This is a genomic window from Arthrobacter sp. AIWTK1, assembly GCF_056680535.1.
Genome location: NZ_CM155287.1, coordinates 3188787 through 3417641 on the forward strand (window position 1 = coordinate 3188787; position 228855 = coordinate 3417641).

Consider the following 228855-nt stretch of genomic DNA (forward strand, 5'->3'; position numbering starts at 1 on the left):
CTCATGAAAGGCCAACGGCCCGGCCCCCGGATCGTCGCTGGCGTAGGAAGCCAGTTCCGCCCGCTGCAGCGCATAAAGCTCGGCCACAATCTCGGAGTGTCGCCACCAGCAGTCCGGGACGACCGACGTCGTCAGTTGGTAGGTGGCAACAAGCCATCTGACCCAGATAGCTAGGGCGCGCCAAACACTTTCGGCCTGGGCGGCCGTAATTTCCCGCCAACGATACGTCACGCCCGGCGTCCGGGCCGGTGGCCGGAATGCGGAGCGGAAGAGCTCAGCGGTCAGATCGTCGTCGTCCGCTCCGGCTGACGGGATCTCAAAGTGTTCGACGTCGTCATGACTGGTCATCGGTCACGTCCTCAATTGCTTGCTGTCGTAAGCGGTGGCCATCGGCCAAGGCCCGTTCGAGCTCGAGCTTTGAGCGCCCGAGTTCGGCGGCGTCTTTGCGCTTGTGCCATTCGCGCAGGTCCAAGAGTATGGGGCGGGTCCGGCGCCCAAGCATGAGGGCTGTGCCGACGGGTAGGCGCCTGATCTCATGCAGCGGCAGGACTGGGCTCTCCCTGATCTGTTCGCCATCCTGCCGGCCTTGTGCGGACCAGGAACGGGTGCTCAGGGTCAGGCTTCGCTCCCCCAGCAGCCCGGCGAGGGAGCGAAGGTCGCGTTCATCGGAGCCTCCGCCGAAGATCACCTTGATGATGGCCGAGTCCCAGATGGTTGCGGCCTCATCGATGGACCAGCCAGTCCGGGCCTGGGACAAAGATTGTAGGACAACCAGTGTGGAGATTCCGATGCCGCCGCCGTCAGAGAGTGCGATGGGCAGGCCCGGCCATGGGGCCAGGTTGGCAATCTCGTCCAGGATCAGGGACAAGGGCGGATCCAGCCTGCCACCGGGCGAGACGAATGCCATCTCGCGGGCGGCATTATCGATGTCGTCAATCAGCGCCGAAAGATACGGCCCTGCCGCAGCAGCTCCGGCGCGGGTGCCGATCAGATAGAGGGTGCCGCAGTCGCGGATGAACCTCTTTGGGTCAAATTCCTCGGACTCGTCCCGTGGATCCAGCGCGGCGAGCACTTTGGGAGATGACAGCGGCGCGACGGCCGCCGAGACGCCAATCCAGGAGTTGGACGTGTTCCTGGGGTCATCCTCGAGGATCCCCATCAGATCGGCTTGCCATCCCAGTGCAGCCTCGGGTCGGCTGAGTACTTCCAGTGCCTCACGTGCCAGGACAGGGCTCGATGACCAGCGGCGAAACGCCCGGACGCCCTCGCCGGATAATGCTGCGGCGTGGAGGAGGCATTGCAGAATAATCAGCGAGCGCTTTTGCCACGCGGCGTTTTCGCCTTTCATCTCGGTGTCCGCGGTGATGACGAGAGCGCGGCGCGTGGCGATGTCCGGGTCCTGGCAGCCGCGGACGGGAGACCAGCGAAGTGTTGAGGGCAGTCCGGACATTCCCTGCGGATCGAACACGGTGACCGGCTTGCCGCCGCGGGCCCGGGCTGTCATGGTGACCACCAGGTTGTCGGCCCGGGTGGACGTGGTGACGACGGCGCCGGGAGCGTCGAGGATGGCGTTGATGACCACGTAGAGGCCCTTGCCTGAACGCGGCGCGCCCTGGATGACCATCGATTCCTCGGTGGAGACGTGGATCGTGATACCGCGGGAGCGGCCCAAAGTCCAGGCCACGTCCTGGATCCGAGGCTTGGCCAAGCCTGGCCTGGTGAATTTGCCCCGCCTCCGGACGGCTCTGGCTCCGAAGTCGTGGAGTATTTCGGCGCGTTGGGCGATCCCTTCGCGTTTCAGGATGTCCTGGCGCAGCCACGCGCCGGATTGCCGCCACCTTCGCGAGGCCAGGAAACAGCCGACGGCGAGCGCGGCCATGAGGAGGAGCAGTGGACCAATCACCCACCAGACGCTGCCGGTCCCGACGTCGCATCCCTGTGTCTGACGGACAATCCAATCGATGCGGTCAACAAGGAGCCCGACGGCGGCGGCTGGGTTAAAGGGCGACGGTGGTCTGCCGCCGCAGCGCCAAACCACCAGGATGTGGGCGGTTCCTTGGACGAGGAGGCACAAACAGACGTATCCGGCCGCGGCCATCAGCCCGGCCGTGACCAGGGGATTGTCTGTGCCTCGACGGTTCATGCCCAGCCTCAGATCATCCGGTCGTCGGTGCCGAAGACTTCCAGTTCATCGGTGGTGACACGGTTGGCGACGATGAAGGAGCGGTTTCCGACTTTCCAGAGTCCGACTCCTTTGGGGAGGTTCTCCACGTGCTCGCATTCGGCCTCGGAAAGCCCCAGGGCTTCTTTGGTCAGGCGCATGGCGTCGTGCTTTTGGCGGTAGATGATCCTGGTGTCGGCTTCGGTGAGCAGGCCGAGTGCTTTTTGGCGGTGCCCGCTGCTGCCGTCGCCGATTTCATTGAGATCGGCCACTTTGTGCATGATCAACAGGTTCGCGATGCCGTAGGTCCGGGCAAGGCGCCATTGCTCGCTCATCTTGGCGAGCATGTAAGGGTCTGCCAGCATGCGCCAGCCTTCGTCGTAGACCACCAGCCGTTTGCCGCCGTCGGGGTTGGTGACAGCTGCCTCCAGCCAGGTGGCACCGCAGGCTGCGGCGAGCGACAAGGCTTGTTCCGAGGCGCCGATCAGCGCGGAAGTGTCCATCACCATCATGGGCGCCTCGGCGTCGAAGGCCACAGTGGAGGGAGCGTCGAACATGCCTTCCAGATCGCCCGAGACCGTACGCCGCAGGGAGTGGCTGACGGACTGCCCTCCGTCCTTGCCCACCAGCGCAATCGTCTCCTTGGACGGGTTTAACAGGTGGTCAAGGACCATCGGCAGCGTGGGGTTCGAGTTCTCAGCCACGGTTTCCATCAACGCCATGTCCAGGGCTGTGTGCTCCACCGGACGCAGCGGCGTCCCTTGCCTCATGAGAGAGACGAGCGCCACCAGCAGGTAGCGGCGGCGCTGGCGAACCACAGCCTGCCATTGAGCCTCGCTCAACGCGCTGGACCGCGGTCCCGCATCGAGTGGGTTGACCCGCGATGCGCGGCCGGGTCCGATCGAAATGACCTTGCCGCCAACGGCATGGGCGACGGCGACCCACTCGCCTTTGGGATCGGAGGCGACGGCGGCTTTCCGCCCCAGGGTGATCGACCGGGTCACCAAGGATTTTCCGCACATGGACTTCCCCGTTCCGACGGTGCCGATGACAACGATTGAAGGGCCACTGATGACGCCTTTGTCGTACAGAATCCATGGATCGTAGGAGAACGCGCCCGAGCCGAAGACATCTGTGCCGATGTATGTTCCTTCCTGGCCAAGGCCTGACTCGGTAATGAAAGGGTAGGCAGCGGCAAAGGTCATGGTGGACGCGCGGTGTGGTGCCGGGCGCAAACGGTGTGGGCCACGCAGGGAGTTGGGTTCGCGGCTCCCCCAGTCGCCGAGTTCGTTCCTGTCGAGTGCAGAATCTGCCCTCCCTCTCAAGCCGTGGAGCGCGACCTCCCACGGTTGGCTGTCTCCGGAGGCTGAGCGCCGGCGTCGTTCCTTCCGCTCCTGTCTGGTTCCACCGGTGGGCACGAACTGAACCGATTGACGTGCTTGTGTCATCGAAGCCCCCTCCCGAACGGAAGCGCGCCAGCGACGAATGCGGCCCACTGCTGCCCGGCTAGCAGCCGCAGTTCGACGAAGGCTCCTGCCGCAGCCGATTCCAGTTCCTGCCTATGCCGGGCCAAATCTTCAAGGGTGGACGCCGTGATGGTCACGTAGGCAGCCGGACGGACGTCGCCGTGACCGGCGACGATCTCTTCCTCCCGCTGGGCAACTTCTTCCTCCTCGGCCCGTTGCTCCCGGGTGAGTGGCCTGTCGAAGCGTGTGTTGATGCGTCGCCTGGTTTCGTGGGCTTCCTGGGCGGATCGGATGTCCCGCAGTGCCTCAGTTATGGGTACGGCCCGGATCACCTCGGTCACCGTGTGGCGAAAATCGCCGACATAGATCAGCGGATGCAAGAATCCAGGGAAGACTTTCTGCCTGGGCCACTCGGCGATCCAGAAGGTTTGATGAAAGCCCGTGTCCGTGCGCAGATAGGTCCAGTGCTCCTCGACTGCCATGGGTCCCGCCGGGAGGCTCTGAACCTTTGGGTCGCCGTCGTTCTGGTGGTCAGGCGCCGAAACGGCGTCCGGAACAGCGGCGGGATCGAAGGCACCACGAACGACGTCGAGGATGCCCGCCTCGGGAAGCCACTCCTCCACCCTGACATTGTGAGTGCCCAGCGCGGTGGTCATGGCCTCGACTTCCAGCCGCAGGACACGTTCGACGCCGACCAGTCCCCCGCCGCTCTCTCTGATACGGCGTCGGGCCTTGGCGGTGTCCACAACAAGGGCGAGCAAGAGGTCATGGCTCATCGCCGAGCCGGCTGCGGAGATCAGGTCCTCGTAGGCTCGCTGTCCCCAGGTAAGTTCCCCATCGCGGTCCGCGTTCGTGACTGTCCGGTCATAGAAGTTGCGCAGAGCTGACGAGGGATACGGGACCGTGTAATCCTGCACTGCGATTCTCGCAACGCTGCTGCGCTGAGCCAAACCTGCCTGCACTCGAGACCATGACTGCACAGCCCACGCCTTGTCGTCAGAGTCCAACAGGGCGAATGATCTGGTGCTGCAGCGCAACACCGCGATGGCTTCCCTGCCCCGGGCGTCCACGATGAACGATTCGCCGCGGGACGTTCGACGAAGTTCCAGGTTCCCCAATCCGCCTGGCAGGGCGAGCTTTCCGGCCAGGGCAGCCCGTTCAGGCCTCACGAGAAAGCGGGTCTGTTTTGTGGCTAGCCTGACGAAGAACAGGACAGCGTGGCCGGCCCAGACCGGGTAGGGAATCCGTGAGTACTGCAGTAACCCGAGGAGTATCAGCGTCAGCCACATCGGTCCCGAGGCGAAAATGCCGGCAGGGCCGCTAGCCGCCGATGCCGTGCTGGCCACCAGGACACCGCCAGCGATGAAGAGCAATTGGTACCACTTCAGGCCCATGAACAAGCCGCGTCGCTCATACCTGGGAAATTTGACGGGCTCGAGGGCTCGGGAGTTCTCAGACACGGGAATCACCATCCTTGGGTGGCTGGACTATTGGTTGCCGCGGCTTCAGCGGCCGCACTGGCGGCGCCGCCGCAGGAACGGCTTTGGGATCTGTTGCGGACTGGCGCGACGGCGGCCGTGCGGGCTCGAGGTTCGCGCCGGTCATCGGTCCGCTTGGCGACGTGCGCGCATTCGGTCGTGTTGTCTCGTGCTCTTTCCGCGCATGCGGCGACATGGGGCCGGAAGGCGACGGCCTGGCGTCGAGCATCACAGCGGTGCCTCCACCGCCGGAAGTCTGCGACGGCGTCGGGCCTGTCCCGATCCCGGGCAGCGGTACACGGGGCGGCAGCGTCCTAGTGGGAAATACCGGCCTGCTGGACTGGATGGGGCGGTTTATGGCTGAGCGGCTGGCCAACGCAGCGAGCGTGAAGCGGCCGCCCGTCTGCCGACTGATCTGCCGGGCAGCGAAGCCAGAACTCCGGGAAAGCACGTGGCCGCCACCTGCAGTCTGCGCGGCTGCCGCCAGCTCGCCACCGGCAAAGCTCACAAGGCGCAGCGCCATCATGGGCGCGGCGCATGCCAGAGCCATCCCGACCGCCCCAGCCGCCAAGCCGGCGAACGACTTCGACTCGGCAAACAGTTTTATGGCCACCGCGAGCACTGTCGCGGCCAGCGGCTTGGCCAAGAGCAGTGCGACCACGATCTCTGTCCATCGGCGCGTCATTGATTTCGTTTTCTCCCACGGCATCAGCATCAGTGCCACCGGGGCGACGGCGGCCAGCACGATGAGGGCGAACGACCGGAAGATCATCGAGCACATCAAAATGAACGCCAGAGCCCAGACCACGATGACGGCCATGGCGGTGACGACTACGGCCCCAGCCGCGCCGCCAGTGGACCCGGGAGCCAGTGCCACGACGTTCCACTCCCGCCCAGAGCCCGCCGGAGCTTTCTCGAAACCGAAGAGCCGCATAAACAGCACGTAGGGGTCCGTTCCCAGTGAGCCGAGCAGCGCCGTCGACGCCGCATCGCTGACTTTGGTGAGCTGGCGGACCAGGTAGACGGCGCCCGCGACCATGGGGATAGCGGCGGCGCCGCCCGCGAGCGCCCGCACCAGGCGGCGGGGTTGCTGACTGATGAGGGCGGAGAGCAGTTGGAGGATCATCACGATGATGAGCGGCGTGAGCATGACGACCACCCACCAATTCGTCAGTCCTTCGATGGCGGTCCACTGAGAATCATCTACATTGGAGACACTGAATGCTCCCGTGATGAACGACCAGATCCAGGCGGCGACATTCTGCAGAATGTTCGCGAAGAACGACGTGATGGAACTTTGAACACCGTCGTTGGCCTGGGACACGAGACCGCACCCGGGCGGCCACCATCCATTCAGATCACACTGAACCGGCACGACAGGCCTAGAATCCGAGGTTAAACGCCGTCTGGGACCAGAGGATATAGCCGTTGATGCCACCGAGGATCGCGGCGACGGGGCCGGTCCAGAGCAGGATCATGCCGCCACCAGACGCCAACCGCGAGGATTGGCTCAGCTTCCCCGCCAGAAGCATGGCCGCCCCGACGATTGCGACAATGGCGATCACTATGAACGCGCCGACCAGGATGCCGCCGCCGATCTGCTTCAGCGATTCAAGAAAGGGAAAGCTCGCGTTGGGGGTGATTCCGGGGTCTACAGCTGCCATCAACATTGGGCGCTCCATCTGTCGTTTCCACGGGCGTGAGGGGTGTTCGGGTTCACGACTTCATGGAGACGATGGGGTGGGGCGACATGACCTGCCGGGATGCTTTACAAGTAGAGGCTCTCTGCCGGATCTACGATCAGGGGAGGTCTACAGGGTCGAACGGGCAGATCGCCGAGTTGCGCTTTGTCCCCTTACCGAGGAATTGGCGATCATCGGCGGCGCAATGGTCAGTCCATATAGAGGCTAAAGGTCCAGTCGTTTTTCCGGACTACGCCCCTAACCTGCATTTCCGGGTAGCCATGAGGACGGAACCGGCGAATTGTCGCTGACCGGGCCCATGCACCGGGCACACTGAAAAGCAGGTCTGCCTTTGAGGACGAAGGAAGAGTAGTGAGGTCCCTCATTGTCACAGCTGTAGCAATCATTCATCGAGTAGAGGTTGCCGTCTTCGTCCAGTCTGATCGTCATTCCCCGATGGTAGGCCAAGCCCTGCGATGCGCCCAAAGCGGCCAAGAAGGCTCATGCAGCGGGGCCCTGACACAGGCGGCAGGCTGCGCCGTGGGCGATCAGAGTACGGCGTCAGTTAACAGCGGTTTCCAGGTCGTCGATTGCCCCAAGGTACCCGAGCTGCCAAATCAAGTCGCCGAGCTGCGCTAAATCGGTGCTTCCAGCCGGAGTTAGGCGCTCGCTTGGCCGGGGATCTTTCCGTCGGTCTCCGGGTGCGCCACAGAAGACTGGGACAACTCCATCGCCTCCTCGGGACCCCTACACAACGGCAGCTTTCGGGGGTCGCCGCTACCGGGCAGCGGCCAGTGAACCGGGCGATCGGTCTCGGGCTACTTCCCGCTATGGGGCACTGTGGTCTGTCGGGCCGGCGCCGCCCCACCGAGGGAGCGACCTGGGCGGAACCAGCCGCCGCCCGAGCCCGCCGTTATGATCCCTACGTTCACCTGAGGAAAATAAATTCCGCAACGCTCCGACTCTGGGCTTGGCTTTTGGGTCTAAAATCCGGGTATGCCCAATGCGAAATCGCATTTGTTCCGCCGCTTCTGCTGGCCTGACTCGCCACCATGGGAGATGTTTTCCTCTCATGGCAAGGCGATGCGTCTGATCGTTTTCGTCCACGGTTTTGGAGGGCAAACCCTGTCTAGTTGGGCACAATTCCAGCAAAGCAGTGGAAAGGGACAGTGGTGGGAGGAGTCCGACTTGCTGTTTGTCGGCTATAGATCTACACGTGACGACATCACTTCTGTAGCCAATCGATTGAATCGCCGCCTGCCCGAGTTCTATCCGCGACCCATTTCCCCACCGATGAATGGTGATGCCGTACGGGCACGGGACGATGACTCCCGATATGAAGAATTAATACTTGTTGGACATTCGCTGGGAGGTCTGGTCATACGTTGCGCGCTTGTGGACGCTGTACAAGCATGGGTCAACAACGAGCCACGTGGCGAGCGACCGGCCATTTTGGATGCCGAGACCCGACTCTTCAGCCCGGCCAGTGCCGGATTCCGACCGGCAGGCCTTCTCAAACTAGCCGATGAGATCGGAATACTGCGCGTCGCCGAGTTGCGGCTGGGGATGTCCTCCGCTTATCAAGACCTTCAGCCGGACTCGACACTGATCGCGGACATTAGGCAGCGAACCGAACACTTCGTCCAGATAACGTCAGAGCCGGCACTTCGGGCAAGAATCCTATGGGCCAATCCGGACAACGTCGTCAAGGCTGAATGGTACGCAACGGACAGCTATCGAGAGTCGACAGACTCGGGCCAGTCCCACAGGACGGTCTGCAAACCATGCGATGACTACGAACTGCCGTGGTTGTTCGTAGAAAAAGGGGGGCGGACAACGTGAGTTGGGCACAGGAGTACCGCCTTCGATCCTTCGAAGCGGCCTCCGTTCAACCGCTTCTACAGACTCTTTTCCACCAGCATGGACGGCTCCGATCGGAGGAGACCTTCCGTGAACATGGCCGAAGTGGCGATAGAGATCTGTCCCTCTTTCTCCTACGGGAAGCGGCCAATTGGATCCAGTTGGGGCGAAAGTATGATTATTTTGCGCCGGAGCTAGCACCTTTCCCAATACCTTGGGAACGGTTCGGACGCACTTCGCTCCCAAGGGAAGTTAACCCTCGACGCGAGCGTGAAGTCTGGGCAACGGACTGGGGCGGAATGAGCATAGGCACTGGGCAAGGCTTCGACGACCTGTTGTGGGCGGCGATGGACGCGCTCTCCGAGGAACGGATGGAATTCCTGCGAATTTATCTGTTCGCCGATGACATCGAGTGGGAGAACCGAATCTCTGAGGTCGAGATGGTCCCGAATACATTGGTGCCTGGAGAGATGGGGCCGGTTCCGAAGAATGTCATGAACAGCGTCGCCTGGGCGCTCCACGGCGCGGAATCAAACCTACCTGTGCTTGGTTGCCCGTCAGACTGGCGGGCCGGTGCGCCCGATTACCGCGCCAGATCATTTGTTGAACTCCAAATCGCAGATGCCCGGACAACAAGGCTCGCAAGAGCGCTCCAAAACGTCGAGGATCGGGTCAGGCACGTTCTCGAGTTGGAGTCCAGTGGTCCTCTGTCAATGAAAGAAGATGCCATTTCGTCCGACCTGGCCGCCAGCGCGCCGGCCGCATCTGCGGGCCGCCAATACGCAGGCGTGGGACTACTTCCCGAGCTCAAACCCGTAGCGGCCGGCTCACAGAACCGAGCCGTTGCCTATAAAGGGCCAGGAAAAGTCGAATTGATCGACATTGATTACCCCACCTTCGAACTCAAAGACGGCCCGGGGGTCAACCCCGCCAACGTGGGCCGTTCGGTTCGCCACGGCGTAATCCTCAAGACCGTTGCCACCAACATTTGCGGCTCTGACCAGCACATGGTCCGCGGCCGCACCACAGCCCCCTCGCATCTCGTCCTGGGCCACGAAATCACCGGCGAAGTCGTGGAAGTGGGCCCCGACGTCGAGTTCATCAAAGTGGGGGACATCTGCTCGGTGCCATTCAACATCGCCTGTGGACGCTGCCGCAACTGCAAGGAGCGGAAGACGGGCATCTGCCTCAACGTCAACCCGGACCGCCCGGGCAGCGCCTACGGCTATGTGGACATGGGGGGCTGGGTCGGCGGCCAGGCCAACTACGTCCTGGTTCCATACGCGGACTGGAACCTGCTGAAGTTCCCGGACCGGGACCAAGCCCTGGAGAAGATGATGGACCTGACCATGCTGTCGGACATCTTCCCGACCGGCTTCCACGGTGCCGTCACCGCGGGTGTGGGAGTGGGTTCCACGGTCTACATTGCGGGAGCGGGTCCTGTTGGACTGGCTGCGGCCACCAGCGCGCAACTGCTAGGTGCCGCCGTCGTGATCGTGGGGGACCTGAACGCCGGCCGCCTGGCCCAGGCGCGCAGCTTCGGCTGTGAAACCGTGGACCTAACCAAGGGCAGCCCGGCCGAGCAAATCGAACAACTGCTGGGTGTCCCCGAGGTCGACTGCGGCGTCGACGCGGTCGGATTTGAAGCCACGGGGCACGGCCGCGAAGCCAAGGAGGCTCCGGCCACGGTATTGAACTCCCTGATGGAGCTCACGGCCGCAGGCGGGGCGCTCGGCATACCCGGCATGTACTACACCGACGACCCTGGCGGCGTCGACGAGGCGGCCAAGAAGGGCGCCCTGTCACTTAGCCTGGGCAGGGGCTGGGCGAAGTCGCTGAGCTTCACTACCGGCCAGTGCCCCGTGATGAAGTACAACCGCGGGCTCATGATGGCGATCCTGCACGACAAGGTCCACATCGCGAAGAATGTCAACGCTAAGGCGATCTCGCTTGAGGAAGCCCCGAAGGGCTACGCCGAGTTCGACGCCGGGGCCGCCACCAAGTACGTGCTCAACCCGAACGGCTACCTGAGCTAGCCGCAAAAGTGAGAATACCTGGGCTCCTGGTCTTGGCGAACAACGCTTAACGGCTCGGTGTGTCGTCTGCTCTAGCCAGGGCAAGGGCGCCCCACCCCCGAAAGGTCTCAGACTCGGCAGGTTCCTTGGAAATCTCCCCACATCGCGGGTTCAAGACGGGCTGAGGGGTCGCGACGGGATAGCGACCCTATGCCGCTCGCCATGGAACCACGTGTTAGCTCAGGAGGTCAAAGTACGCCGTGTCCGAGTTCCAGGCTATAGGGTGCAGTAGCGTCCCCACCGAAGGATTGAGCGCACTCCACATCAGGCCGTCCCCGGCAAAGATGCCAACGTGTCCCCAATTGTTCGGCCCTCGGGCGTTTTGGACGACCAGGTCTCCTGGCTGGGGATTGTCAGTTCTCACACCGACGCGCCATTGCTCCACACGCGGAAGGTCGATGCCTGCTTGCCGATAGATCCACTGAACGTAGCCGGAGCAGTCCCATGCTTTGAATGCGGTCCCGCCCCATACATACGTGCCGCCGACGCCTTCCAGCGTAAACCGCAAGATGTCGTTGCGGATCTCACTCAAATTTGCGGGGTCTGGGATGATCGGCGGGAGGTTCGGCGCTCCGCTGCACAGAACCGCTACCGTCCCGTCATCAAGAGCATCGACGATCGCCGACGCCTCCGCCTCCCAGCGCGCATAGAGTTCCGGGAAAGCAGACACTTGGACCGCCTGGGCAGCTTGGCCTTTGGTCATCGACTGCCACCCACGGATATCCAGCAGCCCTCGTGGGCTCCCGTGGTTGGGGCCACGTGGCCCGCCGTAGAAGGCCCGCACGTTGTAGGCGGAGTCCATCAGTTGCTCAATGGTCCCCCATCCGGCAGCCGGGCGCTGCTGGGCACTTCCTAGAGAATCGTGATCGCTGCCGACGCCATCATTCGGGTAACTGAGCGAAGAAGGCAAGTTCGCGTTGGCCAGGACCCTAAGGCTGGATTCCTGTAATGCCATCATGATCGCAATGACCTGGCCATCCCGGGGTACACCCAGCTGCTTTCCGATTGAAATATAGTCTTCCGCCACAGCCGCCTGTCTGGCGGTGAGATTCACGGATGGCTGGCCGCCAGCGCGGACAACCATAGCGGGCGCACTGGCGACAGGCGAACCACCCAAGGACGCTGGTGAGCAGACAGACACCGTTTTTGCTGAATTGGCCCCGAGCACCGCCACCGCGGCGCAGAACGCAAAGGCACCCGCAAGAAACAGCACTGAGACCGCTGCCACCACTGCCCGCCATATAGCCCGACGCCTAGCAAGCCCCGCGATCACTGCAGCGACAGGCATCAGTACACGATCCTGCTAGGCGAAGCGTAGAAGGCGACCAAGGCGCAGCGATCCGGTGGTGCCGTGGAAGCGGGCGGGCAGTTCACCATCACACTGACAGGGGCCGTGTACGAGTTCCGGGACGCCGTCGACTGTTCCAGAACCTGAAGGGAAACCGTGCACACGTGCAACCCCACCCAGGGAGCCGGCTGTTCGCGTACCTTGGCCAGCTCGCCGTCGCACGTCAACGACTCGACGCTGGCCGAGCGGTATGCCTGCTGGCTGGCCAAGGACGCATAGGATCCTGCGTTGACGCCTGTCGCTTCGAACTCTTGCACCAGCACCGCCAGCGGATTGGAGCCGTCCGGCAGCACGTGCCACCAGGCCCGGACCCTCGAGTAAACCTCCGAGTACGACGACGAACGGGTGTCCCACGAATAGATCGCCGTTGCTGCCGCGGAAGCGAGCTGCCTGAAGTCAGTGGTGCGCGGGGCCCCATCCGGTACGGGCACCGTAACGGCGGGAGCCGCCGTCGGAATTTCCCTATGCGGGCTCGGGGTCGGCGCAACCGGGTTGTCAGCAGCCAGCCCGGTCGACGGCGGCGCAACCGGCTCCGCGGCGGGGCCGGACTGTGGCCGAGGGAGACCCATCAAGACTGCTGCCACGCCCAGGACGACGATCGCCAGAAGCCAGCATCGCCGGCGTCCACCCAGGCACGACAGTGAATTTCTCAAAGAGAACACCTTTCCACCCTCCACGCCCGTTCATGTCTTGAACGGCCGGTTAGGACATGACTCAGCGATCGGAACGCATTCCAGCCCGGAGAATCCTCCACGAGGTTTGATACAGCCTCCGGGCGAAGCCGATCTGGACAACCACATAGCGCTCCGTGACGCCAAGCTCGGCAGCCAACGCCCGTACAGCACTGGTTCGTTCTGGGCCCCGGACGTCTGGACGAACAATCGTTGCCGCCGTGCGACGGAGCACCGGCGTGGGCAAGCAGTCTGCTGCATGCTCGCAGACATCCCGGATGTTCCGGATGCTGGCATGGTCAACTTCCAGCGCGCTTTGAACAGTCCTCGCTGTCTGGCGAACCACCGTTGCCGCGTGCCACCGCCGGCGGTCCTGCGGCGACGGCGGACCGTACCGCCGCGGCCCGGTGAGACTGTCGACGGCAAGTTCCCACACTCCCCCAGGGACGCTCTCGCGGGTCAGTTCGATAATGGTTCGCGCCCACTGCTGGTCGACAAACTTCTCAGCACTTCGATCAGCCCCACGGTCCATGCCAAGCAGCGTCACAGTGTCGAGCGACGGACAACCATCAGCCTCTGGGTCAAGGAGCAGCGGTAACGTCGGGTGGGTCATCTCCCTGCGGATGTGGGCCGCGCACACGTTCGCGCATACGCCTTGGACCCACGCGCCGAACGGTATTCCGGGTAGCTGCCGGTAATGACCTCGCGTCACTCCATCCCAGACGGCCACGCGGATGTCCTGCATGACGTCGTCCACATCACACGCACGCCCGATGCGCGACAGGTGCGAAACGACGTAGCGCTGCACCCCGTCCACTGCCACCATGATCTGATCGACCGGGACGGAACGCACGACGGATTCTGGGGCAGCGCGCAGGGAAACATCGATGATTCCTTGGTTGACTTGTTCTTGTTGGGCTTGATTCGCCCGGGCTTCGACTCGCATGGTCTTCACCGCTTTAATTCGCGATTCCAATAAGTCCGCGGCCAGCACTGCTGGCCGCTAAAGTGACCGCCCATAGGGCGCCAAACACGACTACACGAAGGCTATGCAAACTATTGTCAAGGATACTTAAAGTATCGTCAAGGTTCCCGGTCTTACTTTTCGACCGGCGTTCAGTAAGAATGGTCGCATGCCCAGGATTACGCAGCCTCGCGACGCCGCATGGTCGGCCGACGTCGAAGCCGCTGTCGCGACCTTTGGCAATAGGTCGCGCAATGAGATTCTGCGTTATCTTTCAGCGCACGGTCCGGCAACCCGCGGGGACATCGTGGACGCGGTGAGTGCCGGCGAGCCCAGCGTTGCGAAGCACCTGCTTGCGCTGGAAGAATCCGGCGCCATCGTGGTGGATGTGGAACCGGGCCGGAGGCATGGCCGGTCGCCGCGGTATTCAGCTAACTCGGCAAGGATCAAGGAGCTGTTGGCGGCTCATCTTCAGTATCTTCTGGAGGACTGACTGCAGCCGCTTCCGCTCCCGGATGGCGCCCAATGTCCCTGTTGAGATATTCAGAAATGGCCTTCAACGTCTCAGGCGATACGTCACCCAACGTACGCGCGGCGAAAGACTTCACCCGGGCCGCACGGAGGGACTTTACGAACTCGAGCTGCGAATCGATCCGCTCGGGCAGCTCGGCGTCGGAACCGGTCAAGTAGGAGGGGTCAACGTTGAAGATGTTGCACAGCCCTGCCAGTAACACCGGATCACTGACTAGACGCCCAGTCCCCTCTTTCATGTAGAACCACCGCGCGCGGGACAACTTGATGCCCTTAGCCTCGAGCTCGGCCTGCACCTCCCGGAACGTCACGGGCTTGCCGCGTTCAGCGACAACGACGTCGAGCAACAAGTTCAGGCGACGAGCTAGCTGGGCCTGGGGAGACAACGTCTCGCCAGGCCCTGTCTCGTCACTCCGCATCGCCTACCCCTTGATCGTCAGGTCCGGGGCCGTCGGCTCTATCAGGCGTTTCGGCATCCCTGCGCCCCAGTATTCCCTGAGTCACCCTGCGCGGCAATCAGCCGCTCAATTCGACGGTCAAGGCAAGACATCAAAATAGACCCGGCGGACGGCGGCAGTGGTAGTTTCCGGATCGCTGGAACGGCCATACCCTGACACACCTCCAGGAGCTCCGGCGGCAGCACCGCATTGGCGTCCAGGTGGTACGAGACCTCGGTCAGCACGTCGCCAAGCGCCCGTAGAAATTCAGCGAGCTCTTCCGTCGAGGCGTAGCGCCAGTACCGTTCGGCTCGGAGTGACTGAGCCGCCTCGCTAAAGGCCCTGATCTGTGGGTGATCTTGCATGGCAAACTCCTCACGTCCTGCGAGGATCATTTCCAATTCCGTCCTCTTCCAACATGACACCCAACGGGAGTACCCTGCATCTGTAGACCCGTCTACAATCACTCCCTATCATTTCCTCAGGTTGTGGTCTCCATGTCGAGCATCTTGATGAACCGAACACGAAGCCGAATCATCCGCTTCCTGCTGAGGAACGGCCCGTCGAGCTGTGGCCAGATCGGCGTCCATCTCGACGCGTCACCGTCGAAGGTCCGCCGGCACCTCCGCATGCTTCGAGACGCAGGTCTGGTGCAACACTCATCGGCTAAGTTCAGTGCTTCCCCAGAACACGTGCACCGCCATGCCAGAGCACTGGCGGCCAGCTTCAGTGTGTCCGTCATGCCGTCCCAATACCCTGCTCCCATGAACCAGGAACAGAACTTGCCCTTGGGCCGGCACTAGGACGGAGAACCTCATGAGTACCACCCCAGAGAGCAGCACTACTGCAGAAACCGGCGACGAGCAATGGCTGACCCCGAAGGACATCTGCGCCCAGCTACAGATTCCAGAACAGACGTTCTACCAGTGGCGGGTCAAACACCTCGGCCCCCGCGCCTACCGAATCGGTAGGCATTTGCGGATCAGCCGGACCGACTACGACTCTTGGCTGTCCTCGCGACTGGAGGCTTGATGTCACCGAGACCTCCGTTGCCGCTCGGTACATGGGGCAAGATCAGCCGGAAGAAACACTTCAGTGGACGCTGGCGTGCTGCGACGAGATACCGCGACACCGACGGCATCACCCGAACCGTGGAAGCCTGGGGAACGACCGGAGCCGCCGCCGAGCGAAACCTCGTCACTTCGTTCCAAGACCGGCAAGCCCCTACCTCGAGTGAAATTTCCAGAAATACCCGGCTATCCGAACTCAGCGATATGTGGTTCGACGAAACCGAGAACAACGGCCGAGCAGGCCGAAGGACCATCGATGGCTACCGTGACACCTATAGGCGGGTCATCAAGCCCGCGCTGGCCGGACTCCGACTGCACGAGCTGAGCACCGGGCGTATAGACCGGTTCCTCAAAAACGTTGCCTCAGACCACCCTGCTACCGCACGTCATTCAAAAATCGTTTTGACCGGCATGCTCGGTCTCGCGGTCCGGCACGATGCCCTGCATAGCAATCCAGTCCGCGATGTCGGACCTATCAAGATCGCCACGAAGGACATCAAGGCGCTTTCAATCAACGACGTTCAGAAGCTCCGGACTGTCATTGGAAGGTGGCAGGAGGACCCCACGCACCAAGGACGCCCGCGCGCTACAGATCTACTCGACGTTCTCGATATCTTCCTTGCCACGGGCGCCCGAATTGGTGAGGTCCTGGCCATCCGCTGGCAGGACGTCGACCTCGAAGCGGAACCGCCAACCATCACCATCTCGGGAACTGTCGTCATGGAGAAAGGCCGCGGCGCCTACCGGCAAGACCACCCGAAGACAAAGGCTGGCTTCCGAACCATGAAGGTGCCACCTTTTGCCGTGCAAACACTCCGTCGTAAGCAAGCAGCCGAGCAGCCCAAGCCCGAAGACATGTTGTTCCCGTCTTCCACAGGAACTGTGCGCAGCCCACACAACTTCCGCAGGCAATGGCGGGACGCCCGTGCGGGGTCCTCATATGAATGGGTCACTCCGCACGTGTTCCGGAAATCCGTTGCCACTCTCATCGACCGGGAATACAGTTCCAAACATGCGGCAGCCCAACTTGGCCACTCCGGAACGGCCATCACGGAAAAGCACTACATCGCCAAGGCAAGTGAATCACCGGATCTCACGGAGGCCCTCCAAAAGTTTGGCCAGGAGCCGCCGACCCATCCAGAACGAAAGTCCGGATGAACGCCGGAACTTTGAGGCAAAACGTGTGGTTTCCGTGTGGCCGACCCAAACGAGGGCAAGAGAAAAGCCCTCCAACCCAACGTTTCCGCAGGCCAAAGGGCTTTCAATGTGGAGCTAAGGAGATTCGAACTCCTGACCTCTTCGATGCGAACGAAGCGCTCTACCAACTGAGCTATAGCCCCCGACCATTCATAGGCTAACCGCATCGGCCCGTGTTTCAAAAACCGGGGGCGCCACGGCACTGTCACCGCTAAGTCGGACACCGCATCCAGTACTGGTACCCTCTGAACCGGGAGCACGTCCTGCACCGTTCACTGCCGCACACACCGGCCGTAAATTCTTGCCGGTACGGATCCCTGTTTCTTTAAGACCTGGGGGAATTTCTTGGCGTGCCTTCTGCAGCGTTGCCGATCTGTCATCACCGTGCTCGTGGCGAGCCTCGCCGTCAGCCTTCTTGCCCCCGCTCCGGTACACGCGTCCTTTGCGGACCGCACGCCGGCGGGCAACTCCGCTGTTCAGTCTCCGTTCCTGCAGCCGGCCATTCCGGACGCGACGGCAGCCCAGGCACCACCGTCATCGGTCCGCGCTGAGGCACAGCCGTCGGATGCGGTCCCGGGACACGGACTGAGCGTCGCGTCCCTGAGCGTCGAGCATCTCAGCAATCCCCTGGGGGTGGAAGCGGCGCAGCCCCGGCTGAGCTGGCAACTGGCGTCGGGAACCAGGGACAAGGCGCAGACCGCATACCAGATACAGGTGTCCCGAAACAGTGACTCGCTGGCCGCCGATGCTCCCGATGTCTGGGACAGCGCCCGCGTCTCCGGCGACGCCCAGTCCCTCGTGGCGTACGCCGGACCGCCGCTGTCCTCCGCGACGCCGTACTACTGGCGAGTCAGGGTGTGGGACGAAGCCGACACGGAATCCGCCTGGAGCTCCACCGCCACCTGGACCACAGGCCTGCTTGCTCCGGACGACTGGAAGGCTGACTGGATCAGCCCGGCGTCCACCGATGCCGGCGGCTCTTATCTCAGGAAATCGTTCAGCCTGCCCGAAAAGCCGCTCCGCGCGACGGCCTTCGTTTCAGGCCGGGGCACCTTCGAGCGCACCCCGGACTATCAGGGTTACTGCTGCCTCCAGACGGCAACGCTGGCCAGGGGCATTTATGAATTGACCGCCAACGGGAAGAAGGTGGGCGACGCCGAACTCGAGGCACAGCCGACCGACAGCCGGGTGAGGTCCCTGTACCGGACCTGGGACGTGACATCCCTGCTCAAGGCGGGGGACAACGCCGTCGGATTCCTCGTTGGCGAAGATTCCGATGTCATCCTCCAGATCCAGGTCGAATGGCCCTCCGGCCCGGCCACCGTTGTGACCACGGACAGCACATGGACTTCCCGGCCCGGCCCGGTCACCCGCGCACACAGGTTCCATGGCGAGACCTTCGATGCCCGCAAACAGATTTCCGGCTGGGACACCGCTCCGATTAGCAACGTGGGCTGGAGCCCGGTTCGAGCCAACACCACCCGCGGCACCCTGAGCGCATCACCGAATGAGCCCATGCGTGTGGTGGACAGGTTCACTCCGGTCAAGGTGACCCAGCCCGCTCCGGCAGTGTTCGTTGCCGACTTTGGCAAAAACATCTCCGGGACGGTGTCCTTGTCCCAGGTGATCCCGGCCGGCAGGACCGTGACCATCAAGCACGGTGAGCGGCTGCTCAACGGCCGCGTCAACAACTCCGTCATCATGGCCGCACAGACCAGCACGTTCATCGGAGACGGCAAAACCTCCCTGTTCAGTTCCCGGTTCGCCTACGCCGGGTTCCGGTGGGCGGAAATCTCCGGACTGGATGCCCTGCCCGCCAATGGATCCATGGTGGCCCAGGAAATCCGCAACGACGTGGGCGACGCAGGAACCTTCACGGCCTCGACGCCGCTTTTGAACTCCCTGCACGAGGCCAACCGGCAGACTCAGGTCAACGGGATGCACGGCATCCCTGAGGACACCCCCACCCGCGAGAAACGCGGTTGGATGGCCGATGCGCACCTCGCGGCGGAGGCAACGATCAACAATTACGACATGGCTGCCTTCTATACCAAGTTCGTCCAGGACATGGAGGATGCACAAAAGCCCTCCGGTTTCGTGCCCGATATCGTGCCCGTAGAACACAACCCGTTCTGGAGCCAGCAGTCCGACCCCGCCTGGTCAGCGGCAACCGTGCTCATCCCCTACTACGTTTGGAAAGCCTACGGCGACGACAGGCTCCTCAGCCGCCATTACAGTTCGATGGACCGCTGGATGAGCTACACCGCCACCGTCACAGACGGCTACCTGATCACCCGGCCCAGTTATACGTGGGGGCAGGACTGGGTGGCGTCAGAGGACACGGACAGCAAGCTCTTCCAATCCGGGTTCTATTACCTCACTGCCAAACTGATGGCTGAGATGTCGGCCGAACTGGGTAAGGCCGGCCCGGCGGAAAAGTACAAAACCCTCTCAAACAACATTGCCAATGCCTTCAACGCACGCTACTTCGATGCGGGCAAGGCAAGCTACGGCAACAGCCAGTTCTCGAACGCGCTGCCCCTGACCCTGGGCATTGTCCCCGAAGGCAGGGCCGGCGACGTCACGGAGACCCTCGTTAACCAGGTCATGGTCATCGGCGGAGGACATGTCCGGGGCGGCCTGCCCGGAGCAAAATACATCGTCGACGCGCTCGAGCTGATGAACCGCTCCGACATCGTCAACATTGTGGTGTCCCGCACTGACAGTCCGGGCTGGGCGTACATGCTGACGCACGGGCCGGGCTCCATCTGGGAAGAGTGGCAGGGCTCCCCGTCCCTGAACCACCCCATGTTCACTTTCATTGACAACTGGCTGTACAAATCAGTGGCCGGTATTTCACCGTCGGAGGCGGGCGGCTACCGCGAGATCATCTTCGACCCCCGCATCACGCCTAGCCTCCCCTCCGCCGCCGGAAGCGTCCACACACCCTTCGGCGAGGCCCGAATTGACTGGAAAGTGGCGGACAGGAGGATCACCTACAACATCACCGTTCCCGTGGGATCCACCGGTAAGGTCACGCTGCGGGACACCGCACCCTCCGCTGTCTCTGAATCAGGACAGCTGGCTGCGGCTGGAAACGGGATCAAATCAGTCAGCGCGGGCGGCCCCGACACCCTGCTTACGCTGGGATCGGGTACCTACCATTTCACGTCGGACCCGGCACTCACCGAACTTGTGGCAGCCTCGAACACGTCCGCGGCCATCAGTACCGCCGTTACCGCCCTCGGAGCTTCCACGCCCAGGCTTGCGGCCCTGCGGGAAACGGCAGCGGCCACGGAATCCGGCACCAGCCAGGCGCTCGGCACCTACCTGCAGCAGGAGGGCAGGGCACCCGATGAACTGCGCAGTGCCATCACGGCGGCCCGCTCCTTCACCGCGGAGGTCTCCCTGGCCCGCGGCGAAGGCCTGGCTCCGGCCACTGCAGGCGACCTGGCCCTGCACGCTGCCTCAGCTGTCCACCAGCTCTCCGCAGCAGTTGATGCCGGCGGTGTGGTCGTCTCGGCGGCCGCCGCCGAAGAGCACCTTGCACCCGGCGGCAGCATGGACGTCACAGTAACGGTGAAGAACACAGGCCTTACCGCCCTTGGCCGGCTGAGCCCGGCGATCGAGCTTCCGCAGGGCTGGTCGGCCAGGCCCACAGCCCGCCTTCCGGAGCACGTGGAACCTGGCGGAGAGGCACGTGCCATCTACAGCGTGACGGCCCCGGCCGGCAGCCCTGCGGCGAGTTACCCGGCCCGCGGCTCCGTGTCCTTCACCCGCGGTGAGGACACGGTTACGCTGAGCAGCGGCCTCACCATCGGGGTGGGAACCGACCTCACGGCGGCCAGCGGCGGCCTGACGCCGCAGATCCTGGAGCCCGGCGGCACCGGCTTCGCGGCGGTCACGCTCAGCAACCTCCAAACGTCCGCCGACCGCCACGTGCAGGTCGCGGCAACCGGCCTGCCGGCGGGCTGGCAGGAACAGAGCGCGGTTCAGGCCGTCGTTCCGGCCGGCGGACAGACCACAGTACTGGTTCCCGTCTCGGCATCAGCCACCGCCCGCGGGGGGACACTGGAACTGTCAGTGACCGATGCTGCTGCCGGCACCGTCCTGGCAACAGCGCAATCCCTGGCCAAGGTACGTGGAAGCTCCGACTGCACGGCCGACACCACCGGAGAATCGTGCCTGCCACAAAGCAGCCTGGTCCTGGCAAACTTCGAAGGCGGAGCGCCAACCGGGTGGACTGCCGGGCAGGGCGCCAGCGTCGACGCAGGCGCCCTGCCCGGCGACGCCGGGACCGGCTCGTTCCTCGGGGCAGCGGCGCTACGGGTTAAGGCTGTCCGGCCTGCAGCTTCGGCACAATGGCGCGAAGTCACCTATTCGCTGCCGAAACCCGTCAGCACCGGTGACGGCGCCGCGCTCATGGCATCCCTCCAACTGGCCGATCCCGTGCCAGGCGCCGCTTACGAAGCAAAGCTATGGGCGAGTGACGGCGCGGGGCACACCGCGGAGTCCGTTCACCCGCTTGCCCCAGGATCGTGGAACCAGCTGGTCCTCCCCACCGTGGAGGACGGCCTCAAGAACCTGTCGGAGCTGCGGGTCGGTATTCGTACGACCGCTGCCACGGCCGATGCAACCGGCTTCTTCCTGGACGCTGTGACGTTGGAGTACGGCCACGGCGGCCGGAATCTCGCGGCCGCCGCCGCCGTTTCAGCCAGCACCTCGCTGGAGACCGGCGGCTGGAGCGCGGCGAACCTGGTGGACTCCGCCGCGTTCAGCACCGCTTTGCACCGCGGATACCGATCGGAAATGGCCGGGACCCAGTGGATCCAGCTGGATCTTGGGGAGGCGCGGAGTCTCGGCACCGTGTACCTCCATCCCTTGACCACACCCGCCGGCGAGGAACCGGTCAAAGCGGGTGCCGGCATGCCCTCCGCTCCGAGAGTGCAGGTCTCCGTTGACGGAGCGAACTGGACCACACCGGGTGCCATCGCCCAGCGGAGCGGCGTTGCCGGTTCACGGCTAATTGTCTCCTTTAGCCCCGTGGACGCCAGGTTCCTCAGGGTTGCCACCGACGACAACGGTCCCGACAATTCCCTGTCCCTCTCGGAAGTGGAGGTTTTCGGGCCGGGCAACACGGCGCCCGGTGCCCCCGAAGACCGGACGGTGGACCAGGGGAACCCTGCCACGTTCACCGCGACAGCACCGGGGCGGCCGGGGCACCGGCTCCAGTGGCAGCGCAGCGACGACGCGGGAGCAACATTCCAGGACGTTTCCGGCGCCATTGGAACCACCCTGACGGTCCCGTCGCCACAGGCTGCCGACGACGGCGACCGTTTCCGGACCGTAACCGTCTCCGGTGGTTCCGAGCCAGTGAACGTCTCCCCCGCTGCGACACTCACAGTCAGGAAGGAACCGCTGGCCGTCACCAGCCAACCGGAGGACCTGTACCTGGCGTTGCCCGGGCACGACCGGGGGAAACTGGCGGCAGCCGTGACCGGCGCCGGCAAACGCCTCCAATGGCAAAGCAGCACCGACGGCGGCCTGAGCTGGCGGAACGTTGCCGGAGCCACTACGAGCGAGCTGGCGGTCTCCTTCAGTGAAGGATCCGCGCTCCCTTCCGAGCAGTTCCGAATCGTGGCAAGCAATGCGCTGGGAGCGCGCGTCTTCAGCAGCGCAGCCACTGTCAACGCGGGCGCGGCCCCTGCCGTCTCCGCGTCAGCCGCCCACGCCGCAGCGGTTGCCGGCCAACCCATTGACCTTCGCGTCACGGTGACCGGGTCACCCCGGCCCGCCGTCACCTGGTTCCGGCAGCAGGCCCCGGGTGCGCCCTGGGCGGAAGTGGCCGGAGAAACGGATACCACGCTGGTAATCGGTCCGGACGCCGTCACTAATGGCGCCCGCTACCATGCGGTGGCTGCGAATACGTTTGGCACTGCGACCAGCGACGACATATCTGTCTCAATCCTGACTGCGGCGCCGCTTCCGCCCGAGCCCCTTGGCCCTGCAGACAATCTGGCCGCCGTGCCAAACGAACAGCCCATGGCGGACACCGGCGCCAACGTTTCGCCGCTCCTGCCCGCTCTCTTGCTGCTCCTTCTCGGCGGCACCGCCCTGGCTGTCCACCGCTTCACGCGCCCACGCGGTTCCCTGGCCCTTTCCCGAAAGAACGTCGATGAATAATCCGGTTGCCCGGCAGCTCAGCGCAGGCTTGGTGCTCATGATGGCGGCAATGCTGTCACTTCCCACTGCGGCGGTGGCCACCGTCCCGGAGCCGAGCTTTACACCGTCAGCGTCCCCGGCAGCAACAGCGGCGCCCTCAGTGTCCCCGAAGCCGGCGCCGGAGCCGGAGCCGGAGCCGAACGTTGCCCTGTCAGCTACAACGACAACAACGCCGGAGCCCTCCAGCCCGCCTCCGGGGCCGGCCCTTGAAGCCTTGGAACCGGTCTCGGCGCAGGAAATCAACGGGTTCTTCACGCTGCTGAACGAATACCGCCAGTCGCAGGGGGCACCCGCCGTCACGTTGGATCCGACCGTCAGCGCGGCGGCGCAGCAGTGGGCGCTTGCCCAGCTGGACTTTCCTTCCGCGACGCCGGTCCCGGAAGATGCACTGCCAGCCGGGGCTGCTTACGGCCGGATTGCCGAAACAATATACTCCCCCACGGGCCCCACCGTTCAGCAGCTCCATGCCAAGCTCGTCAGCAACTACGGCTCCGCCAACGCCGTAACCATGCGTGACCCGAAGTACGGACAGGTGGGCATCGCTGCCCTCCGGACCGGGTTGAACCTGTACGTGTACGAAGTGCTCGTTGAGAAGTCCGCCACGGCCTACCCCACGGACTATGTGAACTACTCGTGGTCGCCTGCCATCTACTCCGTCAGTTATGCGCCGAGCGGGATGATCTGGAAAAAGCTGAGCTATGCGGACTGGGAGGCCGCAGGTTTCCCCCGGCCCCGCCTGGCTGGCTGGATCGCGGGCACGAGGGTGTTTACCTTTGCCCCGGCACCGGAAATCTATGCCACGTCCCCGGACGGCGTGACCCATCTGCTGACCTTCCGCGAGTGGCAGGACATGGGCTTCAGGCAACCGGAACGGACCGCCGGCAGCTTCGTCCGGTATCCCTGGTCGAGTTCAATCTATTCAGTGGAGTTCGCCAGCCCGGCCTGGCTGTGGAAACGGCTCAGCTACGCTGATTGGCTCCAGCTGGGGCAGCCAGCGGCGCGGATCGCGGGGTTTATCCAAGGGACCTCTTATTACCAGCACCAGTACTCCAGCGAGGTTTTTGCCCGCGGCGAAGATGGCGTGCTGCACAAACTCACCTTCGACGAGTGGTCTGCGGCCGGTCGCCCTGCGCCCAGCCGGCTGGTCAGCGGATATTTCAAGACCTCGTGGATGGGAACCGTCTACTACAACGCCAATGTGAAGGTCGAAGGAAGCCGGCCAATCAACTACGCGGAATGGTCAGCGGCCCAGTTACCTACTCCCGTCGTCGACGAATACGTGCCCTTTTCCTTCTACTGGAAACCTGTGAACTCCGGGAACATCTACTACCGCGCGCCGGACGGGCGGGACATCCTCATGAGCTACCAGCAGTGGCAGCAGGCGGGCGGTCCCTGGCCCAGACCGTACACCGCAGCACCTCCGGCCGGAGAACGCTAAACGCGCTCGCCTAGCTGCCCGCTACCGCTTCGCCAGCCAGCCCGCGAAGGTCTCAGTTCCGTACCGGTGCTCCGGAACCAGGTTGCCGCCCTCCTTAAGGTATTTTCCCATGGCCCCCGGCAGGGGCAAACGGACCAGGCGCCCCCGGGACCCGCTGTGGTGCTTCCAGGTTTCTGCCAGTTCCGCCATCCCGTTGACTTCCGGGCCGCCCACCGTCCGGAGCCGGTGGAGTTCCTGCGAAGGCCCTTCGACGGCTGCTTCGAGCAGTGCCGACGCCGCCTCGCCGGGCGCCATGGTTTGAAACCTCGCGCCCTTGACCACCGGGATGAGCCCCACTGTGGCGCCGGCCGCGAACAGCCGGACCAGGAGGCTGTGAAACTGGGTGGCGCGCACCGTAACGGTCTCAAGGGCGGACGCGGCGTAAATACGTTCCTTGTCCGCCTTGGACCGATAGAAGCGCAGGGGCACCTGGTCGCAGTTGATGATGGACAGCAGCACAGCCTTGCGGACACCGGCATCGTGCGCAGCGTTGAGGAGGCGGGCGCCGCCGGCCGCGAAATCTTTGAGGGCCCTCCCTGATCTGCCTTCCAGGCAGTCAATCACGACGGCGGCACCGGCCAGGGCGGCCGCCAGCCCTTCACCTGTGGTGACGTCTGCGCGGTAGTAGTCCGCGCCGTCGTACGCCCCTTCGGCACCGGGCCCCGGCGGGTGGCGGCTGATAACGGAAACGTCGTGGCCCAGCTGCACGGCCTGTCGGACCACCTCACGGCCCACCTGTCCGGTGCCGCCGGCAACACAGATGCGGGTCATGCTCCAGAGGCTACAGGCTCAGGCCCTGCGGCGCTGCAATACGTCGTCCAGGTTGCTCAAGGCGCTCTGCGCCTTGGTCAGGGCCTTGGGAGCGGCACCGGACGCAGCGGGGGCCGCGGCCGGACCCTGCTTGAGGGACGGCTTGCCTACAGCTTTGGGAGCTTCTGGCAGGTCAAGCGGATCAGGGGCGGCACGTTCTGCCTTGGCGGCTTCGACGTAAGTCGGTCTGGGAACGTCAACAGGCTCCCAGCTGGAGTCCGCGCTGACAGCTGAGCCGGGTGCCGTGGCGGTGCGCAGGGCGGTGTCCCCGGACGCCTTTGCCTCTGCGAGGGCCGCTTCACGCAGCTCCTGGGCTGTCAGCGGCTTTACCTTGGGCTTGTTCCCTGCCTCGGCGTCGAAAAGCGGGATTTCCGGAGCGTCCACGGCAGGTTCCCGGCTGGGACGCGGCACCGCAGCACGCATCTGCCGTTCCGGAGCCGACATGGCCGCACGGAATGCAGCGTTCATCCTGGCGCGGCGGTCCCGTACCGCCAGCCGCCGCAGCAAAGCTACCGCCACAACGGCTGCGAAGAGGGCCCCGACGGGCAACCAGGACGAGCCCAGTCCGAAAATACGGAAGATTCCGGCCACCACCCCGGTCAGCAGGGACACCAGGCCCACGAGTGCGATCGCGCATCGTCCGTAACGGATCCTCAGTGCTCCCGGGCGCGCCGTTGCCGGCCCCGGGCCGACGGCGGTTGTCGCGGACCCCTGGGCGGATCCGGTGGCCTGCTTGGTTACCATTGATTTCTCCTGCTGGGCGGCCATTTTCATGGCGTTTCCGGCTTGGGGGTCTGCGGGTTCGGCGTAGTTGATTTCGGACATCAGCTCGGCTGCGGGTTGAAGCTGATGCCGGCGGTTTCGGAGTACATACGGGGCTACCCACACGATCCAGAGCGCAACAGCGACAACAAGGATCACTGAGCTGCTAAGAGGGAAGTCCACATTCAAAACCGTAAGAGCATTTAGCCGACAGCTCTGGCATTAGCTCCGGTGTGTCGCAGGGCAGGTGGCAAATCAATGGATTTATGACGAAAAACACAGAACGGCGAACCGGGTGGCGTCGATCAAAAACCTAACGCCAGGTCACGCCGGGCGGGTTCGAAGCCACCTGGCCAGCAGCCCTTCGGGGACTTCCTCGGACGTCAAGGCGAAGGACCGGTGGTCCGCCCAGTCGCCGTTGATGTGCAGGAACCGCGGCCGGTAGCCTTCGTCGCGGAAACCGAGCTTCTCCACCACCCGCAGGCTGGGCCCGTTTTCAGGCCTGATATTGATCTCCATCCGGTGCAGCCCGAGGGTTCCGAAGCAGTAGTCGGTGGCCATGGCCACAGCCGTGGGTGCGATCCCCCTGCCGGCACACGACTTGTCCACCCAGTATCCAAGCGTCGCCATCATCGCCGAGCCCCAAATGATGGATGACACGGTGACCTGCCCAACGATGACGGGATCACGCCGGCCCGGCGTGCGCTCCGCGATCACGAAGGGCAACGCCGTGGCCTGGGCAGCCTGCGAGTTGAGAGACCTGACCATTTGCCGGTAGTCCGGAAGCGCCCCTCCCGGGGCCGGGTTCGAGGCCTCCCACGGTGCCAGCCAATCGGAATTGCGGGACCGGACCGCCATCCATTCCTTGCGGTCACGGTAACGGATGGGGCGCAGAACAATGTCGCCGCATTCCAGCGTCACCGGCCAGATGCTGCCCCGCATGGGACGTTACTTGGCCAGGGAGGCGGTGAATTCCGGCAGCCACTCCCGCAGCCCGGGGCCGAGGTCGTCGCTGTCGCAGGCCAGCTGGACGCAGGCCTTGAGGTAGCTGAGCTTGTCGCCGGTGTCGTAGCGGCGGCCACGGAACACAACGCCGTATACGCCGTACCCTTCGCCCTCCCCTGCAGCCAGTTCCTGGAGGGCGTCCGTCAGCTGGATTTCCCCGCCCCTGCCCGGTTCGGTGCGTTCGAGGACATCGAAGACCGCGGGGTGGAGGACGTAGCGGCCGATCACGGCCAAGTTGGACGGCGCTTCTGCGGCGTCCGGCTTTTCCACGAGCTTCCTGATCCGCACGAAGCCGTTCATGTCGGTGTCATCGATGTCGGCGCAGCCGTAGGCGCTGATCTGGGAAGGCTCCACCTCAATGAGCGCCACCACGGAGCCACCGGTCTTGGCCTGCACTTCGATCATCTTGCTGAGCAGTTCGTCACGTGCGTCGATGAGGTCGTCGCCAAGCAGAACCGCAAAGGGTTCGTAGCCTACGTGCTGCTTCGCGCGCAGCACCGCGTGGCCGAGGCCCATGGGGTCGCCCTGGCGCACGTAGTGGATGTCACCGAGGTTGCTTGCGGCCTGGATGGCTTCGAGCTTGGCGGTGTCACCCTTGGCTTCCAGGGTGGCCTCCAGCGAAGGGACCCGGTCGAAGTGGTCTTCGAGGGCGCGCTTGTTCCGGCCGGTGATCATCAGGATGTCGGTGAGGCCCACACTGACGGCTTCTTCGACGACATACTGGATGGCGGGCTTGTCCACGACCGGCAGCATTTCCTTGGGCATGGCCTTGGTGGCCGGAAGGAACCTGGTACCGAGGCCGGCAGCGGGAATGACAGCCTTGCGGACAGAAGTATTGGTGGTAGTCACTGGACTAATCTAGCGTCAGGGACCAAACATTGGGTAATTGCACGGACCACCCCGCCGGCCCCGCACCGGGGCCTCCGTTCACGGCTCCCGACCTGAAAGGACGGCACGGATGCCATCGAAGGAAGAGATCCGCTCGGCCCACAGAATCGAGCGTGCCGCTTTCTCCCCCGCCGGCCTGGAAGCCGCCGGAGCAGGCATCGCCCGGCACGGACTCCAGTGGGCCGCCATGGTTGCCGCCGGCGAGCGGAGCACCTTTGCCGCTTACCTGGGGGTGGGATTCGAGCCTCCCACGCTCCCGCTCCTTGCCGCACTGCACGGCACCGGGCACCGCGTACTGTTGCCGGTCTGCGGGCCTGACCGCACCCTGTCCTGGGTCTTCTGGACGCCCGCAACTGACTTCGTCCGCAGCAGCTACGCCCCCATCGAGGAACCCGTGGGGGAACAGCACGGCATCGAGGCAATGAGCGAAGTGGCCGGAGTCTTTGTCCCTGCCACGGCCGTGGACCTGTCAGGTAACAGGATCGGCCAGGGCGGTGGCTACTACGATAAATTCCTCTCGGGGCTGGATGCCGCCGGCCTGCCCCTGCCCGCCGCCGCAGTGGTCTTTGACGGCGAAGTCCTGCCGGCCGGCAGCATCCCCGCAGAGCCCTTTGACCGGAAGGTCCCGGTGGCGGTCACCCCGTCGCGACTCACACAGCTGATGTGAAACCCGTCCGCAGCGGGTGATAGAATTGGCACTCAGGCCCTGCGACTGCTAAAGGACAAGACCTGCCGGCAGAACGCGGCAGTGATTTCCATCAGGCAGCACGGGACCTGCTCGTTTGTCCCAGAGGAGGATTTCCAGTGCCCACGTATGCATATGCCTGCAAGGACTGCAGCCACGCCTTCGAGATCGTGCAGTCGTTCACCGACAGCTCCCTCACCTCCTGCCCTGAGTGCGAGGGAACCCTGCGCAAGAAGTTCAACAGCGTCGGCGTCGTCTTCAAGGGTTCCGGCTTCTACCGGACGGATTCGCGCGATACCAAGGGCAGCAGTGTTTCGCCTGCCCCGGCAGCCGCTCCGGCGCCCGCCACCGCAGCTGCCGCCAACTGAGGCTGCACCCGGCGTTCCCTCGTTCGGCGGAATAGCGGACACCATGGCTGTGCTCTACCGGTCCTGGTTTTCCACATAGGTCCCCGCCGGGCTGTCCGCGCCCCCACCGGACTTCGTAGCCTCACGGTATGCCCTCCATCTTCCGCAATCACGGACTCTCATCGCCCCGGCAGAACTTCAGGACAGGACGCCCGGGCCGTTCGAGGCCATCAGGTGCGCGCCGCCTCAGCTCATGGCTCAACCGCAACCGCAGGCTCGTCGTCGCGCTCCTGCTGTGTGCTGCCGCCGGCATCGCCGTGCAGCAGCTGACCCCGGCACCGGCACACACTGTCACAGCGATGGCCTCGGCCCGGGACCTTCCCGCCGGAGCTGCATTGTCAAGCAATGAGGTGGTGCCCGTGAAGGTCCCGCCAGGCATGATGCCCGCCGGGGCCTTCACGGACGTCTCCGCGCTGCAGGGCAAACAGCTGGCAGCCCCGCTGCGCAAGGGCCAGCTGATCTCCGACACGCAATTGCTCGGACCCGGCCTGCTGGCGGGCACAGAACCCGGATCTGCAGCCGTGCCGCTGAGGATGGCGGACCCCTCGTCCATCCAGCTCGTGGCGCCCGGCCAGCTGGTCAATATTGTGATGACCAACGGAACGGACTTCGGCAAGGCAGCCGAATCGGAAGTGCTGGCAGCCTCCGTGCCCGTGCTCTGGACCTCGGGGCAGGGCGGACAGACCGGGCAATGGCTGGGGACCGGAGAAACGGAGGGTCTCATCGTGGTCGCAGCGGATCCGGAGCAGGCCCGGCGCCTCGCCGGCGCCTCAACACAGGGAAAACTCTTCTTTGTGCTGGTGGGGGCACCGGGCTAGCTGCCCTGCGCCCGGCTGCACTGGGCTTGCTGCACGGCGGCCGCCCTGGGCCGCCTACGTGGCCGCCCGGCTAACCCTGCGGTGCGGGCCTGCCGTGCTGGCCTCAGCCCCAGTGCGGGGGTTTCTGCTCCTGCAGCCAGGCATCGTGGTCGTAGTCTGAACCGTGATCGCCCCAGCGTTTCGGGTCATCTTCGGCTGCCTTGTTCGGCAGCACTCCCGACGCCGCGCCGACACCCGCCGGCTGACGCGACCTGTCCGTCGCTGGTTCGTCCGACCCGGGCCCGGGAGCGTCCTGGCTGTCCGTTTCGCTGCTGTTTGTGTCCATGCCGTATTCCTTGGTGTCTTCTACTGCTTCGCTGCCGGCGCCATGGGCCTCGTCCCGGGACGCGCGGCGCTCCTCCAAGGATACCGAGTGGTTGTCCCGGGGGGCCGCACCGCCGGGAGTGCCGCTCTCCGCTTGGGCTTCCTCATCAGCACCGTTATTGCCGCGGTCGGCGCTGTTCAGCGTCAGGTTGTCCACGTCGTCCTCGAAGAACGACTGCGAGGCGGTTGAGAAGCCGGTGACAACGGGCTTCTCCAGCCCGAGGTAACCGCCAATCCGGTCAGCGCAGGCGGACGGATCCGTGAACACCTCGATGGTCCACAGGGGCATGTAGCGCCAGCCAAGGCGTTCCAGCAGTTGCGGGCGGAGCCTGCTCCGTTCCCGGACGCTCATTCGCCGGTATTGCTCAGTTCCGTCCGACTCAATGGCCACGGGCCTGGGGATTTCGGCGTCATCGTGACCGATGGAATTCACCGGGTCCGCGGCGGCGGCAACGTCAAGCACGCCGTCGTACTGGTGCCAGACCCTGGCTCCCCGGGCACGCAGCCTGTCACCGAGGTCTGCCACCAGCGGGTCCGCCCCCAGTGCCTGCTCGCTGGCTGCGGCGCGCGACGCGGGGGTGCCCAGGTCGGTGTTGCCGGCAATCTCACGGTCCAGCAGCTCATAGAAGTCCACTGCGCCATGGCTGAGGCGGCTGACATCCAGGTCCTCCGGCTTGAAGCAGCTGAGCACATGCAGGGAACGCCGCGCACGGGTCATGGCCAGCGCGAATTTCGCCCGGCCGCCTTCAGCGGACAACGGTCCGAAATTGTGGAGCGCGCGGCCGTGCGGCGTGCGGCCATAACCCGGGGAGAAGATCACGTGGTCGCGGACCAGGCCCTGGGCACGTTCCAGGTCCACCACACGGAAGGATTCCGGTCCGGCCGTGAAGAAACTTGCCAGCAGCGGGTAGTTGGGCAGCTGCAGCCGGATGGCCTCGCCGATCCTGGCGGCGTGGCGGAGGCTGGCCGTGACCACGGCGAGGGAGGTCCTTGGCCGCAGGCGGGCGTGCTCAAACACGAGCTCAACCACCCGGTTGACCTCAGCTACGGCGGATTCAACGCCTTCCTGGTCGGCGCTCGGGAGGCCGGTGCCGTCCGGCAGGTATTCCACCAGCAGGGCGCGGTCCAGTCCGGTGGCTGTCTGACCCTCGGGGAGCCTGTGGAGGTGCCCGTCGTAGAAACTCTTGCTCAGTTGCAGCACGAGGTCCTCGTCAACTGCCCGGTACGCGCAGGTCAGCCGCCGGGTCGGCAGCACCGCGGACAAGGCCGTGTAGGCACTCTCGACGCTCTGGTGGGCCGTCTCGCCGGCAGCCAGCCGCTCGACGCCAACGGTGAAGGTGCGGGGGCTGGCGATCTTATCGTCACCGAAGGCAATCACCTGTTTGGCCCGGGCGATCGCCGGCAGGACCGCCTGGAGGGAGGTGGCCTCGGCGTCGAGGATGACCACGGCGTCGAACTTCTGCTCAGCCGGCAGCAGTCCGGTCATCAGGTAGGGGCTCACCGACCATACCGGTACCAGCATGGGAACCAGGGCCGGGGCCTGCGCCGTGAGGGCGGCCAGCGTGACCCGGCCGTCCTTCAGGAGGCTCCGGAGCAGGTCTGCCTGCCGGGGGTTCTCGGCAATGCCGGCGCGCCACCGTTCGGACAGCTTCCACCGCAGCCGCGCCGCACCGCTGGCGATGTGGGCATTGTCCGCCAAGCGGTATTCGGCTTCGAGCTGCCGCAGGGCGTCGCCGTCGGACATCGCCAGATAGTCGTCACCGCTGATCATCGCTTCAAGGGCCGACTGCCACCAGGCAAGTTCCAGCTCCGCTGCGACGGATGCCGCCGGCACTTCCCGCTCTGCCAGGTCGGCAAGCAGTTCCCCGAGTCCGTGCTCGCGCATGTTCTCGATGAGAAGCGTGCGCTCCGGAAGCGTCTTGAGCGTCCGGGTGTCGGCCACCAGCCGCTCCAGGCGTTCCATCAGTTCTTCGTAGGGCGTGTGCTGGAGGTCCCCGCCTGCCTCTGTATGCTTGACGGCCGCACCCAGCTGGGCCAGTTCCCGCTCCAGGCTGCGGTACATCACATTCACTTCGCCCAGGCCGGACGGCACTGCGGGATGGCGCTGCGTGGTGGCGTAATCCGCCCAGAGCGCCCGCTGCTCCTGGACCAGCACCAATGAGCTGTGGAGGTCAGCGATGTGCACGCCGGGGCGGACGTATTCCTTGGCAACGCGCCGCAGCCGGGAACGCTGCATGGAAGGCATCTCGATGTTCCGTTCGCGGCGCCACGGGGAGGTGGCTGTCGCGGAGATGAGGTCGTGGACCGGCCGGTCGAAGATGTCCGGGGTGAATTTGTCCAGGCTCTCCCTGACCGCCATCAGCAACTCGAGCTGGGCGCCCCATTCGTGGAAGGTCGTGCCGAGGCGTATCTGGGCGTGCTCTGCCACCTCGTTCATACGGTTGCGGAGCACTGGCAGGTTCTTCTCGACCGAGCGGGCAACGTCCTGCGCCTCTTCGGTTTCCTTGCGGGTCAGGAGCCGCGCGCCGTGCCAGGGGCTGGCCGTGGAAGCCCGGCTGAAACTGCCCAGCTCGGCCGCACGGTGAAGTCGACCGGCAAGTTCCTCACGGTCGCGGATGTTGTCCAGGACGCTTCGCTTCAGGCGCACCGTGGTGGCGGGCGGCGTCGGCTGGATGGATGTCAGCTCGGCCAGCGACTGCATGGCCTGGTAGGGCGAGCAGCCCCAGCGCTCACGGACGTTGTGCAGCGAGGCCACGTGGTCCATGAGGGCATGCCGGTGCTCTGCCAGCGTGGTGTGGAGATTTTGGAGCTGGGGCTGAAGCGACTTCTCGTTCCGGACGATGGCCCGCACCAGCTGGCCCTTGAGTTGCAGCGGACTAGCCGTTCCGGAGAGCGCAAACAAGATGGATTCCAGGCCCAGCGTCTCCAGCTGGGCTCCGATCTCACTGAGGCTGGCCCGGCGGTCGCCCACCACCAGGACGGTCTTTCCCTCGTCCACCAGGGCGCCGATGGTGTTGATGGCAGTCTGTGTCTGCCCCGTACCGGGCGGGCTGCTGACCAGGAGCGAGTCACCGGCACGCACGGCGTCCACCACATACTGCTGGTCGGCGTCGGCGTCGAGGAGCAGCAGCTCATCGGCCGGATCCCGCTGGTCGATGTCCTGGAAGCGGTCCTCGGCGAGCTCGGCCACCTCCACGGCGTCGCCGGCTGCGGCACTGGCCAGGGCAGCTACGAGGGGGTTGTTCTGGTTGATCCACGGGTCGTCAAGGTTTCCGGAAAGGTCCGCAAACGTTGACACGAGCAGGTTGTGTTCCACTTCGGCCCCGTGGATGGGCTTGATGAGCGTCCCCAGGCGGTCCAGGACGGGCTGGGGATCGAAGCGGGCCGTGCTGTAGGCCATCCGGGTCACGGCGTTGACATCGAAAACTATCCCGTGGATTGTCTTCAGGTGCCGGATCAGTGCCGGATTGATCTGGGCCTGCTCCGTCAGCTGAAGTTCGTAGTCGTCCTCGCCCGGACGGACGGTCAGGGAAATGGCGGTCAGCATGACCGGCGCAGACACCCGCTGCGGCTTTCCGCCCACAGCCGACGTCCAGGACACCGTTCCGGCCGAAAAATACCCGGCGTCGATGCCCCGGTCATTGCTGAGCTCGAAGATCTTCGAGCGGAGGTTGCGCGAAGCCCTCGCCGCAACGACGTACTGATCGTGGTCACGGATGAGCGTGGACAGGCGTGTGCGCCGCCCCGCCATGAGCTGCGCCAGTCCGGACGGATGGGCATGGGTGATGTCGATGGAGCCTTCCGGCGTCTTGGTGAAACGCAGCATCGTGTCTGCTCCGGTGACCGGTTTAAGCCCCGACAGCCACTTCCTGAGCTCTTCGGAGCCCTCTGGGAGGCCTTGACCAACTGACACTACTGCCTTCTTTTCTGCGTTTGCACGTGACGCCCTGGACCATACCGGCATACTTTCGAGCGTAGCCCGTATCGGGGCCCAGTGAGAGACCGCAACACTGGAGCGGGCCAAAATTGCGCCGGATTTAGCGTGAATAAAACAAAGTGGCCGGTCTCATCGCTGAGACCGGCCACTCACAGTGCTATTCCCACTCGATGGTTCCCGGCGGCTTGCTGGTCACGTCCAGGACCACCCGGTTGACGCCTTCCACCTCATTGGTAATGCGGTTGGAAATTCTCGCCAGCAGGTCGTAAGGAAGCCGTGACCAGTCGGCGGTCATCGCGTCTTCGGACGAGACGGGACGGAGCACGATCGGGTGACCGTAGGTGCGGCCGTCGCCCATAACGCCGACGCTGCGGACATCGGCGAGCAGGACCACAGGCATCTGCCACACCTCGTTGTCCAGGCCGGCGGCGGTCAGTTCGGCACGGGCAATGGCGTCCGCCTTGCGGAGCAGGTCCAGGCGTTCCTTGGTGACCTCACCAACGATGCGGATTCCGAGGCCGGGCCCGGGGAACGGCTGGCGGCCGACGATTTCCTGCGGCAGCCCCAGCTGGGCGCCAACGGCACGGACCTCGTCCTTGAACAGGGCGCGCAGCGGTTCAACCAGCTCGAACTGCAGGTCCTCGGGAAGACCGCCCACGTTGTGGTGGCTCTTGATGTTGGCTGCACCTTCGCCGCCGCCGGATTCAACGACGTCCGGGTACAGCGTGCCCTGGACCAGGAACTTGATCTTCTCACCGTGCGCGGCTGCCTCGGCGATGATGGCCAGTTCAGCCTCTTCGAACGCGCGGATGAACTCACGGCCGATGATCTTGCGCTTCGTTTCCGGATCGCTGACGCCGGCCAGGGCCGCCTGGAAGCGCTCCTGCTCGTTGGCAACATACAGCTTGACGCCGGTGGCGGCCACGAAGTCGCGTTCCACCTGTTCGGCTTCGCCTTCGCGCAGCAGGCCGTGGTCAACGAACACGCAGGTCAGCTGGTCGCCGACGGCGCGCTGGACCAGTGCTGCGGCAACCGCGGAGTCAACGCCGCCGGAGAGTCCGCAGATGACCCGGGCATCGCCGATCTGCTTGCGGATCCGGTCCACCTGCTCCTCGAGGATGTTCCCCGTGGTCCAGTTGGGTTCCAGCTTGGCGCCCTTGAACAGGAAGTTCTCGAGTACCTGCTGGCCGTAAGCGGAGTGCTTCACCTCCGGGTGCCACTGTACGCCGTACAGGCACTTCTCCTCGTTGGCGAAGGCAGCCACTTCCGCGCCCGCCGTCGTCGCAAGCACTTCAAAACCTTCGGGAGCAGCGTGCACGGAGTCCCCGTGGCTCATCCAGGTGTTCTGGTGCTGCGGCATCCCTTCGAGCACGGAGCGTCCCTCGCCGAGAATGGTGGTCCGGGTGGAGCCGTATTCGCGCAGGCCCGTCTTGTCGACTTTTCCGCCCAGCGCGTTGGCCATCGCCTGGAAGCCGTAGCAGATGCCGAAAACGGGGATCCCGGCTTCAAAGAGGTCAGCACCCACACTCGGTGCGCCTTCCGCGTACACGCTGGAAGGGCCACCGGAAAGGATGATGGCGGCGGGGTTCTTGGCCAGCAGTTGCTCGGTGCTGTAGGTATGCGGAACCACTTCCGAATACACATTCGCTTCCCGGACGCGGCGGGCAATCAGCTGCGCGTACTGGGCACCGTAGTCAACAACCAGCACCGGCTTCTGGGAAGTCTGGGGTGCAGTGGGAGTAGTCACCGTCCTAGACTACTTTGCGCCGCCGGTCACCCGCACCTTGAGAAGCCGCGGGTAAGCGATCTCACAGGACCCGGGACGGCGGGTCAGTAGCGATTGGACGCCTGTGGATTCGCGGCGAGTTCGGCCTCCACCTCGGCGTGGAACTTCTTCTCCACCACGAAGGACAGGAACGGAACCACACCGCCCAGGGCCAGGAGAATCAGTTTGGCGAAGGGCCACCGCATCAGCGACCACAGGCGGAAGTTGGACATGAGGTACACAACGTACATCCAGCCGTGCACAATCAGCACCGCCACGGAGAGGTTGACTCCCCCGAGGACGCCCTGCGGCTCGGCGTCTGCGAACCCGAAGCCAAACGGCTGGCCCGTGACCGCGTTGGTGCCGCCTGCGAACAGGTACTGGCCGAAGGCGTAACGGGCAACCAGTTCGGCGCACAGCAGGAGGAGCATCCCGCCCGTCAGGTAGGCCATGACTTTGTAGAACTTCAGGGCGGACCGGATCTGGGCTTCAGTCCCGCCGAACCTGCGCTTCTTTACGGTGCCCGATCCGCCGGTCTGGGACGGCTGGGGCTGGATGGCCGGCTTGGGGTCGATCATGGCTGTACCTTTTGTTCATTCGGGCTCGGATTATCTGAGGTGTTGGCGTGCAGTGCGGCTTGCTGTGGGTCTACGGGTTGGGCATCGCCTTCGGAATGTTCGTCGTCGAACTCGTCCTCGAGGTCGCGGCGGTAGTCGTCTTTCACCATTCGCCACCAGATGAACAGCGCGAACCCGGCGAACACTATCCACTCCACGGAGTAGAACAGGTTGAGCCAGTTCACCTGCTGGGCCGGCGGCTGCGGGCCGATGTTCAGGGGCTTCAGTTCACCGTTGACGGCCGCGGCGCTGACGTCAGCGCCGGCGGCCAGCTCGGAGGTGGCCGCCACGAATCCCGGGTAGCTGCTGACTTCCCAGGCGTTGATGAGTTCCGCCACCGATACTGCCGTGGCGCGTCCGGGTTCGGGGGCGGTGTTCGGCAGCGGGGCTTCGGAGGGCAGGAGGCGCCCGGTCAGTTCAACAACGCCCGACGGCGGCGCGTCCGCCTGGGCGGGGTCGGCCACCCATCCGCGGGCGACCGGTATCCAGGTTTGGGGCGTTGCCCCTGCGCCGCTGAGGACAGGAGCACCCTGAACCGAAAACGCGGAAACCACCCAGTACCCGGTGGCGCCGTCATGAAGGCGGTTCGGGACCAGTACCTGCTTGTCGGGGTCGTAGGATCCTTTGGCCGTGACCATCTGGTCCGCCACGGAGCCGTGGAAGAATTCACCCGGCCGGAGCACCGTGATCAGCTGCTTGACGTCTTCGGTGCCGGTGGAAACCGGCGCCTCCGGCTGGGTTGAGCGGCCGAATTGCCACTGGCTCAGCAGCACAAAAACCCCCGAGATGACGATCGCAAACACCAGGCCTGCGATCCAGCGGGGTTTGAGGGCAGTTTTCAACACACCTTAACCGTACTTCGTCCTCGTGTAGAACAACGAAACGGGCCGTGCCCCAGGTTGTCCTAGGCAGGGACACTCGTTGAGAGCCGCCCACGTGCATTGTGATCGGCGCTGGTCGGTTCAACACCCCGGCCGGTCTGGCTAATCTCCGCCCACACGGCATCGAGGGAGAGCCCGAGGACATCGGCGATCGCAGCGATGGTCGGGAAGGCGGGCGTCGCTATGCGGCCCGTCTCAATCTTCCGGAGGGTCTCCGGCGAGACACGTGCATCGAGCGCGGTTTCGAGCATCGAGCGCTCGCCCCTGGCGCGACGCAACAGGGCACCGAGGCGTTCTCCGCGCTCGACTTCTGCGGGTGTGAGTGGGAGTCTAACCATGGCTCCGATTATAGTACCGGGATAATATGGCCGGGATAGTTATTGGATGCAAGAGGAAGGCGCCGCATGATCGAGATCCTGAACCCCGCCGAAGTGGACCGGGCAAGAGTGGCAGGTGCCTTGGTCGCCGACATCCTGCAGACGCTGAAGAGCCGGAGTACGGTGGGCACGAACCTCCTGGACATCGACCGGTGGGCCCAGGCGATGATCATCGAGGCCGGGGCACTGTCCTGTTACGTCGACTACGAGCCATCTTTCGGACGCGGGCCGTTCGGCCACTACATCTGCACGGGAGTCAACGACGCCGTGCTCCACGGACTGCCACACGACTACACGCTTGCCGACGGCGACCTGCTGACACTCGACCTCGCCGTCTCCAAAGGAGGTGTCGCTGCAGACTCCGCCGTCAGCTTCATCGTGGGCGACTCAAAGCCGCCGGAGAGCACCGCCATGATCAGCGCGACGGAGCGAGCCTTGAGCGCCGGGATAGCCGCTGCCGGGCCCGGGGCCCGCATCGGTGACATCTCCCATGCCATCGGCTCTGTCCTCAGCGAGGCGGGGTACCCGGTGAACACCGAGTTCGGAGGTCATGGCATCGGATCGACGATGCACCAGGACCCGCACGTCCCAAACACCGGACGGCCCGGCCGTGGGTACAAACTGCGGCCCGGGCTGCTGCTCGCACTGGAGCCGTGGGTCATGGCCGACACCGCGGAACTCATCACGGACGCCGACGGGTGGACGCTTCGAAGCGCGACGGGCTGCCGCACAGCACACAGTGAGCACACGATCGCCATCACCAAGGATGGAGCGGAGATCCTCACCTTGCCGACGCAGGCACACTCGTGAAGGGTGCCCGATCAGCCCACTAGTGGTCGAAGAACACCAGGCTGGAGTTGATGAGCTCCGCGATCACCTCGGGGTCGTAGGCCCGGCGAAGGGATTCCCGGAACGATTCCTTTGACAGCGAGCGGGCCAGCGTGGCCAGTACTTCGAGGTGGTCCGAAAAGGAACTTGCCGGCGTCGCAATCAACAAGATGACTGTGGCGGGGCCGTCGGCGGCACCGAAGTCCAGGGCTTTTCCGTACTTGGTGATTCCCACGGCGATCGAGGTCCGGGACACGAATTCACTGCGGGCGTGCGGCAGCCCCACTCCCCCGGGCAGGCCGGTGGCCAGCTGGTGCTCCCGGGCATTGACGTGCTTCAGGAAGCCTTCGAGGTCCGACACGCGCCCGGCCGCATAAAGGCGTTCCGCCAGCTGAGTCGCTGCGTCGGTCTTGTCCTTGGCATCAAGCTCAAGAATCACCATTTCCGGTGTGGTGAGTTCGGCATCGTACCGGTCCAGTGGTTCCGCCAAGAGTTGTCCCTTCAGTGAGGCAGGAGGCGCGCGTCAGTCATCCGCCTTGCGTCAACGCAACGGGACAATGTCCTCGACGCCCAGGCGTGCGGCGTCGGCAGATTCATCGTCCGGCTGCTCCTGGCTCAGCCGTTCGGCTTCCACCCGGGCAAGGTAATGCTTGATTTCGCTTTCGCGCTGCGCATCGCTCCAGCCAAGAATTTCTCCCATCAGCTTAGCGACTACCGGGACCGCGGACACACCCCGGTCCCAGGACTCGATCGAAATACGCGTTCTGCGCGTCAATACGTCATGTACATGACGGGCTCCTTCGTGGGTGGCCGCATAAACGGCCTCGGCCTGAAGGTAGTCGTCCGCGCCCGGCAGCGGTTCGGCCAGGGCAGGGTTCTCCTTGATGAGCGCCAGGACCTCCGTGGTCATCGATCCGTACCGGTTGAGCAGGTGTTCAATCCTGGCCACATGCACGCCGCTCTCTTCGGCGGTCCGGTTGCGCCGGTTCCACGCTGCTTTGAACCCGCTGGCTCCCAGCAGGGGGATGGAATCGGTGCAGCTGGGCGCCACGCGTTCGTCCATGCTCCGCGTCGCTTCATCGACCGCGTCCTTGGCCATGACACGGTAGGTGGTCCACTTTCCGCCTGCCACCACCACGAGGCCCGGTACCGGGTGGGCCACCACGTGTTCGCGGGACAGCTTGGCCGTTGAGTCGTTCTCTCCCGCCAGCAGGGGCCGCAACCCGGCATAGACGCCTTCGACGTCTTCCCTCGTCAGGGGCCGCTTGAGGACCTTGTTGACGTGTTCGAGGATGTAATCGATGTCCTTGCTGGACGCCGCCGGGTGGGCCTTGTCGAGATGCCAGTCGGTATCCGTGGTGCCGATGATCCAGTGCCGCCCCCACGGAATCACGAACAGCACCGATTTCTCGGTCCGCAAAATGAGGCCAACAGTTGACTGGAACCGGTCGCGCGGCACTACAAGGTGGATGCCCTTGGAGGCGCGGACCTTCAGCTGCCCGCGGTCCGTCACCATGGCCTGGGTCTCGTCGGTCCACACGCCGGTTGCGTTGATGACCTGCTTGGCCCGGATGCTGAAAGTGGAGCCGTCCTCGCGGTTGACCACCTTGGCGCCCACCACCCGCTCACCTTCGCGGAGGAAGTCCACCACAGCCGTTTGGTTGACTGCATGGGCACCGTAGTACGCGGCCGTGCGGATCAGGTTGGCTACATACTTGGCGTCGTCAACCTGGCCGTCGTAGTAGCGGATGGACCCGACGAAGGCGTCGTCCTTCAGGCTTGGCGCTGCGCGCAGCGTGCCGCGGCGGGAAAGGTGCTTGTGGAAAGGAACACCCCGCTGGTGGCCGCTGGAAATGGACATGACGTCGTAGAGGGCAATTCCCGCGCCAACATAGGGCCGCTCGAAGAAAGGCTTGGTCAGGGGGTAGAGGAAGGGTACGGGCCGGGCCAGGTGGGGGGCGATCTCCGACAGCAACAGGCCGCGTTCATGCAGCGCTTCCTTCACCAGCCCGAAATCGAGCATCTCGAGGTAGCGAAGCCCGCCGTGAATGAGCTTGGAGGAGCGTGAGGACGTACCTGCCGCCCAGTCACTGGCCTCCACGATGCCTACGCTCAGGCCGCGCGTGATGGCGTCCAGGGCAGCGCCCGTGCCCACGATGCCACCGCCGACGATGAGGATGTCAAGTTCCTTGCCCGGCTCCATTGTTGCCTTGAGCGCCGCCAGGGACGCTTCCCGGGCCGCGGGGCCGAGTGCCCCCAGCTGAAAAGACGAACCACCGGAAGAACTGTTCATTTCACGCCTCCATCCGCATCAAACCTCGTAGTTCACCAGACTACTTCCTAGGCATGCGGATGGGCAGGGCTCAATTCCGGCCGGTCCCGGAGTCCGGGACCGGCCAATTTCGAAGGCGCTGCCTCAGTTTCCGGAGTACGGGGACACGACGACGTCGACCCGCTGGAATTCCTTCAGGTCCGAATAGCCGGTGGTCGCCATGGAGCGGCGGAGGGCACCGATCAGGTTGGATGTGCCGTTGGTGTGGTGGCCCGGCCCGAAGAGGACCTCCTCAAGCGGGCCCACGGTGCCGACGTTGACCCTGTCACCACGCGGCAGCTCCAGGTGGTGGGCCTCCTGGCCCCAGTGCCAGCCCTTGCCCGGAGCTTCTTCGGCGCGGGCAAGCGCGCTGCCGAGCATGACGGCGTCAGCGCCCATGGCAATGGCCTTGACGATATCGCCGGAGGACCCCATGCCGCCGTCGGCAATTACGTGAACGTAACGGCCGCCGGACTCGTCCATGTAGTCGCGGCGGGCTGCTGCGACGTCGGAAATTGCCGACGCCATGGGCGAGTGGATGCCCAGGGCCCGACGGGTGGTGGTGGTGGCGCCGCCGCCGAAGCCCACCAGCACGCCGGCAGCACCGGTGCGCATGAGGTGGAGGGCCGGAGTGTAACCGGCAGCGCCGCCCACGATCACCGGAACGTCCAGCTCGTAGATGAACTGCTTGAGGTTCAGCGGTTCGTGGTCCTTGGAGACGTGCTCGGCGGAGACCGTGGTGCCCCGGATCACGAAAATGTCCACGCCGGCGGCGACGACGGTCTTGTAGTGCTCCTGGGTGCGCTGCGGGGTGAGCGAGCCGGCAACGGTCACGCCGGCGGCACGGACTTCGGCCAGGCGGGACGTAATCAGTTCCGGCTGGATGGGGGCCTGGTATAGCTCCTGCATCCGTCGGGTGACGGCGGGGCTGTTGGTCTCGTCCTCCAGCGCGCCGATCTGGTCGAGGACGGACTGGGGGTCCTCATACCGCGTCCACAGCCCCTCAAGGTCCAGCACCCCGAGGCCGCCGAGGCGGCCCAGGGCAATGGCGGTTGCGGGGGACATTGCTGAGTCCATGGGTGCGGCGATGACCGGCATATCGAACTTGTAGGCATCTATCTGCCACGAGACCGAAACGTCCTTGGGATCACGCGTACGACGGTTGGGGACGATCGCGATGTCATCCAGGGAGTAGGCACGACGCCCACGCTTGCCACGGCCAATCTCAATCTCATAAGTCACGTGACCACTTTACTTGACCACGCGGGATACGGCGGGGCGACTCCCCGCCGTCATCGTGGAAACTGATAGTCCACACTTTATTGACTACTTTTGTCAACCATTTACAAGTTATGAAAATACCTTTACGTTTACTGTCGGTTACCACCTGATCCACCACGTGACCGCCCATCACTCCACCCTCCGGGCCACACCTATGCCCGATCCGAGAAAGAAGCTCCTTTTGGCAAAAGCAGCAAGTGCACCAATCAGGCGCCATCGCATACTGGCGCTGTCGCTCGCCGCAGCAGTCGGCACCCTGGCCTTCGCCGGTTCACCGGTCTTCGCCACCACTGAAACCGCAGACGGTTCCGCGTCCGGACAGGCCGCGGCTCGAAGCACCCCGGTGCAGGATGTGGCCGCCGGCGAGGCCTACACAAAGTTCATCGTGGATTACAAGGAAACCGCCGCCAACGCCACGCCGAACGGCCGCGCCAACGCCTGGGGCAAGGCTGCCAACGCGCAGGGCGTGACGGTCAAGGAGGTCCGCACCCTGGCCACCGGCGGAACGCTGATCGAGGCGGACAGGGCCCTGGCCGGACAGGCAGCCCGGGACTTCATGGCCGGGATTGCGGCGTCGGGCTCGGTCGAATCCGTCGAGCCTGATGCCCGGATGACCGTGGCGCTCACACCCAACGATCCGCGCTACGGCGAACAATGGGATTTCACCGCAACCAACGGCATGCGGATTCCCGGAGCTTGGGACGTCGCCACCGGAACCGGCGTGACAGTGGCCGTGATCGACACCGGCATCACGGCCCACCCGGACCTGGACGCGAACGTGCTCCCCGGTTATGACTTTGTCTCCGACGCCACCGCGGCACGGGACGGGAACGGCCGCGACGCCAACGCGCAGGACCAGGGCGACTGGTACGCCGCCGGCGAGTGCGGCCAGACAACGGCCGGCAACAGTTCCTGGCACGGCACCCACGTCGCCGGCACCGTGGCTGCCGTGACCGGCAACGCCACCGGAGTGGCCGGCGTGGCACCCAACGCCAAAGTGGTGCCGGTCCGCGTCCTGGCAAAGTGCGGGGGTTCGCTGTCCGACATTGCCGATGCGATCATCTGGTCAGCCGGCGGTACCGTCTCGGGCATCCCGGCCAATGCCAACCCTGCCAAGGTCATCAACATGAGCCTGGGCGGCTCCGGTTCCTGCGGCAGCACCTACCAGGCGGCCATCGATTCCGCGGTTTCGCGGGGAGCCACAGTGGTGGTCGCCGCCGGCAACAGCAACCAGGATGCTTCCGGATTCCGCCCGGCGAACTGCAACAGCGTGGTGAGTGTGGCTGCGAGCAACCCGAGCGGCAGTCTCTCCTACTACTCCAACTACGGCGCCACGGTTGACCTGACCGCGCCGGGCGGAGACGTCAGGGTGACCGGCGGCGGAATCCTCTCCACCATCAACACCGGCACCACCACGCCGTCCTCGGCGGGCTACGCCAACTACCAAGGGACCTCCATGGCGGCTCCGCACGTGGCCGGGCTCGCCGCACTGATGAAATCCAAGACTTCCTCACTCACCCCCGCCCAGGTTGAGTCCACGCTCAAGCAGGGAACCCGCGCCATGCCGGGCGGCTGCACCACCGGCTGCGGCGCGGGACTCTCGGACGCCACCAAGACCATGGGGCTGCTGGGCGGGACCACTCCCCCGCCGTCGGGCAACCTCCTGCTGAACCCCGGCTTCGAAGAGGGCGCAGTCTCCTGGACCTCCGACCACGCCGACACGTTTGAGACAGGGACGAATGCCCGGACCGGTTCCCGCTTCGCAGGACTCAACGGCTGGGGCCAGGCAACGTCCTACAAGCTGGACCAGGCATTCGCTGTCCCCTCCGCCGTGTCCGCCGCGTCGCTGTCCTTCTACTTGAAGGTGCAGTCAGACGAGACCACTGCCAGCTCGGCCTACGACACCCTCAAAGTCCAGGTGATCAGCGGCGGCACCACCACCACGCTGGCCACGTACTCCAACCTCAACGAGTCCACCGGCTACGTCCAGAAGCAGCTGGACCTTTCCGCCTACAAAGGCAAGAGCGTGACCCTGCGCTTCCTGGGCGTCGAGGATTCATCGCTGTCGACGTACTTCTACCTGGATGACACGTCCGTGACCACCTCCTAGCCTCCGGCCGGGAATGTCCGGGAACCGCCGGCCGCGCACCCTTGCGCGGCCGGCGGTTCCCGCGTCCGGGGTGGATCCGCGCTTGCCACGCGGTCAACCGGCGCCGCCGGCGAAACCCGGGGGGACAAGTCCCCATCGCACGACTTCGGTTCATGGAATAGTTTGGACGGATAATCCGCAGGCAGGCATCGCCGGCCCAAACAACTTGGGGGACACTATGGCGCCAGGCTTTTACGGTGCTGACATCAACCAGCTTCGAACGCTGTCAAAATCCCTGGGACAATCGGGAACCCGGCTGAAGAACGTGGAATCCACCGTCAATTCCCTGGTTCAATCGGCCGTCTGGAAGGGCTCAGACGGCGACAAGTTCCGCAGTGAATGGGCTTCCACTCTGCGGCCCATGCTGAACCGCTCCTCGGAGTCGCTTAACAGCCAGTCGAAGCTCTTGCTTGCCCATGCCAAAGACCAGGAACAAGCCAGCAATGCCGGAAGCGGCCACACCCCTTCCCCGGCGCCGGGTGCCCCGGCACCGGCTTCCCCACCGACTCCGGCTCAGGAACGGAACTGGGGCGATGCCTTTACGGACCCCAACTACGAACACGCGCCTTCAGGACTTGAATGGCTGCTGGAGAAGGGGGTAACAGAGGACGGCAACGCAACTTCAGACATTGCCAGCGCCCTGCAGTTCGTCGCAGACAAGTTCAGCTGGAACCTCGAACTTGCGCAGGTCGAAAAGGGCGTCAGCAAGTTCTTTGACGCCATGAGGGGCGTCGGCAAGGGCCTCGTCGGGCTGGGCATCGTCCTCGGCGCCCTCGACATCATGTCAGGCATTGAGAACCGCGATCCCTTCCGGGTCGCTGATGGTGCAGTTGGCGGAGGCCTGGCGTTAGCCGCGGGAATCGCTGCTGCCAGCGGCGTCGGACTGCCTGTTGCGGCAGCCATCGGCGGCGCCGGCCTCCTGTGGGGCCTGGCATCGATGGCCTCCGGCGACGTGCCTGTCACCAAGAGGATCTGGGACTTCGGCTCGGGCGTAGTGGGCGGTGTTAAGGACCTTGCCAACGGCGCCAAGGATGCCGTGGGGTGGGTCGGCGGTAAGCTCGGATTCGGCTAGCAGACCGCGGCGGGGCGGCCCCGGTGCACAAGGCAGCAACAGCAGACCATAAGGAACACATGACTGAGCAGACATTGCCCGAGACGGCATACCGTGTCACGAGCCACGAAATTTTGGCCCTCCTCGCGTTTGAGCCAGGGCCGGGGACAGCACTAACCCGTCGCGTGCTGGGTCTTGCGGACCTGCCTGATGACCATGACATAGTCCGGGCCGGCGTCGGTACTCTCAACGTCCGGGATACAGCTTCGGTTGATGGCGACGTGGTCAGCCTGCATGGTCCGGCCAACTTCCTGGCCCGGGTTTTTAGCACGGCAACTCTGTGGTTCGACATCACCCGTGTGGGTCCGGATGCCGTGGCGCCTGCTTATGTCGTCGAATCTCCAGCGGGCCGGATTGCACTCTTCCTTCGACCCTTGAGCGAGTATGTTTGCCTGCCTATGAGCGATGACGCCGATACGTTGGACATGGTGGAAGCCACCGTCAACGACGCCGTCGGCTCGGCGCAGACGCCTTCGGGCGGTATCATCACCTCCCGCCGTTACGACCGGGACGGCGAACCGGTGGTTGCCAACATCAAGGTGCTCGAAAACGGCGTGTTGAGTCTGGCGTCGGCACCCGTCGACGAGAGCGGACAGCTGACAGTCCGCGACCTGCAGGCCGCTGAACTGCCCGGCTCCGTGGTCCGCTCCCTGCTGGCAGGGCCAGCATGACGCGCCCGGACCTGACGGGCACAGACCCGACCGTGATGACGCCCGGGGCCGCATACGGATTCGCGCAGCGCCGGTCGTGGGTGTTCTCCGCCTGGTGGTTCTCTGCTGTACTGGCAGCCTCCGGTGTGGCATATTCCGGTTTTTCCCTGATGCTGGGACGGAGCCCTGAAACCGGCGTGGTCTTGGTTATCCTGGGTGCAGCGATGTCCGCCATGGGCTGGGCACTGACCGCCATGCCTCGCTTCACGCGCAAATTCCCCAAGCCGGCTGCCGACATCCCTCGGGTGGAGCAGGGTATCAGGACCACTCCCATTACGATCCGGACGTTCCTCATCGCCACCGCGCTGGGTGTGGCGTCCCTGGCCATACTCACGCCCAGGGACGCCTATCCGGACATACTTCCCGTCCTGGCAATGATCGTGACTTTAGCAGTTGGCGTGTGTGCTGGGCTGGCATATATACGCCGGCTGATGATCGGCAGCGCCGAGCTGTACGACCGGTGGCTCGAACGCCGCTGAGGGCGCGCCGGCTGACCTGTCAGAACCCCTCGGCTTCGTCCACGGTGAGCTGGGATTCGAACATCCTGAAGTACCGGCCGCGGAGGGCCACCAGTTCGCGGTGGGTTCCCTGCTCAACGATCCGCCCGTCTTCGAGCATATAGACGATGTCCGCTTTCTCAATCGTTGCGAGCCGGTGGCTGATGGCGATGATCGTGCTGCTGCGGTCGGCGAAGAGCCGGGTGAAGATCCGGTGCTCGGCGAGGGCGTCGATTGCCGACGTCGGCTCGTCCATCACCATGAAGGAGGCGTTCCGGTAGAAGTTCCGGGCCATGGCAAGCCGCTGCCACTGGCCGCCGCTCAATCCGCTGCCCTTGCGCCCGCGCGGATCTTCCATCCAGTTGCTGACGTGGTTGTCCAGGCCGTTAGGCAGTTTGTTGATGAACTCGAGGGCCTCGGCGTCTGAGGCCGCCCGCCGGATCCGCTCATCGTCCCGCGGCGAATCGACGTCGCCAAAGAGAATGTTCTCTGCTGCCGTGGCGAACTCGTACTTGAGGAATTCCTGGCTTAGCACCGCCAGATGGCGGTGCCAGGACGTGACGTCGACGGCGGCGAGGTCCACGCCGTCGAGCATCACCTGCCCCGAATCGGGGCGGTAGAGGCCGGCAAGAATCCGGATCAGGGTGGACTTGCCGGCGCCGTTCTCCCCCACGATGGCGATGTGCTGGCCCTCGCGGATGGTCATGCTGATGCCGCGGATCACCTCAATGTCGCTGCCCGTGTACGTGAAGCGGATGTCCCGCAGCTCCACGGTCTTCGGCGCCTGCAACAGCGGCGGGGCATGCTCAGAGTGCACCGGGAGCGCCATGAAGAGTTCGTAGTCCTTGAGGTTCGCCAGGTCCTCGTCGATGGAGCTGAGCGAGGAGACCAGATTATTGGCCGTGGACAGTGCCCGGCTGACAATCTGCTGGACGTAGAGGAACTGCCCCACCGGCTGGGCACGGGCGATGATCTGGCCCACCACCCAGATCAGCGAAACAACCTCGGCGCCATATTGCAGGGCGTCCGCCGCCAGCTGCTTGGGAATGTACCGCTTCTGGAAATCCAACCGCCGCTTTTCGTCCGCGTCCCGGAGCCGGGAACGGAGCCCCATCAGGTAGCCGACGATCCCGTAGAGGCGCATCTCCGCAATATGTTGCGGCCGCAGCAGGTTGGTTTCGATCATCCGGCGCTGGCGGCGGGAGTCCACCTGCGTGTTCCAGTGCGCGATCTGCTCACGGGAGAGTTTGAACTGCAGGTAGACGCTGGGGACGATGGCCACCAACACGATCACCGCGATCCACCAGCTGACCAGCAGGAGTGCTCCGACCGCGAGGATCACCGACACCAGCTGCGTGAAGATCGCGGCGATCCGGTCCAGGACCCGGGCATAGGAATCGGAGAACCGCTTGGCGCGGTCGTACAGGTCCACCGTTTCCTTGTCGTCGTAGCGCCAGAACTCGAGTGCCAGGAACCGCTCGTACATGAGGTCCCCCACGATGGCCCCGACCCTGAAGCTCATGAGTTGCTGGATGTAGCGGTCCACGCTGCTGAAAGCACCCCAGAAGAGGCCCAGGGCGGCGGTAACGATGACGTAGACGATCGCCTGCTGGCCGGCAGCCGCGTCGCCGGCGTACGCGGCAGCCAGGGCGGTGGTGGTCAGCGCGGCAAAGTAGGTGGTGACCAGGGGCAGCACCGCTGAGATCAGCGAACCGACCACCTTCATCACGACGGCGGCAGGCGAGGCCCGGAAGCTGACCCGCAGCACCTGCGCGACAGCCCGCGCGTAGGGCCTCACGGCCAGCCGCCGCTGGGGGTCCCTTTTCGGGCTTAGTTCGGCGGGGTGGCGTGGTTGGGACATGCCTCCAGCCTAGTGCTGCGCACAGAAGCAAACAGGCCGCGGGGAACTCCCCACGGCCTGTTTGACGAATGCCGGGATCTAGCGTGAACCGTAGTTCGGGGCTTCCACCGTCATCTGGATATCGTGCGGGTGCGATTCCTTGAGGCCGGCCGGAGTGATCCGGACGAACTTGCCCCGTGCCTTCAGCTCGGCGACCGTGGGGGCGCCGGTGTAGAACATGGTCTGGCGCAGGCCGCCCACCAGCTGGTAGGCAACGGATGCCAGCGGGCCGCGGTAGGCCACGCGGCCTTCGATGCCTTCCGGGATCAGCTTGTCGTCGCCGGAAACGTCGGCCTGGAAGTAGCGGTCCTTGGAATAGGACGTGTTCTTGCCGCGGGTCTGCATGGCTCCGAGGGAACCCATGCCGCGGTAGCTCTTGAACTGCTTGCCGTTCACGAAGATGAGCTCACCGGGTGACTCGTCGCAACCGGCCAGCAGCGAACCGAGCATCACGGTGTCGGCGCCGGCAACCAGCGCCTTGCCGATGTCGCCCGAGTACTGGAGGCCGCCGTCGGCGATCAGCGGAACGCCGGCCGGGATGGCAGCCTTCGCGGACTCGTAGATGGCGGTGATCTGCGGAACGCCCACACCGGCCACCACGCGTGTGGTGCAGATGGAGCCCGGGCCCACGCCCACTTTGATGCCGTCGGCGCCGGCGTCGATGAGCGCCTGCGCACCTTCGCGGGTGGCCGCCTGGCCGCCGATGATGTCAACGTGTGCGGCTGCGGGGTCGGACTTCAGGCGGCGGATCATGTCCAGCACGCCCTGGGAGTGCCCGTTGGCCGTGTCCACGAACAAAGCGTCCACGCCGGCGTCCACGAGGGTCATGGCGCGTTCCCAGCCGTCTCCGAAGAAGCCGATGGCGGCGCCGACGCGGAGCCTGCCTTCGTCGTCCTTGGTGGCCAGCGGGTACTGCTCGGCCTTGGTGAAGTCCTTCGTAGTGATGAGGCCCTTGAGCCGGCCCTGGTCATCAACCAGCGGAAGCTTTTCGATCTTGTTGGTGGCGAGCTTGTGCGAGGCTTCCTCGCGGCTGATGCCTACGTGCCCGGTGACCAGGGGCATCTTGGTCATAACGTCGCTGACGAGGCGGATCGGGAAATCCGCTTCCGGCACGAAGCGGGTGTCGCGGTTGGTGACAATGCCCAGCAACCGCATTCCCTCGTCCACCACCGGCAGGCCGGAAACGCGGTAGTGCGAGCAGATCTCGTCCAGTTCGGCCAGGGTCGCTTCCGGTCCGATGGTCAGCGGGTTGGTGATCATCCCGGATTCGCTGCGCTTTACACGGTCCACCTGGTCGGCCTGGTCCTGGATGGACAGGTTGCGGTGGACCACGCCCAGGCCGCCCTGGCGGGCCATGGCGATGGCCATGCGCGACTCGGTGACGGTGTCCATGGCTGCGGACAACAGCGGCGTCTGGACAGTGATGCGCTTGGAAATGCGTGAGGATGTGTCTGCTTCTGACGGGATGACGTCGGTGTGCCCGGGCAGGAGCAGGACGTCGTCGTAGGTCAGGCCGATAAAGCCGAACGGGTTGTGTTCGGGCTGGGTCATGAGTGCGCCTCTTACCTTAATTCCGGGGTTCACGGGTAGGGGTTGCAGCTGATGACCAGCCCGTCATTACGGGACTGGCCTGTGCAGATGGTGGTGCCTTGGTGCGGAAGTGTTGAATAAATTCTAGAACCTCGGCGGCGATCCCCATATTCCGCGGCGGTAATGTGAGCAACCGCACCTGCCCGCGTCTGGCCGCCCGGCTGCGCCGGCTCAGGTCCAGCCGGTGGCGGCCAGCAGCCGCTGCTCGAACATGGGAATCATGGTCTGCACATAGGTCTTGGTCAGGTGGTTGTCATCTTTATAGACGTAGACGTTGCCCACCACTGCCGGGCAGATGCCGTCCGCGCAGATGAAGTCGCTCATGTCCATCAGGTGGAGTCCGTTCACCTTGCCGCGGTACTGGTCCAGGGGTGACGATTCAGCGAGCGATTCGCCCAACGGCGGATTGCACTCCTCCGCGGCGGCGCCCCTCTTTTGCACGCACTCCGGCATGTTGAACCCGAACCGCGGGTTGTCCCGGACCCCCACAACGTCCATTCCGGCGTCGGTGAACGGTTTGATGCCCTCCAGGTAGCCGGGAACTTCGGTCTCGAACGGCGCATCCGTGTGCGTCAGGGACGCGACGGTGAACACGGCGTCCGGCTTGTGTTCAAGCACATAGGCGGCGCTGGCTTTGTTGAAGGCATTGCACTCGGCATCACGCTCGGCCGACTCCGCACCGAAGCGGCAGCTTCCCTTGAGGAGCGTGACCACTTCCCAGCCATGCTCTTTGGCGATCGGGCCCAACGCGGCCATGTACTGCTGCGCGTGCGAGTCACCCAGCACCACGATCCTTTTGGTGACAACGTCTGGCTTGCTGTTCTGCAGGCAGCCGGAGAGCAGCGGATCACCGGGCACATTCCCGTCGGTGCAGAGGCCGTCGATATCCGCCCATTCGTTCTTCATGGCAGCCGGCGCCGGGATGATCTTCGCTTCCGGCGTCGGTTTGCCCACGTTCTCCGGGGTAAGGGCGGCGGCACCCGGAGTCAGTTCCCTGGGCTGCGCCGCAGCGGCAGCTTCGTCGGCGGTCAGTTTGGTCTGCCACAGGGCCACCGGCCCGGCGAGCAGGGCTCCGCAGGCCGCAATCACGACGGCGTTCCGCCAGATCCGCCGTTGCGGCCAGTGCCACTCGCGCAGCGGCTTTTCCACGAACCGGGTGGTGAGGACGGCCATCACCACTGACGCCGCCACGATGGCAAGGCCCTGGATGAGGTTCGGCGAGACAACACCCGTGCCGGCGAGGGCCAGGACCAGCAGCGGCCAGTGCCAGAGGTACAGCGCGTAGGAGTTGTCGCCCAGGGACACTAGGGGCTTCCAGCTCAGGAGGCGGTCTGCGCCGAAGCGGCTGCCGCTCTGGCCGGCCACGATGATCGCCGCGGCCGCCAGCGTGGGCCACAGCGCCACGAAACCGGGAAAGGAACGGTCCACGGTCAGCAGCAGGCCGCAGGACACCATCGCCACCACGCCGGCCCAGCCCAGGATGACCCGCAGGACCTTTCCGGGCTTCAGGTACGGAAGTGCGAGTGCCAGCAGGGAGCCCAGCGCGAACTCCCACAGCCTCGTCCTGGTATCAAAGTAGGCGTAGGCCTGGTTGGTGGCGGTCTGGTCAATGGAATACGCCAGCGACGCCGCAAATATCACGCCAAAGGCAACGGCCAGCAGCAGCCGGTAGCTGATTGCGGACCGGCGGAGGACCCGGTGCAGCACGGCTGCTCCCGCAAACACCAGGGGCCACAGGATAAAGACCTGCCCCTGGATGGACAGCGACCAGAAATGCTGGAGGGGGCTCGCGCCGGAGTGGTCCTGGGCGTAGTAGTCAACGGCGGAGTCCGCAAGCAGCCAGTTCTGCCGGTAGAGCAGTGAGGCCCACGCCTGGTCCAGGATGTCCGGCCAGCGGCTTTGCGGCAGGATGGCCCACGTGCCGGCGAGGACGCCCAGGATCACCACGACGGCGGCGGGCAGCAGCCGCTTGAACAGGTGCAGCCAGTGGCTGACCAGCTTGAGCGGGCGGCCGCTTTCCACCTTCCGCACGAATGAGAGGGTGAGCAGGAACGCGGAGATGAGCAGGAAAATGTCCACCCCGCCGGACACCCGGCCCAGCCAGACGTGGTACGTGACCACCATGAGTACTGCGAGGGCCCGGAGTCCCTGCACCTCGGGGCGGTACCCCTCCCTGGCCGCCTTGTTGGCGCTGGCTTGCGTGGCTTCACTCAGTGCTTGGCTCGTCATTGTTCCTTCCAGCCCGTCACCGCCATGAACCGTTCCTCGAAAATTGGCGTCAGGGTCTTCATGTAGGTGGCGGTCGGGTGGTTATCGTCCAGGTAGGCAATGATGTTTCCGATCACTGCCGGACACGTGTCCCCCGGGCAGAAGTAGTCTGAAAAGTCCAGGTTCTTCACGTTCGGGTAGGCATTGGCCGGCGACGCGCCGGGATAAGCGTCTGTCCGCGGCATTGCGCAGGCTGCTTCGTCGTCGGCATGCTGGGCCAGGCATTCCGGTACGGACCCGGTAAACCGTGGGGTGTCGCGGACGGATACCACGGGAATAGTGGAACCGGCAGCGGCTTCCAGCATCCCGGCCCAGCCTGGATCCATGAATTCAGTCCGGGGCTCGCCGTGGCTGACCCGGGTACTGGTGGTGAAAATCAGATCAGGTTTGATCTTGGCAATTTCCGCGGAAACGGCTTTGTTGAAGTCCACGCAATCCTCCGGGATGGTTGGATCAGCCCCCTCCGTGACCGGGCACAGTGCCTTGACGTACGTCACCACCGACCAGTTATAGCGTTTGGCCAGTTCCATGACCGGCGTCGCCCAGACGCCGGCATGCGAACTTCCCCACACCACGATTGTCTTCTTGGGTGACTCCACGTCGCCGTTGCTGCAGCGGATGCCGTTCGGGTCATGGAAGCCTTCGCAGCCGCCGGGGAAATCCGCCCAGTCGCTGCTGACGTCGGCCAGGTCCGGCAGGAGGACTGCATCTGCAGCCGCGGTCCCGGAATATCCGGGCATCAGGCTCCTGGCGCCCGGATTGTTGTATTCAGCCTGCGCCAGCGCGGCGTCTGCCTGCAGCTGGATGGCATAGCGCGCTCCGCCCAGCGAACCCGCGGCAAGCATCAGAACCAGGGCGATCGAGACGAGGGCCCGCCGGCGGTTGACCTCCGGCCACTTCCATTCGCGCCATGGTTTCTCAATAAAGCGGGTGGTGAGGTAGGCCAGCATCATCGAGACGACAATGATCACCGTCCCGGAGAGCGGCCCGGCGTGGTCCCGTCCCGTCGCCGCCAGGGCAATGACCAGGATTGGCCAATGCCATAGGTACAGGGCGTAGGAGATGTCTCCGAGCCGGACCAGCGGCCCGGCGCTGAGGATCCTGTCCACGCCGACCCGGCTGCCGGTTTGCCCGGCTGCAATGACGCCCGCCGCCGCGAGGGTGGGCCACAATGCCGCCACTCCCGGAAATGCGCCCTGGACGTTGATCAGGATCCCGCAGCTCAACATGGCCGCAATGCCCAACCAGCCAAGGGCAATGCGCCCTGTCCGCGGAATTCGGAGGCCGGGAAGAATCAGCGCCACCAGCGTGCCAAGGGCAAATTCCCACAGCCGGGCGCCGGTGTCGAAATAGGCCTGCGCCTGGTTTGTCAGGGTGAAGATGATCGAATAGACCAGTGAAACCGTGAATACACCGGCGAAGATATAGACCAGCAGGATCCGGTAGTGCAGCCGGTATCGTTTGGCCACGAGCGCTGCAGCGGCAAAAATCAGCGGCCACAGAATGAACACCTGCCCCTGGATGGAGAGCGACCAGAAATGCTGGAAAGGGCTGGCGCCGCTGTGGTCCGTCGCATAGTAGTCGGTGGCCTGTGACTGCAGCAGGCGGTTCTCGAAGTAGAACAGTGACGCCCAGCCTTCGGAAATGATGCTGAGCCAGCGTGTGCGCGGCAGAAACAGCGAGCTCGCCGCCAGGACTGCGATGATGACGGTGACGGCCGCCGGCAGGAGGCGCCGGAACAAGTGGAGCCAGTGCTTGAACAGTGCCATCGGCCGGCCCTGCTCGTACTTGCCGACGAACTGCAGGGTCATCAGGAAGGCGGAGATCAACAGGAACACATCGACGCCGCCGGACACCCGGCCGAACCAGACGTGGTAGCTGACCACCATGAGCACGGCCAGGGAGCGCAAACCCTGGATCTCGGGCCTGAACTTTGATTTTCGGCCCGCCTCGACACCGGCGCCGCTGCGGCGCGGCGAGGCCAGGGCTCTCGCTATAGACACAGAAAAACCCCTCAAGCGGATAACCAAAGCATTCATGTTACCGAAATGTAACTTTTAGCGCGAATCGCCGACGCCGGCGAACAGGACCCCCGCCTTCCATTAAGGCACTGCCAGCTGGGAGTTTCCAGAGGAGGGAATCGGTCGGGGCCCGGTCTGGAAACTAGGCTGGTGCCGACGCCGGAGTGCATAACCGGGCAATACGGAGGAGTGGCCACAGTGATCGTTCAGGTGCGCATTTGCATACCCGCGGAGCTCTCCGACCTGGTGGTGGAAAGTTGCACCCAGCAAACCGGCGCGGCGGAAGTGGCCGTGCACAAAGGGGCGTCCATCCTGCCGCCCGGGGACGTCGTGGTGGTCCACGTGGCCCGGGAATCCGTGGAGGAGCTGCTGGAGAAGCTGCATGCACTCAACGTCCAGGAGCTGGGCTCCATCTCCGTGTCCATGCCCGAACTTATGCTCTCCCGGCGTGCCGACCAGGCTGAAGCCGCCGCCCCGGGAGACGGCGCCGACGCCATGATCTGGGATGAGGTGACGCGCCAGACCGGCGAGGATTCGCGGCTTACGTGGAGCTATTTGGCGTTCCTCGTCCTGGCGACGCAGCTGGCCGCGATCGGGATCGTCACTGATTCGACCATTGCCATTGTGGGAGCCATGGCCGTCGGTCCGGAATTCGGGCCCCTCGCTGCCCTGGCGGTGTCGCTCGCACAGCGGAAATGGCGGCTCGGACGGAGTGCGGCGCTGGCGCTGGGGGTCGGCTTTCCCGTGGCCATGCTCCTGGCAGCGCTGACGGCCTGGTTGTCAGTTCCGCTGGGGCTCTTTCCTGCCAACACCCTGGACACCGGGTCCGCCGTCGAGTTCATTTACCACCCGGGACCCTACTCGCTGATCGTTGCAGTGCTGGCCGGCACAGCGGGGATGCTGTCCGTGATCAGCCGGCGCTCGGCCGCCCTGATCGGGGTGTTCATTTCCGTAACCACCGTTCCGGCAGCCGGGTTTGTGGCGGTAGCGCTGGTGCTGGGCGAGTACCAGAAAGCGGCGGGCTCGGCACTTCAGCTGCTGCTCAACCTCGTGGGCATCGTGGCCTCGGCGCTGGCCGTACTCATCTTCTACCGGATCATCACCAGGCGGCTGCCGGAAGGGAGTGCCCGGCGGCTGAGGCGCCGGGCACTGCGTGCCCGCAGCTAGGCCGGCTGCCCCGCCACCACCGATGACGGCGCGGCGGGAATCCTTCCCGCCAGGTATCGGGCGTCCCGGCAGGAGCCGGGGAGGGTGGCCGATGCCGCACAATACATGAATTCCTCTCCCAGGAAGAACAGTCCGGGCACGTCCGCGGCCACGCCGCGGTGCTGCCTGGGCCGTCCGCCGCCGTCGAACACCGGGGCCTCGATCCATCCGAAGGACTCGCGGTAGCCGGTGCACCAGATCACGTTGGACACGTCATCGAGGGAGCGTCCCGCCACAACGGGCCGCCCGTCCCGGACGTCGGTCACCCGCGGAACGATCTCGACGCCGGCGGCAGCCAGGTCTTTGCTCTTGGTCCTGATCAGGGGATCCGCGTGCGCCAGCTTGTTTGGTGCTGCCTTGCGTCCGATCGGAGTATCAAGTGTCAGCACGTGGAGCCCCGCGAAACGCACCAGGGGCAGGACGAAGCGGGCCGCGGCCCTTCCGTGCCGCACCGGCAGCTCGCCGCCCGGCTTGCCTGCTATCACTGTGTGGTGCGTGCGGCTCACTTCCAGGGCGATTTCCGCTCCCGAGTTACCCAGCCCCACCACAAGGACACTGCCGGTCCGGAGCTGGCCCGGGTTCCGGTACTGGCTGGAGTGCAGCTGCACAATGGACGGCGAGAGGTCCGGAGCAAAGTCCGGCACCCTGGGCTCCTGCGTGGAGCCGGTGGCCACAACGACGTTTCCGGCCAGCCACCGCCGGCCGTCCGAGGCCGCAACGTACCGTCCATCCTCGCACCACAATTTCTCGACCCGGGTGCCGGTGCGGACCGGGAGGTCAAATGCGGCTGCATAAGCCTCGAGGTAGTCTGCGAGCTCGTCCTTGGTGGGAAAGGACAACCTGTCTCCCGGAAATCGCATGCCGGGCAGGCCGTCGTACTTTGCCGGCGTGAACAGCCTCATGGTGTCCCAGCGCTGCCGCCAGGCGTCACCGATCCTTGGATTCGCATCCAGGATCAGGAATTTCCGGCCCTGGCGCTTGAGGTAGTGGCCCATGGCCAGGCCTGCCTGTCCCCCTCCGATCACCAGCGTGTCAAGCGTGTCGCCCGACGCGCCGTCGTTCATGTTGTTCATTGCGCTGCCTCCTGTTCAGCTGCTGCGGATTGATGCGATGAACCGTCCCGGTCAGTCGTAGGCCGTCCTGCGTCCCCGCCTGGCCGTTCGTTCCTGTATTGCAGCCACCACACGAGCATCAGGGCGGAGGCCAGTACGTACAACGCGTGGAGCAGCCAGATCGGCCCGGCAGGCAGGTGGAAAACGTAGACGGAATGGACAGCGTTGGCCACATTGCTCAGGACCAGGTTGCTGAGGCTATAGGACGCCAGGTCCTTGGTCCGCGCCGCCTTGAGAAGCATCGGAAGAATGCCAAGGGCGAAAAGCACGGTCGAGAACGTGCCGGCCAGGACGGGAAGGTTCATAGTTCGACACTAGGACCCCGGTACTGCGCCCCGCGTCGGCAGAATGATGCATTTTGCCCCGGACGCGCTGGGTAGTTCTACGCAGTCAGCCTCAGGCAGTGAGCCCGTGATCGACGGCGTACCTGGTGGCAGCGACCCTGGACTGCAGCCCGAGTTTGAGGAAGATGTTGCTGATGTGCCGGGCAATCGTCTTTTCGCTCAGGTAGAGCTCGCCGGCGATCACTCGGTTGGATTTGCCGGCCGCGACGAGCCGGAGCACCTCGACTTCACGCGGCGTCAGCGGTCCGGCATGCCCGTCCTGAGCCGGTGCGTGCTGGAGCGAGGCGGCCCAGGCAGCAGCCGGCGCTGCGCCGAGGGCCAGGAACTCCGCGTGTGCAGCCTCGAAGTCCATCTCTGCGGAATCGTCGTCGCCGCCTGCACGGCAGGCCTGGCCCACCATCGTGCAGCTGCGTGCCGCCTCAAATGGAACGCCCAGTTCCCGCCAGAGCGTCCAAGCCCGTCTCAGGAGGGGCAGCGCCCGGGCGGGTTCTCCTTCCGCGAGTGAGACGGCGCCGCCGGCCTGGCAGGAGGCAGCCTGCGCCATCGGCATCCCGCACACCTGTGCCAAGGACGCCAGTTCATCGGCGGCCTGCCGCGCAGCGGCTGTGTCCCCCGCGGCCAGTTCTATTTCCACGAGCGCCGGGAGCAGGTGGCGGCGCGTGGCGAGGTCGGCAGCGTCGGCAGTCCTGCGGATGAGGGTTTGCGCAGCGGGGATGTCGCCACGGGCTAGCTTGAGCAGCGCGAGTCCCGGCTGGGGCTCATAGCCGCTGCGCGCCGCCTGCCGGTAGCATTCCTCTGCCGCCGCGAACTGACCCCGCAGCCGTTCCACTTCGCCCTGCTGGTAGTAGCCGCCATAGAGGGCCTGATAATCCCCCGCCGAAGACAGCCGCTGCGCGTCCTTCGCGGCGCTGATGGCCTCATCCCATGCCCCGTGCAGCCGGTACAGGTCGGCGCGGTGGCTCTGGCACTGGCCGCTGAAAAGGACCATGTCCGGCCGTCCGCCACACCACCGGTCCAGTGCCACTGTCCACTCCAGGGCACGGCGCAGATCGAAGGCCAGGTGGCAGGTCCCGATGACGGCGCAGTAGATGATCCCGGACGGGACCGGCGAGAGCTCCCCCGCGGTCACCGCAACCATCACCTCGTCAAAGAGCCCGACGCCGGTGCTGATGTCACCGAGCGCCACGCAGGCCTGGCCCGTGCCCAGCATCGAAAGAGAAATGAGATCCCGGTCCTGGAACTTCTCCCCGATGGCCAGGGCGTCCGTGAACACCCGGCGGCCGCCTTCGGGGTCGCCGCCAAACAGCATGCCCAGTGCCGTGGGAATCAGCAGCAGGCCCTCCAGTGCGCAGGGTTCGTTAAGCTCAGCCACCAGCCGTCCGGCGCGGGCGAACCATCCCGTGCTGCGGGCCAGCTGGCCCGAATTCATGAGATGTATGCCGATCCACCCGGCGCAGCGGGCCGCGCCCACCACGTCGCCGACGACGAGGTACTCCTCGTGCGCGCGGGTGAGGGTGTCGATTCCGGCGTCGGATTTGCCGGTCAGGATTTCCACGGTGGCCAGGCGCTCAAGGTCCGGCGCGGGGAGGCCGCCGCGCTGGTCGGCATCGAGGAGGTGTTGGAAGGCGTCGGTCCAGCGATGCTCCTCGAAGGCGGAGCGGCCCTGGTCAAGGCCGGCTTCAGACGTTGCCATCATGCCCTCCCGCGGATCCGGCCGCCCCGCCGGGCTGGTCCGCGTCCCAGCTCTGCGCGCGACGGTCCTTTAAGCGCCACGGTACGCCGGGGGTGCCGGGGGCACAAGCTCCCCACAGGACCCGGCAACGGACGGCAAACGGGCACGAAAAAGCCGGTCCGGCGCGGACGGTTCCTGGGAACCGCCCGGCCGGGCCGGCCTTGAGGGCGTTGGCTGCAAGCTAGTGCTTGTGGCCTGCGTGCTCGTCGTCGTCGGCCGGCTTTTCGACAACGAGGGTCTCGGTGGTGAGAACCAGCGCTGCGATGGAAGCGGCGTTGCGGAGAGCTGCGCGCGTCACCTTGACGGGGTCGATGACGCCGGCGGCAATGAGGTCTTCATATTCACCGGTCTTGGCGTTGAAGCCCTGGTTGACCGCGGACTCGGCAACCTTGGCAGTAACGACGTAGCCGTCGAAACCGGCGTTCTGGGCGATCCAGCGCAGCGGCTGGACCAGTGCGCGGCGCACGATGCCCACAGCCGAGGCTGCGTCGCCTTCGAGAGCGGTGACTGCGGGGTCCTCGTCCAGTGCCTTGAGGGCGTGGATGAGGGCCGAACCGCCACCGGCAACGATGCCTTCTTCGAGGGCAGCGCGGGTGGAGGACACTGCGTCCTCGATGCGGTGCTTCTTTTCCTTCAGCTCGACCTCGGTGGCTGCGCCAACCTTGATCACGCCAATGCCGCCGGCCAGCTTGGCCAGGCGTTCCTGGAGCTTTTCCTTGTCCCAGTCGGAGTCGGTGCGGGTGAGCTCGGCGCGCAGCTGGGCAACGCGTGCCGCTACGTCCTCGGCCGTGCCGGCACCGTCAACGATGGTGGTGTTGTCCTTGGTCACCGTGATGCGGCGGGCCGTGCCCAGCACCTCGAGGCCAACGGAATCCAGGCTGAGGCCCAGTTCCGGGGAGACAACCTGCGCACCGGTGAGGGTGGCGATGTCCTGCAGCATGGCCTTGCGGCGGTCACCGAAGCCCGGAGCCTTGACGGCAACGACGTTCAGGGTGCCGCGGATGCGGTTGACGATCAGCGTGGACAGGGCCTCGCCTTCGACGTCCTCGGCGATGATGAACAGCGGCTTGGAGCTCTGCAGCGCCTTCTCCAGGAGGGGCAGGAATTCCTGGACCGAGGAGATCTTGCCCTGGTTGATCAGGATGAGGGCGTCTTCGAGGACTGCTTCCTGGCGTTCCGCGTCAGTGACGAAGTACGGGGACAGGTAGCCCTTGTCGAACTGCATGCCTTCGGTGAGGACCAGCTCGGTCTGCGTGGTGGAGGACTCCTCGATGGTGATCACACCATCCTTGCCGACCTTGCCGAAAGCCTCGGCCAGCAGCTCGCCGATCTCATCGCTCTGGGCGGAGATGGCTGCAACGTTCGCAACCTGGGTGCCTTCGACGGGGCGGGCGTTCTCCAGCAGGCGTGCCGCAACGGCTTCGACGGAAACTTCGATGCCGCGCTTGATCTGGCCCGGGGCGGCGCCAGCCGCCACGTTGCGCAGGCCTTCCTTGACCAGTGCCTGTGCCAGCACGGTGGCGGTGGTGGTGCCGTCGCCGGCAACATCGTTGGTCTTGGTGGCGACTTCCTTGGCCAGCTGCGCGCCAAGGTTTTCGTACGGGTCATCCAGTTCGACTTCACGGGCGATGGTCACGCCGTCGTTCGTGATGGTGGGAGCGCCCCACTTCTTGTCCAGCACGACGTTGCGGCCGCGCGGACCAAGCGTCACCTTGACCGTGTTGGCGAGCTTGTCGATGCCGGCTTCAAGCGACCGGCGGGCAGCGTCGTTAAACGCAAGCTGCTTTGCCATGGTTTTGTCCTTTCAAGACAGAAACCCCGCGCCGCTGACCTGTCAGACATGAATCAGACGGATCGGCTGCGCGGGGGTCCAAGAGTTACTTTACGACGATCGCCAGAACGTCGCGGGCGGACAGCACGAGGTACTCGGTGCCGCCGGTCTTGACTTCGGTTCCGCCGTACTTGGAGTAAATAACGACGTCGCCAACGGCTACGTCGACCGGAACGCGGTTGCCATCTTCAAAGCGGCCGGGGCCGACTGCAACAACTTCGCCTTCCTGCGGCTTCTCCTGCGCGGAGTCCGGGATAACCAGGCCGGAAGCCGTGGTCTGCTCTGCTTCGAGCGGGCGGACAACAATACGATCCTCAAGAGGCTTAATAGAGACCGACACTCGGACCTCTCCTTTACGTCAGCAAATTTATGGACTGGAAAACTGTTGCGCCTGCGCATGCAAACCGTCGTCGCGGTGCCGGCAGCAGCGTGGCTGGCAGTTCTTCATGTGTTAGCACCCTCCTAGGGAGAGTGCTAATGATGACTCTATGTAAGTGGTTAGCACTCGGTCAAGGCGAGTGCCAGAATTTCGTCCCCGGTGAACGGCTAGCGCCCTGCCAGGTCCTCAAAATCAACGTCGTCGCCGTCGTCCGTCTCGTCGTCGTTCGTAACGTTGCGGTTCCGGTACAGCACGACGGCGGCGGCGAGCGCGGTGACCGCCGAGATGATGAGGAACACGAGGCCGCCCGTGCGGACGGCCGTGTAGGACTCGCGGATTTCCCGTGCCTCGTCGGTGGCATCCTGGATGTTCTTGCCGCCCACCGAGTACACCGTGGCGTTGAAGGAATCAAGGAAGAAGATGATCACCAGGAGCGCCAGGCAGACCACGGCGACGGCGGAACCCGCGATCAGCGCGGTCCGGGCATATGTGGCCGGTCCGGTGTGATGCGGGTGGTCGTTGCCCTGGTCGTCGACGGGCGGCTGCGGCAATGCACTGTCTTCCATGCCTCCAACCCTAGCCGCACCGCGGGTGCCGGGCTCCTCGATTAGGCTTGTTGACATGGCTGACGCACTGCAGGACCTGATCGCCCCGCTCCTGACCAGCGAAGGCTGGGAGCTGCTGGCGTCGCTGGGTCCCTACCGGGAGGACGAAGCGTTCCGGCTCAACGAGTCGCTCCGAAAGGCCGGCCACTCCCCCGCGCTGGTGTCGGCCGTCCTCACCCAGTCCAGGCTGCGGACCAAGGCCGAGGCCAAGTTCGGCGAGTTCGCCCGGCAGATGATCTTCACGCCTGCCGGGCTGGAGCAGGCCACCCGCCTCAACGTCGCTGCCCGGCACGCGGAACGGTTCGCGTCCGCCGGGATCGGGCATGTGGCGGATCTCGGCTGCGGGCTGGGCGCCGATTCGATGGCACTGGCCTCCATGGACATCAGGGTTACCGCCGTGGAGATGGACGAGACCACTGCCGCCTGCGCCACCATGAACCTGATTCCCTTCCCGCACGCCAGCGTGGTCCACTCCGACGCCACCTCAGTCCCGCTGGAGGGTGTGGACGGCATCTGGCTGGATCCGGCCCGCCGCACCACGTCGACGTCCGGGACGCGGCGGATCTGGGATCCGGAGGAATTCTCCCCGCCGCTGTCCTTCGTGGAGTCGCTGGCCGGGTCCGGGCGGGCCGTGGGCGTAAAAATGGGCCCGGGCATGCCGCATGATTCCGTGCCGGCCGGGTGTGAGGCGCAGTGGGTCTCCGTGGGCGGGGACGTCACCGAGGTGGCGCTGTGGTTCAACGCGGTCAGCCGGCCCGGCGTCCGGCGCGCGGCCCTGCTGCTGGGCCCGCAGGGCGCGGCGGAAATCACCAGTGCGGAAGAGTTCGACGGCGGCCCGGTGGCCCCGGTGGGCCCGGTGGAGGGGTACCTGTACGAGCCGGACGGTGCCGTGATCCGGGCGGGGCTCGTGGCAGATGTCGCAGCGCGGCTGGGCGGCCACCTCCTGGATGAACACATTGCCTATATCTGCGCGCCGGAGCTCGTGGACACCCCGTTTGCCAGGGCCTACAAGGTCCTTGAGGTGATGCCGTTCAACGTCAAAGCACTCAAGGCCTGGGTGAAGCAGAACAACATCGCCGTGCTGGACATCAAGAAACGCGGGACGTCAGTGACGCCGGAGGAACTCCGCAAGCAGCTCCTTGCCGGAGGCAAAAATGCCGGCAAAGGTTCGAAGGGCAAAAAGACGGCCACCCTGGTCCTCACCAGGATCGGCGAGGACCGGGTGGCCATCTCGGTAGAGCCGGTTCAGGCCCCGATCTAGCTGCTGCTACTGGGCCCGCATGAAGTCTTCGGCCGCGCGGACCTGCTCGTCCGTGGGCCGGACGCCGGTGTACAGCACGAACTGCTCCAGCGCCTGGATGGTGGCTACTTCGGCGCCGGTGATCACGGTCTTCCCGGCAGCCCGGGCGGCCTTGATGAGCGGCGTCTCTGCCGGCAGCGCAACGACGTCGAACACCACCTTCGCGGCGTCCACCGCCTCCGGCGGGAAGGACAGCGAGTCGACGTCGGGACCTCCTGCCATACCGACAGGCGTCACGTTGATGATCATGTCCGCCGTGCCGCCCGCGTCCGGCGCGGGAAGTTCGGCACTCCACTTGAACCCGTAGAGGTCTGCGAGCGGTTTCCCGGTTGCCTCGTTGCGGGCAACGATGGTGACGTCCGTGAATCCCGCGTCACGGAGGGCGGCCGCGGTGGCTTTGGCCATGCCGCCGGAGCCCTTGAGCAGCACTGAATAGCCGGCGGGGACGGCGTTGCGCTGCAGCAGCTGCTCGATTGCCGTGTAGTCGGTGTTGTAGGCCGTGAGCCGGCCGCCGTCGTTCACGATCGTGTTGACCGAGTCGATGGCCTGGGCCGAAGGATCCATCGCGTCAACCAGCGCAATGACGTCCTCCTTGTACGGCATGGACACCGCGCAGCCCCGGATGCCCAGGCCCCTGACCCCCGCGATGGCCTGCGCGAGGTCCGTCGGTGCGAAGGCCTTGTAGATCCAGTTCAGGCCCAGCTGCTCATAAAGATGGTTGTGGAAGCGGGTTCCGTTGTTGCTCGGCCGGGCCGAGAGGGAAATGCACAGGGTCATGTCTTTATTCAGAATTGGCACGGGTCCATTAAACGCCTCCGCAGCCCGGACAGCACTGTTACGCCACGCGGCAGCGGCGTCAGCAGCCGCTGCCAGGCGCATGGGGTCCGACGGCGGCGGGCAGCTTTCCGGTGGCCGCCGCCTTGCCGGCCAGGACGGCAACCAGGGCGTTGAAGGCTTCCTGGCTGCGTCCGTAGAGGGCCACCTTGGCAGGTGCCGCCGAGCCGGCCAACGGCCACGGCGCATCAAGGGCCACCACGACGTCGCCCGCGGCCGGCACCCCTTCATAGCCGATCAGCGTCACGAGCGGCCCGGCGCCAAGGCTGATGCCGGCGTCCCGGGCGGCCCGGGCGAAACGGGCGCGGTCCTGGTCGCTGCCGCCGGCCAGGCGGACACTGCGCGGCACCATCGGCCCGTGGCACGGTCCGGCCAGAACGGTCACCGCAGCCGCGGAAATACGTTGCGAAAGGGCGGATCCGCTTCCCGGTGCGGCGGCCTGCGGCACCGGGGTCCGGGCGCGCCACATCATCATGGTCACCACCCGCTGTGCCGCCTCGTCGAGGCGCGTCCCCGGCAGCGCTCCGGTGTGGACGGCGCCGACCACTGCCGCGTGCGCGGCGGCCACGTCCTCCGGCATAAGCAGCAGGTCCGCCCCCGCGGCCAGGGCCAGCGGCGCGGCGGACTCCCCGGGGTACTGCTTCTTGATCGCGCCCATGTTAAGCGCGTCGGTCACGGCAACACCCTTGAAACCCAGGCCGCGGAGGGCGGCGTAGCTCTGCTTGGACAATGACGCCGGCACCCCCGGTTCCAGGGCGGGCACGGAGATGTGGCCGGTCATGATCATGGGCAGGCCGGCATCGATGGCGGCCTGGAAAGGTTTCCAGTCCTTTGCACGGAGTTGCGCCAGGGTAGCGTTCTGCACCGGCAGGTTCTCGTGCGAGTCAACGGCCACGGAGCCATGCCCCGGGAAGTGCTTGGCGGACGGCAGCAGCCCGGCTGCCAGCATTCCCTGCGCAAAGCCGACGCCCAGACTGGCAGCCGTGTCAGGGTTGCCGGACATCGCCCTGGCGCCGATGGTCGGATCCAGCGGCCCGGCGGTCACATCCGTATCCGGCGCGAAGTCCGCCGTGAATCCGAGCCCGGCCAGCTCCGAGGCCAGCGCCTTGCCGGCTTCGGTTGCGAGCCCCACATTGCCGGCTGCGCCAAAGCTCATCGGGGCCGGCCATTCCGTCAACGGAGCACGCAGCCTCGCCACGACTCCGCCTTCCTGGTCCACACTGACCAGTGCCGGCCAGGTGCGTCCGTCCGCTGTGGCCGCCTTCTGCAGCTGGCCGATGCCTGCCGCCATGGCGGCGGTGTCCACGGTTCCGTCGGCCGACCGCGGCACGTTGTCACCCATGACGATTGCTCCGCTCAGGTGCAGCCGTTCCACGGTTGCCGCCTGGGCCGCGAAATCCGTGCCGGTGAAGAACGGCATCAGCACCTGCCCGGCCTTCTGCTCGACGCTCATTTTTGCGACGGCGGCCCGTGCGGCGTCCTCGTCCTGCTGCTGCGGTCCCCAGCCAAGCTGGCGGAGGCCAGGAGCAGGCGTGGAGGGCCGGGGCGCGGCCGGAGCACCCGAAGCGCCGGCGCCGGAAGGCGTGGCGCCACCCGACGGGGAGGCAGTAGGGGACGACGTTCCGGGGGGACCTTCGGAACCGTCCGGGGAAGGGACGCCGGTACAGGCGGCGGACGCGAGCAGTGCCGCCGCCGCTGCCGCCGCTGCGAGGGTTGCCGCGGTTTTAGGGAAAGTCTTCGTGTACGGAGTTTTGTTGTGCGACGTTTCTTTGTGGGAACTGTCACTGCGTCGTTGAAACCAAGCCATCAACTCGATGCTACCCCTGCACTAGACTTGAACCACCCGTTGCCCGCCCGCAGGCGGCTACGGCAACGGACGGCGGAACAGTGAAGGGACCACATGAAGATTGATTTCGCTTCATCCAGGCAATCAACTCTTGGTGTGGAATGGGAGCTTGCCCTGGTCAATGCGCAGACCGGCGAACTCGCCTCGGTGGCCAACGAAGTTCTCCGCGGCGTCGCAGCCAACCACCCCGAACTCAACGAGGACGACGAACACCCCCACATCAAGCAGGAACTCCTGCTGAACACGGTTGAGCTCGTCACCGGCATCTGCGAAACGGTGGCTCAGGCCAAGGCGGACCTCAGCAGTTCCCTCGCCGCCGTGCGTGAAGTTACCGACCCCATGGGCGTTGAGGTCTTCTGCGCCGGAAGCCACCCTTTCAGCCCGCCCCAGCTGCAGCCTGTCACGGACAAGGCCCGCTACGCCAAACTCATTGACCGCACCCAGTGGTGGGGCCGCCAGATGGTCATCTACGGCGTCCACGTCCATGTGGGCCTGGACAGCCGCGACAAGGTATTGCCTGTGCTGGACGGACTGGTGAACTACTTCCCGCACTTCCAGGCGCTGTCCGCCTCGAGTCCGTTCTGGGGCGGCGAGGACACCGGCTACGCCTCGCAGCGCGCGCTGATGTTCCAGCAGCTGCCCACCGCCGGACTGCCGTTCCAGTTCTCCACCTGGGCGGAGTACGAGTCCTATGTCCAGGACATGTTCACCACCGGAGTGATCGACACCATCTCGGAGATCCGCTGGGACATCCGCCCGGTCCCCAACCTCGGCACCATCGAGATGCGCATTTGCGACGGCCTGGCCACCCTGGAGGAGGTCGGCGCGATCGCTGCCCTGACCCAGTGCCTGGTGGACGAGTTCTCCACCACCCTGGACAACGGCGGCACCATTCCCACCATGCCTCCGTGGCACGTCCAGGAGAACAAGTGGCGTGCCGCCCGCTACGGCCTTGAGGCGATCATCATCCTCGATGCCCAGGGCAACGAGCAGCTGGTCACCGAGCACCTGCTCGAAACCCTGAACCGGCTGGAGCCCGTGGCGGCGAAGCTCCGCTGCTCCGACGAGCTCGCCGACGTCGAAAAGATCATCAGCCGCGGCGCCGGATACCAGCGGCAGCGCCGTGTCGCCGCGGAACACGGCGGAGACCTCCAGGCCGTGGTGCTGGACCTCGTCAAGCAGATGCGGAACGGCCCCACCGCCTGAGCTCCTTTGCTGCAGCGCCGGGCCGGGGGCCGCGGCGCCCTGTCCGGGCTACGCCGAAACCGTGGTGACCGGCATGGACGAATCCGGGGCAAAGCTGATGCCGCTTGGCTCGATGCCGGCCATGACCAGCTGCGCGCCGAGGGCGGCCACCATGGCACCGTTGTCCGTGCACAGCCCAAGCGGCGGAACGGTCAGCCGGATCCCGGCCGCCCGGCACCGCTGTTCGGTGAGCTGGCGCAGCCGCGAGTTAGCGGCAACCCCGCCGCCCAGCAGGAGCTCGGTGATGCCGTTTTCCCGGCAGGCGAGCACCGCCTTGGACGTGATGACGTCCACCACGGCCTCCTGGAAGGCGGCCGCGATGTCCGCGACCGGCACGTTTTCGCCGCGGGCTTCAAACTGCTCCACGCAACGGGCGACGGCGGTCTTCAACCCGCTGAAGGACCAGTCGTAGCGGTGCGGGCCGGGTTCGTCCGCGGTGCCCATGTACTTGGGCTGCGTCAGGCCGCGCGGGAACCTGATGGCTTTTGCATTGCCGGTGCGGGCAAGTTTGTCGATGGCCGGCCCGCCCGGATAGCCGAGCCCCAGGAGCCGTGCCACTTTGTCGTAGGCTTCGCCGGCGGCGTCGTCGATGGTGGAGCCCAGCAGCTCAACGTCGTCGGTGATGTTCCTGATCCGGAGGATTTCTGTGTGGCCGCCGGAAACCAGCAGGGCGCCCAGATTCTCCGGCAGGGCGTTCTCCGGCACCTCGTTCTCCGGCACGCCGCCGGCAAAGGGCGGCAGGGCGCCGTCGTCCGTTTGCAGCAGCCCGACGCCGACGTGGGCCACCAGGTGGTTGATGGCGTACAGCGGCTTCCCCGTGGCCACTGCGAGCGCTTTGGCGGCGCACACGCCCACCATCAGCGCGCCGGCCAGTCCCGGACCGGAGGTGACGGCGATCGCGTCCACGTCCTCCAGCTTGACCCCCGCCTCCGCGAGGGCTTCCTGGAGGGTGGGCACAAAAGCGTCCAGGTGGGCACGGGATGCGATTTCGGGGATGACCCCGCCGAAACGGACGTGCTCCTCCATGGAGGAGGACACGGTGTTGCAGAGGAGGGCTGTTCCGCGCACGATTCCCACGCCCGTTTCGTCGCAGGAGGACTCGATGCCCAGGACAAGGGGCTGTGTTCGGTTCATGGTGTGTCTGCCTCCGTGGCCGGCAAGTGGTCTGGGGTCGCTTCAGGGGCCGCGGGCCCGGGTGTCGGGCTGGCGTCCTGGAGCTGGAGCCGCATGATCAGGGCGTCGACGCCGTCCCGGTAGTACCTTGGCCGGATGTGGATCTGCTCGAAGCCGAAGCGGCGGTAGAGGTCCTGTGCCCGGGGGTTGTCCGCCCGGACTTCCAGCAGTACGTCCGCCGCGTGGCGCCGGCGGCTTTCAGCGATGAGCTCGGCCAGCAGGGCCGAACCGATCCCCCTGCCTTCGCACTCAGGCACGACGGCGATGGTCTGGACATCCGCGATCGGTTCGATGCACATCAGCCCGGCATAGCCCACGATCTCACCGGCGGCCTCGGCCACCAGGTAATGGCGGGTCTGTGCCTGCGCCAGTTCGTCATGGAACATCTGCAGCGGCCAGGCGTCCACCGGGAACAGCCTGCATTCGAGGGTGTGCACGGCGGGGATGTCCGCCCCGTTCATGCTGCGCAGCGTCACCCCGGCCGGTCCGGAACCGGCCGCAATCCCGGTCACAGCGCACGCTTTCTGGGCCCGGGAACCTGGGCATCGGACTCGCGGAGGTACAGCGGGGTGGAGTCCAGCAGCGGCTCCCCCGCGGCCAGCCTGGCCAGGGCGAACTGGCCCAGGTAGAGGGCATCGGGCTGTTCAGCGCTGAAATCGGGGTTGGCGCGGAGGACGTCCTCGTAGATGCCTGCGCCGGCACCGTAAGCCGGGAGGTCCGGAAGGTCGGCCGCGAACCCCACGTGCGGCCCGTCAACCAGCCGTGGCAGCTGGCCGTCAGTGAGTGAGTAACGGGCCCAATAGACCTCTTTGCGCCGGGCGTCCGTTGCCACCAGGAATTCCGGCACGGCGGCGGTCGATTCGGCCACTTCCAGCGCCATGGCGTCCAAGCTCATCATGCCGTACAGGGGTTTGCCCCACACATACGAGAGGGTCCGCGCTGTGGCGATCCCGGAGCGCAGCCCGGTGAACGGCCCCGGGCCCACGCCGGTCACGACCGCGTCGATGTCCGCGCCCGTCACTCCCGCATCGGCGAGGAGCGCGTCGATGCCCGGGGCCAGCACTTCGGCGTGGCTGCGGGTGTCCTCGGTGGAGAAACTCGCCAGGACTCCTTCCGGCGCATCGTCGGAAACCAGCGCCGCACTGGCCACGGCTGAGGTGTCGATGGCAAGAATGAGCATCAGGAGTTCCCTTCCAGGGCGGCAGGCAGCAGGGGCTGCTCAGCCCAGCGCGGGCCGAAGCCGCGGATCAGAATGGTGCGGGGTTCGTCGTCGTCGTCCGTGTCGAAGTCCAGCACGCCGTCGGCCGCGGCGGGTGAGGACCGCAGCGGCCGGTGCAGTTCAACGTCGAGCAGGCTGTCACTGAGGTGTTCCACCCGTCCGCGGCCCCACTCCACCACGGTGACGGTGCTGTCCATGGTGTTTTCCAGGTCGATGTCATCGATTTCGGCAGCGCTTTCCAGCCGGTAGGCATCCACATGCACCAGGTCGGGTCCGCCGGGGCGCGGCCCGTCCGGCAGGTTGGGATGGATGCGGACCAGGACGAACGTGGGCGAGATGATGCCTGCCCGCACGCCCAGGCCCTCGCCGAGTCCCTGGGTGAAAGTGGTTTTGCCGGCGCCGAGCTCTCCTGTCAGGATGACGAGGTCACCCGCGTCAAGAACGGCGCCGAGGGCCGCACCGAGGGCATGGGTTTCCTCCGCGCTTTGCACGCTCAGGGACAGCTCCCACTGCGGATCACCCATCATGCTTCACCCGCCCCGTCCGCGTGGCTTTCGTTGACGTAGCGCCGAGGGACACGCGGGCTGATCCGCGTCACGATTTCGTAGTTGATGGTGCCCGCGGCGCGGGCCCAGTCGTCCGCCGTCGGGCCGCCGTCGGCGCCGTCGCCGAAGAGGACCGCCTCGGCACCGAGCACGCTGGCCCCGCCGGACGCCACGTGGCGGGGTCCGAGGTCGATCACCATCTGGTCCATGGCGATCCTGCCCACTACCGGGTAGTTACGGCCCTCCACCCGGACGGGTCCGCCCGTGGCCACGCGGGGCACGCCGTCGGCGTATCCGAGCGGGATCAGTCCCAGCGTGCTGGCGCTGCCGGTGCGGTAGTTGAGTCCGTAGGAAACGCCCTGGCCGGCAGGGACGTCCTTGCAGTGCGACACCTTGGTGCGGACGGTCATGGCCGGGCGGAGTCCCAGCTCGGCCGGCGACTGGCCTTCGAACGGGGAGAGTCCGTAGATGCCCAGGCCCACGCGGACCAGGTCGAAGTGCGTGTCCGGGCGGGAGAGCGTTGCGGGGGTGTTGGCCAGGTGCCGCACCTCCGGATCCACCCCGGCGTCCTCGGCGATGGCCAGGATTTCACGGAAGGCCTGCAGCTGCTGGTCCGTTTCCGGACGGTGCGGTTCATCCGCCACGGCAAGGTGGGAGAAGATGCCCACCACCCGGAGCAGGCCTTCGTCCTGGTATTCCATCGCTTCGCCCACCAGGCTGTCCCACGCCTCCAGCGTTGCACCGTTCCGGCCCAGGCCGGTGTCCACTTTCAGGTGGATGCGCGCGGGGCGTTCCTGCTCCCGGGCCGCCAGGACAATCTTCTCCAGCTCCCAGCCGGAGCAGCCGATGTCGATCCCGGCGGCGACGGCGGCACCGAAGTTGCTGTCCGGCGTGTGCAGCCAGGCGAGCAGGGGCGCCTCAATGCCCGCAGCACGCAGCGCAAGCGCCTCTGAAATGTGCGCGACACCGAGCCAGCGTGCCCCGGCGTCGAGCGCGGCCCGCGCCACGGGAACGGCGCCGTGCCCGTAGGCGTCCGCCTTCACCACGGCCATGACCTGCGCCGGCGAGGCGACGGCGGCCAAGTGGCGCACGTTGCGCCGGATCGCGTCCAGGTCGATCACTGCTGAACGTTCGCTGGCGGGGCCGGACGTTGCGTCCGGGACGGGCGGGAAGTCACCTGTTGCTGCTGGGTAAGTCACCCTAGTGATTCTAGTGGCGGCGCGGCGGGCGGCTTAATTCGGCTAGGCGTCGGAGAGGTGGGCGATGGTGGCCGTAGCCCGGCGAAGCGCCTGGGGAGGGACATCCCGCACGATTTCCTCCAGGAAGCTGAAGCGCCGGAGCCACTGGCTGCTTTGCCGTTCCGGCCTGGCGTTGGCTCGCTTCCACCAGTCTGCGATGTCGCCCCAGCCTGGTGCTGCGAGGGAACCGCCCACTTCCTGGACCGCCAGGGACGCGCACAGGTTGGCGAACCGGAGCCGGTCGGCCAGCGGCCAGCGCGCCAGGCTGCCCACAATGAAGGCGGCACCAAAGCAGTCCCCGGCCCCGGTGGGGTCAAAGGCCGAGACCGGCAGCGACGGAACCCACTCCTCCTCGCCCGTTTCGGAGTCCACGGCCATGGCACCCTGTGGCCCCAGGGTCACCACGGCCACCGGAACCCGGTCGGCGAGCGCATACAGCGCCGCCCACGGGGTGTCCCTGCCGGTGAAGGCCATGGCCTCGCGCTGGTTGGGCATAAACGCGTGGAAGTACTCGAGGTTGTCCAGCCTGGTGGAAGACCACTTGCCGGTGGCGTCCCAGCCGACGTCGCCGAAAAGTTTGACTCCGGCCCTGTGGGCGGCGACGGCCCACGGGGCCAGTTCCTCGTCCAGGTCGGCGACGGCGGCGAGCGCGGCCGGCGGCGTGCCGATCAGTTCCGATGAGGTGACCGGTGCCGGATGGCCGTGGGTCACCATGGAGCGGTCGTGCTGCACGCTGAGCGACACGGTCACGGGCGAGTGCCAGCCGGGGACCCGCTTGGAGAGGGACAGGTCCACATGCTCCTGGGCCGCCAGGATCTTCCAGTTGTAGTCCCCGTAGCCGTCGTCGCCGAAGGCGGCCGCCAGCCCGGTCCGCAGTCCCAGTCGCGCGGCGGCAATGGCCTGATTGGCCACCCCGCCCGGGCAGCTGCCCATTCCCTCGCTCCAGATCTCCGTGCCCGGCTCCGGCGCGTGGGGCAGCCCGGTGAAGATGATGTCCTGGAAAACCGTCCCCGTCAGGAGCAGGTCGAAGCTCCCGTCCGCGGGAGTGCGGACGGCGGAGAGCGGATCGAACCGGCGCTCTGGTATCGCGTCCATGTTCGGCAGACTACGCCCTCGCGCCACCCCTGCAAAGGGCCCCGCCGCGGGGCGCGCCAGGTGCTCGGCGCGGGTCATGATGAGGGCCCCGCCGCGGGGTGGCGTGAGTGGCCGGGTGCGGGTCGTGGTGACGGGCCGCGTCCGAATAGACTGCGTGGTATGCGGCTCATGATTGCCGGTGGCGGCGGATTCCGTGTCCCGCTCGTGTACCGGGCGCTCACCTCCGGCCCCTTCGCAGGGCTGGTGCACGAACTTGTGCTCTACGACGTCGATCCCCTGCGGCTGGCTGCCATCAAGGCCGTCCTGGCATCGATGGCTCCTTCCATCGGTGCGCGTGGCCCTGCCGTCAGCACCACCACTTCCCTGCCCGACGGGCTCGACGGCACCGACATGGTGTTCGCTGCCATCCGCCCCGGCGGAACAGCGGGCCGCACCGCCGACGAACGCGTGGCCCTCGGCCTGGGCCTGCTGGGCCAGGAGACCACTGGCGCCGGCGGGCTCTCCTACGCCCTGCGATCCGTCCCCGGGATGCTGGCACTGGCCCGCGAAATGAAGCAGCGGTGCCCTGAGGCGTGGCTGGTCAACTTCACCAACCCGGCCGGAATAGTCACCGAGGCACTGGTGCCCGTGCTGGGAAACAGGGTGATCGGAATCTGCGATTCTGCGGGCGGCCTGGTCCACCGGGCGGCCCGGGCGGCCGGCGCCGCCCTGCCTGAGGGGAGGCTCGACGGCGTGGGCTACTACGGGCTCAACCACCTGGGCTGGCTGTACCGGCTGGAGTCCGGCGGGAGGGACCTGCTGCCCGGGCTGCTTGCGGACGCAGGGGCCCTGTCCGGCTTCGAGGAGGGCCGGCTCTTTCCGCAGCCGTTCCTCGAGGCTTTGAGCTGCCTGCCCAACGAGTACCTGTACTACTACTACGACACTGCCCGGGCGGTCGGAGCCATCCGCGCTATGCGGCAGACACGGGGCGAATCGATCCATGAGCAGCAGTCCGGGCTTTACCCGGCGCTGGCCGCGGCCGGACCCCGTGCCTACGAACTGTGGGACGCGGCCCGCCGTTCCCGCGAGGAGGGCTACCTGGCCGAGGCACGCTCCGACGGCGAACAGCGGGACGAGGAAGACCTCGCCGGCGGCGGGTACGAACGCGTCGCCCTTGGCGTGATGCGGGCCCTGGCAGGGGCTACGGCTGCCGGGGGCGCGGAATCCCGGGGCACGGAGCTCATCCTCAACACCCCAAACGAAGGTGCGGTTCCCGGGCTGCCGGCGGACGCCGTCGTCGAGGTTCCCTGCGTGGTGACGCCCGACGGCGCGGTGCCTCTGCCGCAGGAACGGCCGGGAGACGCGCAACTGGCCCTTATGCAGCGGGTCAAGGAGGTGGAGCGGCTCACGGTGTCCGCGGCGGTGAACGGACGGCGCGGGGACGCTCTTCGGGCGTTCGCGCTCCACCCGCTAATTGATTCCGAGGAGCTGGCGGGCAACCTGCTGGCCGGATACGAAGCGGCGTTTCCGGCGCTCGGGCTGCTGTGGCGTGGCGGGGCCTGACTCCAACGGGCACCGATGCCGGCCGCTAGAGCTTGCGGTACATCACCTTCAGGCCCACATAGCCCAGCGTCGGATGGTTGAAGGCATCCGGGATGGTGGCCAGCACCTCGAAGCCCATGGCCTGCCAGGCTGCCACCGCCCGGACGTTGCTCTCCACCACAGCGTTGAACTGCATGGCACGGAAGCCTGCCGCCCGGGCCGCGTCCAGCGAGTAGGCGCAGAGCGCCTTGGCCAGCCCTTTGCCGGCGTGATCCGGGTGGACCATGTAGCCGGCATTGGCCACATGGTTCCCTCTGCCGCCCTGGTTGGCGTGCAGCTCTCCGGTGCCCAGCACCGCCCCGTCCTGCACGGCCACGAATGCCTGGCCGGAGGCGTCCTTGAACCAGCGGTTCCGGGCCTCGTCCTCCGTGGTGCCGCGGTCCCAAGTGAAGGTGTCGCCGGCCCGGATGACCGGTTCCAGGATGGCCCACATACCGGGCCAGTCGGCTGCGGTGGCGGGGCGGATGTCGACGCCGGACGGGGGCCGGTCTGAATCTGCGGTTGCGTCTGCGGTTGCGCTCACAGCCGCCACGTTAGCAGGAGGGCTCCCGGTGTTCGGGACGGCGCTCGGGACACTGTGAAGGCCGGGGCACTTCAGGAGTAGTGTTTTATCGGATGCAGTACCGCCAGCCGAAGGGAGAGCCGTGACTCTGATCCGCCGTGTCGCGTTCCTTTCCCTGCACACCTCGCCCATGGAACAGCCCGGTTCCGGCGACGCCGGAGGCATGAACGTGTACGTGCGTGCACTGGCATCGGCGCTGGCCGCCAGCGGCGTCGAAGTGGAAATCTTCACGCGGTCCACGTCGTCGGGACAACCCGCCGTCGAACACCCGGATCCCGGCGTATGCGTCCACAACGTGATCTCCGGACCGCCGCGGAAGCTGCCCAAAGAGGAGCTTCCGGAGCTGCTGCACAGCATGGTGGCGGAAATTGAGCGCATCCGGCAGCGCCAGCCGCACGGCCGGTACGACCTCATCCATTCGCACTACTGGGTCTCCGGTGTGGCCGGGCTGGAGCTTTCCCGGCTGTGGGGGGTGCCGCTGGTGCACACCATGCACACCATGGCCAAGGTCAAGAACCTCCTGCTGCAGTCCGGTGAGAAACCCGAACCCCGGCGGCGCGAGGACGGCGAACACCGGATCGTCGACGGCGCCACCCGGCTGATCGCGAACACCCCGGCCGAAGCCGCGGAACTCGTGTCGCACTACGACGCCGACTTCGACCACATCGACGTGGCTCCCCCGGGTGTGGACCTGACGGTGTTCACGCCGGCGTTCCGGACCCGTTCGCGGGCACAGCTCGGAGTGCCCGCCGGCAAGTTCCACCTGCTGTTCGCCGGACGGATCCAACGGCTCAAGGGCCCGCAGGTCCTCGTCAAGGCAGCTGCCCTGCTCCGCTCGCGCCGCCCGGACATCGACCTCCAGGTGACCATCCTGGGCGCCCTGAGCGGGGCCAAGGACTTCGACCTGAAGTCGCTGATCAGCGCGGCCGGAATGGACGACGTCGTCACGCACCATCCGCCGGTGAACGCCCCGGCGCTGGCCGGCTGGTTCCGCTCCGCCGACGTCGTGGTGATGCCGTCCTACAGTGAATCCTTCGGCTTGGTGGCGCTGGAAGCCCAGGCCTGCGGCACGCCCGTGGTGGCAACCCGGGTGGGCGGACTGTCCCGGGCCATTTTCGAGGGCAGGACCGGGCTGCTGGTGGACGGGCACAAAGCCGCGGACTGGGCCGACGTCCTGGAGGCGCTCTACGACGACCCCGCCACCCGCGGGGACATGGGGAGGGCTGCAGCCCTGCACGCCCAGGGCTTCGGCTGGCAGCGGACCGCCGCGATCACGCTGGAAAGCTACCATGCCGCCGTCGACCAGTACATTGACAGTCACAGAATTCCGGTGGGCCACACGCCTCAAGCCGGGTAGCGCCGGGCGGGACCCCCGACCGGTTTTCCCTGAAGCCACGAACTGAAGGACAACGATGTCTGACAACAACGTCATGAGTGACCTGGAAATCGCCCAGCGCGCCACCATGCGGCCCATCGGCGACATCGCCGCCGCGGCAGGCATCAACGCCGACGCCCTGGAACTCTATGGCCGGTACAAGGCCAAGATCGATCCGGCGAAGCTTGTGGCTGCGGAAGGGGCACCGGACCGCCCGCCGGGCAAGGTGGTGCTCGTCTCGGCGATGTCCCCCACTCCGGCGGGCGAAGGGAAGTCCACCACCACGGTGGGCCTGGCGGATTCCCTGGCCCGCGCCGGCCGGAAGGTGATGATTGCGCTGCGTGAGCCGTCCCTGGGCCCCGTCCTGGGCATGAAGGGCGGGGCCACCGGCGGGGGGTACTCCCAGGTGCTGCCCATGGAGGAAATCAACCTGCACTTCACCGGCGACTTCCACGCCATCACCTCGGCGAACAACGCCCTCATGGCACTGGTGGACAACCACATTTTCCAAGGCAACGAACTCAACATCGATCCCCGCAGGATGACGTTCAAGCGGGTCCTGGACATGAACGACCGCTCGCTCCGCGAAGTGGTGATCGGCCTCGGCGGACCTGCCCAGGGCGTCCCCCGGCAGGACGGCTTCGACATCACGGTGGCCTCGGAGATCATGGCCGTGTTCTGCCTGGCCACGGACATAGCCGATCTGCGCACCCGGCTGGGCCGCATCACCTTCGGCTACACCTATGACCGTGAACCCGTCACGGTGGCGGACCTCGGCGTCCAGGGCGCACTGACCATGCTGCTCAGGGAGGCGATCAAGCCCAACCTGGTGCAGACCATCGCCGGCACTCCGGCCCTGGTGCACGGCGGCCCGTTTGCCAACATCGCGCACGGCTGCAACTCGCTGATCGCCACCCAGACCGCCCGCCGGCTCGCAGATATCGTGGTCACCGAGGCCGGCTTCGGCGCCGATCTGGGGGCCGAAAAGTTCATGGACATCAAGGCGAGGGTGGCAGACGTGGCGCCGTCCGCCGTCGTACTGGTGGCCACGGTGCGGGCGCTGAAGATGCACGGAGGCGTGGCCAAGGACCGGCTGAAGGAACCCAACGTGGAGGCGCTGGCATCCGGAACCGCCAACCTCCGGCGGCACATACTCAATGTGGAAAAGTTCGGGATCACTCCCGTGGTGGCGGTCAACAAATTCGGCACGGATACTCAGGAGGAGCTGGACTGGCTGCTGGAATGGTGCGCCGGCGAAGGGGTGCAGGCGGCCGTGGCCGACGTCTGGGGCCGGGGCGGCGGCGGGGACGGGGGTGACGATCTCGCGGCCAAAGTGCTCGCAGCGCTCGAGGCACCGCACAGCTTCCGGCACCTTTATCCGCTGGAGTTGTCTGTGGAGGACAAGATCCGCACCATCGTGCAGGAAATGTACGGGGCCGACGGCGTGGACTTCTCCGTTCCCGCGCTCAAGCGCCTTGCCGAAATCGAGAAGAACGGCTGGGCAGGCATGCCCGTGTGCATGGCCAAGACGCAGTATTCCTTCAGCGACGACGCCACCCGCCTGGGTGCGCCGAAAGGCTTCACGGTCCACGTACGGGACCTCATCCCCAAGACCGGCGCCGGCTTCATCGTGGCGCTGACCGGAGCGGTGATGACGATGCCGGGCCTGCCCAAGGTCCCGGCAGCCCTGCGGATGGACGTGGACGACACCGGCAAGCCAGTCGGCCTCTTCTAGACCCGGCGTTGCGCTATCACCTGTGGCTGCCATTCCGGCCTGTTGGGGACCGAGAGTGATAGCGCAACGGGAGGGTGTGGATAACTTCTGCGGGTCCGCGGCATTCGAGCCACAATGGGGCGCATGCGACCACCCGCGCCTCTCCCGGCCCATTTGTCCGCCGCCCCGTTCACGGTCCACGAAGCGCGGGGCGCCGGCCTCAGCGCCGCCCGGCTCCGGTCATCCGACCTCGAGACGGCCGGGCGACTACTCTACTTGCCCACCGGCTGGGAGTTTGAACTGCGCGGCCTGGCCCGGGCACTTTCGGCGGTGACCCCGGGCGCGTGGATCTCGCACCTAACGGCCGCAACGCTGCACGGGCTGTGGCTGCCAGCCTGGTACCGCGGCTGCCGCGAGCTGCACCTGAGTAAACCCAAAGCGCTGCCCCCGGTTCGGCGCACGGGCGTCGTGGGGCATACAGTCCTGGCTTTTGAGGACGAGGTGATGGTGATGGACGGCATCCGCATCTCCACTCCCGCCCGAACCTGGCTTGACCTTGCCCGGCTGCTGCCCCTTGAAGACCTCGTAGCCGTGGGTGACCAGCTGGTAAGGCGCCCGCGCCCGGAGCTAGAGGGCCGAACGGAGCCGTGGGCAACGCTTTCCCAGTTGCACGCAATAATGAAGCGCCACCCGAAGCTCAAAGGCATCGTGAAGGCGCGCGAGGCTGCGCAACTGATTCGGCCGGGGGCCGACTCCGCGCCTGAGACCTTCCTGCGACTGGCATTGACCGCAGCCGGTCTGCCGGAGCCGGAGTTGCAGGTGCGGATCGTCGCGGAGGATCCGTACTCACCCGCTGCAGACCTCGGCTACCGTAAGCATCGGATGGCCATCCAGTACGACGGCGGTCATCACCTCACGCGCGAGCAACAGTCCCGCGACAATCGCCGCGACGAAGCATTCAACTCGGCGGGCTGGAGGTATTTCAAGTTCAACGCGGACGATCTGGCTGATGATTTCCGCCGCGCGGTGGGCAGGGTCCGGCACGCCCTCCCTTGCCGTTAAGCGCCGGTTGCCCTATCACTTACAGCGGCCAAACCAGCGGTTTAGGAGCCGTAAGTGATAGGGCAACCGGGGGAGCGGGAAAAAGGAGCTTAGCGCTCCAGGTCTCCGCGGATGAAGGCCTCAACCTTTTCACGGGCGAGGTCGTCGTTGAACTGCTCCGGCGGGGACTTCATGAAGTAGCTCGAGGCGGAGAGCAGCGGGCCGCCGATGCCGCGGTCCAGGCCGATCTTGGCGGCACGGATGGCGTCGATGATCACCCCGGCGGAGTTGGGTGAGTCCCACACTTCGAGCTTGTACTCCAAAGAAACCGGGGCGTCGCCGAAGTTGCGTCCTTCGAGGCGGACGAAGGCCCACTTGCGGTCGTCCAGCCACTGAACGTAGTCGGACGGGCCGATGTGCACGTCCTTGGCAGCCAGTTCGGCTTCGACGTTGGAGGTGACGGCCTGGGTCTTGGAGATCTTCTTGGATTCCAGGCGGTCGCGCTCCAGCATGTTCTTGAAGTCCATGTTGCCGCCGACGTTGAGCTGGTAGGTGCGGTCCAGCGTGACGCCGCGGTCTTCGAAGAGCTTGGCCATGACGCGGTGCGTGATGGTGGCACCGATCTGGCTCTTGATGTCGTCGCCCACGATCGGGACACCGGCGGCGGTGAACTTGTCCGCCCACTCCTTGGTCCCGGCGATGAACACCGGCAGGGCGTTGACGAACGCGACTCCGGCGTCGATTGCGGCCTGTGCGTAAAATTCGGCGGCTTCCTGCGAACCAACGGGCAGGTAGCAGACCATGACGTCAACCTTGGCGTCCTTCAGGGCCCGGACAACATCGACCGGCTCTTCCGGAGACTGCTCGATGGTCTCGAGGTAGTACTTCCCGAGGCCGTCCAGGGTGGGGCCGCGCTGGACGGTCACACCGGTGGGCGGAACGTCGGAGATCTTGATGGTGTTGTTTTCGCTGGCCAGGATGGCGTCGGCCAGGTCAACGCCGACCTTCTTGCCGTCAACATCGAAGGCTGCAACGAAGTGAACATCGTTGACGTGGTACTTACCGAACTCCACGTGCATCAGACCGGGGATCGTGGCCTTGGGGTCGGCATCCCGGTAGTAGTGGACACCCTGGACCAGGGAAGCGGCGCAGTTACCCACACCGACGATGGCGACACGAATCGGATTTGAAGACACGGAACTCCTTTGAGAACAAACTTCACTGCCCCGCGCGGCTGCACTCTGATGTGCGACGGCGGCTGATGGGCACGGCGCCATTGGGCACCCTTGCATTGTAGCCAACGCCGCCGGGGCCGGACTTGTTCCCGGTTGGCCCCGGCGGCTCTATTACGCCGCTCTGTTACGCGGCGGCCACCTTTACGCGCAGGCTACTTCTGGGCCCAGAGGTTGATGTCGGATTCGACGGCGAACTCGTCAATGGCTTTCAGCTCCTCCTGCGAGAATGCCAGGTTGTTGATGGCGGACAACGTGTCCTCCAGCTGCTTCACGCTGGACGCCCCGACCAGCGCGGACGTTACGGGCGAACCCTTGGGCTGGTCGCGGAGGATCCAGGCGATGGCCATCTGCGCGAGCGACTGCCCGCGGCCGCCGGCGATCTTGTTGAGCCCGCGGACCCGGTCCAGCTTGTCCTCGGTGAGCGCCGACTCGGACAGGAACCGTTCCTTGGCGGCGCGCGAATCGGCCGGAACCCCGTTCAGGTAGCGGTCCGTCAGCATGCCCTGGGCGAGCGGGGAGAACGCAATGGAACCTGCGCCCACCTGGTCCAGGGCCTCATAGAGGTTGGGCGCACCGTCCTCGGTCCAGCGGTTCAGCATGGAGTAGCTGGGCTGGTGGATGAGCAGCGGGGTGCCGAGGTCTTTCAGGATCCGGGCGGCCTCGATCGTCTGCTCGGGCGTGTAGGAGGAGATGCCCGCGTACAGGGCCTTGCCGGAGCGCACGGCGTAGTCCAGCGCCCCCATGGTCTCCTCCATGGGCGTTTCCGGATCGGGGCGGTGGCTGTAGAAGATGTCCACGTAGTCCAGGCCCATGCGCTGCAGCGACTGGTCCAGGCTGGAGATCAGGTATTTGCGGGAGCCCCACTCGCCGTACGGACCGGGCCACATGTAGTAGCCGGCCTTGGTGGAGATGACCAGTTCGTCGCGGTACGGCTTGAAATCGTCCTGCAGGTGGCGGCCGAAGTTGGTTTCCGCGGAGCCGTCCGGCGGGCCGTAGTTGTTGGCCAGGTCAAAGTGGTTGACGCCGAGGTCGAAGGCGCGGCGAAGGATGGCGCGCTGCTCTTCGAAGCGCTTGTCATCGCCGAAGTTGTGCCAGAGGCCAAGTGAGATGGCCGGAAGTTTGAGCCCGCTGCGTCCGACGCGGCGGTAGGGCATGGATTCATAGCGGTTGTCCGCTGCAGAATAAGTCATACCTGCAATCCTGCCAGCTGTGATGCACACAACAGCCAACAAATCCGGTGTTACGCCGCGGGCTGACACAAACAGCCCGCGGCGTAAGGACAGAGGCTGAAGTTAAGCCTTCAGAATGGCGGCACTCCAAGGAGCCAGCATCAGCGAACCGCCGTCGGGCACTGTGGCCTCGTCGGTGGAGAGCAGCAGCGTGCCGGCAGCGTCCTCGAGCTTGACCGCCTGTTCGGAGAAGTTCAGTGCCACGTGCACGTCTCCGCGCCGGAACCGCAGCCACCTGTCCTCTTCGCTGTACTCCACCGCGGTGTCCGTGAACCCGAGGCCTGCGAGTTCAGGGGTGGAACGGCGGAGCGCCGTGAGGGCCCGGTAGAGGTTCAGGAGCCGTGCGTGGTCACCCTCGGCGGCTTCGGCCCACTTCAGTTTCGAACGGCTGAAGGTTTCGGGGTCCTGGGGATCGGGCACGACGGCGGGATCCCACCCCATGCGCTCGAACTCCTTGATGCGCCCTTCCGCCGTCGCCTTGCCCAGCTCCGGCTCGGGGTGAGAGGTGAAGAACTGCCACGGCGTGGTGGCGCCGTATTCCTCCCCCATAAAGAGCATGGGCGTGAACGGGGACGTCAGCGTGAGGACAGCAGCCAGGGCCAGCTGCCCGTAGGTCAGCGACTGGGAGAGCCTGTCGCCGGTGGCCCGGTTGCCGATCTGGTCGTGGTTCTGGCTGCACACCACCAGGGCGGCAGGGTGCACCAGCCCGGTGTTGATGGGCCGTCCATGGTGCCGGCCGCGGAAGCTGGAGTAGCTGCCGTCGTGGAAGAAGCCGTCGCGCAGGACCTTGGCCAGGGCGCCCAGTGAATCGAAGTCGCTGTAGTAGCCCTCTGTCTCGCCGCTGATGTTCACGTGGACGGCGTGGTGGAAGTCGTCGCTCCACTGGCCCTCCAGCCCGTACCCGTTGACGTCGCGGGGGTACAGCAGGCGGGGGTTGTTGAGGTCCGACTCAGCGATCATGGTGATCGGCCGGCCGGTTTCGGCGGCCACGGTGTCGCCCAGGGCGCCGAACTCCTCCAGGAGATGGACCGCGCGCTCGTCCTTGAAGGCATGTACTGCGTCGATCCGCAGCCCGTCGACGTGGTAGTCCCGGAGCCACATGGCCGCGTTGTCCAGGATGTAGCGGCGGACCTCGTCGGACCCGCCCCCGTCCAGGTTGACCGAGTCGCCCCAGGTGTTCCCCTCCCCCGACTTAAGGTAGGGCCCGAAGCGCGGCAGATAGTTGCCGCTGGGGCCGAGGTGGTTGTACACCACGTCCTGGATGACGCCCAGGCCGGCGGCGTGCGCGGCGTCCACGAAGCGCTGGTAGGCTGCGGGCCCGCCGTAGCCCTCATGGACGGTGTACCAGAGCACTCCGTCGTAGCCCCAGTTGTGGGTGCCGTTGAAGCCATTGACGGGCAGGAGTTCCACGAAGTCTACGCCGAGGTCCTTGAGGTAGCCCAGTTTTCCGGCGGCGGCTTCCAGGGTGCCCTCGGGAGTGAAGGTGCCGATGTGCAGTTCATAGATGACGGCGCCCTGCAGCTCCCGGCCCGCCCAGTTTCCGTCCGCCCACTCATAGACGGAGGGATCAAAGGTGCGGGACAGGGAGTGGACCCCCTCCGGCTGGCGGCGGGAGCGGGGATCCGGCAATGGGGTGGTGTCAGTCCCCGGCAGGTAGCCGTAGTCCACCTCTCCCTTGGCCGGGGCACCGGGCGCCGTCCACCAGCCCTCACCGCGTTGGCTCATGGGGTATTCAACGCCGTCTGCCAGCAACGTGATGGCTGTGACGTCCGGCGCCCAGATGTCGAAGCGTCCGCTTCCGCTTACGGGGTGGGTCATCCGTGGTTCTCCGATCCGTCGGTAGTGGCAACGACTGCTGGTACCAGCAGTGCAACGGGGTAGCTGGCCAGGATGTCCGCAACGGACACCGGCCCGGGCCCGAAGCTGCTGCCGGTGAGCTCATCTGTCATGGCCGCCGGCAGCGCCACCGTGGTGTCCTGCCAGCCGCCGGACTGTTCCAGCCGGCGCGGCAGCCTGGTGGCGAGCGTGAGGGCTCCGGCAGACTGGCCGGCTCCCCTGCTGAACGCCACCAGGTGCGACGCCGCGGGGCCGGTGGCCGCAAGGGCCGAGTAGCCGGTGAAGAGCTCGGGCCGGTCACGCCGGAGCCTGAGCGCCCGCGAAGTCACCAGCAGCTTGGCGGCGTCATCCTGGTACGAGGCCGGACGCACGCCGGAGTCGAGTTCGGCCAGCGCGTTCCGCCGCGCGGCAAAGTCCACAGCACGGCGGTTATCCGGATCCGTCAGCGAACGGTCCCAGAACTCGGTGCCCTGGTACACATCCGGGACCCCAGGCATGGTCAGCTGCACCAGTTTGGCGGACAGCGCGTTTGCCGCGCCGTACGGTTCCAGGAGCGCCACGAAGGCCTCCAGTTCCGCACGGACCTCCGGGTTATCGAACGCGGAGTCGACGGCGGCAGCCAGCTTCTGTTCGAACGCTTCGTTGGGGTCCAGCCAGTCGGTCGAATTTCCGGCCTCGCGGGCGGCCTTGGTGGCGTACTGCTGGAGCCGCTCCCGGGAGGCAGGCCATGCGCCGGCGATGGCCTGCCACAGAAGGCTTGCCAGCGGCCCGTCGGGCAGCGGTGCAAGTTCCTGCAGTTTGGCCAGGACCTTGTCCCATTCCGCCACGAACTCCGAAATCACGGAGATCCGGGCGCGGGTGTCCTCGCTGCGCTTGGTGTCATGCGTGCTCAGCGTGGTCATGGACAAGGGCAGGTCGGCTTCCCGCCGCGCCATCCGCCGGTGGAACTCGGCAGGGTCGAGGGCGAACTCGGTGGGATCGGCGCCCACCTCCGTCAGGGTTCCCAGCCGGGTGTAGCGGAAGAAAGCAGTGTCCTCCACGCCCTTGGCCATCACCATGCCGGAGGTCTGCTGGAACCGCTGTGCCAGCGCCGAGCCGGAATCCAGCAGCAGCGGCTGCAGCACTTCAATGGCCGCAGCGAGGTCCGGGCGGTTCCGTGCCGCGAGGCTGCAGGCTTCCTTGAGGACGTCCTCGCCATTCGGGAGGTAGGTCCGGTACACGGGGAAGGAGGCAATGATCTCGGAGACCGCGTCAGCGGCGTGGCCCCCGTCCACCCCGGCCCCGTCGAGGTCCGTCCCGGCCGGAACAAGCCGCGCCAGCCGGAGGACCTCGGAGTGCAGGATGCCGTCGGTGATCCGGCGTTTGGTTCCGCGGATCATTTCCTCATAGTCTGCGGGTTCTCCGCCGCGGAGCCTGCCGTCGAGCTGGTCCAGGGCTTTCTGCGCCGAGGCGTCCACGAAGAGGCGGTCCACGTCCGCCAGCGCGTCGTACCCGGTGGTCCCTTCGCAATCGAAGGAAGCGGGCAGCTTCTCCCCCGGCTCCAGGATCTTCTCGATCAGCAGGTAGCTGCCGCCGGTCACTTCGCGGAGCCGCCGAAGGTAGCCCTCCGGGTCGGCCAGCCCGTCCGGGTGGTCGATCCGGAGCCCGTCCGCCAGCCCCTCGCGGAACCAGCGGACCACTTCGGCATGGGCTTCGTCGAACACCCGGGGGACTTCCACCCGGACGCCCGCCAGCGTATTGACGGCGAAGAAGCGGCGGTAGTTGAGGTCCGTATCCGCGCGGCGCCAGCCCACCAGTTCGTAGTTCTGGCGGGCGTGGACGTCACGGTGGTCATCCCCCTCGGTGAAGCTTCCTTCGGCCAGCGGGAACCGGTGGTCGTAATAGCGGAGTTCGCCGTCGCGGATTTCCAGCTTGTCCAGGTCGTCGTCGCTCCCCAGCACGGGCAGCCGGACGCGTCCGCCGCCGAAGTCCCAGTCGACGTCGAACGCTTCTGCGTAAGGGGACTTGCGGCCTTCCTTGAGCAGGGACCACCACCAGGGATTCTGGTACGGCGACGCCACGCCGACGTGGTTGGGCACAATGTCCACGAGGACGCCCATGCCGGCGGCGCGGGCCGCCCGGGACACAGCTTCGAGGCCCTCGGGACCGCCACGGTCCGGGTCCACTGTGGACGGGTCCGTGACGTCGTAGCCGTGGTCCGATCCCTTTTCCGCCGTCAGGATCGGGGACAGGTAGATCCAGTCCACGCCCAGCGACTTCAGGTAAGGGACCTCGGCGGCGGCGTCCTGCAGCGTGAAGGAAGGCCGGATCTGCAGGCGGTACGTGGAGACCGGCGTCCTCATGAATCCGCCTTGCCGGCAGACCTTGCCCTCGTTGCCTGGGCGGGCTCGGCGATGGCCGGTGAGGTCAGCGCCGCCGTCTCGCTGGTAGCGGTTTGCGTCAGTGCCGCGAGGGATGCTGCCACCGAGTGGTCCGGCTCGGTCTCCGGAACGCTGTGGGCGCGGAGCACCACGAGGGACTTGGCGTCGACGGCCAGGACACCGCCGGCTTCCACGGGTTCGGTGTCGGCGTTGTGCCCTGCGGTGTCGATGATGATGTCCCAGGCGGGAGCATATTCGTCGGAAGGCAGGGTGAACTTCACTTCGTCGTCATGCGCGTTGAAGTAGAGCACAAAGTTGACGTCGGTGATGCGGCGGCCGCGTTCGTCGCGGCCGCGGATACCGTCGCCGTTGAGGAACATGCCCACCGAGCGGCCGAAGCCGCTGTCCCAGTCTTCGGGCTTCATGGTGGAGCCGTCCACGTCCAGCCATTCGATGTCCGGAAGCCGTTCGCCTTCGCCGCGCAGGACCGGCCTGCCGTCGAAGAAGCGGCTGCGCCGGAAGGTGGGGTGCTTGTGCCTGAGCGCATTGACGGCGGCGGTGAATTCCACCAGGGGCTGGTCCACGTTGTCCCAGTTGATCCAGGTCAGCTCGGAATCCTGGCAGTAGCCGTTGTTGTTGCCCTGCTGCGTGCGGCCCATCTCGTCGCCGTGAAGCAGCATGGGCACGCCCTGGGAGAGCAGCAGCGAGGCGATGAAGTTGCGCTGCTGCCGGGCGCGCAGGGCCAGGACCTTGGGGTCGTCGGTGGGGCCCTCAGCGCCGCAGTTCCACGAGCGGTTGTGGGATTCGCCGTCGTTGTTGTCCTCGCCGTTGGCTTCGTTGTGCTTCTCGTTGTAGGACACCAGGTCTGACAGGGTGAAGCCGTCGTGGGCGGTGACAAAGTTGATCGAGGCAACCGGACGGCGGCCGGAGTGCTCGTAGAGGTCGGCGGAGCCGGTGATCCTGGAGGCGAATTCGCCCAGGGTGGCCGGTTCTCCGCGCCAGAAGTCGCGCACGGTGTCGCGGTACTTACCGTTCCATTCCGTCCACTGCGGCGGGAAGTTGCCCACCTGGTAGCCGCCTGGGCCCACGTCCCACGGCTCGGCGATCAGCTTGACCTGGGACACTACCGGGTCCTGCTGGATAAGTTCGAAGAAGGTGGACAGCTTGTCCACATCGTAGAATTCGCGGGCCAGCGTGGAGGCGAGGTCGAACCGGAAGCCGTCCACGTGCATCTCCGTCACCCAGTAGCGCAGCGAATCCATCAGGAGCTGCAGGGAGTGGGGGTGCCGGACGTTGAGCGAGTTGCCCGTGCCCGTGTAGTCCATGTAGTGCTTCTCGTCGCCGTCCATGAGCCGGTAGTAGGCGGGGTTGTCGATGCCCTTGAAGGACAGCGTGGGGCCCAGGTGGTTGCCTTCGGCGGTGTGGTTGTATACGACATCGAGGATCACTTCGATGCCGGCCTGGTGCAGCGAACGGACCATGGCCTTGAAGTCCTGGACCTGCTGGCCGGTGTCACCGGTGGAGCTGTAGGTGTTGTGCGGGGCGAAGAAGCCGATGGTGTTGTAGCCCCAGTAGTTGTTGAGGCCCTTGTCTTCCAGGATGCCGTCGTTGACGAACTGGTGCACCGGCATCAGTTCGATGGCCGTGACGCCCAGCTTCTGCAGGTGGGAGATGACCGACGGGTGCGCGACGCCGGCATAGGTGCCGCGCTGGTCCTCCGGAACTTCGGGGTGCAGCTGGGTGAGGCCCTTGACGTGGGCCTCGTAGATCACGGACTTGTGGTACGGAATCCTGGGGTTGTGGTCTCCGTCCCAGTCGAAGAACGGGTTGATCACCACGCCCATCATCATGTGCGGGGCGGAATCCGCGTCATTACGGGAATCGGGATCGCCCATGTTGTAGGAGAACAGCGCGGGGTCCCAGTCGATCTGGCCGTGCACGGCTTTCGCGTAAGGGTCCAGCAGGAGCTTGTTCGCGTTGAACCGGTTTCCGGATGCGGGATCGTAGGGTCCGTGGACCCGGTAGCCGTATTTCTGGCCGGGCTGGATGTGGGGCAGGTAGCAGTGCCACACGTAGCCGTCGACTTCGAGGAGCTCGATCCGGGTCTCCGCGCCCTTATCGTCGAAGAGGCACAGTTCCACCTTTTCAGCCCTTTCGCTGAACAGCGCAAAGTTCGTGCCAGTTCCGTTAAAGGTGGCTCCCAGCGGGTATGCCGATCCGGGCCAGACTTCCATGTGTACTCCTCGTGCGTTACGGATTAATCTCTAGACAGACTACTAGTAAGTAGGTTTAGTAATTGTTTTCCCACGGTTTGCGCGGAATGATTACAAAGTGCGCATCACCTCGGGCAGGGACTGGGCGATAATACCGGCGGTCACAGGGCCGCCGCCCGAGGCCAGTGTGCCTGCACGGCCGTGCAGGCTTGCCGCCACGGCCCCGAGGGCTGCCCAACGCTGGTCCGCGGAAATCCCGCAGGCGCCAAACCGTTCCTCGTCGTCAGCATGCTGGGCCAGCAGGGAGCCCAGCACCCCGGCCAGCACGTCACCGCTGCCGGCGGTGGCCATCCACGGCGTGGCTTCAGCCTGGCTGAAAACCGGGCCGTAGGGCGCGGCCACCAGGGTGGTGGCGCCCTTGAGCAGGACTGTGGCTCCGGTTCGTTCAGCCGCCTGGCGCACGGCGTCCAGCGTGGCACCGTCCACGCCCTGCCGCCCGAGGTCGATTCCGTAGCGCTGCAGGATGCGCGCCAGTTCGCCGCCGTGCGGCGTCAGCACCACGTGCGGAGGCAGGGCGTCAGGGAGGGCGGGCAGCGCACCGGCGTCGGCGGCTACGGGCAGTCCCGACTCGACGGCGTCGCGCACCCGCTGCAGCTGCTCGTCGTCGCCATCGGCGATACCCGAACCGACCAGCCAGGCCTGGACGTGCGCGTCAGCCACGTTGTCCGGTCCGCACACCACTTCCGGGCATGCCTGCCGGACCAGCCGGGTCGGTTCGGCCGGGCCAAGGTACCGGACCATTCCGGCTCCGGCCGCGAGGGCGCCGCGGCAGGCGAGGACGGCAGCCCCCGGGTACTGCTGCGAGCCCGCAACGACGCCCAGGACGCCGCGGGTGTATTTGTGGGAGCGGCGGCCCGGCGGGGGCAGCAGCCGGGAAAGGTCGGCGGATTCCAGGCGCCGCAGCACCGGCAACGGCAGTTCGGCCTCGATGCCGATGGGGATGACCACCACCCGCCCGGCATAGTCGGCGCCGGGATCAGCGAGCAGTCCGGCCTTCGCTCCACCGAACGTCACGGTGAGGTCGGCCGGAAGAACCGGGTCATAGGCCTCGCCGGTGTCCGCGTTCACGCCGCTGGGGATGTCGCAGGCCACCACGAACCCGTGTTCCCCGGTCCGCAGCTTCCCGACGAGGGAGGCCGCTGCGCCGCGGAGCCCGCCTTGGGCGCCGGTCCCCAGCACCGCGTCGATCACGACGTCGGCGCCGGCGGCTTCCGCTGCCAGTTCGCCCGCGTTGTGGTCGGTGAGGATCAGGGCGCGGCCGCCGGCCCGCTCAAAGGCGGCCAGGCCGTCCGGGTGGGCCTCGCCGGCGGTGAGCACCGCCGTCGTACGCATTCCGCGGGCGGCCAGGAAGGTGGCGGCGAAGAGCCCGTCTCCCCCGTTGTTGCCCTTGCCGACCAGCACGGAAACGCTGGCGCCGTAGGGGCGGAGCCCGCGCGCCGTGAGTTCCCGGACCACGGCATTGGCCAGGCCGTAGGCTGCGCGCTGCATCAGAACAGCGCCCGCACCTGCACGGAGAAGGGGTTTTTCGGCCTCACGAATCTGGGTGCCGGTGTAGGCGCTGATCATTGGTTCAGTCCAATCGGTGCTAGGTCCGCTGCGGGCCGTCAGGTGGAGATTGCGCGCTTACCCTTCCGCCAGGACGGTCGCCGTGGCGATGCCGCCGTCGTGGCTCATGGACAGGTGCCAGCGCTTGACGCCCTTGGACTCGGCGACGGCCAGCACGGTGCCCTTCACCTGGACGGTGGGGCCATTCTGGTCCAGGCCGATCCAGCAGTCCTGCCAGTTCATGCCGGCCGGGGCGCCCAGAACTTTGGCCACGGCTTCCTTGGCCGCAAAACGCGCGGCCAGGGAGCGGGTGTTCAGTTCGCGCTCGGCAGGGACAAACAGCCTGTCCCGGAGCCCCGGGGTCCGTTCCAGCTGCCGGCCGAACCGTTCAATGTCTACGACGTCTACGCCAATGCCAACAATCATGCGGCTTATTCTACGGTCACGCTCTTGGCCAGGTTGCGTGGCTGGTCCACGTCGTATCCCTTGGCCGTGGCAAGTTCGAGGGCGAAGATCTGCAGCGGCACGGTGGCCAGCAGGGGCGCCAGGAGCGTGGGCGTCTCGGGGATGTAGAAGACGTGCTCGGCGTAGGCCTTGACGGCCTCGTCACCCTCTTCTGCGATCACGATGGTCTTCGCGCCGCGGGCCCGGACTTCCTGGATGTTGGAGACCACCTTGGCGTGCAGCGAGTTCCGGCCGCGCGGGGAGGGAACCACCACGAACACGGGCTGGCCTTCCTCGATCAGCGCGATCGGGCCGTGCTTCAGCTCGCCGGCGGCGAAGCCTTCGGCGTGGATGTAGGCGAGCTCCTTGAGCTTGAGTGCGCCTTCCATGGCCACCGGGAAGCCGACGTGGCGGCCCAGGAACAGCACGGACTTGGCACCGGCCATGGAGCGGGCAAGATCCTTGATCTCCCCTTCGTGATCCAGGATTTCCTGGATCTTCGCCGGGATCTTGCCGAGGTCGGCCAGGATGTCCTTGATCTCGCCCTGGAACTTGTTGCCGCGCAGCTGTGCCAAATAAAGGCCCAGCAGGTACGCGGCGGCGATCTGCGCCAGGAACGCCTTGGTGGAGGCGACGGCGATCTCCGGACCGGCGTGCGTGTACAGCACGGCGTCGGATTCGCGCGGGATGGTGGAGCCGTTGGTGTTGCAGATGGAGAGGGTCTTGGCGCCCTGTTCCTTGGCGTACCGGACGGCCATCAGGGTGTCCATGGTCTCGCCGGACTGGGAGATGGACACCACCAGGGTGTTCTCGTCCACGATCGGGTCGCGGTAGCGGAACTCGTGCGAGAGCTCCACCTCCGTGGCGATCCGGCACCAGTGCTCAATGGCGTACTTGGCCACCTGGCCGGCGTACGCGGACGTGCCGCACGCCAGCACGATGATCTTGGTGATGCCCTTCAGGTGCTCCGGGTCAATACGCATCTCGTTGAGCGTGAGCTTGCCGTCCAGGTCGTAGCGGCCCAGGAGGGTCTTGGCCACTGCGTCAGGCTGGTCGTGGATTTCCTTCTCCATGAAGGACGGGAAGCCGCCCTTTTCCGCCGACGACGGGTCCCAGTCCACGTGGTATTCCTTGCCGTGGGCCGGGGCGCCGAAGAAGTCCGTGATGTCCACCGTGTCAGCTGTGATGGTCACGATCTGGTCCTGGCCCAGTTCCACGGCGCGGCGGGTGTAGTCAATGAAGCCGGAGACGTCCGAGCCGAGGAAGTTCTCCCCGTCACCCAGGCCCACCACGAGCGGCGAGTTGCGCCGGGCCGCCACGACGACGTCGGGCTGGTCCGCGTGCACGGCCAGCAGCGTGAAGGCGCCCTCGAGCCGCTGGCAGGCAAGCTGCATGGCCTTCGTCAGCCCGCCGTTGGCGGCGTTGCCGTTCAGCTGGTTGCGGAAGATGTCGCCGATCAGCGCGGCGGCCACCTCCGTGTCCGTCTCGGACGCAAACACAGCGCCCTTTTCGAGCAGCTCCAGCTTGAGCTCGGCGAAGTTCTCGATGATGCCGTTGTGGATCAGGGCCAGCTTGCCGCCGTCGGACAGGTGCGGGTGCGCGTTCTGGTCCGTAGGCCCGCCGTGCGTGGCCCAGCGGGTGTGGCCGATTCCGGTGAAGGAATCCGGCAGCGGCTTCTCATCCAGTTCCGCGATCAGGTTGCTCAGCTTCCCTGACTTCTTGCGGGACGAGATGACTCCGTCCGAGACCACGGCCACGCCAGCCGAGTCGTAACCCCGGTACTCCAGGCGGCGAAGCCCCTCCAGGACAACGTTCAACGCGTTGTGCCCACCATTTACCCGGCCCGATGAATGGCCTACGTATCCTACGATTCCACACATAGAGCCAAGCTTATATGGACTCGGAGTCCAGTGACGTTCGTTGCAGCCGCGGCGGGGCAGGCGCCGGGCCCCGTTACAGCGGATGCGACGTGCTCCATTTCGCTCTCAGCGTCGCGGAGGGCAGAATCTCTAACGTGACTTTGCAACGCAATGAAGCGAATGGAGAGGGTGTCTCCCCGTTCGTGGAGCTGGACAGGCAGACCTGGTCCCGGCTCGCAGCCCAGATGGAACAGCCTCTGAATGAAGAGGACGTGGTCCGTCTCAGAGGGCTCGGTGATCCGCTGGACATGAAGGAAGTCCGCGAAGTCTATTTGCCGCTCTCACGGCTGCTTCACCTCTATGTGGAGGCCGCGGGCCAGCTGCACTCCGCCACCACCACGTTCCTCGGCGAACAGACGCAGCGCACACCCTTCGTGATCGGCGTGGCCGGTTCCGTGGCCGTGGGCAAGTCCACCATCGCCCGCGTGCTCCGCGAGATGCTCCGCCGCTGGCCGGGTACGCCCAACGTGGAGCTCATCACCACCGACGGTTTCCTGTATCCCCTGGCCGAACTGAAGCGCCGGCACCTCCTGGAGCGCAAGGGTTTTCCGGAGTCGTATGACCGCCGCGCGCTCCTTCGCTTTGTGAGTGAGATCAAGGGCGGCGCGGAAGAGGTCCGGGCTCCCTGGTACTCCCACGTCACGTATGACATTGTGCCCGGCAAGGAAGTAGTGGTCCGCCGGCCGGACGTGCTGATCGTGGAGGGCCTGAACGTCCTGGCCCCCGCCCGCCCCCGCCACGACGGCAAGCAGGGGCTGGCCCTGAGTGATTTCTTCGACTTCTCCATCTACGTCGACGCCAAGACCTCCTACATCGAGGAATGGTACGTGGACCGGTTCCGCAAGCTGCGGACCACTGCCTTTGCCCAGCCAGAGTCCTACTTCCACCGCTACGCCACGCTGTCCGATGAGGAAGCCGAAAGCACCGCCCGCGATATCTGGAAGCGCATCAACGAGCCCAACCTGGAGGAGAACGTCCTCCCCACCCGGGGCCGGGCCCAGCTGGTGCTCACCAAGGAAGCGGACCATTCCATCCGCCGCATGCTGCTGCGGAAGGTCTAGCACACGTGTGCCACAACTGTTCCGCTGCTGCCGTGCCGGCGCCGAGCAGGCGGTCTGTCGCCAAGCTCCTGGCCGCCGGTGCCGGACTGACTGCCCTGGCGGCCTGCACGCCCGACGCCGGAACCCGGCCGCCGTCGTCGTCCTCCCCTTCTGCAATGTCAGCATCGACCTCGCAGACTGCAACGCCATCCACCGCAGCGCCAGCGACGTCCACCGCCGCCAGTGAACCGGGTGCGGTGGCGACGCCGACTCCCACTTCCGCGCCGACGCCCGCCTCGCCCGCGGCCGGGCTGCCCCACCAGCATTCACTGACGGATCCGGCCAGCCCGTGGCTGGTGGTCAACAAGCACCGTCCGCTCTCCCCCGCTGACTACGTTCCGGCGGACCTGGTGCAGCCGAACGTCGCCCTGGCAGTTTCGGGCGAGGCAGCCCAGTTGAACAGCACGACGGCGGCTGCCGCGGAACAGATGTTTGCCGCGGCAGCGCAGGACGGCGTCACCATAACCCTGGCAAGCGGCTACCGTTCGTACGGCACGCAGGTGGCAACGTACAACGGCTATGTTGCGGCCCGGGGGCAGGCAGAGGCTGACACGGCCTCGGCCAGGCCGGGCTTCTCCGAGCACCAGACCGGCTGGGCTTTTGACATCGGCGACGGCGGCGGAGCGTGCAGCTTCCAGCCGTGTTTCGCCGAACAGCCTGCGGCAGTGTGGGCCAAGGCCAACGGGCACCGGTTCGGTTTCGTGGTGCGGTATCCGTGGATGTTCCACGAGATCACCGGGTACTACTACGAGTCCTGGCACCTGCGGTTCATCGGGGTGGAGGCGGCAGCGGACATGTCAGCCAAGGGCATTGCGACGCTGGAGGAGTACTTCGGACTGGAAGCGGCGCCGGGGTATCTGTAGGGCTTCGCCGGATTCGGCATGGCTGGGAGCCCGGCGGCGCAACCAAGGAAAGCTCAGCCTACGGCCGTGTTGCCCGCGGCTCGCTTGAGGCGCGGCTGGAGTACCCCCTTCACGCCGAGTGTGGATCACGGGCAACGCATCGCCAGAAATCCTGGAAGCGACCAAGGGCTCCTACTTACCCGGCTCGTCCTTTAGGGCAGTCCGTCAACCGTGCCGAGGCCGCACCGGGCGACGACGTACCCCCAGAACAACAGTGCGTGTGGACGGGTGCCGCGCCAGCTCAAGGGGACGGACGCGCCATTCTGCTCGACGACGGTAGCCGTCCACCGACGTCGCACCAGCCCGGGCCGGCGCAGCCGGAGCTTGCTGAGGGAGGAGTAGGGGATCCATCTCCCTGCAAGGCGCTGTGCAAGGCCATCCGCACGGGCCGGCGTAACGGTGGCGCGCTGAAAATGTGGGTTCTCACTCTGGTCCAGCGGGCCGTGCGGGATGGTACCGGCGGGCAGGATGAGGATGCCGTTCCGGTTGACCCATATTTGAACTTTCCGCCCCTCACTGCTGGCATCCCCGGAGACCAGCCGGCACAGGTCGTCGTCTTCGGGAGGTTCCACTGTCTGTGCCGGCTGTGTTGCCTGAGCCGTGGGGGCTGTGTCGGGCGGAGCGACGCCGTCCCCGGCTGGGGTGCCCGGCCGGCGCCCCGCACGCGTATCGTGGGCCCTTCTGTTGGCAGCAGCGACGGCTTGCATAACGGCTGCCCGCAGTCCATCGGCACACAACCGGGGCGCGTCGACGGCGAACACTTCGCGATCGAGCTGGATAACCGAACGGACACCGGCCTGCTCACCCAACAGGTCCGCCAGGTCGTCGTGGTCGTGGCGAACGAGCAGACCGACGGCGTCGTCCAGTTCCACCAGCCATCGGTGCTCGGCGATCTCGGGTTCGTCTTCGGTCTCGACGGAGATCCAGTCCGCCAACTCGGCCGGCCGAACCGGCCTGTCTTCCTCCTCCGCGATTAATGGCACGAGGAGTCCCAGACGCTCGACAACATCAGTCGTGTGAAGAGAACAATCATGCTTCTTCAGTCGGTGTTGCACCATTCCCGTCCCGTCCCCACACAAGCATGCACCGTCCTTCGGCAGACGCGAGTCTACGGCACCTGGCGTCCGGGCCGACACGCCGGGAAATTACCTTGTCGTCACACCGTGTTCACAAGCCGGCGCTAGTCTGGGTCCCATGTTGACCGGATTCAAGAATTTCATTATGAAGGGCAACGTCGTAGACCTTGCCGTCGCTGTGGTCATGGGTGCGGCGTTCGGCGCCGTCGTGACCTCAATCGTTGAAGGCTTGCTGACTCCGCTGATCGGCCGCCTGTTCAATGCCAAGGGCATTGAAGAAATGCAGTGGGAGGGATTCATGTATGGATCCGTCATCTCCTCCGTCATTTCGTTCCTGCTGGTGGCCGCGGCCATCTACTTCGTGGTCATCGTGCCGATGAACCACATGATCGAACGCCGCAACCGACGGCTCGGTATTGATACCGAAGTCAAGGAAGAGGCCGCCGAAGATCCGCAGATCGCACTCCTCACCGAAATCCGGGATGCACTCCAGAGCGGCAGCACCCGGGCTTAGTTCCTGAGCACAATGAAAAAGTGGTCCGCCTCCGGATGGGGCGGACCACTTTTTTGTTGTGCGTGGGCTTAGACGGCCGGCGTGACGGCCAGTCGTTCCTCCACCACTGCCGCGAGGTGCTTGCAGATACGTTCGGCGGTGGGCATGTCGGCCGCCTCCACCATCACACGGACCAGGGCCTCCGTTCCGGACGGCCGCAAGAGCACCCGGCCGGTCTCGCCGAGTTCCGCGGAAGCTTCAGCCACGGCGGCCAGGACGCCCTCGTCGGTGCCGGCTCGGGCCTTGTCCACGTTCTTGACGTTAATCATGAGCTGCGGAAGCTTGGTCATCACCGCGGCAAGTTCTTTCAACGACTTGCCCGTGAGTGCCACCTGGGCGGCCAGCTGGAGGCCGGTCAGGAGGCCGTCGCCGGTGGTGGCGTGGTCAGCGAAGATTACGTGGCCGGACTGTTCGCCGCCGAGATTGTAGCCGCCGTCGCGCATTTCCTCAAGAACGTAGCGGTCCCCCACCGCAGTCTCGCGGATGGTGATGCCGGCGTTGCGGAGGGCGATCTTCAGGCCGAGGTTGCTCATGACGGTGGCCACCAGGACGTTGTCCTTGAGCTTGCCGGAGTTCTTCAGCGCCAGGGCGAGGATGGCCATGATCTGGTCACCATCCACCTCGTTGCCTTCGTGGTCGATGGCCAGGCAGCGGTCGGCGTCGCCGTCGTGGGCGATGCCCAGGTCGGCGCCGTGTTCCACTACGGCCTTCTGGAGGGCGCCGAGGTGGGTTGAGCCCACGCCGTCGTTGATGTTCAGGCCATCGGGCTCAGCGCCGATGACCACGATCTCGGCACCGGCGTCGTTGAAGAGCTGCGGTGAACAGCCGCTGGCGGCACCGTGGGCGCAGTCGAGGACCACCTTCAGCCCGTCCAGGCGGTGCGGCAGGGTCCCGAGCAGGTGGACGATGTAGCGGTCCTCGGCGTCTGAGAAGGTCTGGATTCGGCCTACGTCGCTGCCTGTGGGCCTGACAGGATCTTTGCCCATCTGCGCCTCGATGGCATCTTCAACCTCGTCAGGGAGCTTCTGCCCGCCCCTAGCGAAGAATTTGATGCCGTTGTCCGGGGCCGGATTGTGGGAGGCGGAGATCATGACGCCGAAGTCGGCGTTGAGATCGGCCACCAGGTAGGCGGCGGCAGGAGTGGGGAGGACGCCGGCATCGTAAACGTCGATGCCGGAACTGGACAGTCCCGCCGAGACGGCTGCCGAGATGAACTCGCCACTGGCACGCGGGTCGCGGGCCACCACGGCGCGCGGCCGGGAGCCGTTCGTGCTGCGGTCGTGGCCGAGGACGACGGCGGCCGCTTGCGCCAGCTGCATCGCCAACTCTGCTGTGAGCAGGCCGTTAGCCAGGCCCCGGACACCATCTGTTCCAAATAATCTAGACATCGGGTCAAGTTTAGACGACGGACCTGCGCTTAACGGCGAAAGCCCGCCCCGCCGAGTGGCGGGACGGGCTTCCGGTAAGCGCCAGAGGCGCCTGCAAGCGGATTTAGCGCTTGGAGTACTGCTGAGCCTTGCGGGCCTTCTTGAGACCGGCCTTCTTACGCTCGATGACGCGTGCGTCACGGGTCAGGTAGCCGGCCTTCTTCAGGGTGGCGCGGTTGTTCTCGACGTCGATCTCGTTCAGTGAACGGGCGATGCCGAGACGCAGTGCACCGGCCTGGCCGGAGGGGCCACCGCCGTGGATGCGGGCAATGACGTCGTAAGCGCCGTCAAGATCGAGGATCTTGAAGGGCTCGTTGACGTCCTGCTGGTGCAGCTTGTTCGGGAAGTAGTTCGCCAGCTCGCGGCCGTTGATGATCCACTTGCCGGAGCCCGGCACAACGCGAACGCGTGCAACGGCTTCCTTGCGGCGGCCAACAGCTGCGCCGGCAACGGTCAGTGCCGGGCGCTCCTTCTTCGGCGCAGCAGCTTCAGCAGCTCCGCTTTCCGAGGTGTAGCTGGTCAGGGTTTCCTCTGCCTCAACGGCTTCGGTGGTCTCTTCGTTCTGAGCCACGGTTCTCCTTGTATAGATAAGTTGTTTGGTGGCCAGGACTACTGGGCGACCTGGGAAATTTCGAAAGTCTTGGGCTGCTGGGCGGCGTGCGGGTGCTCTGCACCGCGGTAAACCTTCAGCTTGCCCAGCTGCTGTGCAGCGAGGGAGTTCTTCGGGAGCATGCCCTTGATGGCCTTCTCCACGGCGCGAACCGGGTTGGATTCCAGCAGCTCCGCGTAGTTGACGGAGGTCAGGCCGCCCGGGTAGCCGGAGTGGCGGTAAGCGCGCTTCTGTTCGAGCTTGGCGCCGGTCAGGGCAACCTTCTCGGCGTTGATGATGATGACGAAGTCGCCCATGTCCATGTGGGGAGCAAAGGTGGCCTTGTGCTTGCCGCGCAGCAGGATTGCGGTCTGGCTGGCGAGACGACCAAGGACAACGTCGGTGGCGTCAATGACGTGCCACTGGCGGTTGATATCGCCGGGCTTCGGGGTGTACGTACGCACGGTGTTTGCCTCGTTCTTGTTCTGGCGTTCTTGTTTAGGTGTCACGTAAGCGTGTGCACCTACTATCTATGCGCTACCGGAACAGAGGTGAGGGCTCTATGAATCCAGTGGTCCAGAAGTCTCGAATATGCCCGAGGAGTAGTTATCCTGCAACCGGATTCTCAGCGGGCACGCATCATCGAGAAAGGACACGCACAACGACTATCAAGAATAGCGGGTACAGAGGCCACTGTCCAAAATAGCGCGTTGACTCTCTAATGGGTGGTGGCTGGCCTGGTGCCTGGCTGGCAGGATGGCTGCCAGTCCTGCTGGACGTGACTCTCGTTGACTCTGACCCGGTCCCGGTGTCTTTTTTATGACCTGTCCGTTCGGTGGGGCTCGCGCCGGCCTGTCCTCTTCCGATGGCTTGAGAGAAGGTCGTCCAGGGTGCCACCTGTGACTCATTAGAGAGCTGCCTCGAAAGAACCCTTCCAGGCCGGCGCCAGTTCACGGCATCTTCGTCCGGAAAGGAAAGACCCGCAATGACTATCGTTGCAGAAGAGTATCGCCACTACATCGACATCACCTAGCCGCAGGTTTTGAACGGATGCAACGAATCACTGTTCCCGAAAGGTATTGCAATGAGGCAATACGAATACGCTCTTGGTAGCCAGCCTGCGCCGGTCCTGATGTCGCCGGCCCGATCCGTCCTAGGAGTCTCAGTGACCCTCTTCGCTAATGCCGCATCCGCCCAACCCTTGTTCGTTGTGGTCGTCGGCGTTCTGGGCGTAGTGCTGGGGTTAGCAGCGGACTGGACCATCGTGCGCACTATGCCGCGCCTGGGCGGCCCGCCGGCCATTCGGATAAGAGTTACCACGGCGGTACTCACCGGCACTCTTTCAGGTCTTTTTGCATTGCGTTTGGGTATCGCATGGGAATTACCAGCCTTTATTTTCCTAGCCATCATAGGCGTGCAACTCTCTCGTATTGATATTGGGCAAAAATTGCTGCCCAATAGAGTCGTCTTATTCCTCCTGTTGGCCGGCGCAACACTCTTCACGGCCTCGGCAGCCCTCACCCCGGACTGGGGTTCCCTCCTGCGAGCCGTCGTTTCAGCCGCGATCCTGTTCGTTGTCTACCTGGTTCTGGCCATTATTTCGCCAAACGGCATTGGAATGGGTGACGTAAAGCTGGCCGCACCCATCGGCCTGTACTTGGGCTACTTGGGTTGGACGCATCTCTTCTATGGCGGAGCCTTCGGATTTGTCATTGGCGGTTTGGCAACCTTCGTCCTCATGCGCTTGAAAAGCAGAGGAACACTGAGCGAAGTCGCCTTCGGACCGTCGATGATTGCCGCTTCATATCTAGTGATTCTGTCACTTCGGTAGCACAGCTCTCACAGCACACAAAGGGCACACACGCTTACACACGTCATAGCTGTCTAAGTACTAACCATCTGCTCTCCTGCGAAACATGAGTACTCACCCGTGTGCACTAGGTAGCACTACAAACAACGTAGAAAAAAGTCGAGTACAAGTACGCATTGTCGCGCCATAATTCACCGTGCCAATGTTGTCCCAACGGAACTCCGGCTCTTAGAAAACTGGGGGGAAGGGATTCCGTAGACCGAATTCAAAATTCTGGAAAAGGAAATTCAAATGACTTCTCTCATGGTCTCAATGATGGCTTATGTTGCCGGCGTCAAGAACCGTCTCGCATCGGAAAAGGGTGCCACTGCGGTTGAATACGGCCTGATGGTAGCTCTGATTGCCGTGGTCATCATCGTTGCAGTCGCGCTCATCGGCACCAACCTCGACCTCATGTTCGACAAGGTCGGTGCAAAGCTCGCCCCCGCTGCTCCTTAGGCAGCCAAAGAACAACCCAGGAGCGGGGATGGTTTAGATCGAGCATTTGCTCCTCTGCAGCCGTCCCCGCTCTTGCGTTCCCGCTATCTACAGAGGAGGGGTTGTGCAAAGTCTCAAAATCAAGGCGAAGGCAATCGCAGCACGATTATTTGGCGTTTGTCGTTCCATTCAACCGCTGCAGAATGGCTCGACCGCATCTGAATACGCGCTTCTAGCCGGCTTCATTGCCACAGTCATAGTTGTGGCTGTCGGAGTACTCGGTTTGCAACTCATCCCGGGTTTTCAATCCGTATTAGCTGGCCTGTGATGAAACGCCTACGCAGTACACAAGAATCTTCAAGAGTGACAGAACTAGGGGCTGTTGCAGTCGAATTCGCTCTCATTCTACCGATCTTCCTGGCACTCATCCTAGGAGTGGTGGAATACGGCAGGGCGTTCAGCATCCAAGTCTCGATGGCCCAAGCAGCCCGTGAATCTGCGCGCTATATGGCCATTCATTACACAGAAGCCGACTCTAAGGCATCAGCTGTCCAGGTCGCCATTGACGCCGCGCCCATTGCGAACTTGGGAACCGGCGATATCGCCATCAGTACCTGTAAGCCGGGACTCGACGCAAATGTGGACATCGAGGCCGATGTCGACTACTTGACGGGGCTTCCTTCCTTGTTGCCATTCCTGCCTGATGTCCTGACCATCTCAGCAAAAGGAGTAATGCGATGCGGAGGTTAGCCCGAACGCTGGCTCAAGCCGGCAGCGCCCGGGAATCCGAACGTGGAGTAGTAGCACCAGTTGCAGCCCTTCTTACTGTCGCTTTGCTGGGCTTCACAGCACTCGCCGTAGATGTCGGCGCAATGTATTCCGAGAAGGCTCAGCTTCAGAACGGCGCCGATTCAGCAGCCCTCGCTATTGCTCAGGACTGCGCCAATAGGGTGTCGGCGGCGCCCTGCGGGGCGGATCAAAAGGCTCAGGCAGCCCCGTTCGCAAATGGCAACGCATTGGATGGGGCCAGCCAGGTCGTCTCGGCAACGGTCAACGCTGGCACGGTCAATGTGACGACGGCTACGCCGGCGGGCGCTAACGGCGAGCATTTCTCCCTCTACTTGGCTCGCATACTCGGCAACGACTCCGTCGAGATCCAGGCGTCTGCCCAAGCCAAGTTCGGAGGTTTTGCAGCAGCGGATGTCGCGGCGCTGACATTTTCGATTTGTGAGACAGATCCACTATTCCAAAAGGGAGTTCAATTCTTTCCGACGCATGGAAAAAAAGCCACAGAAACCTACGCGTGCAAGCTCGACAACGGCGGCCATCCTACGAACTCGGGAATGGAGATCCCGGGAGGATTCGGATGGTTGAAGGACAACGGAGACTGCAAAGCACGAGTTGATCTCACTGTTGATCCAGTCGTGATTTCGGATCCCGGGAACGACCTGAAGAAGTCCTGCGAATCAACGTTTCAAAGTTGGGGGGAAACACTCGCATCCGGAAAACCCGTCACGACGCTGATACCAATATTCAAGGCCGCCGGGGACAAGAGCTACACAATCGTGGCATTTGCCGAACTCTCCATTCGGGGCTGGGTACTTTCCGGCAATAACAACAAACTTCCAGGGTCCTATCAGGTGAGTTCCTCGGTGGACGCTGTCAAGACAAACAACCCATCTTTCAAGCTGGACGGCAATGATCGTGGACTATTTGCGGAATTTATCAGAAAGGTGACGCTTCAGGAGGCCGCGGTTTTGGGTGGGCCATCTACCTACGGTTCATTGGGAGTCGTCCTCACAAGATAATCATCACGGCGTCAGATGTTCTGTTTCTATCAAAGGCAAGGAGAAGTTTAAATTGAAAACACGCCTACTGGGAGGCATCGTCGCACTTGTGCTCGCAATTGTTGGCACTGTGTTACTGGTCTCATACGTTTCAGCATCGGAGGCTAGGGCCCAAAAGGACTTACAGCCCGTTGAGGTGCTCGTAGTTCAGGATCAAGTTGAGAAAGGTGCTGATCTGGAGAAGATCAGGACAGCCGTGAAACTGACCTCATTGCCATCTGCCTCAGTACCCAATGGTGCTTTGAAAAGTCTGGAAGGACTTAACGGGAAGGTAGCGGCGGTCGACCTGTTGCCAGGGGAGGCGCTGCTCGGTGCTCGCCTGGCAGATCCTAATGCACTTTCCGCCCCTGGATCGGTTCCTGTTCCCGAGGGCATGCAGGAAATGTCAGTCCAGTTGGAGGCGCAACGTGTGGTGGGCGGGCGCATCGCAGCCGGCGATACCGTCGGCATCGTCATTTCCTTCGGCAAGGGGGCAAGCAAAGATGCACCCGAAATGGAGACGACTCAACAGGTCTTCCACAAAGTCCTGGTAACGAGCGTCCAACGCTCCACCGATGAAGCTTCGAAAAACTCAGAGGAAACCGACCCTGCGAAGCAAGCGAATACCGAGCTCCCTACGGGCCAGCTTCTCGTGACCTTTGCAAGGAATGATGTGGATTCTGCAAAGATCGCTTTCGGCGCCGAGTTCGGAAGTCTTTGGCTGACGAAAGAACCGACCTCCGCAGCGGAAACTGCTCCAGTCGTCGTGAAGAAGACAGAGCTGTACCGATGAGCAGGTTCGTAGTCATCACAGCCGACGCCGATTTCGAAGGCCGCGCCCGGCAGGCCGCCTCACGACTCCGGGGAGCGTTTCACGGGATCGTAGCGAATTATCTCCCGCCCGGACCCGACGACGTATTGAGAGCCCTATCAGGGGATCTCGTTGAAGTCATACTGCTTGGGCCCGGACTCCCTGTAGAAGATTCCATCAGGCTCGCCAGCCTGTTCGACCTCCAGTACCCCGAGATCAGCGTGGTACTCGTGACCGAGACAAGCTCAGGTGTCGCACTGCCGGCCATGCGTGCCGGAATCAGGGATCTATTGGAACCTAGCGCGGACGTAGACGCCATTCATATCATGCTTGAACGAGCCAGTCTTGCGGCCGCGGGACGCCGGCGAGGACTTGGCAACAGTGTCGAGCCGCCACCTGAAGGTGGAAGGATCATCGGCGTACTGTCCCCAAAGGGTGGTGTGGGCAAGACAACCGTCACCACCAATTTGGCCGTTGGCCTGGGAAAAATTGCGCCGATGGGCGTAGTTGTCGTCGACCTCGACGTCCAGTTTGGTGACGTTGCATCGGGGCTCATGCTTGAACCTGAAAGAACGTTGGCGGATGCGGTAAAGGGCGCTGCTGTATCCGACAGCCTGGTACTGAAGTCATACCTGACGTTGCATCCGTCAGGCATATATGCCCTGTGTGCACCGCAAAACCCAGTTGATGCAGATCAGATCACCGGTGAACAAGTTTCTCGTCTGCTCACGCAGCTAGCCAGCGAATTTCAGTACGTGGTCGTGGACACTGCACCGGGGCTTGGAGAACACGTTCTTGCGACTCTGGAGCAGGCTACCGACGGCGTGTGGGTTTGCGGCATGGACATTCCCAGTATCCGTGGCCTCAGGACAGGATTTTCCGTTTTGACGGAACTCAGCCTCCTACCCCCCAACCGGCATGTGGTGCTCAACTTTGGCGATCGGCGCAGTGGGCTGAATCTCAAGGACGTCGAAACAACCATCGGATGTCCTGTTGATGTGGTCCTTCCGCGGTCCCACTCAGTCCCATTCTCCACAAACAAGGGAGTCCCCTTGCTGCAAGATAATTCCCGCGACGCAGTGGCCAAGGGTCTTCGCCAACTGGTGGAACGCTTCAGCCCGAATTGGGAGCAACGACCTCATAAGAAACTTCACAGAAGGGCGATAGTCCAATGACACTCGCAAAGCGCTTTGAGTCAGTACGTAGCCCCGAACAAGACAAGCCGGTCCAGGTGCCTCGAAGAGAAGATCCGTGGTCAGTGCACGCCCAGAACAGCCCGACACCCTCGCCGTGGAATGGGCCCGAGGCCCAAGGGCATAGCGCTGAGTCCAACGACGCACTGACTGCCGTGAAGGACCGAGCGGGAACGGCACTCTATGAACGTATGGGCAGTCGGATGTCGGACTCGTCGCTGGATGATGGTGAGCTGAATCAATACGTAAAAGACGAACTTCGTACAATCATCGACGACGACGAAATTCCTCTGTCTTCAAGCGAGCGACAGCGCCTCGTTCAGGAGATCATGGATGATGTCATGGGGCTGGGCCCGTTGCAGAAATTCATTGCCGATGAAGCAGTTACGGAAGTAATGGTAAACGGGCCCGACAAGATCTACATAGAACGTGGAGGTAAGCTTTTCCTCACGGGATCACGATTCACATCCGAAGAGCACTTGCGCCGGATCATCGAGCGAATCGTTACTAAAGTCGGCAGAAGAATCGACGAATCCTCTCCCCTGGTGGACGCCAGACTTGCCGACGGATCCAGGGTCAATGCCATCATCCCGCCCTTGGCCGTCAGCGGGTCATCGCTGACAATCCGCAAATTCGGTCAAGTTCCGCTGAAAGTAAGTGATCTGATCTCTTTCGGCACTATTTCACCCGAGATTGCAGAATTGTTGAACGCTTGTGTTCACGCTCGTCTGAACATCCTGGTTTCTGGAGGTACCGGAACAGGGAAAACTACATTGCTTAACGTTCTGTCTTCATTTATCCCGACTGATGAGCGCATCGTCACGATCGAGGACGCTGTCGAGCTACAGCTCCAACAGGATCACGTTGTGCGACTAGAAAGCCGGCCACGAAACATCGAGGGCAAGGGCGAGATCAGCATTAGGGATCTAGTCCGGAACTCCCTCCGCATGCGCCCAGACAGAATCGTCATTGGTGAAGTCCGTGGCGGTGAATCTTTGGACATGCTGCAGGCGATGAACACAGGGCACGACGGTTCGATCTCCACCGTCCACGCCAACTCGCCCCGGGATGCGATCGCCAGACTGGAGACCCTCGTCCTAATGGCGGGAATGGATCTGCCGCTCCGCGCAATTCGTGAGCAAGTCGCCTCAGCGGTTAACTTGATCGTTCACATATCGCGTCTTCGGGACGGAACACGACGCGTCACTCATGTCACCGAGGTCCAAGGAATGGAAGGAGATGTCGTGACCCTACAAGATGCTTTCACGTTCGACTACAGCGCAGGGGTTGACGCGAATGGGCGATTCCTTGGCCGCCCTGTACCGACGGGAGTGCGGCCCCGTTTCGTGGATCATTTCGCTGATCTCGGGATCGTCCTCTCACCCGCCGTATTCGGTGGCATGCCAATTGGGGGTGTTTACAGGTGACAGCCACGAGCCCTGTCTTCCTAGTGCTAGGCGTAGGTCTTTGCCTAGGGGCACTTTTGATCCTGATTTTGGTCGCATTTCGCGGTCGGCAGTCAGCCATAAGACTATCGCGAAGAAGGCCCGGCCTTGCAGAGCAACCATCTGTTCTGTCACGTGTAACCGCGGCCGCAACGTCGTTTGTTGATCGAAACGTCAGCCGCAAAGCGAGTTTTGGCTCGGCCGACTCACTCGAAGAAGCCGGGCTGCGTATGCGCCAGGCAGACTATATTTTGCTGATCGCATGCATTGCAGTTACGGCAGCGGTCATCGGATTTGTGCTGGGCGGCTGGGTGTTGACGCTGCTGTTCATCCTTCTAACGCCAATCGCTGGCATGTTGTTCTTGAACATCATGGCAGCCAGGCGACGGGCGAAGTTCGAGGCTCAGCTTGGCGACACGTTGCAGATGCTATCCGGAGGGCTCCGCGCTGGTCACAGTCTGCTTCGGGCTGTCGACGCCGTCGCGCAAGAGTCTGATGCCCCCACCTCTGAGGAATTCGCACGATTGGTCATTGAGACCAGACTTGGTCGCGATCTGAAGGAATCCATGGCGGACTCCGCAAAACGCCTACGGAGCGAGGATTTTGACTGGACTAGCCAGGCGATCGAAATTCATCGCGAAGTCGGCGGCGACCTGGCCGAAGTACTGGATCAAGTCGGGGAAACTATCAGAGAACGTATGCAAATCAAGGGCCAAGTCCGGGCACTTAGCGCCGAAGGCAAGCTGTCTGCGTACATCCTGATTGGCTTGCCTGTAGGAATCTTTATTTTTCTCGGATTCGCTAATCCAACCTATATCAGCGTTCTGTACTCCGGCGTGCTCGGGTGGGTCATGCTTGGCGTTGCCATCATACTGCTGGCTCTCGGTTCCGTGTGGCTGAGTCGAGTCGTTAAGATCAAGTTCTGAAGGTGGCTGACATGAGTGTTATAGCGTGGTTCATTGTTGCAACAATCGTGGTTCCGACCTCAGCAATGCTCTGGTCCGTCATAGCAGTCGATCGACCCGGACTTGCTGCCATCCGCATCAATCTTGGCCGCGGCCACGGTTCTTCCGGGGCAGTTGAAGGTGGCGCAGATTCGCCAAGCATGGCGCGTCTCGGCCGGCGTCTGGCGCCAACAGGATATGCCCTGTGGTTAGACAAACTATTAGCGCGGGCCGGGCGGCCACATGGGATGCCTCTGGAGCGCTTGCTCGTGACCAAGCCCGCGTTGGCGCTCGTAGTCGGTGTCTTGGGTGTTCTCTTGGTCATCAAAACGCCTACTGGGACCACCGTTCTTCTAGCGCTGTTTTTGACACTGCTGGCCTATTTTGTTCCAGACCTTCTTCTGCACAGCCAGGGAACGAAACGCAGGGATGCCATCGAACTGGAGCTTCCAAGTACCCTTGACCAGATGCTAATTTCGGTCGAGGCGGGCTTGGGCTTCGAGTCAGCTATGGCGCGAGCTGGCCAGAACGGTAAGGGACCGCTCGCGGCGGAACTGCTAAGAACGCTTCAGGACATGCAGGTCGGACGAAGCCGAAGGGAAGCGTATCTGGCCATGGCCGAGCGCACTGCCGCCCCGGACCTTCGGAGTTTCGTCAGGGCCGTGGTTCAGGCAGATGTTTACGGTATCGCGATAGCTAATGTGCTCAGGACTCAAGCCAAACAGATGCGAGTCAAAAGGCGTCAACGGGCAGAGGAAAAAGCGATGAAGCTTCCAATCAAAGTCCTGTTTCCTTTGATGCTGTGCATCCTGCCTGTCCTATTCATTGTGATTTTGGGTCCAGCCGTCATTAACATAATCGCAGCTTTCTCGGACGGTTTTTAGCTTCCAGCCCAACTTCGATCGCACCAACTGCATTGTGCGCACAGACAGGATCCCCTCGGGCCCAGAGCCGAGGGGATCCCCACGACCGGACCCCCTCGGCACCCAGAGCCGAGGGGGTCCTCTTGGATGCCTGCGAGGTCTAAAACGCAGTTATTCCGCATGAAAGGCACAGGCCCACCCCAGGGCAGGCGCAAGTCGAGCAGGCTTAGCGCAGGATGCTCAAAGATCCGTCCGTGAGCAGGAAAGTGGTTGCTACTTTTTGGGCAGAGCTGGTGCAGGACCAGCCACCCGAACTCGCTCAGGAGTCCCAATGCTTTCCTCTCTCAAGTACCTCGCCTCCCGCCTCCGCCGTGAAGAGACCGGCGCCACCGCCGTCGAATACGGCATCATGGTCGCCCTCATTGCCGTCGTCATCATTGTGGCGGTCACCCTCCTCGGAACGACTTTGAGCGACATGTTCCACAACGTCCAGTGCGGCGTGACGAACAGCGGCACCACCTGGAACGCAACCACGGGTGCCTGCGCCGCCCCAACCACCCCATAACCCACCCAACCTCTGACGCACCCACAGCGCGTCACCCAGGAAAGTGGCGGCGGCACCTAAGCCGCCGCCACTTCGGCTGTCTTACCCCCCATTTGGCCTGAACGAAAGGCACCACCATGTCCAGGGCATCCGAGCGCGGAGCCGTTGCGGTCGAGTTTGCGATCCTGGCGCCCGTCCTCATCATGCTGCTCCTGGGCATCGTCGAATTCGGCCGGGCCTACAATGCCCAGGCCTCACTCTCCGCCGCCGCCCGTGAGGGCGTCCGGGTCATGGCCATCTCCAACAGCATCGCCGCTGCCAACACCGCGGCGAAGAGTACTGCGGTATCACTGCAGCCCGTGCTGAAGGACACCGACATCAAGTTCAAGAATCTCGATACCGGCACCACCAGCTGCGCACCCGGAAACCGCATCACCATAACCATCAGCTACAACCTCGCCACCATGACCGGCATCGCCGGCCCGTTTCCGATGACCGGCAAGGGAGCCATGCTGTGCGGCGGCTGACACCCCAGAACGGAAAACACTACAGAAGGCCCGACGGCGAACACGGCGCCGTGAGCGTACTGGTCGCCGTCTTACTCGTTGTGCTCCTGGGCTTCGGAGCCATAGCCGTGGACGTGAGCATGCTCTACGCCGAGCGGACGCAGCTTCGCAACGGTGCCGACGCCGCAGCCCTGGCCATCGCACAAAAGTGCAGCCGGGACCTCAACGACGCGAACTGTTCCACCACCTCATCCCTGGCGTCAGGCTTCGCCAACGGCAACGCAAACGACGGCCTCAGCAACATCAAATCCACCGTCCTGGACAAGACAACCCGCACCGTCACCGTCATCGCCGGTGCGCAGGAGGCTGGCAAAGCCGCGAACGAGGTCTCGCTCTTCTTCGCCCGTGTCCTGGGAATGGATACCGCAGAGGTCAACGCCAGCTCGACCGCCCGATGGGGCACGCCATTCAAGGGACCAGTCATCCTGCCGCTGGCGATTGCCTATTGTAAGCTCAACATCTCACCCACAACCGGTGTCGGCGCGGAACAGGTGCTGGACCAGGCATTCAACGGTTGCGCCGGTATCCCCGGCGGATTCGGCTGGATCCAGGGTTCAGGAACAAAATGCGCAGTGACAGTAACGGCCGGCGCATCAAACAATTCGGGAGTGTGGTTCTCCAGCGACACCGGTGCCAGCGCTCCGACTGTATGTACGGCGGCCGATTTCAACCAGATGAACAACCAAACCGTGCTGTTGCCGTTGTATGACATTGCCACTGGAACAGGTTCCACCGGCAAGTACTTCATCAAGGGTTTTGCCGCCTTTCACGTCACCGGCTACCACTTCGCTGATATCAGCTGGACTGCCGGCGGCAAGGTGGACAACAAGACCATCCGGGGCTACTTCGTTAAATTTGTTTCCCTCTCCCAAGCCCTCGAGCTCGGCAACGCACCCGACTACGGGACCACTGTTGTCCGCCTTTCCCTTTAGCCAGAACCGAATTAGCAAGTCCCCAAACCACAGGAGCAGTCAGTGAAGTCACGTTTGTTGGCAGGGGTGGTGGCAGTCCTCCTGGCCATCGTCGGGGCTGTCCTCGTCGTCACGTACGCCCAGGGCGCGGACCAGCGCGCCGTCAAGGACCTGGACCCGGTGGGCGTACTCGTGGTCACCAAAGCCGTCCCCGCCGGTGCAACCGTAGACACCGTTAAAGCATCGGTGGCCCTGGAACAGGTGCCGGGCACCGCCGTCGCAAAGTCCGCGCTGGACACCCTCGACGAATCCGCCGGCAAAGTGGCCGCCGCAGACCTTGTCCCGGGCGAACAGCTGCTGGCGGAGAAGCTCGTCGCGCCGGAAGATCTCCAGACCTCGGGTTCGGTGAAAGTGCCGGCTGGCCTCCAGGAAGTCTCCTTCCAGCTGGAGCCGCAGCGGGTGGTGGGCGGGCGCCTCCAGCCCGGCGACCACGTGGGCATCTTCATCTCCATGAAATCCGGCGGCATCGAATCCAAGGCGGACAAAGAGACCACACAGCTCTCCATTCACAAGGTCCTGGTCACCGCGGTCCAGCGCGCTCCCGAAGGAGCTGCCGCCAAACCGGCACCGTCGGCGAGCGCCGGACCAGAACCCGACCCCCGGGACGTGAACCTTCCCACCGGATCCCTGATGATCACCGTGGCAGTCAACGACATCAACGCAGGCAAGATCGTGTTCGCCTCCGAGTTCGGCGATGCCATCTGGCTCAGCCGGGAACCGCTCGACGCCGAGGACAACGGACCGCGCGTCATGATCCGGCCGGACGTCTACAAATGAGCCGCTTCGTCCTCATAACCCCCGACGTCGACTTCGATGGCCGCCTCCGCCAGGCCGTTGCCGGCGGCCTCCAAGGAGGCGTGCAGACCTTCTTCACCAGCCTGCTCCCCGCCGATCCCAACGACCTGTTCGCCCACCTGAACCAGGAACGTCCCGAGGTCCTCATCCTGGGGCCGGACGTTCCCGTGGAGGAATCGCTCAGGCTCGCCACGGTGATGAATGTCCGGTTCCCTGAGCTCAGTGTCATCCTCGCCAGCGAACCGGACCCGGACTTCATCCTGCAGGCCATGCGCGCGGGCATCCGGGACATCCTCTCCCCCGGCTCCGATGCGGCGCAGATCCGGGTCCTACTGGAACGCGCCAGCCAGCAGTTCGCCAACCGGCACCGCGTCCAGGCGCCCCCGCCGATGACGGAAACCAACAAGGGCCTGGTCATCGGCGTCTTCTCCCCCAAGGGCGGGGTGGGCAAGACCACCATCGCCACCAACATCGCCATCGGGCTGGGCAAGATTGCCCCGATGAGCGTGGTGATCGTGGACCTGGACCTGCAGTTCGGCGATGTCGCCTCCGGGCTCTACCTCGACCCGCAGCACACCGTGACGGACGCTGTGTCCCCCGCCGCGAGCCAGGACTCCCTGGTCCTCAAAGCGTTCCTGACCGTCCACCCTGGCAGCATCTACGCCCTGTGCGCTCCGCCAACGCCCGTTGATGCGGACGAGATCACTCCGGAACAGGTCAGCCGGCTGCTGGAACAGCTTTCCGAACAGTTCCAGTACGTGGTGGTGGACACCGCTCCCGGACTTCCGGAAATCGGCCTCGCCGCCATGGAGCAGTGCACGGATGTGGTGTGGGTCAGCGGCATGGACATCCCCAGCGTCCGCGGCCTGCGCTCCGGCCTGGACGTGCTGCGCCAGCTGGAAATCCTCCCGGAAACCCGGCACGTGGTGCTCAACATGGCCGATTCAAAGCTGGGGCTCACCGTACAGGACCTCGAGTCGACCATCGGCGCGCCCGTGGACGTCAGCATTCCGCGGTCCCGCGCCGTGGCCCTGTCCACCAACCGCGGCATTCCCGTCCTACAGGAGTCAGCCAAGGACCCGGCAACCAAGGGCCTGAACCAGCTCGTCAACCGGTTCAACCCCGCCTGGCGGGCCACATCGCAACGCAAACTGCACCGAAGGGTCGTGGTCTAGATGAAACTTTCAGAGCGCATCAGCGCAGTTCAGGCGAAGTCGCAGTCACTGTCGCCCTCCCGCACCCAAACCGTTGCCCCGCCGTCGCCTGTTTCCCGGGCGGCGACAGCAACGCTCGAACTGGACCGCCCGGAGCTGCCGGTCCGGCAGCCCGAACCGTGGGCCCCGTCCACCCCGGAAAAGCGGACGACGACGGCGGCACCGGCTGCCGCCGTCGTCGTACCGTCAGCGGGGACTGACCACGCCGACGAGGCAAAGGCGAAGGCCCAGCAGCCTGTTGACGCGTTCGCCGCCTTGAAGGAGCGGGCGGCGACGGCGCTGTTCGAACGCCTGGGTGCCCGCTTCAACGACTCGGCCATCACCGAACTGGAGCTCCGGACGTCCGCCCGCGAGGAACTCACCCGCATCATCGACGCCGAGCAGGTGCCGCTCTCATCGGAGGAACGCACACGTCTGGTCCAGGACGTGGCCGACGACGTGCTGGGCTACGGACCGCTGCAGCGGCTGCTGGACGACCCCGCCGTCACCGAAATCATGGTCAACCGGATGGACCGGATCTATGTGGAGCGCAAGGGCCACCTGACGCTGGCGGATTCCCGGTTCAGCTCTGAGGAACACCTGCGGAAGGTGATCGAGCGCATTGTGTCCAAGGTGGGCCGCCGCATCGACGAGTCCTCTCCCCTGGTGGACGCCCGGCTGGAGGACGGCTCCCGTGTCAACGCGGTGATCCCGCCGCTGGCTGTGGGCGGATCGTCGCTGACCATCCGGAAGTTCAGCAAGGTACCCCTCACTGTCCGCAACCTCATCGATTTTGGCACCCTGACGCCGGAAATGGCGGAGCTGCTGAACGCCTGCGTCAAAGCCAAGCTCAACATCATCGTCTCGGGCGGAACGGGAACCGGGAAGACCACCCTGTTGAACGTGCTCTCGTCCTTCCTGCCCTCGGACGAGCGGATCGTCACCATCGAGGATGCCGTGGAGCTGCAGATCCAGCAGGAGCATGTGGTCCGGCTGGAGAGCCGTCCCCCCAATACCGAAGGCAAAGGCGAAGTGACAATCCGTGAACTGCTGCGCAACTCGCTGCGTATGCGCCCCGACCGCATCGTGGTGGGTGAGGTCCGCGGCGGCGAGTCGCTGGACATGCTCCAGGCCATGAACACGGGCCATGACGGATCCCTGTCCACCGTTCACTCCAACTCGCCGCGCGACGCCGTGGCACGCCTCGAAACCCTGGTGCTCATGGCCGGGATGGACCTGCCGCTGCGGGCCATCCGGGAACAGATAGCTTCGGCAGTAAACCTCATCGTCCAGATCTCGCGGCTGCGGGACGGCAGCCGCCGCATCACCCACGTGACCGAGGTGCAGGGCATGGAAGGCGACATCGTCACCCTGCAGGACGCGTTCGTCTTCGACTACTCCGCCGGCGTCGACGCCCAGGGCCGCTTCCTGGGACGTCCTGTGGCCACGGGGATCCGGCCGCGCTTCATCGACCGCTTCGAGGACCTGGGAATCCATGTCTCCCCCGCCGTCTTCGCCACGCCCGGCGGCCCGGCCGGCCATCCCGGTCCCGCTGGCCCCGCCGGCCAGAGAATGGCGTAGGGACGCCGGGATGCTCATAATCGTCGGAGCCGCGCTCCTCTTCCTGGCACCGCTTCTTCTGGGGGTGGCGCTGCTGATACCCGGTGCTCCGGAGATCGCCCTCAGCCGCCGTCGTCCCTATGACTCCGACCCGCCGTCACGGCTGACGCGCCTGGCAAACATCACTGTCGGAGCCCTGGGCCGCTTCCTGGCAGCCAGGAACCTTCGCCTCTACAACCGGGAGTCCCTGGAAACTGCGGGCGTCCGGCTCAGCCAGGCCGAGTTCATCGTCCTGGTCATCGCCGGTGCCATCGTGGGTGCACTGGTGGGCCTGGTTATCGGCCTGCCTGTGGTCTCGGTCCTCCTTGTCATCCTGGCGCCGTTCGTGGGGCACATGGTGCTGGGCTTCCTCGCCGGCAAGCGGCGGGCCAGGTTCGACCAGCAGCTCGGCGACACCCTCCAGCTCCTCGCCGGCGGCCTGCGGGCAGGGCACAGCATCCTCCGGGCCATCGATGCCGCCGCTGCCGAGTCCCAAAGCCCCACCGCCGAGGAGATGCGCCGGGTGATCACGGAGACCAGCCTGGGCCGCGACCTGCTGGCTTCACTAACGGACACCTCGGAACGCATGAAGAACGACGACTTCGTCTGGATCGCGCAGGCCATCCAGATCAACCGCGAGGTGGGCGGCAACCTGGCTGAGGTCCTGGACCAGGTCAATGAAACGATCCGTGAACGGTCCGAAATCAAGGGCCACATCAAGGCACTGGCGGCGGAGGGCAAGTTCTCCGCCTACATCCTGATCGCCATGCCCATCGGCATCGTACTGATGCTCATGGCGGTGAACCCCGGCTACATGGACGCGATGTTCACGCATCCGCTGGGGTGGGCCATGATCGCGGCGTCGGTGGTTTTTATGACCATCGGCAGCCTGTGGATGCGCAAAATCATCGATCTGAAGTTCTGAGGCCCCCGATGAATCCCGTGGTGCTGTCCTCGCTCCTCCTGGTAAGCCTCCCCATCGGCTATCTGGCATGGTCCGTCCTGTCCGTGGACCGCAAGGCCCGGACGGCAACGGTGGCTATCCTGACCCGCGGCAGGAGGGCGTCGGAACTCCCTGAAAAGACACCGGGACGGTTCCTCGGCAGGATCGGCTACGGCCTGACCCCCACCGCTTACGTCCGGAAACTCGACCGGCTACTATCCCTGGCCGGCCGGCCTGCAGCGTGGCCGCTGGGGCGCATCCTCGCGGCCAAACCCGTCCTCGGGCTGGTGGGCGCGTCCCTTTTCATCCTCATCAGCATGAGCAGCCCCAAACCGATCATCAAGTTGGCCGGGCTGTTCCTGCTCTTCCTGGGCTACTTCATCCCCGATCTGCTCCTTTACAGCAAGGGCGTGGAGCGGCAGAAGGCCATGCAGCTGGAACTCGCCAACACCCTGGACCAGATGCTCATTTCAGTGGAAGCGGGCCTCGGCTTCGAGGGTGCCATGGCCCGTGCCGGGGAAAACGGCAAAGGGCCGCTGGCCGAAGAAATCATCCGCACTCTGCAGGACATGCAGGTGGGACGCAGCCGCCGGGAGTCGTACGTCGCGCTTGCCGAACGCACCAACATCCCGGAGCTGCGCAGCTTCGTCCAGGCGATTGTCCAGGCTGACACCTACGGCATAGCCATCAGCCGGGTCCTCCGGATTCAGGCCAAAGTGATGCGGGTGAAGCGACGGCAGCGTGCTGAGGAAAAGGCCATGAAGCTGCCGGTGATGATCCTCTTCCCTCTCCTGTTCTTCATCTTTCCCGTGCTGTTCATCGCAATTCTCGGCCCGGCCGTCATCAACACAGTTGTCACATTTAGCGGCCAGTAAGGTACGCAGGTGACCCCTGTCACCCCCTGTAAACCCAAGAGACTCAAGGTTTCCACAAGATCTGCCGAAGTCCAGTGAATTGACAGAATCAGGAAGTAGCGTTGTCATATGTCCAGTTCAGGCAGTTACACCGAAGGCGAGGGTGCGGACCAGATCCCCGCCCTGTCCGAGGCCGCAGCTGCCCCGGGCACTGACGGTGTGGCTTTTGAGGAAATCCCGCTTGTGGACCTCCTGGTGCTGCAGGACCTCGAGAGCCAGCTGGCCCAGCCGGCCGTCGCCAGGAAGTTCGCCTTGGACTACATCGAGATCTGGGAACAGCGATTTCTCAACCTGACGAACGCGATCTCCGGCCAGGACCGGACCACTGCCCTGGACGCCGCCATCAGCCTGAAGATCGGCTCGGCGATGGTAGGAGGCCTGCGCCTCGCCCGCCTGGCGGAAGACATCGAGAGCATGATCCGTTCGGGCTGCTGGGACGAAGGCCAGTCAATGCTGGCATGCGTCTCCGACCTTGGCCACGAAACGGTTGCCCAGCTCCGCCTCAGCTACCTGCCGGCGGGCTAAGCCACCGGCGGCCCGCCCGGCAGGCCGCCCGGCGACGCCGCTTGCAACGCCGCTAGAGCTTGCCGGCACCGAGCCGGTACCCGACTCCCCGGACCGTCTGCAGCAACTGCGGCGAGTGCGTGTCCTCGTGCAGCTTCTTCCGGAGGTTCCCGATGTGCACTTCCACGGCACGCTCGTCAGCCTCGCTGATATACGTGTTGTCCTGGTAGTAGTCCCCCCGCACCACCTTCACCAGGTCCGCCCGGGTGCACACTGCGCCGCCGGCCCGGAGGAGTTCCTCCAGCAGGACAAACTCGCTGCGGGTCAACTCCAGTTCCTTGCCCGCCAGTTCGGCCGATCTGGTCCGCGGGCTGAGCCTCAGGTTCCTGTGCTCCAGAACGTCACGGGATCCTGCTCCCGTGTCTGCAGGCGGTACAGGCGTGGCGGCCGGCGCCTGCCTCGGTGCGTCGCCGTTCCGCGGGCGCCGCATCATGGCCGCCACCCTGGCCCGAAGCTCCAGCGGACGGAACGGCTTAGTAATGTAATCGTCCGCGCCCGAGTGCAGCGCGGTCAGCATGTCCGGCTCCTCGGTCCGCCCTGTCAACATCACAACGTAGGCGTCGCTGAACTGCCTAATGCGCCGCAGCACCTCGTATCCGTCTATATCCGGCAGACCGACATCCAAAGTGACAACATTCGCCCGCTGTTGCCGGACCAATTCCACGCCTTCGCGGCCATCCGCGGCGCTATGCACCTCAAAACCCGCCTGAAGGAAGACCGATTCCAACAAGTTACGTATGTCCTTGTCGTCCTCGATAACCACAGCTACTCCCAGATCGCTCATGGCCAAACCCCATACATCCCCAGAGACCCCATGCAGGCACCTGCCCATCGCACATGCCTGTTACACCCCCCGAGGGACTACGCTACAAGAAATCTCGCTTTTAGTGGGCTGTTTTTGCGGGGTAAATTCCTAAATGTCAATTGGCGTGACTTTCCCGTTAACTTTGTCTGCCAGGAATGGGCCGGGCACTTTATGCGCAGCCCATTGGTAGCTATTTACGGAGGGCTCTGGTCAATTCAGCCCGGGCCAGCAACTCGCTGTCCGACGGATAGGCTACTTCCTCGAGCACCAGGGGATGCGGAGCGGACAGCACCGATTTCGCGTCGCGCTTCTGCTGGAGCAGCCGCTCGTATAACCACCCGGGCTTCTCCGCCCCGGAACCGACATACAGGGCAGAGCCCACCAGCGCCCGCACCATGTTGTGGCAGAAGGCGTCTGCCTGCACGGTGGCGACGATGACCCCGTCACTTCCCCGCGCGAATTCAAAGCGCTGCAGCTCCCGGATGGTGGTGGAGCCTTCCCGGGGTTTGCAGTAGGAACGGAAGTTCTGCAGCCCCAGCAGCTTGGACGCGCCCTCGTTCAACAGCGACACATCGAGCTGCTCCTTGTGCCAGAGCGTGTAATACCTGCCCAACGGATCCCACAGCGCCGGACCGTCCGCGATGCGGTAGCTGTACCGGCGCCACAGTGCCGAGAACCGCGCGTCGAACCCCTCCGGAGCCACGGTGACGCTGTGCACTTCGATCGCGCCGGTGAGGTCGCCCAATCCCCTGCTCAGAGCCCCGCGCAGGCGCCGCAGGAGCGCGACGGCGGGATCCAGTTCAGCGCCGCGGTTCAGTCCCTGCCATTCCACTTCGGTGAGGTCCAGGTGGACCACCTGCCCGCGGGCGTGCACGCCGGCGTCGGTGCGGCCAGCGACAGTCACGCGCACTTTGCGGCGGATCAGGAGCGCCAGAGCGCTCTCCAGGACGCCCTGGACCGTCAGCATGCCGGGCTGAACTGCCCACCCGCTGAAGGGTCCGCCGTCGTACGCCAAATCCAAACGGATACGCAAAAACCCGCCGCCCCCCAAAACGGGGGCAGCGGGTTTCTGGTGGTTCATAGACTTAAGTCTAAGCCAAGGATTTAGCGAATTACTTCGCGTCCTTTTCCTCAGCAGCAGGCTTTTCAGCAGCTTCGGTGGCTTCTTCCGCAGAAGCAGGGGCCTCTTCGGTTTCAGCAGCCTCAGCCTTGGGGGCTTCCGTTGCTTCGGCTTCCGGAGCAGCTTCGGTCTCAGCGACCTCAGCCTCGGCGGGAGCTTCCTCTGCAACAGGAGCAGCAGCGGCTTCCTTCTTGTCGGCGTCGCGCTTGGCAGCGGACGTAGCCTCGGCTACGACGGCCTGCTTGGCGGAAACCGGCTCGAGGACCAGTTCGATGACAGCCATGGGAGCGTTGTCGCCCTTGCGGTTGCCGATCTTGGTAATGCGGGTGTAGCCGCCATCGCGGTTCTCCACTGCCTGTGCAATATCGGTGAACAGCTCGTGGACGACGCCCTTGTTGCTGATCAGGCCGAGTACACGACGGCGGGAAGCGAGGTCGCCGCGCTTGGCGAAGGTCACCAGACGCTCTGCGTACGGCTTCAGGCGCTTGGCCTTGGTCACCGTGGTGGTGATCCGCTTGTGCTCGAACAGTGCTGCTGCCAGGTTCGCGAGCATAAGACGCTCGTGAGCCGGGCCGCCTCCGAGGCGCGGACCCTTAGTGGGGGTAGGCATAATTGTTTCTCCTCATATGGAAGCCGGTGGGCTGCGCACAACGTGGTGCATCCAGCCAGCCGGCCAAGATCTGCTTGTTAGAGCTCGTCGTCGCTGAACGCGGCGTCGTCCTCTTCGATGGCTGCGGCGCGTGCTGCCAGGTCGAAACCGGGAGGCGAGTCCTTGAGGGACAGACCCAGTTCAACCAGCTTGGCCTTGACCTCGTCGATGGACTTCGCACCGAAGTTACGGATGTCCATCAGGTCGGCCTCGGAGCGGGCAACGAGTTCACCCACGGTGTGGATGCCCTCACGCTTGAGGCAGTTGTAGGAACGGACGGTGAGGTCCAGATCCTCGATCGGCAGGGCCATGTCAGCTGCCAGGGCAGCGTCAGTCGGCGACGGGCCAATCTCGATACCTTCAGCTGCGGTGTTCAGCTCGCGGGCCAGACCGAACAGTTCCACCAGGGTGGTGCCTGCGGAAGCAACGGCATCGCGCGGGGCGATGGCCTGCTTGGTCTCGACGTCGACAATCAGCTTGTCGAAGTCAGTGCGCTGCTCAACACGGGTGGCTTCCACGCGGAAAGTAACCTTCAGCACCGGCGAGTAGATCGAGTCGACCGGGATACGGCCGATCTCGGAATCGCCGGACTTGTTCTGAGCTGCCGAAACGTAGCCGCGGCCGCGCTCGATGGTCAGTTCGAGTTCGAACTTGCCCTTCGAGTTCAGCGTGGCAATGTGCAGATCCGGGTTGTGGAATTCGACGCCGGCCGGCGGAGCGATGTCCGCGGCGGTGACGACTCCCGGGCCCTGCTTGCGCAGGTAAGCAACAACCGGCTCGTCGTGCTCGGAGGAAACCGACAGGTTCTTGATGTTCAGGATGATCTCGGTGACATCTTCCTTGACACCCGGAACCGTGGTGAACTCGTGCAGCACGCCATCGATCCGGATGCTGGTTACAGCAGCGCCCGGGATGGAGGAGAGCAGGGTACGGCGGAGGGAGTTTCCGAGAGTGTATCCAAAGCCCGGCTCCAGCGGTTCAATGATGAAACGGGAGCGGTTTTCGGAGACGACCTCTTCAGAGAGGGTGGGGCGCTGTGCAATGAGCACTTAGGTTTCCTTTCGGCGAGCATCCGCTATATGACGCAACACAGGTGGTGGAAATTCGGTCTGAAGACTTAACGCGGCTGGGCCTGCCCGGACCCGTGAAGGTCCGGGCAAGCTGCAGCTGCTGGAAACGTCTTAGACGCGGCGGCGCTTCGGCGGGCGGCAGCCGTTGTGCGCGGCGGGGGTGACGTCCTGGATGGAGCCAACCTCCAGGCCGGCGGCCTGCAGCGAGCGGATTGCGGTTTCGCGGCCCGAACCCGGTCCCTTGACGAACACGTCAACCTTCTTCAGGCCGTGCTCCTGGGCGCGCTTTGCAGCAGCTTCGGCAGCCATCTGGGCAGCGAACGGGGTGGACTTACGTGAGCCCTTGAAGCCAACCTCACCGGCAGAAGCCCAGGAGATGACAGCACCGTTCGGATCCGTGATGGAAACGATGGTGTTGTTAAAGGTGCTCTTGATGTGCGCCTGGCCCAGCGCGATATTCTTCTTGTCCTTCTTACGCGGCTTGCGAACCGCGCCACGAGTCTTCGGGGGCATTATTTCTCCTACAGAAAGTTATGGGGGAAAGCAGAACGCTGTGTTTAGCGTCCGGCCTTCTTCTTGCCGGCGACGGTACGCTTCGGACCCTTGCGGGTACGAGCGTTGGTCTTCGTACGCTGACCGCGTACGGGCAGGCCCTTGCGGTGACGCAGGCCTTCGTAGCTGCCGATTTCAACCTTGCGGCGGATATCAGCGGCCACTTCGCGGCGAAGGTCACCCTCAACCTTGTAGTTGCCTTCAATGTAGTCACGCAGCTCAACCAGCTGTGCGTCAGTCAGGTCCTTGACCCGAACGTCAGCGCTGATGCCGGTAGCAGCCAGGGTTTCGTGTGCACGGGTCTTGCCCACGCCGTAGATGTAAGTAAGCGCAATTTCCAACCGCTTTTCGCGGGGAATGTCTACGCCAGCGAGACGAGCCATAGTGGCGGTACTCCTTGTATAAACCGGAGGTCGTAGGCAGTACACCCGCACTTTCAGTGCGGCCCCAGCCTCCGACCGGGGGTTAGCTGTCCGGGCTCTGTCGAGCTAATGTCCCAGTTCAGCTTGTGCTGCCTTTATTTACTTGCGTGGGTTAGCAACCCAGGGTTTCCCGTGAAGGAAATTAGCCCTGGCGCTGCTTGTGGCGCGGGTTCTCGCAGATCACCATGACCCGGCCATTACGGCGGATCACTTTGCACTTTTCGCAGATCTGCTTGACGCTCGGCTTGACCTTCATGGCGTTCCTTTGCGTGTTGCAGTTGGTCTACTGGACCGGCCTTCGGCTAAAGCTCTGGCCGCCCAGCGTTTACTTGTAGCGGTAGACGATACGACCACGTGTGAGGTCGTACGGGCTCAGCTCCACCACTACCCGGTCCTCAGGGAGAATCCTGATGTAGTGCTGGCGCATTTTTCCAGAGATGTGCGCCAGAACGATGTGCTTGTTGGTGAGCTCAACGCGAAACATCGCATTAGGCAGCGCCTCAGTCACAACGCCCTCGATCTCAATGACCCCGTCCTTCTTGGCCATACCCTCCGCTAACTGTTGTTGTCACAGCCTCCCGGTTGGCACCGGACATGACTGCGAACGTTTTTGATTGATTGGCTTCTGCCTTACGACCGCAAAAGGGCACAAACAGGGCAGACAACCAACAGACAACACTACGCCATCTCGGCAGGAATGTTAAATCGGACCATGGTAGCGCACCACCGGCCCATATGCAGCAAATACCCCCGCCGGGGTTGAGACGCCTTCAGCCCGCGAAACGCCGTCCAGGATGGCTTCCGTCACGACGTCGGCGGCCGCGCTCTGCAGCGCAATGAGGCTGAACTGCCGGGGGACGTCGGTGCTGCTGTGAAGTTCGACGGCGCCGGTTGCCAGGGCGAACACGGTGTCACCGTCCGCCAAAGTGTGGGACGGGTTTAGCGCCCGGGCCAGCCCGGCATGGCAGGCAGAGGCGGTCCGTTTGCACTCCACCTTGTTCAGAACGGCGTTGGTGGCGACGACGACGAGGGTGGTGTTGAGGGGTGGGGTTGCCTGATCCGCGCTGCGCGGGGCTTCCGCCCGTTCCGGCGATGTGCCATAAGGCAGTCCCACTGCGTTAACGACCGCCAGTGCCCCTACAACCACGCCGTTGTCCAAGGTGATGGAGGCCGTGCCCACTCCCCCTTTGTACGTCCCCCTGCCGAGGACGGCTCCGGTGCCGGCCCCCACGTTGCCGCGTTCGACGTCGTGCCCTTCCTCTTGGGCGGCAGCGGCGGCAGTTGCCGCGTAACCCATCTCCTCATCGGGACGGGCGGAAAAGTCACCGCCGCGGCCCAGGTCGAAGATGGCGGCGGCCGGAACGATCGGCACCAGTCCCCCGGGCACGCCGAATCCCCGGCCGTTTTCCTCGCACCAGCGCTGGGCCCCGCGCGCTGCGACGAGTCCATAGGCGCTGCCGCCGGTGAGCACCACGGCGTCCACCCGCTGCGAGAGCGTTGCCGGGTCCAGGGCATCGGTTTCGAAGGTGGCCGGGCCGCCGCCGCGGACGTCAACGGAACCCACGGTTCCCGGCGGCGGCAGCACCACGGTCACCCCGGTGAGCCAGCCGCCGTCGGACTTCGCCAAGTGTCCCACCCGGATTCCGGTGACATCGGTTATCGCTCCCATGGCTCCATTGTGCGCCCTCGCCAAACTGAGTGTCCGCTCCCAGGAATCTGGCGACCCGCGGAACCAAGTCCTGCCGTGAAAACAAACGTCATGTAATACTGCAAGCAACACAGCGTTAACGGGCAAGGAAGCCTTGACTAACAATCCTCTGACGAGGGCTTGTGCGGGATTCTGCCCACCAACCATGTGGTGAAGTGAAGCTACCCCCACATCCATCGGCCTGCCATCCGCGGGCCCGGAACCGTTAGAGACCGAATGACAAGACAACTGACCGACAGGCCGTCCGCCGTCGCGGAAGCCGGTCCGGCCCTTCGGCGCCGGCCCAAATGGTCCGGAAGGACCCGCCGGGATTTCTTCGTATTCATGGCCCTCGCACTCCCCAACCTGGTGCTGATCGGGGTCTTCACCTACCTCCCGCTCATCAACAACATCTACTACTCCACCCTGGATTGGACGCTGGGATCGGCGTCCGCCACCGTGGTGGGGCTGGACAACTACGTCACGTTCTTCACCAGTTCCGATGCCGCCAAGGTGCTTGGCACCACGGCCATCTTCACGCTGGTCACCGTTGGCGGCTCCATGGTGCTGGGCCTGCTGATCGCACTCGCGCTGAACTCCAAGGTCCGGGGCACCACCTTTGCCCGGTCCGCAGTTTTCGCCCCCTACGTGCTCAGCGGCGTCGGAGTGGGCCTGGTCTGGTTGTTCATCTTCGACCCCGGCTACGGCGTCCTGGCCTGGGTCCTCCGCGGCCTGGGCCAGCAAAGCCCGCAATGGATCAACGATCCCCAGCTCTCGCTGGTCATGGTGATCATCGTCTACGTTTGGAAAAACCTGGGTTACTGCGCCGTGGTGTACCTTGCGGGGCTGCAGTCGCTCCCGCAGGACGTCATGGAGGCCGCCTCACTGGACGGCGCCAACGGGTTCCGGCGCTTCCTGAGCATGTCCGTACCGCTGCTCTCCCCCACCACGTTCTTCCTGCTCATCACCACCATGCTCAGCTCGCTGCAGGCGTTTGACCTGATCAGGATCATGACTCCCCTGGGCAACGGCACCAGCACGCTGATCTACGAGGCCTACCTCCAGGCATTCGGTGCCTTCAACCGGGCCGGCTACTCGGCGTCAATCTCGGTAGTGCTCTTTGCCATCCTGCTCATCATCACCGTGCTGCAGCTGCGGTTCGTCGAACGGAAGGTGCACTACTCATGAGCACGCACCGGCCACTGTCCCGCGCCAACATTGTCCAGACCATTGCCGGCGGCTACGTCCCGCTGATCCTGGCCACCCTGGTGGTGTTCCTTCCGCTGCTCTGGATGATCCTGAGCTCCTTCAAGCAGCCCGGCGAGATCATCACCATGGACCTGAAGATCCTCCCGGAGAGCCTGACCCTGGAGAACTACAACATCGCCATGACCACGGTGCCGTTCGCGCAGTTCTTCCTGAACAGCACCATCGTCACGCTGGTGGGCGCCACCGTCAAAGTGCTGCTGGCCATCCTCACCGCCTACGCCCTGGTGTTCGTTCGCTTCCCGTTCAAGAACGCCATCTTCGTGCTGATCCTCGTCGCCTTGATGGTTCCGCCGCAGGTGTCCATCCTGCCCAACTACATCCTGATCGCAGGGCTTGGCGGAAAGAACACCCTCTGGGGCATCATCCTGCCCGGCCTGGGAACCGCCTTCGGCACCTTCCTGCTGCGGCAGCACTTCATGACGCTGCCGGCCTCCATCCTCGAATCCGCGGAGATCGACGGCGCGGGCCACTGGCGCAGGCTCTGGCGGATCGTGGTCCCGGTGTCTGTCCCCTCGATCGCCACCGTTGCCCTGGTCACCGTGGTCAGCGAGTGGAACGACTACATCTGGCCGCTCATCATCACGGACCGCCCGGAAACCATGACCCTTCCGGTGGGCCTGACGCTGCTGCAGAACTCCGAAGGCAACGGGTCCGGCTGGGGCATCCTCATGGCCGGCGCCGTGCTGGTGATCGTCCCCATCCTGGTGGTGTTCGCAGCACTCCAGCGCTACATCGTGGCCGGCCTCACCCAAGGCAGCGTCACCGGCTAGGGGCCGCCCTGTCCGGCGCGCCCATGCTTTCCCCGCACCACCCGTCATCCAACCCGTACAACGAGTCAGCATGAGCAAACCACCTTTGAGAGGATCCACAATGGGCATGAATCTTGACCGCAGGCATTTCCTGGGGCTTGCCGGCGCAGGAGCCGGCGCCGCTGCACTGGCAGCGTGCGGCGGCCCGTCCACCGGCGGCAACACCCCGGCCAGCGAAGCCGCCGAGATCGACTTCAGCGGCGTCAAGCCGGCCGCGTCCATCGACTTCTGGACCAACCACCCGGGCAAGTCCCAGGACGTGGAAAAATCCATCATCGCGAAGTTCCACGCCAAGTTCCCCGACATCAAGGTGAACCTCGTGACTGCGGGCGCCAACTACGAGGAAATCGCCCAGAAGTTCCAGACCTCGCAGGCGGCCAAGGAAGCCCTGCCGGGCGTTGTGGTGCTCTCCGACGTCTGGTGGTTCCGCTACTTCTCCAACGGCAACATCATCCCGCTGAACGGCCTCGTCAAACAGCTGGACATCAAGGTGGACGACTTCCAGAAGTCCCTCGTGGCGGACTACCAGTACGACGACAAGCAGTGGGCCCTCCCCTACGGCCGGTCCACGCCGCTGTTCTACTACAACAAGGACCACTTCAAGGCGGCCGGGCTCCCGGACCGGGCACCGAAAACCTGGCAGGAGTTCGCCGAGTGGGCACCGAAGCTGAAGGCCAGCTCGGGCGCGCAGTACGCCTACATCTACCCGGCGCTGGCGGGCTACGCGGGCTGGACCCTGCAGAACAACCTCTGGGGCTGGGGCGGCAGCTGGTCCAATGAGTGGACCATCAACTGCGACTCGGCCGAATCCGTCGAGGCACTCCAGTGGGCCCAGGACTCCATCTACAAGGACGGCTGGGCCGGTGTTTCCTCGAAGGAAGCGGCTGACGACTTCGCGGCCGGGATCACCTCGTCCACCATCTCGTCCACCGGCTCACTGCTGGGTGTGCTGAAGTCCGCCAAGTTCAACGTGGGCGTGGGCTTCCTGCCGGGCGGCCCCAAGGTGGAAAGCGGCGTGTGCCCCACGGGCGGCGCCGGCCTGGGCATCCCCAGCGGCGTGAGCAAGGAGGTGCAGCTGGCCGCAGGAACGTTCCTGAAGTTCATGACCGAACCGGAAAGCACCGCGGAATTCTCTGCAGCAACGGGCTACATGCCTACCCGTGTTTCGGCCGACATGACCTCGGTACTGGCCAAGACGCCGCAGATCAAGACAGCCATGGACCAGCTCGCGGTCACCCGGGTCCAGGACAACGCCCGCGTGTTCCTGCCCGGCGCAGACCAGGAAATGGCCAAGGCCGCGGCGAAGATCCTCACCCAGCAGGGCGACGTCAAGGCCACCATGACCGCACTGAAGTCCACGTTGGAGGGCATCTACACGAAGGACGTCAAGCCCAAGCTCAAGAGCTGACGCTGGCGTTCCGGACGCGCTTTCGGTCCCCCGACGCACAAAATCCCTGGGGACACCGGAATTCCGGTGTCGCCAGGGATTTTCTGTGTCGCCGGCGTTATTCGCGAAACTTACGGGATCGGGACCGGGACCACGCCCAGCGGCGCAAGCCGCGCCGCACCGCCGTCGGGCGCCGAGAGAACCCAGATGCCCTTTTCGTGAACGGCCACCGAGTGCTCCCACTGGCACGAGCGCTTGCCGTCCGTGGTGACCACGGTCCAGTCGTCCTCGAGCACGGCGGTCTCGATGCTGCCGCGGACCAGCATGGGTTCAATGGCCAGGCACAGTCCGGGGCGGATCTTGGGTCCGCGGTGGCTGGTCCGGTAGTTCAGCACGTCCGGCGCCATGTGCATTTCGGAGCCGATGCCGTGGCCCACGTAGTCTTCCAGGATGCCCAGCGGCTTGCCCGGGACGGAGGAGACGTAGTCGTCCACGGCGCAGCCGATGTCCCCCACGAACTTTCCGGTGGCCAGCGCCGCGATGCCGCGCCACATGGCTTCCTCGGTGACTTCGGACAACCGGACGTCCTCGGGGTCGGGCGTCCCCACGATCACGGTGCGGGCGGAGTCGGAGTGCCAGCCGTCCACGATCGCGCCGCCGTCGATCGAGATGATGTCGCCGTCGTTGAGCACACGGCTGCCCGGGATCCCGTGGACCACTTCCTCGTTGACGGAGGTGCAGATGGTGGCCGGGAACCCGTGGTAGCCGCGGAAGTTGGACTTGGCGCCTGCCTCGTCCAGGACCGCAGCGAATACCGCGTCCAGCTGCGCCGTGGTGGCACCGGGGACGGCCGCCGCCACCGCCGCGTCCAGGGCTCGGCTCAGGACCAGGCCGGCCTCGTGCATGATCCGCATTTGGGCGTTGGTCTTGTATTCGATCCGGGGCTGTCCGAATGCCATGTATACCTCAGTACTTCGTCTCGCGGGCGGGATGCGTTCATCCCAGGTCTCTGATCCATTCTCCCGCACCCGCGAAGCTGCTCGGGACAGGGACAACGCCAAGCTCCTCCCGCAGGCGTCGCGTGGAGTAGGTGCGCTCGAAGCCAAGCTGGCTCACGGCGTAGCGCGTGAGCCTCGGCGGCTTGCGTGTCACGCCTGCCATCGCTTCGAGGGACGCCGCCAGCGTCATTGCCGCACGCATCGGGATGAAGCCGAGTTCGACGTCGGAACGGCCGGTGTTGTCCAGTACCTCCCGCAGCACCTGGCCGAGTGCCACCGGCCGGTGGTCGGCAACGTTGACGGCGCCGGTCACCTCCGAGGTGCAGGCGGCGAGCGCCGCCCGGGCCAGGTTGCCTACGGACGTCAGCTGGTGCCGGACATCCGGTCCCCCGACGCTCAGCAGCCGGTTATGGTTCACATTGCTGATGAGACGGGGCAGAAGCGTCCGGTCCCCCGGGCCGTACACCCCGTGCGGCCGGAGTATCAGCGCATTGCCGTGCCGCGCCGCCGCGGCCTCCGCCATGGCTTTCGACCCGGAGTAGGCGTTCAGGTACCGTCCCGCGACCGGGTCCTCCGGCCGGCCCACGCACGGCTGCCACCACGGGTAGACGCTGGAGCTTGAAATGTGGACCAGCCGCGCCCGCGGGAAGGTCGCCGCAACGGCCTCAGTCCCTTGCACGTTGACTCGGTGGAACAGCTGCGCGGGACCCCAGTCCGCCACGTGCGCGCCGGCATGCACGACGGCGTCGATCACCGGCGGTGAGGACAGTTCCCCGGCGCCGAGGTCCCACACCCGCTGGCCCGGGAGCTGGCGCCGGCCGTACCGGATCACTTCCCAGCCGCGCTCCTCCGCAGCCGCAGCAACGGCTCCGCCGACGAAACCGCTGGCCCCGGTCACTGCGATCCTCATGGCGTCCCCTCCGGCGGCCGGTCTTGTGACCGCAAGTCTTCGAAAAGAGCCCTCAGGGCAATTCGGTCGGGTTTGCGGTGCCGGCCGGAAACCGGCAGCCGGGGCAGGATTTCGATCCGGTCCGGGAGCGCCGATTCGTCGATGAGTTTCGGCAGCCACCGGCGCAGCGCCTGCTGGAGCGCCTCATGGTTCCGTCCGTGCTGCGGTTCGACGGCGAGCCACACCGCTTCGTCGCCGATCCCGTCCGGAACGCCGACCATCACGGCCTGGGCCACGCCGTCGATGCCGGCGATGACGGGCTCGTACAGGCCGGGGTAAATGTTGGTCTTGCCGCGGATGATCATGTCCTTCTTGCGCCCCAGCAGGACCAGCCGGCCGTTGTCCACCCTCACGAGGTCTCCTGTGGCGTGCTCGTCCATGGCATCCTCGCCAAGGTAGCCCAGGCACATGTTCGGCCCGGAGACCATCAGCTCGTGGTCGTCCGCCACCCGGACGCGGACGCCGGGCAGCGGTCCGCCGAGGTAGTCGCCCTCGCCGGAGCCGTCCGGGGTCCGGAATTCCGCAGTGTGTCCGGAAGCGAAGTCCAGCTTCTCCTGCCCGTCCGCGATCGCGATGGGCAGCACTTCGGTCATCCCGTAGATGCAGTGGAAGCGCACCCCGGGCAGGAGCCGGGCAGCACGCTCCAGGAACGGGGCCAACACTGGGGCGGCGCCCAGCATCACCGTGGTCAGGGTGCTCGGCCACAGCAGCTGTCCTGATTCCACGGCGTCAAGGATCGGCGCCAGCTGCGAGGGTACAAGGAACACGTGGGTTGCCGCCTGCTGCCGGGGCGAGGACCCCAGCTCGGCCGCGAAGCGCAGCGGATCGATTGCAGCGGACAAGCCGTACGCCGGCATGGTCCAGTGTGCGCCGGCGATCAGGGCGGGCAGGCCCATCATCAGCTGCTCCGAGTGGATGCGGTCGCCGGCGGCGAATGTGCAGCGTGCGCTCAACTGGCCAAAGCCCGCCGCCAGGGTCCCGCGGCTGTGCACCACGCCTTTGGGATGGCCGGTGGTGCCGGAGGTGAAGATGATGACCGCCTCCTGGTCCGGTGCTGCCTCGACCGCCGGCAACCCGTCCGGCCGGCCGCCGTCGCCCTCGGCGCCGCCGTCGTGGCCGCCGTCGTCCTCGATGCCACCGGGAGTAGCGCTGCGGGACAGGGCACGGATGTTGGTGGACTTCAGCGGGACCCCCGGAAGCCACGGACCGGAGTGGAAGTGCCGGACCTTCATGGCGCCATAGTCCGGAAGGAGCAGGCCGCGCCGCCGCGCAAGCGGCCGCAGCGGGCCGCGCGCGCTGAGCGCATAAAGCAGCGACTCGGAGGCCGCCCACCGCGGGGATGCCAACGCCGTCCTGTTCCGGAACAATCCGGGGCCCACCCCGGGATCGATGAACACGATGGCCCCGCCTGCCCGGACGGCAGCCAGTGCGAGCGTGAATGCCGCCGGCCCCGGCCGCACCGAAAACAACAGCCGCTCCCCTGGACCGAAGCCCTCACGCCGCAGGCCGGCAGCAGTGGATTCAATCCCGGCAGCGAGCTCCCGGTAGCTGATGGTTTTTCCCGGCTTGGCGCCGCGCCTGCCACCACGCCTGCCGGGTGCCGTGATGGCCGGATGGTCCGGGTATTTCGCGGCGGTCTCGTACACGGCGGCAATGAGGTCGTCCGGGAGCTTGGCGGGCAGGTCAGCGGGCAGGTCAGTCGGCACGGGTCAGCTCCAGTGACTTGTAGTGCGGGATGAGCACGTTCCGGCTGACGGCGCGGGAGCGGATGCGCCACGGGTCCCGGCTGTACTCGTCCAGCAGCGCGGCCAGGGCGCAGTTGATTTCGGCCATCGCCAGCGGCATGCCGATGCAGAAGTGGGCGCCCGCCCCGAACCACAGCTGCCGGGCCGCGGCCGGAATGGGCGTCCCCGGGTCAAAGCCGCCCAGGCTCTTGACGGCGTGCACGGTGGACAACAGGATGCGGTCCCCCGGCCCGATCCGCACGCCACCGAGCCGCCCGGCCGTTGTCGCCTCGCGCAGCATCATCGGCGACGGCGCGGTGTACCGCAGGCCCTCGTTGACGGCGTCCGGGAGGCCACTGCGGTCAGCTGCCAGCGCGGGCAACATGCCGCCGTCGAACAGCATCGCGGCGAGCCGCGGAACATAGGACACCAGGGTTTCGGTTCCGGCGATCACAAAGGCGCTGACAATCCCCACCGCTTCGTCCTCGCTGAGTCCCAGGACCCTCAGGCGGCCCGGAAAGGTGGACGGGTCGTCGCCGCGGTACGCGTTGCGGACGGGTCCGGCCAGGATTTCGACGGCGGCCTTCGCCTTTGAGATCTGCGGCAGCGTCAGGCGTGGCCGCCCCAGCCTCACCAGGGAAGTGATGGAGGTGCCCAGGTTGAAGAGTTCGGTGTCCGGCAGGCGCCCGGGCGCATCGTCCGGGACGCCCAGCAGCCTGCTGACCACTCCCCCTGACAGCTCTTTCACGAGTCCGACGAACTCCACCGAGCCGCCGTTGTCCAGCCCCGCGGCCAGCCGTTCCCGCAGCCGATCGCCCGCCGGGGCCACGATCGCCTGAACGGCGCGCGGACTGAACAGGCCGTTGAGGCGGCGCCGCAAGTCCAGGTGCTCCTCCCCGTGCATGTTCAGCAGGGCACGCGGACCCACCACGGGAGTCCACAGTGCACCGGAAGCCCTGGCGCCGGACTTCGAATAGCCGGCATCCATCAGGACTTCCCTGACCAGCGAGGCCTCACTGACCAGCACCCCCAGGCCCGGCACCCGCACAACGGGCCGTAGCTTCCCCAGTCCGCGGATCAGCGGATAAGCCACAGGATGGGCTGCGGTGTGCAGCCGCCGCTCCCACGTGGCCAGGTCTCCCCTGGCTACCGCCTTGGCAGTGGTTGCGCTCACCGGATGTCCACGTGGTCGGGGCGGAACCGGTGGTCGGCGTACCAGGCGAGCGTGTTGGGCAGGCCCCAGGCCTTGACCCTGCGGGAGGATCCGAACACCACCACGTTGCGCCGGAGGGCGTACGATCGCGTCAGCTTGCGGACCCGGTTGGAGAGCGCACGGTCCTCATGCAGCTCCTCGATGCTGGTCCGGGGAAAACCGCCTGCCCGCAGGTACAACTCCGCGGTGATGGCCATGTTGCAGCCGGGCAGCATCTGGTACGGGCCCAGGTAGCCCTCCCCCTTGTTGCCGGGCCGGATGCGGCCAAAGAACGACGCAACCTCCACGGCCAGCAGCATCAGCCAGCGGCTGCCCCGGCCCAGGCCTTCATCCAGCCGCGGGTTGAGCTGCCCAGCGATCATTTCCAGGCCGTCGTCGAACGCTTCCATGATGCGCCGGGTCCAGTCCGCGGCCGGGAGGCAGTCCGCGTCAGTGCGGGCCAACCAGCGGGCACCGTTCAGCGCGCCAAAGCGCATGCCGGTATCGGCAGCGGCGCCGGTTCCCTTGTGGGCCTCGTGGACCAGCCGGATATCCATTGCGGGGTGCATCCGGGCGAAATCCGTCACGATTTCAGTGGTGGCATCCGTGGACCCGTTGTCCACCACCACGAGCGTGAAGTCTTGGTGCAGCTGCGCAGCCAGGGCCTGCAGAGATTGGCGGATCAGCTTCTCCTCGTTGAGTGCCGGCATCGCGACACACAGCGCCCGCACCGGCGGTTCGGTACCGGGCACCGGCGGTTCGGTACCGGGCACCGGCGGTTTGGTGCCAGAGGGCGGCCGCGTCACAGCCGCACCACGGCGATGCCCAGGCTGACGCCGCCGGCAAGCCCCACCAGCGCCACCAGGTCGCCGGGCCCGCACCGGCCCAAGTCCTGCGCCACCTTAAGCTGCAGCGGCAGGCTTACCGAGGCCATGTTGCCGTAGTCCTCGACCGTCCTCACGAGCTTGTCCTCCGGCACCCCGGCTCCGCGCGCAAAGATGTCCCGGTACGGGGCACTGACCTGGTGGACGCAGACGACGGCGAAGTCCGCCCACGCCAGGCCAAGCCGCTGCAGGGTCTCATCCAGGATGCCCCTCCCCAGGTCCAGGAACGCGTCCTTGAGTTTTTCGCCGTCCATGCTGAAATACGTCGCCTCGGGATCCCGCGGGGCTACGGACCCGCCGGCGGCCAGTGTTCCCACGGCCCAGTGGCTGCTCTTGGCGGTAAAGCCCATTCCCAGCACCCGGGACCCTGCGTCATCGCGGGGGTCTGCCGGTTCCAGCAGCAAGGCACATCCGGCGTCGCTCATGGTGTACCCCGGAAAGGACGCCGCGAAGGTTTCCTGGTCCGGAACGGACCACCGTACGGCGCGGGAAGGCGACTCCCCGCTGACCAGGATCACGCGCCGGTAGCGGCCGGCGCCGATCAGGGCGTCGGCCACCTCCAGGCCGTTAAGAACGCTGTTGCAGGCGTTCTTGATGTCCATCACCGGGCAGGCCAAACCCAGTTTTGCGGCCACCATGTGGCCGGTGGCCGGCTCCACCATGTCCTGGCTCGCCGAAGCAAACAGTAGGAGGTCGACGTCGGCGGGCTGGAGTCCGCGGTCCGCCAGCAGTTTCGCGGCGGCTACAGCCGCAAGGTCCGAGGCCTGCTCGGTCCCGGCCATCACCGACCGCGTCCGGATTCCCGTCAGCCGACCGATCAGGCCCCTCGGCACACGGAAACCGGGGCTGGCGGCAGCGAGCTGCTGCTCCATCTGCCCGGTGCCCAGCCGGCCCGGCGGCACATAGACTTCGAGGCCGGCGATCCTCGCCGCCCCCGTAAGGGTCTGGTTCATGCAGTATCTCCCCACAGACAATGCGTCCGGTGATGCCCGGCTCCCGGTCCTGGTCGCTTGACCGCCCCGCCGGCGTCGCCGTCCGAAACGGCGCCTCCAGCAACCACGCATCAAGCAACGACGCACCACAACAGGAAAGGGCGCGTCCCGTACTCGATGGTACGGGACGCGCCCTTCCTGGCACTGAAGGCAAGCCGGGTTCGGCGGCCTCGGTGTGCGGTAGCCCTAAATCAGGCTGCCTGCGCTGCCTTGATGGCCTGCATCACGCGGTCGGTGACCTCGTCGATGCCGCCGATGCCGTCAACCTGGGTCAGGATGCCGCGCTCGGCATACTTGGCCACAACGGCCTCGGTCTGCTCGTGGTACAGGTCCAGCCGGTGGCGGATGACGGCTTCATTGTCGTCGCTCCGGCCCGTTTCCTTGGCACGGCCCAGCAGCCGGTGCACCAGTTCCTCGTCATCGGCGGTCAGCTGCAGGACGACGTCCAGCTTCTGCTCACCGTTGGCAAGGATCTCATCGAGGTAGTCCACCTGCGCGGTGGTGCGCGGGTAACCGTCCAGCAGGAAGCCGTTCTCGACGTCGTCCTCGCCCAGACGGTCACGCACCATCTTGTTGGTGACGCTGTCCGGCACGAAATCGCCGGCATCCATGTACTTCTTGGCCTCGACGCCCAGCGGCGTCTCACCCTTGACGTTGGCGCGGAAGATATCGCCGGTGGAGATCGCAACGACGCCGAGGCGCTCGGAGATCCGATCCGCCTGCGTTCCCTTGCCTGAACCCGGAGGTCCGATAATCAGCATTCTCGTCATCGCAAAAGCCCTTCGTAGTGACGTTGTTGTAGCTGCGCGTCAATCTGCTTGACCGTTTCCAGGCCCACGCCCACCATGATCAGGATCGAGGTGCCGCCAAACGGGAAGTTCTGGTTGGCGTTGATCAGGACCAGGGCGACCAGCGGGATCAATGCCACGAAGCCCAGGTAGAGGGCGCCGGGCAGGGTGATCCTGGAAAGGACGTACTGCAGATAGTCCGCCGTCGGCTTGCCGGCCCGGATGCCCGGGATGAAGCCGCCGTACTTCTTCATGTTGTCGGAAACCTCTTCAGGATTGAAAGTGATTGCGACATAGAAGTAGGTAAAGAAAACGATCATGGCGAAATAAAGCGCCATGTAGATGGGGTGGTCACCCTTCGTGAGGTTGTTGTTGATCCACTCAACCCACCACTGCATCGGTTCGCCCTGCTTGGGCTGGTTGAACTGCGAGATCAGGCCCGGCAGGTACAGCATCGAGGATGCGAAGATGACGGGCACAACACCGGCCATGTTCACCTTGATGGGGATGTACGTGCTGGTGCCTCCCACAGTCCGCCGGCCGATCATGCGCTTGGCGTACTGGACAGGGATCCTGCGCTGGGACTGCTCCACGAAGACCACGAGGGCCACTGTAAGCAGGCCGATGACCAGGACCATAAAGAAGGTGCCAGGACCCTGGGCCTTCCAGATGGCACCCAGGGAGGTGGGGAAGCCGGCTGCGATCGAGGTGAAGATGAGCAGCGACATGCCGTTGCCCACGCCCTTCTCCGTCACGAGCTCACCCATCCACATGATCAGGCCGGTGCCGGCCGTCAGGGTGATGATGATGAGGATCGTGGTGATGACGCTCGAGTCGGGGATGATGTCCAGCTGGCAGTTGGGCAGCAACTGGCCGGAACGCGCCAGCGACACCAGCGTCGTGGCGTTCAGCAGGCCCAGGGCAATGGTCAGGTAACGCGTGTACTGCGTCAGCTTGGACTGCCCTGAGGCGCCTTCCTCGTAGAGCTGCTGGAACCGGGGAATGACCACCCGGAGCAACTGCACAATAATGCTGGCCGTGATGTACGGCATGATGCCCAGCGCGAAGATGGACACCTGCAGCAATGCACCGCCGCTGAACAGGTTGACGAGCTGGTAGATCCCGCCCGAGGTCTGACCGTTCTGCAAGCATTGCTGGACATTCTGGTAGCTCACACCAGGCGAGGGGATAAAGGCACCCAAGCGGAAGATTGTGATGATTCCCAGCGTGAACAACAACTTGCGTCGCAGATCAGGCGTGCGAAAGGCCCGGCCAAATGCGCTAAGCAAGCGTCCTCCTGTTGTGTTAATAAAGTCGTGTGAGATAGGTCAATAAAACCCAACAACCGAGTCTAACGGGTTCATGCGCCCGGCGAACAATCGGAGAGGTCCCAAATGATAAAAAACTCCCGGTACGCAGGGCCTGGGCCCTGCGTACCGGGAGTCTTCACAACGGGCGTCTGCCCCGCCGTCCCCTATTAGAGGGCGGTGGTGCTGCCGCCTGCTGCTGCAATCTTTTCTGCGGCGCTGGCCGAGAATGCGTGGACGGTGACGTCAACCTTGACGGTGATGTCGCCGGTGCCCAGCACCTTGACGGGCTGGTTCTTGCGAACGGCACCCTTTTCGACCAGGTTCTCCACGGTGACTGCGCCGCCTTCCGGGAACAGCTCGTTGAGCTTGTCCAGGTTTACAACCTGGTACTCAACCCGGAACGGGTTCTTGAAGCCGCGCAGCTTCGGCAGGCGCATGTGCAGCGGCAGCTGGCCGCCGGCAAAGCCAGCCTTGATCTGGTAGCGGGCCTTCGTACCCTTGGTACCGCGACCAGCGGTCTTACCCTTGGAACCTTCACCACGACCAACACGGGTCTTGGCGGTCTTGGCACCCGGGGCGGGACGCAGGTGGTGAACCTTCAGTGCGTTCTGCTTCTCAGCAGCGGCGCCCTGTGCCTTTTCGGCGGTGTTCTTCTCTGCCATTTACTTCGCCTCCTCTACCTTTACCAGGTGCGGAACCGTGTTGAGCATACCCACGGTCACGGCGTCAGCGGTGCGGACAACGGTGTGTCCGATCCGCTTGAGGCCGAGGGACCGCAGCGTGTCGCGCTGGTTCTGCTTGCCGCCAATGGCGGACTTGATCTGAGTGATCTCCAACTGAACGTCAGAGGGAATCAGGTTCTTAGCCATGGCTCAGACACCTGCCTTCTGGTTCATGAGCGCCTTCACCATTGCGGCCGGAGCGATCTCATCGAGCGGGAGGCCGCGGCGTGCTGCCACTGCTGCCGGCTCTTCGAGGCGCTTCAGTGCATCAACGGTCGCGTGAACGATGTTGATGGCGTTGGAGGAACCGAGCGACTTGGAGAGGATGTCGTGGATGCCCACGCACTCCAGTACTGCACGGACCGGACCACCGGCGATAACACCGGTACCGGCGGAAGCCGGACGCAGCATGACGACGCCTGCGGCGGCCTCACCCTGAACACGGTGCGGGATGGTGCTGCCGATGCGGGGAACGCGGAAGAAGGACTTCTTGGCCTCTTCAACGCCCTTTGCGATTGCGGCAGGAACTTCCTTAGCCTTGCCGTAGCCAACGCCGACCATACCGTTGCCGTCACCGACAACGACGAGGGCGGTGAAGCTGAAGCGACGACCACCCTTGACGACCTTGGAAACGCGGTTGATGGTTACAACGCGCTCTACGAACTGGCTCTTTTCGGCTTCGCGGCCACCATCGCGGCCACCACGGCCACCACGGTCGCCACGGCCCTGGCCGCGGTCGCCACGCTCGCCACGACGAGCGCCACGGCGGTCGTCAGTGGTAGCAGGCGCAGCGGTCTCAGTTGCCGGAGCAGCTACAGCTTCAGTCACCTGAATGTCCTTTTCGTTATTTTCGGTCACAGTGACAGCCCACCTTCACGTGCGCCGTCAGCGACGGCGGCGATCCGGCCGTGGTACTTGTTACCACCGCGGTCGAAGACAACAGCTTCGATACCGGCAGCCTTGGCACGCTCGGCGACCAGTTCGCCAACGCGCTTGGCCTTGGCGGTCTTGTCACCGTCGAATGCACGAAGGTCGGCTTCCAGTGTGGACGCGCTCGCTACGGTCAGGCCCTTGGTGTCATCGACAACCTGGACGAATACGTGGCGTGCGGAGCGGTTGACGACCAGGCGAGGGCGTACAGCCGTTCCGGAGATGCGCTTGCGGATACGAAGCTGGCGACGGCTGCGTGAAGCAGACTTGCTCTTGTTCGTACGCTTCTTGTTAATTGCGATGGCCATGGTTACTTACCAGCCTTTCCGACCTTGCGGCGGATGACTTCGCCGGCGTAGCGGATGCCCTTGCCCTTATAGGGGTCCGGCTTCCGCAGCTTGCGAATGTTGGCAGCAACCTCGCCGACCTGCTGCTTGGAGATACCTGAAACAGAGAGCTTGGTCGGGGTCTCTACTGCAAAGGTGATGCCGTTCGGTGCCGAGACGTTGACCGGGTGGCTGTAGCCCAGAGCGAACTCCAGGTCAGAACCCTTTGCCTGGACGCGGTAACCGGTACCGACAATCTCAAGCTTCTTCTCGTAGCCTGCGGTGACACCCTGGATCATGTTGGCGATCAGGGTGCGGGTCAGGCCGTGCAGCGAACGTGAGGCGCGCTCGTCGTTCGGGCGGGCGACAGTCAGGGTGCCATCTTCCAGGGTGACCTCGATCGGGCTGGCCACAGTGTGGCTCAGCTCGCCCTTGGTACCCTTGACACTGACGACAGAGCCGTCAACCTTGACCTCAACGCCGGCAGGAACGGTGATGGGGAGACGTCCAATACGTGACATTATTCTCTTCCTTTCCCGTTACCAGACGTAAGCGAGGACTTCGCCGCCCACGCCCTTCTTGCCGGCCTGCTTGTCAGTCAGGAGGCCGGAAGAGGTGGACAGGATTGCGACACCCAGGCCACCGAGCACGTGCGGCAGGTTGGTGGACTTCGCGTAAACGCGGAGTCCCGGCTTGGAAATACGACGAACGCCAGCGATTGAACGCTCGCGGTTCGGACCGAACTTGAGCTCGAGGGTCAGCTTCTTGCCAACCTCAGCGTCTTCTTCTTTCCAGGAGGCGATGTAACCTTCGGCCTTCAGGATGTCGGCAACGCGTGCCTTGAGCTTGCTGTACGGCATAGTCACGGTGTCGTGGTATGCCGAGTTTGCGTTGCGCAGACGCGTAAGCATGTCTGCGACGGGATCTGTCATGGTCATGTTGGGCTCTTGCCCTTCCTCATAACGGTTTCCGCCCTGCCATCCCCTGGGGGGAAGCGGCAAGGCCGGACCTTCTATGTAGCTAGATTAAGCTTCGGTCTTGAACGGGAAACCAAGCGCCTTGAGCAGCGCGCGGCCTTCGTCGTCGGTCTTGGCAGTGGTCACGACGGTGATGTCCATACCGCGAACGCGGTCGATGGAATCCTGGTCGATCTCGTGGAACATAACCTGCTCGGTCAGACCGAAGGTGTAGTTGCCGTTGCCATCGAACTGCTTGCCACTGAGGCCCCGGAAGTCACGGATACGCGGCAGAGCCAGCGTGACCAGACGGTCCAGGAATTCCCACATGCGGTCTCCACGCAGAGTTGCGTGTGCACCGATGGGCATGCCTTCGCGCAGCTTGAACTGAGCGATCGACTTGCGGGCCTTGGTTACCTGCGGCTTCTGACCGGTGATCAGGGTCAGATCGCGGACAGCGCCGTCGATCAGCTTGGAGTCCTTAGCGGCATCTCCAACACCCATGTTCACAACGACCTTGACCAGACGGGGAACCTGGTTGACGTTTTCGTACTTGAATTCCTCAATGAGCGTGCTCTTGATGGAATCCGCGTACTTGGTCTTCAGACGAGGAACGATCTTGCTTACCGGAGTCTCGAGAGTCTCAGTCATTAGATGTCCTTCCCTGAGCTCTTGGCCACGCGGATGCGTACTTCGCGCTGCTTGCCGTTGCGCTCAACGGTTTCAGTGCGGAAGCCGACGCGGGTGGGCTTCTTGGTGGACGGGTCAACCAGAGCCACGTTGGAGATGTGGATCGGGGCTTCGACAACCTCGATGCCACCGGTCTTGGTGCCGCGCTGCGACTGACCGACCTTGGTGTGCTTGGTTACGCGGTTAATGCCTTCAACCAACACGCGGTTGGTATCCGGGAATACGCGCAGAACCTTGCCCTGCTTGCCACGGTCGCCGCCGCGCTCAGCCTTGGCGCCAGTGATGACCTGAACGAGGTCACCCTTTTTGATCTTAGCCATGGACTAGAGCACCTCCGGAGCCAGAGAAACGATCTTCATGAACTTCTTGTCACGGAGTTCACGACCAACCGGTCCGAAGATACGGGTACCGCGGGGGTCACCGTCGTTCTTCAGGATCACAGCTGCGTTCTCGTCAAACTTGATGTAGGAACCATCCGCACGGCGGCGTTCCTTCTTGGTACGGACGATGACAGCCTTGACGACATCGCCCTTCTTTACGTTGCCGCCCGGAATTGCGTCCTTGACGGTAGCGACGATGACGTCGCCAATGCCTGCGTAGCGACGGCCAGATCCACCGAGAACGCGAATGGTAAGGATTTCCTTAGCACCCGTGTTGTCGGCGACCTTGAGTCGCGACTCCTGCTGAATCACTATTTACTCCTTGCGTCGCGCTGGTTCTCAGACCGAAAATCTTCCTACGGAATGAGCCTTGCGGAACGGTTGATCGGGGTGTCTCTTGACCTGCCTGGATTTTGCCAGACCAGGCCTAAACTCCCGTGCCAAAAACATTTGCATCCCAGGCGATACCGACGAGTCGGGGCGCATGGGGGCACTATGCCGTGGCACGATTGTTTACGAGGTTGATGACGGCGCACGAACGGCGCCATACAAACTCAAAATCTTAGCACGTTTTGGGCCAATCCCCATATCACAGCCGCGGAGCCGTTGACTGACCGCTCCCCCGCCCGGCGTGCGTGGCGGATCGCTCCCGGACACGGAGAAGCCCCCGTTCCCACAGAGGGGAACAGGGGCTTCTCGCACAAGCCTGGCAGCAAAGCTGCCGGTGTTACTTAGCCTTTTCGAGGATCTCCACCAGGCGCCACCGCTTGGTAGCGGACAGCGGGCGGGTCTCGGCGAGGAGAACGAGGTCGCCGATGCCGGCGGTGTTCTCTTCGTCGTGAGCCTTGATCTTCGTGTTGCGGCGGATGACCTTGCCGTAAAGGGCGTGCTTCACGCGGTCTTCGACCTGGACAACGATGGTCTTTTCCATCTTGTCCGAGACGACGTAGCCGCGCTTCGTCTTACGGTAACCGCGCTCGTCAGCCTTGGCTGCGCCGGAAACAGTTTCCGTCACGTTCTCGTCCTTTTCACTCACTTGGCATCCTCCTCGGTCTCAACCGTTTCAGCCTTTTCGGCCTTCTTGGTTGCAGCCTTCTTGGATTTCTTTTCTTCCTTGGCTTCCACAACCGGTGCGGCAACCTCGGCACGAATGCCCAGCTCGCGCTCACGGAGAACGGTATAGATGCGTGCGATGTCCTTCTTTACCGCGCGCAGACGACCGTGGTTCTCCAGCTGACCGGTGGCGGACTGGAAACGCAGGTTGAACAGCTCTTCCTTGGACTTGCGGAGTTCTTCAACGAGACGCTCGTTGTCGAAACCGTCCAGCTGCGCGGGTGCGAGATCCTTCGACCCTACTGCCATTTCTACTCACCACCTTCGCGACGCACAATGCGTGCCTTCAACGGCAGCTTGTGGATTGCCAGGCGCAGTGCCTCGCGAGCTACCTCTTCACTGACACCGGAGAGTTCGAAGAGAACCCGGCCCGGCTTGACGTTTGAGACCCACCATTCCGGAGAACCCTTACCGGAACCCATACGGGTTTCAGCAGGCTTCTTCGTCAGCGGACGGTCCGGGTAAATGTTGATCCAGACCTTGCCGCCACGCTTGATGTGGCGGGTCATTGCGATACGGGCAGATTCGATCTGACGGTTCGTGACGTAGGCCGGGCTCAGCGCCTGGATGCCCCACTCACCGAAGGAGACCTTGGTGCCGCCCGTAGCAGCGCCGGAACGACCCGGGTGGTGCTGCTTACGGTGCTTGACTCGACGTGGGATAAGCATTTAAGCCTGTCCTCCTTCTACTGCCGGTGCAGCTGCCTCAACCGCAGGAGCTTCAGCAGCAGGTGCTGCTTCGGCTGCCGGGCGGTCGGTACGACGACGGCGGTCACCACGGTCAGCGCCACCCGGGCGGCCCGGGCGATCGCTGGCACCACGGCCACGGGACGGAGCAGCAGCTGCCTGCTGAGCCAGTTCCTTGGAGGTGACGTCACCCTTGTAGATCCAGACCTTCACGCCGATACGGCCGAAGGTGGTCTTGGCTTCGTAGAAGCCGTAGTCGATGTTCGCGCGGAGGGTGTGCAGGGGCACACGGCCTTCGCGGTAGAACTCCGAGCGGGACATTTCAGCGCCACCCAGTCGACCGGAGCAAGCGATACGGATGCCCTTGGCACCTGCACGCTGTGCGGACTGCATTGCCTTCTTCATTGCACGGCGGAATGCCACGCGGGAAGTCAGCTGCTCCGCAACGCCCTGGGCAACAAGCTGTGCTTCCATCTCGGGGTTCTTGACCTCGAGGATGTTCAGCTGAACCTGCTTGCCGGTGAGCTTTTCGAGCTCGCCGCGGATGCGGTCTGCTTCAGCACCGCGGCGGCCGATAACGATGCCCGGACGTGCCGTGTGGATATCCACGCGGACACGGTCGCGGGTGCGCTCGATCTCAACCTTGGCGATGCCGGCGCGCTCCATGCCCGTGGACATGAGCTGGCGGATACGGATGTCTTCGCGAACGAAGTCCTTGTACCGCTGACCGGACTTGGTGCTGTCAGCAAACCAGTGCGATACGTGATCGGTGGTGATGCCGAGTCGGAACCCGTGCGGGTTAACTTTCTGTCCCACTTAGCGAGCCTCCTCTTTCTCCGGGGTAGCGACTACCACGGTGATGTGGCTCGTGCGCTTCTTGATCTGAAATGCACGACCCTGGGCACGCGGCTGGAACCGCTTCATGGTCGGGCCTTCATCAACAAACGCTTCGCTGATGATGAGGTCACCTTCGTCAAACGCCACGCCGTCGCGGTCCGCGAGGACCCGGGCATTGGAGATTGCCGACTGAACTACCTTGAATACCGGCTCCGAAGCTGCCTGGGGGGCAAACTTCAGAATTGCCAGAGCCTCGTTCGCTTGCTTACCACGAACAAGGTTGACGACGCGCCGGGCCTTCATAGGCGTTACGCGGATGTGACGCGCAATTGCCTTGGCTTCCATTGCTTTCCTTCTCTCGTCTTTGACGTAAGTGCAGGCGCCTAGCGGCGCTTGCCCTTACGGTCGTCCTTGACATGGCCGCGGAATGTCCGCGTGGGAGCGAATTCGCCGAGCTTGTGCCCGACCATCGACTCGGTGACAAACACCGGAATGTGCTTGCGTCCGTCGTGCACGGCGATCGTGTGCCCGAGCATGTCGGGGATGATCATCGAGCGGCGGGACCAGGTCTTGATGACGTTCTTGGTGCCCTTTTCGTTTTCCCTGTCCACCTTTACAAAGAGGTGCTGGTCAACGAAAGGACCTTTTTTCAGGCTGCGTGGCATGTGTCCAGGCTCCTATCGCTTGTTCTTGCCAGTACGACGGCGACGAACAATAAGCTTGTCGCTCTCTTTGTTGGGACGGCGGGTGCGACCTTCGCGCTTACCGTTGGGGTTGACGGGGTGACGTCCACCGGACGTCTTACCCTCGCCACCACCGTGCGGGTGGTCAACCGGGTTCATCGCGACACCACGGACGGTCGGGCGAACGCCCTTCCAGCGCATGCGGCCGGCCTTGCCCCAGTTGATGTTCGACTGCTCGGCGTTGCCGACCTCGCCGATCGTTGCGCGGCAGCGCACGTCGACGTTGCGGATTTCGCCGGAAGGCAGACGCAGCTGGGCGAAGCGGCCTTCCTTGGCAACCAGCTGGATCGATGCGCCGGCGGAGCGGCCCATCTTGGCGCCGCCACCCGGACGCAGTTCAACTGCGTGGATTACGGTACCGACCGGGATGTTGAGCAGCGGCAGGTTGTTGCCGGGCTTGATGTCAGCACTGGCACCTGCTTCAACTACGTCACCCTGGGACAGCTTGTTCGGGGCGATGATGTAACGCTTGGTGCCATCAACGTAGTGCAGGAGGGCGATGCGAGCCGTGCGGTTCGGATCGTACTCGATTTCGGCAACGCGGGCGTTGACGCCGTCTTTGTCGTGGCGACGGAAGTCGATCAGACGGTACTGGCGCTTGTGGCCACCACCCTTGTGACGGGTCGTGATCTTACCGGTGTTGTTACGGCCACCCTTTTTCGGGAGGGGACGAACCAACGACTTTTCCGGCGTCGACCGCGTGATTTCAGTGAAGTCCGCTACGCTCGAGCCGCGACGGCCCGGGGTAGTCGGCTTATATTTACGGATTCCCATAATTCATTTCCTCGTTAAAGTGGTCTCCGCTACGCGAGCGGACCGCCGAAGATGTCGATCGTGCCTTCTTTGAGGGTCACAATCGCACGCTTGGTGTTCTTGCGGGTTCCCCAGCCGAATTTGGTGCGCTTGCGCTTACCGGCACGGTTGATGGTGTTGATCGATTCGACCTTGACGGAGAAAATCTTCTCCACGGCCAGCTTGATCTCGGTCTTGTTCGAGCGGGGGTCCACCAGGAAGGTGTACTTTCCCTCATCGATCAGGCCGTAGCTCTTTTCCGATACGACGGGTGCAAGCACGACGTCGCGCGGGTCCTTGATGGTGGCTGCGCTCATTTGGCATCCTCCTCGTTCTTTGCCTTGGCGGCAACGAATGCCTCGTAGGCAGCCTTGGTGAAGACTACGTCGTCAGAGACGAGCACGTCGTAGGTGTTCAGCTGGTCTGCGTACAGAACGTGAACATCTGCGAGGTTGCGCACGGACAGTGCGGCAACATCGTTGGCGCGCTCGATGACAACGAGCAGGTTCTTGCGCTCGGACACGCCGCGCAGCGTTGCCAGTGCTTCCTTGGCGGACGGCTTGGTGCCGGCTACCAGTTCAGCAACAACGTGGATGCGGCCGTTACGGGCGCGGTCAGACAACGCGCCGCGAAGTGCAGCAGCAATCATCTTCTTGGGGGTCCGCTGGCTGTAGTCACGCGGGGTCGGGCCGTGGACAACGCCACCACCGGTCATGTGAGGAGCACGGATTGAACCCTGACGGGCGCGGCCGGTGCCCTTCTGCTTGAACGGCTTGCGGCCTGCACCGGAAACTTCAGCGCGGGTCTTGGTCTTGTGGGTACCCTGGCGAGCAGCAGCGAGCTGGGCAACGACGACCTGGTGCAGCAGCGGCACGTTGGTCTGTACGTCGAAGATCTCTGCAGGCAGGTCAACCTTGACAGTGCTAGTCATTGAACTAGGCTCCCTTCACGGCGGTGCGTACGAGGACGACCTGGCCGCGGGCGCCGGGAACGGCGCCCTTGATGAGGAGCAGCGACTTCTCGACGTCAACTGCGTGAACCGTGAGGTTCAGCGTGGTGTGACGAACGGCGCCCATGCGGCCGGCCATTTTCATGCCCTTGAAGACGCGGCTCGGGGTGGATGCGCCACCGATTGAACCGGGCTTACGGTGGTTCTTGTGTGCACCGTGGGAAGCACCAACGCCGTGGAAGCCGTGACGCTTCATAACACCGGCGAAGCCCTTACCCTTGGTGGTGCCGACGACGTCGATCTTCTGGCCGGCTTCGAAGACCTCAACAGAGAGCTCCTGGCCCAGCTCGTACTCAGCAGCATCCGCGGTACGGAGTTCGACAACGTGGCGGCGAGGCGTGACGCCTGCCTTTTCAAAGTGACCAGCCAGCGGCTTGGTGACCTTGCGGGGATCGATCTGGCCGTAGCCGATCTGAACGGCGACGTAGCCATCAACGTCTGCATTGCGCAGCTGGGTGATGACGTTTGAGTCAGCCTGGACAACAGTGACGGGGATGAGCTTGTTGTTCTCGTCCCAGACCTGGGTCATGCCGAGCTTCGTGCCCAGCAGGCCCTTTACGTTACGGGTTGCGGTCATAGTCTCTCAGCACCTCCCTACAGCTTGATTTCGATGTTCACGTCAGCCGGCAGGTCGAGACGCATAAGCGAGTCAACAGCCTTCGGCGTGGGGTCGATGATGTCGATCAGACGCTTGTGCGTGCGCATTTCAAAGTGCTCGCGGCTGTCCTTGTACTTGTGCGGAGAGCGGATAACGCAGTACACGTTCTTCTCCGTCGGCAGCGGCACGGGGCCGACTACCGTTGCGCCTGCGCGCGTGACCGTCTCAACGATCTTCCGTGCTGAAACGTCAATGACCTCGTGGTCGTATGACTTCAGCCGGATGCGGATTTTTTGTCCCGCCATGTCGCCTGACTCTCTTTCAGTCTGTGCTTCCCCTGATTGGGGCTGCCCTGTTCACTTACGTGTTGTGCGGCTGCCGAAGCATTTGAAGTCGTAACTACCACCCGCCGCACAAGCTGAATCCGGAAGAATCCGGGTTCCTCAACCTGCCGGCGTAACCGACCCCCGCGGTCGGGCGTGTCGCGCTGTGCACGCGTACTCGTCCGCAGTTCCATGGGGAGTGGGTTATGTTTGGTCTCCTACTTGGACCCTGACACCCGGCATTATCCGGGTCGGGACGCGAAGGAGCGCTTGAACAACTCATCTAGTATGCCGGATTTTGCGGGCAGATGCGAATCAAGGTATGCCGGGGCTCTTCTATACCTGGGGAAACCCGGTCATTGCCTTCAGCAACTGTCGAATGGATGATAGGGGCATGACTGTGCAGAACTCTGCGGCGTTGCAGAGGCTGGCCGAGCGGCTGGACCCGGAATTCGTCCTGGGTGTGGCCGCCGCCGCGTTCCAGATTGAAGGATCCCTCAAGGCTGACGGGCGCGGCCCTTCCGGGTGGGACGCCTTCGCCGAGAAACCTGGCAGCATCATGGACGGCCACTCCCCTGCCGTCGCCTGCGACCATTACAACCGCTCCGGCGAAGACGTGGCCCTGATGCGGGAACTGGGCATCGACTCCTACCGGTTCTCCATCTCCTGGCCCCGGATCCAGCCCGACGGCCGCGGCTCCTTCAACAGCCAGGGCCTGGACTTCTACGACCGGCTGATCGACCAGTTGCTCGACGCCGGCATCTCGCCGATGGCCACGCTGTACCACTGGGATACTCCCCTGCCGCTCGAACACGGCGGCGGCTGGCTGAACCGCTCCACCGCCGAACGCTTCGCCGAATACAGCGCAGTTGCCGGTGAACGGTTCGGGGACCGCGTGGCGCAATGGGTCACGCTGAACGAGCCGGTATCGGTGACACTGAACGGATATGCGCTGGGCGTGCATGCGCCGGGCCACAGTCTCCTCTTCAACGCCCTGCCGTCAATTCACCATCAACTGCTTGGGCACGGACTCGCCGTCCAGGCCTTGCGGGCCGCGGGCGTCACCGGGGCAGTCGGCGTCACCAACCTGCACTCCCCTGTCCGGCCGGCCACCGGCAAGCCTGGCGACAGGATGGTGGCGCGAATTTTCGACATCCTGATGAACCGCGTCTACGCGGACCCCGTTCTGCTGGGCCGCTACCCGAAGCTGCCGCTGGTGGTCCGGCCGTGGTTCCGTTCCATGGGCAAAATCTCCGACGCCGACCTCCGGACCATCCACCAGCCCCTGGACTTCTACGGGCTCAATTACTACTACCCCGTTAAAGTAGCCATGGGCCGCGGGCCTGTCAGCATACCGGCAAACAATTCCGCAGCGCTGGCCCAGTTGCCATTCCACGAAGTGGGCTATCCGGAGTACGAGACCACCGGCTTCGGCTGGCCTGTGGCCCCTAATCACATCGGCATCCTGCTCCGCGAAATGAAGGACCGCTACGGGGATGCTTTGCCGCCGCTGTACATCACCGAGAGCGGAGCGAGCTTCCCGGAGCCGGAGCATGTGACCGGTCCGATTGCCGACTCCAACAGAATCGAGTACCTGGCCAGCCACCTGGGCCATGCGCTGGCAGCGACGTCGCCCGGCGGCCTGGCCGAGGACGTGAAGCTCCTCGGCTACTACGTGTGGACGCTGCTGGACAACTTCGAGTGGGCCGCGGGGTATTCGCAGCGGTTCGGGCTGATCCACGTGGACTTCGACACGCTCAAGCGCACGCCCAAGGAATCCTTCTATTGGCTCCAGGCGCTGAGCAGGGCCCGGAGAGCCTGAGCCCGGACCTACTGGTTCTTGTTGGCGCGGTTGATGCGCTTGGCGCGTTCGATCTCCTTGCGGAAGTGCTTCTTCGCCCAGAAGACGCCCACGACGACCACAGCGGCCACCAGGAAGAAAATAAACCAGCCCATGTTGCTGTCCTTTCGTTGTCAGCAACCTTACCAAGGCATCAGCAGGAACCGTCCTGCCGCCCGCCGGATGCCGACCGCCGTTCGGGCAACGGCCCCGCCTCAGCCGGCGCAGGCTTGGAACGCCCCAGCTTCCACAGGGCAAAGGCAATGAGGCCGACGGCGATCAGCGCCAGCAGCGCGAACGTGTAGGACCGAAGGGCCCACATCAGGCACAAGGACACTCCGGCCGCGCCCCACCAGACGAACATCCGCTCGCCGATGAGCAGTCCGGACAACAGCAGCGCCGCATGCAGTGCCAGGACCCACAGTTGCTGGCCGCCGGATCCGCCAAAGAGAATGCCCACACCGCTGAGCCCGAGCAGTGAGGCCCCGGAGGCCAACAGGATGCGCCCGGCCGTCCTGAATCCGGCGGTGTAGCGAAGCGCAGCCAGAACCGCCGCCAGCAGGACGTACCACTGCGCCGCCCAGAACGGGGCCTGGAGGTGGCCATCCGCGACAAGCACTGCTCGCTGGACTGCAAGCGTCACCACGAACGAAGCAATTTCGGCAGCCAGCCGCCGCCTCCCTGCCGGAACTTCCCGTACGATCACAGCCGCTGTTGCAGCCACCAGCAGGGCAGCCACCGGCGAGGTTGCGTCGTGCACCAATCCGGCAACGGCGGGCGCCGCCAGACCCAGCGCTCCCGCGCAGGCCAACGTCCGCCGGCGCACTCCGTCCTGCGAACTGAACGCAAAGCCGGCCCCGTAAAGGACCACGGCGGCCAGCCCGCAGCCCGCCAGCCACGGCAGGTATGCCCCCCAGGGCCCTTCGGTGCCGCGAAACAGCGTTTCGGCAATACGTGTGGCGCCGGCCAGGACAAGTGCCGCGGCGGGCGGGTACAGCAGCGGCACGCGTTCCACGTGCGAGGCAGTGAACCCGGTGACGGCCAGGACCAGGAGTGAGGCGCCGGTGATCCAGTCTTCGGCCGGGGCGGCGGCCAGTAGGGACACGATGGCCGGAACAGCCGCCCCGGCCAGCCAGAACCAGTGGTCCACCGCGTCCACATGCTGCCGCTCGCGGCGCCGACGTCGGAGGATTCCGGCTCCGTTGAACGCAAGGGACATGGCAAGCAGCGCCAGCGGAACGCCGGCCTGGCTGAGAAGTGGCGCTTCGAGGAATGTTCCGGCTCCGAACTGCAAAGACGGTCCCGCGGCGAGAACGCCGAACACGCCTGCATACAGGGACAGGAAAAGCGCACCACGTGCCGCGAAGAACCGGTGGGCCGCTACCGCACCGAGCAGCAGCAGGAGCAGTTCCACCAGGACAACGCCCCGGCCGCCGTCGACAGTGGAGACGGCGGACTCCCCGGCAGCCTGGCTGACGTACAAAGCCGGCAGGAGCGCCTGCGCCCCCAAGGTCAGCCACACCGCCGCATCCTGGAACGGCACCTGCGCCAGCCGGTGCCTCATGAACCAGCGGACCACGTGCTGCAAGGCCAGCACGCCGGCGAAGGTCAGTGACACGGCTGTACCGGACGCCGTGGCGTCGTAGCTGAAGACGACCGCCAACGCCGCTGTGAGTACGCGTGCCGAAGCAAAGTACGTGCCCTTGGCGTGCCGCGGTTCCACCGCGGCAACCATCACGGCACTGAAGACAGCGAAAATACCGAGCAGGAGCTCGATGTCGGCGAGGCGTCCGCCGCTGAAGGCGAGCAGGACGGCCAGCATGGAGGGGGCGAAGGCTGCGGCCGCGGTCAGGTCCCGGAATACGTAGCCGGAAGCCGCCGCGCTGAGTGCCATCACGGTGATGGTCACGGTAGGCTGCCAGTCCCCCGCCCCGCCAGCGCCTGCGGATGGCAAGATCAGGCCCAGCGCCAGCGTGGCGGTTTGCAGCACCAGGACCAGTGCGACGTCGGCTACCACCGCGTCCGGGGCCCGGTCGCGGACTGCGGCAACGAGCGGGAACGCGAGCTGGACCCCGAGGGCAACGATCAGGACCGTGGCCAGCGAGATGTCCTCTCCTGCGACTATCAGCGGTCCGGACTGCTCCTGAAGGTTGCTGTAGGCCGTCACCAGGAGCAAGGTTGCTGCTCCCCGTGCCATCCACCAGTAGGCCCACCGCTGGCTGATCGCAGCGGAGCGCTTCGCCATCGATCCCAGGTAAAGGACCATCAGCAGGAGAAGACCGTTGGCCAGGGCCGGCGAGACGCCGGTGTAGGCCGTCATGAAGGCCGTGAGCGACACTGCCAGCGGCAACCCCTCGGATACCGCCAGCCGCCAAGGCGCACCCGCAGCGGTTCTCGGAAACAAGACCGCACCCACTCCCAGCGAGGCCAGTAACTGGACTACGACGGCTATTGCCGAAAGCAGGTTGCCTGCCGTGGAATTCGTGATCGGCAACGCGGCAAGGCAAAGAGCGCCGGCGACTGTAAATCCCGCCAGGGTCGGCACAGGCACCATGGCAGCAGCGCCCGCCCGGTCCGCCACGGCCGATGCCAACTGCTGGAGCACAAGAGCGAGCGACAGTGCGAAGATGGCCGCCGCAGGCGCTCCGTCGCTCCCCTCCATCACCGCCGCCGTGAAGGCAGGAACGGCCGAAGTACCGGTTACCCGGGCGGCAGTGACGAAGTACTGGCGCATCCCTGTGCGGGGAGGCACCGCGCGAAGTGCCCAATAGAGTGTGGCACCCGCGAGCAGGTTGAAGACGAGCCAGGGCCCCAGCTGCGAGCCTGAGATGATGCCGGTGGCCAGGGCTGCCGGCGGGGCCCACTCGGCGGCCGTCCCGGCTTTGACCGCGATGTACATGCCCGCCGCGGTGCCGGCAAGAACCGCCCATAGCAGCAGCAGATCGTGCCCGTCATCGGAAACCTGCACGAGCATGATCAAAGTCAGCACCAGATGGACCCCTAGTGTGGCGCATGAATCAGCCCTCCAGGGCTGTCCGCCCCGCCGTGCCGGGCACCGTTGCTGCAGGGTCTCCGCCGCGGCGGTCACGGCCACCGACTGCAGGGCCAGCAGGGATGCCCCCGTGAACAGGGCCCAGACGAAACTGCCGGTCAGATGCCAGGCCCAGGCGGAAGCAGCGACGGTGAGGGCGACGCGCGCACCGTATACCTTCAGGAGTCGGTGGCCGGCAGCGGCTACCCATGCAGCCACGCCGAAATACGCTCCACAGAGCGCCATGATCAGGGCAAATTCGTCGCGCCCCAAATGCAAGGGCAGAACCACTGCCGCAAGGGCCACGGCAGGGACCACGAACGGGTCAAGCTGCATGAGGGGACGCAGGAACAGGGGCGGAACCCAGCCGGGCTTCACCTGCGACAGCAGCGTTGTGGCCGCAGCGAAGCCAATCATGGCGGCAAAGTACCAAACGAGCGGAGCACCCAGCACGGACACCCCGGACCACGCCGTGGAGACCACGAAGGTGAGCGAGAGGTAGACGAGTACGCGGCTGTCGAGCCGTAGGGCGGCAACAACATATGCCAGCGTTCCAACCATTGACGTAAGGAACCATGCCAGCGGCGCATCCTGAACGGTGAAGTTGTACATCGCGAGGCCTGCCACGGGTACGAGTGCCAGCCCCGTACCGGCAAACGCTACGGCGGCTGGCCGGAGCCGAGGGGCCTTGGCGTGCACCGTCAATCCGGCGCCATAGAACAGTGCGGTGATGAGGCAGACGCCGGCAAATCGCAGCACGGCCGGCAGGCTAGTCCCGACGAAGAGCGCACCCGCTGCCACGAGCAACAGGCTCGCGACATAGAGCGTGACATTGATGTTCTGCCGTTCGCGCCTCTCCTTGCGGGCCAGGACTACCGCCGGCGACTCCACCACGAGCTCAGCATCGCCCGGACCGGGGTCCTCCGAGACGGGAGCCCCCGTGGCGGTCACCGCAGCCACGGACGGCTGGCGCAGCGACGGCTCGACAGCTGGAATTAGTGGCCATGCGGACGGATCGGCAGCGCCGGGATCATGCGTTTCCGGCACTGGCCCGCGACCGGCCCAAGCGGTCCCCGGGAGACTTTCAGCAGTCGCCGGGAACGCCGAGGCCGGAGACCGCTGCGCTGATGCGGCCGCCGCGCAGTCGTTCCATCCTTGGACGTGCCCGGCCATGAAACCGCTCCGGTAGGCTTCGCCGTTCGCGGCCCGCAACTGGCGGATGGAGCGCCTGGAAGAGACCAACAGGACGGCAGCAACGATGACCAGAAATGTCATGAAAGCAGGCCACATCGGGGTATTCCTTTCGGTGTCATCGCCGCTCAGGAGTCGAGTTTATCCAGCGATTGGACTAACCGTAGCAAAAAACAGCCCCGCTGCGTAGAAACGCAGCGGGGCTGTTGATAAGTATCAGATGGCCGTCAGACGGCTTCCTGATCCCTAATCGTCAAGTACTACTTGATGATCTTGGTGACACGTCCCGAACCAACGGTGCGGCCGCCTTCGCGGATAGCGAAGCCGAGGCCCTCTTCCATAGCGATGGGCTGGATGAGCGCAACGGTCATCTCAGTGTTGTCGCCAGGCATAACCATTTCCGTGCCTTCCGGCAGGGTGATAACGCCGGTTACGTCCGTGGTGCGGAAGTAGAACTGCGGGCGGTAGTTGGAGTAGAACGGGTTGTGACGTCCGCCTTCGTCCTTGGAGAGGATGTAGACGTTAGCCTCGAAGTCGGTGTGCGGGGTGATGGAACCCGGCTTGACGACAACCTGGCCACGCTCTACGTCATCGCGCTTGAGACCGCGGAGCAGCAGACCACAGTTCTCGCCGGCCCATGCTTCGTCGAGCTGCTTGTGGAACATCTCGATACCGGTAACCGTGGTCTTCTGGACCGGACGGATGCCGACGATCTCGACCTCGGAGTTGATGGCAAGGGTTCCACGCTCGGCGCGGCCCGTAACAACGGTGCCACGACCGGTGATCGTGAAGACGTCTTCGATCGGCATCAGGAACGGCTTGTCGCGGTCACGTACGGGGTCCGGAACGGACTCGTCGACGGCAGCCATCAGGTCCTCAACGGACTTGACCCACTCCGGGTCGCCTTCCAGGGCCTTCAGGCCCGAAACGCGAACGACCGGTGCTTCGTCACCGTCGAAGCCCTGCGAGCTCAGGAGCTCACGAACTTCCATTTCAACGAGGTCGAGGAGTTCCTCGTCGTCGACCATGTCAGCCTTGTTCAGTGCCACCAGCAGGTAGGGAACACCAACCTGGCGGGCGAGCAGAACGTGCTCGCGGGTCTGGGCCATCGGGCCGTCAGTGGCGGCAACCACGAGGATTGCACCGTCCATCTGGGCAGCACCGGTGATCATGTTCTTGATGTAGTCAGCGTGACCCGGAGCGTCTACGTGTGCGTAGTGGCGCTTCTCGGTCTGGTACTCAACGTGGGAGATGTTGATGGTAATGCCGCGCTGACGCTCTTCGGGAGCAGAGTCAATCGACGCGAAGTCACGCTTCTCGTTGAGAGTCGGGTACTTGTCGTACAGCACCTTGGAAATGGCGGCCGTCAGCGTCGTCTTACCGTGGTCAACGTGACCAATGGTGCCGATGTTGACGTGCGGCTTAGTCCGCTCGAACTTTGCCTTTGCCACAGGTTCCTCCTAGAACGTTTTCAAATGACTTACCCTCCGGCTGCGCTTGTCGCGGCCGAAACTTCAGTAAGTCTACTTGGGGGGCTTTGGATTGGTGAAATTGCAGATTCAGGAACTAATGCTAGTCCCTCGAGCCTGTTCGTGCAGATGGCCGAAACCCGGCTTGACCGGACTGCGGCAGGCCTGGAGCCGGCCACCTGCACCGGGCTAGTTTCCGAAATCGGAAACGCACCCGAGTTTGTCGCTTCGAAAGTCGGAAAGACTACTCGCCGCGGGTCTTCTGGATGATCTCGTCGGCGACAGCCTTCGGGACCTCGGCGTAGCTGTTGAACGTCATGGAGTACACAGCGCGGCCCTGGGTCTTCGAACGCAGGTCGCCGATGTAGCCGAACATGCCGGACAGCGGAACGTGCGCGCGGATGACCTTGACGCCCTGGGCATCCTCCATGGACTGCATCTGGCCACGGCGGGAGTTGAGGTCACCGATAACTTCACCCATGTATTCCTCAGGGGTGCGGACCTCAACATCCATCAGCGGTTCGAGCAGAACAGGGTTCGCCTTGCGTGCGGCTTCCTTGAAAGCCATACGGCCGGCGATCTTGAACGCCATTTCCGAGGAGTCAACATCGTGGTAGGCGCCGTCAATCAGCGTTGCCTTGATGCCAACAACCGGGTAACCGGCCAGGACGCCGTCGTTAAGCGCATCCTGGATACCGGCGTCGACCGACGGGATGTACTCGCGCGGAACGCGGCCACCGGTGACCTTGTTCTCGAACTCGTACAGCTCGCCACCTGAGGTGTCCAGCGGCTCGATCGCGATCTGGATCTTTGCGAACTGGCCGGAACCACCGGTCTGCTTCTTGTGCGTGTAGTCGTGACGCTCTACAGCGCGCTTGATGGTTTCGCGGTAGGCAACCTGCGGCTTGCCGACGTTTGCCTCGACCTTGAATTCGCGGCGCATGCGGTCCACCAGGATGTCCAGGTGGAGCTCGCCCATGCCGGCGATGATGGTCTGACCGGTGTCTTCGTTGAGGGAGACCTGGAAGGTCGGGTCCTCAGCGGAGAGCTTCTGGATAGCCGTGGACAGCTTCTCCTGGTCACCCTTGGTGTTCGGTTCGATGGCAACCGAGATCACGGGCTCCGGGAAGCTCATGGACTCGAGGACGATCTGGTTGGCGGAGTCGCACAGGGTGTCACCCGTGGTGGTGTCCTTCAGACCGATGGCTGCGTAGATGTGGCCGGCGGTAGCGCCCTCAACAGGCATTTCCTTGTTGGCGTGCATCTGGAACAGCTTGCCGATGCGTTCCTTCTTGCCCTTGGTGGAGTTAACCACCTGGGCGCCTGCCTCCACGTGACCGGAGTACACGCGGATGAAGGTCAGCTGACCGAAGAACGGGTGCGCGGCGATCTTGAATGCCAGTGCGGAGAACGGCTCTTCGGAAGACGGCTTACGAGTCAGTTCCTTCTCTTCGTCGCGAGGATCGTGACCGATCATCGGGGGGACGTCGAGCGGGTTCGGCAGGTAGTCAACAACAGCATCCAGCATCGGCTGAACGCCACGGTTCTTGAACGCGGAACCACAGAAGACCGGATAGATCTCGGAGTTGATCGTCATCTTGCGGATGCCGGCCTTGAGCTCGTCGATGGAGATCTCTTCGCCCTCAAGGTACTTCTCCATGAGTTCTTCGGAGGACTCGGCAACGGTCTCAATGAGCGTTGCGCGGTACTCGTCAGCCTTCTCCTGGAGGTCAGCCGGGATCTCGCGGATCTCGTACTTGGCACCCATGGTGACGTCACCCTTGGCATCGCCAGGCCATACCAGTGCGCGCATGTAGAGCAGGTCGACGACGCCGATGAAGTCGTTCTCGGCACCGATCGGCAGCTGCATGACGAGCGGCTTGGCACCGAGGCGGCTGATGATGGTGTCGACGGTGAAGTAGAAGTCAGCGCCGAGCTTGTCCATCTTGTTGACGAAGCAGATACGCGGAACGTTGTACTTGTCAGCCTGGCGCCAGACAGTCTCGGACTGCGGCTCCACGCCTTCCTTGCCGTCGAACACGGCAACTGCACCGTCGAGGACGCGCAGGGACCGCTCAACCTCAACCGTGAAGTCCACGTGGCCGGGGGTGTCGATGATGTTGATCTGGTTGTTTTCCCAGAAGCAGGTCACGGCGGCAGACGTGATGGTGATGCCGCGTTCCTTTTCCTGTTCCATCCAGTCGGTGGTCGAAGCGCCGTCGTGCGTTTCGCCGATCTTGTGGTTCACACCTGTGTAGAACAGAATGCGCTCGGTGGTGGTGGTCTTGCCGGCATCAATGTGGGCCATGATGCCGATATTGCGGACCTTACTAAGGTCGGTAAGCACGTCCTGTGCCACGGTGTCTCCCTTTCGGATGGACTACACGTTCGCCGCCGGCTCGTGAGAGCCGGCGGCGTCCGGGAAGTATTACCAGCGGTAGTGTGCGAAGGCCTTGTTGGACTCGGCCATCTTGTGGGTGTCTTCGCGACGCTTCACAGCGGCACCGAGACCGTTCGAGGCATCCAGGATTTCGTTCTGGAGGCGCTCGGTCATCGTCTTTTCGCGGCGGGCCTTGGAGTAACCAACCAGCCAGCGGAGGGCGAGGGCCGTGGAGCGGCCCGGCTTGACCTCAACCGGAACCTGGTAGGTTGCGCCACCAACGCGGCGTGAGCGGACCTCAAGGGAAGGCTTGACGTTGTCCATGGCCTTCTTGAGTGCTGCTACGGGGTCGCCGCCGGACTTGGCGCGGGCGCCTTCGAGGGCACCGTAAACGATGCGCTCAGCGGTGGACTTCTTGCCGTCTACCAGCACCTTGTTGATCAGCTGGGTGACCAGCGGGGAGCCGTAAACGGGATCTAGTACTAGCGGCCGCTTGGGGGCCGGACCCTTGCGAGGCATATTACTTCTTCTCCATCTTTGCGCCGTAGCGGCTGCGGGCCTGCTTACGGTTCTTCACACCCTGGGTATCGAGGGCGCCACGGACGATCTTGTAACGGACACCCGGGAGGTCCTTCACACGACCGCCACGGACGAGCACAATGGAGTGCTCCTGGAGGTTGTGGCCTACACCGGGGATGTAAGCGGTAACCTCAACGCCACCGTTAAGGCGCACACGTGCAACCTTACGCAGAGCCGAGTTCGGCTTCTTCGGGGTGGTGGTGTAGACGCGGGTGCAAACACCGCGGCGCATCGGGCTGCCCTTAAGCGCGGGAGCCTTGGTCTTTGAGACCTTAGGCGTGCGGCCCTTACGGACCAACTGGTTAATCGTAGGCACTCTCGTGTTCTCCGTTTTATCCGGAGCGGCCGCTGACAGCCGCTCTCCTTTTGCTTTGCCCCGCCGCCCGAGCTTTGAAGAATCTCCAGAGCAGCTGAGGCGAAGCCTTAATAGTCGGATCGCACACCCGGACCGCGACTTACGTCTGCATCGGTCCCTAGGCATGCAAAAATGTGGCATACGTTGCACAAGAACCCTGCAAACCGGAAACGTCGCTCTGGCTTTGCCTTTCAGCTCAGCCGGCGCACTCATCCACTGCCACAATAACAATTGGTATCCAGTCTAACATGGACGGCCGCCAAGGCTTAATCGAGGCAACGGAAAGGCCCCGCCGCCCCTCCGCTGTTCAAGCGGAGTGGTGACGGGGCCCGACGCCGAGCTAACGGTTAGCGGAAGTCGCTGCCGAGGTCGTAGTCATCCAGAGGGATGGCGTGGAACTCAGGAGCTCCGTCGCCGCCCAGGGTGTCGTACGAGAAGTCGCTGAATGCGCTGGGACCTGTGAACAGGTTGGCCTTTGCTTCTTCAGTCGGCTCCACCGTGACCTCCGTGTAGCGCGGGAGGCCCGTGCCGGCGGGGATGAGCTTACCGATGATGACGTTTTCCTTGAGGCCGAGCAGCGGGTCGCTCTTGCCTTCCATGGCCGCCTGCGTCAGGACGCGGGTGGTCTCCTGGAAGGAAGCTGCCGACAGCCAGGACTCGGTCGCCAGGGATGCCTTGGTGATACCCATGAGCTCGGGACGTCCGGAAGCCGGAGTCTTGCCCTCGGACACAACGCGGCGGTTGGCGTCTTCGAAGCGGCTGCGCTCGGCCAGCTCACCGGGGAGCAGGTCGGATTCACCGGATTCGATAACCGTGACGCGGCGCAGCATCTGGCGAACGATAACCTCGACGTGCTTGTCGTGGATACCGATGCCCTGGCTGCGGTACACGCCCTGGACCTCGTCCACCAGGAACTTCTGTGCAGCACGGGGACCCATGATGCGAAGGACCTGCTTGGGGTCGACCGGACCGTTGATGAGCTTCTGGCCCACCGCAACGTGCTGGCCGTCTTCAATCAGGAGGCGTGAGCGGCGCAGGACCGGGTAGGCGATCTCTTCGCTGCCGTCATCCGGAGTGATGACCAGGCGCATCTGGCGCTCGGACTCTTCGATGGTGATGCGGCCGGCTGCTTCCGCAATCGGTGCGACACCCTTCGGAGTACGGGCTTCGAAAAGCTCCTGGATACGGGGCAGACCCTGGGTGATGTCGTCGCCACCGCTGGCGGAAACAGCACCACCGGTGTGGAACGTACGCATGGTCAGCTGCGTACCGGGCTCACCGATGGACTGTGCGGCGATGATGCCCACAGCCTCACCAATGTCCACGGTCTTGCCGGTGGCCAGCGAACGGCCGTAGCACAGGGCGCAGGTGCCGACGCTGGACTCACAGGTGAGAACGGAGCGGACCTTGACCTCGGTGATGCCGGCTGCGAACAGTTCGGCAATGACGACGTCGCCGCAGTCGGTGCCGCCGGCAGCCAGGACCTTGCCCTTGGAGTCAACGACATCCACGGCCAGGGTACGGGCGTACGCGCTGTTCTCAACGTTCTCGTCCAGGACCAGCTCGCCGTTGGCGTCAGCCACGGCAATCGGGGTGACGAGGCCGCGTTCGGTGCCGCAGTCCTCTTCACGGACGATGACGTCCTGCGAGACGTCCACCAGACGACGGGTCAGGTAACCCGAGTTGGCGGTACGCAGGGCGGTGTCAGCCAGACCCTTACGGGCACCGTGCGTGGCGATGAAGTATTCCAGCACCGACAGGCCCTCACGGTAGGAGGACTTGATCGGACGCGGGATGATCTCACCCTTAGGGTTGGCCACCAGGCCACGGATACCCGCGATCTGACGGACCTGCATCCAGTTACCACGTGCACCGGAGGACACCATGCGGTTGATGGTGTTCATCGGCGACAGGCTGTCCCGCATGACCTGGGCAATCTCGTTGGTTGCCTTGTTCCAGATCTCGATCAGTTCCTGGCGACGCTCGTCGTCGTCGATCAGGCCCTTGTCGTACTGGCCCTGGATCTTGGCAGCGCGCTCTTCGTAACCGGCAAGGATGACCGGCTTTTCAACCGGAACCTCGATGTCGGAGATGGCGACGGTGACGCCTGAGCGGGTGGCCCAGTAGAAACCGGCATCCTTCAGGTTGTCCAGCGTTGCCGCGGTGACAACCTTCGGGTAGCGCTCGGCAAGGTCGTTGACGATGCGGGACAGTTCACCCTTGTCGGCAACAGCCTCAACCCACGGGTAGTCCTCGGGAAGGGTCTGGTTGAAGATGACCTGGCCCAGGGAGGTCTGGACGAGCGCGGTCTGACCCGGCTCCCAGCCTTCCGGAGCTTCCCAGCCGGCGTAAGGGACAAAGCCCTCAAGGCGGATCTTGACCTGGGAGTTCAGGTGCAGCTCGTGCAGGTCGAACGCCATGATGGCTTCCGAAACGGAGGAGAAGATCCGGCCTTCGCCAGCTGAACCGACACGCTTGGTGGTCAGGTGGTAGAGACCGATGATCATATCCTGCGAAGGAAGGGTCACCGGGCGGCCGTCAGACGGCTTCAGGATGTTGTTCGAGGACAGCATCAGAATGCGTGCTTCTGCCTGGGCTTCGGGGCTCAGCGGCAGGTGGACTGCCATCTGGTCGCCGTCGAAGTCAGCGTTGAAGGCACCACACACCAGCGGGTGAAGCTGGATTGCCTTACCTTCAACAAGCTGGGGCTCGAACGCCTGGATGCCGAGGCGGTGCAGGGTAGGTGCACGGTTCAGCAGCACAGGGTGCTCGGTGATGATCTCTTCGAGAACGTCCCAGACCTGCGGACGGTAACGCTCAACCATGCGCTTGGCCGACTTGATGTTCTGGGCGTGGTTGAGGTCAACCAGGCGCTTCATCACGAACGGCTTGAAGAGCTCCAGCGCCATCTGCTTGGGCAGGCCGCACTGGTGCAGCTTCAGCTGCGGGCCGACAACGATGACCGAACGGCCGGAGTAGTCAACGCGCTTACCCAGGAGGTTCTGGCGGAAGCGGCCCTGCTTGCCCTTGAGCATGTCACTCAGGGACTTCAGCGGACGGTTGCCCGGTCCGGTGACCGGACGGCCGCGGCGGCCGTTGTCGAAGAGGCTGTCAACGGCTTCCTGAAGCATGCGCTTCTCGTTGTTGACGATGATCTCCGGAGCACCGAGGTCAAGCAGGCGCTTGAGTCGGTTGTTGCGGTTGATCACACGACGGTAGAGGTCGTTGAGGTCGGAGGTCGCGAAGCGGCCACCGTCCAACTGGACCATCGGGCGCAGTTCCGGCGGGATCACCGGGACGGCGTCCAGCACCATGCCGAGCGGGCTGTTGTTGGTGGTCAGGAACGCGTTGACCACCTTCAGGCGCTTCAGGGCGCGGGTCTTGCGCTGGCCCTTGCCGTTGGCAATGATGTCGCGCAGGAGGTCCGACTCGGCCTGCATGTCGAAGTTCTCAAGACGCTTCTTGATGGCTTCGGCACCCATGGAGCCTTCGAAGTACATGCCGTAGCGGTCACGCAGTTCGCGGTACAGGCCTTCATCGCCTTCGAGGTCTGCGACCTTAAGGTTCTTGAAGCGGTCCCAGACCTGCTCGAGGCGCTCGATGTCGGCGTCGGCACGCTTACGCACATTGGCCATCTGACGGTCCGCGGAGTCGCGGGCCTTCTTCTTGTCGGCAGCCTTGGCGCCTTCGCCTTCGAGACGGGCAAGCTCGTTCTCAAGGTCGCGGGCGATCGTGGCGATGTCGGAGTCGCGGTTGTCAACCAGCTGCTTCTTCTCGATGTCGTGCTCAACCTGCAGGTTGGGCAGTTCCTCGTGGCGGCTGTCGGTGTCGACGCTCGTGATCATGTAGGCAGCGAAGTAGATGACCTTCTCAAGGTCCTTCGGTGCCAGGTCAAGGAGGTAGCCCAGGCGGGACGGAACACCCTTGAAGTACCAGATGTGCGTTACGGGCGCAGCCAGTTCGATGTGGCCCATGCGCTCACGGCGGACCTTGGCACGGGTGACCTCAACGCCACACCGCTCGCAGATGATGCCCTTGAAGCGCACGCGCTTGTACTTGCCGCAGTAGCATTCCCAGTCGCGGGACGGGCCGAAGATCTTCTCGCAGAAGAGGCCGTCCTTCTCGGGCTTGAGCGTGCGGTAGTTGATGGTTTCCGGCTTCTTAACCTCGCCGTAAGACCACCCACGGATGTCTTCCGCGGTGGCGAGGCCGATCTGCATGAGGCCGAAGGAGGATTCGCTGGACATATGGTCCCTGTTCTCTCTTGTTCTCTAAATTCTGAAGTCTTGGGTTACGGGAAGAGGGAGGTGGTTTACCGGGAAAAGACAGCGCGGGTGGTGCGCTGCTTTTCCCGGTAAACCCCCTCTTAGACCTCTTCTACGGAACTGGGCTCTGCACGAGACAGATCGATGCCCAGTTCTTCCGCAGCCGTGAAGACTGCGTCATCAGAGTCACGCATTTCAATTGTGGTTCCGTCCGTGGAAAGCACTTCCACGTTCAGGCACAGCGACTGCATTTCCTTGATCAAGACCTTGAAGGACTCAGGAACGCCCGGCTCCGGGATGTTCTCGCCCTTGACGATGGCTTCGTAGACCTTCACACGACCATGGATGTCATCCGACTTGATCGTGAGGAGTTCCTGGAGCGTGTAAGCGGCGCCGTAAGCTTCGAGCGCCCACACTTCCATTTCACCGAAGCGCTGGCCACCGAACTGAGCCTTACCACCCAGCGGCTGCTGCGTGATCATGGAGTACGGGCCGGTGGAGCGCGCGTGGATCTTGTCGTCCACCAGGTGGTGGAGCTTCAGGATGTACATGTAGCCGACCGAGATCGGATCCGGGAACGGCTCGCCTGAGCGGCCGTCGAACAGGCGGGTCTTGCCCGAAGAGTTGATCAGGCGGTCGCCGTCGCGGGTCACGTTGGTGGAGTCGAGCAGGCCCGTGATTTCTTCTTCACGAGCACCGTCGAAGACCGGCGTTGCAACGGTGGTCTGGCCACTCTCGCGCGGCAGGTTCGGCAGCTGCTTGACCCACTCGGGCTCGCCTTCGATCTTCCAACCGGTCTTGGCAACCCAGCCGAGGTGCGTTTCGAGCACCTGGCCGACGTTCATACGGCCCGGAACACCCAGCGGGTTCAGGACGATATCAACGGGGGTGCCGTCGGCAAGGAATGGCATGTCCTCGATCGGAAGGATCTTGGAGATGACACCCTTGTTGCCGTGACGGCCCGCGAGCTTGTCGCCGTCGGTGATCTTGCGCTTGGCGGCCACGTACACGCGGACCAGCTGGTTGACGCCCGGGGGCAGTTCGTCGTCGTTGTCGCGGTCGAAGACGCGGACCCCGATGACGGTGCCGGACTCGCCGTGCGGAACCTTCAGGGACGTGTCGCGCACTTCGCGGGACTTCTCACCGAAGATGGCGCGCAGCAGGCGCTCTTCCGGGGTCAGTTCGGTTTCACCCTTAGGGGTGACCTTTCCGACCAGGATGTCGCCGGCTTCGACCTCGGCACCGATGTGGATGATGCCGCGCTCGTCAAGGCCTGCCAGGACTTCCTCGGACACGTTGGGGATGTCACGGGTGATTTCCTCGGCACCAAGCTTGGTGTCGCGGGCATCGATCTCGTGCTCCTCGATGTGGATGGAGGAAAGAACGTCCTCGGCAACAATGCGCTGCGAGAGGATGATGGCGTCCTCGAAGTTGTGGCCTTCCCATGACATGAATGCCACGAGCAGGTTCTTACCGAGGGCAAGTTCGCCCTGGTCCGTTGCCGGGCCGTCAGCGATGATGCCGCCGACCTCCAGGCGCTGGCCTTCGCTCACCAGGACACGGTGGTTGTAGCAGTTGCCCTGGTTGGAACGCGCGAACTTGTTGATGCGGTAGTTGGTTTCCGTGCCGTCGTCGTTGAGCATGATGACGAGCTCGGCGGACACCTCGGTGACCACACCGGCCTTCTTGGCGATGACAACGTCACCGGCGTCGACTGCAGCGGCGCGCTCCATGCCGGTACCGACGAACGGTGCCTCGGAACGGACCAGCGGCACGGCCTGGCGCTGCATGTTGGCACCCATGAGTGCGCGGTTAGCATCGTCATGCTCGAGGAACGGGATCAGGGCCGTAGCCACGGACACCATCTGGCGCGGGGAAACGTCCATGAATTCGACGTCGGCGGCGGGAACCAGCACGGGCTCGCCTCCACCACCACGGGCGCGGACCAGGACGGTCTCTTCGGCGAACTTCTTGTTCTCGTCCAGCGGAGCGTTGGCCTGGGCGATCAGGACCTCTGCTTCGTCGTCGGCCGTCAGGTACTGGACCTCGTCGGAAACGACGCCCTCGGACACGAGGCGGTAAGGCGTCTCGATGAAACCGAAGGGGTTGATGCGGCCGTAGGATGCCAGCGAACCGATCAGACCAATGTTCGGGCCTTCAGGGGTTTCGATGGGGCACATACGTCCGTAGTGGGACGGGTGAACGTCTCGGACTTCCATGCCTGCACGGTCACGGGACAGACCACCCGGGCCAAGCGCGGACAGACGGCGCTTGTGGGTCAGACCCGACAGCGGGTTGTTCTGGTCCATGAACTGGGACAGCTGGGAGGTTCCGAAGAACTCCTTGATGGCTGCCACAACCGGGCGGATGTTGATCAGCGTCTGCGGCGTGATGGCTTCGACGTCCTGCGTGGTCATACGCTCGCGGACGACACGCTCCATACGGGACAGGCCGGTGCGGACCTGGTTCTCGATGAGCTCGCCGACGGCGCGGATGCGGCGGTTGCCGAAGTGGTCGATGTCATCGATCTCAACGCGCAGCTCGTGGTCCTGGCCGTCGCGCTTGCCCATGAGCGTCTTCTCGCCGGCGTGCAGCGCAACCAGGAACTTGATCATGGCAACGATGTCTTCAACGTGAAGGACCGAAGCTTCCTTGTCGCCAAGGGAGCGGTCGATGCCAAGCTTGCGGTTGATCTTGTAACGGCCGACCTTGGCCAGATCGTAGCGCTTGGAGTTGAAGTACAGGTTGTCCAGCAGGGACTGGGCAGCCTCGACGGTGGGCGGCTCGCCCGGTCGCAGCTTCCGGTAGATGTCCAGCAAGGCGTCTTCGCGGGTTTCGGTGGCGTCCTTCTCCAGCGTTGCGCGCATGGAGTCGTACTGGCCGAACTCTTCGAGGATCTGGCCTTCGGTCCAGCCGAGGGCCTTCAGTAGCACCGTGACGGACTGCTTGCGCTTGCGGTCAAGGCGGACGCCGACCTGGTCGCGCTTGTCGATCTCGAGCTCGAACCAGGCACCGCGGGACGGGATGATCTTCGCAGTGAAGATATCCTTGTCGCTGGTCTTGTCGGCGGTGCGCTCGAAGTAGGCGCCCGGGGAACGGACCAGCTGGGAGACAACGACGCGCTCGGTGCCGTTGACGACGAAGGTGCCCTTCTCGGTCATCAGCGGGAAGTCACCCATGAACACGGTCTGCTGCTTGATTTCGCCCGTGTTGTTGTTCATGAATTCGGCTTTAACGTACAGCGGAGCGGAGTACGTAGCGTCCCGGTCCTTGCACTCGGCCATGGTGTATTTGGGATCAGCGAACTCCGGATCGGAGAAGCTCAGGGACATGGTGCCCTGGAAATCCTCGATCGGGGAGATCTCTTCGAAGATGTCAGACAGACCGGAGCTAGTGGCGACGCTGAGGTCGCCTTCTTCGACGGCCTTCGCAACGCGTGCCTGCCAGCGTTCGTTTCCGACCAGCCAGTCAAAGCTGTCCGTTTGCAGGGCAAGCAGATTCGGAACGTCAAGAGGTTCGTGAATCTTTGCGAATGAGAGCCGGCGAGTGGCACCATCGGTGCTGTCGGCATTGATAGCGGTAGCGTTGTTTACATTAGAGGTGCTCGAGGCGACCAAGAGGGATCCTTCCACAGACCTTCAGGCGTTTTCAGATCTCCCCCGTTGCAAGCCCTGCAGAATGACTCCGCAGCGCTACCAGTCCGGTTCCGCTATATGACCCGGGACCCAAGCTGCCCATGGCGTGACACGTCTTTGACGGCACGTTGATGGATCAGCTGCTAGGCAAAGCCCACCGCTATATGAAGGCTGAAGGTAAACAGGGAAGACGCAAATATCTACGATACGGCAAAACGGCGCACGTGTCTACCCCACTTCCCCGGTTATTGCAAGCACTGTTGCCAGGGGCACCTAGTTGGCGCTACAGCGTCAGCGTGACACCCGCCGCGGAGCACTCGTTTGCGTTGGCGAACACCGCGTCACGCACAGCATCCTTTGCGGCCTGGTCCGGCTGGCCGCCCTTCTCGACAACGGCCGAGTGGCTGATGGTGAGGGCGCTCAGCGACGAAAACAGTCCCCTGAGGTTTCCCGTGTAGGCGTCCTTGGCTTTCCATGCCTTGGAATAGATCGCTTCATAGGCGTCGGACGTACGTTCGGCCGTCCTGTACTCCGCGAACAGCGAATTGAACTCCTCGCACGCCTCTTTCGCGCCACCCGACCGGGGAACCGCTGCGCTGGAGGACGGCGACGGTGCAGATGTCGCGGACGTCGCTGCGGCTGAGGTCGAGGTGCCGTCGGGCGCAGGGGTTGATACGGAACAGGCCGTGAGCCCGGCGAGGCTTAGCATGGCTGCCGCGGCAAGGACGTTCTTCAAGATGCTGCTCCCGGTTTTTCCGTTGCTATGACGTTGCGGTGACTCCCTCCACCCTACGCAACGCCGCGAGCACTCGCATATCCGGCGCATGGGCAGTTCTCCCCTGCGGTCACTCAGGGCGCTCATCGCTACGGAGGAATGAAGGGTGGAACGGAATGGACCCTGCCCCGGATGCGTTTGAATGGATAGGTGATTCGGCTCACGATAGCCTTGGCCTACATCGTCACAGATCGGAAGAGAAAACCATGAGCAACTCCGCAGACAACAATGATGTTGTCATCCTCGCTGCGGCCCGCACGCCGCAGGGCCGCCTCAATGGCCAGTTGGCCAGCTTCACGGCGGTGGAACTCGGGGCGCACGCCATCAAGGCGGCCCTGGCCGCGAGCGGCATCGGGGCTGACAAGGTGGACGCGGTCATCATGGGACAGGTGTTGCAGGCAGGAGCCGGCCAGAACCCGGCGCGGCAGAGCGCCATCGGAGCCGGCATCGGCTGGAACGTCCCCACTGTCACCATCAACAAGGTGTGCCTTTCCGGACTCACCGCAGTGATTGACGCCGCGCGCATGATCCGCGGCGGTGATGCCGCCGTCGTCGTCGCCGGCGGGCAGGAATCCATGAGCCGGGCACCGCACATCCTGCCGGGATCGCGGCAGGGCTGGACCTACGGGACCATCCAGGCGCTCGATGTGGCTGCGCACGACGGACTGACGGACGCCTTCGACGGACAGTCCATGGGGCTGTCCACGGAAAGCAAGAACCTGGTCCTCGGAATCGACCGGGCATCGCAAGACCACGTGGCCGCGCAGTCGCACCAGCGAGCCGCCCTGGCTGCGAAGAACGGCCTTTTCGACGACGAGATCGCCCCGATCAGCGTCAAGCAGCGCAAGGGAGACCCCGTAGTGGTGGACGCCGACGAGGGTGTCCGCCCGAACACGACAGTCGAGTCGCTGGCCGGGCTTCGGGCCGCATTTGTCAGCGACGGCACCATCACGGCAGGCAACTCCTCTCCCCTGTCCGACGGCGCCGCCGCCCTGGTGTTGGCCACCCGGAAATTCGCGGAAGACAACGGCCTGGACTACCTCGCAGTGGTGGGCAAGCCGGGCCAGGTGGCAGGCCCGGACAATTCGCTGCACTCGCAGCCCTCGAATGCGATCAAGAACGCCCTTGACCGTGCCGGTTGGACCACCGGGGACCTCGACTTCATCGAGATCAACGAGGCCTTCGGTTCGGTTGCCGTCCAGTCGCTGAAGGACCTCAAGTACCCGCTGGACAAGTGCAACATCCATGGCGGGGCCATCGCCCTGGGGCACCCGATCGGAGCGTCGGGCGCCCGGCTGGCCGGACATGCCGCTCACGAACTGAAACGCCGCGGCACCGGTAGAGCGGCTGTTTCCCTGTGCGGCGGTGGCGGCCAGGGCGAAGCCCTCCTCCTCTACCGGGACTGACGGCAGTGGCTGACACCGCTGGCGCTACTGACAACGCAAGCGACGGGGCAAGCGGCACCGGCGGCACCGGCAGCGGCGGCACCGGCAGGGAGCGGTTCCTTGCCGATGCTGCCGCCCGCGGGCTGGAAGTCCAACTCGTGGAGCGGCTCGCTGCGAACAGCCTCGAAGAGGCCGCCCGGATCCTGGGCATCCAGCCGTCGGACATCGTGAAGTCCCTCGTGGTCAAGCACAAGGACGGCAGCTTCCTGTTCGCCCTGGTGCCGGGTGACCGCCAGATCTCCTGGCCGAAACTCCGCAGCCTGCTGGGCGTCAACAAGCTCTCGCTGCCGCCGGCCGACGTCGCACTGGAGGCCACCGGCTACGAGCGCGGAACCATCACTCCCCTGGGCAGCACCACTCCGTGGCCGGTCTACGCGGACGCGGCCATCACCGGCCGGCGGATTTCCATGGGGGCCGGGCAGCACGGCTACAGTGCGTTCGTCGATGCCGATGCCCTGACCACCGCGCTGGACGCCGTGGTCGCGGACATCAGCGACGCCGTCTAGTTCCCGGCGCCGCCAGCCCGCGCCGCCTTCCCGGCGCCGTCCGGAAAGGAACGCGGTAGGGAACGCCGCCAGCCCGGCTTTCCCGGCGCCGTCCGGAAAGGAACGCGGTAGGGAACGCCGCCAGCCCGGCTTTCCCGGCGCCGTCCGGAAAGGAACGCGGTAGGGAACGCCGGGCTGGATCCGCCTAGGGTGTGACCGACAGGGGCTGGCCGTTGACCACCAGCCGCCAGTCATTCCGGCTGAACAGGGCCGCATCAAGGGTTCCGTTGTCCACCACGTAGTCAATGATGCGCTGCCGGATCTCCTGCTGGCTGTTGGACAGCACCGGAGCGGTTTTGACCGCCGGGAAGTTGCCGCCGCCGCTCTGGCGGTAGTTGTTGATGGCCATCGCAAATTCCTCGTCCGCGGGCAGCGCCTCTCCCCCGTAGCTGAGTCCGACGATGCGCTCGCCCACAGGACGGGCCAGGTCGATGTCATAGGTCAGCGGCGCATCAAGGCCGTAGACGACGTCGTAGTTGTAGTCCGGGGTGCCGTTCGGCGCCATCGTAGTGACGGCGTTGGTCACGTCGGCCGCGCGGGCCGTAGCAGAACCGACCGGTTTGAAGTACTGCGCCGACCATTCGAGGTAGGCCTTCACTTGCGCGCCCGTGACCTTGATGGACAGCAGTGTGTTGTCGAAAATGTACAGCCCCGCGACATCCCGGATGGTCAGCGGCCCGGCTTTGACGTCAACGGCCCGGGAGAACGCCGCGGCAATGGACAGCACCGGCAGCCCCGCCGCAGGACCATTGGCCAGTTCGGCCTTGATGGTGCTCGCCTGGACATAATTGATGGCGTCGATAGCCGCCGAATCCTCCCAGCAGGCGGTGGCAGTGCTGAGCGGGGCCGTGGAAGTCCCGATCACCTCGTTCACGTAGGACACCGTGGCGTCGTGCCCGGCCTGGACGGCGCGGACGACGGCGGGATCCGGCTCAGCGGTCTTGGCGTCCAGCAGGTGGGAAGACGCCGAAGTGACGCTCCAATGCCCCTTCTCCTTGGTGAGGTGCAGGTCCATGACCGCGACCCGCATGCCCCACTTCAAGGGCTCGGTCAGCAGGACCTGCTTCCCGGTGGCGGTGTTCTCGATAAAACGTTCCGGGATCTCCACGTGGGCGTGGCCCACCAGGATGGCGTCGATCCCCGGAACTTCCGCGGCCAGCAAGGAGGAGGCGTTTTCCGGGTACGGGAGCGCATCCCCGTAGGAGGACCCCGGCGTCGCGCCCGAATGGCTGGAGACGATCACGACGTCGGCTCCGGCGGCCTTCATTTGCGGGATGACAATCCTGGCTTCCTCGACGATTCCGTTGAAGTCCAGTTTTCCCTGGACGTTGTCGCGGTCCCACAGGGCGCAACCGGGAGTCACGAAGCCGACCAGGCCCACTGTCAGCCAGCCGTTGTCCGTCTTCACGCGCTTGAGGACATACGGCGTGAAGGCCCGCTCACCCGTCACGGCGTTGTGGACGTTGGCGCCGAGAAGCGGGAAGTCCAGCTGCTTTTCCCAGATGCGAAGGAGCGGTATGCCGTAGTTGAATTCGTGGTTGCCTAGCCCCACCGCGTCATAGCCCACGGCGTTCATGGCCAGGGCCATGGGATGTTTGACGGACTCGGAGATGGGGCGGATCTTGGCGAAGTAGTAAGCCAGGGGCGTGCCCTGAATGGTGTCGCCGGCGTCGATGGTGATGGTACTGTCGGCGCCCCGTTCCTCCCGCATGGCCTTGATCAGGGTGGATGCCTGGGCGATGCCGATCTTGTTGCCGGCCGCGTCCGCGTAGGCGGTGTCCTTGAAGTAGTCCCAGTTGAAGACGTTGTTGTGCAGGTCGGTAGTGCCGAGCACCGTGAGGCTGAACTCTTTCCTGCCTCCGGACTGCAGCGCCGGGCCGGCCTGCGCGGCGGAGGCTCCGGCCAGCGTGGCGGCGGCGGCGGTCCCCCCGACGAGGGCGGCGGTGAGCATGGCGCGGCGGGAGGGCGAAGAGATCGGATCGGTCATCGTATGAGCTCCTTGACGTTGGGGCCGGTAGGCACAAAGCCAAAGTCTAGGGCTGCAGGAAGAGCATGAAAAGGAGAGTCCACAATCTTTTCCGGAACGTCACCTGTTATTTGGTGCGGGTCCGGAATGCAGGAAACCCCGCCCACCGGAGTGGACGGGGTTTCCCGGAGCAGAATGGAAAGCTGAAGCCTTCCGAAGCTCGAAACGTTACTTGAGGGTAACGGTGGCACCGGCAGCCTCGAGCTGCTCCTTTGCCTTTTCGGCAGCTTCCTTGGTTGCACCTTCGAGGACAGCCTTCGGAGCGCTGTCAACCAGGTCCTTGGCTTCCTTGAGGCCCAGGGAAGTGATGGCGCGAACTTCCTTGATCACTGCGATCTTCTTGTCGCCAGCAGCTTCGAGGACGACGTCGAAGTCGGTCTTCTCTTCAGCTTCTTCAGCAGCACCGGCAGCGGGGCCGGCAACAGCAACAGCAGCTGCAGTAACTTCGAAGGTCTCTTCGAAGAGCTTGACGAACTCGGAGAGCTCGATGATGGTCAGTTCCTTGAAAGCTTCAATGAGCTCTTCGTTGGTGAGCTTCGCCATGGTGTGGCGTCCTTCCTATAGGTGGTGCTTGGCGGCCTGGGCCGTTGCCTTCACACCGGAGTCTGGTCTGAAAGAGAGTTAGTTCTCTTCGGTGGCTGCGGCTTCGGCCGGAGCTTCGGTCTCTGCTGCTTCTGCGGCCGGGGCTTCTTCAGCGGCGGGCGCTTCGGCAGCTGCCGGTGCACCGTTCTCTTCTTCAAGCTTGAGGCGCAGGGCGTCGATGATGCGTGCAGCAGCGGCAGCAGGAGCCTTGAGGATGCCTGCAACCTTGGCGAGCTGCAGCTCGCGGGACTCGAGTGCTGCCAGGGCAGCAACTTCGCTGGCGTTCAGTGCCTTGCCCTCGAAGTAACCGGTCTTGATAACCAGCTGCTTGTTGGTCTTGGCAAAATCCGTCAGGCTCTTGGCAGCTGCAACTGCGTCACCCTTGATGAACGCGATTGCAGTGGGGCCGGCGAGCTGGCCGTCGAATGCTTCGACACCAGCTTCCTTGGCTGCAATTGCGGTCAGGGTGTTCTTGACGACCGCGAACTTGGTGTCCTGGCCGAGAGAAACACGCAGCTGCTTGAGCTGTGCAACGGTGAGCCCACGGTATTCGGTCAGGACAGCGGCGTTCGATTCCTTGAAATCGTTAGTGATCTCAGCTACTGCTGAAACCTTGGTAGGCGTTGCCATAACCCTCCTTCCGGGGATAGTGCCGGTGTTCCGGGTCCCCGCTCAGGTGAGCTAAAACTAAAAACGCCCCGGGCAGATGCACGGGGCTTGGCTCGACACAGTCCATGACTGCGGAGCTTTACTTCGTTCACCTGCGCTGGCCGCCCTATGTTCAGGGTCCTTCGTCCGGAAATCCACTGGCTCTCCCGCACACAACTGCAGAATTGAGCAATGCCCAGGAGAGTGGATTTCCAACAACCGACGGTCTTTGGTAGTTCAAGCTTACGGGCAAGGCCGCCCGGACTCCAAATCGGGGCCGTTCAGCTGCTGCTCGGGCCCAGGTCAGGCAGGTCCTTCTGCCAGATCCCCGTGACTCCCGCGGTGGTGAACCCCAACTGCTGGTTCACCTTGAGCAGGTATCTGTTTTCCGGAGCGTTCCAGGTGTAGATAACCCTGGCGTCGGGGAACTGCTCGGTCAGGCGGACCATGTTGGCGACCTTGATCAGGAGGCCGAGCTTGTTGCCCCGGTGTTCCTGCATCACCACCGTGTCATCCTGGAATACGACGTCCTGCCGCTGGGACAGGACGCTGATGGTGGTCAGCCCTACCAGCATGCCGGTGGCGATATGTTCGACGGCGGTGACCACCGTCCGCCGTCCCTGCGCGATGGTGGCCTCTTCCGCCTTCCTGATCATGGCGCCGTCGAACACCATCTGCTCTTCGGTCCTTGCGGTCGGTTCGGTGTCCTCACCGGCCTGGTTTTCCAGGGCTGCTACGGCGTCGAGCCAGATGTCGGGGCACCTGTCCGTCCAGTGATGCAGGCGGTAGCGGCCCGCATTGGCCTGCTCCGCCTCGTCCGACAGCTCAGCGACCAGCTTGGTGTCCAAAGGGAGCAGGCACGAGCTGAACTGCTCGATGTGCTGCAGGGTGTAGCCCGTCTTCCGGGCGAACTCCACTTCCCGGCTTCCCATCGGAACAAAACCCAGCCCGGAGCCGGGGACCAGCTGGTCGTCCATGGAGCTGCTCAATGAAACGCCGGGATGGTTGGTATCGATCAGGATCAGGGTCCGGCCTTCGGCGCGTGCAAACTGCTCTGCCGCTTCCAGTAGCTGGCGCCCCACCCCTTGGCGCTGGAATTCCGGCAGGATGTCCAGCGTGAACTCCGCGAGGTCGAGGTTATCGGCCAACGGCAGGGCGATATCCACCGTGCCCACAATTTCGCCGTCCACCCTTGCCACCAGGATGACCTGGCGTTCGTAGGGATCGGCAAGTTCGAGGAGTTTTTCCAGCGGCGTGTACGCGAGATCGTCACTCCCCCACGTTTGCATCCGCACCTTCCGGCCGACTTCGACGGCGGCCAGGAAATCGGCGCTGTCGGGGCCGTCGAGGGAATCGGGAATCCAGAGCTGTTCGATCCGTACGTCTTTAACCATAGAGGGCGTCATTCCAGTCGTTTCTGCCACTCACCTTCAAAGCCGGCGGGCTTGAATCCAAGCGAAATATTTATCGCCAGCATATGCCGGATTTCGCTGGCGTTCCATGTAATAGCCGACTCCGGTCATACCGTCTTCTGCAATTCACCGTCCTACCCCTCAGGCTGGCAAATAAAAGGGCGCGGACGCAGAAAGACCGCCCCGCAACTGCGGGACGGTCTTTCATGCCGAACTAACGAGGATTAGACCTCGGTCAGGACCTTGGTGACGTTGGGGTCAACAGAGATGCCCGGGCCGAACGTGGTAGCCACGGTGGCCTTCTGGATGTAGCGGCCCTTGGAAGCGGACGGCTTCAGGCGAAGGACCTCTTCCAGTGCTGCTGCGTAGTTCTCGGCCAGCTTGATGGCGTCGAACGAAACCTTGCCGATGATGAAGTGCAGGTTGGAGTGCTTGTCGACGCGGAAGTCGATCTTGCCACCCTTGATGTCGTTGACAGCCTTGGTGACGTCGGGGGTCACGGTGCCGGTCTTCGGGTTCGGCATCAGGTTACGCGGACCCAGGACCTTACCGAGGCGGCCAACCTTGCCCATGAGGTCAGGGGTGGCGACGGCGGCATCGAAGTCGGTCCAGCCGGCTGCGATCTTTTCGATCAGGTCGTCGGAACCAACGAAGTCGGCGCCGGCAGCGATTGCTGCTTCTGCCTTGTCGCCCGTTGCGAAGACAAGGACGCGGGCAACCTTACCGGTGCCGTGCGGCAGGTTAACGGTGCCGCGGACCATCTGGTCAGCCTTACGCGGGTCTACACCCAGGCGGAAAGCGACCTCAACGGTGGCGTCGAACTTGGACGGGTTGGTGTCCTTGGCCAGCGTCACTGCCTCGAACGGCGCGTAGAACTTCTCCGCGTCGATCTTGGCGGCGGCTGCCTCATATGCTTTGCTGCGCTTTGCCATGCTGCTTATTCTCCTTGTGCAGTTGTGGTCTGCGGACCGCGCTGGGCCCTGCCACAGTTGGATGATCGGGCTGGATCTCCAACATTTCAATGATTCAGTGGTGCCGGTCTCCCGGCGCGAGGGTAATTAACCCTCGGCAGTATCTTCTTGTCGAAAGTCTGCGGGACTCACTTCCGGCGAGTGCTTCGTACCTCAGCCCTCACCGTCCGTTCATTCCTCGACTATTCGACAGTGATACCCATGGAGCGGGCGGTGCCGGCGATGATCTTCGCTGCGCCTTCGAGGCTGGTGGCGTTGAGGTCTTCCATCTTGGTGGAGGCGATCTCGTTGACCTGGGCCTGGGTCAGCTTGGCAACCTTGACGGTGTGCGGGGTAGCTGAACCCTTGGCGACGCCTGCAGCCTTCTTGATGAGCTCTGCAGCCGGCGGGGTCTTGGTGATGAACGTGAACGAGCGGTCCTCGTAGACCGTGATTTCAACCGGAATAACGTTGCCGCGCTGGGCTTCCGTCGCAGCGTTGTACGCCTTGCAGAATTCCATGATGTTGACACCGTGCTGGCCAAGCGCAGGACCGATCGGCGGGGCCGGGTTGGCGGCACCTGCCTGGATCTGCAGCTTGATGAGGCCGGTGACCTTCTTCTTGGGAGCCAATGTAGGGTCCTTCTCTCAATTACGTCCTGGGACACAGGAGCGTGCCTCAGGTTGGTGGCCGCCATGGCGAGGCGGCCGGCCGCTTCGTGGCTGCTAAGCGGGCAGCCCCGAAGCGAATTCTGTGGGTATTGCTAGATCTTGGTGACCTGGTTGAATGCCAGGGTGACCGGGGTCTCGCGTTCGAAGATGGAGACCAGCACCACGAGGGTCTGGGAATCGACCTTGATCTCGGAGATCGTGGCGGGGAGGGTCTCGAACGGACCTTCCTTGACGATGACGGACTCGCCAACTTCGAAGTCGACGTCCACGGGGGCCGCAGCGTGCTTGACGGGCTTGCCCTTCTCGGCCTGCTCTTCTTCGAAGACGGGGGCGAGCATGGAGAAGACCTCGTCCAGGCGCAGCGGTACCGGGTTGTGGGCGTTGCCCACGAAGCCAGTGACACCCGGAGTGTGCCGAACGGCACCCCAGGAGGCATCCGTCAGGTCCATGCGGACCAGCACGTAGCCGGGGATGCGGACGCGGTTGATGACCTTGCGCTGGGCGTTCTTGATCTCCACGACTTCTTCCATGGGAACCTGGATTTCGAAAATGTAATCTTCCATGTCCAGGGTCTGGATGCGGGTTTCAAGGTTGGCCTTCACACGGTTTTCGTAACCTGCGTAGGAGTGGATGACGTACCAGTCGCCTTCCTGGCGGCGCAGCTTGGCCTTGAACTCCTCGGCCGGGTCAACCTCAGCCTTGGCGGCCGCAGCGGCCAGGGCGTCAGCCTCGTCGTCGTCGTCGTCGTCGGAGCCAGCGCCGGCTTCGGCGTCAGCTTCAGCGTCGTCAGCGTCGGTTTCAGAGGAATCGTCGATGGAATCGGGCGCAGCAGACTCAACCTCGGACTCTTCCCCGGCTACCGCCGCGGCGTCTGTTGCGCTGTCCGTGGACCCATCCAGCTCAGTCTCAGTTACCTCGAGCTCCTGCTCAGACACTTGGTCTCCTGCTTCCTCATTGCCTAACATGCCTATTTAAATGGCTCAATTCCGCACACCCCGTGAATGCTTCCGGATTATCGGGAGCATTCCACGCAGTCTGCGGACGGATCGCCTTAGCGGTCCGTGGGGCCTGTGCCGCCGAAGACCCAGCTCACTCCGGTCCCGAAAGCCAAGTCCAGGACGGTAACAATGAGCATCATGATGATCACGAACACCAGCACCACGAGCGTGTAGTTGATCAGTTCCTTGCGGGTGGGTGCTACGACCTTCTTCAGTTCGCCGATGACCTGGCGGATGAAGAGTGCGATGCGAGCGAAGAAGCCGGACTTGGCGGCGTTCTTGGCGGGGCGGCCCTTGGAGCTGCTTGCAGCCGTTTCGGTCACCTGGTCCTCACTCATCCTCGCAAATGTCGGATTACCCGGCTCTGAACTGAACCATGGTTGCTGCGCTGGCTCCGGCTAACCGCCGGAACCGCTTGCGCAGGGCAGACAGGACTCGAACCTGCAACCTGCGGTTTTGGAGACCGCTGCGCTACCAATTGCGCCACTACCCTATGGATCGAAAACCAATCACACCACACTTCCCGCAGACTTCACGGGGCGCAGGCCATCATCGTGTTTTCAACACCGGAGAACTAGTCTACGCAACAACTGCGCTTACGTCGAACCAGCCTCATTTCGGACCTTCTTCGGGACTGCCAGGGCCTGCCGACCGGGACACGGTCACATTCCTGGCCGTCACGCTGAACGATCCGCTGAACAGCATAGAGTAGATCTCGTCGAATCCCACATCCAGCCATCGAGCTGCAAGCGAAGAATGGACCCCGCCATGCCTGCCGCCCGCGTTTCCCAACGCATTTCCGCTATCGCCGAATCCGCCACCCTGGCCGTTGATGCCAAGGCCAAGGCACTCAAGGCAGCCGGACGGCCGGTTATCGGCTTCGGCGCCGGGGAACCCGACTTCCCGACCCCCGGCTACATCGTTCAGGCGGCCATTGAGGCCGCCAGCCAGCCGAAGTACCACCGCTACTCCCCCGCCGGCGGGCTGCCGGAGCTCAAGCAGGCCATTGCGGACAAGACGCTGCGGGATTCCGGCTACAAAGCCGAGGCGTCACAGGTCCTGGTCACCAACGGCGGCAAGCAGGCCGTCTACAACACGTTCGCCACGCTGGTCGATCCGGGCGACGAAATCATTGTTCCCACCCCGTTCTGGACCACCTACCCGGAAGCCATCCGGCTGGCCGGCGGGGTCCCGGTTGAGGTCTTCGCCGGCCCGGAACAGGACTACCTCGTCACTGTGCAGCAGCTGGAAGCGGCCCTGACCGAGCGCACCAAGATCCTGCTGTTCGTGTCGCCGTCCAACCCCACCGGTTCCGTGTACTCGCCGGAGCAGGTCCGCGAGATCGGTCTCTGGGCGGCTTCCAAGGGGCTGTGGGTTGTGACCGACGAAATTTACGAACACCTGACCTACGACGGCGTCCCCTTCACCTCCATTGCCACGGCGGTTCCCGAACTCGGCGACAAGGTGGTTATCCTCAACGGCGTCGCCAAGACCTACGCCATGACCGGCTGGCGGGTGGGCTGGATGATCGGTCCGGCGGACGTCATTAAGGCCGCCACCAACCTGCAGTCCCACGCCACGTCCAACGTCTCCAACATCATGCAGATTGCTGCCCTCGCCGCCGTCTCCGGCCCGCTCACTGCGGTGGACGAAATGAAGGTGGCCTTCGACCGCCGCCGGAAAGCGATTGTCGCGGGCCTGAACGCCATCGACGGAGTGGAATGCCCGACGCCGAAGGGCGCCTTTTACGTCTACGCGGACGTCCGCGGCCTGCTGGGCAAGGAATTCGAGACGGCGAACGGTACCGTCCGCCCGCAGACATCCGCCGAACTCGCTGCGCTCATCCTGGATGAGGTGGAGGTTGCAGTCGTTCCGGGCGAGGCTTTCGGCCCCTCGGGCTACCTGCGCCTCTCCTACGCCCTTGGCGACGACGATCTCGCCACCGGCGTGGCCCGGCTCCAGGGTTTCCTCGGCAAAGCCAAGTAGGCACGCTCTCTCACTTTTCGCAGGAAAAACACAGGCGCTCTCTCACTTTTGTCAGGAAAGCGAGAGAGCGTCTGCGTTGGGCGCAGGTTGTCAAGCTGTGTGGAGTCATTGGGTTGGCTGTTTGGCTGTTTTTGTTGCCGGGAGGTTGATTCCTGCATGGCCGGCTGGTGCTGGTGTGGTGGGGCGATAGCGGAACCGTTCGGGGTTTTTGTCGTAGTAGCGCTGTAGTGCGTGGTCGCGGGTTTTCCAGACCTCTTTCCAGGAGCCGTCGTGGACTTCGGCGGGCGAGAAGAGTGCAATGCCTGAGTGTTTGTGTTGGGTGTTGTACCAGGGCACGTAGTCGGCGAGGTAGGCTCTGGCGGTCTCGACTTCTTTGAAGACGCGTGGGTAGCCGGGCCGGTATTTCAGGGTCCGGAACCCGGACTCGGAGAAGGGGTTGTCGTTCGAGACGTAGGGCCGGTTGTGTGAGAGCTCCACGCCGTGGCTGGTGAGAGCATCGCGGAGCAGGTTCGATCGCATCGCAGGGCCCGAGTCGGCGTGAACTATCCGCGGGGCGCCGTGGAGGGCGATAGCGGTCTCGAACATCTCCACGGCGAGATGGTCCGCTTCCCGTTCCTCGACCCGCCAGGCAACCATCTGGCGCGAGTAGATATCAAGGACGGAGTAGGCCTTGAACGACTTTCCCCGCCAGGGTGAATACAGATCGGTGATGTCCCAGGACCAGACCTGGCCCGGGCCGGTGGCCATCACAACGGGTTTCTCCCGCGGGGGCCGGTTGTTGCCCCTCCTGGTCGGGATAGTGGGGCGCAGCATCTGGTCCTCGATCTGGGCCGCGACCCGCCACCACGTGCGGCGGGAAGCGAGCATCACCCCCTCGTCCCACGCCGCCGCGTAGGAATGGTCAACGGAGACCTGGTTGGCCCAGCCTTCCATGATGTATTCGCAGATCCGGTCACGGTCATTGCTGCTAATACGTGACTGGTAAGCGCGCTCAGACTGCCCGAGCGGGTCCTGAACGCGTCCGCGGGGATTCTGCCGGTAATGCCACGTCGAGCGTGATACGCCGGCGAACCCGAGGGCCTGCCGCTGCGAGCCGGTGAGCTTCGTCAACTCCCGGACGAGGAGGTTCTCGGCTTCGATGAACCTTCTTGATCTTTCGTCCGGGCCGTATCGGGCTCTGGCACGTTCAGCTCGTGCAAGAGCCCGATAGCTTTTCCCAACGCTGTATTCGTACCTTCAAGTTCAAGGATCCGGCTCTTGAGCTGTTCGACTTCGGACTGGTGGTCAGCGATCTCCTTGGCGCGCGCTCTTTCAAACGCGGACCACTCGCCATTCGTGCGGGCCATATTCCCATGCTCTCGTGGAATCAGATTCCGGTCGAGGTCACCTTCCTGCACCATCTTCCGCCACCGCCGGAATGTCCACTCAGTTACTGGCTGAGAGGCAAGCCATTCCTTCCTCGTCCCGTACGGCTGCACGTAATACTCATGCACCAATTCCCGAATCTCATCACGGCTAATACCTCGCGGACTAACAGTCATAGCTGCTCCTGCTCCCTTCAATCACTGACTGACTCACAACCAGCCTGACGCAGAGGGGGGCGACAGGAAGTGAGCGAGCGTCTGTGGCGCGCTAGAGGAGCCTGCGTTCGGCTGCCCACTTAGTCAGCTCGTGGCGGCTGGACAGCTGAAGTTTCCGCAGCACGGCGGAGACGTGGGTTTCCACGGTCTTGATCGAGATGAAGAGCTCCTTGGCCACTTCCTTGTAGCTGTAGCCCCTGGCGATGAGCCGCATGACCTCCAGCTCACGGGCCGACAGGCGGTCCAGTTCGTCGTCGGCAATATCCGCCGGAGCCGTGCCGAACGCGTCCAGGACGAACCCGGCCAGCCGCGGCGAAAAGACAGCATCGCCGCCGGCCACGCGCAGCACGGCATCGGTGATTTCCGCACCCGAGATGCTCTTGGTCACATATCCCCGGGCGCCGGCGCGGATGACGGACACGACGTCCTCGGCCGCGTCCGAGACACTCAGCGCGAGGAACCGGGTGCTGCCCAGCAGGGCGGCAGAACCGGCAATCACCTCGCGGCCGCCGCCGCCCAGCCCGCCCGGCAGGTGCACGTCCAGCAGCACCACCTCCGGACTGGTCTGCGCGATCACGGCGATGGCCTGTTCAACCGTTCCGGCCTCGCCCACCACGGTGACCCGGGCATCCAGGTCCGCTTTGAGCCCCGACCGGAAAATGGCGTGGTCGTCCACAATGACCACACGGACCGCCAGGGCGCCACCGGCTCCCGTACTCCCTGCTTCGACGTTGTTCACGACTTTCCCTCTCCGTTGTCCGCGGCGTCGGACGGCAGCTTGAGCCGCACTTCCGTGCCGTCCGGGCTGCTGCTGATGACGGCGGTACCGCCGTGCCGGTTCATCCGCCCGACAATCGATTCCCGGACCCCCATACGGTCCTCCGGAACCGACGCGGGGTCAAAGCCGGGCCCGCGGTCCTTGACGTAAACGTCCGCGCCGCCGTCGGCTACCTCGAGATAGACCGATACCGTCCCGCCGCCATGGCGGGACGCATTCACCATGGCCTCGCGGCTGGCTTGCACCAGCGCTTCATGCCTTGCGGTCATGGCGGTGTCTCCCACACTGACCACGTCCACGGCATTGCCCAGGGAATCCTCCACCTCCGCGGCAGCTGCCCTGATGCGGTCCGAGAGCTGCCCTGCCTCCTTGCCGGGATCACGGTAAAGCCAGCCCCGCAACTCCCGTTCCTGCGCACGGGCCAGCCGCAGGACGTCGTTCTCGTTGCCTGACCGGCGCTGAATCAGCGCGAGAGTCTGCAGGACGGAATCGTGCAGGTGGGCGGCAATCTCCGCCCGCTCCGTTGCACGGACCCGGCCCGCGCGTTCCGCTTCAAGGTCCCGCCAGAATTTCAGGCCCCACGGAAGCAGCACCAGGGCCACGCCGCCAAGGACCGCCACGGAGGCCAGGAGCGCCAGCCAGGTCTGCTCCCAGGAACCGGAGCCCGACACCATCACCAGTACGCCTGCCACCACCAGGGCGAGTCCGGCGGCGAGCCTGGCCCAGCCGCCGGCCTGGTCTGCCTTGGTCTTGTCGAGGAGTCCGGCCCTGCGGGTTTCGTCCAGCTGTATCCAGGCGATGGCGGCCCCGCCAAGGATCGCCGCAACCGGGATCAGCGTCCCCAGCGGGACGTCGACACCCACCATGCGCGCGATCAGGATCCCGCCAGCCAGCAGCAGGCCTGCGCCCAGGAGGACTTCCTTGCCGTACGGCATCCCCCTGACGCGGAACCACGGGGCGGTGGCGGCCGCCGCGCCATCCGTCCCCCTGCCAGGCCCGCCAGCAGCCCCCGGGCCGGTCCCGGGCGCCATGCCATGAAGCGGCGCACCGGGGAGTGGGCCCGCTCCCGGGAAGGCGGTAGCGGCAGACACCGGGCCGGAACCAAAATCCGGCGGCAGCGGCAGCCCGGGCGCGCTGACGGCCGGGGCAATGGGCGACGCCGGGCGACGCGCGTTCCGCTTCGCATTCTCGTCGGCAGTCGGGACCATGATCCAAAGCCACGCATAAAATGCCAGCCCTGCTCCCCCGGCGAGCGCGGCCACCACCATACCGATCCTGACCATCCGCACGGGCCAGCCCAAGTGGGCGGCCAGGCCCGAACAGACGCCCGCGATGACGCGGTCGCTGCTGCGGACCAGCGGAGGGCGGGTAATGGCCGTTGTCATGTGTCAATCCAAACACGGATCAGGGTTCCGCACGTCTGGTTTCAGCCGGAACCGGGGGTCAGTCAGGGGCCGCTCAGGGTGTTCCCCAATAGAGCGGCGGCGACGGGGACGGCAGGATCGAAGTATGAACTCGCACAATGCATACCCCGAGGAAGATCCGCTGCCGTCCGGCCGTCCCGATTCCGGCTCCGCCGCTTCAGCGGATGACACATCCGACGCCGGATCAGTCCAGGAAGGTTCCAACGCCGGCTCGGTCCAGGATGGTTCCGGCGCCCCCGTCGCCGACGCCTCCCTGACCGGCGTCCCCGTCAACCACAGCGCAGGCCCGGGCCCTGCGCAGGACACCTTTCCTGGCGGCCCGCCGCCGCTTTACCCGAATGCCCAGTTCCCGGATGCCCGGCCGGCGGATGCCCCCTACGCTTACCCGCAGTCGCAGCCCCAGAACTTCTTCAACTGGGTCCGGAGCCACGGCATTCAGCGTGGACGGGACCGCTGGATAGGCGGTGTGGCCAGCGGCATCGCCCACCGGCTGGGGGTCGATCCGCTGATCGTCCGGGGCGTCTTCATTGTCCTGTCCATCTTCGCCGGCATCGGAGTGCTGCTCTATGGCATCGCCTGGGCACTGCTGCCGGAGCCCGACGGCCGCATCCACGTACAGGAAGCCGGCGCCGGACGCTGGTCCACGGGCATGACCGGAGCCCTCATCACCACAGTGATCGGCTTTCCCAGCTTGGGCAGCGGATTCTGGGGCTGGGAGCGCAACGGATTCGGCGGCTTCTTCTGGACCGTCTTCTGGATAGCCGGAGCCATCTATCTCATCTATTACCTCTCCCAGCGCGATAAGGCCACCCATGGAGCGCCCCTGATGAACTCCAGCACGGAAGGCGACGCAACCACCGGCCGAACCGCCTTCGCGGCCACCTCACCGGCCGCCACCTCATCCCCCGCCCCCGGCGCACCCTACGAGCCCGGCGCCTTCGCGGGCGGCCCATACGCCACCGGCCCGTACACGGGCGGCACCCACTCAGGCAGCCCTTCCGCCAGCGGCCCGTACGACGGCGGCGTTCCCGGCTCGGGCGGTTACGGCCCCACCCCGCCATACGGCGGCAGCTACGGCGGGCCGTCCGCTCCCGCGCCGAAGGCGCCTAACCTTGGCCCGGGCGCCCCCGCCGTCGCGGTAACGGCCGGCCTTGCCCTCCTGGTGGGCGGCGGTATCAAAGCCCTCGAAGCCCTCAACGTCACCAACCTCGGTGACGCCACCAACGCCGTGGTGTGGGCCAGCGGCGCGGCCGTCCTGGGCCTCGGCATCCTCGTCGCGGGGCTCAGGGGCCGGACCTCCGGAATCCTTGGATTCTTTGCCGTAGTGGCCCTCATCATCGGCGGGATCTTCAACGTGGTGCCCAACGGAGACCGCTTCCGCTTCCAGAACGCGGACTGGAACCCGGCCAGCATCGAACAGGCACGGGAGGGCTTCGACATCACCGGCGGCAGCGGAACCGCTGACCTGACAAGACTGAACATCACCCCGCCGCTGGGCACCGACGTCGTCATTCCCCTCGACGTCACTGCCAGCAACCTGACCGTCATCATTCCGGACACCGTACCCGTGGAAATCCGCGCGGACATGACCCTGGGCAACCTCAACGAAGGCTCACAGAATCACGGGGGCATGACCTCCAAGCAGAGCAACTACAACACGGACAAGCCGGGCGCCGCGCTCATCCTCGAGATCGACGGAACCATGAGCAACATCACCATCCAGGAAGGAAACTGACGTGAGCAGCTACGAACCTGCCCCGGACACCGCGCCGAAGGCAAAAGAACAGGCCCAAGGACAGGCCAAAGAACAGGCAGAAGCCTCAGGGACGGAACCCTCCCGAAGCGCAGGCGGACCGCACGGCGGCCAGTCGCCGGCCCGCGTGGGCACAGTGGTCTGGGGCCTCATCGTCCTGGCGCTGGCGGCGTTGATCATCATCGGCCAGCTTGGCATTGTGGTGCTGAACGGCACCTACGTGCTCATCGGCCTGATGATCGGTGCCGGCGCCGCACTGGTGGTTGGCGGCCTCCTCTCAGCCCGCAGACGTGACAAAGAAACCACAACAGGGAAGTCTTGAGCCATGGATAAGTTCTTCAGCATCGTCAGAGGCCTCGGCCTGAAGCGCGGACCGCAACGGTGGCTGGGCGGTGTGTGCGGAGGCATCGCCGCAAAGCTCAACGTGGATGTTGCCTTCGTGCGGATCGCGTTCCTGCTCCTCAGCCTCCTGCCCGGCCCGGCCTTCGTGTTCTATCTGGCAGCATGGCTCATCCTCCCCGACCAGCGGAACGCCATCATCCTGCAATCCTTTCTGGACAAACGCTCGATCAACGGATCCTGACCACGGGTCCAAGGGCCCCCGCTCTCCGGAGCGGGGGCCCTTTCGTTCGCCATGGATGACCGGCCCTTTGTAACCGGTTTGTGTCGTAACCCACACTCCCCACTAGAATCTAGGTGAGCTCAGCGTGGCGCTCTGCCTGTACACCCCCTCACCAGGATTTGAGCCGAGACATGAAAATTGGAATTCTCACCAGCGGTGGCGACTGCCCCGGACTGAATGCCGTGATCCGCGGTGCCGTCCTCAAAGGGATCGCCATCCACGGCCACGAATTCGTAGGTTTCCTCGACGGCTGGCGCGGCGTCGTCGAAGGCGACGTCATCGACATCCCCCGTACCATGGTCCGCGGCATCGCGAAGCAGGGCGGTACCATCCTCGGCACTTCCCGGACCAACCCGTTCGAAAACGGCGGCGGCCCCGAGGTCATTAAGGGCCACATGGACCGGCTCGGCATCGACGCGATCATCGCCATTGGCGGCGAAGGAACACTGGCCGCAGCCAAGCGGCTGACCGACGCCGGCCTGAAGATCGTCGGTGTTCCCAAAACCGTGGACAACGACCTTGACGCCACGGACTACACCTTCGGCTTCGACACCGCCGTCCAGATCGCCACCGAGGCCATCGACCGCCTCCGCACCACCGGCGAGTCCCACCACCGCTGCATGATTGCCGAAGTCATGGGCCGCCACGTGGGCTGGATCGCGCTGCATGCGGGCATGGCCTCGGGCGCCCACGCAATCCTCATTCCGGAGCAGAAGGCCTCCATGGACCAGATCACCGAGTGGGTGCAGGAAGCCCACGCCCGCGGCCGCGCACCCTTGGTGGTTGTAGCCGAGGGCTTCGTCCCGGAAGGCCAGGAAACGCCGCACTCAGAGCGCGGGCTGGATACTTTCGGACGCCCGCGGCTGGGCGGCATCGCCGAAATGCTGGCTCCGGAGCTCGAGGCGCGCACCGGCATTGAGACCCGGGCAACGGTTCTTGGCCACATCCAGCGCGGCGGCGTCCCATCCGCGTTCGACCGTGTCCTGGCCACACGCCTGGGCATGGCCGCCATCGACTCGGTGGTAGACCAGCGCTGGGGCACCATGGTGTCGCTCCACGGGACCGACATCGTCCACGTTGGCTTCGATGCCGCCCTGGGCAACCTCAAGCGCGTTCCGCAGGACCGCTACGACGAGGCGGCCGTCCTCTTCGGCTAGGCCGACCAGCCATAGCAGCGCGAACGGGCAGTTGAGGCCCGCTTGTGGGGCCTCAACTGTCCGTTCGCGCTTCACTCCGCTGGGTAGGGTTGAGGCATGACTCTCGACCCCGGTTCCGCAGACATCATCCAGCTCGCATGGGCCCGCCATCTGGGACTCGATGACGGAGCTTTTGCCGCGGCCCGGAAGGTCGACGCCGATGCGACCGCTTCAGGGGAGGGCTTGCCAGCCGCCGGTGCACGGATCACGCGGGCGGACGAGGCCCGGAAATCAGTGGACTTTGTGCGTTTGTTCGGCACCTCTGCCCTCGTGGGACCCCAGTGGGCGATCGACGCGGCCGAGGGAATCCCGGACGAGGAACTCGCCCAGCACGTGACACTCCTGACCATTACTCGGAAGCAGGGCGGCCACGGCCAGGGGGCCGCCGCACTGTTCTTCGCCGACGACCTCCCCCTGCGGCAGCCGGCCGAGGAGCTGACCGTCTCGCACGGGAACCCCGAGGCCATTGAGCTGGAAGGCATGTGCCCGCCGGACGACGTCAACGAGGTGGGATTGTCCGATCTGGAGCACCGGTTCACCATCCTGCGCGACGACGACGGCCGCAAAGTCCCGGTGGCCTGTGGCGCCTACGGCGAGTGGGAAGGCATCCTCGCCCAGATGGGCGTCCTGGTGGACCCCGACTGGCGGCGGCGGGGACTGGGCTCCCTGGCTGCGTCCATCGCCGCCCATGAGGCACTCGCGGCGGGGCTCACCCTGCAGTGGCGCTCGGACGTCAGCAACAAGGGCTCACTCGCAATCGCGCGCAGCCTCGGATTCTCGACCGGCGGCATCCACACCAGCGTGCTGCTGGGCTGACCGGAATCAGCCCTTCGCACCTCTTAGGCAGACTTGGTCTGCGCCGCTTCGGCGTCGGCGTCGTTCGATGCGGGCACGCTGACGGCACCCCAGTTCTTAACCGGCTTGGGTTTGGCGAAGAACAGCGCCACGGCTGCGCCGAGCAGGATCACCGCCGCCGGCAGCATGATGGACTGGCCCATCGCCGTCGAGAACCCCTGGTGCAGTGCCTCCGGCAGTGTGCCGCCGAAGGCCATGGGGCTGGCCTTGCCGGAACCGTCAGGTGCCGCCGGAAGCTCCGCCGCGAGCCGCGACTGGATGAGGACGGCAATTGCGGCGCTGCCCAGGACGGCGCCAATCTGTCGCGTGGTGTTGTAGACGCCCGAGCCGGCGCCGGCTTGGCGCGGCGGCAGGTTGCGGGTGGCTGTGGAGCTCAGCGGGGCCCAGATGCCCGCGTTCGCGAACCCCAGCACGGCACTGGGCAGGAGGAAAAGCCAGATCGGCGTGTCGGGGTGCATGAGGGAGGAGTTCCAGAAGAGCGCCACCGACATCAGGACCAGGCCGGCCGCGGTGATGTACTTCGGGTTGACGCGGTCGATGATTTTTCCCACCACCGGGGCGAGGCCGCCGGAAATGAGCGCCATCGGGACCATCATCAGCGCCGACTGCGTGGGAGTGAGACCGCGGACCACCTGATAGTAGAAGATCAGCGGGAGGCTGAAGGCCGTTACGGTGAAGCCGACGGTGGTGATGCCGATGTTGGCCAGGGAGAAGTTGCGGTCCTTGAACAGCGACAGCGGGAGAAGGGGCTCGCCCTTGTTGAACCGCTGCCACAGCACGAAGCCCGCCAGGACCACCAGGCCGGCGATGATCAGGCTCCAGACGGTGATGGGCCCTGTGATGGTGCCCCAGTTGTAGGTCTCACCTTCCTGGATGCCGAACACCAGCAGGAAGAGCCCGACGGCGCTGAGCAGCACGCCGGGGATGTCGAACTTGTGCGGGTGGGTGCTCAGTGTGGGGACGAAGCGCAGGGCCAGGATGAAGCCGACGATTCCCACGGGGACGTTGATGAAGAAGATCCATTCCCAGCCGAGGCCGTCCACCAGCACGCCGCCCAGGATGGGCCCCACGAGGGTTGCGACGCCCGCTGTGGCACCCCAGATCCCCATTGCAGCGCCACGCCTGTCCGGCGGGAAGATCCGGGTGATGACAGCCATGGTCTGGGGCGTCATGATCGCGGCGCCAAATCCCTGGACCACGCGGGCCAGGATGAGGGTCTGGACGTCCCCGGACAGCCCGCACCACAGGGATGCGAGCGTAAAGACCACCAGGCCCGTGAGGTAGAGCTTCTTAGGCCCGAACCGGTCGCCCAGCCTGCCGGTGATCAGCAGCGGCACGGCATAGGCCAGCAGGTACGCGCTGGTCACCCAGATGACGGAATTGATGTCCGCGTTCAGGCCTTCCATGATCCGCGGATTCGCCACCGAGACGATGGTGGTGTCGATCAGGATCATAAAGAAGCCGATCACCAGGGACCAAAGCGCCGGCCACGGCCTAGCTACGTTTTCCATGTGAATCCTTCGGGAGTGATTGTTGTGTGGTCCGCTACCACGGGAGTTCCCCGGAGCGGAGCTGGCCCTGCAGGCTGCGGATCCAGCCCATCTCGGACTGCAGCATCGTCTGTTGGTACTGGAGGTCAATCCAGTACTTGCGGGCCACGTCTTTCTCCAAGACGGCAGCCTCACCTTTTTGCAGGAACTCCAACTGCTCCTGCAGCAGCAGCAGGCGGCGGTCCAGGAGGTCCAGGACGACGGCGGCGGGCAGGTTGTAGGCCTCGGCCACAGCCAGCGGGAATGAGGGATATTCGTTGACCGGTTCCGCGAGCATGTCCTGCAGCCGTTCCGTCAAGGCCTCCCGGCCGGCGGGCGTGATCCGGTACGTGGTCCGCTCCGGCCGGTTGCCCTCCCGGTCCGTCCCGGCAGTTTCCACGAGGCCGCGCTCCTCGAGCCGGCCGACGGCGTGATACAGCGTTCCGGGGCGCACCTTGACCAGCCGGTCTTCATGCCTGGCCATCAGGAGCTGGTACATCTCGTATGGATGCATCGGCTCTTCAACCAGCAGGGACAGCGCGGAGATCCCGAGCGGCGTTAAGGGGGCGGACCGGGGCATTGTTCGGGCACCCCCTGCTTCCTGACGACGTGTTCCTCCGCAGCCGTGTCCCCACGCGCGGAATTATTCCGCTTCAACTATTCCACATGGAATAATAGGGTGCAAGAAAGCCCACAGGTGCCGGGTGGTGTCAGCCCAGCAGTGCCTGGATGTCGGTCCGGGCGAACATTTCCGCCGCTGCGCGCGCTGAAGGCGTTCCGGCATCCGGGTCCGCCCCGGCCCCCAGGAGCGCCTCGGCGACGTCCGTGTAGCCCTTGAATGCCGCGCCGGCGAGCGGCGTCTGGCCCCGGTCGTTGACGGAGTTGGCGTCGGCGCCGTGCTGCAGGAGCAGCCGCACCGCCGGGGCGTGTCCGTGGTACGCCGCCAGCATCAGCAGGGAGTCCCCGGCCGCATTGGTCATGTTGGCCGGGGCGCCCGCCTCGAGGTAGCTGCCCAGCAAAGCGGCGTCACCCTGGCGTGCCGCGTCAAAGAGTGCGTGGGCCAGGGCCAGGGTTTCGTCGTCGGGTCCAGCGGTGCTGTTCGCCGCGTTATCGGTCATCGGTGCGTTCCCTTCAGGAATCCGGTCTGGCGCCCCACCACCTGGCCGGCGTCGGGAGCCACAATGACTTCCTGCGCGGCCGTGTATGGTTCGTCGCCGTCTACGACCGTCAGTATTTCATCCGGAGAGACTGAACGCTTTATGACAGCGAGTGCCACCGGACCCATTTCGTAGTGCTGCACCACGGAGGTCACCGTTCCTACCTTGCGTTCCCCCAGGCGTACTTCGCTGCCCACGGCAGGCAGGGTGTGCTGCGAGCCGTCCAGCTGGAGGAAGACGAGCCGGCGCGGCGGATGGCCCAGGTTGTGCACGCGGGCGATCGTCTCCTGGCCTTTGTAGCACCCTTTTGCCAGGTGCACCGCGGTGCGCAGGAGGTCCAGCTCATGCGGAATAGTCTTGTCGTCGGTCTCGGCTCCGAGACGGGGGCGCCAGGCGGCGATACGCAGCGCTTCAGAGGCCCAGACGCCGGCCAGCGGCCGGTCGCCCACGGTGGCTTCGAGTTCGGCAGCCGGCACCAGGTATTCAAACCAAGGCCGCTCCATGCCCGGGTGGGCATCCTCCCCGACAACCGAGTAGGCGTAGCCGCCGGCACCCACGTGCGGCCAGGGGTCTTCCCACACTTTCAGGCCGGCCCACTCCTCCACCCGCCGCGTGGATCCGAGGACCGCCCAGTCGTCGGAGACGTCCGCGATTTCAACGCGGAGCATAAACTTCATCCGGTTCAGCCACTCCGCCAGCGGCGCCGCCTCGGCGGCCTCCACAATCAGCCAGGTGGTCCCGCCGTCGTCAATCACCCGCGCGTCGAACTCAATGCGGCCCTGGACGCTGAGCAGCAGCAGTTCGCTGGACTCCCCCGGTGCAAGGTTGGTGACCTGCTGGGAGGAGAGGGTGTTGAGCCAGCTCAAGCGGTCCGGACCGGTCACGGTCACCACGCCCCGGTGGGAAAGGTCGACGACGGCGGTGCCGGCTGCCAGTGCGCGCTGCTCACGCAGCGGCTCACCGTAGTGCGACGCGACTCCGGCGTCAGCGCCGCCGGCCTCGACGGCGCCCGGGCGCGACAACAGGGGGCTCTTGATAGTCATATGAAGGGAACATCCTTAGCTGGGCAGGTATTCCGGCGTCGGCAAGCGCGGCCGCCGGCGGTGCTGTTGGTTCGGTCTCAGCGGTACTCAGGGTTCTCGAAGTCGAACCGCGTGCCCGCTTTCCATGCCTCCGGCAGGTTGCCGTACGCGGGGATCCCGCCGGCGTCCTTCAGGATTCGCGCCAAGTGCAGGAGGTTCCACGTCATGAACGTGGTGTTGCGGTTGGTGAAGTCGCTCTCCGGACCTCCGGAGCCTTCGTCGAGGTAACTCGGACCGGGACCCACCGGGCCGATCCAGCCGGCGTCGGCCTGCGGGGGAATGGTGAAACCGATGTGCTGGAGGCTGTAAAGGACGTTCATCGAACAGTGCTTGATGCCGTCCTCGTTGCCGGTAATCAGGCAGCCGCCCACCTTGGGGTAGAAGGCCCACTGGCCTTTGCCGTTCAGTTCCCCGGAATGCGCGTACAGCCGTTCGATCAGTTTCTTCGTCTGGGAGGAATTGTCGCCCAGCCAGATGGGACCGGCCACCACCACGATGTCCGCTTCCTTCACCGCCGGGTACAGTTCAGGCCATTCGTCGGTTGCCCAGCCGTGCTCGCGCATGTCCGGGTACACCCCGCTGGCGATGTCGTGGTCCACGGTCCGGATCACCCGGGTGGTGACGCCCTGCTTCTCCATGATCAGCCGGCTGACCTCAATCAGGCCTTCCGTGTTGCTGGTTTCCGGAGACTTCTTCAGGGTCCCGTTGAAGAATACGGCTTTCAGATCGCCATAGCTGGCATTCTGCCCCTGGTTCGGCTGCTGGCTGTTCACGGTCCTGCTCCCTGCGCTCGTTGCGGACAACAAATATCAGTGAGGCCTGCCGGCCGGGCTGCCAGGCCCGCCAGCCCAGGAAGCTTTGACTAGAAAGCTTGACTAGGGAGCTTTGTCTAGGAAGCTTTGCTCAGGATGGCCGAGGCGTGGGCTTCCAGTCCGCCGGCCGGCGTGGAGCCCGTTCCCTTGGCAACGTCCCACCGCCACAGCAGCTTTCCGTCCACCAGGCCGAATATCCGGGTTGCTGCCGTGTACTCCTTGGAGTGGCTCCCGCGCATTACCATGTCGGTGCTCAGCTGGATCTGGGGCCCTTTGATCTGGCCGTAGTAGAGCTCAGAGATCCCGCCTGGGTGCGAAATGGAAACGGAGATGTCGAAGCCGCCGTCGCTGTTGCGCAGCGCTTCGACTTCGTCGGCGCTTTTCAGCACGGGGACGATGTCGGCGGGAATCAGGCCCGGGCCGCCGTCTTCCTCCCGCTGCTTCCGCTCCAAAGCCCAGAATCCGGTCTCTACCGTCAGCGGCCGCAGCCTGGTGCCGTCGTCGTCGGTAAGCCAGCTCTCGGCACGGTACTGGAGGTACGGCAGGCCGTTGTGCGTGAAGGATACGTGCTGGAAGAAATGCTCGGAATCCTCTTCGCCGGCCCCCAGCCGTCCGCTGCCCTCCCACTCACCAATGAGCCAGGACAGCGGGACGAGCTCGGGAGTGAGGTCTGTAGGAATTTCAATCGGCACAGTAACTACCTCCGCAGACAACTAGCTCTGGACTGGTATTACTTCTGGCCCTTGAAGAGGCGGTAAACCACGAAACCAGCGAACCATGCCATGGAGAGGCTGGCGATGCCAAGCAGGACAAGGAAGAAAATCTCAAATGCAAGTACGGACATGATGCCATCCTAACGCGTTAGTAGATGAGTAGTTTGTCTATGAAGTAAGCGAGCGAACCCACCGCGGCCACGGGCGCGAGGCCCATGCCCAGGGCGGCAGGAAAGTTAATCCGGTCCCCGCGGAGTATAACCAGTCTGCGCAGGCTGACCAGAACCGCACCCACCGCAATGCCCACTACAGCGGCGGGTATTACGGCGATGTTGGAGAAGATCAGGCCCGCCAGCGGAGCGGTGAGCCCGGCCAGCACAATGCCCAGCGGCGCCACGATCCGGTCCGGCCAGCGAATGAGGCCGGCCAGCAGGGCAAAGGCGGCACTGATGCCGGCCACGAGCAACATTTCCTTGACCCCGTTGAACCGTGAAGCTGCAATCCACCCGGCACCCAGGCAGGACAGCAGCACACCGGCGCTCGAACCCAGCGTGGACTCCAGCCGCTGCGCCTGGCCCGTGCCGCGGAGCAGCTGCATCAGGAAGACAGCCATCACGCCTGCCGCGATAAACGCCGGGGTCCAGTCGAGGAAGCCGGGCGCCGGGACGTAGGTGGCAGCCACGGCCGAACCCGCCCCGGGCAGTCCGATGATGGCTGCGAGGGTCTTCTTGGCAGGGATGTCCAGGAAGTGCGGCCAGCCTGCTCCCACGGCCAGCGCAACGAGTATGGCCACACCAAGCAGCACTTCAGGCGAGGTGTACGCGCCGCCGATGAAGACAGCAAGCCCGGCCAGCCCAATGGTTCCGATGGTCCACGGCTTCACTGTTTACCCGCGCTCACTCTCTGCTGACGTCTTCTTCGCTCGGTCCAATCCTGCCTTATGTGACCTGCTTATGTCGCAAAACGCGAACTGAAACGGGCCGGATCAGTGTCTGTTAAGGGGCAATTGGGTATACTCAAAGCTCAGCTACGCTTCCTTCGGAGGATGCGGGCCCGGCCGGAATTTCGGCTGGCCACGACCGACGCGGGCAGCCAGTACCGGCCGGTGAGAGCCCGGTTCAGACGCCCAATGATGCGCGGACAGCCCCTTGGAGGAACAATGTCGCACATCCTGCTACTGACGAACAGCACCGGATCATCGGTGGACATTTTGCCTGCCCTGGAATTGCTGAACCACCGCGTCCATATCCTCCCCGCCGAGCCCACCGCCCTGCTGGAAACCGACCCCTGCGACGTCGTCCTGCTGGACGCACGCAAGGACCTGGTCGGCGCGCGGTCCCTCACCCAGTTGCTCAAGGCCACGGGGCTCAGCGCACCTTTGATGCTGATCCTCACCGAAGGCGGCATGGCGGCCGTTTCCTCAGCATGGGCCGTGGATGACATCCTGCTGGACTCAGCGGGTCCGGCCGAAGTCGAAGCCAGGATCCGGCTCTCTGTCGCGCGTGCAGTGCCGGAGAAAGAGGACCTTCCCACCGAGATCCGCGCCGCCGGCGTCGTCATCGACGAAGCAAGCTACACGGCCAGGGTCAACGGCGCGCCCCTCAACCTGACGTTCAAGGAATTCGAACTCCTGAAATATCTCGCGCAGCACCCCGGCCGGGTGTTCACCCGGCAGCAGCTCCTCACCGAGGTGTGGGGCTACGACTACTACGGCGGCACCCGCACGGTTGACGTCCACGTCCGGCGGCTGCGCGCCAAGCTTGGCGCCGACCACGAAAACCTGATCAGCACCGTGCGCAACGTCGGCTACCGGCTGACCCTGGTGCGGCAGCCCGAAGAGGAGCTGACGGAGGCCTAGCCTTCCGCGGCGCCCGGCCGGACCAGCCGCCCTGGAACTCAAATAACGAAGAAGCCCCGGACCGTTGGTCCGGGGCTTCTTCGTTGGCTTCTTAGGCCTGCAGTGGAGGACATACGGGTCGAACGTATCGAGGCCACCCCAGTGGTGGATCCCCCTCAATTCCTGCTTCAGGAAGCCGGAACAGGTAACGACTATACGTGCCGGATCCGTCCGCATCAAATCGGACCGAATCACGCCGCCGGCCGGACGGGCCGTATAGCCTGTAGAGCATGAGTCCTGTGCATCCCGAGAACTGGCCCGTGCTCGTCATCAAAGGCGGAGTGGACGATGAACTGCTCAGGGATTTCACCGCCCTCGCCGCGGCCGCCGAGGAGTCGGACGGAAACCCTCCCCTGTCCGAACAGACCTTCGTGACCCTTCGCGCCGGCGAGTCGGGAAGCCACCCGCTCCTGGCCCTGGCCCTCTACGCGCCCGACGAGGACTCGGACCCGGCCACCGCCCAGGACCTCGCCGGCTTCGCGGTGGTGGTTGAGGAACCGGACGGCACGGGCGTGCTGGAGGTGGCGGTACACCCTAGCTACCGCAACCAGGGAGTGGCTGACAGGCTGGTGGCCACGCTTAAGTCATCACGGGGTTTCGACGGGCTCAAGGCGTGGTCCCACGGAAACCACGAGGCTGCAGCGGACCTTGCGGCCAAGTACGGTTACGCCCCTATCCGGGAATTGTGGAAGATGCGGCTCACAGCGTCTGAGGCCGAACTGCCCGAAGCCGTCCTCCCGGACAATGTGACGCTGCGGGCATTCGTTCCCGGGCAGGACGAAGAGGCCTGGCTGGCAGCCAACAAGGCGGCCTTCCGCCACCACCCGGAGCAAGGCAACATGACGCAGCAGGATCTTGAGGCCCGCATGGCAGAGGACTGGTTCGATCCCGCCGGCTTCCTCCTCGCCGTCGACCCGTCCGGGCGGATCCTCGGCTTCCACTGGACCAAGGTGCACCCGCGCCACGGCGGCCATCCCGCGATCGGCGAGGTCTATGTGGTGGGTGTGACCCCCGAGGCCCAGGGCATGGGACTGGGCAAAGCCCTCACTGTGGCCGGCATCAGGTACCTGCAGGACCAGGGCCTGCACGCCGTCATGCTGTACACCGATGCGGACAATGCGCCGGCTGTTTCGCTGTACCGCAGGCTCGGCTTCACGCGGTGGGATGCTGACGTCATGTACGGACCCAAAAACGGCGGTTAATCCAATCGGCAGACGCATGCACCACGGTTCCGGAAATCTGCGTATCCCCCGAATCGAATGCTTGTAAGGTTGAAGGTAAACCGCGCCAGCAATAAGGAGTGACCATGCAACCGGAATCAGCCGGAATCGCCACATCTGAGGCCAAGGCGCTTCCGGTGCGCGCCCGCTTCGGGTCCTCCGAGGTCCCGGCTTCCCGTGCCACGCAGGACCGGATCGACATTCCCGAGTTCGCGCCCAATCTTGAGCCCGAGGGAGACATCAGCCCGGACCGGTTCCTGGACCGTGAATTGAGCTGGCTGGCTTTTAACTCAAGGGTGCTGGAGCTTGCCGAGGACCCCACCCTCCACCTGCTGGAGCGGGTCAGCTTCCTGTCCATCTTTGCCTCCAACCTGGACGAATTCTTCATGGTCCGCGTGGCCGGGCTGAAGCGCCGGATCGCCACCGGGCTGGCCGTCCCGTCGCCGGCAGGCCTGAGCCCCCTGCAGGTGCTGGACCAGATCGGCGACGCCGCCCACCGGCTTGCGCAGCGCCATGCCCGGGTCTACGCCGAGCAGATCCGGCCGGCCCTGGCGTATGAGCACATCCACCTCATGCACTGGGATGAGCTTGACGACCAGGCAAAGGACCAGCTCAGCGCAATGTTCGCGGAAAAGGTCTTCCCCATCCTGACCCCGCTGGCAGTGGACCCGGCCCATCCGTTCCCCTACATTTCGGGCCTGTCGCTCAACCTGGCGGTGGTGGTCCGCAACCCCGTCAGCGACAAGGAACTGTTCGCCCGCGTCAAGGTGCCGGACCAGCTGCCCCGCCTCATTTCCATCGACGGCCCGCGCGCCGGGTCGGTCCCCGGCAGGGTGGCACGGTTCATCGCCCTGGAAGAAGTCATCGCCGTCCACCTGGACCAGCTGTTTGCCGGCATGGAGGTCCTGGAGCACCACACGTTCCGCGTCACCCGCAACGAGGACGTTGAGGTGGAAGAGGACGACGCCGAGAACCTGCTGCAGGCGCTCGAAAAGGAACTGCTGCGCCGCCGGTTCGGCCCGCCCGTGCGGCTCGAAGTCACCAACGACATCAACCCGAACATCCGGGCGCTCCTGATCCGCGAACTGGGTGTGGAGGAGTCCGAGGTCTACTCCGTTCCTGCACCGCTGGACCTCCGCGGCTTGTCCGTCATCGCCGGAATCGATCGCGCGGACCTGCACTACCCGAAGCACGTGCCGCACACCTCGCGGTACCTGAATGAATCGGAAACGTCGAAGGCGGCAAACGTGTTCGCGGCCATGCGCCGGCGGGACATCCTGCTGCACCACCCGTACGATTCGTTCTCCACGTCCGTCCAGGCGTTCCTGGAGCAGGCCGCGGCGGACCCGAAGGTACAGGCCATCAAGCAGACGCTGTACCGCACGTCGGGCGACTCCCCGATCGTCGATGCCCTGATCGACGCGGCAGAGGCAGGCAAGCAGGTGCTTGCCCTGGTGGAGATCAAGGCACGCTTCGATGAGCAGGCCAACATCTCCTGGGCACGGAAGCTCGAACAGGCCGGCGTCCACGTGGTTTACGGCATCGTGGGGTTGAAGACCCACTGCAAGCTCTCCCTCGTGGTCCGCCAGGAAGTGGACGGCCTGCGACGTTACTGCCACATCGGCACCGGCAACTACCACCCGCGCACGGCCCGCTACTACGAGGACCTCGGACTGCTGACCGCCAACGAGCAGGTGGGCGAGGACCTTTCCAGGCTCTTCAACCAGCTCTCCGGCTACGCCCCGAAGTCCACTTTCAAGCGGCTCCTGGTGGCGCCACGTTCGGTGCGGTCCGGCCTCATCGACCGCATCGAAAAGGAAATCCGCAACGCCAAGGCAGGCATCGCGGCCAGGGTGCAGATCAAGGTCAACTCCATGGTGGACGAGGCGATCATCGACTCGCTCTACCGCGCCTCCCAGGCCGGCGTGAACGTGGACGTGATTGTCCGCGGCATCTGTTCGCTGCGCCCCGGCATCCCCGGGCTCAGCGAAAACATCACCGTGCGGTCTGTGCTGGGACGTTTCCTGGAGCACTCGCGCGTGTTTGCCTTCGCCAACGGCGGGGACCCGGTGGTCTTCATCGGCTCCGCCGACATGATGCACCGCAACCTCGACCGGCGGGTGGAAGCGCTGGTCCAGTTGACCAGCGGCGACGACACGTCCTACGTGCTGGATATGCTCCGCCGCTACATGGACCCGGGAACGTCCAGCTGGCACCTGGACAGCCAGGGCGAATGGACCCGGCACCACATCGGGGACGACGGCAAGCCGCTGGAGGACGTCCAGTCCTGGCTGCTCGCGTCGCGTTCCCGCCAGCGCCAGACGATAAGGCGGTAGGACCCTGGCCTTGAAAAGTGATGCGAAAAGCGACGCCACCAGCGATTCGGCGAATGATTCGCTTATTGCGGACCAGACGGACCATCCCGGGGAACCGGTAGCCGTCACGGCTGCAGGTGCCCTGCCGTGGCGCGTCAGCAAGGACAAGCTCGAAGTCCTGCTGATCCACCGCCCGAGCTACGACGACTGGTCGTGGCCCAAAGGAAAGATCGACGCCGGAGAAACCATTCCGGAGTGCGCGGTCCGTGAGATCGCAGAAGAGATCGGGCTCAAGGCCACCCTGGGCATTCCCCTTCCTCCCATCCACTACCACGTGTCCGCCGGACTGAAAGTAGTCCATTACTGGGCCGTGGATGTGGACGGGGCCATGCTGCGTCCGGACGGCAAGGAAGTGGACAGCGTGATGTGGTGCTCCCCGGAGAAGGCCGCCGCCCTGCTGACCAACCCCGGTGATGTTGCGCCGCTTGAGCACCTTGTGGCGGCCCACGCCCGCAAGGAACTGGACACCTGGCCGCTGCTGGTGGTCCGCCACGCCAAGGCCAAGCCCCGCTCGTCCTGGACCAAGGCCGAAGGGGACCGTCCGCTCGCGGCCACGGGGTTGCGGCAGGCGCAGGCTGTCCGCCGCTTGCTGCACGTCTGGAAGCCGCTTCGTGTGCACTCGAGCCCGTGGCAGCGCTGCGTGGCCACCATCGCGCCGTACGCCAAGTCCGCGGACGCCAAAGTGAAGCTGCACGACGCCCTGACGGAACACCGCCATGCTCGGAGCCCGAAGAAAACCGCGGCTGTGGTGGAGTCGCTCTTCGACAAACAGCGCGCCATTGCCCTGTGCACCCACCGGCCCGCACTGCCCACGGTGATCTCCCAGCTGGGTGAGCACATGAACGGCCGGCTGCGCGCCCTGCTGCCCTCCTCCGACCCCTACCTGGCGCCAGGAGAGATCATCGTGTGCCATGTGGCCCGCAGCAGCAACCACAAGATTGTCGCCGTGGAGCAGTTCAGGCCCTTCGACGACTAGAAGCACAGGCCCGCCCCGGCCACGCTGCCCAGAACGCAATCGGCAGGCTTGCCCCGAATCCCTTTGTATCAAATACTCAGTACATTGATGCAAAAATCAGGGGGGATTATGCCGGTCCAATTCGAACTGCCGCCGATGCTGCTGCTGGGACCCCTGGCCGCCGCCGTCGTTCTCTACCTTGTCCTGAGGTGGGTGGTGTGGGAACCCAGGATGGGCGCCTCGCCCGAGACTGTTTCACAGCACGCGCTCTGGGTGGGTGTCATCGGCTGGATGGCAAGCTCCCTCCAGGGGGCAACGAATATCGGCATCATCCCTGCCGGCAGAACCACCAGCCCCGTCATCGGCCCCTTCCTGGTTACTCCGGACACCGTCATTCCGGCCCTGGCCTGGCCCATCCTCGGAACTCTCGGGGTCCACGCACTGGGCCAGCTCAGCTATCCGCGGCCCCGGCGACCCCGCCGCAAGGCCAGCCTCCATGTCCGGAAAGTCCGCGATTTCCTGCCGCGGCCGCTGGCCTGGACAACGCTGGCCATCTTCACGGGCACAGCCGCATTCATCGTCTGGACCGCGACGCTCCCGGGCTTCGACGCCATGGCTTACGGGTCGGTCCGGGAGGATCCGGAGGGGTACCGGACCTTCGGCGGAGACGGGCGCATCCCCGGGATTGAGCTGGCCGGCTGGCTGGGAGGCGCGCTGGTTGTCCTGGCTGCGGGCAGCTGGCTGGTGCTGCTGCTGATCGGCCGCCGCCGGCAGCTAGAGCAGCTATCGGACCAGGACAATTTGCTGCTGCGGACCATCGCCATGAACAGGCTCCTGCGGACAGTCGCCACGGTGGCGTCCGGCCTCGCCGTCATCGCCGGTAACTATGCGGCCCGGCCGGACCCGGCGGCGGGCAACACGTCGTGGACTAATTTTGCCGGCTTTGCGGGCACGGCGGTTCTGCTGGCCATGCTGGCCTGGGCGCCGCCGAAGCTGACGGGACCCGCAACAGCCGCCGGACTCCGGGATTCGAAGCACGGCCCCTTCGGTGCCGGGCCGCACCCGGCAACCAGACTCGTGGTTTCCATCGGTGCCGGCCTCGGCGTCGCCGCAGCCCTTCCGGTGCTCGCAGGAGTGTTCCTGGTCCCGGCAATCATCGCGGCGGGCCCCTCGGGTCCGGCGCTTTTCATAACACTGGTGGCGGGGCTGGTTCTCCTGGTCCTCGCGGCCGGCGAGCTCTTGCTGCAACGCAACTACACGACGCCCGATGAACCGCGAACCTGGCCGCAGCAGCCGGTGGGTGCGGCCCTCCTCACCACACTCATCCTCGCGCTGCTGGTCTTCGTCGCAATTCTCGTGGTCTCGGCCGCCGGGAACTCACAGATTGGCAGGGACGGCGGGTGGATCCCTCCTGCCGTCTTCAGCTCCGCCGGGGCGGTCCTGGCGCTTCCGGCTTTCCTGCCAGCGCGCCTGCGCCACGGCATTCCGGGCGCTCCCGCCGGGCTCGATGCTGCGCTGCGGGCCATCACCCTGCACCGGCTGGCGCGGACGCTTGCGGCCATGTTCATGGCGCAGGCAGGGATGGTGCTGCTGATGAACAGCCAGGCATGGGCCGCCGTCTTCGGGGTGGCGTTCCTGCCGTCCATCCCGTGGTGGCCTGCGTCCCTCGCCGGCTCGATCCTGGCCTGCGCGGCGATAGTCACGGCCCTGGTGCCGGTGCGGACCTTCGCAGGCTCCCGTTCCCGGCCCGTTCCCCTGCCCCGCAGGGACCGTGTCACATGACGGCGGGGATCGCAGTTGACCTGCGGTCGGCCGTGCCGCCGTATGAGCAGATCCGCACCCAGATCTCCTCGTTGATCGCCGTTGGCTCGCTGGCTGCCGGAACCCGGCTGCCCACTGTCCGCAGCCTCGCGGCGGACCTGGGCATCGCAGCGGGGACGGTGGCACGCGCCTACAAGGAACTCGAGCAGGCCGGGCTGATCGAAACGCGGCGCCGCAACGGGACCGTCGTCGTCGGCATGCCCGACTCCGTCCGCCCGTCGGGCGGCTCTGTGCCCGCGGACCTGGCTGCCGCCGTCGACCGTTACATCGCTGCAGGCCGCGCCGCGGGCCTGGACGACGGCACGCTTCAGGACATAGTGCGCCTCCGGCTTGGCCATCCTCAGTAGACTGGGACCGTGAGCATTCCAACGCCCTATGAAGACCTCCTGCGTGACGTCCTTGCCAACGGCACGCACAAATCTGACCGCACCGGCACCGGCACGCTCAGCGTGTTCGGGCGGCAGATGCGCTTTGACCTGAGCCAAAGCTTTCCGCTGATCACCACCAAGCGCGTTCATTTCAAGTCGGTGGCAGTTGAACTTCTATGGTTCCTGCGCGGCGAAACCAATGTGAAATGGATGCAGGACCAGGGCGTCACCATCTGGAACGAATGGGCCGATGCCGACGGCGAACTGGGCCCCGTGTACGGCGTGCAGTGGCGCAGCTGGCCGACGCCCGACGGCGGCCACATCGACCAGATTGCCGAGCTGGTGGAAAACCTCAGGTCCAACCCGGACTCGCGCCGGCACATCGTCTCCGCCTGGAACGTGGCTGAGCTTCAGGACATGGCCCTCCCGCCGTGCCACGCGTTCTTCCAGTTCTACGTTGCGGACGGCAAACTGTCCTGCCAGCTGTACCAGCGCTCCGCGGACACCTTCCTGGGCGTCCCGTTCAACATCGCGTCCTATGCGCTGCTGACCTGCATGCTGGCCCAGCAGGTGGGCCTGGAGCCCGGTGAGTTCGTCTGGACCGGCGGCGACGTGCACATTTATGACAACCACATGGACCAGGTGCTCAAGCAGCTGAAGCGCGAGCCGTACGAATACCCGCAGCTGAAGATCCTCCGCAAGCCCGACTCCATCTTTGACTACACGCTGGACGACTTCGAAGTGGTCGGATACCAGCACCACCCCACGATTAAGGCGCCGATCGCAGTATGAGCACCGACAACGCCATGGATCCCCTGGCCTTCACCGAAAAAATCGCCGACGCCACCACCGGGGTGGGCCTCGTCTGGGCCCAGACCACGGCAGGCGTGATCGGCAAGGACGGCGACATGCCGTGGCACCTGCCCGAGGACATGAAGCACTTCACCCGGCTTACCACCGGGCATCCGGTGATCATGGGCCGCAAAACCTGGCTCTCCTTCCCGGACAAGTACCGTCCGCTGCCTGGCCGCACGAATATCGTGGTGACGCGCCAGGAAGGCTGGGGCGACACTGCCGAGGCCAAGGGCGCCATCGCGGTGAAATCGCTCGACGACGCGCTGCTGGAATCACAGTTCGCGGCCGGCCACGAAACCGTGTGGGTGCTGGGTGGCGGGGAAATCTTCGCGCAGACCCTGGACATCGCCGACGCCGCAGTAGTGACGTTCATCGATTCCGAGACCGACGGCGACACCTACGCGCCCGAGCTCGGCTACGAGTGGAAGCTGACTGCCAGCGAGCCGGCCACCGGCTGGCTGACATCTGCCACGGGAACGCGCTACCGGTTCACCATGTGGCGCCGGACGGAGGCCTAGGACCTTGCTGAAGAAACCGGAAACACTCTTTGTCCTGGGCTACATGCTCCTCCCGCTGCTGGCACTCCTCTCCGCGATCGTGGGACTGACCATGATCCTGGGCGGCAACAAGATCGCCGGCGCGATCGTGCTGGTGGTGGTCACCCAGGCGTTTGCCTTCGGCGCCGTCTACGCGCTGCGCCTCCGCAAGGCGGCAGTGCTCGAACAGCACGACGCCGAGTAGCGGCTTAGGCGGTTCGCGGCCTTGCGCCGCAGGATGACGCGTCCTACAGAAGGTGCCTCCCGGCGTCGTACGTTTTGCAGGTGACGTAACCGACTGCGCCGTGCCGGTTCCGAAGTCTAAACTGTACGAATGACTACAGCAGCTACCCCCTCCGTCGGCCTGGTCGGATGGCGCGGCATGGTCGGCTCCGTCCTGATGCAGCGCATGCAGGACGAAGGCGACTTCGCCAACATCAACCCGGTGTTCTTCTCCACCTCCAACGCCGGAGGTGCCGCGCCTTCGTTTGCAGAAGGCGCCGGCAAGCTCGAGGACGCGTTCGACGTCGACACCCTGGCCAAGCTGCCGATTATTGTTACCGCCCAGGGCGGCGACTACACCAAGCAGGTCCATGGCGAGCTGCGCAGCCGCGGCTGGGACGGCCTCTGGATCGACGCCGCCTCCACCCTGCGCATGAACGACGACTCGATCATCGTGCTGGACCCGATCAACCGCGACGTCATCGACAAGGGCCTCGCCAACGGCACCAAGGACTTCATCGGCGGCAACTGCACCGTCTCCTGCATGCTGATGGGCCTCGGCGGCCTGTTCAAGAACGGCCTCGTCGAGTGGGGCACGTCCATGACCTACCAGGCCGCCTCCGGCGGCGGCGCCCGCCACATGCGCGAGCTGCTCAGCCAGTTCGGCACGCTCAACGCCGAGGTCAGCTCGGAACTGGACGACCCGGCGTCGGCCATCCTGGAAATCGACCGCAAGGTCCTGGCGCACCAGCGCACCGACATCGACGCGACGCAGTTCGGCGTCCCGCTGGCCGGCTCGCTGATCCCCTGGATCGACGCAGACCTGGGCAACGGCCAGTCCAAGGAAGAGTGGAAGGCGGGTGTGGAGACCAACAAGATCCTCGGCACCGCCGGCGAGAACCACATCGTCATGGACGGCCTGTGCATCCGGATCGGCGCCATGCGTTCGCACTCGCAGGCCCTGACGCTGAAGCTCCGCGAAGACCTTTCCGTGGCCGAGATCGAGAAGCTCCTGGCCGAGGATAATGAGTGGGCCAAGGTGATTCCGAACACCAAGGAGGACTCCATGGCGAGCCTCACTCCGGTGGCGGCCTCCGGCACGCTGGACATCCCGGTAGGCCGCATCCGCAAGATGGAAATGGGCCCGGAATACATCAGCGCCTTCACCGTGGGCGATCAGCTCCTCTGGGGAGCAGCCGAGCCGCTGCGACGCATGCTCAACATCGCCACCGGCACGCTCTAGCCGAGGAACCTCAGGTACCTCGCGGCCTGCAGCTCAAATGACTTTTGGGCTGCAGGCCGCAGTCCGTTAACCGTGTCGAACGGAACAGGTACGACGGCGGCCGTCCGGCCGGAGCCTTCCCGCGCCCAGGTGCCGACCACTTGACCGCCGGCCACGATCGTCTTCTTGAACATTCCGTTGCCGCCCGGGACTATTTTTTGGGCATGTGCTGGCGGAAGCACGAGTGACCGGTCCGTGTACCCCAGCAGGAATTCATCGAAGCCCGGCAGGATCAGCAGGGCGCGCTGGCCGGGGACGCCGTCGTCGAGCAGGGCCGCGGTGGACGGCGACATCCAGTAAGTGCCGCCTTCAAACTCCAGCTGAGCGAGCTGATCCCTCACCGCGGCCAGGGCGCTGCGGACCTCTGTGACGGGCGTACTGGACCACCAGGCGAAGTCACGTTCCGTGGCCGGTCCGTGGCTGAGCATGTACCGGAGCACCAGCTCGGCGATCCCCTCGGCGCGGTCCAGCTCGCGGGATTTCGGGATCCACTCGTCGAACGCCTTGATGAGCTGCTGGTTCCCCACAAGCGGCCCCTGCACCAGCCAGGCCCGCTGGCACAAAACTCCCAGCAGATGGATGCCGCGCTGGCCCGCCGTGGACTGGCCCGCGGCTTCAAAGGCCGCAAAGAGCTGTTGCCGCGTGGCCGAGCCGCCGCCGGAGACGAGCTCCAGCGCCGCATCGCGAGCCACGTCCACGTCCCGGGCAGCGATCTCCAGCTCCCGGTGGCGGCCGCCCATTCCGCGGAGCAGGCGGTCGGCCGTGATATCCAGGATCCAGCGCAGGTCCTCCGGAGCCAGCAGGTGAAGGGTCCCGCGCATCGGCCACGAGCGGACAACCAGTCCGTCATCCAGCGCGGACCTCACGGTGTCAACGCCGGCGTTGCGGACCCTCAGCCCCACCGCCCACAGTGCCGCCTGCATGTCCTGGGCCTGCATGGCCGTCATCCAGCGCACGGCGTCGGGAGCTGAATCGAACGCCGGCGCCAGCAGCCCCTGCGCGGCGAGGCGCAGCCGTCCGATGACCTGCCGGGTGACCCGGGTCCGTGCGCCAGCTCCCATGCCCCTATCGTAGGGCGCACCCCCATCCGGGTCGGTAGTCCCGGGCAGTTTTGCACGGGCAGTGCACGGCAGGCTCCCAGCCGGTTTACAGCCGGGGTCCCTACGCTGGACGGATGACTATCGGAGAGCTCTGGCCGCACCTGCGGCCCCTGTGCCGGGCCCTTGCCCTGCTGGGCTGGGCTACCAGTGCTGCCGGAATGGCCGCAGGGCTCTCCATTGCGGTGGCAGGAGGAACGAGCCTCTCCCCCACCATGGAGGCCCTGCAGGGCTTTTCGACGGTCAGCATGGGGGTGGCTGTCATCAGCTTCATCGCAGCCTCCCTGCTGCAGCCCCGGCACCGCGGCTGGCGTGCTGTTGACCATGACGCCGACGGCGCTGCCCCGGATCCCGGCGGCGAGTTGCCGCCCACCATCAGGAGCTTCCTGCTGGCCGCTTTCGCGTTGCTGACGGGCGCCGTCGTCTTCGCCTGTGCCGGTCTGGTCCTCCGCAACGGCCCCAGCGCGCAGTCCGTTGCGTTTTGCCAGGTCTTCCTGCTGGGCGCGGCGGCATCCGGGTTCACGTTCATGCTGTTCAGCAAGGTGGCCCCGCAGCGCCGGCGGACCTAGCCCGGCGGCGGCGGTAGTGTTCGGAGCGGCTAGAGCTCGACGCCGATCAGCAGCGGCTCCGGGTGCAGTTCAATGCCAAAGCGCTCGATGACGCCGCGCTGGACCTCACGCGCCACGGCCACCATGTCCGCCGCGCTCGCGGAACCCCGGTTGGTGATGGCCAGGGTGTGCTTGGTGGACAGGGACGCCCGTCCGCCAGAGACACTCGCGTCCGCCAGCCCGTATCCCTTCCCGAAGCCGGCATGGTCGATCAGCCAGGCGGCGGACAGCTTGACCAGGCCGTCCTCCCCGGCCGGGTACCGGGGAGCGTCCCCGGGGAGACGCTCTGCCGTTTCCGCGGAGACGATCGGATTGGTGAAGAAGGATCCCGTGGAATACGTGTCGCGGTCTTCCGGGGCCAGGACCATGCCCTTGGAGGCACGGAGCCGCAGGACTTCACGGCGCACATCGTTGGCGTACGCCCTTTGTCCCGGCTCGACGCCCAGGGACTTCGCCAGCTCGGCATACCGGATGGGCGCACTCATACGGCCCAGCGGCAGCTGGAACTCGACCGTGAGCACAACGAAGCGCGGGGACCCCTGGACGGTGGTCTGTTTGAGGATCGAATCCCGGTAGCCGAACTTGAGCTCGGAATTCGTGAAGGTGCGGACGGCGTTCTTTTCCCGGTCCCAGGTGCGCACCGCGGCGATGGTCTGGGAGACGTCCGCGCCGTAGGCACCCACGTTCTGCACTGGAGTGGCGCCCGTGGAGCCGGGGATGCCGGACAAGGCTTCGATTCCGGACCACGCGTGGCGGACGGCGTGCTCCACCAGGGCGTCCCAGTTGTGCCCTGCCTGGACCACCACGGCGACGCCGCCGCAGGAGTCCTCGGCGTTGACGGTGAACCCTTCAGAGGCGATCCGAAGCACGGTGCCGGGGTAGCCGTCGTCGGAAACCAGCAGGTTGGACCCGCCCGCGATGATGAGCAGCTGCTCGCCGGCGGCGTCCGCCGAGCGGACGGCCTCGATGATCTCCGGCTCCGTGCGCGCCTCGATGTAGGTGCCGGCGGGACCGCCGACGGCGGCAGTGGTCAGGTCGGAAAGCAAAGTCTGGGTCACCTGTCCAGCCTATCGGTCATTCCGGCGGGACCGGGATTCAGGAGAGCTTCCGGGCCACCGGGGACAGCATGAAGCTGACCACGAGCATCACCATCACGGCAAGCAGCGAGTGGAGGATGCCCACGTGTTCGGCAAGCAGCCCCAGCAGCGGCGGCCCGCACAGGAAGGCACCGTACCCGATGGTGGACACCACCGAGACGCGGGCAGCGGCCTTGACGGGGTCGTCGGCCGCGGCGGACATCCCGACCGGGAACCCCAGTGAAGCACCCAGGCCCCAGACAGCCAGGGCCACGAAAGCCAGCCAGGGGACGGGGGCGAACACGAACAGCCCCAGGCCGGCGACGGCCAGCGCGGCGCACCAGCGCATCACCGGCACCCTGCCGAATCGGTCCAGGACCAGCGTTCCGGCGAAGCGTCCGATGGTCATGAAGGTGACGAACAGTCCGTAGCCCGCTGCCCCTGCCGCGTCCGTCTGGCCGTGGCCGTCGGCGAGTGCCAAAGCCACCCAGTCGCCGGCCGCACCTTCGGCGAGGGCAAGACCCAGGACCAGCACGCCCAGCAGCAGCGTGCGCTTGTCACGCCAGGCCTGGGCGATCTGGCGTTTGTTGTCCAGCGGCTGTTCCGGTACCGCATCCGTCTGGCGCACAACCGGGATGGGCCCGGTGGACGGGTCTTCGAAAGTGTCCGTCCCGGCGGCCTTGAACGGGCGTTCCCCCTGCACCGGCGTGATGTCTGCACGGAACCAGTAAGCGGCCGTGGCGACGGATCCGGCCACCACCAGTCCGCCCGCCGCCAGATGCCAGAACGCGGGGATGTTCGCACCGGCAGCCCACGCCCCCAGCCCGGCGCCCGCAACCGTTCCGAGGCTGAAGGAACCGTGCAGCCGGGGCATGATGTGCCGGCGGACGGCGCGTTCCACCGCGGCGCCTTCGACATTGGATGCGGTGTTCCAGCTGGCGGTGCCGAGGCCGATGATCGCCATGCCCGCGGCGACCACCACCGGGCTGGCGAGCACGGAGGTGCCGAAACCGGCCAGCAGAAGCCCGAAGCCCACCATGACGCTGCCGATCCGGATGGTCCGTTTGGAACCCAGCCGGAGGACGATCAGCCCCGACGCGGAGACGGAAATAAACGAGCCGGCCGTCAGGCAGAGCAGGAGCAGTCCGATGGTACCCGGAGTAAGGTCCAGGCCGTCCCTGATGGCCGGGAGCCGGGACACCCAGGTGGAGAACGCGATTCCGCTGGCCCCGTAGGCCACCACCACGGCGTTCCGCCAGTGCGTGACCTCGGCGGCCGGAGTGAAGACCTCCCTGGTCACGGCAGCATCTTTGTCACGCAAGCCTGACGACAGCCTGGGCCTTCATCAGGACTTTCTGGCCGGCGGACACCACGGTGAGGTCCACGCGGGCGGTTCCGGCATCGGCGTCGAGGGCGCCAACTGCGCCGCTGACCTCGATGACGGCCCCGGGCTCTTCGGTACCGGTGGTGTCCGTGACCAGGACCGGCTTGGTGAAGCGGGTCTGGAAATCGACGACGGCGGCCGGGTCGCCTGCCCAGTCGGTCACCAGCTGGACTGCGGCGCCCATGGTGAACATGCCGTGGGCAATGACGCCGGGCAGGCCCACGCCGGTGGCGAATGCTTCGTTCCAGTGGATCGGGTTGAAGTCGCCGGACGCCCCGGCATACTTCACGAGGTCCTGGCGGGTGACGGTGATGCTGCGGCTGCCGACGTCCTGGCCTACGGCCAGCTCAGAAAAAATAGGGGCAATGGATGCGGTGCTCATGGTTACTGTCCCTCTCCGCGGACCAGGATGGACGAGGTGGTGGTGGAGACGGCCTCCCGGGAAGCACCCGGGCAGTCCGCGCCGTCGCCGGTGAGGGCGAAGATTTCCGAGCGGGTGGTGATCATGGCACCGCCGCCCATGGCGCGGACGCCGTCCACGTGCAATTCCGCCACCAACCGGTCACCGGCGAAAATGGGCCGGTGGTGGACGAACCGCTGGTCCGCGTGGACCACGCGGGAGAAGTCAATGCCGGACTCCGGATCCTCGATCAGCTGGGCATCGGCACGCTGGGCAATGATGATGGCGAAGGTGGGCGGGGCCACGAGGTCGCTGTGGCCCAGGGCGCGGGCTGCTTCCAGGTCGTAGTGCGCGGGATGGCTTGCCTTGACCGCCCGGGCGAACTCGCGGATCTTCTCGCGGCCGACGTCGTACACCTCTGCGGCAGGGTAGCTACGGCCCTGCAGGTCCGGATTGATAGTCATGGCCTCAAGCCTATCGCTCCCCCGCCGCCAGGCCGGCGGCCTGTTACGAAGCGAGAGGCGGGCCGGTTCACGGCCTGTTACGCACGAAGGGCCTGGGAGCCCGGCCGGTGTAGTGGTATGATAAATTCATCATTCCATCAAATCATGCAGCGACCGCTCATCCGGGCGCTGCATGACCAGGCGACAGCAGGTCCCCATGATTTCCCCGGCACAGGCCCCTTTGTACGAAATCAAGGCCAACCTCTTCAAGGCCCTCGCCCACCCGGCGCGCATCAGGATCCTCGAACTGCTGGCGGCTGCCCCCGACACAACAGCCCCGGTCAGCTTCCTCCTGTCCGAAACCGGGCTGGAAGCCTCGCACCTCTCCCAGCACCTGGCAACGCTGCGCCGGCACAAGGTGGTGACCTCGGTCCGGTCGGCGAACGCCGTGACCTACCGCCTGGCGAACCCGAAAATCGCAGAACTCCTGGCCATCGCCCGAATGTTCCTGCTGGACACGCTGGCGGACTCCAGCGAACAGCTCCGCCTGGCGCAGGAACTGCCGGGCGCCCATCTCACCGGCCAGTCCTCGTGAGCCGGCTGCGGACACTCCGGGCGTTCCTGCCCTCCCGCCGGGACTACGACGGGCTGGGAACGTCCTGGAAGACGGACCTCACAGCCGGCGTCACGGTGGGGATCGTTGCACTCCCGCTGGCGCTGGCGTTCGGGGTCAGCTCCGGGGTGGGCGCTGAGGCAGGCCTGATCACTGCGGTGGTTGCCGGCCTGGTGGCGGCCATCATGGGCGGCTCCAACGTCCAGGTGTCCGGCCCCACCGGCGCCATGGTGGTGGTCCTGGCCCCAGTGGTGGCCACCCACGGGGCCGGCAGCATTCCGATTGTTTCGCTGCTGGCAGGGCTCCTTGTCTGCGCGCTCGGCTTCAGCGGGCTGGGCCGCGCCGTCGCATTCATCCCCTGGCCCGTGGTGGAAGGCTTCACCCTCGGCATTGCCGCCATCATCTTCCTCCAGCAGGTGCCCCTGGCCACCGGAACAGCGGGCATCCCCGGCCACAACACTGTTGTTGCCGCCGTCGAGGCCGCCTCAGGGGCCGCGTTTCCCACCGTCGTCCAGACCCTCGCCGTGGTGGCGGGCGTGGGTGCGGTGATGTTCCTGCTCCCCAAGCTGAACAAGTCCCTGCCCGCGAGCCTGATCGCGGTGCTGCTGGCCACCGTGGCCGCCGAAATCCTTGGGCTGGACATCCCCCGAATCGGCGAGCTGCCGCATTCCCTGTCCGCGCCGTCCATGCCCTCCCTGGACCCGTCCACGCTAAGCGGGCTGGTGATGCCCGCCGTGTCCATCGCGGCGCTGGCCGCCATCGAGTCCCTTCTCTCCGCGCGGGTGGCGGCCGGCATGGTCGGTCCTGACGGAAGGCCATCCGGGGCTTACCGCCCCGACCGTGAGCTCACGGGACAGGGACTGGCATCTATCGCGGCGGGGTTCTTTGGTGGCATGCCGGCCACGGGTGCCATCGCCCGCACCGCAGTCAACGTCCGGTCCGGGGCGAAGACCCGCCTCGCGGCGATTGTTCACGCGCTCGTTCTGCTGGCGATCATCTACCTGGCAGCCGGCCTCGTGGGAAGGATCCCGCTCGCGGTACTCGCCGGCATCCTGATGGTCACGGCCACAAGGATGGTCTCGAAGCATACGGTGACCGCGATCATGCGTTCCACCCGCGCGGATGCCTTCGTGTTTGTCCTGACAGCGCTGATCACGGTCGCGTTCGACCTGATCGTGGCCATCGAGATCGGGCTCATCGCTGCGGCCCTGTTTACGCTGCGGAAATTTGCCTCGCTCAGCAGGGTGAAGCGCGAGGAAGTTCCGGGGCCCCGTGTGGAGGGCGACAGGCACATCGCAATCTTCAGGCTCGACGGCGCCATGTTCTTCGGGGCGGCGGAACGGATCCTGCAGGAAATCAGCGAGGTCAAGGATATCCAGGTGGCCATCATCCGTTTGTCCCAGGTGCGGATGCTGGACGCCACGGGCGCCCATGCCCTGGTGGAAGTCATCTCAGCACTGGAACTGCGCGGGATCACCGTTCTACTGAAGGGCGTCCAGCCGGAGCACCTGGAACTGGTGACGAACGTGGGTGTGATCCGGTCCCTCCGGCACCACAAGCATCTGTTCACGTCGCTGCCCGCGGCCGTGGAGCATGCCCGGAGCCACGTCCTGCGGAACGCTGCCGCTAACGCTTGAGGTTCTTCCTGATCTGCTGGCCCCGCACCACGATCCCCACAACGTGCAGGATGAGGCCGGCGCCGATCACCGGCAACGAGGCCACGGCGAGGCCCTGGTTGCCCGACGTGTTGCCCACCAGGTTGAGGACAATGCCGACGGCGATCAGGCCCATGGCGCTGAAGACCAGCACCTTGTAGGAGGTGGATGCGGTGGCCCAGAATTCGTTCAGCACCGTCCCATTCTATGTGCCGGCCTCAGAACAACGATTCCTGTACGGCCGGGACCTCCGACGCGTGGTGGTCTCCGAGTTCTAGGCGCCGCGCCTTCAGGTTGCCGAGGTTAACCACGAACTCCAGCCCGGAGCCATCCAGACCCGCCACCGCGATGCTGCCGCTCACCGCGGCAATCCGGAATCCGTGCGCTCCGGCGCCCATGCTGTGCGGGTACGCGTGCCGGACCGCCGCCACGCACGCTCGGTCTGCAAGGCCCGGGCGGACCCACTGTTCGTCCACCACCTCGAATCCCTCTCCGCCGGCGCGGGCCAGCAGTGCGCGTGCGTCACCGGCCAGCTGCCGGTTCAGGGCACCAAGCTCGACGGCGGGTGCCGGTGCCACCAATGCGGCGGCCTTGGCTGCCGAACGGACCTGCTGCGGTAGCCCCGCGTCGCGGGTGAGCATGTCTTCAAGGACCCGGACCACCCTGCCGTCGTCCGCCCGCGCCACATAGCGTGCCACCACCGCGCCCTGCTCGGCCAGCCGGTTCCATTTCCGCAGGTTCGATGCGGTGCCTACCTTGCTGGCGCCGCTGGCAAACGTTGCCACATACAGCCAGTGCTGCTGCATGAGGTAGGCGCGGAGGCCTGGCGGGACACCCCCGCCGCGGTGGAAGTCATGGATCAGCCGGGAATCATCCACCACGAAGCAGCGCTCGCACTGGCTGCCCTTGACGGCCGAGGCCTTGGCCGGGCAGAGGACGTGGTCCCGGTCAGCCGGGCCGTGCACCTTGTGGTGCCCAAGGCACCATTTGCCACCGGCGGCGACCCGGAAACCCAGCCGGCTGCCGGCGTCGAGCTCCAGCTCCCGGAAGCCGCCGGAAGGATCCTGCAAGCGCATCACCGGAGTGCCGCCGTCGCGCTTTTCCGGCCCGCGCTGTCCTGTTCCGGGGTTCGCCGGGGAACCGGGCGGCGCGCCATCCCAAAAGACCCCGTGGACCAGATAGCGGGTATCGGTCACGGGGTCTCCTTTGGCTGGGGCTGCTGCGGTGGCGCTAAAGCGCCGGCTGCACCCCAAAGGCTACCGCGAGCTTCATGATCTTCTCGGCGCGGCCCAGGCGCGGAAGGTCGGAGCCGTCGCGGATCACGCGGCCGTTGGCCTCGAAGTCGGCCATGAAGTCCGTGGCCCACGCGACGTCGGACGGCGTGGGGCTGATGACTTCGTTGATGACGTTGGTCTGGTCGATGGCCAGGCAGAGCTTGCCGGTCATGCCCATCATCACGGTGATTCCGGTCTGCTCGCGCAGGATGGGGTGGTTGGTGCCCACCGTGGGGCCGTCGATGGGGCCCGGCAGGTTGCCCACGCGGCTGGCAACAACCAGCTTGGCGCGCGGGTAGGCCATCGCCTCGGGCGTGGCCGCCATGCCGGTGTCGCGGCGGAAATCGCCGGACCCGAAGGCCAGGCGGAAGGCGCCCTGGGCCTTGGCGATGTGGTTGGCTTCCTCGATGCCGACGGCGGATTCCACCAGCGGAATCACGGGGGTCTTGCCGTCCATGCGGTGGTAGCTCTCGGTGACCTGGTCCGCGGACTCGGTCTTGGCCAGCATGACGCCCAGCAGGCCCGGGGTGCCGCGCAGGCCGGCGAGGTCATCGGCCCAGAACGGGCTCGTGGCGTCGTTGATGCGCACCCAGGCCCGGCCGCCGGCAGTCAGCCAGTTGATGACGTGTTCGCGGGCGGTGTCCTTCTGCGAGGGGTCCACCGCATCTTCGATGTCCAGGATGATCGAGTCCGCACGCGACGTAGCCGAGACGTCAAAAAGCTCAGGCTTCATCGCGTTGACCAAAAGCCACGAACGGGCAATTTCGGCGGGAATGTTTCGTTCGGGCCGTACGGTGTCGACGGCGGCGGAGGTTGAGGTGGTCATACTCCTACCGTATCCGCCCTGAGCCTCCCAACGCTAAGTAACAGCTGTCCAACGGGCGAACAATACGACCAAAATCCGGCGCCGCCGGCGCGTCAAACGCGTTCACGGGCCGTTACAGGGCGAAACGGGGCGTCTTGTGACCCGCGGTTTCGCCCTGTTTCCGCGCATTTCCGCGGGTTTCCCTCCCCCAGCCTGCTCCGCGGGGGCGCCGATAAGTTCCGGGCTAAAGGCGCCGCTCTAGGTCGCCCCGCCCAACTGGGTCGCAGTTAATGTCGTTATGAGCGCTTATAACGACATCTACTGCGACCTAGTTGGGTAAGCGGGCACCTAGGGAATGTTGCTCCCCCGTGCCGTCACCCACAGCCGGTACCACTCGGCGCGGGTCATGGCCGAGGCAACCCGGGCCGCTCCGGCGCACGCGCGGATGCGGTCCGGGTTGGCCGAACCGATCACCGGCGCGATCCGGGCCGGGTGCCGCATCAGCCAGCCGAGGAGGATTGCCTCCCGCGTCGTACCCTTGGCCGTCGCCATCCCGGCGACCAGGGCCGCAGTGGCGGCCTCGGCCGGCGTCGGGCTTTCCGGCGGAGCTCCGGTGTAGTGGCCCCGGGCCAGCGCCCCGTAGGCCTGCAGGGTAATCCCCTGCCGGCTGCAGAACTCCACGGTGCCGTGCGGGAAGCTGTAATCCAGCCCCTCCGCATGGTTCACCAGCACGGTGCTTTCCAGCCAGGCCCTTTTCAGCAGGCTCATCTCCATCTGGTTGGCAACCACCGGGGCTTCCAAGTGGTCCTGCAGCATCTCGATCTGCGGGGCGGACATGTTGGACACGCCCACCTGCCGCACTTTGCCTTCACGCAGCAGCTGCCCGACGGCGGACGCCACTTCGGCGGGGTCCGCCAGCGGGTCGGGGCGGTGCAGCAGCAGGACATCCACGTAGTCCGTCTTCAGCCGTTTCAGGCTGCCGTTGACCCGCTCGAGGATCCCGTCGCGGCTCAGGTCGTAGTGAGTTTCCAGCCCCTGCTCATTGAGCCGGATCCCGCACTTGGTCTGGAGCCGGATCCGTTCCCTCAGCCCGGGCGTGATCGCAAGCACTTCGCCGAATACGGCCTCCGACTTGCCGCTGCGGTAGATGTCAGCATGGTCGAACAGGGTGATGCCGGAGTCCAAGGCTGCCTCGATCGCCGCAGCAGCCTCCTCCACGTGCTGAGTTGCGTACGGCTCGGCGGACCAGCTGCCGCCAAGGCCCATGCAGCCGTAGATCAGCTCCTGGGTGTGGATCAGCTCCTGGCCCGACGGGCTTGAAGATTGTTCAGTCATGTCGTCACTCTTTCACTTGAACGTGCGCAGGCCCAGCAGCAAGAAGTCCCGGTGGCGGCGCCCTGTGGGGGCGCCGCCACCGGGACGGGATTCCTGATGTAGCTAGCGGGTGCTATCCAGGCTCCGCGTTAGCGCAGCCAGACGGTGGTGTTGCCCGGCAGGAGCTTTCCGTCCAGCGGGGCGCTGCTGAGCAGGACCTCGCCGGCCGGGAGCTCCACCGGCTCCGCACCGAAGTTGGTCACGGACTGCCAGCCTCCGTGGCGGCTGAAGTGCAGCACCTCGGGGTTGCCGGCCTCCACCCACTCCAGGTCTTCGGCGGTCTGCAGCTCGCGCCGCAGCTTCAGGGCCGCGCGGTACAGCTCGAGCGTGGAGCCCTCCACGCCGTCCTGGGCGTCCACTGCGTAGCGGGCAAACCATGCAGGCTGGGGCAGGTGGGCATCGCCGGAGCCGAAGCCAAAGGACGTTCCTTCCGAGGCCCACGGCAGCGGCACGCGGCAGCCGTCACGGCCGATCTCCACGCCCTTGTTGCGGAAGAATGAGGGGTCCTGGCGTTCCGAGTCCGGAATCTCGGCGACTTCCTGCAGGCCGAGCTCCTCGCCCTGGTACAGGTAGGCCGAGCCCGGGAGGGCAAGCATCAGCAGGCTGGCCGCACGGGCGCGGCGCAGGCCGAGCTCCACGTCCAGTTCCTCGGCCGGTGCACCGGCCAGCAGCCAGCCCTTGCCGTCCTGGCCCTTGGCGTGGACCCCGCCGCCCATCGGCAGGCCGTAGCGGGTGGCGTGCCGGACGACGTCGTGGTTGGAGAAGACCCACGTCGAGGATGCGCCGGTGGCCGTTGCCTCGGCAAGGTTCCGGGTGATGATTTCCTGGAACTCCCCGGCATCGAAATCGGCCTGCAGGAGGTCGAAGTTGAAGGCCTGGCCCAGGCCCTGCGGGCTGGCGTAGCGGGCGCGCCGGGTGGCGTGCACCCAGGCTTCGGCGACGGCGGTGCGCGGCGGGTTGTACTCGTTGAACACCTCGCGCCATTCCGCATAGATCTCGTGGACTTCATCGCGGTCCCAGAACGGGTGCGAGCCGTCGGCAAAACCGTCAGTACCGGTGTTTGCCTCGCTGAGTTCCACCTTGGAGAGCAGCGGTTCGGTGAGGTCCTTGGTGAGGGCGTGCGCCACGTCCACGCGGAAGCCGTCCACGCCGCGGTCGGACCAGAAGCGCAGGGTCTTCAGGAAGTCGTCGCGGATTTCGCGGTTGGACCAGTTCAGGTCCGGCTGCTCCTTGGCGAAGATGTGCATGTACCACTGGCCGGGCGTGCCGTCGGGTTCGGTGATGCGCTCCCAGGCGGGTCCGCCGAAGACGGAATCCCAGTCCGACGGCGGCAGCTCGCCGTTCTCGCCCAGGCCGTCCCGGAAAATGTAGCGTTCGCGGGCGGCTGAGCCGCGCGGGGAGGCGAGCGCTTCCTTGAACCATTCGTGCCGGTTCGAGGAGTGGTTGGGGACGATGTCCGCAATGAGCTTGATGCCGGCCTCGTGCAGCGCGGCGGACATTTCGGCGAAGTCCTCCAGGGTGCCCAGCTTGGGGTCGACGTTGCGGTAGTCGTCAACGTCGTAACCGCCGTCCGCGAGCGCGGACGGGTAGAAGGGGCTGAGCCAGACGGCGTCGATCCCCAGTTCCTTCAGGTAGGGCACCTTGGCCGTGATGCCCTTGATGTCGCCCAGGCCGTCACCGTTTGAATCCGAGAAGCTGCGCGGATAGATCTGGTACACGGAGGCCTGGCGCCACCAGTTGGGATCGGCTGCGAGGTTTGAGTCGGACAGGGTTGCCAGAGTGGCGGTGGTGGACAAAGGAGATTCCTTTTCTTGGGTTAGTTGTTTTTGGTATCGGGAAAAATGGATGGGCCGGGAACTGCGCCCTGCTTCACTGCGTCCTATTTCACTGCGTTCTATTTGACTGCGCCGCGCATGACTCCGGACAGTACCCAACGTTGCGCCAGGATGTAAACCACCAGGGTGGGTGCCATGGCCATCAGGTAGGACGCGAAGGCGAGGCTGTAATTGGTGTTGAATTCGCCCTGGAAGAGCATCTGCACCACGGGCAGTGTCTGCAGCGCGGGATCCGCGATCACCATCTGCGGCAGCAGGAAGTCGTTCCAGGAGCCGAGGAAGGCGAAGATCCCGACGGTCGCGTTCATGGGGGCCAGCAGGGGGAAGATGATCTTGCGGAACACCTGCCACGTGGTGGCACCGTCCATGCGGGCCGATTCCTCGAGCTCCACCGGGATGGACCGGACGAAGGCGATGTAGAGCAGTGTGTTGAAGGAGATGCCGCCGAGGACGTGCAGGAACACCACACCGGCCGGGTTGTCCAGGCCGAGGAGCGCTGTCTGCTTGATGAGCGGCAGGATGATCACCGGGAACGGGATGAACATGGCAGAAAGCAGGTAGACGAACGAGCCGCGGAAGAACCGGTGGTTCCAGTTCCGGGCAATGGCGTAGGCCACCAGGGAACTGCTGGCCAGCGAGCCGAGGACACTCAGCACGGTGACAAACGCCGTGGACATGAAGGCCCGCGGAAAGTTGGTGGCCACGTACGCGGCAGCGAAGTTCTCCCAGTTCATCGGGTTCGGCCAGGCGAGGCCCGTGCCGGTGCCGATCTGGTCCGGGGACTTCAGTGCCATGGCCACGGTGAAGTAGAGCGGCAGCAGCACGGTCAACGAGGCGGCCAGCATCAGCGCGGTGAGCCACCAGTTGATCTTGAAGCCTTCGCTGTTGGACCGGCGGTTCTTTGCGGCGGGAGCCTTCGGTTCCGAAGCTTTCGGCGCGGCAAATGTGGATGCAGTCATTAGAGTGAAACCCCCCGGCGCTGGATGAGGCGCAGCTGGATGACGGAGATCAGCAAGGTGATCAGGAAGTAGATGACGGCGTTCGCCATCTGGTAGGAATAGTCGCCGCCCGTGAAGCCGGAGAAGATGCGCATGGCCACGGACTGCGTCGCCATGCCGGGCCCGCCCCCGGTGAGGCCCACGATGATCTCGTAGGTTCCCAGGAAACCCTTGAACCCGAGGATGACGTTGATCACGAGGTACCCCAGGATCAACGGCAGCGTCAGGCTGATGAACTGCCGGAAACTGCCCGCGCCGTCGAGGTCCGCGGCTTCGTAGACCTCGGACGGCACGCTCTGGAGGCCCGCCAGGTAGATGATGGTGGCGCCCGGCGCCGCCTGCCATACCGTGACGAGCACGATGGCCAGCCAGGCAAGGTTTTCGTTGGCGAGGATGCTCGTGGCCAGCGGGGTTACGCCGAACCGTTCAGCCAGCACCGGAAGCGTGTTGGAGAAGAGGTAGTTGAATACGAACGAGACAATCAGGGCGGAGAGCACCATGGGGATGAAGAACACTGTGCGGATGCCGGTGCGCCATTTGATCTTCGCGTTGAGGCCCAGGGCGATGGCCAGCGCCACGACGTTGACCACCACGGTAGTGGTGAGGGCGAACATGAAGGTGAAGACATAGGACTGCAGGACAGCCGGGTCCTTGAAGATGTTGACGTAGTTCATCAGTCCGATGAACTTCCAGTCACCGTAGCCGGCGTAGTTCGTGAGGCTGAAGAAGACGCCCACGAGCGCCGGCAGGGTGATGAAGAAGGCGAACAGTGCCAGGACGGGCACCACCATCCAGTAATAGGCCGGGTCGATTCTTCTCTTGGGCCGGACGGTGGCGGCGGGGGCGGAAGTCGGGTTCTTGCGTCCTGCGGGAGGGGCTGTCTGGGCCACCCGGGATGTTGTAGTCATTGGGGCTCCTGGAGTCGGGTGGGGGTCAGACCGCGGTGCGCTCGGCGACGCGGCGCCATTCGTCGTCGAGCGCGGCGAGGAACTGCTCGCCGTTCTTGCTGTAGACGAAGGACTGGATGTAGTTGTTCACGGGCACCGACGGCGGGAAGTAGGTCACGGCGCCCTGGAAGTAGCGCGCCTCTGCGACTGCTGCGTTCAACCCGGTAATCTGCGGATTGCTGACGGCGGGGGCGTCCTTGAGCGGCGAGAACGCAGCGTTCTTCTCGTTGTACGTGTTCACCACGGACGGTTCCAGCAGATAGTTGACGAACCGCCGCGCCGCAGCCATGTTGGGCGTGTTCCGCGTGACGGAGAGCGCCATGTCCACGTTCACGCGGGCCTTGGTCTCCGCCGGGTTGTTCGTCACCGGCAGCGGGAACGTTCCCAGCCTGATGTCCTTGTTGGCTGCCACGAGCTGCGACAGCGCCCACGGGCCTTGCAGGTACATGGCCGCCTGCCCCTTGGCGAACGCGGCATTGCCGTCCGCGTAGTTCTTGCTGGCCGCTCCGTTCTGCGAGAACGAGGCGAGATGGAGCATCTTGGGGAGGGCCGGGCCGAAGTTGTTGGCAAACGATTCGGCGGAATCCTTGGTGACGCGGGCACCCTTGGCATTGAGCTTCGTGAAGAATTCCGCAACATCCAGTGTGCCGCCGGACGCGTAGTCGAACATCCCCTGGGCGAGGGTCCAGGGGTCCTTGTACGTTCCGTAGATCGGCGCGATGCCGGCCGCCTTGAACTTTTCGCAGGCGGCAACGAACCCGTCCCAGGTGGTGGGGACGGAGACGCCGTGGGCCTCGAAGATGTCGCGGTTGTAGATGACGCCGGCTGCCGCAAGCGAGAACGGCAGGGCACTGATCTCGCTGCCGTTGTACTGGCCCCAGGAGTTGATGAGCTCCTGCATCTTCGGGTCGATGGTGTTTGCCACGGGCATATCCGACAGGTCGGCGAAGATACCCTTCTTGACGAAGTCGGCAGTGGCCTGCGCGAAGCCGCGGGTCACCACGTCCGGGGGATCGTTGCGGACGAGGCCCGGCACGAAGTTGCCCTCATTGAAGTCCTGGACCACGCGGATGTCCGGGTTGAGCGCCTCGAAGTCCTTGATCACCTGGTTGAAGTAGTCCACCAATTCGGGCTTGTTCTGCATGAACCGGAGGGTGGTGACGCCGTTTTGTGCAGCAGGCGGGGCGCCGCAGCCGGAGAGGGGAACCATCAGGGCGGCCCCGGCCAGGCCTGCGGCCCGGAGGAGGGTACGCCTGCTGGGCAGTGATCCGGGTATAGACGCGTTCACTGGGCAGGGGCTGACGTGCGGGGATGGCGGGGCTGCGCCTGCGGTGCGGGCGGGCAGTGCTTCAGGATGCGGTTCACAGTTGCTCCTTTGCAAAAGGCGAGTGAAGGGCTGGAAGGAGAGCCGGCGTTCGGCGGCCGTCCGACCCGCCATGCTCTGCGTTTGTACGTAAACGTTTATTTGGAATCTAAATTTAGTTCCTCAAGTATTATGTGGTGCAAAGCACAGAGAGGTCAACACCATGTCGGAAATGACAGCGGCCACACCCCAGCTGCTGCGGCGCGTCAGCGCCGGGGCAGTCCTCGATTTCATGCGCGCTTCCCAGGCGGTGACTGTCACGGAAGTCATGGAAGCCACCGGGTTGACCCGGGCCACCGCCATTTCCGTCTGCGAGGACCTCATGCACCGCGGCTGGATCAGGGAACTGGAAAACCAGCGGGCTTTTGGCGGTTACCAGAAGGGCAGGCCGGCGCGGCGGTTTGAGCTCAACGAGCGCGCCGGCTACGTCCTGGGCATGGACGTGGGAATCTCCAAAGCGACGGTGGTGGTGTCCGATCTCCGCGGAAAAGCCCTGGGCCGGTCCAGCCAGCCGTTTGCCGGTGCCGAGATTACGGCTCAGGAACGGGTCGCAGTGGTTGACCGGACCGCCATGATGGCCCTGCACAGCGTGGGGGCCTCCCCCGACTCCGTTCTCGCCGTCTGCGCCGGAATCGCGGCCCCGGTGGACCGCAACGGGGACGTGCTGGTGACCCAGCACTTCTGGGGACTGTTCGACGTCGGCCTGAAGGCGGCGCTGCGGGACCTGCACGGGTGGACGGTGCTGCTGGAAAACGATGCCAACCTCGCCGCCCTGGGCGAGCGCTGGCGCGGTGCGGCGGCCGGCGTGGATGACGTCGTGGTTATCCTCGCCAGTGAGCGCCTCGGTTCGGGTGTGGTCGACGGCGGGCGGCTGCTGCACGGCCGGGGCGGCGGTGCCGGTGAGCTTGCATTCCTTGACATGGTGGAGGGGGTGGGTGACACCTTCGGCATCGCCTATCTGGCCCGCACCTGGGCTGCGGACGCCCTCGCCGGAAAAGCCAGGACCTCGCTCCGGGAGCCTGCGGGAGACGGCGTCGAAGCGGAGCAGGTTTTCGCCGCGGCCGCCGCCGGGGATGCGGTGGCACTGAAGATCCTGGAGCGGCTGGCAGACAGGATGGCAAGGATCATTGGCGCCGTGGCAACCATCATCAACCCGGAGCTGGTGGTCATTGGAGGCGCCGTGGCCAACTCGGCCGGGGTGCTGCTGGGGCCGATCGCCGAACGCCTTCCCGGGTTCACGGCCACTCCCCCGGCCGTGGCAGTTTCCCCCCTGGGCGACTCAATCGTGACCGTGGGAGCCGTGCGGTGCGCCCTGGATTACGTGGAAGAGAACACCCTCGACCTGGAGCTGGCGGTCCCTGCCTAGGGTGCCCCGTCCCGAGAGCGCGAACGGACACTTGGGGCCCAAAACCCAGGGATTTAAGGGCCGTAAGTGTCCGTTCGCGCTGGATTACTCCGGCATGATCATGGTGCGGAGGTCCAGCTGGCGCAGCACGCGGTCCGCCACTTCCGGGTCCATGTCCGGTTCATTCCGGGCAGCCACCACTTCCTGGCGGGCGGCATCGAGCGCGATGGTCTGCACGGCAATGGCCAGTTCGCGCCCGCGCTGCCGCTTCTCCACCAGGGATTCGTTCCGCAGGCTCCCGTCCAGGAGCTCGGCGTGCAGCCGCGTCATCTTCTCCTTGACCAGTGCCACCTTTTCCGGCGGGAGCTCCTTCATGAGGTCGTTGTCCTTCAGGGCGGCGACGGCGGCCTGCTGCGCGCGCTTCGCTAGCACCCGGGCTGCGTCGCGTTCCTCCGAGCCGTCCCCGGTGGCCTCCAGGACTTTCATCAGCCAGGGCAGCGTCAGGCCCGGCAGCACCAGCGTGGCCAGCAGCACCGCGCAGGCGATGACCAGCAGCTGGTCCCGCGCCGGGAAAGGTGTGCCGTCCGCCAGCGTCAGGGGCAGTGCCAGCGCAAGCGCCAGGGTGGCGAGGCCGCGCATCCCGCACCAGGTCAGGATGAGGACCTCCTTGGCCGAGGTGGGCTGCAGCAGGTTCTCCCGTTTACGTGCCGAGGCAGCCAGCAGGCCGAGCCACAGGAAGCGGACCGCGAACACGATGACGCACACCACCACGGCGGTGCCGATCATCCCGTAGACCTCAGTGCCTTCGTCGTGGATGACCTGGCGGATTTCCAGCCCCACCAGCCCGAAAGCCAGCCCGGTCACCAGGAGTTCCACCACATCCCAGAAGGCCGTGCGGGTGACTCTTTCGGCGGCGTCCTGCGGACGCGAATGCCGCTGCATTTCCAGGGCGGTGACGACGACGGCGATCACGCCTGAGGCGTGCACCTCTTCGGCCAGGATGTAGGCGGCAAACGGCACAACCAGGGTGACGGCGCTTCGCGCCACCATGGAGGTCACCAGCCGTGTGACCAGCGCCGTGACCCAGCCCATGGCGATGCCCACCAGCACCGCAACCGCAGCACCCACGAGGAACTTGAGGACGACGTCGGGCCCTATCCTGCTGCCGGAGACGGCCGCCGCCACGGCAGCCTGGAAGATCACGATGGCGGCGGCGTCGTTGAAGAGGCCCTCGCTTTGCAGGACGGTGATGAGCCGCCGCGGCATGTGCACCCGGCCGGCCACGGACTCCACGGCCACCGGGTCCGGCGGGGCCACCATGGCGCCCAGGGCGATCGCGGCGGGGATTCCGATGCCCGGGATCATGAGCCAGGCCGCCCCGGCGACGGCCGCGGTGGACACGACCACCAGGGCCACGGCGAGCATGATCAGCGTGCGCCAGCGGACCCGGAACACGGCCCATGAGCTGCGCTGGGCCGTAGCAAACAGCAACGGCGGCAGGAAGATGGGCAGGATCAGCTCCGGCGAGATATCCATTTCCGGAAAGCCGGGGATAAACGTCAGCGAGGCCGCCAGGATCAGCATCAGCACGGGATAGGGCAGCCGGAGCCTATCCCCCAGACCCACCGCCACCACCGTGGCAAGCAGGAGTCCGATGATAAGTGCCAGCTGGTCCATGGGCTCACTTTCCCCGAAGCGGAGGCGCCGCGCTGATGCGCAGGCGCCTCCCTCCACGATATCGGGTGCCGGCCGGGGGCCGTTCAGCGGGCGGGCTGCAGCGCCGCTGAGACGGGCAGGGTGCCGTCCCGGAACTCGATGGTTCGTCCTGCGGTGTCCGGCAGGCCCAGGACGGCGGCCGTCACCAGCGCCACGTTCGCCCGTGACGTCTCGGTGCCTGCAGAGGTGTCCTCCGGATTGACGTCGATGAGTCCGTTCCCCGGGCCGTCCGTCAAGGTTCCGGGGCCCAGAATGGTCCAGTGCAGGTCCGTGCCGCGGAGGTACTGGTCCGCGGCGGCCTTTGCCTCGGCGTAGGCATGGAAGCTGTTGTCCGCCGGGACTCCGTGGTCCGGTCCTGCACCGAAGTAGGACACCATCACATAGCGCCCGACGCCGGCCTCAGCCGCCGCGTCCATCGACCGGATGGCGGCGTCCCGGTCCACGGCATAGGTGCGTTCGGGGCTGCCGCCGCCTGCACCGGCGGACCACACCACGGCGTCGTGGCCGCTGAGTGCGCCGGCGAGTTCCGCCGTCGTCGTATTTTCTACGTCCAGGACCGACGGCGTGGCGCCGGTTGCCGCGACGTCCTCCGTGTGGTCCGGGTTGCGGAAGAAGGACGTGACGTCCTTACCGTCCGCCGCGAGGATTCTGGCCAGTTCCAAAGCCACTTTGCCGTGGCCGCCGATGATTGCGATGCGCGTCATTGACCCAGCTTACGAGTACTTGAGGCTGAGAAGCAGCGCTTTCAGCTGTGCGTACCGTTCGCCCGCCATCCACTCCCTCGCCGCTTCCGGGGTGGCGAAGACAGGCTGCTTGTCGGCGTCGAAGATGACGTAGGCCGACAGCACCCCGTTGGGCAGGGGAATCTGGTTGGTCCCCGAACTGTCCTGCGTGGGCAGGAACTCCTGGGCCAGCCTGACGTCCATGAAGTAGTAGAGGGCGGTGCTGTCCGCGGGCTGGGTAGGCTCCGGCATTCCGGGATAGGAGACGGGAAGGATCTGGTCTGCGGCGAAGCCGAACTCGGCAGGGTTCCCTGACGCGTCGGTGATCCCGGGCACGGGCGTGTGGTCAAGGACGGTGCGCCTGACGCTGCCCGCCGCCCCGTCACCGTACATCCCGCTGAGGACCCGGGCCACCTCGGAACCGGAGTCGTCAGCCACCACCGCGACGACGGATCCGGCCTTGGCCTCTTCAGTCAGGTACGGGCCCTGTTCCGTCCGGACGCTCCACCCTTCGGGGTAGGTGAAGGAAAGGTGCCCATCGGGGAAGACGAATGTCTGTACCGGCGCGGCCGGGGCCGGTGCAGTTGTGGCCGGCGCTGTTGTAGTAGCCGGCTCGGTTGTGGCCGGCGTCGGCGTAACCGATCCGGTGACGGTGGCGGCCGGTCCTGGAACGGACGTCACCGGGCCGAGGTTGGTGGCTGCCAGGACGCCGGCGGTGACTGCCGCAGCGGCCAAGGTAATCACGCCGGCAAGCCGGGCGCGCCGGAGCCTGCGCTCCTCGAGCGAGGGCGCAACGGCCGGGAGGCTGTCGCTGAACGCTGCCGGTTCTGACAGCATCCGGCGAAGGGCCGCTTCGCCGTCGGGCGTGGACGGATCGTTACGCACGGGATCCGTCGCGGAAATCATGTTCTTGATCGGATCCATCTCAGGCACCCATCCTCTGTGTGATCGTTTCTGCTCCCGCGGGCATCTGTTTCCGGAACGCAGCCCGCGCCCGGTGTAGCCGGACCTTGGCGGCGGACTCGCTGCAATGCAGCACACCGGCGATCTCCGCCATGCCCAAACCGTCCCAATAGGCGAGCTGGAGGATGTCCCGGTCTTTCTCCCGCAAACCGGCCAGGGCGTCGTGCACAGCCAGGTTTTCGGATCCGGCTCCGAAGTTCAGGACCGCCGTGGCGCGCAGCTTCTCCTGCAGCGCCCGCTGGCGGTCACGGCTCCGGTACGCGTTACCGATCATGTTCCGGGCAACCGTGACCAGCCAGGCGATGTCCGTCCTCGGTTGATCACCCCACTTCTGCCACACCACCCGGAAAACGTCCGCGGCAATTTCCTCTGCCACCTCCGGGGACTCCACCCGCCGGCGCACGAACCTGAAGATCGCCGGATAGCTGTCCTTGTGTAAGGCTATAAACGCCAGTTCACGCTCGGAAAGCACAATATCCCCCTGATGAGTAGTCCTGAGCCGCGTTCCATCTGTATTGTTTCCGGCCCGACGCCAAGCGTTACTCACATCGCAGAAATTATTTCGGTTACCCGGCTTTCTTTCCGGTCATCACCTCATAGTGGCGGGCTATTCTGTCCGGGCTCAGCTCGCTGTCGTAGAAGGCCACCTTTCCGATTCCGCCCTCAAAAAACGACTCGAGGTTGCTTGTGCCGACTCGAAGCGGCGCACCTCCCCGTGCCGGAGTGATGACCTGGCGATTGATGCTCAAGTCGTCCTGGTCACGGAGGACGCCGTCCCGATAGATCTTGGTGTAGCCGTGCGGGTAGTCACCGCCGGCGGCCGTCGAATTGATGACAAGAACGTAGTGGATCCAGGTACCGGCGCCGATGTTGTCCTGGAAATAGGACCCTGCTCCCAGTCCCCCGTCGTTGTTAAACGCATACCCGGAGATCCTGTTGGGCCTGTCTTCTTCGTTGTCTGCAGAATACATGCGGGCCACGTACTCGTAGTTGTCCGTTCCCCCTTTGCCAAGCCAATGAACGTAGCCGGTTCCTTCTTCGCTGCTGAACTGAAGCACATCGGGGCGCATCCACGCCTCGATGGTGATAACGCCGGAACCGGCCGGACTGAGGGCCGCGGCGTCAGCTATCTCCAGGTACTGCCCGGAACCATCGAACTTCGCCCCGGCCGTGCCATTGGGCAAGGTTGCCGGCGACGGCTTGCCTGCGTAGGTGCCCTTCATGCCGGCACCCGAAAGATCCGGTTCCGAGCCGCTGGCGGCATTGGCCATGGTCCAGTACGCATTGGGCTGATCCCGGAGCACCTCGGCGTCATAGGCGTCCGTTGCACCGCTGCCGCAGGCAAAGAGGACGATCAACAGGCTGACTCCGATGACCGCAAAAATGCTGGCAGCAGCGGCGCTTGAACGGCCGAGGTGTCCCCTATTCAAGGTCTTGCCTTTCGCTGAGACAACGCAATGTAGTTTCCGCCAGGGTTCCGGCGACGATCCGCACTAGCGTATCGACAGTGCCTCGATACGGGGTATCGGGCTCGCTGCGTCACGCCGGTAGCCGGTGATCTGGATGCTGCCGGCCGTCGCGCGGCCGCGAGCGGCGGGCACGAGTGCCGTACTGCTGACTTCGTTTCCATCGACGGAGACCGTGACGGCCTGAGGGGACACGTCGACCCGGAGGTGATGGCTCCGGCCCTCCGGAAGCGGCCCTTTGGCGACCTCCCTGCCGCCGTCGTTCCCCTCCTGCGTGATCCGGTAATCGTTGGCGGACACGGAGACCTCAATCTGCTGGGGATCCTTGGTCAGCACGGTCAGGCCTGCGGTAGTGCCGTCCCAGGCCTTCTCGAAGCCGCCAAGGGTGGCGTCCACCGTGTACGACTTCCACAGGCCAGTTTTCAAGGGGGCGAAGAGGCGGCTGACGAACGCGCCGGGTCCGGGATCGACCGGCACTCCGGACGCGCCGGCTGCGGGCAGGGCAGCGGGTTGCTCATCGAACGTCGTCCACGCATCCGGCAGGGCGAGCGGTGCGCTTACCTTCGGATCCAGGGGGCTGACCTGGGCTATCTTCTCGGCAAATTCGTCAAGGGTGGTATTGGATGTTGTATCCATCCGGGCCAGGTTTCCGTCCTTGAGGTTGGCGGCCGTTGTAGCCACCGGCCCGTGCGGTTCATCCAGCATCGCTGCCTTGAACAGTGAGGCGACTACGTCAGTAAGCACGTCGTCGGTACCCTGAGGACTCGAATGGGCGGAAAACGGGTACGCGAAGAATTCGGGCTCCGGAAAACCGTGGGCGGCAATCTGGCTCTTGGACTCCTGAAGATCCCCCGTAATCCGTGCCCGGAACTCGTCGGCAGTTTCGACCCTGCCTTGTTCCGGCAAATACCTCAGGTTAGTCAGAAACGGACCGGAATGCCCTTCCGCGTCAATGGGGATTTCAACGTGCCCCAAATGTGTATGAGCCTCTATGTCCCAGCGGCCGCTCTGCTGCAGCTTCGACAGTTCTGGCCACGTCATGTAGTAAGGGCCACGGGTCCCGACAAACCCCGTCACGATGTAGGCCACCCCATGCTGGTTGTTGCGTGCAAGAATCGGATCGGCGTATTGCCACACTCCCCGCGCCCCGTCGTCGAAAGTGATCTGGACTGAATGCGGAGGAAGAGGCTTACCGCTGATCCAGTTTTGGAGCTGACCAGCGGTTGTTGTCTGCCATCCGCTGTCGGCCAGGAGCTGCATCTGCGCCGCAAACGCTTCAGGCGTGACGGTGTATTCGCCGCCGCTGTAACCGATGTCGTGGTACGTGAGGATGATCGGTCCGGATTGTTGACTGGTGCTGGCGGTTTCCAGCCGCGCCACAAGCGACGGATCGACGGGGCCGGGCTGGACGTTGGTGAATTGGTCGAACACGCTGTTGGGGTTCGTTGAGAGATGGTCATAATGATCCTTCGCGACCACCCACTGCCACGCTGCAGGCCCCGCCAGGTACGCAATGACGATCACGACCAGCACGGCAGTCACACCAGCCGAGGCGAAGCGCGACCGGCCCGTGTCACGGTGACGATGCGAGGGGGAACCGCTGCCGGGCAACAGTGTGTGCAACCGGGCGCTCATCGGGTGCCCCACTTCGAATCGCGGATGGTCAACAGCGCATACGGCAGCTGGCCCACCAGGAGTGTCACGTAGAACAGTGTGAAGAAGATTCCTTTGTACCAGTCCTTCTCGTGCGTCTTCAGCCGGTAGAACAACCCGTAGAACACGGCAATCGCCGCGACTCCCCCGAGGTACCACACCGGCGGCGAGAGAAGGAAGAAAGGGGAAACGATGAGCGCCCGGAACACCACCTGCGGGGCGACAAAGGGCAGGAAGACACCGAGGTAATAGAACACCGCCATAACGGGGGGCTTGCGCCACATGATGCGGACGGCACGCGTCGACTCGCGCAGCCAGCTCTTCTTCCATCGGAGCTGCTGGCGCAGGAACTGCGGCAGCAACTCCGGGACAGCCGTCTTGGCCCTGGCGTCCGGGGCGTAGAGGATCCTCCAGTCAGGCAGCAGGAAATTGGTCAGGCTCCTGTCATCTCCGTAGGTGCTCGGCTGGCCGAGAAAGGTCTGGCCAATCCACTGGTCTGCGATTGGCTCCAGGGCTGTTCGTCGGTATCCCGAGAAGCAGCCGGAGCAACAGGTCACTGAGCCGTAGAGGGCCTCCGCGGACTTATAGACGCTGAAGGCAATGTAGTACTGCATGGCTTGCATCCTGGTGAGCAGGTTGGCGCCCTTGTTTGACACATCGGTGTGTCCGCAAACAGCGCCGACCGCCGGGTCAGCGAAGTAGGCGACGAGAGCGCGGATGGCGCCGGGCTCTATCAGGGAATCCGAGTCGATAAAGACGAGGATGTCTGCGTCCGTCGCCACCTGCATGCCGGCCGTCATCACATGGCGTTTGCCACGGTTGACATCAGAGGCCAGCACTACGAGCGAGGGGAAACACGCTTCGACTTCGCGGATGTGCGCCAACGTGTTGTCCGTCGAGTGGTCGTCAACCACAACCACCCGCATCCGGTCCGAAGGGTAGTCCACGGCCAGGCATGCATGAAGGGTGGCCGCGATGCCGTCCTCTTCGTTATAGGCCGGCACGACGATCGCAACGGACGGAAGAAGCGTCTCGGGAACGGCGGACACTTCCGGACGATACCGCCAGGCAAGTCCGAATCGGCCAAAGATAAAGACCAGGACGAGGAGACTGTAGATTGCCCAAACCGGTGTCTGCTGGAAGTTCGACAAAGTTATCGCCTTCAGGACACAGATGACCACCACAATGGCGGTCAATCCAAGCAGGAGGGCGCCCCGCTCTATCCTGAACGGCAGGATCCCCGCCCTGTGCGCCCCTGTGTGGTTTGCGGCCGGTCGGGCACCGGCGCGGGGCATCGTCCCGGTCGATTGGTGGCCGACGTGGCGGTGTTCAGACCTTGTCCTCCGCGCCATTTCCTTTTGCGTGCTCATCCGGTTCCCCCGGTCTTTGGCAGTGCATGGCTAGCCGCGAAGTTCTTGGCGGGACGGCGTCGTTCCTCCAAGCCGCTTCATCGGTTGGTTTGCTCGCTGGATTCTATGGAATGCACCAGTTTCTCCCCAGAGACTGACGTGGTGCGTTATTGGCAGCCTTGGACCGGCCGATGACAAGACCGGGGCTGACGAAGGCTTTGCGGGCGCTTGCTGGATCTCAACTGGAAACCGCCGCATGCCTTACCGTCGTCGAGCGCTTGAACCGGGCTGGAAAATGCAGAGCCCGTCAGCGGTGCGATCTGGCGGTGAGCTAATTCACATAACCAACCTAGTTCGCAGGTGCGCAATGGTTACGAGTGGTAACTACTCGATTCGCTGCCAATCTTGAGCAAGCGCTGGAGTGGACTACTTGCCCGGCCCCACAGGGCACCTAAGGCGCAACCGCTCCCGCTGGGGTCCGCTTGCATCAACCCTGCTCCGGGACAGGGCCGTGACCGTCCCTCCGGTCCCGCACCAGGAATTGCTGCGCCAACGTCCACGCGTTGGAAACTGTCCAGTAGATCAGGACGCCGATGGGGAACACGATGCCGCCCGCGCCGAAGATGACCGGAAGGATGTAGAGGATCATCTTCTGCTGGATCATCGCCGGACCCGCGGTGACCTCGTCGGACGCGCTCCTGGCCATGATCAGCTTCTGCGTGAGGAACTGCGCGGCAGTCATAGCCAGGATCATCACGATGGCCAGCACGGGAACCGCACGAGCATCGCCCCCGCCGCCGTGGAGCAGCGACGCGGACAGCGGGGCTCCGAAAATGCTGGACTGATCGAACTCCACCACCTGCTCATGGCTCATGGCCCCGATGCCTTTTCCCTGGCCGGCCGCGCTGGAGATGCCCGCGAGCACCTGGAAGAGGGCCAGGAAGAACGGTGTCTGGATGAGTAGAGGCAGGCAGGCCGAGAACGGGTTGGTGCCGTGTTCCTTGTACAGGGCCATCTGTTCCTGCGCCATCGCCTGGCGGGACAACTGGTCCGTCTTGCCCTTGTACTTGTCCTGCAGCTTTTTCAGGTCCGGCTGCAGCCGGCGCATGCGGCGCTGGGCGCTAACCTGCTTCAGGAACACGGGGATCAGGGCGGCACGGATGACCAGCACCAGCCCGATGATGGACAGCGTCCACGTCCAGCCGTTGGCGGCCGGCATACCAAGGGCGCCCAGTCCATCGTGGAAGCCCACCATGACGGTGGAAACCAGCCACTTGAACGGAAGCATGATTGCTTCAAAGAAGTCCACTGAAATCCCCATCCGCCATGTGCTGCCAAGCTACTGCGGAACGATGCACTTGTCACGGTGACGGCCGTCGGCGCAGTCCACGGGGATAACAGGAAAGCCCCCGGAATCTCATGGATTCCGGGGGCTTGTCCTGTAGCGGTGGGGAGGCTCGATCTCCCGACCTCACGATTATGAGTCGTGCGCTCTAACCAACTGAGCTACACCGCCACGAATGAGAAAAACCTGCATCAAGCCGGTCAAAAACCGCCTTGACACAGGCCCTCATCCAGAGCCCCCCACCGGAATCGATCCGGTGACCTCGTTCTTACCAAGAACGCGCTCTACCACTGAGCTAGGGGGGCAACGAGTAAATACTCTACCGGAAGATTCCGCTCCCAACAAATCGGCGGCGGGAGGGGTCCGCGAGGCGGGCTAAACCATCGGAAAGCCCGGAAATCCGGGCCCAAACCCGCACCCGACGAGCCCTGCGAAAGCTGCCGCGGCCGCCCCGCTCATCCGGTGTGACGAAAGATACACGGAAGGAGCACGGAGGCGACGGCTTAAACGAAAACGGGCCGGCTCGAAAGCCAGCCCGTTTTCAGTGCCTGGTGCTGCTAAGGCTTACCACTTGCCCTTGCGGTTGAAGTCGCGGTGTCCGCCTTCGTTGCCATGGCGCGGCTTGCGTGCACCGTCACCGTGGCCGCCGAAGCGGGAGTCGCTGGCCTGTCCGCGGCTGGCACCGCTGTCAGCGCCGACGCTGCGCTCCGAGCGGTCGCTGTAGGAGCGGCCGCCGCGGTCAGCGGAGGAACGCTCGCCGTCGTTCTTGCGGAATTCCTTCTTGAACCCGCCATTGCCCTTGAAGTTGCCGCCACGGTCTCCGCCGCCGGAGTACCCGCCGCGGTCGCCGCCACGGTTGCCCTGGTAGCTGCCACGCTCGCCGGACGGCTTGCGGCCGTTGTCCAGCTCGAGGTGGATCAGCTCGCCGCCGATCCGGGTGCGGGACAGTGCGCGCAGCTGCTCGGGGCTGAGGTCCGCCGGAAGCTCCACCAGGGAGTGGTCCGAGCGGATGTCGATGCCGCCGATCTGGGCCGAGGAAATGCCGCCCTCGTTGGCAATGGCGCCAACGATGGAACCCGGCATGACGCGCTGGCGGCGTCCGACGGCGATCCGGTAGGTGGCGTTTCCCTCGGTCAGGGTGCGGGTGGGGCCGCGTGAACCGAAGCCGTCCTTGGAGCGTTCGCGCTTCTGGAAGTCAGGAGCGGCGGCCAGTTCCTTGACCAGCAGCGGCTGGCCGCCCTGCGCCATGACGGCCAGCGCGGCAGCGATCTCCGAGGCCGGTACGTTGTGCTCTTCCTCGTAGGAGGCGATGAGGTCGCGGAACGGAGCAACATCTTCGGACGCGAGGGTCTCGGTGATGCGCTCGGCGAACTTGCCCAGACGCAGCGTGTTCACGGTCTCGGCCGTGGGCAGGTGCATCTGCTCGACCGGCTGGCGGGTGGCCTTCTCGATGGAACGCAGCAGGTACTTCTCCCGCGGCGTCATGAACAGGATGGCGTCGCCGGAACGGCCTGCACGGCCGGTGCGGCCGATGCGGTGCACGTAGGACTCGGTGTCGTGCGGGATGTCGTAGTTAACCACGTGGCTGATGCGCTCAACGTCAAGGCCACGGGCCGCGACGTCGGTGGCCACCAGGATGTCGATGCGGCCTTCCTTGAGTGCGTCAACAGTGCGTTCGCGCTGCTGCTGCGGGATGTCACCGTTGATGGCGGCAGCCTGGAAGCCGCGGGACTTCAGCTTGTCGGCGAGGTCCTCGGTGGCCATCTTGGTGCGCACGAAGGCGATGACGCCGTCGAACTCTTCCACCTCAAGGATGCGGGTCAGGGCGTCCAGCTTGTGCGGGCCCATGACCTGCAGGTAGCGCTGGCGGGTGTTCGCACCGGTGGTGGTCTTGGACTTCACCGAGATCTCGGCCGGGTTGTTCAGGTACTGCTTGGACATCCGGCGGATCTGGCTCGGCATGGTAGCCGAGAACAGTGCAACCTGGCGGTCCGAAGGCGTCTGCTGGAAGATCTGCTCCACGTCTTCGGCGAAGCCCATGCGCAGCATTTCGTCGGCCTCATCCAGCACCAGGTACTGGAGTTCGGACAGGTCCAGGGAACCCTTGGAGATGTGGTCGATCACGCGGCCGGGCGTACCGACAACAACCTGGGCGCCGCGGCGGAGGCCGGCGAGCTGGGGGCCGTAGGCGGAGCCGCCGTACACCGGGAGAACCGTGAAGTCGTCAATGTGCTTGGCGTACGAGGTGAATGCCTCGGCAACCTGGAGCGCCAGCTCGCGGGTCGGGGCGAGGACCAGGGCCTGCGTCTTGCGGGACGGGCCGTTGAGGTCGTGGAGCTCGGCCAGGCGGGACAGTGCCGGTACTGCGAATGCTGCAGTCTTACCGGTGCCGGTCTGGGCCAGGCCCACGACGTCGCGGCCTTCGAGCAGCAGCGGGATGGTTGCTGCCTGGATCGGGGAAGGCTTCTCGTAGCCGACGTCCTGCAGTGCGGCGAGCACGCGGCCGTCGATGCCGAGGTCGGCGAAACGGATGCCTTCGGCTTCAGTGTCAGCGTCGCCGCTGCTCGAGTCAGCCTTCGGGGCTTCAGCGGCAGGGGCTTCGGTCTTCGGGGCTTCAGCGGCAGGCGCCTCAGCAGCCGGACGTTCTTCAGCGGCAGGCGCTTCGGCGGGTGCCGGGGCCTCGGTGAAGACGGGAGCGGAGCCGGCTACGGGAGCAGCGGTCTCGGGGGTTTCTACGGCCGTTTCGGCAGTTGCTGCTTCGGCGGTGGCGTCGTTGTGATTTTCGGGCATAGGGAAGTTTTCCTCATCCATAGGGGGCCAGGCGGCACAACCCGAGGTGAGCGGAGCCGCAGTACATGTGCCGTTTGGGGCGCCGGGCAGACATTGACCGGCCGGTCACGTAGAAGTCCGGCGCTTTCGCAATCCCGTGGCAGGACTTCCCGCTGCATCTCTTGGCTGCTATCCCAGCAGTCTGTACAGCGTTTTCTTTAGCCGGCTCTCCCTATGAAAATGCCCGCATCGCTTGTGCGGGCCCCAACACTTGCCAGTCCTGCCTCAAAAATTGGGCAGGAATAAGGGATTTCCGGAGTGGGGGATATTTCAAGTGTAAGGCATGGTTCCGCGTGGCACTAACCCGCCCGGCGGTGACGTTGCGCACACAGGTCGCTTCAGGCGCGGTGGCGCTAGGCGCCCAGCCGCCGCTGTAACTTCTCGAATTCGTCGTGGTATTCCGGCTGCAGGCGGATCTCGCCGTCCGCGTCCGCGTCCCGCAGCGCTTCCATGACCTCGATGGTGGGGGCGCTGAACCAGTCGCCGATGGTCACGCCGTGGGTGGGAACGAACACGCGGTGGATG

Annotated in this window: 212 protein-coding genes, 4 tRNA genes and 1 pseudogene (2 of these 217 running past the window's edge); 70 read left to right on the plus strand and 147 right to left on the minus strand. The window is 64.8% G+C overall.

The genetic code is table 11. The features are described from left to right. The 6 genes from AC1MDG_RS14575 to AC1MDG_RS14600 form a co-directional block, all read right to left on the minus strand. Window positions 1-348, minus strand: partial view of a hypothetical protein gene (locus AC1MDG_RS14575; protein WP_479804703.1) — the 5' portion only. The gene continues 162 nt to the left of window position 1, outside the view; 348 of the gene's 510 nt are visible here — the first part of the coding sequence; its start codon is at window positions 346-348; its stop codon lies beyond the left edge, outside the window. Beyond that, entirely contained in the window at window positions 335-2143 is a 1809-nt protein-coding gene (locus AC1MDG_RS14580) for a type IV secretory system conjugative DNA transfer family protein (protein WP_479804704.1), read from the minus strand. Before AC1MDG_RS14580 ends, AC1MDG_RS14575 begins: the two co-directional genes overlap by 14 nt. Before the next feature lie 8 nt (window positions 2144-2151). Then, window positions 2152-3366, minus strand: a complete 1215-nt coding sequence (locus tag AC1MDG_RS14585) for an ATP-binding protein (protein ID WP_479804706.1) — start codon at window positions 3364-3366, stop codon at window positions 2152-2154. A gap of 239 nt (window positions 3367-3605) precedes the next feature. Then, a complete protein-coding gene (locus AC1MDG_RS14590; protein ID WP_479804707.1) occupies window positions 3606-5087 on the minus strand; it encodes an SCO6880 family protein in 1482 nt (493 codons plus the stop codon). Further along, window positions 5080-6429: a hypothetical protein gene (locus AC1MDG_RS14595; protein ID WP_479804709.1), complete on the minus strand. Its 1350-nt coding sequence runs from the start codon at window positions 6427-6429 to the stop codon at window positions 5080-5082. The genes AC1MDG_RS14590 and AC1MDG_RS14595 overlap by 8 nt, the downstream gene beginning before the upstream one ends. 58 nt (window positions 6430-6487) lie before the next feature. After that, window positions 6488-6775 (minus strand): hypothetical protein, encoded by a 288-nt coding sequence (locus AC1MDG_RS14600; RefSeq protein ID WP_190989882.1) that lies wholly within the window; start codon window positions 6773-6775, stop codon window positions 6488-6490. Between the two features lie 1008 nt (window positions 6776-7783). On the opposite strand from AC1MDG_RS14600, the gene AC1MDG_RS14605 reads away from it, so the two are divergent. After that, window positions 7784-8629, plus strand: coding sequence for an esterase/lipase family protein (locus AC1MDG_RS14605; protein ID WP_479804711.1), 846 nt, complete (start codon window positions 7784-7786; stop codon window positions 8627-8629). An 806-nt stretch (window positions 8630-9435) separates the two neighbouring features. Beyond that, window positions 9436-10683, plus strand: a complete 1248-nt coding sequence (gene fdhA / locus AC1MDG_RS14610; protein ID WP_479809110.1) for a formaldehyde dehydrogenase, glutathione-independent — start codon at window positions 9436-9438, stop codon at window positions 10681-10683. Between the two features lie 214 nt (window positions 10684-10897). Here fdhA and AC1MDG_RS14615 read toward each other — a convergent pair whose 3' ends face one another. The 3 genes from AC1MDG_RS14615 to AC1MDG_RS14625 all read right to left on the minus strand — a co-directional run bounded on the left by AC1MDG_RS14615 (window position 10898) and on the right by AC1MDG_RS14625 (window position 13735). Continuing rightward, entirely contained in the window at window positions 10898-11950 is a 1053-nt protein-coding gene (locus AC1MDG_RS14615) for a C40 family peptidase (RefSeq protein ID WP_479804713.1), read from the minus strand. 59 nt (window positions 11951-12009) lie between these two features. Then, the gene (locus AC1MDG_RS14620) at window positions 12010-12723 is read right to left on the minus strand and encodes a hypothetical protein (RefSeq protein ID WP_479804715.1); all 714 of its coding nucleotides are present in this window, start codon (window positions 12721-12723) and stop codon (window positions 12010-12012) included. Window positions 12724-12784: 61 nt separating this feature from the next. Further along, window positions 12785-13735 (minus strand): hypothetical protein, encoded by a 951-nt coding sequence (locus AC1MDG_RS14625; RefSeq protein ID WP_479804717.1) that lies wholly within the window; start codon window positions 13733-13735, stop codon window positions 12785-12787. A gap of 139 nt (window positions 13736-13874) precedes the next feature. Between AC1MDG_RS14625 and AC1MDG_RS14630 the strand changes: the two genes are divergently transcribed. Beyond that, window positions 13875-14198: an ArsR/SmtB family transcription factor gene (locus tag AC1MDG_RS14630; RefSeq protein WP_479804719.1), complete on the plus strand. Its 324-nt coding sequence runs from the start codon at window positions 13875-13877 to the stop codon at window positions 14196-14198. Here the strand turns inward: AC1MDG_RS14630 and AC1MDG_RS14635 are convergent. Together AC1MDG_RS14635 and AC1MDG_RS14640 are read right to left on the minus strand one after the other, a co-directional pair. Next, window positions 14152-14583 (minus strand): hypothetical protein, encoded by a 432-nt coding sequence (locus AC1MDG_RS14635; RefSeq protein WP_479804721.1) that lies wholly within the window; start codon window positions 14581-14583, stop codon window positions 14152-14154. The two genes, AC1MDG_RS14630 and AC1MDG_RS14635, sit on opposite strands and share 47 nt — an antisense overlap. A gap of 113 nt (window positions 14584-14696) precedes the next feature. Further along, entirely contained in the window at window positions 14697-15068 is a 372-nt protein-coding gene (locus tag AC1MDG_RS14640; RefSeq protein ID WP_479804723.1) for a hypothetical protein, read from the minus strand. A 117-nt stretch (window positions 15069-15185) separates the two neighbouring features. Between AC1MDG_RS14640 and AC1MDG_RS14645 the strand changes: the two genes are divergently transcribed. The 3 genes from AC1MDG_RS14645 to AC1MDG_RS14655 all read left to right on the plus strand — a co-directional run bounded on the left by AC1MDG_RS14645 (window position 15186) and on the right by AC1MDG_RS14655 (window position 16901). Further along, complete coding sequence (locus AC1MDG_RS14645) at window positions 15186-15476, plus strand: ArsR/SmtB family transcription factor (protein ID WP_479804725.1); 291 nt, start codon at window positions 15186-15188, stop codon at window positions 15474-15476. A 13-nt stretch (window positions 15477-15489) separates the two neighbouring features. Continuing rightward, a complete protein-coding gene (locus AC1MDG_RS14650; protein WP_479804727.1) occupies window positions 15490-15705 on the plus strand; it encodes a helix-turn-helix transcriptional regulator in 216 nt (71 codons plus the stop codon). A 119-nt stretch (window positions 15706-15824) separates the two neighbouring features. Beyond that, window positions 15825-16901, plus strand: a complete 1077-nt coding sequence (locus AC1MDG_RS14655) for a tyrosine-type recombinase/integrase (protein WP_479804729.1) — start codon at window positions 15825-15827, stop codon at window positions 16899-16901. A gap of 109 nt (window positions 16902-17010) precedes the next feature. Here AC1MDG_RS14655 and AC1MDG_RS14660 read toward each other — a convergent pair. After that, window positions 17011-17083, minus strand: a tRNA-Ala gene (locus AC1MDG_RS14660). A 247-nt stretch (window positions 17084-17330) separates the two neighbouring features. Here AC1MDG_RS14660 and AC1MDG_RS14665 point away from each other — a divergent pair. Both AC1MDG_RS14665 and AC1MDG_RS14670 read left to right on the plus strand, forming a co-directional pair. Next, window positions 17331-23123: a family 78 glycoside hydrolase catalytic domain gene (locus tag AC1MDG_RS14665; protein WP_479804730.1), complete on the plus strand. Its 5793-nt coding sequence runs from the start codon at window positions 17331-17333 to the stop codon at window positions 23121-23123. Further along, a complete protein-coding gene (locus tag AC1MDG_RS14670; RefSeq protein ID WP_479804731.1) occupies window positions 23116-24600 on the plus strand; it encodes a CAP domain-containing protein in 1485 nt (494 codons plus the stop codon). The genes AC1MDG_RS14665 and AC1MDG_RS14670 overlap by 8 nt, the downstream gene beginning before the upstream one ends. 21 nt (window positions 24601-24621) lie before the next feature. Here AC1MDG_RS14670 and AC1MDG_RS14675 read toward each other — a convergent pair whose 3' ends face one another. The 4 genes from AC1MDG_RS14675 to galU all read right to left on the minus strand — a co-directional run bounded on the left by AC1MDG_RS14675 (window position 24622) and on the right by galU (window position 28065). Further along, entirely contained in the window at window positions 24622-25410 is a 789-nt protein-coding gene (locus tag AC1MDG_RS14675; protein ID WP_479804733.1) for an SDR family oxidoreductase, read from the minus strand. A gap of 18 nt (window positions 25411-25428) precedes the next feature. Next, on the minus strand, window positions 25429-26394 hold the full coding sequence (locus AC1MDG_RS14680) for a hypothetical protein (protein WP_479804735.1): 966 nt from the start codon (window positions 26392-26394) through the stop codon (window positions 25429-25431). A 141-nt stretch (window positions 26395-26535) separates the two neighbouring features. Then, entirely contained in the window at window positions 26536-27153 is a 618-nt protein-coding gene (locus tag AC1MDG_RS14685) for a GNAT family N-acetyltransferase (RefSeq protein ID WP_479804737.1), read from the minus strand. A 6-nt stretch (window positions 27154-27159) separates the two neighbouring features. Beyond that, entirely contained in the window at window positions 27160-28065 is a 906-nt protein-coding gene (galU, locus tag AC1MDG_RS14690; protein ID WP_043482848.1) for a UTP--glucose-1-phosphate uridylyltransferase GalU, read from the minus strand. A gap of 109 nt (window positions 28066-28174) precedes the next feature. On the opposite strand from galU, the gene AC1MDG_RS14695 reads away from it, so the two are divergent. The 3 genes from AC1MDG_RS14695 to cpaB (AC1MDG_RS14705) all read left to right on the plus strand — a co-directional run bounded on the left by AC1MDG_RS14695 (window position 28175) and on the right by cpaB (AC1MDG_RS14705) (window position 30014). Beyond that, complete coding sequence (locus AC1MDG_RS14695; protein WP_479804739.1) at window positions 28175-28771, plus strand: 5-formyltetrahydrofolate cyclo-ligase; 597 nt, start codon at window positions 28175-28177, stop codon at window positions 28769-28771. Between the two features lie 137 nt (window positions 28772-28908). Then, entirely contained in the window at window positions 28909-29157 is a 249-nt protein-coding gene (locus tag AC1MDG_RS14700; RefSeq protein WP_043482853.1) for an FmdB family zinc ribbon protein, read from the plus strand. Between the two features lie 128 nt (window positions 29158-29285). After that, a complete protein-coding gene (cpaB, locus tag AC1MDG_RS14705) occupies window positions 29286-30014 on the plus strand; it encodes a Flp pilus assembly protein CpaB (protein WP_479804741.1) in 729 nt (242 codons plus the stop codon). A gap of 103 nt (window positions 30015-30117) precedes the next feature. Here the strand turns inward: cpaB (AC1MDG_RS14705) and AC1MDG_RS14710 are convergent, their stop codons facing one another. The 5 genes from AC1MDG_RS14710 to AC1MDG_RS14730 all read right to left on the minus strand — a co-directional run bounded on the left by AC1MDG_RS14710 (window position 30118) and on the right by AC1MDG_RS14730 (window position 37915). Further along, window positions 30118-34341, minus strand: a complete 4224-nt coding sequence (locus AC1MDG_RS14710) for an AAA family ATPase (protein ID WP_479804742.1) — start codon at window positions 34339-34341, stop codon at window positions 30118-30120. Between the two features lie 130 nt (window positions 34342-34471). Beyond that, window positions 34472-36061: a glutamine-hydrolyzing GMP synthase gene (guaA, locus tag AC1MDG_RS14715; protein WP_043482858.1), complete on the minus strand. Its 1590-nt coding sequence runs from the start codon at window positions 36059-36061 to the stop codon at window positions 34472-34474. Window positions 36062-36144: 83 nt separating this feature from the next. Further along, a complete protein-coding gene (locus AC1MDG_RS14720) occupies window positions 36145-36657 on the minus strand; it encodes a DUF3817 domain-containing protein (RefSeq protein WP_479804744.1) in 513 nt (170 codons plus the stop codon). Beyond that, complete coding sequence (locus AC1MDG_RS14725) at window positions 36654-37541, minus strand: SURF1 family protein (protein WP_479804746.1); 888 nt, start codon at window positions 37539-37541, stop codon at window positions 36654-36656. Before AC1MDG_RS14725 ends, AC1MDG_RS14720 begins: the two co-directional genes overlap by 4 nt. Window positions 37542-37600: 59 nt before the next feature. Further along, complete coding sequence (locus AC1MDG_RS14730; RefSeq protein ID WP_479804747.1) at window positions 37601-37915, minus strand: helix-turn-helix domain-containing protein; 315 nt, start codon at window positions 37913-37915, stop codon at window positions 37601-37603. A 66-nt stretch (window positions 37916-37981) separates the two neighbouring features. On the opposite strand from AC1MDG_RS14730, the gene map (AC1MDG_RS14735) reads away from it, so the two are divergent. After that, complete coding sequence (gene map, locus AC1MDG_RS14735; protein ID WP_479804748.1) at window positions 37982-38764, plus strand: type I methionyl aminopeptidase; 783 nt, start codon at window positions 37982-37984, stop codon at window positions 38762-38764. A 19-nt stretch (window positions 38765-38783) separates the two neighbouring features. On the opposite strand, the gene AC1MDG_RS14740 is transcribed toward map (AC1MDG_RS14735), so the two are convergent. The 3 genes from AC1MDG_RS14740 to AC1MDG_RS14750 form a co-directional block, all read right to left on the minus strand. Continuing rightward, window positions 38784-39272, minus strand: a complete 489-nt coding sequence (locus AC1MDG_RS14740) for a PTS sugar transporter subunit IIA (RefSeq protein ID WP_043482871.1) — start codon at window positions 39270-39272, stop codon at window positions 38784-38786. Between the two features lie 51 nt (window positions 39273-39323). After that, window positions 39324-41075: a glycerol-3-phosphate dehydrogenase/oxidase gene (locus AC1MDG_RS14745; protein ID WP_479804750.1), complete on the minus strand. Its 1752-nt coding sequence runs from the start codon at window positions 41073-41075 to the stop codon at window positions 39324-39326. A gap of 123 nt (window positions 41076-41198) precedes the next feature. Further along, complete coding sequence (locus tag AC1MDG_RS14750; protein ID WP_479804751.1) at window positions 41199-42335, minus strand: GuaB3 family IMP dehydrogenase-related protein; 1137 nt, start codon at window positions 42333-42335, stop codon at window positions 41199-41201. 220 nt (window positions 42336-42555) lie between these two features. On the opposite strand from AC1MDG_RS14750, the gene AC1MDG_RS14755 reads away from it, so the two are divergent. The 4 genes from AC1MDG_RS14755 to AC1MDG_RS14770 all read left to right on the plus strand — a co-directional run bounded on the left by AC1MDG_RS14755 (window position 42556) and on the right by AC1MDG_RS14770 (window position 46823). Beyond that, window positions 42556-44484 carry a S8 family peptidase gene (locus tag AC1MDG_RS14755; RefSeq protein WP_479804753.1) on the plus strand — a complete coding sequence of 643 codons (1929 nt, stop codon included), beginning with the start codon at window positions 42556-42558 and terminating at the stop codon, window positions 44482-44484. A 217-nt stretch (window positions 44485-44701) separates the two neighbouring features. Further along, window positions 44702-45595 carry a WXG100 family type VII secretion target gene (locus tag AC1MDG_RS14760; protein ID WP_479804755.1) on the plus strand — a complete coding sequence of 298 codons (894 nt, stop codon included), beginning with the start codon at window positions 44702-44704 and terminating at the stop codon, window positions 45593-45595. A gap of 59 nt (window positions 45596-45654) precedes the next feature. Then, a complete protein-coding gene (locus tag AC1MDG_RS14765) occupies window positions 45655-46305 on the plus strand; it encodes a hypothetical protein (protein WP_479804757.1) in 651 nt (216 codons plus the stop codon). Continuing rightward, window positions 46302-46823, plus strand: coding sequence for a hypothetical protein (locus tag AC1MDG_RS14770; protein ID WP_479804759.1), 522 nt, complete (start codon window positions 46302-46304; stop codon window positions 46821-46823). Before AC1MDG_RS14765 ends, AC1MDG_RS14770 begins: the two co-directional genes overlap by 4 nt. A 19-nt stretch (window positions 46824-46842) precedes the next feature. Here AC1MDG_RS14770 and AC1MDG_RS14775 read toward each other — a convergent pair whose 3' ends face one another. The 4 genes from AC1MDG_RS14775 to AC1MDG_RS14790 all read right to left on the minus strand — a co-directional run bounded on the left by AC1MDG_RS14775 (window position 46843) and on the right by AC1MDG_RS14790 (window position 54602). Further along, window positions 46843-48702, minus strand: coding sequence for an ABC transporter ATP-binding protein (locus AC1MDG_RS14775; RefSeq protein WP_043482886.1), 1860 nt, complete (start codon window positions 48700-48702; stop codon window positions 46843-46845). 78 nt (window positions 48703-48780) lie between these two features. Beyond that, window positions 48781-50292, minus strand: a complete 1512-nt coding sequence (gene guaB / locus AC1MDG_RS14780) for an IMP dehydrogenase (protein WP_043482889.1) — start codon at window positions 50290-50292, stop codon at window positions 48781-48783. A gap of 210 nt (window positions 50293-50502) precedes the next feature. Continuing rightward, complete coding sequence (locus tag AC1MDG_RS14785; RefSeq protein WP_479804761.1) at window positions 50503-52560, minus strand: acyltransferase family protein; 2058 nt, start codon at window positions 52558-52560, stop codon at window positions 50503-50505. Beyond that, window positions 52557-54602: an acyltransferase family protein gene (locus AC1MDG_RS14790; protein ID WP_479804763.1), complete on the minus strand. Its 2046-nt coding sequence runs from the start codon at window positions 54600-54602 to the stop codon at window positions 52557-52559. The genes AC1MDG_RS14785 and AC1MDG_RS14790 overlap by 4 nt, the downstream gene beginning before the upstream one ends. A 216-nt stretch (window positions 54603-54818) precedes the next feature. On the opposite strand from AC1MDG_RS14790, the gene AC1MDG_RS14795 reads away from it, so the two are divergent. Continuing rightward, the gene (locus AC1MDG_RS14795; protein ID WP_479804765.1) at window positions 54819-55787 is read left to right on the plus strand and encodes a DUF389 domain-containing protein; all 969 of its coding nucleotides are present in this window, start codon (window positions 54819-54821) and stop codon (window positions 55785-55787) included. Here the strand turns inward: AC1MDG_RS14795 and AC1MDG_RS14800 are convergent. The 6 genes from AC1MDG_RS14800 to AC1MDG_RS14825 all read right to left on the minus strand — a co-directional run bounded on the left by AC1MDG_RS14800 (window position 55784) and on the right by AC1MDG_RS14825 (window position 61790). After that, window positions 55784-56899: a flavin-containing monooxygenase gene (locus AC1MDG_RS14800; RefSeq protein ID WP_479804766.1), complete on the minus strand. Its 1116-nt coding sequence runs from the start codon at window positions 56897-56899 to the stop codon at window positions 55784-55786. The genes AC1MDG_RS14795 and AC1MDG_RS14800 overlap by 4 nt on opposite strands. Further along, window positions 56896-57243 (minus strand): hypothetical protein, encoded by a 348-nt coding sequence (locus tag AC1MDG_RS14805; RefSeq protein WP_479804767.1) that lies wholly within the window; start codon window positions 57241-57243, stop codon window positions 56896-56898. Before AC1MDG_RS14805 ends, AC1MDG_RS14800 begins: the two co-directional genes overlap by 4 nt. A 91-nt stretch (window positions 57244-57334) precedes the next feature. Next, entirely contained in the window at window positions 57335-58975 is a 1641-nt protein-coding gene (locus AC1MDG_RS14810; protein ID WP_479804768.1) for a helix-turn-helix transcriptional regulator, read from the minus strand. Between the two features lie 220 nt (window positions 58976-59195). Beyond that, window positions 59196-60806 (minus strand): chaperonin GroEL, encoded by a 1611-nt coding sequence (groL, locus tag AC1MDG_RS14815; RefSeq protein ID WP_043482900.1) that lies wholly within the window; start codon window positions 60804-60806, stop codon window positions 59196-59198. Between the two features lie 85 nt (window positions 60807-60891). After that, on the minus strand, window positions 60892-61185 hold the full coding sequence (gene groES, locus AC1MDG_RS14820; protein ID WP_003805290.1) for a co-chaperone GroES: 294 nt from the start codon (window positions 61183-61185) through the stop codon (window positions 60892-60894). Window positions 61186-61391: 206 nt separating this feature from the next. Further along, window positions 61392-61790, minus strand: coding sequence for a hypothetical protein (locus tag AC1MDG_RS14825; protein ID WP_479804769.1), 399 nt, complete (start codon window positions 61788-61790; stop codon window positions 61392-61394). Between the two features lie 55 nt (window positions 61791-61845). Between AC1MDG_RS14825 and AC1MDG_RS14830 the strand changes: the two genes are divergently transcribed. Next, window positions 61846-63090: a class I SAM-dependent methyltransferase gene (locus tag AC1MDG_RS14830; RefSeq protein WP_479804771.1), complete on the plus strand. Its 1245-nt coding sequence runs from the start codon at window positions 61846-61848 to the stop codon at window positions 63088-63090. A gap of 6 nt (window positions 63091-63096) precedes the next feature. On the opposite strand, the gene AC1MDG_RS14835 is transcribed toward AC1MDG_RS14830, so the two are convergent. Both AC1MDG_RS14835 and AC1MDG_RS14840 read right to left on the minus strand, forming a co-directional pair. Next, window positions 63097-63906, minus strand: coding sequence for a shikimate 5-dehydrogenase (locus tag AC1MDG_RS14835; protein ID WP_479804773.1), 810 nt, complete (start codon window positions 63904-63906; stop codon window positions 63097-63099). Window positions 63907-63985: 79 nt separating this feature from the next. Then, window positions 63986-65770 (minus strand): glycoside hydrolase family 3 N-terminal domain-containing protein, encoded by a 1785-nt coding sequence (locus tag AC1MDG_RS14840; protein WP_479804775.1) that lies wholly within the window; start codon window positions 65768-65770, stop codon window positions 63986-63988. Window positions 65771-65863: 93 nt separating this feature from the next. Between AC1MDG_RS14840 and AC1MDG_RS14845 the strand changes: the two genes are divergently transcribed. Next, entirely contained in the window at window positions 65864-67015 is a 1152-nt protein-coding gene (locus AC1MDG_RS14845) for a glutamate--cysteine ligase (protein WP_479804777.1), read from the plus strand. A 48-nt stretch (window positions 67016-67063) separates the two neighbouring features. Here AC1MDG_RS14845 and tsaD read toward each other — a convergent pair whose 3' ends face one another. The 6 genes from tsaD to AC1MDG_RS14875 are packed head-to-tail and all read right to left on the minus strand — an operon-like array spanning window position 67064 to window position 72324. After that, a complete protein-coding gene (gene tsaD, locus AC1MDG_RS14850; protein ID WP_479804779.1) occupies window positions 67064-68188 on the minus strand; it encodes a tRNA (adenosine(37)-N6)-threonylcarbamoyltransferase complex transferase subunit TsaD in 1125 nt (374 codons plus the stop codon). Then, window positions 68185-68688 carry a ribosomal protein S18-alanine N-acetyltransferase gene (gene rimI, locus AC1MDG_RS14855; RefSeq protein ID WP_479809111.1) on the minus strand — a complete coding sequence of 168 codons (504 nt, stop codon included), beginning with the start codon at window positions 68686-68688 and terminating at the stop codon, window positions 68185-68187. Before rimI ends, tsaD begins: the two co-directional genes overlap by 4 nt. A 47-nt stretch (window positions 68689-68735) precedes the next feature. After that, complete coding sequence (gene tsaB / locus AC1MDG_RS14860; RefSeq protein WP_043482919.1) at window positions 68736-69407, minus strand: tRNA (adenosine(37)-N6)-threonylcarbamoyltransferase complex dimerization subunit type 1 TsaB; 672 nt, start codon at window positions 69405-69407, stop codon at window positions 68736-68738. Beyond that, on the minus strand, window positions 69407-69970 hold the full coding sequence (gene tsaE, locus AC1MDG_RS14865) for a tRNA (adenosine(37)-N6)-threonylcarbamoyltransferase complex ATPase subunit type 1 TsaE (RefSeq protein WP_479809112.1): 564 nt from the start codon (window positions 69968-69970) through the stop codon (window positions 69407-69409). The genes tsaB and tsaE overlap by 1 nt, the downstream gene beginning before the upstream one ends. Next, on the minus strand, window positions 69970-71190 hold the full coding sequence (gene alr, locus AC1MDG_RS14870) for an alanine racemase (RefSeq protein WP_479804780.1): 1221 nt from the start codon (window positions 71188-71190) through the stop codon (window positions 69970-69972). The genes tsaE and alr overlap by 1 nt, the downstream gene beginning before the upstream one ends. A 42-nt stretch (window positions 71191-71232) precedes the next feature. Then, a complete protein-coding gene (locus tag AC1MDG_RS14875; protein WP_479804782.1) occupies window positions 71233-72324 on the minus strand; it encodes a PfkB family carbohydrate kinase in 1092 nt (363 codons plus the stop codon). 159 nt (window positions 72325-72483) lie between these two features. Between AC1MDG_RS14875 and AC1MDG_RS14880 the strand changes: the two genes are divergently transcribed. Further along, complete coding sequence (locus tag AC1MDG_RS14880) at window positions 72484-73866, plus strand: family 4 glycosyl hydrolase (protein ID WP_479804783.1); 1383 nt, start codon at window positions 72484-72486, stop codon at window positions 73864-73866. A 25-nt stretch (window positions 73867-73891) separates the two neighbouring features. On the opposite strand, the gene AC1MDG_RS14885 is transcribed toward AC1MDG_RS14880, so the two are convergent. Further along, the gene (locus tag AC1MDG_RS14885; RefSeq protein WP_479804785.1) at window positions 73892-74428 is read right to left on the minus strand and encodes an N-acetyltransferase family protein; all 537 of its coding nucleotides are present in this window, start codon (window positions 74426-74428) and stop codon (window positions 73892-73894) included. Between the two features lie 121 nt (window positions 74429-74549). Here AC1MDG_RS14885 and mshA point away from each other — a divergent pair, with 121 nt between their 5' ends. From mshA to AC1MDG_RS14900, 3 genes are all read left to right on the plus strand, one after another. Then, window positions 74550-75824, plus strand: a complete 1275-nt coding sequence (gene mshA, locus AC1MDG_RS14890; RefSeq protein ID WP_043482928.1) for a D-inositol-3-phosphate glycosyltransferase — start codon at window positions 74550-74552, stop codon at window positions 75822-75824. 55 nt (window positions 75825-75879) lie between these two features. Then, on the plus strand, window positions 75880-77577 hold the full coding sequence (locus tag AC1MDG_RS14895; protein WP_479804787.1) for a formate--tetrahydrofolate ligase: 1698 nt from the start codon (window positions 75880-75882) through the stop codon (window positions 77575-77577). Window positions 77578-77700: 123 nt separating this feature from the next. Further along, window positions 77701-78618 carry a DUF559 domain-containing protein gene (locus AC1MDG_RS14900; protein WP_479804789.1) on the plus strand — a complete coding sequence of 306 codons (918 nt, stop codon included), beginning with the start codon at window positions 77701-77703 and terminating at the stop codon, window positions 78616-78618. Between the two features lie 89 nt (window positions 78619-78707). On the opposite strand, the gene AC1MDG_RS14905 is transcribed toward AC1MDG_RS14900, so the two are convergent. The 8 genes from AC1MDG_RS14905 to glmS form a co-directional block, all read right to left on the minus strand. Then, the gene (locus AC1MDG_RS14905) at window positions 78708-79793 is read right to left on the minus strand and encodes an inositol-3-phosphate synthase (protein ID WP_479804790.1); all 1086 of its coding nucleotides are present in this window, start codon (window positions 79791-79793) and stop codon (window positions 78708-78710) included. 191 nt (window positions 79794-79984) lie between these two features. Continuing rightward, a complete protein-coding gene (gene mgrA, locus AC1MDG_RS14910; RefSeq protein ID WP_479804791.1) occupies window positions 79985-81022 on the minus strand; it encodes an L-glyceraldehyde 3-phosphate reductase in 1038 nt (345 codons plus the stop codon). A gap of 102 nt (window positions 81023-81124) precedes the next feature. After that, window positions 81125-82879: a malto-oligosyltrehalose trehalohydrolase gene (gene treZ, locus AC1MDG_RS14915; RefSeq protein ID WP_479804793.1), complete on the minus strand. Its 1755-nt coding sequence runs from the start codon at window positions 82877-82879 to the stop codon at window positions 81125-81127. Next, complete coding sequence (gene treY / locus AC1MDG_RS14920) at window positions 82876-85239, minus strand: malto-oligosyltrehalose synthase (protein WP_479804795.1); 2364 nt, start codon at window positions 85237-85239, stop codon at window positions 82876-82878. The genes treZ and treY overlap by 4 nt, the downstream gene beginning before the upstream one ends. Continuing rightward, the gene (gene glgX / locus AC1MDG_RS14925; RefSeq protein ID WP_479804797.1) at window positions 85236-87491 is read right to left on the minus strand and encodes a glycogen debranching protein GlgX; all 2256 of its coding nucleotides are present in this window, start codon (window positions 87489-87491) and stop codon (window positions 85236-85238) included. The genes treY and glgX overlap by 4 nt, the downstream gene beginning before the upstream one ends. A gap of 90 nt (window positions 87492-87581) precedes the next feature. Beyond that, entirely contained in the window at window positions 87582-89096 is a 1515-nt protein-coding gene (locus AC1MDG_RS14930; protein ID WP_479804799.1) for an NAD(P)H-hydrate epimerase, read from the minus strand. 57 nt (window positions 89097-89153) lie between these two features. Beyond that, window positions 89154-89501, minus strand: coding sequence for a holo-ACP synthase (locus AC1MDG_RS14935; protein ID WP_043482943.1), 348 nt, complete (start codon window positions 89499-89501; stop codon window positions 89154-89156). A gap of 5 nt (window positions 89502-89506) precedes the next feature. Next, the gene (gene glmS / locus AC1MDG_RS14940) at window positions 89507-91399 is read right to left on the minus strand and encodes a glutamine--fructose-6-phosphate transaminase (isomerizing) (protein WP_479804801.1); all 1893 of its coding nucleotides are present in this window, start codon (window positions 91397-91399) and stop codon (window positions 89507-89509) included. Between the two features lie 134 nt (window positions 91400-91533). Here glmS and coaA point away from each other — a divergent pair, with 134 nt between their 5' ends. After that, on the plus strand, window positions 91534-92499 hold the full coding sequence (gene coaA, locus AC1MDG_RS14945; protein WP_082049759.1) for a type I pantothenate kinase: 966 nt from the start codon (window positions 91534-91536) through the stop codon (window positions 92497-92499). 5 nt (window positions 92500-92504) lie between these two features. Beyond that, window positions 92505-93401: a M15 family metallopeptidase gene (locus AC1MDG_RS14950; RefSeq protein ID WP_479804803.1), complete on the plus strand. Its 897-nt coding sequence runs from the start codon at window positions 92505-92507 to the stop codon at window positions 93399-93401. A gap of 191 nt (window positions 93402-93592) precedes the next feature. Here AC1MDG_RS14950 and AC1MDG_RS14955 read toward each other — a convergent pair whose 3' ends face one another. Then, entirely contained in the window at window positions 93593-94423 is an 831-nt protein-coding gene (locus AC1MDG_RS14955; RefSeq protein WP_479804805.1) for a hypothetical protein, read from the minus strand. A gap of 211 nt (window positions 94424-94634) precedes the next feature. On the opposite strand from AC1MDG_RS14955, the gene mscL reads away from it, so the two are divergent. Further along, complete coding sequence (gene mscL / locus AC1MDG_RS14960) at window positions 94635-95030, plus strand: large conductance mechanosensitive channel protein MscL (RefSeq protein WP_479804806.1); 396 nt, start codon at window positions 94635-94637, stop codon at window positions 95028-95030. A 68-nt stretch (window positions 95031-95098) separates the two neighbouring features. Here mscL and glmM read toward each other — a convergent pair whose 3' ends face one another. From glmM to rplM, 3 genes are all read right to left on the minus strand, one after another. Next, window positions 95099-96457 (minus strand): phosphoglucosamine mutase, encoded by a 1359-nt coding sequence (gene glmM / locus AC1MDG_RS14965; protein ID WP_479804807.1) that lies wholly within the window; start codon window positions 96455-96457, stop codon window positions 95099-95101. A gap of 103 nt (window positions 96458-96560) precedes the next feature. Continuing rightward, the gene (rpsI, locus tag AC1MDG_RS14970) at window positions 96561-97067 is read right to left on the minus strand and encodes a 30S ribosomal protein S9 (protein ID WP_043482963.1); all 507 of its coding nucleotides are present in this window, start codon (window positions 97065-97067) and stop codon (window positions 96561-96563) included. Between the two features lie 38 nt (window positions 97068-97105). Then, entirely contained in the window at window positions 97106-97549 is a 444-nt protein-coding gene (gene rplM, locus AC1MDG_RS14975; RefSeq protein ID WP_011692756.1) for a 50S ribosomal protein L13, read from the minus strand. A 701-nt stretch (window positions 97550-98250) separates the two neighbouring features. On the opposite strand from rplM, the gene AC1MDG_RS14980 reads away from it, so the two are divergent. The 18 genes from AC1MDG_RS14980 (at window position 98251) to AC1MDG_RS15065 (ending at window position 114504) form a co-directional block, all read left to right on the plus strand. After that, window positions 98251-98916, plus strand: coding sequence for a prepilin peptidase (locus tag AC1MDG_RS14980; protein WP_479804810.1), 666 nt, complete (start codon window positions 98251-98253; stop codon window positions 98914-98916). Between the two features lie 270 nt (window positions 98917-99186). Continuing rightward, window positions 99187-99393 (plus strand): Flp family type IVb pilin, encoded by a 207-nt coding sequence (locus AC1MDG_RS14985; protein WP_479804811.1) that lies wholly within the window; start codon window positions 99187-99189, stop codon window positions 99391-99393. Window positions 99394-99735: 342 nt separating this feature from the next. Further along, window positions 99736-100122 carry a TadE/TadG family type IV pilus assembly protein gene (locus AC1MDG_RS14990; protein ID WP_479804813.1) on the plus strand — a complete coding sequence of 129 codons (387 nt, stop codon included), beginning with the start codon at window positions 99736-99738 and terminating at the stop codon, window positions 100120-100122. Continuing rightward, window positions 100110-101180, plus strand: coding sequence for a pilus assembly protein TadG-related protein (locus tag AC1MDG_RS14995; RefSeq protein WP_479804814.1), 1071 nt, complete (start codon window positions 100110-100112; stop codon window positions 101178-101180). The genes AC1MDG_RS14990 and AC1MDG_RS14995 overlap by 13 nt, the downstream gene beginning before the upstream one ends. Window positions 101181-101355: 175 nt before the next feature. Beyond that, window positions 101356-101991 (plus strand): Flp pilus assembly protein CpaB, encoded by a 636-nt coding sequence (gene cpaB / locus AC1MDG_RS15000; protein WP_479804815.1) that lies wholly within the window; start codon window positions 101356-101358, stop codon window positions 101989-101991. Then, window positions 101988-103184, plus strand: coding sequence for a CpaE/TadZ family protein (locus tag AC1MDG_RS15005; protein ID WP_479804816.1), 1197 nt, complete (start codon window positions 101988-101990; stop codon window positions 103182-103184). Before cpaB (AC1MDG_RS15000) ends, AC1MDG_RS15005 begins: the two co-directional genes overlap by 4 nt. After that, entirely contained in the window at window positions 103181-104629 is a 1449-nt protein-coding gene (locus AC1MDG_RS15010) for a TadA family conjugal transfer-associated ATPase (RefSeq protein WP_479804818.1), read from the plus strand. Before AC1MDG_RS15005 ends, AC1MDG_RS15010 begins: the two co-directional genes overlap by 4 nt. A 248-nt stretch (window positions 104630-104877) precedes the next feature. Further along, window positions 104878-105573, plus strand: a complete 696-nt coding sequence (locus AC1MDG_RS15015; protein ID WP_479804820.1) for a type II secretion system F family protein — start codon at window positions 104878-104880, stop codon at window positions 105571-105573. 11 nt (window positions 105574-105584) lie between these two features. Continuing rightward, window positions 105585-106475, plus strand: coding sequence for a type II secretion system F family protein (locus AC1MDG_RS15020; RefSeq protein ID WP_479804822.1), 891 nt, complete (start codon window positions 105585-105587; stop codon window positions 106473-106475). 310 nt (window positions 106476-106785) lie between these two features. Beyond that, window positions 106786-107019, plus strand: a complete 234-nt coding sequence (locus AC1MDG_RS15025; RefSeq protein WP_479804824.1) for a Flp family type IVb pilin — start codon at window positions 106786-106788, stop codon at window positions 107017-107019. A gap of 116 nt (window positions 107020-107135) precedes the next feature. Then, on the plus strand, window positions 107136-107525 hold the full coding sequence (locus tag AC1MDG_RS15030; RefSeq protein WP_479804826.1) for a TadE/TadG family type IV pilus assembly protein: 390 nt from the start codon (window positions 107136-107138) through the stop codon (window positions 107523-107525). Between the two features lie 50 nt (window positions 107526-107575). Continuing rightward, the gene (locus AC1MDG_RS15035) at window positions 107576-108496 is read left to right on the plus strand and encodes a pilus assembly protein TadG-related protein (RefSeq protein WP_479804828.1); all 921 of its coding nucleotides are present in this window, start codon (window positions 107576-107578) and stop codon (window positions 108494-108496) included. A gap of 42 nt (window positions 108497-108538) precedes the next feature. After that, entirely contained in the window at window positions 108539-109312 is a 774-nt protein-coding gene (gene cpaB / locus AC1MDG_RS15040; protein WP_479804830.1) for a Flp pilus assembly protein CpaB, read from the plus strand. After that, the gene (locus tag AC1MDG_RS15045; RefSeq protein WP_043482982.1) at window positions 109309-110505 is read left to right on the plus strand and encodes a CpaE/TadZ family protein; all 1197 of its coding nucleotides are present in this window, start codon (window positions 109309-109311) and stop codon (window positions 110503-110505) included. The genes cpaB (AC1MDG_RS15040) and AC1MDG_RS15045 overlap by 4 nt, the downstream gene beginning before the upstream one ends. Then, window positions 110506-112104: a TadA family conjugal transfer-associated ATPase gene (locus AC1MDG_RS15050; protein ID WP_479804832.1), complete on the plus strand. Its 1599-nt coding sequence runs from the start codon at window positions 110506-110508 to the stop codon at window positions 112102-112104. A gap of 10 nt (window positions 112105-112114) precedes the next feature. Next, on the plus strand, window positions 112115-113047 hold the full coding sequence (locus AC1MDG_RS15055; protein WP_479804834.1) for a type II secretion system F family protein: 933 nt from the start codon (window positions 112115-112117) through the stop codon (window positions 113045-113047). An 8-nt stretch (window positions 113048-113055) separates the two neighbouring features. Beyond that, entirely contained in the window at window positions 113056-113940 is an 885-nt protein-coding gene (locus tag AC1MDG_RS15060; protein WP_479804836.1) for a type II secretion system F family protein, read from the plus strand. Window positions 113941-114048: 108 nt separating this feature from the next. Further along, window positions 114049-114504, plus strand: coding sequence for an Hpt domain-containing protein (locus AC1MDG_RS15065; protein ID WP_479804838.1), 456 nt, complete (start codon window positions 114049-114051; stop codon window positions 114502-114504). Between the two features lie 52 nt (window positions 114505-114556). Here the strand turns inward: AC1MDG_RS15065 and AC1MDG_RS15070 are convergent, their stop codons facing one another. The 9 genes from AC1MDG_RS15070 to AC1MDG_RS15110 form a co-directional block, all read right to left on the minus strand. Continuing rightward, window positions 114557-115327, minus strand: a complete 771-nt coding sequence (locus AC1MDG_RS15070) for a response regulator transcription factor (RefSeq protein WP_479804840.1) — start codon at window positions 115325-115327, stop codon at window positions 114557-114559. A gap of 211 nt (window positions 115328-115538) precedes the next feature. After that, window positions 115539-116429 carry a tRNA pseudouridine synthase A gene (locus AC1MDG_RS15075; protein ID WP_479804842.1) on the minus strand — a complete coding sequence of 297 codons (891 nt, stop codon included), beginning with the start codon at window positions 116427-116429 and terminating at the stop codon, window positions 115539-115541. A gap of 31 nt (window positions 116430-116460) precedes the next feature. After that, entirely contained in the window at window positions 116461-117078 is a 618-nt protein-coding gene (gene rplQ, locus AC1MDG_RS15080; RefSeq protein ID WP_479804844.1) for a 50S ribosomal protein L17, read from the minus strand. Window positions 117079-117155: 77 nt separating this feature from the next. Continuing rightward, a complete protein-coding gene (locus AC1MDG_RS15085) occupies window positions 117156-118166 on the minus strand; it encodes a DNA-directed RNA polymerase subunit alpha (protein ID WP_011692778.1) in 1011 nt (336 codons plus the stop codon). Window positions 118167-118298: 132 nt separating this feature from the next. Then, a complete protein-coding gene (gene rpsK, locus AC1MDG_RS15090) occupies window positions 118299-118700 on the minus strand; it encodes a 30S ribosomal protein S11 (protein ID WP_011692779.1) in 402 nt (133 codons plus the stop codon). Between the two features lie 44 nt (window positions 118701-118744). Next, window positions 118745-119122 carry a 30S ribosomal protein S13 gene (gene rpsM / locus AC1MDG_RS15095; protein WP_011692780.1) on the minus strand — a complete coding sequence of 126 codons (378 nt, stop codon included), beginning with the start codon at window positions 119120-119122 and terminating at the stop codon, window positions 118745-118747. A gap of 181 nt (window positions 119123-119303) precedes the next feature. Beyond that, window positions 119304-119417, minus strand: a complete 114-nt coding sequence (gene rpmJ / locus AC1MDG_RS15100) for a 50S ribosomal protein L36 (protein ID WP_009358722.1) — start codon at window positions 119415-119417, stop codon at window positions 119304-119306. 69 nt (window positions 119418-119486) lie between these two features. Then, a complete protein-coding gene (infA, locus tag AC1MDG_RS15105; protein WP_009358723.1) occupies window positions 119487-119708 on the minus strand; it encodes a translation initiation factor IF-1 in 222 nt (73 codons plus the stop codon). A gap of 153 nt (window positions 119709-119861) precedes the next feature. Continuing rightward, window positions 119862-120830, minus strand: coding sequence for a P1 family peptidase (locus tag AC1MDG_RS15110; protein ID WP_479804847.1), 969 nt, complete (start codon window positions 120828-120830; stop codon window positions 119862-119864). A gap of 255 nt (window positions 120831-121085) precedes the next feature. Between AC1MDG_RS15110 and AC1MDG_RS15115 the strand changes: the two genes are divergently transcribed. The 3 genes from AC1MDG_RS15115 (at window position 121086) to AC1MDG_RS15125 (ending at window position 124334) form a co-directional block, all read left to right on the plus strand. Continuing rightward, a complete protein-coding gene (locus AC1MDG_RS15115) occupies window positions 121086-122036 on the plus strand; it encodes a carbohydrate ABC transporter permease (protein WP_479804849.1) in 951 nt (316 codons plus the stop codon). Then, window positions 122033-122887, plus strand: coding sequence for a carbohydrate ABC transporter permease (locus tag AC1MDG_RS15120; protein WP_479804851.1), 855 nt, complete (start codon window positions 122033-122035; stop codon window positions 122885-122887). The genes AC1MDG_RS15115 and AC1MDG_RS15120 overlap by 4 nt, the downstream gene beginning before the upstream one ends. A 100-nt stretch (window positions 122888-122987) precedes the next feature. Further along, window positions 122988-124334, plus strand: coding sequence for an ABC transporter substrate-binding protein (locus AC1MDG_RS15125; RefSeq protein ID WP_479804853.1), 1347 nt, complete (start codon window positions 122988-122990; stop codon window positions 124332-124334). A gap of 110 nt (window positions 124335-124444) precedes the next feature. Here the strand turns inward: AC1MDG_RS15125 and map (AC1MDG_RS15130) are convergent, their stop codons facing one another. The 28 genes from map (AC1MDG_RS15130) to rpsJ all read right to left on the minus strand — a co-directional run bounded on the left by map (AC1MDG_RS15130) (window position 124445) and on the right by rpsJ (window position 143237). Continuing rightward, window positions 124445-125272 carry a type I methionyl aminopeptidase gene (map, locus tag AC1MDG_RS15130; protein ID WP_479804855.1) on the minus strand — a complete coding sequence of 276 codons (828 nt, stop codon included), beginning with the start codon at window positions 125270-125272 and terminating at the stop codon, window positions 124445-124447. A gap of 37 nt (window positions 125273-125309) precedes the next feature. Further along, entirely contained in the window at window positions 125310-126221 is a 912-nt protein-coding gene (locus AC1MDG_RS15135; protein WP_479804857.1) for an NAD-dependent epimerase/dehydratase family protein, read from the minus strand. After that, window positions 126218-127966 (minus strand): class I adenylate-forming enzyme family protein, encoded by a 1749-nt coding sequence (locus AC1MDG_RS15140; RefSeq protein WP_479804859.1) that lies wholly within the window; start codon window positions 127964-127966, stop codon window positions 126218-126220. Before AC1MDG_RS15140 ends, AC1MDG_RS15135 begins: the two co-directional genes overlap by 4 nt. Next, window positions 127956-129158, minus strand: coding sequence for a cytochrome P450 (locus AC1MDG_RS15145; RefSeq protein ID WP_479804861.1), 1203 nt, complete (start codon window positions 129156-129158; stop codon window positions 127956-127958). The genes AC1MDG_RS15140 and AC1MDG_RS15145 overlap by 11 nt, the downstream gene beginning before the upstream one ends. Continuing rightward, window positions 129155-129949: a glycosyltransferase family 2 protein gene (locus tag AC1MDG_RS15150; protein WP_479804863.1), complete on the minus strand. Its 795-nt coding sequence runs from the start codon at window positions 129947-129949 to the stop codon at window positions 129155-129157. Before AC1MDG_RS15150 ends, AC1MDG_RS15145 begins: the two co-directional genes overlap by 4 nt. A 29-nt stretch (window positions 129950-129978) precedes the next feature. Beyond that, on the minus strand, window positions 129979-131013 hold the full coding sequence (locus tag AC1MDG_RS15155) for a 3-oxoacyl-ACP synthase III family protein (protein ID WP_479804865.1): 1035 nt from the start codon (window positions 131011-131013) through the stop codon (window positions 129979-129981). A gap of 230 nt (window positions 131014-131243) precedes the next feature. Then, window positions 131244-131813: an adenylate kinase gene (locus AC1MDG_RS15160; protein ID WP_479809113.1), complete on the minus strand. Its 570-nt coding sequence runs from the start codon at window positions 131811-131813 to the stop codon at window positions 131244-131246. 5 nt (window positions 131814-131818) lie between these two features. After that, window positions 131819-133129, minus strand: a complete 1311-nt coding sequence (gene secY, locus AC1MDG_RS15165) for a preprotein translocase subunit SecY (protein WP_043483015.1) — start codon at window positions 133127-133129, stop codon at window positions 131819-131821. 188 nt (window positions 133130-133317) lie between these two features. Next, window positions 133318-133812: a 50S ribosomal protein L15 gene (rplO, locus tag AC1MDG_RS15170; RefSeq protein WP_011692793.1), complete on the minus strand. Its 495-nt coding sequence runs from the start codon at window positions 133810-133812 to the stop codon at window positions 133318-133320. After that, window positions 133813-134019, minus strand: coding sequence for a 50S ribosomal protein L30 (rpmD, locus tag AC1MDG_RS15175; RefSeq protein WP_011692794.1), 207 nt, complete (start codon window positions 134017-134019; stop codon window positions 133813-133815). A 3-nt stretch (window positions 134020-134022) separates the two neighbouring features. Further along, window positions 134023-134700: a 30S ribosomal protein S5 gene (gene rpsE / locus AC1MDG_RS15180; protein ID WP_200891032.1), complete on the minus strand. Its 678-nt coding sequence runs from the start codon at window positions 134698-134700 to the stop codon at window positions 134023-134025. 26 nt (window positions 134701-134726) lie between these two features. Further along, on the minus strand, window positions 134727-135110 hold the full coding sequence (gene rplR, locus AC1MDG_RS15185; RefSeq protein WP_011692796.1) for a 50S ribosomal protein L18: 384 nt from the start codon (window positions 135108-135110) through the stop codon (window positions 134727-134729). 2 nt (window positions 135111-135112) lie between these two features. After that, complete coding sequence (rplF, locus tag AC1MDG_RS15190) at window positions 135113-135649, minus strand: 50S ribosomal protein L6 (protein ID WP_479804869.1); 537 nt, start codon at window positions 135647-135649, stop codon at window positions 135113-135115. Window positions 135650-135667: 18 nt separating this feature from the next. Further along, complete coding sequence (gene rpsH, locus AC1MDG_RS15195) at window positions 135668-136066, minus strand: 30S ribosomal protein S8 (RefSeq protein WP_011692798.1); 399 nt, start codon at window positions 136064-136066, stop codon at window positions 135668-135670. An 87-nt stretch (window positions 136067-136153) separates the two neighbouring features. Beyond that, the gene (gene rplE, locus AC1MDG_RS15200; protein WP_479804871.1) at window positions 136154-136735 is read right to left on the minus strand and encodes a 50S ribosomal protein L5; all 582 of its coding nucleotides are present in this window, start codon (window positions 136733-136735) and stop codon (window positions 136154-136156) included. Further along, window positions 136735-137094: a 50S ribosomal protein L24 gene (gene rplX, locus AC1MDG_RS15205; RefSeq protein ID WP_479804873.1), complete on the minus strand. Its 360-nt coding sequence runs from the start codon at window positions 137092-137094 to the stop codon at window positions 136735-136737. Before rplX ends, rplE begins: the two co-directional genes overlap by 1 nt. Before the next feature lie 3 nt (window positions 137095-137097). Further along, window positions 137098-137466, minus strand: coding sequence for a 50S ribosomal protein L14 (gene rplN, locus AC1MDG_RS15210; RefSeq protein WP_003803789.1), 369 nt, complete (start codon window positions 137464-137466; stop codon window positions 137098-137100). Between the two features lie 415 nt (window positions 137467-137881). Further along, the gene (rpsQ, locus tag AC1MDG_RS15215; RefSeq protein WP_011692801.1) at window positions 137882-138190 is read right to left on the minus strand and encodes a 30S ribosomal protein S17; all 309 of its coding nucleotides are present in this window, start codon (window positions 138188-138190) and stop codon (window positions 137882-137884) included. Continuing rightward, window positions 138187-138516, minus strand: coding sequence for a 50S ribosomal protein L29 (gene rpmC / locus AC1MDG_RS15220; protein ID WP_043483019.1), 330 nt, complete (start codon window positions 138514-138516; stop codon window positions 138187-138189). Before rpmC ends, rpsQ begins: the two co-directional genes overlap by 4 nt. 2 nt (window positions 138517-138518) lie before the next feature. Further along, window positions 138519-138935, minus strand: a complete 417-nt coding sequence (gene rplP / locus AC1MDG_RS15225) for a 50S ribosomal protein L16 (protein WP_011692803.1) — start codon at window positions 138933-138935, stop codon at window positions 138519-138521. Continuing rightward, complete coding sequence (gene rpsC, locus AC1MDG_RS15230) at window positions 138936-139769, minus strand: 30S ribosomal protein S3 (protein ID WP_043483021.1); 834 nt, start codon at window positions 139767-139769, stop codon at window positions 138936-138938. After that, a complete protein-coding gene (gene rplV, locus AC1MDG_RS15235) occupies window positions 139770-140135 on the minus strand; it encodes a 50S ribosomal protein L22 (protein ID WP_003803798.1) in 366 nt (121 codons plus the stop codon). A 38-nt stretch (window positions 140136-140173) separates the two neighbouring features. Beyond that, window positions 140174-140455, minus strand: coding sequence for a 30S ribosomal protein S19 (rpsS, locus tag AC1MDG_RS15240; protein ID WP_011692805.1), 282 nt, complete (start codon window positions 140453-140455; stop codon window positions 140174-140176). Between the two features lie 12 nt (window positions 140456-140467). Further along, window positions 140468-141307 (minus strand): 50S ribosomal protein L2, encoded by an 840-nt coding sequence (gene rplB / locus AC1MDG_RS15245; RefSeq protein WP_028269580.1) that lies wholly within the window; start codon window positions 141305-141307, stop codon window positions 140468-140470. A gap of 29 nt (window positions 141308-141336) precedes the next feature. Further along, window positions 141337-141642 (minus strand): 50S ribosomal protein L23, encoded by a 306-nt coding sequence (rplW, locus tag AC1MDG_RS15250; protein ID WP_011692807.1) that lies wholly within the window; start codon window positions 141640-141642, stop codon window positions 141337-141339. Continuing rightward, window positions 141639-142256, minus strand: coding sequence for a 50S ribosomal protein L4 (gene rplD, locus AC1MDG_RS15255; protein WP_011692808.1), 618 nt, complete (start codon window positions 142254-142256; stop codon window positions 141639-141641). The genes rplW and rplD overlap by 4 nt, the downstream gene beginning before the upstream one ends. Before the next feature lie 4 nt (window positions 142257-142260). Next, entirely contained in the window at window positions 142261-142911 is a 651-nt protein-coding gene (rplC, locus tag AC1MDG_RS15260) for a 50S ribosomal protein L3 (RefSeq protein ID WP_011692809.1), read from the minus strand. A gap of 17 nt (window positions 142912-142928) precedes the next feature. Beyond that, window positions 142929-143237, minus strand: coding sequence for a 30S ribosomal protein S10 (gene rpsJ, locus AC1MDG_RS15265; protein ID WP_003803825.1), 309 nt, complete (start codon window positions 143235-143237; stop codon window positions 142929-142931). A gap of 412 nt (window positions 143238-143649) precedes the next feature. Here rpsJ and AC1MDG_RS15270 point away from each other — a divergent pair, with 412 nt between their 5' ends. Beyond that, entirely contained in the window at window positions 143650-145077 is a 1428-nt protein-coding gene (locus AC1MDG_RS15270) for a GH1 family beta-glucosidase (RefSeq protein ID WP_479804877.1), read from the plus strand. A gap of 8 nt (window positions 145078-145085) precedes the next feature. On the opposite strand, the gene AC1MDG_RS15275 is transcribed toward AC1MDG_RS15270, so the two are convergent. The 9 genes from AC1MDG_RS15275 to AC1MDG_RS15315 form a co-directional block, all read right to left on the minus strand. Then, the gene (locus tag AC1MDG_RS15275; RefSeq protein ID WP_479804879.1) at window positions 145086-145211 is read right to left on the minus strand and encodes a hypothetical protein; all 126 of its coding nucleotides are present in this window, start codon (window positions 145209-145211) and stop codon (window positions 145086-145088) included. A gap of 38 nt (window positions 145212-145249) precedes the next feature. Next, complete coding sequence (locus AC1MDG_RS15280; RefSeq protein WP_479804881.1) at window positions 145250-149401, minus strand: hypothetical protein; 4152 nt, start codon at window positions 149399-149401, stop codon at window positions 145250-145252. A 176-nt stretch (window positions 149402-149577) separates the two neighbouring features. After that, complete coding sequence (tuf, locus tag AC1MDG_RS15285) at window positions 149578-150768, minus strand: elongation factor Tu (protein ID WP_003803827.1); 1191 nt, start codon at window positions 150766-150768, stop codon at window positions 149578-149580. A gap of 262 nt (window positions 150769-151030) precedes the next feature. Continuing rightward, complete coding sequence (fusA, locus tag AC1MDG_RS15290; protein WP_043483030.1) at window positions 151031-153145, minus strand: elongation factor G; 2115 nt, start codon at window positions 153143-153145, stop codon at window positions 151031-151033. A gap of 69 nt (window positions 153146-153214) precedes the next feature. Next, the gene (rpsG, locus tag AC1MDG_RS15295; RefSeq protein WP_026531948.1) at window positions 153215-153685 is read right to left on the minus strand and encodes a 30S ribosomal protein S7; all 471 of its coding nucleotides are present in this window, start codon (window positions 153683-153685) and stop codon (window positions 153215-153217) included. Between the two features lies 1 nt (window position 153686). Further along, window positions 153687-154061 (minus strand): 30S ribosomal protein S12, encoded by a 375-nt coding sequence (gene rpsL, locus AC1MDG_RS15300; protein ID WP_009358312.1) that lies wholly within the window; start codon window positions 154059-154061, stop codon window positions 153687-153689. A 386-nt stretch (window positions 154062-154447) separates the two neighbouring features. Next, on the minus strand, window positions 154448-158347 hold the full coding sequence (locus AC1MDG_RS15305) for a DNA-directed RNA polymerase subunit beta' (RefSeq protein WP_043483032.1): 3900 nt from the start codon (window positions 158345-158347) through the stop codon (window positions 154448-154450). Window positions 158348-158466: 119 nt separating this feature from the next. Further along, window positions 158467-161982: a DNA-directed RNA polymerase subunit beta gene (rpoB, locus tag AC1MDG_RS15310; protein ID WP_043483037.1), complete on the minus strand. Its 3516-nt coding sequence runs from the start codon at window positions 161980-161982 to the stop codon at window positions 158467-158469. Window positions 161983-162283: 301 nt separating this feature from the next. Continuing rightward, entirely contained in the window at window positions 162284-162736 is a 453-nt protein-coding gene (locus AC1MDG_RS15315) for a hypothetical protein (RefSeq protein ID WP_479804884.1), read from the minus strand. A gap of 245 nt (window positions 162737-162981) precedes the next feature. Between AC1MDG_RS15315 and AC1MDG_RS15320 the strand changes: the two genes are divergently transcribed. After that, window positions 162982-164181 (plus strand): acetyl-CoA C-acetyltransferase, encoded by a 1200-nt coding sequence (locus tag AC1MDG_RS15320; RefSeq protein WP_479804886.1) that lies wholly within the window; start codon window positions 162982-162984, stop codon window positions 164179-164181. 122 nt (window positions 164182-164303) lie between these two features. After that, window positions 164304-164726 (plus strand): aminoacyl-tRNA deacylase, encoded by a 423-nt coding sequence (locus AC1MDG_RS15325; RefSeq protein WP_479809114.1) that lies wholly within the window; start codon window positions 164304-164306, stop codon window positions 164724-164726. A 184-nt stretch (window positions 164727-164910) separates the two neighbouring features. On the opposite strand, the gene AC1MDG_RS15330 is transcribed toward AC1MDG_RS15325, so the two are convergent. The 10 genes and pseudogenes from AC1MDG_RS15330 to AC1MDG_RS15375 form a co-directional block, all read right to left on the minus strand. Beyond that, on the minus strand, window positions 164911-166752 hold the full coding sequence (locus AC1MDG_RS15330) for a bifunctional metallophosphatase/5'-nucleotidase (RefSeq protein ID WP_479804888.1): 1842 nt from the start codon (window positions 166750-166752) through the stop codon (window positions 164911-164913). A 207-nt stretch (window positions 166753-166959) separates the two neighbouring features. Further along, window positions 166960-167334, minus strand: a complete 375-nt coding sequence (rplL, locus tag AC1MDG_RS15335) for a 50S ribosomal protein L7/L12 (protein ID WP_043483052.1) — start codon at window positions 167332-167334, stop codon at window positions 166960-166962. Window positions 167335-167412: 78 nt separating this feature from the next. Further along, the gene (gene rplJ, locus AC1MDG_RS15340; protein WP_011692822.1) at window positions 167413-168003 is read right to left on the minus strand and encodes a 50S ribosomal protein L10; all 591 of its coding nucleotides are present in this window, start codon (window positions 168001-168003) and stop codon (window positions 167413-167415) included. A 299-nt stretch (window positions 168004-168302) separates the two neighbouring features. Then, complete coding sequence (locus AC1MDG_RS15345) at window positions 168303-169415, minus strand: GNAT family N-acetyltransferase (protein WP_043483054.1); 1113 nt, start codon at window positions 169413-169415, stop codon at window positions 168303-168305. Between the two features lie 8 nt (window positions 169416-169423). After that, window positions 169424-169534 (minus strand): annotated as a pseudogene (locus AC1MDG_RS15350) (GNAT family N-acetyltransferase); the annotation flags it as partial. A 123-nt stretch (window positions 169535-169657) separates the two neighbouring features. Further along, on the minus strand, window positions 169658-170365 hold the full coding sequence (gene rplA / locus AC1MDG_RS15355) for a 50S ribosomal protein L1 (protein ID WP_011692825.1): 708 nt from the start codon (window positions 170363-170365) through the stop codon (window positions 169658-169660). A gap of 221 nt (window positions 170366-170586) precedes the next feature. Further along, window positions 170587-171015: a 50S ribosomal protein L11 gene (gene rplK, locus AC1MDG_RS15360; RefSeq protein WP_043483056.1), complete on the minus strand. Its 429-nt coding sequence runs from the start codon at window positions 171013-171015 to the stop codon at window positions 170587-170589. Window positions 171016-171146: 131 nt separating this feature from the next. Further along, complete coding sequence (gene nusG, locus AC1MDG_RS15365) at window positions 171147-171989, minus strand: transcription termination/antitermination protein NusG (protein WP_479804892.1); 843 nt, start codon at window positions 171987-171989, stop codon at window positions 171147-171149. Between the two features lie 116 nt (window positions 171990-172105). Then, the gene (gene secE, locus AC1MDG_RS15370; RefSeq protein WP_043430893.1) at window positions 172106-172390 is read right to left on the minus strand and encodes a preprotein translocase subunit SecE; all 285 of its coding nucleotides are present in this window, start codon (window positions 172388-172390) and stop codon (window positions 172106-172108) included. Between the two features lie 82 nt (window positions 172391-172472). Next, window positions 172473-172545, minus strand: a tRNA-Trp gene (locus AC1MDG_RS15375). A 275-nt stretch (window positions 172546-172820) separates the two neighbouring features. On the opposite strand from AC1MDG_RS15375, the gene AC1MDG_RS15380 reads away from it, so the two are divergent. Further along, on the plus strand, window positions 172821-174038 hold the full coding sequence (locus AC1MDG_RS15380) for a pyridoxal phosphate-dependent aminotransferase (protein WP_043483062.1): 1218 nt from the start codon (window positions 172821-172823) through the stop codon (window positions 174036-174038). Window positions 174039-174143: 105 nt separating this feature from the next. On the opposite strand, the gene AC1MDG_RS15385 is transcribed toward AC1MDG_RS15380, so the two are convergent. From AC1MDG_RS15385 to AC1MDG_RS15400, 4 genes are all read right to left on the minus strand, one after another. Next, a complete protein-coding gene (locus tag AC1MDG_RS15385) occupies window positions 174144-175148 on the minus strand; it encodes a transposase (RefSeq protein ID WP_479804894.1) in 1005 nt (334 codons plus the stop codon). Further along, entirely contained in the window at window positions 175145-175579 is a 435-nt protein-coding gene (locus AC1MDG_RS15390) for a hypothetical protein (protein WP_479804896.1), read from the minus strand. The genes AC1MDG_RS15385 and AC1MDG_RS15390 overlap by 4 nt, the downstream gene beginning before the upstream one ends. Before the next feature lie 91 nt (window positions 175580-175670). Then, window positions 175671-176357, minus strand: coding sequence for a LuxR C-terminal-related transcriptional regulator (locus tag AC1MDG_RS15395; RefSeq protein ID WP_479804898.1), 687 nt, complete (start codon window positions 176355-176357; stop codon window positions 175671-175673). After that, the gene (locus AC1MDG_RS15400) at window positions 176354-177781 is read right to left on the minus strand and encodes an ATP-binding protein (protein ID WP_479804900.1); all 1428 of its coding nucleotides are present in this window, start codon (window positions 177779-177781) and stop codon (window positions 176354-176356) included. Before AC1MDG_RS15400 ends, AC1MDG_RS15395 begins: the two co-directional genes overlap by 4 nt. Before the next feature lie 124 nt (window positions 177782-177905). Here AC1MDG_RS15400 and AC1MDG_RS15405 point away from each other — a divergent pair, with 124 nt between their 5' ends. From AC1MDG_RS15405 to AC1MDG_RS15425, 5 genes are all read left to right on the plus strand, one after another. Beyond that, window positions 177906-179555, plus strand: coding sequence for a PspC domain-containing protein (locus AC1MDG_RS15405; RefSeq protein ID WP_479804902.1), 1650 nt, complete (start codon window positions 177906-177908; stop codon window positions 179553-179555). A 1-nt stretch (window position 179556) separates the two neighbouring features. Continuing rightward, a complete protein-coding gene (locus AC1MDG_RS15410; protein ID WP_479804904.1) occupies window positions 179557-179895 on the plus strand; it encodes a hypothetical protein in 339 nt (112 codons plus the stop codon). Between the two features lie 3 nt (window positions 179896-179898). Then, window positions 179899-180156 (plus strand): PspC domain-containing protein, encoded by a 258-nt coding sequence (locus AC1MDG_RS15415; protein WP_011692833.1) that lies wholly within the window; start codon window positions 179899-179901, stop codon window positions 180154-180156. Window positions 180157-180326: 170 nt separating this feature from the next. Next, window positions 180327-181352 (plus strand): 6-phosphofructokinase, encoded by a 1026-nt coding sequence (locus tag AC1MDG_RS15420; RefSeq protein ID WP_043483085.1) that lies wholly within the window; start codon window positions 180327-180329, stop codon window positions 181350-181352. Window positions 181353-181448: 96 nt separating this feature from the next. Next, a complete protein-coding gene (locus tag AC1MDG_RS15425; protein ID WP_479804906.1) occupies window positions 181449-182207 on the plus strand; it encodes a GNAT family N-acetyltransferase in 759 nt (252 codons plus the stop codon). 23 nt (window positions 182208-182230) lie between these two features. Here AC1MDG_RS15425 and AC1MDG_RS15430 read toward each other — a convergent pair whose 3' ends face one another. From AC1MDG_RS15430 to AC1MDG_RS15460, 7 genes are all read right to left on the minus strand, one after another. Continuing rightward, window positions 182231-183757 carry a DHA2 family efflux MFS transporter permease subunit gene (locus tag AC1MDG_RS15430; protein WP_479804908.1) on the minus strand — a complete coding sequence of 509 codons (1527 nt, stop codon included), beginning with the start codon at window positions 183755-183757 and terminating at the stop codon, window positions 182231-182233. 34 nt (window positions 183758-183791) lie between these two features. Beyond that, window positions 183792-184355 carry a PadR family transcriptional regulator gene (locus AC1MDG_RS15435; RefSeq protein WP_479804910.1) on the minus strand — a complete coding sequence of 188 codons (564 nt, stop codon included), beginning with the start codon at window positions 184353-184355 and terminating at the stop codon, window positions 183792-183794. 130 nt (window positions 184356-184485) lie between these two features. After that, complete coding sequence (locus AC1MDG_RS15440; protein ID WP_479804912.1) at window positions 184486-184893, minus strand: ankyrin repeat domain-containing protein; 408 nt, start codon at window positions 184891-184893, stop codon at window positions 184486-184488. Next, complete coding sequence (ygfZ, locus tag AC1MDG_RS15445) at window positions 184890-185975, minus strand: CAF17-like 4Fe-4S cluster assembly/insertion protein YgfZ (protein ID WP_479804914.1); 1086 nt, start codon at window positions 185973-185975, stop codon at window positions 184890-184892. The genes AC1MDG_RS15440 and ygfZ overlap by 4 nt, the downstream gene beginning before the upstream one ends. A gap of 77 nt (window positions 185976-186052) precedes the next feature. Next, window positions 186053-186787, minus strand: a complete 735-nt coding sequence (locus AC1MDG_RS15450; protein WP_479804916.1) for a flavodoxin family protein — start codon at window positions 186785-186787, stop codon at window positions 186053-186055. A 116-nt stretch (window positions 186788-186903) separates the two neighbouring features. Next, entirely contained in the window at window positions 186904-187518 is a 615-nt protein-coding gene (locus AC1MDG_RS15455; RefSeq protein ID WP_479804918.1) for a nitrobindin family protein, read from the minus strand. 169 nt (window positions 187519-187687) lie between these two features. Then, window positions 187688-188422, minus strand: coding sequence for a permease (locus tag AC1MDG_RS15460; RefSeq protein WP_479804920.1), 735 nt, complete (start codon window positions 188420-188422; stop codon window positions 187688-187690). Window positions 188423-188698: 276 nt separating this feature from the next. Here AC1MDG_RS15460 and AC1MDG_RS15465 point away from each other — a divergent pair, with 276 nt between their 5' ends. From AC1MDG_RS15465 to asd, 10 genes are all read left to right on the plus strand, one after another. Continuing rightward, on the plus strand, window positions 188699-189397 hold the full coding sequence (locus AC1MDG_RS15465; protein WP_011692843.1) for a winged helix-turn-helix transcriptional regulator: 699 nt from the start codon (window positions 188699-188701) through the stop codon (window positions 189395-189397). A 269-nt stretch (window positions 189398-189666) separates the two neighbouring features. Then, window positions 189667-190638 (plus strand): mycothiol synthase, encoded by a 972-nt coding sequence (gene mshD, locus AC1MDG_RS15470; RefSeq protein WP_479804922.1) that lies wholly within the window; start codon window positions 189667-189669, stop codon window positions 190636-190638. Between the two features lie 104 nt (window positions 190639-190742). Then, the gene (locus tag AC1MDG_RS15475) at window positions 190743-192992 is read left to right on the plus strand and encodes an RNA degradosome polyphosphate kinase (RefSeq protein WP_479804924.1); all 2250 of its coding nucleotides are present in this window, start codon (window positions 190743-190745) and stop codon (window positions 192990-192992) included. A 10-nt stretch (window positions 192993-193002) separates the two neighbouring features. Beyond that, the gene (locus tag AC1MDG_RS15480; RefSeq protein ID WP_479804926.1) at window positions 193003-194007 is read left to right on the plus strand and encodes an NUDIX hydrolase; all 1005 of its coding nucleotides are present in this window, start codon (window positions 193003-193005) and stop codon (window positions 194005-194007) included. Between the two features lie 108 nt (window positions 194008-194115). Further along, entirely contained in the window at window positions 194116-195768 is a 1653-nt protein-coding gene (locus AC1MDG_RS15485; RefSeq protein ID WP_479804927.1) for a hypothetical protein, read from the plus strand. Further along, window positions 195765-196154 (plus strand): GntR family transcriptional regulator, encoded by a 390-nt coding sequence (locus AC1MDG_RS15490; RefSeq protein ID WP_479804929.1) that lies wholly within the window; start codon window positions 195765-195767, stop codon window positions 196152-196154. Before AC1MDG_RS15485 ends, AC1MDG_RS15490 begins: the two co-directional genes overlap by 4 nt. Before the next feature lie 9 nt (window positions 196155-196163). After that, entirely contained in the window at window positions 196164-196967 is an 804-nt protein-coding gene (locus AC1MDG_RS15495) for a thymidylate synthase (protein WP_479804931.1), read from the plus strand. Next, window positions 196964-197548 carry a dihydrofolate reductase gene (locus AC1MDG_RS15500; protein WP_043483116.1) on the plus strand — a complete coding sequence of 195 codons (585 nt, stop codon included), beginning with the start codon at window positions 196964-196966 and terminating at the stop codon, window positions 197546-197548. Before AC1MDG_RS15495 ends, AC1MDG_RS15500 begins: the two co-directional genes overlap by 4 nt. Window positions 197549-197552: 4 nt before the next feature. After that, the gene (locus AC1MDG_RS15505; protein WP_104171996.1) at window positions 197553-197771 is read left to right on the plus strand and encodes an NF038396 family protein; all 219 of its coding nucleotides are present in this window, start codon (window positions 197553-197555) and stop codon (window positions 197769-197771) included. Window positions 197772-197900: 129 nt separating this feature from the next. Then, the gene (gene asd, locus AC1MDG_RS15510) at window positions 197901-199031 is read left to right on the plus strand and encodes an aspartate-semialdehyde dehydrogenase (RefSeq protein ID WP_043483119.1); all 1131 of its coding nucleotides are present in this window, start codon (window positions 197901-197903) and stop codon (window positions 199029-199031) included. Here the strand turns inward: asd and AC1MDG_RS15515 are convergent. After that, on the minus strand, window positions 199028-200131 hold the full coding sequence (locus tag AC1MDG_RS15515) for a winged helix DNA-binding domain-containing protein (RefSeq protein WP_479804934.1): 1104 nt from the start codon (window positions 200129-200131) through the stop codon (window positions 199028-199030). The genes asd and AC1MDG_RS15515 overlap by 4 nt on opposite strands. Window positions 200132-200244: 113 nt before the next feature. On the opposite strand from AC1MDG_RS15515, the gene AC1MDG_RS15520 reads away from it, so the two are divergent. After that, complete coding sequence (locus AC1MDG_RS15520; protein WP_479804936.1) at window positions 200245-200736, plus strand: hypothetical protein; 492 nt, start codon at window positions 200245-200247, stop codon at window positions 200734-200736. 29 nt (window positions 200737-200765) lie between these two features. On the opposite strand, the gene AC1MDG_RS15525 is transcribed toward AC1MDG_RS15520, so the two are convergent. The 4 genes from AC1MDG_RS15525 to AC1MDG_RS15540 are packed head-to-tail and all read right to left on the minus strand — an operon-like array spanning window position 200766 to window position 204099. Beyond that, a complete protein-coding gene (locus tag AC1MDG_RS15525; RefSeq protein WP_479804937.1) occupies window positions 200766-201833 on the minus strand; it encodes a UDP-N-acetylmuramate dehydrogenase in 1068 nt (355 codons plus the stop codon). Between the two features lie 37 nt (window positions 201834-201870). Beyond that, the gene (locus AC1MDG_RS15530) at window positions 201871-203151 is read right to left on the minus strand and encodes an MFS transporter (protein WP_479804939.1); all 1281 of its coding nucleotides are present in this window, start codon (window positions 203149-203151) and stop codon (window positions 201871-201873) included. A 13-nt stretch (window positions 203152-203164) separates the two neighbouring features. Then, the gene (locus tag AC1MDG_RS15535) at window positions 203165-203617 is read right to left on the minus strand and encodes a MaoC family dehydratase (RefSeq protein WP_479804941.1); all 453 of its coding nucleotides are present in this window, start codon (window positions 203615-203617) and stop codon (window positions 203165-203167) included. A gap of 2 nt (window positions 203618-203619) precedes the next feature. Beyond that, a complete protein-coding gene (locus tag AC1MDG_RS15540; RefSeq protein ID WP_479804942.1) occupies window positions 203620-204099 on the minus strand; it encodes an FAS1-like dehydratase domain-containing protein in 480 nt (159 codons plus the stop codon). Between the two features lie 196 nt (window positions 204100-204295). Between AC1MDG_RS15540 and AC1MDG_RS15545 the strand changes: the two genes are divergently transcribed. Both AC1MDG_RS15545 and AC1MDG_RS15550 read left to right on the plus strand, forming a co-directional pair. Beyond that, complete coding sequence (locus AC1MDG_RS15545; RefSeq protein ID WP_043483126.1) at window positions 204296-204673, plus strand: ArsR/SmtB family transcription factor; 378 nt, start codon at window positions 204296-204298, stop codon at window positions 204671-204673. Beyond that, window positions 204670-206328 carry a SulP family inorganic anion transporter gene (locus AC1MDG_RS15550; RefSeq protein ID WP_479804944.1) on the plus strand — a complete coding sequence of 553 codons (1659 nt, stop codon included), beginning with the start codon at window positions 204670-204672 and terminating at the stop codon, window positions 206326-206328. Before AC1MDG_RS15545 ends, AC1MDG_RS15550 begins: the two co-directional genes overlap by 4 nt. Here AC1MDG_RS15550 and AC1MDG_RS15555 read toward each other — a convergent pair. The 8 genes from AC1MDG_RS15555 to AC1MDG_RS15590 form a co-directional block, all read right to left on the minus strand. Continuing rightward, a complete protein-coding gene (locus AC1MDG_RS15555; RefSeq protein WP_479804945.1) occupies window positions 206318-206542 on the minus strand; it encodes a DUF3188 domain-containing protein in 225 nt (74 codons plus the stop codon). The two genes, AC1MDG_RS15550 and AC1MDG_RS15555, sit on opposite strands and share 11 nt — an antisense overlap. 22 nt (window positions 206543-206564) lie before the next feature. Next, a complete protein-coding gene (locus AC1MDG_RS15560) occupies window positions 206565-207542 on the minus strand; it encodes a DUF2797 domain-containing protein (RefSeq protein ID WP_479804947.1) in 978 nt (325 codons plus the stop codon). 34 nt (window positions 207543-207576) lie between these two features. Then, window positions 207577-208446 (minus strand): HpcH/HpaI aldolase/citrate lyase family protein, encoded by an 870-nt coding sequence (locus AC1MDG_RS15565; protein WP_043483131.1) that lies wholly within the window; start codon window positions 208444-208446, stop codon window positions 207577-207579. A gap of 327 nt (window positions 208447-208773) precedes the next feature. After that, a complete protein-coding gene (locus tag AC1MDG_RS15570; protein ID WP_479804949.1) occupies window positions 208774-209760 on the minus strand; it encodes an aldo/keto reductase in 987 nt (328 codons plus the stop codon). Window positions 209761-209888: 128 nt separating this feature from the next. Continuing rightward, window positions 209889-211595, minus strand: a complete 1707-nt coding sequence (locus AC1MDG_RS15575; protein WP_479804951.1) for a glycoside hydrolase family 13 protein — start codon at window positions 211593-211595, stop codon at window positions 209889-209891. Between the two features lie 98 nt (window positions 211596-211693). Then, complete coding sequence (locus AC1MDG_RS15580) at window positions 211694-212593, minus strand: carbohydrate ABC transporter permease (RefSeq protein ID WP_479804953.1); 900 nt, start codon at window positions 212591-212593, stop codon at window positions 211694-211696. Then, window positions 212593-213540 carry a carbohydrate ABC transporter permease gene (locus tag AC1MDG_RS15585; RefSeq protein WP_479804955.1) on the minus strand — a complete coding sequence of 316 codons (948 nt, stop codon included), beginning with the start codon at window positions 213538-213540 and terminating at the stop codon, window positions 212593-212595. The genes AC1MDG_RS15580 and AC1MDG_RS15585 overlap by 1 nt, the downstream gene beginning before the upstream one ends. A gap of 25 nt (window positions 213541-213565) precedes the next feature. After that, window positions 213566-214867 carry an ABC transporter substrate-binding protein gene (locus AC1MDG_RS15590; protein WP_479804957.1) on the minus strand — a complete coding sequence of 434 codons (1302 nt, stop codon included), beginning with the start codon at window positions 214865-214867 and terminating at the stop codon, window positions 213566-213568. Window positions 214868-215105: 238 nt separating this feature from the next. Here AC1MDG_RS15590 and AC1MDG_RS15595 point away from each other — a divergent pair, with 238 nt between their 5' ends. Next, window positions 215106-216308, plus strand: coding sequence for an ROK family transcriptional regulator (locus AC1MDG_RS15595; protein ID WP_479804959.1), 1203 nt, complete (start codon window positions 215106-215108; stop codon window positions 216306-216308). An 84-nt stretch (window positions 216309-216392) separates the two neighbouring features. Here the strand turns inward: AC1MDG_RS15595 and AC1MDG_RS15600 are convergent, their stop codons facing one another. From AC1MDG_RS15600 to AC1MDG_RS15655, 12 genes are all read right to left on the minus strand, one after another. After that, complete coding sequence (locus tag AC1MDG_RS15600; RefSeq protein WP_479804961.1) at window positions 216393-217964, minus strand: Na+/H+ antiporter; 1572 nt, start codon at window positions 217962-217964, stop codon at window positions 216393-216395. An 83-nt stretch (window positions 217965-218047) separates the two neighbouring features. Then, entirely contained in the window at window positions 218048-218707 is a 660-nt protein-coding gene (locus AC1MDG_RS15605) for an SDR family oxidoreductase (protein ID WP_043483254.1), read from the minus strand. Window positions 218708-218716: 9 nt separating this feature from the next. Continuing rightward, the gene (locus tag AC1MDG_RS15610; protein WP_479809115.1) at window positions 218717-219649 is read right to left on the minus strand and encodes a hypothetical protein; all 933 of its coding nucleotides are present in this window, start codon (window positions 219647-219649) and stop codon (window positions 218717-218719) included. Window position 219650: 1 nt separating this feature from the next. Next, the gene (locus AC1MDG_RS15615) at window positions 219651-220160 is read right to left on the minus strand and encodes an RNA polymerase sigma factor (protein ID WP_479804963.1); all 510 of its coding nucleotides are present in this window, start codon (window positions 220158-220160) and stop codon (window positions 219651-219653) included. A gap of 94 nt (window positions 220161-220254) precedes the next feature. Continuing rightward, the gene (locus tag AC1MDG_RS15620; protein WP_479804964.1) at window positions 220255-221118 is read right to left on the minus strand and encodes a LamG-like jellyroll fold domain-containing protein; all 864 of its coding nucleotides are present in this window, start codon (window positions 221116-221118) and stop codon (window positions 220255-220257) included. A gap of 63 nt (window positions 221119-221181) precedes the next feature. After that, the gene (locus AC1MDG_RS15625) at window positions 221182-222696 is read right to left on the minus strand and encodes a polysaccharide deacetylase family protein (RefSeq protein ID WP_479804965.1); all 1515 of its coding nucleotides are present in this window, start codon (window positions 222694-222696) and stop codon (window positions 221182-221184) included. Window positions 222697-222785: 89 nt separating this feature from the next. Next, a complete protein-coding gene (locus AC1MDG_RS15630; protein WP_479804967.1) occupies window positions 222786-223856 on the minus strand; it encodes a glycosyltransferase family 2 protein in 1071 nt (356 codons plus the stop codon). A 787-nt stretch (window positions 223857-224643) separates the two neighbouring features. Continuing rightward, window positions 224644-225465, minus strand: a complete 822-nt coding sequence (gene yidC, locus AC1MDG_RS15635; protein ID WP_479809116.1) for a membrane protein insertase YidC — start codon at window positions 225463-225465, stop codon at window positions 224644-224646. Window positions 225466-225598: 133 nt separating this feature from the next. Next, window positions 225599-225672 (minus strand) — tRNA-Met (locus AC1MDG_RS15640). A gap of 62 nt (window positions 225673-225734) precedes the next feature. After that, window positions 225735-225806 (minus strand) — tRNA-Thr (locus tag AC1MDG_RS15645). Window positions 225807-226065: 259 nt separating this feature from the next. Next, window positions 226066-228291: a DEAD/DEAH box helicase gene (locus AC1MDG_RS15650; RefSeq protein ID WP_479804968.1), complete on the minus strand. Its 2226-nt coding sequence runs from the start codon at window positions 228289-228291 to the stop codon at window positions 226066-226068. 392 nt (window positions 228292-228683) lie between these two features. Continuing rightward, window positions 228684-228855, minus strand: the 3' portion of a protein-coding gene (locus tag AC1MDG_RS15655) for an MOSC domain-containing protein (protein ID WP_479804970.1). 482 nt of this gene lie beyond the right edge of the window; only the last 172 of its 654 coding nucleotides appear in the window; its start codon lies beyond the right edge, outside the window — the gene reads right to left on this strand; the stop codon is at window positions 228684-228686.

What these genes read in the sequence shown, in the direction of transcription:
- AC1MDG_RS14580 (WP_479804704.1), bottom strand. Translation starts at nt 2,143, where the DNA reads ATGAACCGTCGAGGCACAGACAATCCCCTGGTCACGGCCGGGCTGATG.
- AC1MDG_RS14585 (WP_479804706.1), bottom strand. Translation starts at nt 3,366, where the DNA reads ATGACCTTTGCCGCTGCCTACCCTTTCATTACCGAGTCAGGCCTTGGC.
- AC1MDG_RS14600 (WP_190989882.1), bottom strand. Translation starts at nt 6,775, where the DNA reads ATGTTGATGGCAGCTGTAGACCCCGGAATCACCCCCAACGCGAGCTTT.
- AC1MDG_RS14605 (WP_479804711.1), top strand. Translation starts at nt 7,784, where the DNA reads ATGCCCAATGCGAAATCGCATTTGTTCCGCCGCTTCTGCTGGCCTGAC.
- AC1MDG_RS14630 (WP_479804719.1), top strand. Translation starts at nt 13,875, where the DNA reads ATGCCCAGGATTACGCAGCCTCGCGACGCCGCATGGTCGGCCGACGTC.
- AC1MDG_RS14640 (WP_479804723.1), bottom strand. Translation starts at nt 15,068, where the DNA reads ATGATCCTCGCAGGACGTGAGGAGTTTGCCATGCAAGATCACCCACAG.
- AC1MDG_RS14645 (WP_479804725.1), top strand. Translation starts at nt 15,186, where the DNA reads ATGAACCGAACACGAAGCCGAATCATCCGCTTCCTGCTGAGGAACGGC.
- AC1MDG_RS14650 (WP_479804727.1), top strand. Translation starts at nt 15,490, where the DNA reads ATGAGTACCACCCCAGAGAGCAGCACTACTGCAGAAACCGGCGACGAG.
- AC1MDG_RS14670 (WP_479804731.1), top strand. Translation starts at nt 23,116, where the DNA reads ATGAATAATCCGGTTGCCCGGCAGCTCAGCGCAGGCTTGGTGCTCATG.
- AC1MDG_RS14675 (WP_479804733.1), bottom strand. Translation starts at nt 25,410, where the DNA reads ATGACCCGCATCTGTGTTGCCGGCGGCACCGGACAGGTGGGCCGTGAG.
- AC1MDG_RS14685 (WP_479804737.1), bottom strand. Translation starts at nt 27,153, where the DNA reads ATGCGGGGCAGCATCTGGCCGGTGACGCTGGAATGCGGCGACATTGTT.
- AC1MDG_RS14695 (WP_479804739.1), top strand. Translation starts at nt 28,175, where the DNA reads ATGCCATCGAAGGAAGAGATCCGCTCGGCCCACAGAATCGAGCGTGCC.
- cpaB (WP_479804741.1), top strand. Translation starts at nt 29,286, where the DNA reads ATGCCCTCCATCTTCCGCAATCACGGACTCTCATCGCCCCGGCAGAAC.
- AC1MDG_RS14710 (WP_479804742.1), bottom strand. Translation starts at nt 34,341, where the DNA reads ATGCCGGTATGGTCCAGGGCGTCACGTGCAAACGCAGAAAAGAAGGCA.
- AC1MDG_RS14720 (WP_479804744.1), bottom strand. Translation starts at nt 36,657, where the DNA reads ATGATCGACCCCAAGCCGGCCATCCAGCCCCAGCCGTCCCAGACCGGC.
- AC1MDG_RS14730 (WP_479804747.1), bottom strand. Translation starts at nt 37,915, where the DNA reads ATGGTTAGACTCCCACTCACACCCGCAGAAGTCGAGCGCGGAGAACGC.
- map (WP_479804748.1), top strand. Translation starts at nt 37,982, where the DNA reads ATGATCGAGATCCTGAACCCCGCCGAAGTGGACCGGGCAAGAGTGGCA.
- AC1MDG_RS14745 (WP_479804750.1), bottom strand. Translation starts at nt 41,075, where the DNA reads ATGAACAGTTCTTCCGGTGGTTCGTCTTTTCAGCTGGGGGCACTCGGC.
- AC1MDG_RS14760 (WP_479804755.1), top strand. Translation starts at nt 44,702, where the DNA reads ATGGCGCCAGGCTTTTACGGTGCTGACATCAACCAGCTTCGAACGCTG.
- AC1MDG_RS14765 (WP_479804757.1), top strand. Translation starts at nt 45,655, where the DNA reads ATGACTGAGCAGACATTGCCCGAGACGGCATACCGTGTCACGAGCCAC.
- AC1MDG_RS14770 (WP_479804759.1), top strand. Translation starts at nt 46,302, where the DNA reads ATGACGCGCCCGGACCTGACGGGCACAGACCCGACCGTGATGACGCCC.
- AC1MDG_RS14775 (WP_043482886.1), bottom strand. Translation starts at nt 48,702, where the DNA reads ATGTCCCAACCACGCCACCCCGCCGAACTAAGCCCGAAAAGGGACCCC.
- guaB (WP_043482889.1), bottom strand. Translation starts at nt 50,292, where the DNA reads ATGACCCAGCCCGAACACAACCCGTTCGGCTTTATCGGCCTGACCTAC.
- AC1MDG_RS14785 (WP_479804761.1), bottom strand. Translation starts at nt 52,560, where the DNA reads ATGACGAGCCAAGCACTGAGTGAAGCCACGCAAGCCAGCGCCAACAAG.
- AC1MDG_RS14800 (WP_479804766.1), bottom strand. Translation starts at nt 56,899, where the DNA reads ATGAACAACATGAACGACGGCGCGTCGGGCGACACGCTTGACACGCTG.
- AC1MDG_RS14805 (WP_479804767.1), bottom strand. Translation starts at nt 57,243, where the DNA reads ATGAACCTTCCCGTCCTGGCCGGCACGTTCTCGACCGTGCTTTTCGCC.
- AC1MDG_RS14810 (WP_479804768.1), bottom strand. Translation starts at nt 58,975, where the DNA reads ATGGCAACGTCTGAAGCCGGCCTTGACCAGGGCCGCTCCGCCTTCGAG.
- groL (WP_043482900.1), bottom strand. Translation starts at nt 60,806, where the DNA reads ATGGCAAAGCAGCTTGCGTTTAACGACGCTGCCCGCCGGTCGCTTGAA.
- AC1MDG_RS14825 (WP_479804769.1), bottom strand. Translation starts at nt 61,790, where the DNA reads ATGGAAGACAGTGCATTGCCGCAGCCGCCCGTCGACGACCAGGGCAAC.
- AC1MDG_RS14830 (WP_479804771.1), top strand. Translation starts at nt 61,846, where the DNA reads ATGGCTGACGCACTGCAGGACCTGATCGCCCCGCTCCTGACCAGCGAA.
- AC1MDG_RS14835 (WP_479804773.1), bottom strand. Translation starts at nt 63,906, where the DNA reads ATGACCCTGTGCATTTCCCTCTCGGCCCGGCCGAGCAACAACGGAACC.
- AC1MDG_RS14840 (WP_479804775.1), bottom strand. Translation starts at nt 65,770, where the DNA reads ATGGCTTGGTTTCAACGACGCAGTGACAGTTCCCACAAAGAAACGTCG.
- AC1MDG_RS14845 (WP_479804777.1), top strand. Translation starts at nt 65,864, where the DNA reads ATGAAGATTGATTTCGCTTCATCCAGGCAATCAACTCTTGGTGTGGAA.
- tsaD (WP_479804779.1), bottom strand. Translation starts at nt 68,188, where the DNA reads ATGAACCGAACACAGCCCCTTGTCCTGGGCATCGAGTCCTCCTGCGAC.
- rimI (WP_479809111.1), bottom strand. Translation starts at nt 68,688, where the DNA reads ATGAACGGGGCGGACATCCCCGCCGTGCACACCCTCGAATGCAGGCTG.
- tsaB (WP_043482919.1), bottom strand. Translation starts at nt 69,407, where the DNA reads ATGCTCATTCTTGCCATCGACACCTCAGCCGTGGCCAGTGCGGCGCTG.
- tsaE (WP_479809112.1), bottom strand. Translation starts at nt 69,970, where the DNA reads ATGGGTGATCCGCAGTGGGAGCTGTCCCTGAGCGTGCAAAGCGCGGAG.
- AC1MDG_RS14875 (WP_479804782.1), bottom strand. Translation starts at nt 72,324, where the DNA reads ATGGACGCGATACCAGAGCGCCGGTTCGATCCGCTCTCCGCCGTCCGC.
- AC1MDG_RS14880 (WP_479804783.1), top strand. Translation starts at nt 72,484, where the DNA reads ATGCGGCTCATGATTGCCGGTGGCGGCGGATTCCGTGTCCCGCTCGTG.
- AC1MDG_RS14895 (WP_479804787.1), top strand. Translation starts at nt 75,880, where the DNA reads ATGTCTGACAACAACGTCATGAGTGACCTGGAAATCGCCCAGCGCGCC.
- AC1MDG_RS14900 (WP_479804789.1), top strand. Translation starts at nt 77,701, where the DNA reads ATGCGACCACCCGCGCCTCTCCCGGCCCATTTGTCCGCCGCCCCGTTC.
- mgrA (WP_479804791.1), bottom strand. Translation starts at nt 81,022, where the DNA reads ATGACTTATTCTGCAGCGGACAACCGCTATGAATCCATGCCCTACCGC.
- treZ (WP_479804793.1), bottom strand. Translation starts at nt 82,879, where the DNA reads ATGACCCACCCCGTAAGCGGAAGCGGACGCTTCGACATCTGGGCGCCG.
- treY (WP_479804795.1), bottom strand. Translation starts at nt 85,239, where the DNA reads ATGAGGACGCCGGTCTCCACGTACCGCCTGCAGATCCGGCCTTCCTTC.
- glgX (WP_479804797.1), bottom strand. Translation starts at nt 87,491, where the DNA reads ATGGAAGTCTGGCCCGGATCGGCATACCCGCTGGGAGCCACCTTTAAC.
- AC1MDG_RS14930 (WP_479804799.1), bottom strand. Translation starts at nt 89,096, where the DNA reads ATGATCAGCGCCTACACCGGCACCCAGATTCGTGAGGCCGAAAAACCC.
- AC1MDG_RS14935 (WP_043482943.1), bottom strand. Translation starts at nt 89,501, where the DNA reads ATGATTGTTGGCATTGGCGTAGACGTCGTAGACATTGAACGGTTCGGC.
- glmS (WP_479804801.1), bottom strand. Translation starts at nt 91,399, where the DNA reads ATGTGTGGAATCGTAGGATACGTAGGCCATTCATCGGGCCGGGTAAAT.
- mscL (WP_479804806.1), top strand. Translation starts at nt 94,635, where the DNA reads ATGTTGACCGGATTCAAGAATTTCATTATGAAGGGCAACGTCGTAGAC.
- glmM (WP_479804807.1), bottom strand. Translation starts at nt 96,457, where the DNA reads ATGTCTAGATTATTTGGAACAGATGGTGTCCGGGGCCTGGCTAACGGC.
- AC1MDG_RS14985 (WP_479804811.1), top strand. Translation starts at nt 99,187, where the DNA reads ATGACTTCTCTCATGGTCTCAATGATGGCTTATGTTGCCGGCGTCAAG.
- AC1MDG_RS14995 (WP_479804814.1), top strand. Translation starts at nt 100,110, where the DNA reads ATGCGGAGGTTAGCCCGAACGCTGGCTCAAGCCGGCAGCGCCCGGGAA.
- AC1MDG_RS15005 (WP_479804816.1), top strand. Translation starts at nt 101,988, where the DNA reads ATGAGCAGGTTCGTAGTCATCACAGCCGACGCCGATTTCGAAGGCCGC.
- AC1MDG_RS15010 (WP_479804818.1), top strand. Translation starts at nt 103,181, where the DNA reads ATGACACTCGCAAAGCGCTTTGAGTCAGTACGTAGCCCCGAACAAGAC.
- AC1MDG_RS15015 (WP_479804820.1), top strand. Translation starts at nt 104,878, where the DNA reads ATGCGCCAGGCAGACTATATTTTGCTGATCGCATGCATTGCAGTTACG.
- AC1MDG_RS15020 (WP_479804822.1), top strand. Translation starts at nt 105,585, where the DNA reads ATGAGTGTTATAGCGTGGTTCATTGTTGCAACAATCGTGGTTCCGACC.
- AC1MDG_RS15025 (WP_479804824.1), top strand. Translation starts at nt 106,786, where the DNA reads ATGCTTTCCTCTCTCAAGTACCTCGCCTCCCGCCTCCGCCGTGAAGAG.
- AC1MDG_RS15030 (WP_479804826.1), top strand. Translation starts at nt 107,136, where the DNA reads ATGTCCAGGGCATCCGAGCGCGGAGCCGTTGCGGTCGAGTTTGCGATC.
- AC1MDG_RS15045 (WP_043482982.1), top strand. Translation starts at nt 109,309, where the DNA reads ATGAGCCGCTTCGTCCTCATAACCCCCGACGTCGACTTCGATGGCCGC.
- AC1MDG_RS15050 (WP_479804832.1), top strand. Translation starts at nt 110,506, where the DNA reads ATGAAACTTTCAGAGCGCATCAGCGCAGTTCAGGCGAAGTCGCAGTCA.
- AC1MDG_RS15055 (WP_479804834.1), top strand. Translation starts at nt 112,115, where the DNA reads ATGCTCATAATCGTCGGAGCCGCGCTCCTCTTCCTGGCACCGCTTCTT.
- AC1MDG_RS15060 (WP_479804836.1), top strand. Translation starts at nt 113,056, where the DNA reads ATGAATCCCGTGGTGCTGTCCTCGCTCCTCCTGGTAAGCCTCCCCATC.
- AC1MDG_RS15065 (WP_479804838.1), top strand. Translation starts at nt 114,049, where the DNA reads ATGTCCAGTTCAGGCAGTTACACCGAAGGCGAGGGTGCGGACCAGATC.
- AC1MDG_RS15070 (WP_479804840.1), bottom strand. Translation starts at nt 115,327, where the DNA reads ATGAGCGATCTGGGAGTAGCTGTGGTTATCGAGGACGACAAGGACATA.
- AC1MDG_RS15075 (WP_479804842.1), bottom strand. Translation starts at nt 116,429, where the DNA reads ATGAACCACCAGAAACCCGCTGCCCCCGTTTTGGGGGGCGGCGGGTTT.
- rplQ (WP_479804844.1), bottom strand. Translation starts at nt 117,078, where the DNA reads ATGCCTACCCCCACTAAGGGTCCGCGCCTCGGAGGCGGCCCGGCTCAC.
- rpsK (WP_011692779.1), bottom strand. Translation starts at nt 118,700, where the DNA reads ATGCCCCCGAAGACTCGTGGCGCGGTTCGCAAGCCGCGTAAGAAGGAC.
- rpsM (WP_011692780.1), bottom strand. Translation starts at nt 119,122, where the DNA reads ATGGCTCGTCTCGCTGGCGTAGACATTCCCCGCGAAAAGCGGTTGGAA.
- rpmJ (WP_009358722.1), bottom strand. Translation starts at nt 119,417, where the DNA reads ATGAAGGTCAAGCCGAGCGTCAAGCAGATCTGCGAAAAGTGCAAAGTG.
- infA (WP_009358723.1), bottom strand. Translation starts at nt 119,708, where the DNA reads ATGGCCAAGAAGGACGGGGTCATTGAGATCGAGGGCGTTGTGACTGAG.
- AC1MDG_RS15110 (WP_479804847.1), bottom strand. Translation starts at nt 120,830, where the DNA reads ATGGGAGCGATAACCGATGTCACCGGAATCCGGGTGGGACACTTGGCG.
- AC1MDG_RS15115 (WP_479804849.1), top strand. Translation starts at nt 121,086, where the DNA reads ATGACAAGACAACTGACCGACAGGCCGTCCGCCGTCGCGGAAGCCGGT.
- AC1MDG_RS15120 (WP_479804851.1), top strand. Translation starts at nt 122,033, where the DNA reads ATGAGCACGCACCGGCCACTGTCCCGCGCCAACATTGTCCAGACCATT.
- AC1MDG_RS15125 (WP_479804853.1), top strand. Translation starts at nt 122,988, where the DNA reads ATGGGCATGAATCTTGACCGCAGGCATTTCCTGGGGCTTGCCGGCGCA.
- map (WP_479804855.1), bottom strand. Translation starts at nt 125,272, where the DNA reads ATGGCATTCGGACAGCCCCGGATCGAATACAAGACCAACGCCCAAATG.
- AC1MDG_RS15135 (WP_479804857.1), bottom strand. Translation starts at nt 126,221, where the DNA reads ATGAGGATCGCAGTGACCGGGGCCAGCGGTTTCGTCGGCGGAGCCGTT.
- AC1MDG_RS15155 (WP_479804865.1), bottom strand. Translation starts at nt 131,013, where the DNA reads ATGAACCAGACCCTTACGGGGGCGGCGAGGATCGCCGGCCTCGAAGTC.
- AC1MDG_RS15160 (WP_479809113.1), bottom strand. Translation starts at nt 131,813, where the DNA reads ATGCTGATTATCGGACCTCCGGGTTCAGGCAAGGGAACGCAGGCGGAT.
- rplO (WP_011692793.1), bottom strand. Translation starts at nt 133,812, where the DNA reads ATGGCAGAGAAGAACACCGCCGAAAAGGCACAGGGCGCCGCTGCTGAG.
- rpmD (WP_011692794.1), bottom strand. Translation starts at nt 134,019, where the DNA reads ATGGCTAAGAACCTGATTCCCTCTGACGTTCAGTTGGAGATCACTCAG.
- rplR (WP_011692796.1), bottom strand. Translation starts at nt 135,110, where the DNA reads ATGGCCATCGCAATTAACAAGAAGCGTACGAACAAGAGCAAGTCTGCT.
- rplF (WP_479804869.1), bottom strand. Translation starts at nt 135,649, where the DNA reads ATGTCACGTATTGGACGTCTCCCCATCACCGTTCCTGCCGGCGTTGAG.
- rpsH (WP_011692798.1), bottom strand. Translation starts at nt 136,066, where the DNA reads ATGACCATGACAGATCCCGTCGCAGACATGCTTACGCGTCTGCGCAAC.
- rplE (WP_479804871.1), bottom strand. Translation starts at nt 136,735, where the DNA reads ATGACTGAGACTCTCGAGACTCCGGTAAGCAAGATCGTTCCTCGTCTG.
- rplX (WP_479804873.1), bottom strand. Translation starts at nt 137,094, where the DNA reads ATGGCTAAGATCAAAAAGGGTGACCTCGTTCAGGTCATCACTGGCGCC.
- rpmC (WP_043483019.1), bottom strand. Translation starts at nt 138,516, where the DNA reads ATGGCAGTAGGGTCGAAGGATCTCGCACCCGCGCAGCTGGACGGTTTC.
- rplP (WP_011692803.1), bottom strand. Translation starts at nt 138,935, where the DNA reads ATGCTTATCCCACGTCGAGTCAAGCACCGTAAGCAGCACCACCCGGGT.
- rplV (WP_003803798.1), bottom strand. Translation starts at nt 140,135, where the DNA reads ATGGAAGCCAAGGCAATTGCGCGTCACATCCGCGTAACGCCTATGAAG.
- rpsS (WP_011692805.1), bottom strand. Translation starts at nt 140,455, where the DNA reads ATGCCACGCAGCCTGAAAAAAGGTCCTTTCGTTGACCAGCACCTCTTT.
- rplB (WP_028269580.1), bottom strand. Translation starts at nt 141,307, where the DNA reads ATGGGAATCCGTAAATATAAGCCGACTACCCCGGGCCGTCGCGGCTCG.
- rplW (WP_011692807.1), bottom strand. Translation starts at nt 141,642, where the DNA reads ATGAGCGCAGCCACCATCAAGGACCCGCGCGACGTCGTGCTTGCACCC.
- rplD (WP_011692808.1), bottom strand. Translation starts at nt 142,256, where the DNA reads ATGACTAGCACTGTCAAGGTTGACCTGCCTGCAGAGATCTTCGACGTA.
- rplC (WP_011692809.1), bottom strand. Translation starts at nt 142,911, where the DNA reads ATGACCGCAACCCGTAACGTAAAGGGCCTGCTGGGCACGAAGCTCGGC.
- rpsJ (WP_003803825.1), bottom strand. Translation starts at nt 143,237, where the DNA reads ATGGCGGGACAAAAAATCCGCATCCGGCTGAAGTCATACGACCACGAG.
- AC1MDG_RS15270 (WP_479804877.1), top strand. Translation starts at nt 143,650, where the DNA reads ATGACTGTGCAGAACTCTGCGGCGTTGCAGAGGCTGGCCGAGCGGCTG.
- AC1MDG_RS15275 (WP_479804879.1), bottom strand. Translation starts at nt 145,211, where the DNA reads ATGGGCTGGTTTATTTTCTTCCTGGTGGCCGCTGTGGTCGTCGTGGGC.
- AC1MDG_RS15280 (WP_479804881.1), bottom strand. Translation starts at nt 149,401, where the DNA reads ATGACATTTCTGGTCATCGTTGCTGCCGTCCTGTTGGTCTCTTCCAGG.
- rpsG (WP_026531948.1), bottom strand. Translation starts at nt 153,685, where the DNA reads ATGCCTCGCAAGGGTCCGGCCCCCAAGCGGCCGCTAGTACTAGATCCC.
- AC1MDG_RS15305 (WP_043483032.1), bottom strand. Translation starts at nt 158,347, where the DNA reads ATGTCCAGCGAATCCTCCTTCGGCCTCATGCAGATCGGCCTCGCCACC.
- AC1MDG_RS15320 (WP_479804886.1), top strand. Translation starts at nt 162,982, where the DNA reads ATGAGCAACTCCGCAGACAACAATGATGTTGTCATCCTCGCTGCGGCC.
- AC1MDG_RS15330 (WP_479804888.1), bottom strand. Translation starts at nt 166,752, where the DNA reads ATGACCGATCCGATCTCTTCGCCCTCCCGCCGCGCCATGCTCACCGCC.
- rplL (WP_043483052.1), bottom strand. Translation starts at nt 167,334, where the DNA reads ATGGCGAAGCTCACCAACGAAGAGCTCATTGAAGCTTTCAAGGAACTG.
- rplJ (WP_011692822.1), bottom strand. Translation starts at nt 168,003, where the DNA reads ATGGCAACGCCTACCAAGGTTTCAGCAGTAGCTGAGATCACTAACGAT.
- AC1MDG_RS15345 (WP_043483054.1), bottom strand. Translation starts at nt 169,415, where the DNA reads ATGGTTAAAGACGTACGGATCGAACAGCTCTGGATTCCCGATTCCCTC.
- rplA (WP_011692825.1), bottom strand. Translation starts at nt 170,365, where the DNA reads ATGGCAAAGCGCAGCAAAGCATATGAGGCAGCCGCCGCCAAGATCGAC.
- secE (WP_043430893.1), bottom strand. Translation starts at nt 172,390, where the DNA reads ATGAGTGAGGACCAGGTGACCGAAACGGCTGCAAGCAGCTCCAAGGGC.
- AC1MDG_RS15380 (WP_043483062.1), top strand. Translation starts at nt 172,821, where the DNA reads ATGCCTGCCGCCCGCGTTTCCCAACGCATTTCCGCTATCGCCGAATCC.
- AC1MDG_RS15390 (WP_479804896.1), bottom strand. Translation starts at nt 175,579, where the DNA reads ATGACTGTTAGTCCGCGAGGTATTAGCCGTGATGAGATTCGGGAATTG.
- AC1MDG_RS15400 (WP_479804900.1), bottom strand. Translation starts at nt 177,781, where the DNA reads ATGACAACGGCCATTACCCGCCCTCCGCTGGTCCGCAGCAGCGACCGC.
- AC1MDG_RS15405 (WP_479804902.1), top strand. Translation starts at nt 177,906, where the DNA reads ATGAACTCGCACAATGCATACCCCGAGGAAGATCCGCTGCCGTCCGGC.
- AC1MDG_RS15415 (WP_011692833.1), top strand. Translation starts at nt 179,899, where the DNA reads ATGGATAAGTTCTTCAGCATCGTCAGAGGCCTCGGCCTGAAGCGCGGA.
- AC1MDG_RS15420 (WP_043483085.1), top strand. Translation starts at nt 180,327, where the DNA reads ATGAAAATTGGAATTCTCACCAGCGGTGGCGACTGCCCCGGACTGAAT.
- AC1MDG_RS15425 (WP_479804906.1), top strand. Translation starts at nt 181,449, where the DNA reads ATGACTCTCGACCCCGGTTCCGCAGACATCATCCAGCTCGCATGGGCC.
- AC1MDG_RS15430 (WP_479804908.1), bottom strand. Translation starts at nt 183,757, where the DNA reads ATGGAAAACGTAGCTAGGCCGTGGCCGGCGCTTTGGTCCCTGGTGATC.
- AC1MDG_RS15435 (WP_479804910.1), bottom strand. Translation starts at nt 184,355, where the DNA reads ATGCCCCGGTCCGCCCCCTTAACGCCGCTCGGGATCTCCGCGCTGTCC.
- AC1MDG_RS15440 (WP_479804912.1), bottom strand. Translation starts at nt 184,893, where the DNA reads ATGACCGATAACGCGGCGAACAGCACCGCTGGACCCGACGACGAAACC.
- ygfZ (WP_479804914.1), bottom strand. Translation starts at nt 185,975, where the DNA reads ATGACTATCAAGAGCCCCCTGTTGTCGCGCCCGGGCGCCGTCGAGGCC.
- AC1MDG_RS15465 (WP_011692843.1), top strand. Translation starts at nt 188,699, where the DNA reads ATGTCGCACATCCTGCTACTGACGAACAGCACCGGATCATCGGTGGAC.
- mshD (WP_479804922.1), top strand. Translation starts at nt 189,667, where the DNA reads ATGAGTCCTGTGCATCCCGAGAACTGGCCCGTGCTCGTCATCAAAGGC.
- AC1MDG_RS15475 (WP_479804924.1), top strand. Translation starts at nt 190,743, where the DNA reads ATGCAACCGGAATCAGCCGGAATCGCCACATCTGAGGCCAAGGCGCTT.
- AC1MDG_RS15485 (WP_479804927.1), top strand. Translation starts at nt 194,116, where the DNA reads ATGCCGGTCCAATTCGAACTGCCGCCGATGCTGCTGCTGGGACCCCTG.
- AC1MDG_RS15490 (WP_479804929.1), top strand. Translation starts at nt 195,765, where the DNA reads ATGACGGCGGGGATCGCAGTTGACCTGCGGTCGGCCGTGCCGCCGTAT.
- AC1MDG_RS15500 (WP_043483116.1), top strand. Translation starts at nt 196,964, where the DNA reads ATGAGCACCGACAACGCCATGGATCCCCTGGCCTTCACCGAAAAAATC.
- asd (WP_043483119.1), top strand. Translation starts at nt 197,901, where the DNA reads ATGACTACAGCAGCTACCCCCTCCGTCGGCCTGGTCGGATGGCGCGGC.
- AC1MDG_RS15515 (WP_479804934.1), bottom strand. Translation starts at nt 200,131, where the DNA reads ATGGGAGCTGGCGCACGGACCCGGGTCACCCGGCAGGTCATCGGACGG.
- AC1MDG_RS15520 (WP_479804936.1), top strand. Translation starts at nt 200,245, where the DNA reads ATGACTATCGGAGAGCTCTGGCCGCACCTGCGGCCCCTGTGCCGGGCC.
- AC1MDG_RS15535 (WP_479804941.1), bottom strand. Translation starts at nt 203,617, where the DNA reads ATGAGCACCGCATCCATTGCCCCTATTTTTTCTGAGCTGGCCGTAGGC.
- AC1MDG_RS15540 (WP_479804942.1), bottom strand. Translation starts at nt 204,099, where the DNA reads ATGACTATCAATCCGGACCTGCAGGGCCGTAGCTACCCTGCCGCAGAG.
- AC1MDG_RS15545 (WP_043483126.1), top strand. Translation starts at nt 204,296, where the DNA reads ATGATTTCCCCGGCACAGGCCCCTTTGTACGAAATCAAGGCCAACCTC.
- AC1MDG_RS15565 (WP_043483131.1), bottom strand. Translation starts at nt 208,446, where the DNA reads ATGACCACCTCAACCTCCGCCGCCGTCGACACCGTACGGCCCGAACGA.
- AC1MDG_RS15570 (WP_479804949.1), bottom strand. Translation starts at nt 209,760, where the DNA reads ATGACTGAACAATCTTCAAGCCCGTCGGGCCAGGAGCTGATCCACACC.
- AC1MDG_RS15580 (WP_479804953.1), bottom strand. Translation starts at nt 212,593, where the DNA reads ATGACTGCATCCACATTTGCCGCGCCGAAAGCTTCGGAACCGAAGGCT.
- AC1MDG_RS15585 (WP_479804955.1), bottom strand. Translation starts at nt 213,540, where the DNA reads ATGACTACAACATCCCGGGTGGCCCAGACAGCCCCTCCCGCAGGACGC.
- AC1MDG_RS15595 (WP_479804959.1), top strand. Translation starts at nt 215,106, where the DNA reads ATGTCGGAAATGACAGCGGCCACACCCCAGCTGCTGCGGCGCGTCAGC.
- AC1MDG_RS15600 (WP_479804961.1), bottom strand. Translation starts at nt 217,964, where the DNA reads ATGGACCAGCTGGCACTTATCATCGGACTCCTGCTTGCCACGGTGGTG.
- AC1MDG_RS15605 (WP_043483254.1), bottom strand. Translation starts at nt 218,707, where the DNA reads ATGACGCGCATCGCAATCATCGGCGGCCACGGCAAAGTGGCTTTGGAA.
- AC1MDG_RS15610 (WP_479809115.1), bottom strand. Translation starts at nt 219,649, where the DNA reads ATGGATCCGATCAAGAACATGATTTCCGCGACGGATCCCGTGCGTAAC.
- AC1MDG_RS15650 (WP_479804968.1), bottom strand. Translation starts at nt 228,291, where the DNA reads ATGCCCGAAAATCACAACGACGCCACCGCCGAAGCAGCAACTGCCGAA.